Annotated in this window: 198 protein-coding genes, 3 tRNA genes, 1 pseudogene and 1 riboswitch (2 of these 203 only partly in view); of the genes and pseudogenes, 77 read left to right on the plus strand and 125 right to left on the minus strand. The window is 71.2% G+C overall.

Annotated elements, in window-relative coordinates; genetic code table 11:
* The 22 genes from ACF088_RS01695 to ACF088_RS01800 form a co-directional block, all read right to left on the minus strand.
* Positions 1-678, minus strand: partial view of a F0F1 ATP synthase subunit gamma gene (locus ACF088_RS01695; protein WP_392373382.1) — the 5' portion only. It extends 243 nt beyond the left edge of the window; the window shows 678 of its 921 coding nt (coding positions 1-678); the start codon lies at positions 676-678; its stop codon lies beyond the left edge, outside the window.
* Positions 679-698: 20 nt separating this feature from the next.
* Positions 699-2,291, minus strand: coding sequence for a F0F1 ATP synthase subunit alpha (gene atpA, locus ACF088_RS01700; protein ID WP_392373383.1), 1,593 nt, complete (start codon positions 2,289-2,291; stop codon positions 699-701).
* A gap of 216 nt (positions 2,292-2,507) precedes the next feature.
* Positions 2,508-3,323 carry a F0F1 ATP synthase subunit delta gene (locus ACF088_RS01705; protein ID WP_392373384.1) on the minus strand — a complete coding sequence of 272 codons (816 nt, stop codon included), beginning with the start codon at positions 3,321-3,323 and terminating at the stop codon, positions 2,508-2,510.
* Complete coding sequence (locus tag ACF088_RS01710; RefSeq protein ID WP_392373385.1) at positions 3,320-3,886, minus strand: F0F1 ATP synthase subunit B; 567 nt, start codon at positions 3,884-3,886, stop codon at positions 3,320-3,322. Before ACF088_RS01710 ends, ACF088_RS01705 begins: the two co-directional genes overlap by 4 nt.
* A gap of 39 nt (positions 3,887-3,925) precedes the next feature.
* A complete protein-coding gene (atpE, locus tag ACF088_RS01715) occupies positions 3,926-4,174 on the minus strand; it encodes an ATP synthase F0 subunit C (RefSeq protein ID WP_266733451.1) in 249 nt (82 codons plus the stop codon).
* A gap of 76 nt (positions 4,175-4,250) precedes the next feature.
* Positions 4,251-5,045 carry a F0F1 ATP synthase subunit A gene (gene atpB / locus ACF088_RS01720; protein WP_392373964.1) on the minus strand — a complete coding sequence of 265 codons (795 nt, stop codon included), beginning with the start codon at positions 5,043-5,045 and terminating at the stop codon, positions 4,251-4,253.
* 279 nt (positions 5,046-5,324) lie between these two features.
* Positions 5,325-5,762, minus strand: coding sequence for a hypothetical protein (locus ACF088_RS01725; protein WP_392373386.1), 438 nt, complete (start codon positions 5,760-5,762; stop codon positions 5,325-5,327).
* A gap of 289 nt (positions 5,763-6,051) precedes the next feature.
* On the minus strand, positions 6,052-7,395 hold the full coding sequence (locus tag ACF088_RS01730) for an MraY family glycosyltransferase (protein WP_392373387.1): 1,344 nt from the start codon (positions 7,393-7,395) through the stop codon (positions 6,052-6,054).
* Between the two features lie 99 nt (positions 7,396-7,494).
* Positions 7,495-8,883: a serine hydroxymethyltransferase gene (gene glyA, locus ACF088_RS01735; protein WP_392373388.1), complete on the minus strand. Its 1,389-nt coding sequence runs from the start codon at positions 8,881-8,883 to the stop codon at positions 7,495-7,497.
* A 144-nt stretch (positions 8,884-9,027) separates the two neighbouring features.
* Positions 9,028-9,708, minus strand: coding sequence for a protein-tyrosine-phosphatase (locus ACF088_RS01740; protein ID WP_392373389.1), 681 nt, complete (start codon positions 9,706-9,708; stop codon positions 9,028-9,030).
* Positions 9,708-10,355, minus strand: a complete 648-nt coding sequence (locus ACF088_RS01745; protein ID WP_392373390.1) for an L-threonylcarbamoyladenylate synthase — start codon at positions 10,353-10,355, stop codon at positions 9,708-9,710. Before ACF088_RS01745 ends, ACF088_RS01740 begins: the two co-directional genes overlap by 1 nt.
* A 70-nt stretch (positions 10,356-10,425) precedes the next feature.
* On the minus strand, positions 10,426-11,271 hold the full coding sequence (gene prmC, locus ACF088_RS01750) for a peptide chain release factor N(5)-glutamine methyltransferase (protein ID WP_382859776.1): 846 nt from the start codon (positions 11,269-11,271) through the stop codon (positions 10,426-10,428).
* 112 nt (positions 11,272-11,383) lie between these two features.
* Complete coding sequence (gene prfA / locus ACF088_RS01755; RefSeq protein ID WP_392373391.1) at positions 11,384-12,463, minus strand: peptide chain release factor 1; 1,080 nt, start codon at positions 12,461-12,463, stop codon at positions 11,384-11,386.
* Positions 12,464-12,634: 171 nt separating this feature from the next.
* Complete coding sequence (gene rpmE, locus ACF088_RS01760; RefSeq protein WP_086716401.1) at positions 12,635-12,859, minus strand: 50S ribosomal protein L31; 225 nt, start codon at positions 12,857-12,859, stop codon at positions 12,635-12,637.
* A gap of 174 nt (positions 12,860-13,033) precedes the next feature.
* Positions 13,034-14,161, minus strand: a complete 1,128-nt coding sequence (locus ACF088_RS01765) for an LCP family protein (protein ID WP_392373965.1) — start codon at positions 14,159-14,161, stop codon at positions 13,034-13,036.
* A 413-nt stretch (positions 14,162-14,574) separates the two neighbouring features.
* Entirely contained in the window at positions 14,575-16,665 is a 2,091-nt protein-coding gene (rho, locus tag ACF088_RS01770; protein WP_392373392.1) for a transcription termination factor Rho, read from the minus strand.
* Positions 16,666-17,037: 372 nt separating this feature from the next.
* Positions 17,038-17,955, minus strand: a complete 918-nt coding sequence (gene thrB, locus ACF088_RS01775) for a homoserine kinase (protein ID WP_392373393.1) — start codon at positions 17,953-17,955, stop codon at positions 17,038-17,040.
* 362 nt (positions 17,956-18,317) lie between these two features.
* Positions 18,318-19,403 carry a threonine synthase gene (thrC, locus tag ACF088_RS01780; protein WP_392373394.1) on the minus strand — a complete coding sequence of 362 codons (1,086 nt, stop codon included), beginning with the start codon at positions 19,401-19,403 and terminating at the stop codon, positions 18,318-18,320.
* 8 nt (positions 19,404-19,411) lie between these two features.
* Positions 19,412-20,704, minus strand: coding sequence for a homoserine dehydrogenase (locus ACF088_RS01785; RefSeq protein WP_392373395.1), 1,293 nt, complete (start codon positions 20,702-20,704; stop codon positions 19,412-19,414).
* A 137-nt stretch (positions 20,705-20,841) separates the two neighbouring features.
* Positions 20,842-22,233 carry a diaminopimelate decarboxylase gene (lysA, locus tag ACF088_RS01790; protein ID WP_392373396.1) on the minus strand — a complete coding sequence of 464 codons (1,392 nt, stop codon included), beginning with the start codon at positions 22,231-22,233 and terminating at the stop codon, positions 20,842-20,844.
* A gap of 26 nt (positions 22,234-22,259) precedes the next feature.
* Positions 22,260-23,363, minus strand: a complete 1,104-nt coding sequence (gene nrtL, locus ACF088_RS01795) for an ArgS-related anticodon-binding protein NrtL (protein ID WP_392373397.1) — start codon at positions 23,361-23,363, stop codon at positions 22,260-22,262.
* 132 nt (positions 23,364-23,495) lie between these two features.
* Positions 23,496-24,017 carry a PleD family two-component system response regulator gene (locus tag ACF088_RS01800; RefSeq protein ID WP_392373398.1) on the minus strand — a complete coding sequence of 174 codons (522 nt, stop codon included), beginning with the start codon at positions 24,015-24,017 and terminating at the stop codon, positions 23,496-23,498.
* Between the two features lie 236 nt (positions 24,018-24,253).
* Here ACF088_RS01800 and ACF088_RS01805 point away from each other — a divergent pair.
* Positions 24,254-24,325, plus strand: a tRNA-Arg gene (locus ACF088_RS01805).
* Positions 24,326-25,257: 932 nt separating this feature from the next.
* On the opposite strand, the gene ACF088_RS01810 is transcribed toward ACF088_RS01805, so the two are convergent.
* The 8 genes from ACF088_RS01810 to ACF088_RS01845 form a co-directional block, all read right to left on the minus strand.
* Complete coding sequence (locus ACF088_RS01810) at positions 25,258-25,650, minus strand: hypothetical protein (protein ID WP_392373399.1); 393 nt, start codon at positions 25,648-25,650, stop codon at positions 25,258-25,260.
* Positions 25,643-27,607 carry an AAA family ATPase gene (locus ACF088_RS01815; RefSeq protein ID WP_392373400.1) on the minus strand — a complete coding sequence of 655 codons (1,965 nt, stop codon included), beginning with the start codon at positions 27,605-27,607 and terminating at the stop codon, positions 25,643-25,645. The genes ACF088_RS01810 and ACF088_RS01815 overlap by 8 nt, the downstream gene beginning before the upstream one ends.
* Positions 27,604-27,789 (minus strand): hypothetical protein, encoded by a 186-nt coding sequence (locus ACF088_RS01820; protein WP_392373401.1) that lies wholly within the window; start codon positions 27,787-27,789, stop codon positions 27,604-27,606. Before ACF088_RS01820 ends, ACF088_RS01815 begins: the two co-directional genes overlap by 4 nt.
* Before the next feature lie 57 nt (positions 27,790-27,846).
* The gene (locus tag ACF088_RS01825; RefSeq protein WP_392373402.1) at positions 27,847-29,943 is read right to left on the minus strand and encodes a DEAD/DEAH box helicase family protein; all 2,097 of its coding nucleotides are present in this window, start codon (positions 29,941-29,943) and stop codon (positions 27,847-27,849) included.
* On the minus strand, positions 29,940-30,542 hold the full coding sequence (locus tag ACF088_RS01830) for a hypothetical protein (protein ID WP_392373403.1): 603 nt from the start codon (positions 30,540-30,542) through the stop codon (positions 29,940-29,942). The genes ACF088_RS01825 and ACF088_RS01830 overlap by 4 nt, the downstream gene beginning before the upstream one ends.
* A gap of 3 nt (positions 30,543-30,545) precedes the next feature.
* Entirely contained in the window at positions 30,546-31,877 is a 1,332-nt protein-coding gene (locus ACF088_RS01835) for a DNA-methyltransferase (protein ID WP_392373404.1), read from the minus strand.
* 637 nt (positions 31,878-32,514) lie between these two features.
* Positions 32,515-33,399, minus strand: coding sequence for an aminoglycoside phosphotransferase family protein (locus tag ACF088_RS01840; RefSeq protein ID WP_392373966.1), 885 nt, complete (start codon positions 33,397-33,399; stop codon positions 32,515-32,517).
* Positions 33,400-33,682: 283 nt separating this feature from the next.
* Positions 33,683-34,969: a cytochrome P450 gene (locus ACF088_RS01845; RefSeq protein ID WP_392373405.1), complete on the minus strand. Its 1,287-nt coding sequence runs from the start codon at positions 34,967-34,969 to the stop codon at positions 33,683-33,685.
* A 1,039-nt stretch (positions 34,970-36,008) separates the two neighbouring features.
* On the opposite strand from ACF088_RS01845, the gene ACF088_RS01850 reads away from it, so the two are divergent.
* The gene (locus ACF088_RS01850; RefSeq protein ID WP_392373406.1) at positions 36,009-36,371 is read left to right on the plus strand and encodes a hypothetical protein; all 363 of its coding nucleotides are present in this window, start codon (positions 36,009-36,011) and stop codon (positions 36,369-36,371) included.
* A gap of 31 nt (positions 36,372-36,402) precedes the next feature.
* Here ACF088_RS01850 and ACF088_RS01855 read toward each other — a convergent pair whose 3' ends face one another.
* Positions 36,403-36,915, minus strand: coding sequence for a DUF6624 domain-containing protein (locus ACF088_RS01855; protein ID WP_392373407.1), 513 nt, complete (start codon positions 36,913-36,915; stop codon positions 36,403-36,405).
* 462 nt (positions 36,916-37,377) lie between these two features.
* On the opposite strand from ACF088_RS01855, the pseudogene ACF088_RS01860 reads away from it, so the two are divergent.
* The 4 genes and pseudogenes from ACF088_RS01860 to ACF088_RS01875 all read left to right on the plus strand — a co-directional run.
* Positions 37,378-38,739 (plus strand): annotated as a pseudogene (locus ACF088_RS01860) (FtsW/RodA/SpoVE family cell cycle protein); the annotation flags it as partial.
* Positions 38,740-39,197: 458 nt separating this feature from the next.
* Complete coding sequence (locus tag ACF088_RS01865; protein WP_392373408.1) at positions 39,198-40,652, plus strand: penicillin-binding transpeptidase domain-containing protein; 1,455 nt, start codon at positions 39,198-39,200, stop codon at positions 40,650-40,652.
* A gap of 49 nt (positions 40,653-40,701) precedes the next feature.
* Positions 40,702-41,187 (plus strand): HD domain-containing protein, encoded by a 486-nt coding sequence (locus tag ACF088_RS01870; protein ID WP_392373409.1) that lies wholly within the window; start codon positions 40,702-40,704, stop codon positions 41,185-41,187.
* 219 nt (positions 41,188-41,406) lie between these two features.
* Positions 41,407-42,285: an ABC transporter ATP-binding protein gene (locus ACF088_RS01875; protein ID WP_392373410.1), complete on the plus strand. Its 879-nt coding sequence runs from the start codon at positions 41,407-41,409 to the stop codon at positions 42,283-42,285.
* Between the two features lie 284 nt (positions 42,286-42,569).
* On the opposite strand, the gene ACF088_RS01880 is transcribed toward ACF088_RS01875, so the two are convergent.
* The gene (locus ACF088_RS01880) at positions 42,570-43,679 is read right to left on the minus strand and encodes a ferritin-like domain-containing protein (RefSeq protein WP_392373411.1); all 1,110 of its coding nucleotides are present in this window, start codon (positions 43,677-43,679) and stop codon (positions 42,570-42,572) included.
* 175 nt (positions 43,680-43,854) lie between these two features.
* Between ACF088_RS01880 and ACF088_RS01885 the strand changes: the two genes are divergently transcribed.
* The 3 genes from ACF088_RS01885 (at position 43,855) to ACF088_RS01895 (ending at position 45,919) form a co-directional block, all read left to right on the plus strand.
* The gene (locus ACF088_RS01885; protein WP_392373412.1) at positions 43,855-44,802 is read left to right on the plus strand and encodes a diiron oxygenase; all 948 of its coding nucleotides are present in this window, start codon (positions 43,855-43,857) and stop codon (positions 44,800-44,802) included.
* 73 nt (positions 44,803-44,875) lie between these two features.
* Positions 44,876-45,616 (plus strand): TetR/AcrR family transcriptional regulator, encoded by a 741-nt coding sequence (locus ACF088_RS01890; RefSeq protein ID WP_392373967.1) that lies wholly within the window; start codon positions 44,876-44,878, stop codon positions 45,614-45,616.
* Positions 45,617-45,652: 36 nt separating this feature from the next.
* Positions 45,653-45,919 (plus strand): hypothetical protein, encoded by a 267-nt coding sequence (locus ACF088_RS01895; RefSeq protein ID WP_392373413.1) that lies wholly within the window; start codon positions 45,653-45,655, stop codon positions 45,917-45,919.
* A gap of 330 nt (positions 45,920-46,249) precedes the next feature.
* On the opposite strand, the gene ACF088_RS01900 is transcribed toward ACF088_RS01895, so the two are convergent.
* The 5 genes from ACF088_RS01900 to ACF088_RS01920 form a co-directional block, all read right to left on the minus strand.
* Entirely contained in the window at positions 46,250-47,503 is a 1,254-nt protein-coding gene (locus ACF088_RS01900; RefSeq protein ID WP_392373414.1) for a styrene monooxygenase/indole monooxygenase family protein, read from the minus strand.
* Positions 47,504-47,602: 99 nt separating this feature from the next.
* A complete protein-coding gene (locus ACF088_RS01905; protein WP_392373415.1) occupies positions 47,603-48,220 on the minus strand; it encodes an ATP/GTP-binding protein in 618 nt (205 codons plus the stop codon).
* A 37-nt stretch (positions 48,221-48,257) separates the two neighbouring features.
* A complete protein-coding gene (locus tag ACF088_RS01910) occupies positions 48,258-48,659 on the minus strand; it encodes a DUF742 domain-containing protein (protein WP_086720132.1) in 402 nt (133 codons plus the stop codon).
* Positions 48,660-48,732: 73 nt separating this feature from the next.
* On the minus strand, positions 48,733-49,227 hold the full coding sequence (locus ACF088_RS01915) for a roadblock/LC7 domain-containing protein (protein WP_392373416.1): 495 nt from the start codon (positions 49,225-49,227) through the stop codon (positions 48,733-48,735).
* Positions 49,224-52,304 carry a nitrate- and nitrite sensing domain-containing protein gene (locus tag ACF088_RS01920; protein ID WP_392373417.1) on the minus strand — a complete coding sequence of 1,027 codons (3,081 nt, stop codon included), beginning with the start codon at positions 52,302-52,304 and terminating at the stop codon, positions 49,224-49,226. Before ACF088_RS01920 ends, ACF088_RS01915 begins: the two co-directional genes overlap by 4 nt.
* Positions 52,305-52,879: 575 nt before the next feature.
* Here ACF088_RS01920 and ACF088_RS01925 point away from each other — a divergent pair.
* Positions 52,880-53,725 carry a hypothetical protein gene (locus ACF088_RS01925; RefSeq protein WP_392373418.1) on the plus strand — a complete coding sequence of 282 codons (846 nt, stop codon included), beginning with the start codon at positions 52,880-52,882 and terminating at the stop codon, positions 53,723-53,725.
* Positions 53,726-54,025: 300 nt separating this feature from the next.
* Here ACF088_RS01925 and ACF088_RS01930 read toward each other — a convergent pair whose 3' ends face one another.
* On the minus strand, positions 54,026-54,517 hold the full coding sequence (locus tag ACF088_RS01930; protein WP_392373419.1) for a MarR family winged helix-turn-helix transcriptional regulator: 492 nt from the start codon (positions 54,515-54,517) through the stop codon (positions 54,026-54,028).
* Between the two features lie 386 nt (positions 54,518-54,903).
* Between ACF088_RS01930 and ACF088_RS01935 the strand changes: the two genes are divergently transcribed.
* The gene (locus ACF088_RS01935; protein WP_392373420.1) at positions 54,904-55,764 is read left to right on the plus strand and encodes a lysozyme; all 861 of its coding nucleotides are present in this window, start codon (positions 54,904-54,906) and stop codon (positions 55,762-55,764) included.
* Between the two features lie 213 nt (positions 55,765-55,977).
* Here ACF088_RS01935 and lon read toward each other — a convergent pair whose 3' ends face one another.
* On the minus strand, positions 55,978-58,437 hold the full coding sequence (gene lon, locus ACF088_RS01940; protein WP_392373421.1) for an endopeptidase La: 2,460 nt from the start codon (positions 58,435-58,437) through the stop codon (positions 55,978-55,980).
* Between the two features lie 103 nt (positions 58,438-58,540).
* On the minus strand, positions 58,541-59,377 hold the full coding sequence (locus tag ACF088_RS01945) for a pentapeptide repeat-containing protein (protein ID WP_392373422.1): 837 nt from the start codon (positions 59,375-59,377) through the stop codon (positions 58,541-58,543).
* A 187-nt stretch (positions 59,378-59,564) separates the two neighbouring features.
* Between ACF088_RS01945 and ACF088_RS01950 the strand changes: the two genes are divergently transcribed.
* Together ACF088_RS01950 and ACF088_RS01955 are read left to right on the plus strand one after the other, a co-directional pair.
* Positions 59,565-60,074: a YfbM family protein gene (locus ACF088_RS01950; protein WP_392373423.1), complete on the plus strand. Its 510-nt coding sequence runs from the start codon at positions 59,565-59,567 to the stop codon at positions 60,072-60,074.
* Positions 60,075-60,158: 84 nt separating this feature from the next.
* Positions 60,159-60,728 (plus strand): hypothetical protein, encoded by a 570-nt coding sequence (locus ACF088_RS01955; protein ID WP_392373424.1) that lies wholly within the window; start codon positions 60,159-60,161, stop codon positions 60,726-60,728.
* Here the strand turns inward: ACF088_RS01955 and ACF088_RS01960 are convergent.
* A complete protein-coding gene (locus ACF088_RS01960) occupies positions 60,722-61,609 on the minus strand; it encodes a rhomboid-like protein (RefSeq protein ID WP_392373425.1) in 888 nt (295 codons plus the stop codon). The genes ACF088_RS01955 and ACF088_RS01960 overlap by 7 nt on opposite strands.
* 246 nt (positions 61,610-61,855) lie before the next feature.
* Here ACF088_RS01960 and ACF088_RS01965 point away from each other — a divergent pair, with 246 nt between their 5' ends.
* The 4 genes from ACF088_RS01965 to ACF088_RS01980 all read left to right on the plus strand — a co-directional run bounded on the left by ACF088_RS01965 (position 61,856) and on the right by ACF088_RS01980 (position 68,580).
* Positions 61,856-62,620 (plus strand): spermidine synthase, encoded by a 765-nt coding sequence (locus tag ACF088_RS01965; protein ID WP_392373426.1) that lies wholly within the window; start codon positions 61,856-61,858, stop codon positions 62,618-62,620.
* Between the two features lie 72 nt (positions 62,621-62,692).
* Positions 62,693-63,430, plus strand: a complete 738-nt coding sequence (locus ACF088_RS01970; RefSeq protein ID WP_030981810.1) for a response regulator transcription factor — start codon at positions 62,693-62,695, stop codon at positions 63,428-63,430.
* Entirely contained in the window at positions 63,427-64,554 is a 1,128-nt protein-coding gene (locus ACF088_RS01975; RefSeq protein ID WP_392373427.1) for an ATP-binding protein, read from the plus strand. Before ACF088_RS01970 ends, ACF088_RS01975 begins: the two co-directional genes overlap by 4 nt.
* A gap of 237 nt (positions 64,555-64,791) precedes the next feature.
* Positions 64,792-68,580 (plus strand): multifunctional oxoglutarate decarboxylase/oxoglutarate dehydrogenase thiamine pyrophosphate-binding subunit/dihydrolipoyllysine-residue succinyltransferase subunit, encoded by a 3,789-nt coding sequence (locus tag ACF088_RS01980; protein WP_392373428.1) that lies wholly within the window; start codon positions 64,792-64,794, stop codon positions 68,578-68,580.
* Between the two features lie 110 nt (positions 68,581-68,690).
* Here ACF088_RS01980 and fxsT read toward each other — a convergent pair whose 3' ends face one another.
* The 7 genes from fxsT to ACF088_RS02015 all read right to left on the minus strand — a co-directional run bounded on the left by fxsT (position 68,691) and on the right by ACF088_RS02015 (position 81,093).
* Complete coding sequence (gene fxsT / locus ACF088_RS01985) at positions 68,691-71,702, minus strand: FxSxx-COOH system tetratricopeptide repeat protein (protein ID WP_392373429.1); 3,012 nt, start codon at positions 71,700-71,702, stop codon at positions 68,691-68,693.
* Between the two features lie 132 nt (positions 71,703-71,834).
* Positions 71,835-73,016, minus strand: a complete 1,182-nt coding sequence (locus ACF088_RS01990) for an FxsB family cyclophane-forming radical SAM/SPASM peptide maturase (protein ID WP_392373430.1) — start codon at positions 73,014-73,016, stop codon at positions 71,835-71,837.
* Between the two features lie 161 nt (positions 73,017-73,177).
* Positions 73,178-73,396, minus strand: a complete 219-nt coding sequence (locus ACF088_RS01995; RefSeq protein ID WP_392373431.1) for a YxD-tail cyclophane-containing RiPP peptide — start codon at positions 73,394-73,396, stop codon at positions 73,178-73,180.
* A 104-nt stretch (positions 73,397-73,500) separates the two neighbouring features.
* Complete coding sequence (locus ACF088_RS02000) at positions 73,501-76,902, minus strand: SAV_2336 N-terminal domain-related protein (protein ID WP_392373432.1); 3,402 nt, start codon at positions 76,900-76,902, stop codon at positions 73,501-73,503.
* 5 nt (positions 76,903-76,907) lie between these two features.
* Positions 76,908-77,963: an AAA family ATPase gene (locus ACF088_RS02005; RefSeq protein ID WP_392373433.1), complete on the minus strand. Its 1,056-nt coding sequence runs from the start codon at positions 77,961-77,963 to the stop codon at positions 76,908-76,910.
* Between the two features lie 353 nt (positions 77,964-78,316).
* A complete protein-coding gene (locus ACF088_RS02010; protein WP_392373434.1) occupies positions 78,317-80,665 on the minus strand; it encodes a trypsin-like peptidase domain-containing protein in 2,349 nt (782 codons plus the stop codon).
* Positions 80,665-81,093, minus strand: coding sequence for a CU044_2847 family protein (locus ACF088_RS02015; protein WP_392373435.1), 429 nt, complete (start codon positions 81,091-81,093; stop codon positions 80,665-80,667). Before ACF088_RS02015 ends, ACF088_RS02010 begins: the two co-directional genes overlap by 1 nt.
* A gap of 155 nt (positions 81,094-81,248) precedes the next feature.
* Here ACF088_RS02015 and ACF088_RS02020 point away from each other — a divergent pair, with 155 nt between their 5' ends.
* Positions 81,249-81,431 (plus strand): DUF6104 family protein, encoded by a 183-nt coding sequence (locus ACF088_RS02020; RefSeq protein WP_088799957.1) that lies wholly within the window; start codon positions 81,249-81,251, stop codon positions 81,429-81,431.
* Between the two features lie 168 nt (positions 81,432-81,599).
* Here ACF088_RS02020 and ACF088_RS02025 read toward each other — a convergent pair whose 3' ends face one another.
* On the minus strand, positions 81,600-82,055 hold the full coding sequence (locus tag ACF088_RS02025; RefSeq protein ID WP_392373436.1) for a hypothetical protein: 456 nt from the start codon (positions 82,053-82,055) through the stop codon (positions 81,600-81,602).
* A gap of 244 nt (positions 82,056-82,299) precedes the next feature.
* Here ACF088_RS02025 and ACF088_RS02030 point away from each other — a divergent pair, with 244 nt between their 5' ends.
* Positions 82,300-83,235 (plus strand): DUF4097 domain-containing protein, encoded by a 936-nt coding sequence (locus tag ACF088_RS02030; RefSeq protein WP_392373437.1) that lies wholly within the window; start codon positions 82,300-82,302, stop codon positions 83,233-83,235.
* Between the two features lie 2 nt (positions 83,236-83,237).
* Positions 83,238-84,422 carry a helix-turn-helix transcriptional regulator gene (locus ACF088_RS02035; RefSeq protein ID WP_392373438.1) on the plus strand — a complete coding sequence of 395 codons (1,185 nt, stop codon included), beginning with the start codon at positions 83,238-83,240 and terminating at the stop codon, positions 84,420-84,422.
* 225 nt (positions 84,423-84,647) lie between these two features.
* On the opposite strand, the gene ACF088_RS02040 is transcribed toward ACF088_RS02035, so the two are convergent.
* Positions 84,648-85,241, minus strand: coding sequence for a serine hydrolase domain-containing protein (locus ACF088_RS02040; protein ID WP_392373439.1), 594 nt, complete (start codon positions 85,239-85,241; stop codon positions 84,648-84,650).
* A gap of 383 nt (positions 85,242-85,624) precedes the next feature.
* Here ACF088_RS02040 and ACF088_RS02045 point away from each other — a divergent pair, with 383 nt between their 5' ends.
* Positions 85,625-86,506, plus strand: a complete 882-nt coding sequence (locus ACF088_RS02045) for a hypothetical protein (RefSeq protein WP_392373440.1) — start codon at positions 85,625-85,627, stop codon at positions 86,504-86,506.
* Positions 86,507-86,627: 121 nt separating this feature from the next.
* On the opposite strand, the gene ACF088_RS02050 is transcribed toward ACF088_RS02045, so the two are convergent.
* From ACF088_RS02050 to ACF088_RS02070, 5 genes are all read right to left on the minus strand, one after another.
* Complete coding sequence (locus tag ACF088_RS02050; protein WP_392373441.1) at positions 86,628-87,191, minus strand: Clp protease N-terminal domain-containing protein; 564 nt, start codon at positions 87,189-87,191, stop codon at positions 86,628-86,630.
* The gene (locus tag ACF088_RS02055) at positions 87,191-87,400 is read right to left on the minus strand and encodes a helix-turn-helix domain-containing protein (RefSeq protein ID WP_093491771.1); all 210 of its coding nucleotides are present in this window, start codon (positions 87,398-87,400) and stop codon (positions 87,191-87,193) included. The genes ACF088_RS02050 and ACF088_RS02055 overlap by 1 nt, the downstream gene beginning before the upstream one ends.
* Positions 87,401-87,806: 406 nt before the next feature.
* Positions 87,807-88,460: a HutD family protein gene (locus tag ACF088_RS02060; RefSeq protein WP_392373442.1), complete on the minus strand. Its 654-nt coding sequence runs from the start codon at positions 88,458-88,460 to the stop codon at positions 87,807-87,809.
* Between the two features lie 83 nt (positions 88,461-88,543).
* On the minus strand, positions 88,544-89,506 hold the full coding sequence (locus tag ACF088_RS02065) for a zinc-binding dehydrogenase (RefSeq protein WP_392373443.1): 963 nt from the start codon (positions 89,504-89,506) through the stop codon (positions 88,544-88,546).
* Between the two features lie 205 nt (positions 89,507-89,711).
* Positions 89,712-90,935 (minus strand): NADP-dependent malic enzyme, encoded by a 1,224-nt coding sequence (locus ACF088_RS02070; protein ID WP_392373444.1) that lies wholly within the window; start codon positions 90,933-90,935, stop codon positions 89,712-89,714.
* A gap of 539 nt (positions 90,936-91,474) precedes the next feature.
* Between ACF088_RS02070 and ACF088_RS02075 the strand changes: the two genes are divergently transcribed.
* The 3 genes from ACF088_RS02075 to ACF088_RS02085 all read left to right on the plus strand — a co-directional run bounded on the left by ACF088_RS02075 (position 91,475) and on the right by ACF088_RS02085 (position 94,253).
* Entirely contained in the window at positions 91,475-92,449 is a 975-nt protein-coding gene (locus tag ACF088_RS02075; protein ID WP_392373445.1) for an ABC transporter substrate-binding protein, read from the plus strand.
* Positions 92,450-92,511: 62 nt separating this feature from the next.
* On the plus strand, positions 92,512-93,453 hold the full coding sequence (locus ACF088_RS02080) for an amino acid ABC transporter permease (protein WP_392373446.1): 942 nt from the start codon (positions 92,512-92,514) through the stop codon (positions 93,451-93,453).
* A gap of 47 nt (positions 93,454-93,500) precedes the next feature.
* Complete coding sequence (locus tag ACF088_RS02085) at positions 93,501-94,253, plus strand: amino acid ABC transporter ATP-binding protein (protein WP_392373968.1); 753 nt, start codon at positions 93,501-93,503, stop codon at positions 94,251-94,253.
* Positions 94,254-94,458: 205 nt separating this feature from the next.
* Here the strand turns inward: ACF088_RS02085 and ACF088_RS02090 are convergent, their stop codons facing one another.
* Positions 94,459-95,220 (minus strand): class I SAM-dependent methyltransferase, encoded by a 762-nt coding sequence (locus ACF088_RS02090; protein ID WP_392373447.1) that lies wholly within the window; start codon positions 95,218-95,220, stop codon positions 94,459-94,461.
* Positions 95,221-95,315: 95 nt separating this feature from the next.
* Between ACF088_RS02090 and ACF088_RS02095 the strand changes: the two genes are divergently transcribed.
* Positions 95,316-96,017: a CGNR zinc finger domain-containing protein gene (locus ACF088_RS02095; protein WP_392373448.1), complete on the plus strand. Its 702-nt coding sequence runs from the start codon at positions 95,316-95,318 to the stop codon at positions 96,015-96,017.
* On the opposite strand, the gene sodX is transcribed toward ACF088_RS02095, so the two are convergent.
* Positions 95,921-96,391 (minus strand): nickel-type superoxide dismutase maturation protease, encoded by a 471-nt coding sequence (gene sodX, locus ACF088_RS02100; RefSeq protein ID WP_392373449.1) that lies wholly within the window; start codon positions 96,389-96,391, stop codon positions 95,921-95,923. The two genes, ACF088_RS02095 and sodX, sit on opposite strands and share 97 nt — an antisense overlap.
* 168 nt (positions 96,392-96,559) lie before the next feature.
* On the opposite strand from sodX, the gene sodN reads away from it, so the two are divergent.
* Positions 96,560-96,955: a superoxide dismutase, Ni gene (gene sodN, locus ACF088_RS02105; protein ID WP_030085982.1), complete on the plus strand. Its 396-nt coding sequence runs from the start codon at positions 96,560-96,562 to the stop codon at positions 96,953-96,955.
* A gap of 152 nt (positions 96,956-97,107) precedes the next feature.
* Here sodN and ACF088_RS02110 read toward each other — a convergent pair whose 3' ends face one another.
* Both ACF088_RS02110 and ACF088_RS02115 read right to left on the minus strand, forming a co-directional pair.
* Positions 97,108-98,412 (minus strand): cation:proton antiporter, encoded by a 1,305-nt coding sequence (locus ACF088_RS02110; protein ID WP_392373450.1) that lies wholly within the window; start codon positions 98,410-98,412, stop codon positions 97,108-97,110.
* A gap of 253 nt (positions 98,413-98,665) precedes the next feature.
* Positions 98,666-99,625, minus strand: coding sequence for a LysR substrate-binding domain-containing protein (locus ACF088_RS02115; protein WP_392373451.1), 960 nt, complete (start codon positions 99,623-99,625; stop codon positions 98,666-98,668).
* Between the two features lie 218 nt (positions 99,626-99,843).
* On the opposite strand from ACF088_RS02115, the gene snpA reads away from it, so the two are divergent.
* On the plus strand, positions 99,844-100,509 hold the full coding sequence (gene snpA, locus ACF088_RS02120; protein WP_392373452.1) for a snapalysin: 666 nt from the start codon (positions 99,844-99,846) through the stop codon (positions 100,507-100,509).
* Between the two features lie 217 nt (positions 100,510-100,726).
* On the opposite strand, the gene crcB (ACF088_RS02125) is transcribed toward snpA, so the two are convergent.
* From crcB (ACF088_RS02125) to crcB (ACF088_RS02135), 3 genes are read right to left on the minus strand one after another with little or no spacing between them, the layout of a single operon-like run.
* Positions 100,727-101,101, minus strand: coding sequence for a fluoride efflux transporter CrcB (gene crcB / locus ACF088_RS02125; RefSeq protein ID WP_392373453.1), 375 nt, complete (start codon positions 101,099-101,101; stop codon positions 100,727-100,729).
* Positions 101,098-101,511, minus strand: coding sequence for a DUF190 domain-containing protein (locus tag ACF088_RS02130; RefSeq protein WP_392373454.1), 414 nt, complete (start codon positions 101,509-101,511; stop codon positions 101,098-101,100). Before ACF088_RS02130 ends, crcB (ACF088_RS02125) begins: the two co-directional genes overlap by 4 nt.
* A complete protein-coding gene (gene crcB, locus ACF088_RS02135; protein ID WP_392373455.1) occupies positions 101,508-101,945 on the minus strand; it encodes a fluoride efflux transporter CrcB in 438 nt (145 codons plus the stop codon). The genes ACF088_RS02130 and crcB (ACF088_RS02135) overlap by 4 nt, the downstream gene beginning before the upstream one ends.
* Positions 101,946-102,154: 209 nt before the next feature.
* On the opposite strand from crcB (ACF088_RS02135), the gene ACF088_RS02140 reads away from it, so the two are divergent.
* Positions 102,155-102,904 (plus strand): FadR/GntR family transcriptional regulator, encoded by a 750-nt coding sequence (locus tag ACF088_RS02140; protein WP_392373456.1) that lies wholly within the window; start codon positions 102,155-102,157, stop codon positions 102,902-102,904.
* A gap of 157 nt (positions 102,905-103,061) precedes the next feature.
* Positions 103,062-104,288 carry a CynX/NimT family MFS transporter gene (locus ACF088_RS02145; RefSeq protein WP_392373457.1) on the plus strand — a complete coding sequence of 409 codons (1,227 nt, stop codon included), beginning with the start codon at positions 103,062-103,064 and terminating at the stop codon, positions 104,286-104,288.
* 190 nt (positions 104,289-104,478) lie between these two features.
* On the opposite strand, the gene ACF088_RS02150 is transcribed toward ACF088_RS02145, so the two are convergent.
* Entirely contained in the window at positions 104,479-105,345 is an 867-nt protein-coding gene (locus ACF088_RS02150) for an oxaloacetate decarboxylase (protein ID WP_392373458.1), read from the minus strand.
* 299 nt (positions 105,346-105,644) lie between these two features.
* Positions 105,645-106,730 carry a magnesium and cobalt transport protein CorA gene (locus ACF088_RS02155; RefSeq protein WP_392373969.1) on the minus strand — a complete coding sequence of 362 codons (1,086 nt, stop codon included), beginning with the start codon at positions 106,728-106,730 and terminating at the stop codon, positions 105,645-105,647.
* 219 nt (positions 106,731-106,949) lie between these two features.
* Between ACF088_RS02155 and ACF088_RS02160 the strand changes: the two genes are divergently transcribed.
* The 3 genes from ACF088_RS02160 to ACF088_RS02170 all read left to right on the plus strand — a co-directional run bounded on the left by ACF088_RS02160 (position 106,950) and on the right by ACF088_RS02170 (position 111,095).
* Positions 106,950-109,268 (plus strand): heavy metal translocating P-type ATPase, encoded by a 2,319-nt coding sequence (locus tag ACF088_RS02160; RefSeq protein WP_392373459.1) that lies wholly within the window; start codon positions 106,950-106,952, stop codon positions 109,266-109,268.
* 386 nt (positions 109,269-109,654) lie between these two features.
* On the plus strand, positions 109,655-110,593 hold the full coding sequence (locus ACF088_RS02165) for a beta-ketoacyl-ACP synthase III (protein ID WP_392373460.1): 939 nt from the start codon (positions 109,655-109,657) through the stop codon (positions 110,591-110,593).
* Positions 110,594-110,657: 64 nt separating this feature from the next.
* Entirely contained in the window at positions 110,658-111,095 is a 438-nt protein-coding gene (locus tag ACF088_RS02170; RefSeq protein ID WP_392373461.1) for a VOC family protein, read from the plus strand.
* A 39-nt stretch (positions 111,096-111,134) separates the two neighbouring features.
* Here the strand turns inward: ACF088_RS02170 and ACF088_RS02175 are convergent, their stop codons facing one another.
* From ACF088_RS02175 to ACF088_RS02185, 3 genes are all read right to left on the minus strand, one after another.
* Positions 111,135-111,368: a hypothetical protein gene (locus ACF088_RS02175; protein ID WP_392373462.1), complete on the minus strand. Its 234-nt coding sequence runs from the start codon at positions 111,366-111,368 to the stop codon at positions 111,135-111,137.
* A 115-nt stretch (positions 111,369-111,483) separates the two neighbouring features.
* Entirely contained in the window at positions 111,484-112,404 is a 921-nt protein-coding gene (locus tag ACF088_RS02180; RefSeq protein WP_392373463.1) for a glutaminase, read from the minus strand.
* A 10-nt stretch (positions 112,405-112,414) separates the two neighbouring features.
* Positions 112,415-113,167, minus strand: coding sequence for a helix-turn-helix domain-containing protein (locus ACF088_RS02185; protein ID WP_392373464.1), 753 nt, complete (start codon positions 113,165-113,167; stop codon positions 112,415-112,417).
* A 193-nt stretch (positions 113,168-113,360) separates the two neighbouring features.
* Here ACF088_RS02185 and ACF088_RS02190 point away from each other — a divergent pair, with 193 nt between their 5' ends.
* Both ACF088_RS02190 and ACF088_RS02195 read left to right on the plus strand, forming a co-directional pair.
* On the plus strand, positions 113,361-113,600 hold the full coding sequence (locus ACF088_RS02190) for a hypothetical protein (protein WP_088799906.1): 240 nt from the start codon (positions 113,361-113,363) through the stop codon (positions 113,598-113,600).
* 88 nt (positions 113,601-113,688) lie between these two features.
* Entirely contained in the window at positions 113,689-114,621 is a 933-nt protein-coding gene (locus ACF088_RS02195) for a 1-aminocyclopropane-1-carboxylate deaminase/D-cysteine desulfhydrase (protein WP_392373465.1), read from the plus strand.
* A gap of 109 nt (positions 114,622-114,730) precedes the next feature.
* Here the strand turns inward: ACF088_RS02195 and ACF088_RS02200 are convergent, their stop codons facing one another.
* Positions 114,731-116,332, minus strand: a complete 1,602-nt coding sequence (locus ACF088_RS02200; RefSeq protein ID WP_392373466.1) for a Na+/H+ antiporter — start codon at positions 116,330-116,332, stop codon at positions 114,731-114,733.
* A 59-nt stretch (positions 116,333-116,391) separates the two neighbouring features.
* Between ACF088_RS02200 and ACF088_RS02205 the strand changes: the two genes are divergently transcribed.
* The 4 genes from ACF088_RS02205 to ACF088_RS02220 all read left to right on the plus strand — a co-directional run bounded on the left by ACF088_RS02205 (position 116,392) and on the right by ACF088_RS02220 (position 118,881).
* Positions 116,392-116,652, plus strand: a complete 261-nt coding sequence (locus ACF088_RS02205) for a UBP-type zinc finger domain-containing protein (protein WP_392373467.1) — start codon at positions 116,392-116,394, stop codon at positions 116,650-116,652.
* A 32-nt stretch (positions 116,653-116,684) separates the two neighbouring features.
* Complete coding sequence (locus ACF088_RS02210) at positions 116,685-117,173, plus strand: GNAT family N-acetyltransferase (RefSeq protein WP_392373468.1); 489 nt, start codon at positions 116,685-116,687, stop codon at positions 117,171-117,173.
* 291 nt (positions 117,174-117,464) lie between these two features.
* Positions 117,465-117,878 carry an anti-sigma factor gene (locus ACF088_RS02215; protein ID WP_003985353.1) on the plus strand — a complete coding sequence of 138 codons (414 nt, stop codon included), beginning with the start codon at positions 117,465-117,467 and terminating at the stop codon, positions 117,876-117,878.
* A 43-nt stretch (positions 117,879-117,921) separates the two neighbouring features.
* Positions 117,922-118,881, plus strand: a complete 960-nt coding sequence (locus ACF088_RS02220) for an RNA polymerase sigma factor SigF (protein ID WP_392373970.1) — start codon at positions 117,922-117,924, stop codon at positions 118,879-118,881.
* Positions 118,882-119,032: 151 nt separating this feature from the next.
* Here ACF088_RS02220 and ACF088_RS02225 read toward each other — a convergent pair whose 3' ends face one another.
* Entirely contained in the window at positions 119,033-119,494 is a 462-nt protein-coding gene (locus tag ACF088_RS02225) for a hypothetical protein (protein ID WP_392373469.1), read from the minus strand.
* A 95-nt stretch (positions 119,495-119,589) separates the two neighbouring features.
* Here ACF088_RS02225 and ACF088_RS02230 point away from each other — a divergent pair, with 95 nt between their 5' ends.
* Both ACF088_RS02230 and ACF088_RS02235 read left to right on the plus strand, forming a co-directional pair.
* Complete coding sequence (locus ACF088_RS02230) at positions 119,590-120,573, plus strand: diacylglycerol/lipid kinase family protein (protein ID WP_392373470.1); 984 nt, start codon at positions 119,590-119,592, stop codon at positions 120,571-120,573.
* 319 nt (positions 120,574-120,892) lie between these two features.
* Positions 120,893-121,150, plus strand: a complete 258-nt coding sequence (locus ACF088_RS02235; RefSeq protein WP_003983230.1) for a WhiB family transcriptional regulator — start codon at positions 120,893-120,895, stop codon at positions 121,148-121,150.
* Positions 121,151-121,328: 178 nt separating this feature from the next.
* Here ACF088_RS02235 and ACF088_RS02240 read toward each other — a convergent pair whose 3' ends face one another.
* On the minus strand, positions 121,329-122,801 hold the full coding sequence (locus tag ACF088_RS02240) for a sensor histidine kinase (RefSeq protein ID WP_392373971.1): 1,473 nt from the start codon (positions 122,799-122,801) through the stop codon (positions 121,329-121,331).
* 761 nt (positions 122,802-123,562) lie between these two features.
* Between ACF088_RS02240 and nagB the strand changes: the two genes are divergently transcribed.
* The gene (nagB, locus tag ACF088_RS02245) at positions 123,563-124,345 is read left to right on the plus strand and encodes a glucosamine-6-phosphate deaminase (RefSeq protein WP_392373471.1); all 783 of its coding nucleotides are present in this window, start codon (positions 123,563-123,565) and stop codon (positions 124,343-124,345) included.
* A 174-nt stretch (positions 124,346-124,519) separates the two neighbouring features.
* Here the strand turns inward: nagB and ACF088_RS02250 are convergent, their stop codons facing one another.
* Entirely contained in the window at positions 124,520-124,690 is a 171-nt protein-coding gene (locus ACF088_RS02250; protein WP_392373472.1) for a hypothetical protein, read from the minus strand.
* A gap of 700 nt (positions 124,691-125,390) precedes the next feature.
* Between ACF088_RS02250 and ACF088_RS02255 the strand changes: the two genes are divergently transcribed.
* Entirely contained in the window at positions 125,391-126,560 is a 1,170-nt protein-coding gene (locus tag ACF088_RS02255; protein ID WP_392373473.1) for an RICIN domain-containing protein, read from the plus strand.
* 253 nt (positions 126,561-126,813) lie between these two features.
* Here the strand turns inward: ACF088_RS02255 and ACF088_RS02260 are convergent, their stop codons facing one another.
* The 4 genes from ACF088_RS02260 to ACF088_RS02275 all read right to left on the minus strand — a co-directional run bounded on the left by ACF088_RS02260 (position 126,814) and on the right by ACF088_RS02275 (position 131,651).
* Positions 126,814-128,376: a glycoside hydrolase family 3 protein gene (locus ACF088_RS02260; protein WP_392373474.1), complete on the minus strand. Its 1,563-nt coding sequence runs from the start codon at positions 128,374-128,376 to the stop codon at positions 126,814-126,816.
* Positions 128,377-128,384: 8 nt separating this feature from the next.
* Entirely contained in the window at positions 128,385-129,224 is an 840-nt protein-coding gene (locus ACF088_RS02265) for a carbohydrate ABC transporter permease (RefSeq protein WP_392373475.1), read from the minus strand.
* Positions 129,221-130,261, minus strand: coding sequence for a carbohydrate ABC transporter permease (locus ACF088_RS02270; protein ID WP_392373476.1), 1,041 nt, complete (start codon positions 130,259-130,261; stop codon positions 129,221-129,223). The genes ACF088_RS02265 and ACF088_RS02270 overlap by 4 nt, the downstream gene beginning before the upstream one ends.
* Positions 130,262-130,382: 121 nt before the next feature.
* Positions 130,383-131,651 carry an extracellular solute-binding protein gene (locus ACF088_RS02275; protein ID WP_392373477.1) on the minus strand — a complete coding sequence of 423 codons (1,269 nt, stop codon included), beginning with the start codon at positions 131,649-131,651 and terminating at the stop codon, positions 130,383-130,385.
* Between the two features lie 240 nt (positions 131,652-131,891).
* Between ACF088_RS02275 and ACF088_RS02280 the strand changes: the two genes are divergently transcribed.
* The 3 genes from ACF088_RS02280 (at position 131,892) to mctP (ending at position 134,928) form a co-directional block, all read left to right on the plus strand.
* The gene (locus ACF088_RS02280; protein WP_392373972.1) at positions 131,892-132,653 is read left to right on the plus strand and encodes a GntR family transcriptional regulator; all 762 of its coding nucleotides are present in this window, start codon (positions 131,892-131,894) and stop codon (positions 132,651-132,653) included.
* A 329-nt stretch (positions 132,654-132,982) separates the two neighbouring features.
* On the plus strand, positions 132,983-133,243 hold the full coding sequence (locus tag ACF088_RS02285) for a DUF3311 domain-containing protein (protein ID WP_392373478.1): 261 nt from the start codon (positions 132,983-132,985) through the stop codon (positions 133,241-133,243).
* A gap of 59 nt (positions 133,244-133,302) precedes the next feature.
* On the plus strand, positions 133,303-134,928 hold the full coding sequence (mctP, locus tag ACF088_RS02290) for a monocarboxylate uptake permease MctP (protein WP_392373973.1): 1,626 nt from the start codon (positions 133,303-133,305) through the stop codon (positions 134,926-134,928).
* A gap of 76 nt (positions 134,929-135,004) precedes the next feature.
* Here mctP and ACF088_RS02295 read toward each other — a convergent pair whose 3' ends face one another.
* Positions 135,005-135,592 carry a Uma2 family endonuclease gene (locus tag ACF088_RS02295; RefSeq protein ID WP_392373479.1) on the minus strand — a complete coding sequence of 196 codons (588 nt, stop codon included), beginning with the start codon at positions 135,590-135,592 and terminating at the stop codon, positions 135,005-135,007.
* A gap of 160 nt (positions 135,593-135,752) precedes the next feature.
* Positions 135,753-135,853, plus strand: a riboswitch (cobalamin riboswitch).
* Between the two features lie 183 nt (positions 135,854-136,036).
* Here ACF088_RS02295 and ACF088_RS02300 point away from each other — a divergent pair.
* From ACF088_RS02300 to ACF088_RS02310, 3 genes are all read left to right on the plus strand, one after another.
* Positions 136,037-138,472: a ribonucleoside-diphosphate reductase subunit alpha gene (locus ACF088_RS02300; RefSeq protein ID WP_392373480.1), complete on the plus strand. Its 2,436-nt coding sequence runs from the start codon at positions 136,037-136,039 to the stop codon at positions 138,470-138,472.
* Positions 138,472-139,527 carry a ribonucleotide-diphosphate reductase subunit beta gene (locus ACF088_RS02305; RefSeq protein WP_392373481.1) on the plus strand — a complete coding sequence of 352 codons (1,056 nt, stop codon included), beginning with the start codon at positions 138,472-138,474 and terminating at the stop codon, positions 139,525-139,527. Before ACF088_RS02300 ends, ACF088_RS02305 begins: the two co-directional genes overlap by 1 nt.
* Positions 139,528-139,625: 98 nt before the next feature.
* Complete coding sequence (locus ACF088_RS02310) at positions 139,626-141,590, plus strand: transglycosylase domain-containing protein (RefSeq protein ID WP_392373482.1); 1,965 nt, start codon at positions 139,626-139,628, stop codon at positions 141,588-141,590.
* Positions 141,591-141,641: 51 nt separating this feature from the next.
* Here the strand turns inward: ACF088_RS02310 and def are convergent, their stop codons facing one another.
* The 8 genes from def to ACF088_RS02350 form a co-directional block, all read right to left on the minus strand.
* Positions 141,642-142,286 (minus strand): peptide deformylase, encoded by a 645-nt coding sequence (def, locus tag ACF088_RS02315; RefSeq protein ID WP_129294259.1) that lies wholly within the window; start codon positions 142,284-142,286, stop codon positions 141,642-141,644.
* A 68-nt stretch (positions 142,287-142,354) separates the two neighbouring features.
* A complete protein-coding gene (locus ACF088_RS02320) occupies positions 142,355-143,356 on the minus strand; it encodes a tetratricopeptide repeat protein (protein ID WP_392373483.1) in 1,002 nt (333 codons plus the stop codon).
* 452 nt (positions 143,357-143,808) lie between these two features.
* Positions 143,809-145,176, minus strand: coding sequence for an HD-GYP domain-containing protein (locus ACF088_RS02325; protein ID WP_392373484.1), 1,368 nt, complete (start codon positions 145,174-145,176; stop codon positions 143,809-143,811).
* Positions 145,173-146,675, minus strand: coding sequence for an HD-GYP domain-containing protein (locus ACF088_RS02330; RefSeq protein WP_392373485.1), 1,503 nt, complete (start codon positions 146,673-146,675; stop codon positions 145,173-145,175). The genes ACF088_RS02325 and ACF088_RS02330 overlap by 4 nt, the downstream gene beginning before the upstream one ends.
* A 186-nt stretch (positions 146,676-146,861) precedes the next feature.
* Positions 146,862-147,263 carry a mycothiol system anti-sigma-R factor gene (gene rsrA / locus ACF088_RS02335; protein WP_392373486.1) on the minus strand — a complete coding sequence of 134 codons (402 nt, stop codon included), beginning with the start codon at positions 147,261-147,263 and terminating at the stop codon, positions 146,862-146,864.
* The gene (locus ACF088_RS02340) at positions 147,260-147,955 is read right to left on the minus strand and encodes a sigma-70 family RNA polymerase sigma factor (protein ID WP_392373974.1); all 696 of its coding nucleotides are present in this window, start codon (positions 147,953-147,955) and stop codon (positions 147,260-147,262) included. Before ACF088_RS02340 ends, rsrA begins: the two co-directional genes overlap by 4 nt.
* A 382-nt stretch (positions 147,956-148,337) precedes the next feature.
* A complete protein-coding gene (locus ACF088_RS02345; RefSeq protein ID WP_392373487.1) occupies positions 148,338-148,985 on the minus strand; it encodes an alpha/beta family hydrolase in 648 nt (215 codons plus the stop codon).
* Positions 148,986-149,129: 144 nt separating this feature from the next.
* The gene (locus ACF088_RS02350; protein WP_392373488.1) at positions 149,130-149,963 is read right to left on the minus strand and encodes an SOS response-associated peptidase; all 834 of its coding nucleotides are present in this window, start codon (positions 149,961-149,963) and stop codon (positions 149,130-149,132) included.
* Between the two features lie 35 nt (positions 149,964-149,998).
* On the opposite strand from ACF088_RS02350, the gene ACF088_RS02355 reads away from it, so the two are divergent.
* The 4 genes from ACF088_RS02355 (at position 149,999) to ACF088_RS02370 (ending at position 153,779) form a co-directional block, all read left to right on the plus strand.
* Positions 149,999-150,712 carry a M50 family metallopeptidase gene (locus ACF088_RS02355; protein WP_392373489.1) on the plus strand — a complete coding sequence of 238 codons (714 nt, stop codon included), beginning with the start codon at positions 149,999-150,001 and terminating at the stop codon, positions 150,710-150,712.
* A gap of 192 nt (positions 150,713-150,904) precedes the next feature.
* Positions 150,905-152,269 (plus strand): 3-phosphoshikimate 1-carboxyvinyltransferase, encoded by a 1,365-nt coding sequence (gene aroA, locus ACF088_RS02360; protein ID WP_392373490.1) that lies wholly within the window; start codon positions 150,905-150,907, stop codon positions 152,267-152,269.
* Positions 152,270-152,283: 14 nt separating this feature from the next.
* Entirely contained in the window at positions 152,284-153,291 is a 1,008-nt protein-coding gene (rsgA, locus tag ACF088_RS02365) for a ribosome small subunit-dependent GTPase A (protein ID WP_392373491.1), read from the plus strand.
* A 164-nt stretch (positions 153,292-153,455) separates the two neighbouring features.
* Positions 153,456-153,779 carry a DMT family transporter gene (locus tag ACF088_RS02370; protein WP_392373492.1) on the plus strand — a complete coding sequence of 108 codons (324 nt, stop codon included), beginning with the start codon at positions 153,456-153,458 and terminating at the stop codon, positions 153,777-153,779.
* Between the two features lie 124 nt (positions 153,780-153,903).
* Here ACF088_RS02370 and ACF088_RS02375 read toward each other — a convergent pair whose 3' ends face one another.
* A complete protein-coding gene (locus ACF088_RS02375; RefSeq protein WP_392373493.1) occupies positions 153,904-154,638 on the minus strand; it encodes a TetR/AcrR family transcriptional regulator in 735 nt (244 codons plus the stop codon).
* Between the two features lie 175 nt (positions 154,639-154,813).
* On the opposite strand from ACF088_RS02375, the gene hisN reads away from it, so the two are divergent.
* Together hisN and ACF088_RS02385 are read left to right on the plus strand one after the other, a co-directional pair.
* A complete protein-coding gene (gene hisN / locus ACF088_RS02380) occupies positions 154,814-155,617 on the plus strand; it encodes a histidinol-phosphatase (protein WP_392373494.1) in 804 nt (267 codons plus the stop codon).
* Positions 155,618-155,768: 151 nt separating this feature from the next.
* Positions 155,769-156,170 (plus strand): CBS domain-containing protein, encoded by a 402-nt coding sequence (locus tag ACF088_RS02385; RefSeq protein ID WP_328391071.1) that lies wholly within the window; start codon positions 155,769-155,771, stop codon positions 156,168-156,170.
* Positions 156,171-156,344: 174 nt separating this feature from the next.
* Here the strand turns inward: ACF088_RS02385 and ACF088_RS02390 are convergent, their stop codons facing one another.
* Complete coding sequence (locus ACF088_RS02390; RefSeq protein ID WP_392373495.1) at positions 156,345-157,808, minus strand: catalase; 1,464 nt, start codon at positions 157,806-157,808, stop codon at positions 156,345-156,347.
* A 163-nt stretch (positions 157,809-157,971) separates the two neighbouring features.
* Here ACF088_RS02390 and ACF088_RS02395 point away from each other — a divergent pair, with 163 nt between their 5' ends.
* A complete protein-coding gene (locus tag ACF088_RS02395; protein ID WP_088799853.1) occupies positions 157,972-158,391 on the plus strand; it encodes a Fur family transcriptional regulator in 420 nt (139 codons plus the stop codon).
* Between the two features lie 97 nt (positions 158,392-158,488).
* Positions 158,489-159,481 carry an ATP-binding cassette domain-containing protein gene (locus ACF088_RS02400; RefSeq protein ID WP_392373496.1) on the plus strand — a complete coding sequence of 331 codons (993 nt, stop codon included), beginning with the start codon at positions 158,489-158,491 and terminating at the stop codon, positions 159,479-159,481.
* Here the strand turns inward: ACF088_RS02400 and ACF088_RS02405 are convergent.
* The 4 genes from ACF088_RS02405 to ACF088_RS02420 form a co-directional block, all read right to left on the minus strand.
* Positions 159,463-159,536, minus strand: a tRNA-Met gene (locus ACF088_RS02405). The two genes, ACF088_RS02400 and ACF088_RS02405, sit on opposite strands and share 19 nt — an antisense overlap.
* Positions 159,537-159,661: 125 nt before the next feature.
* Positions 159,662-161,512 carry a sel1 repeat family protein gene (locus ACF088_RS02410; protein ID WP_392373497.1) on the minus strand — a complete coding sequence of 617 codons (1,851 nt, stop codon included), beginning with the start codon at positions 161,510-161,512 and terminating at the stop codon, positions 159,662-159,664.
* A gap of 228 nt (positions 161,513-161,740) precedes the next feature.
* Positions 161,741-161,817, minus strand: a tRNA-Met gene (locus tag ACF088_RS02415).
* Between the two features lie 108 nt (positions 161,818-161,925).
* The gene (locus ACF088_RS02420; RefSeq protein WP_392373498.1) at positions 161,926-164,742 is read right to left on the minus strand and encodes a UPF0182 family protein; all 2,817 of its coding nucleotides are present in this window, start codon (positions 164,740-164,742) and stop codon (positions 161,926-161,928) included.
* A 205-nt stretch (positions 164,743-164,947) separates the two neighbouring features.
* Between ACF088_RS02420 and ACF088_RS02425 the strand changes: the two genes are divergently transcribed.
* A complete protein-coding gene (locus ACF088_RS02425; RefSeq protein WP_392373499.1) occupies positions 164,948-165,520 on the plus strand; it encodes a PPA1309 family protein in 573 nt (190 codons plus the stop codon).
* Positions 165,521-165,591: 71 nt separating this feature from the next.
* Here ACF088_RS02425 and ACF088_RS02430 read toward each other — a convergent pair whose 3' ends face one another.
* The 4 genes from ACF088_RS02430 to ACF088_RS02445 form a co-directional block, all read right to left on the minus strand.
* Positions 165,592-166,689, minus strand: coding sequence for a PDZ domain-containing protein (locus tag ACF088_RS02430; protein ID WP_392373500.1), 1,098 nt, complete (start codon positions 166,687-166,689; stop codon positions 165,592-165,594).
* A 139-nt stretch (positions 166,690-166,828) separates the two neighbouring features.
* Positions 166,829-167,011: a hypothetical protein gene (locus tag ACF088_RS02435; protein ID WP_392373501.1), complete on the minus strand. Its 183-nt coding sequence runs from the start codon at positions 167,009-167,011 to the stop codon at positions 166,829-166,831.
* A gap of 203 nt (positions 167,012-167,214) precedes the next feature.
* Positions 167,215-167,724, minus strand: a complete 510-nt coding sequence (locus ACF088_RS02440; RefSeq protein ID WP_392373502.1) for a molybdenum cofactor biosynthesis protein MoaE — start codon at positions 167,722-167,724, stop codon at positions 167,215-167,217.
* Positions 167,725-167,827: 103 nt separating this feature from the next.
* On the minus strand, positions 167,828-168,979 hold the full coding sequence (locus tag ACF088_RS02445) for an SDR family oxidoreductase (RefSeq protein ID WP_392373503.1): 1,152 nt from the start codon (positions 168,977-168,979) through the stop codon (positions 167,828-167,830).
* 192 nt (positions 168,980-169,171) lie between these two features.
* Between ACF088_RS02445 and ACF088_RS02450 the strand changes: the two genes are divergently transcribed.
* Positions 169,172-170,650 (plus strand): zinc-dependent metalloprotease, encoded by a 1,479-nt coding sequence (locus ACF088_RS02450; RefSeq protein WP_392373504.1) that lies wholly within the window; start codon positions 169,172-169,174, stop codon positions 170,648-170,650.
* Positions 170,647-171,177 (plus strand): NUDIX hydrolase, encoded by a 531-nt coding sequence (locus ACF088_RS02455; RefSeq protein WP_392373505.1) that lies wholly within the window; start codon positions 170,647-170,649, stop codon positions 171,175-171,177. The genes ACF088_RS02450 and ACF088_RS02455 overlap by 4 nt, the downstream gene beginning before the upstream one ends.
* Before the next feature lie 175 nt (positions 171,178-171,352).
* On the opposite strand, the gene ACF088_RS02460 is transcribed toward ACF088_RS02455, so the two are convergent.
* The 4 genes from ACF088_RS02460 to ACF088_RS02475 form a co-directional block, all read right to left on the minus strand.
* Entirely contained in the window at positions 171,353-172,111 is a 759-nt protein-coding gene (locus ACF088_RS02460) for an AIM24 family protein (RefSeq protein ID WP_392373506.1), read from the minus strand.
* A 20-nt stretch (positions 172,112-172,131) separates the two neighbouring features.
* Positions 172,132-172,815, minus strand: coding sequence for an AIM24 family protein (locus ACF088_RS02465; protein WP_392373507.1), 684 nt, complete (start codon positions 172,813-172,815; stop codon positions 172,132-172,134).
* Between the two features lie 15 nt (positions 172,816-172,830).
* Positions 172,831-174,522: a TerD family protein gene (locus tag ACF088_RS02470; protein WP_392373508.1), complete on the minus strand. Its 1,692-nt coding sequence runs from the start codon at positions 174,520-174,522 to the stop codon at positions 172,831-172,833.
* Between the two features lie 112 nt (positions 174,523-174,634).
* On the minus strand, positions 174,635-175,258 hold the full coding sequence (locus tag ACF088_RS02475) for a M48 family metallopeptidase (protein ID WP_392373509.1): 624 nt from the start codon (positions 175,256-175,258) through the stop codon (positions 174,635-174,637).
* 179 nt (positions 175,259-175,437) lie between these two features.
* On the opposite strand from ACF088_RS02475, the gene ACF088_RS02480 reads away from it, so the two are divergent.
* Both ACF088_RS02480 and ACF088_RS02485 read left to right on the plus strand, forming a co-directional pair.
* Positions 175,438-176,565 (plus strand): ThiF family adenylyltransferase, encoded by a 1,128-nt coding sequence (locus ACF088_RS02480; RefSeq protein WP_392373510.1) that lies wholly within the window; start codon positions 175,438-175,440, stop codon positions 176,563-176,565.
* A 56-nt stretch (positions 176,566-176,621) separates the two neighbouring features.
* Positions 176,622-178,061 carry an ABC1 kinase family protein gene (locus tag ACF088_RS02485; protein WP_392373511.1) on the plus strand — a complete coding sequence of 480 codons (1,440 nt, stop codon included), beginning with the start codon at positions 176,622-176,624 and terminating at the stop codon, positions 178,059-178,061.
* Between the two features lie 97 nt (positions 178,062-178,158).
* Here the strand turns inward: ACF088_RS02485 and ACF088_RS02490 are convergent, their stop codons facing one another.
* The 5 genes from ACF088_RS02490 to ACF088_RS02510 form a co-directional block, all read right to left on the minus strand.
* Positions 178,159-178,356: a hypothetical protein gene (locus ACF088_RS02490; RefSeq protein ID WP_392373512.1), complete on the minus strand. Its 198-nt coding sequence runs from the start codon at positions 178,354-178,356 to the stop codon at positions 178,159-178,161.
* Positions 178,357-178,453: 97 nt separating this feature from the next.
* Complete coding sequence (locus ACF088_RS02495) at positions 178,454-178,771, minus strand: hypothetical protein (RefSeq protein ID WP_392373513.1); 318 nt, start codon at positions 178,769-178,771, stop codon at positions 178,454-178,456.
* Positions 178,768-179,121, minus strand: a complete 354-nt coding sequence (locus tag ACF088_RS02500; protein ID WP_026169602.1) for a WhiB family transcriptional regulator — start codon at positions 179,119-179,121, stop codon at positions 178,768-178,770. Before ACF088_RS02500 ends, ACF088_RS02495 begins: the two co-directional genes overlap by 4 nt.
* 118 nt (positions 179,122-179,239) lie before the next feature.
* The gene (locus tag ACF088_RS02505; RefSeq protein WP_392373514.1) at positions 179,240-179,563 is read right to left on the minus strand and encodes a hypothetical protein; all 324 of its coding nucleotides are present in this window, start codon (positions 179,561-179,563) and stop codon (positions 179,240-179,242) included.
* Positions 179,564-179,708: 145 nt separating this feature from the next.
* Complete coding sequence (locus ACF088_RS02510) at positions 179,709-181,925, minus strand: ATP-dependent DNA helicase UvrD2 (protein ID WP_392373515.1); 2,217 nt, start codon at positions 181,923-181,925, stop codon at positions 179,709-179,711.
* 425 nt (positions 181,926-182,350) lie between these two features.
* Here ACF088_RS02510 and ACF088_RS02515 point away from each other — a divergent pair, with 425 nt between their 5' ends.
* Positions 182,351-182,593: a mycoredoxin gene (locus ACF088_RS02515; protein ID WP_392373516.1), complete on the plus strand. Its 243-nt coding sequence runs from the start codon at positions 182,351-182,353 to the stop codon at positions 182,591-182,593.
* A gap of 249 nt (positions 182,594-182,842) precedes the next feature.
* Here the strand turns inward: ACF088_RS02515 and nudC are convergent, their stop codons facing one another.
* From nudC to ACF088_RS02540, 5 genes are all read right to left on the minus strand, one after another.
* Entirely contained in the window at positions 182,843-183,778 is a 936-nt protein-coding gene (nudC, locus tag ACF088_RS02520; RefSeq protein WP_392373517.1) for an NAD(+) diphosphatase, read from the minus strand.
* Positions 183,779-183,852: 74 nt separating this feature from the next.
* A complete protein-coding gene (locus tag ACF088_RS02525; RefSeq protein WP_392373518.1) occupies positions 183,853-185,253 on the minus strand; it encodes a dipeptidase in 1,401 nt (466 codons plus the stop codon).
* A gap of 10 nt (positions 185,254-185,263) precedes the next feature.
* Entirely contained in the window at positions 185,264-189,070 is a 3,807-nt protein-coding gene (locus ACF088_RS02530) for a UvrD-helicase domain-containing protein (protein ID WP_392373519.1), read from the minus strand.
* Positions 189,071-189,549: 479 nt separating this feature from the next.
* Positions 189,550-193,203 (minus strand): ATP-dependent helicase, encoded by a 3,654-nt coding sequence (locus tag ACF088_RS02535; protein WP_392373520.1) that lies wholly within the window; start codon positions 193,201-193,203, stop codon positions 189,550-189,552.
* A 196-nt stretch (positions 193,204-193,399) separates the two neighbouring features.
* Entirely contained in the window at positions 193,400-193,945 is a 546-nt protein-coding gene (locus ACF088_RS02540; protein ID WP_392373521.1) for an MGMT family protein, read from the minus strand.
* 438 nt (positions 193,946-194,383) lie between these two features.
* Here ACF088_RS02540 and ACF088_RS02545 point away from each other — a divergent pair, with 438 nt between their 5' ends.
* Complete coding sequence (locus ACF088_RS02545; protein WP_392373522.1) at positions 194,384-197,221, plus strand: flippase-like domain-containing protein; 2,838 nt, start codon at positions 194,384-194,386, stop codon at positions 197,219-197,221.
* 103 nt (positions 197,222-197,324) lie between these two features.
* Here the strand turns inward: ACF088_RS02545 and moeZ are convergent, their stop codons facing one another.
* The 7 genes from moeZ to ACF088_RS02580 all read right to left on the minus strand — a co-directional run bounded on the left by moeZ (position 197,325) and on the right by ACF088_RS02580 (position 206,404).
* The gene (moeZ, locus tag ACF088_RS02550; RefSeq protein ID WP_350253756.1) at positions 197,325-198,503 is read right to left on the minus strand and encodes an adenylyltransferase/sulfurtransferase MoeZ; all 1,179 of its coding nucleotides are present in this window, start codon (positions 198,501-198,503) and stop codon (positions 197,325-197,327) included.
* A gap of 345 nt (positions 198,504-198,848) precedes the next feature.
* Complete coding sequence (locus ACF088_RS02555) at positions 198,849-199,805, minus strand: NAD-dependent epimerase/dehydratase family protein (RefSeq protein WP_328384736.1); 957 nt, start codon at positions 199,803-199,805, stop codon at positions 198,849-198,851.
* 283 nt (positions 199,806-200,088) lie between these two features.
* A complete protein-coding gene (locus tag ACF088_RS02560) occupies positions 200,089-201,324 on the minus strand; it encodes a hypothetical protein (protein ID WP_392373523.1) in 1,236 nt (411 codons plus the stop codon).
* A complete protein-coding gene (locus tag ACF088_RS02565) occupies positions 201,321-201,590 on the minus strand; it encodes a hypothetical protein (RefSeq protein ID WP_392373524.1) in 270 nt (89 codons plus the stop codon). Before ACF088_RS02565 ends, ACF088_RS02560 begins: the two co-directional genes overlap by 4 nt.
* On the minus strand, positions 201,587-203,566 hold the full coding sequence (locus tag ACF088_RS02570; RefSeq protein ID WP_392373525.1) for a DUF3492 domain-containing protein: 1,980 nt from the start codon (positions 203,564-203,566) through the stop codon (positions 201,587-201,589). The genes ACF088_RS02565 and ACF088_RS02570 overlap by 4 nt, the downstream gene beginning before the upstream one ends.
* A 337-nt stretch (positions 203,567-203,903) precedes the next feature.
* On the minus strand, positions 203,904-205,361 hold the full coding sequence (locus ACF088_RS02575) for a DUF3152 domain-containing protein (RefSeq protein WP_392373526.1): 1,458 nt from the start codon (positions 205,359-205,361) through the stop codon (positions 203,904-203,906).
* 8 nt (positions 205,362-205,369) lie between these two features.
* On the minus strand, positions 205,370-206,404 hold the full coding sequence (locus ACF088_RS02580; protein WP_392373527.1) for an alpha/beta fold hydrolase: 1,035 nt from the start codon (positions 206,402-206,404) through the stop codon (positions 205,370-205,372).
* A 170-nt stretch (positions 206,405-206,574) separates the two neighbouring features.
* Here ACF088_RS02580 and ACF088_RS02585 point away from each other — a divergent pair, with 170 nt between their 5' ends.
* From ACF088_RS02585 to ACF088_RS02600, 4 genes are all read left to right on the plus strand, one after another.
* Positions 206,575-206,793 (plus strand): hypothetical protein, encoded by a 219-nt coding sequence (locus ACF088_RS02585; RefSeq protein ID WP_392373528.1) that lies wholly within the window; start codon positions 206,575-206,577, stop codon positions 206,791-206,793.
* 148 nt (positions 206,794-206,941) lie between these two features.
* The gene (locus ACF088_RS02590; RefSeq protein ID WP_392373529.1) at positions 206,942-207,583 is read left to right on the plus strand and encodes a TetR/AcrR family transcriptional regulator; all 642 of its coding nucleotides are present in this window, start codon (positions 206,942-206,944) and stop codon (positions 207,581-207,583) included.
* A 140-nt stretch (positions 207,584-207,723) separates the two neighbouring features.
* Complete coding sequence (locus ACF088_RS02595) at positions 207,724-207,951, plus strand: DUF3107 domain-containing protein (RefSeq protein ID WP_392373530.1); 228 nt, start codon at positions 207,724-207,726, stop codon at positions 207,949-207,951.
* 303 nt (positions 207,952-208,254) lie between these two features.
* Positions 208,255-208,545 (plus strand): hypothetical protein, encoded by a 291-nt coding sequence (locus ACF088_RS02600; protein WP_392373531.1) that lies wholly within the window; start codon positions 208,255-208,257, stop codon positions 208,543-208,545.
* A 24-nt stretch (positions 208,546-208,569) separates the two neighbouring features.
* On the opposite strand, the gene ACF088_RS02605 is transcribed toward ACF088_RS02600, so the two are convergent.
* Complete coding sequence (locus tag ACF088_RS02605) at positions 208,570-209,307, minus strand: ferritin-like fold-containing protein (protein ID WP_392373532.1); 738 nt, start codon at positions 209,305-209,307, stop codon at positions 208,570-208,572.
* Between the two features lie 565 nt (positions 209,308-209,872).
* On the opposite strand from ACF088_RS02605, the gene ACF088_RS02610 reads away from it, so the two are divergent.
* From ACF088_RS02610 to ACF088_RS02620, 3 genes are all read left to right on the plus strand, one after another.
* Positions 209,873-212,068, plus strand: coding sequence for a DEAD/DEAH box helicase (locus tag ACF088_RS02610; protein WP_392373533.1), 2,196 nt, complete (start codon positions 209,873-209,875; stop codon positions 212,066-212,068).
* 118 nt (positions 212,069-212,186) lie between these two features.
* Entirely contained in the window at positions 212,187-213,053 is an 867-nt protein-coding gene (locus ACF088_RS02615) for an alpha/beta fold hydrolase (RefSeq protein ID WP_392373534.1), read from the plus strand.
* A 193-nt stretch (positions 213,054-213,246) separates the two neighbouring features.
* Complete coding sequence (locus ACF088_RS02620; protein WP_392373535.1) at positions 213,247-213,726, plus strand: SRPBCC domain-containing protein; 480 nt, start codon at positions 213,247-213,249, stop codon at positions 213,724-213,726.
* A gap of 105 nt (positions 213,727-213,831) precedes the next feature.
* Here ACF088_RS02620 and ACF088_RS02625 read toward each other — a convergent pair whose 3' ends face one another.
* Positions 213,832-214,758 (minus strand): NYN domain-containing protein, encoded by a 927-nt coding sequence (locus ACF088_RS02625; protein WP_392373536.1) that lies wholly within the window; start codon positions 214,756-214,758, stop codon positions 213,832-213,834.
* Between the two features lie 203 nt (positions 214,759-214,961).
* On the opposite strand from ACF088_RS02625, the gene ACF088_RS02630 reads away from it, so the two are divergent.
* Positions 214,962-215,114 (plus strand): hypothetical protein, encoded by a 153-nt coding sequence (locus ACF088_RS02630; protein WP_390713848.1) that lies wholly within the window; start codon positions 214,962-214,964, stop codon positions 215,112-215,114.
* Positions 215,115-215,269: 155 nt separating this feature from the next.
* Here the strand turns inward: ACF088_RS02630 and ACF088_RS02635 are convergent, their stop codons facing one another.
* From ACF088_RS02635 to ACF088_RS02645, 3 genes are all read right to left on the minus strand, one after another.
* Positions 215,270-215,875: a MarC family protein gene (locus ACF088_RS02635; RefSeq protein WP_392373537.1), complete on the minus strand. Its 606-nt coding sequence runs from the start codon at positions 215,873-215,875 to the stop codon at positions 215,270-215,272.
* A 217-nt stretch (positions 215,876-216,092) separates the two neighbouring features.
* The gene (locus tag ACF088_RS02640) at positions 216,093-216,947 is read right to left on the minus strand and encodes a PHP domain-containing protein (RefSeq protein WP_392373538.1); all 855 of its coding nucleotides are present in this window, start codon (positions 216,945-216,947) and stop codon (positions 216,093-216,095) included.
* A 274-nt stretch (positions 216,948-217,221) separates the two neighbouring features.
* Complete coding sequence (locus tag ACF088_RS02645) at positions 217,222-217,860, minus strand: DUF6758 family protein (RefSeq protein WP_392373975.1); 639 nt, start codon at positions 217,858-217,860, stop codon at positions 217,222-217,224.
* 249 nt (positions 217,861-218,109) lie between these two features.
* On the opposite strand from ACF088_RS02645, the gene ACF088_RS02650 reads away from it, so the two are divergent.
* Positions 218,110-219,372 carry an MFS transporter gene (locus ACF088_RS02650; protein WP_392373539.1) on the plus strand — a complete coding sequence of 421 codons (1,263 nt, stop codon included), beginning with the start codon at positions 218,110-218,112 and terminating at the stop codon, positions 219,370-219,372.
* Between the two features lie 164 nt (positions 219,373-219,536).
* Here ACF088_RS02650 and ACF088_RS02655 read toward each other — a convergent pair whose 3' ends face one another.
* A complete protein-coding gene (locus ACF088_RS02655; protein ID WP_088799787.1) occupies positions 219,537-220,121 on the minus strand; it encodes a suppressor of fused domain protein in 585 nt (194 codons plus the stop codon).
* A gap of 526 nt (positions 220,122-220,647) precedes the next feature.
* On the opposite strand from ACF088_RS02655, the gene ACF088_RS02660 reads away from it, so the two are divergent.
* Both ACF088_RS02660 and ACF088_RS02665 read left to right on the plus strand, forming a co-directional pair.
* Complete coding sequence (locus ACF088_RS02660) at positions 220,648-221,775, plus strand: magnesium and cobalt transport protein CorA (RefSeq protein WP_392373540.1); 1,128 nt, start codon at positions 220,648-220,650, stop codon at positions 221,773-221,775.
* 87 nt (positions 221,776-221,862) lie between these two features.
* Complete coding sequence (locus ACF088_RS02665) at positions 221,863-222,402, plus strand: hypothetical protein (protein WP_392373541.1); 540 nt, start codon at positions 221,863-221,865, stop codon at positions 222,400-222,402.
* Positions 222,403-222,615: 213 nt separating this feature from the next.
* Here the strand turns inward: ACF088_RS02665 and ACF088_RS02670 are convergent, their stop codons facing one another.
* Entirely contained in the window at positions 222,616-223,395 is a 780-nt protein-coding gene (locus ACF088_RS02670; protein WP_392373542.1) for a hypothetical protein, read from the minus strand.
* Positions 223,396-223,592: 197 nt separating this feature from the next.
* Between ACF088_RS02670 and ACF088_RS02675 the strand changes: the two genes are divergently transcribed.
* From ACF088_RS02675 to ACF088_RS02685, 3 genes are read left to right on the plus strand one after another with little or no spacing between them, the layout of a single operon-like run.
* A complete protein-coding gene (locus ACF088_RS02675; RefSeq protein ID WP_392373543.1) occupies positions 223,593-224,951 on the plus strand; it encodes a magnesium transporter MgtE N-terminal domain-containing protein in 1,359 nt (452 codons plus the stop codon).
* On the plus strand, positions 224,941-225,522 hold the full coding sequence (locus ACF088_RS02680) for a DUF1003 domain-containing protein (protein ID WP_392373544.1): 582 nt from the start codon (positions 224,941-224,943) through the stop codon (positions 225,520-225,522). The genes ACF088_RS02675 and ACF088_RS02680 overlap by 11 nt, the downstream gene beginning before the upstream one ends.
* 42 nt (positions 225,523-225,564) lie before the next feature.
* Complete coding sequence (locus ACF088_RS02685; RefSeq protein ID WP_392373545.1) at positions 225,565-226,725, plus strand: Mrp/NBP35 family ATP-binding protein; 1,161 nt, start codon at positions 225,565-225,567, stop codon at positions 226,723-226,725.
* A 202-nt stretch (positions 226,726-226,927) separates the two neighbouring features.
* Here the strand turns inward: ACF088_RS02685 and ACF088_RS02690 are convergent, their stop codons facing one another.
* From ACF088_RS02690 to ACF088_RS02700, 3 genes are all read right to left on the minus strand, one after another.
* A complete protein-coding gene (locus ACF088_RS02690; protein ID WP_392373546.1) occupies positions 226,928-227,575 on the minus strand; it encodes a hypothetical protein in 648 nt (215 codons plus the stop codon).
* Positions 227,576-227,694: 119 nt separating this feature from the next.
* On the minus strand, positions 227,695-228,186 hold the full coding sequence (locus ACF088_RS02695) for a sec-independent translocase (RefSeq protein WP_392373547.1): 492 nt from the start codon (positions 228,184-228,186) through the stop codon (positions 227,695-227,697).
* A gap of 116 nt (positions 228,187-228,302) precedes the next feature.
* Positions 228,303-230,005: the 3' portion of a trypsin-like peptidase domain-containing protein gene (locus ACF088_RS02700; protein ID WP_392373976.1), read on the minus strand. 79 nt of this gene lie beyond the right edge of the window; the window shows 1,703 of its 1,782 coding nt (coding positions 80-1,782); its start codon lies off the right edge, out of view; its stop codon occupies positions 228,303-228,305.

The raw sequence follows: 230,005 nt of genomic DNA on the forward strand, positions 1-230,005 counted from the left end.
GACGTCCTCGGCCGACGGCTCGAATTCGAACAGCGGAAGGATCTCGCCCTTGGCCGACTCCTCCGACTCCGCCGCCGCCTTGTCGAGGCTGAGCGGCAGCAGCCGGTCGTCGACCGCCGTCTGCGTCATCATCGAGATGAACTCGGTGAAGACGATGTGGAGTTCGTCCACGCCGCCCTCGGCGGTGTCCTGCTGGACAGCGTCGATCAGCGGTGCGGCGATCGCCTTGGCGTCCGCGTACGTGGGGCTGTCGGTGAAGCCGGTCCACGATTCCACGACCTTGCGCTCGCGGAAGCTGTAGTACGACACACCCTTGCGCCCGACGATGTAGGCGTCGACCTCCTTGCCCTCGGCCTTGAGCCGCTCGGTGAGCTTCTCGCCGGCCTTGAGGACGTTGGAGGAGTAGCCGCCGGCCAGACCACGGTCGCTCGTGATGAGCAGCAGCGCGGCCCGCGAGGGACGCTCCGCCTCCGTCGTCAGCGGGTGCTGGGTGTTCGAGCCCGTGGCAACCGCTGTCACCGCGCGGGTCAGTTCACTCGCGTACGGCGTCGACGCCGCCACCTGGCGCTGCGCCTTGACGACGCGCGAGGCGGCGATCATCTCCATCGCCTTGGTGATCTTCTTGGTCGCGGTGACGGAGCGGATGCGACGCTTGTAGACCCGGAGCTTGGCTCCCATGGATCAGGTCCCTTCCGTCGTCACTTGCTGGTGCCGGCCGGGGCGTCCTCGCCGAGCAGCTTGCCGTCCGAGGTCTCGAACTGCCGCTTGAAGCCGTCGACGGCCTCGGAGATCGCGCCGATGGTGTCGTCGGACATCTTGCCGCCCTCGACGATGCTGGTCAGCAGGTCCTTCTTCTCCCGGTGCAGGTGGTCGAGGAGCTCCCGCTCGAAGCGGCGGATGTCCTCGACCGGGACGTCGTCCATCTTGCCGTTGGTGCCGGCCCAGACGGAGACGACCTGGTCCTCGGTGGGGTACGGAGCGTACTGGCTCTGCTTGAGCAGCTCGGTCATCCGCTTACCGCGCTCCAGCTGCTGCTTGGAGGCCGCGTCCAGGTCCGAACCGAAGGCGGCGAACGCCTCCAGCTCGCGGTACTGGGCGAGGTCCACGCGGAGCCGGCCGGAGACCTGCTTCATGGCCTTGTGCTGGGCCGAGCCACCGACACGGGAGACGGAGATACCGACGTTCAGCGCGGGACGCTGGTTCGCGTTGAACAGGTCCGACTCCAGGAAGCACTGGCCGTCGGTGATGGAGATGACGTTGGTCGGAATGAACGCCGACACGTCGTTCGCCTTGGTCTCGACGATCGGCAGACCGGTCATCGAGCCGGCGCCCATCTCGTCGGAGAGCTTGGCGCAGCGCTCCAGCAGACGCGAGTGCAGGTAGAAGACGTCGCCCGGGTAGGCCTCACGGCCCGGCGGACGGCGCAGCAGCAGGGAGACGGCGCGGTAGGCGTCGGCCTGCTTCGAGAGGTCGTCGAAGACGATCAGGACGTGCTTGCCCTGGTACATCCAGTGCTGGCCGATGGCCGAGCCGGTGTAGGGCGCCAGGTACTTGAAGCCCGCCGGGTCGGACGCCGGGGCGGCGACGATGGTGGTGTACTCCAGGGCGCCGGCCTCCTCCAGCGCACCGCGCACGGACGCGATGGTGGAGCCCTTCTGGCCGATGGCGACGTAGATGCAGCGGACCTGCTTCTTGGGGTCGCCCGAGCGCCAGTTGTCGCGCTGGTTGATGATCGTGTCGACGGCCAGGGCGGTCTTGCCGGTCTGGCGGTCACCGATGATCAGCTGACGCTGGCCACGGCCGATCGGCACCATGGAGTCGACGGCCTTGTAGCCGGTCTCCATCGGCTCGTGGACCGACTTACGGACCATGACGCCCGGAGCCTGCAGCTCCAGGGCGCGGCGGCCCTCGGACTCGATCTCGCCGAGGCCGTCGATCGGGTTGCCCAGCGGGTCGACGACGCGGCCGAGGTAGCCCTCGCCCACGGCGACCGAGAGCACCTCACCGGTGCGCTGCACCGGCTGGCCCTCCTCGATGCCGCTGAACTCACCGAGGATCACCGCACCGATCTCGCGCTCTTCCAGGTTCAGCGCAAGACCGAGCGTGCCGTCCTCGAACTTCAGCAGCTCGTTCGCCATTGCCGAGGGAAGGCCCTCGACCTTCGCGATGCCGTCTCCGGCCTCGCTTACCGTGCCGACCTCCTCGCGCGAGGCCGCGTCCGGCTTGTACGCCTGGACGAAGTTCTCCAGCGCGTCCCGGATCTCCTCCGGCCGGATCGTGAGCTCCGCCATCTGGGTTCCCTGCTCTCCTTGTTGGGCCCGAAGTTACTTGCGGGTGTCCGGGGGTCTGTCCCCCAGGGGGTTTCCGCTTACGGCCCAACTCGGGCCGCCGTCATGCTTGTGCTGGTCCCCGGGGCTTCGTCCGGACCGCAGCCGGACCTCGTGGTCCGGCCGGCTGGTCCGGCGCCTGACCGCCGGTTGTGCAGCTCTTGAGTTGGTGTGGCCGGGTCAGCCGGCCATCCGCCGGTCCGCCTCTTCGAGGCGTGCCGCGATGGTTCCGTTGATGACCTCGTCGCCGATCCGGACCTGGACTCCGCCGAGGACCTCGGGGTCCACGTCGAGGTTCAGGTGGACCTGCCGTCCGTACAGCTGCGCCAGGGAAGCGCCCAGGCGCTGCCGCTGCCCTTCACTGAGGGGCACCGCGGAGGTGACCACCGCGACCATCCGGTCCCGGCGGCTCGCCGCCAGCTTGGAGAGGGCGTCGAGCCCCGCTTCCAGGCTACGGCCCCGCGGCTGTACGACAAGACGGATCACGATGCGCTCGGTGACCGGGTTGGCCCGGCCGCCCAGCAGCGTACGCAGCAGCTCCGTCTTGGCCGCGACCGTCGCGTTCCGGTCGGTCAGCGCACCGCGCAGCTCGCCGTTGGAGCTGACGATCCGGCCGAACCGGAAGAGCTCGTCCTCGACGTCGTCGAGCTGACCGGCCCGCTGCGCGGCGACCAGGTCGGCGCTGTAGGCCAGCTCCTCGAGCGAGTCCGTCAGGTCACGCGAACGCGACCAGCGGGCGCGGACCATGCCGGACACCAGGTCGACGGCCGGGCCGCCCACCTGGTTGCCGAGCAGTCGTCCGGCCAGTTCGGCACGCGCCTCGGCGCCCTGCGCCGGGTCGGTCAGGACCCGACGCAGCGACACCTCGCGGTCGAGCAGAGCGGTGACGGCAGCCAGCTCCTCGGCGAGCTTCGCGGCGTCGACGGAGGTGTCATCCGTCAGCGCGTTGAACTGCTCGCGTGCGGAGGCGAGTGCCTCGCGGCTCGCTCCGTTCATCGTCCGGCCTCAGCCTTCGTCGCGTCCGAAGCCGCCTTGGCCTCGACGTCGTCGAGGAAGCGGTCGATGGTCCGGCTCTGCCGGGCGTGGTCCTCGAGGGACTCCCCGACGAGCTTGCCGGCCAGGTCGACGGCGAGCTTGCCCACGTCCTGGCGCAGCGCCTGCGCAGCCTGCTTCCGGTCCGCCTCGATCTGGGCGTGACCGGCAGCGATGATCTCCTCACGCTGCCGCTGGCCCTCGACGCGCATCTCGGCGATGAGCGTCGCGCCCTGCTCCTGCGCCTCCTGGCGCAGACGCGCGGCCTCGTGGCGGGCGTCGGCGAGCTGCGCACGGTAGTCCGCGAGCACCTGCTGAGCCTCGGCCTGATTCGCCTCGGCTTCCTCCATGCGGCCTTCGATGAGCGTCCGGCGCTCTTCCAGAACCTTGTTGATGTTCGGGAGGAGCTTCTTGGCCAGGAAGCCGAAGACGATGAAGAAAGCGATCAGGCCGATGACCAGCTCTGGAAGCTCCGGGATCAGGGGGTTCTGAGGAACCTCCTCCGCCATGTTCACCAGGGCGTTCACATCAGTGCCTTCCGTCTGTCAGGGGTTTGCAGCGGTCCGTCAGGCCCTGAAGAGGAAGCCCATGACGATGCCGATCAGGGCGAGCGCCTCACAGAAGGCGAAACCCATGATCTGGTTGGTGCGGATGAGGCCGGCGGCCTCGGGCTGGCGGGCCAGGGCCTGGGTGCCGTTACCGAAGATGATGCCGACGCCGACGCCGGGGCCGATCGCGGCGAGGCCGTAACCGATCGAGCCGAGGTTGCCGGTGACGCCGGCGGCGAGGTTGACAGTCTCGAGAGCAGCGGACATGCCGTTACTTCCTTCTCTTTCACGGACCGGTGGGGGTTGGCCACCGGGCGTCTATAGGGGCTGGGAAAGCGGGGGCTCAGTGGTGCTCGGCGAGCGCGCCCTGGAGGTAGTTCGCGGTCAGGAGCACGAAGACGTACGCCTGGACGGCCTGGATGAACAGCTCGAACGCCGTCAGCAGGATGGTCATCACGAACGAGGCGCCGGCGTAGACGATGCCGATGCCGTTCAGCAGGTACCAGGTGCCGATGGTGAACATCAGCAGCAGGAGGTGACCGGCGAACATGTTCGCGAAGAGCCGTACCGCGTGAGTGAAGGGCCGGATGATCAGGTTCGAGAGGAGCTCGATGACGATCAGCATCGGCAGGACCGGGCCGAGCGACTTGTCGTAGCCGCTGAAGTTCTTCAGCGCACCCACGAAGCCGTGCCTCTTGAAGGTCAGGGAGACCCACGTGATGTAGACGATCGCGGCGAGACCGGCCGGGAAGGCGATGACCGACGTCACCGGGAACTGGGCGACCGGAACGATCGACCACAGGTTCATGATCCAGACGAAGAAGAACAGCGAGACGATGAAGGGGACGTACTTCTCGCCCTCCTTCTTCCCGAGAGCGTCATAGACGATCCCTCGGCGTACGAAGTCATAGCCCGCTTCGCCGATCATCTGCAGCTTGCCCGGGACCACCTTGGCCTTGCCGAACGCCGCCCAGAAGAACCACACGACCACGACGGTGCTGAGCAGCGCCAGCAGCATGATCTTGTTGAACTCGAAGCCGTTGATGGTGAACAGCGGCTTGAAGACGAACGAATGAAGCCCGGGAGCTGGGAAGCCGCACCCGGAGAAGATGTGGCAGTCGGTCTCGAAGGCGAGCATCGTTTCAGCACTCACCGCGAGCTCCTTCAGCGTGGCGCATGGGTACGGCAACCTCGTTGTGTCGGCGCGGCGTTGAGCCACGGAGCGGCACTGGACTGGTCTTACGGATTAGGGGGCGGCTGGCGGGCGCTGGGCCCGGCCACATCACAGGCATCGGCCGCGAGAACTGCCCGTTCCATCGAGTGGAACCCGGGAGCTCAGCCGCCTGCGCCAACTGTGCCGCAGTTGAAACCGGACGATAGCAGGCCCGCAAGAGGGCTTTTATCTCGGCCCTACGTGTCACGTCGGCGACCCCGCCGTCTCCGCCTTCTTCGGCTCGGCGGAGTCGGGATCCACGTACAGAATCTTCGCCTTCATATGACCGCGGGTCTGCGCCGCGATCCATACGAGAGTGGCGCCGAGCAATGTGACCGCAAATGCCTTGGTGTCGAAGAGGGTTGTGTCCTTGAACGCGATCAGGAAGACCAGCACGAACAGGATCTGCGTGGTGTAGAGCAGCAGCCCCATCATCTGGAACAGCTGAGGCAGATTCCTCGCGGTCTTCTGCAGAACGGCCAGGCCGGCCCCCATCACGAGCACCACCAGCACCGTGCCGACGACAGCACCGATCACTCCCTTCACACCGGCGACCGCAGCGCTCACGGCAACGGCGATGACGCCGATGGCGAGGGTGGGCACAACGGCGTGAAGGAGTAGTCGGGCGTCATTCGACTGCATGGCGGCGCTCCGGCAAAAGATGTGGGGTGTGTCGTCATGGACGAGCGTAGACCCGGCCTGAGGCGGAACCTGCAGCCCAAGGGCAGTCGCGCTGTGCCCCTTCGGCTCTATCGCCGGGTTTCGTGAACGGTATCACAAACTATTTGATGAGGTCTTTACCTGGTTCGTGTGGACCCTGTCACACCTGAGCGTGAACGTGCGCGTTGGTGCACTGACAGCCAGTCTTTTGTCTGGTATGAGGTCAACGATCCCGATTCTCGTCGCACGTTCGGGCGATCAAAACCGCGGATCAGTGGTGACTGTCCGCCCTGCGGTGTTCCACGAAGCGTGAGCGGTCGCCGATCGCGGTGGCCCCGTTGACGCCCGCCGGAACCGGCTCCCGCTCCTCCTCCGGGGCGACGTCGCTCTCCCCGTCCCACTCCGCGGCCGGCGCCTCGGGCGTCGTTGCACGGGAGACCCGGCGGTAGCGCGGCGGCACCATCCACTCCGCCCAGCGCGGCGTGCGCGGGGTGAAGCGCGGCAGCAGAAGCAGCACCAGCCCGACCGCGCTCAGCAGCACGATGCCCAGCACGATCCACATGCTGGCGTTGTTCACCGAGTACGCGACCGCCCCGAAGGCGATCAGGGCCGACCAGAAGTACATGATCAGCACGGCCCGGCTGTGCGAGTGCCCGATCTCCAGCAGTCGGTGGTGCAGGTGGCCGCGGTCGGCCGCGAACGGCGACTGGCCCTTCCACGTACGCCGCACGATCGCCAGGACCAGGTCGGCGACCGGGACCGCGATGATCGTCAGCGGCAGCAGCAGCGGGATGTAGACCGGCACCATCGCGTGGGTCGCCTCACGCAGACCGCCCGCCTTCACATTGAGCAGGTCCGGGTCGACCTGGCCGGTCACCGAGACCGCGCCCGCGGCCATCACCAGGCCGATCAGCATCGAGCCCGAGTCGCCCATGAAGATCCGCGCCGGGTGCATGTTGTGCGGCAGGAAGCCCAGGCACATGCCCATCAGGACCACCGAGAACAGCGTGGCCGGCGCGGCCGCCTCGATGCCGTAGCCGAACCACATCCGGTACGCGTACATGAAGAACGCCGCGGCGGCGATGCACACCATGCCGGAGGCGAGACCGTCCAGGCCGTCGACGAAGTTCACCGCGTTGATGGTGATCACCACGAGGGCGACGGTCAGCAGGGTGCCCTGCATCGGGGTCAGCGAGACCGTGCCGACGCCGGGGATCGGGATCCAGAGGATCGTCAGGCCCTGGAGGACCATCACACCCGCGGCGATCATCTGGCCGCCGAGCTTGACCAGGGCGTCCACGCCCCACTTGTCGTCCAGGACACCGAGGATCCAGATCAGGGCGGCGCCGGAGAGCAGCGCCCTGGGCTCGTTGGAGTTCTCGAAGACGCTCTTGAGGTTGGTCAGGTGCGAGGCGACCAGCAGGCCGGCGCACAGTCCGCCGAACATGGCGATACCGCCGAGCCGCGGTGTCGGCTCGCGGTGCACATCACGCGCACGGATCTCCGGCATCGCACCGGCCGCGATCGCGAACTTCCGTACCGGCCCGGTCAGCAGGTAGGTCACCGCGGCCGTGACGCACAGCGTCAGCAGGTATTCACGCACGGGCTGCCCCATTGGTATAGCTGGCCATCACAGCCCCACACCCTATGCGTGTCAGCCCCCTGGCCGTGAATACAGGAAGAGACGCCTGGCGTCGGCGGATGGTTCCCGCCGTCACCCGTGATCGGGATAAGGCGGAAAGCCATGGACCAAAGCGACGGTCCTGGAGCGGGCCGTACCGTCCTCCTCCAGTGCCGCCACGATCAGCTCGGCGACCACCGTCATCTCCGCCTCGCCCATCCCCTGCGTGGTCACCGCGGCGGTGCCCAGCCGCAGGCCGGTCCGGCGGGCCGCGACGTCGTCGGGGGCCTCGGCACACGGCAGCGCGCAGGTGTCCAGCACGATCCCGGCGGCGGCCAGCCGCCCCCGGGCGGTGCGTGCATCCAGGCCGCGGGGAGCGGTATCGACGGTGATCAGATGGGTATCGGTGCCACCGGTGGTGATCGTCAGGCCCTGTCGGGCCAGTGCTCCGGCGAGCACGCGGGCATTGGCGGTGACCTGATGGGCATACGCGCCGAAGGCGGGTGTGGCGGCCTCCCCGAAGGCGACCGCCTTGGCCGCGACCGCGTTCATCTGCGCACCGCCCTGGGTGAAGGGGAACACCGCGCGGTCGATGCGCTCGGCCAGCTTCTCGCCGCACAGGATCAGCCCGCCGCGCGGCCCGCGCAGCACCTTGTGTGTGGTTCCGCACACCACATGCGCGTACGGGACGGGGCTGGGCGCCGCTCCCCCGGCGATCAGCCCGAGCGGATGCGCGACATCCGCGATCAGATACGCGCCGGTCTCGTCGGCGATATCCCGGAAGGCGGCGTAGTCGATGTGCCGGGGGTAGGAGATGGAGCCGCAGACGATGGCCTTGGGGCGGCGGGCGCGGGCCAGCTCGCGGATCGCGTCGTAGTCCAGCAGCCCGGTCTCCTCGTCGACGCCGTAGCCGGCGAAGTCGAACCAGCGGCCGGAGAAGTTGGCGGGCGAGCCGTGGGTGAGGTGCCCGCCGTGCGGGAGGGACATGGCCAGGACGGTGTCACCGGGGCGCAGCAGGGCGGCGTAGGCGGCCAGCACGGCCGAAGAGCCGGAGTGTGCCTGGACGTTGGCGTGTTCGGCGCCGAAAAGGGCCTTGGCGCGTTCCACGGCGATCCGCTCCGCGAGGTCGACGATCTCGCAGCCGCCGTGGTGCCGGGCCCCCGGGTAGCCCTCGGCGTATTTGTTGCCCAGCGGGGAGCCGAGGGCGGCGAGGACGGCCGGTGAGGTGAAGTTCTCCGCGGCGATCAGCTGCAGCCCGTCGCTCTGCCGGGCGCTCTCACCGAGCAGTACGCCGGCGATCTCGGGGTCCTGGTGCAGCAGGGCGGCGAAGTCCGGGGCGCCGGCCGGCCGGGTGACGGCGTCACGGGCAGCGGCCCGTGCGCGGTCCTCGGCGGTCTCGGCCGCCCCTGCGGTCGCGGGCTCGGCCGCCCGGGAGGGGTCGGCCGGGGTCTCGTTACGGGGTGACGCGGTGGTGGCAGGCATCGCTTGCTCCGGGCCTCGTACGGGGACGTAGTCCCAATGTAGGCGCGGCGGGGCGTTCGGGCGCGGTATGCGGGCCGACCGGGTCGGCGTCCGCACACAGGGGGCCCTGGGGCCTGTCTCCCCGGCTCCAGGGGGAGACAGGCCTCAGGCCCGCGCCGGGAGCCCGGTGAGGGCGGTGACGACCGGGTCCAGCGCCTGGTTGATCTCGTCGCCGATGGAGCGGAAGAAGGTGATGGGTGCCCCGTAGGGGTCGTAGACCTCGTCGGACTCCGGGTTGGGCGCCAGCAGCCAGCCGCGCAGCGCCGCGGCGGCGCCGACCAGCGCACGGGCGCGCTCGACCAGCCCGCCGTCCGGCCGGTCCGGGTCGGGCTCGGGCAGCGTGGCCGGGTCTATGGCCCGCACCAGCCGGTTGAACTCCTTGAGCGTGAAGGTGCGCAGCCCCGCGGAGTGGCCCATCGAGATGACCTGGGCGCGGTGGTCACGGGTGGCGGTGAGCACCAGGTCGGCGCGGATGACGTGCTCGTCGAGCAGTTCACGGCCGAGGAAGCCGGCCGGGTCCGCGCCGTAGTCGGTGAGCACCGTCGCGGCGTGGGTCTCCATCGGTGCGCCTTCGTGGCCCCAGGTGCCGGCGCTCTCCACGAGCAGCCCGCCGCTGCGGGCATCGCCCAGCCGCAGCTCCAGGGCACGGCGGTGCAGCCGCTCGGTGATCGGTGAGCGGCAGACGTTGCCGGTGCTGACGTGGAGGATCCGAAAAGGGGGTGAGGGGGGTACAGGGGGGTGGGTGCCGGTGCCTGGTCCCGCTATGCCACGCCCCAGGGGCGCCATCAATTGGCCACCTCGAGCTCGGGTACCACCTTGCGCAGCTCCTCCGCGCTGAGCGCGCCTTCGCGCAGCAGCACCGGGATCTTGCCGGTGACATCGACGATCGAGGAAGGCACCGCGGCGGGCGTCGGACCGCCGTCGAGGTAGACGGAGACCGAGTCGCCGAGCATTTCCTGTGCGGCGTCGCAGTCCTGCGGGGACGGGTGGCCGGTGAGGTTGGCACTGGAGACGGCCATCGGGCCGAATTCGGTGAGCAGCTCGATCGCGACGGGGTGCAGCGGCATCCGCACCGCGACCGTGCCCCGGGTCTCGCCCAGGTCCCAGGTCAGGGACGGCTGGTGCTTGGCGACGAGGGTGAGCGCACCGGGCCAGAAGGCGTCGACCAGCTCCCAGGCCGACTCGGAGAAGTCGGTGACCAGGCCGTGCAGGGTGTTGGGGGACCCGACGAGGACCGGGGAGGGCATACCGCGGCCGCGGCCCTTGGCCTCCAGCAGGTCGCCGACGGCCTCGGCGCTGAAGGCGTCCGCACCGATGCCGTAGACGGTGTCGGTGGGCAGCACGACCAGCTCACCGCGGCGGACGGCCGAGGCGGCCTCGCGCAGACCGGTGGTGCGGTCGGTCGCGTCGCTGCAGTCGTATCGCCGTGCCATTACGGGACCTCCTCGTGCGAAACGAATACTTCGGATGCATCGGCTGCATCAGGCGCCGAAGCGGAACGCGTCATGGCGTCGCCCGGCGCGCGGTGGCGAAACGGGGCCTGTTGTTGAGGTCCGGGTGGTCGGCCGCATCGGCCCAGCCCCGCTCCTCGGTGAAGATCCACGGCACCTGCCCGCCCTGGGTGTCGGCATGCTCGATGACGACCACTCCGCCGGGACGCAGCAGGCGGTGTGCGGTCCGCTCGATGCCCCGGATGGTGTCCAGGCCGTCCTGGCCCGAGAACAGCGCGAGCTCGGGGTCGTGGTCGCGGGCCTCGGGTGCGACGTACTCCCACTCGGTCAGCGGGATGTACGGCGGGTTGGAGACGACCAGGTCGACCTGCCCGTCCAGTTCGGGAAGCGCGGTCAGCGCGTCGCCCTGATGGAGAACGACGCGGGACCCCTCGACGTTCTTGCGGGCGTAGTCCAGCGCCTGTTCGGACAGCTCCACGGCGTGCACCCGCGAACGGGGCACCTCCTGGGCCAGGGCGAGGGCGATGGCCCCCGAGCCGGTGCACAGGTCGACGATCAGCGGCTCGACGACGTCCATGGCCCGTACGGCGTCTATCGCCCAGCCGACCACCGACTCGGTCTCCGGGCGGGGCACGAACACCCCGGGCCCGACGGCGAGTTCGAGGTAGCGGAAGAACGCCCGGCCGGTGATGTGCTGGAGCGGCTCACGCGCCTCGCGGCGGGCGACGGCCTCCCAGTAGCGGGCGTCGAAGTCCGCGTCCTTGACGTGGTGCAGCTCCCCCCGCTTGACGCCGTGCACGAACGCGGCGAGTTCCTCGGCGTCGAAGCGCGGCGAGGGCACACCGGCGTCGGCCAGCCGCTGGGTGGCCTGGGCCACCTCGGCGAGCAGAAGGTTCACGGGGCCTTCCTCCTAGTGCGCTGCGTCTTCATTGTGCGGTGCCGGGCCGTCCGGGGGGCTTGGGGCGCCCCGGGGACGGGGCCGGAGGCCGGTGCGTACGGATCCTGCGGGTCTACTGGGCGGCGGCGAGCTTGGCGGCCGAGTCGGCGTCGACACACGCCTGGATGACCGGGTCGAGTTCGCCGTCGAGCACCTGGTCCAAGTTGTACGCCTTGAAGCCGACCCGGTGGTCCGAGATGCGGTTTTCCGGGAAGTTGTACGTACGGATGCGCTCGGAGCGGTCAACCGTGCGGACCTGGCTGCGCCGGGCGTCCGACGCCTCCCGCTCGGCCTCTTCCTGGGCGGCGGCCAGCAGCCGGGAGCGCAGGATGCGCATCGCCTGTTCCTTGTTCTGGAGCTGGCTCTTCTCGTTCTGGCAGGAGACGACGATGCCGGTGGGCAGGTGGGTGATGCGCACCGCGGAGTCGGTGGTGTTGACGGACTGGCCACCGGGCCCGGAGGAGCGGTAGACGTCGATCCGCAGGTCGTTGGGGCCGATCTCGACCTCGACCTCCTCGGCCTCGGGCGTGACCAGCACGCCGGCCGCGGAGGTGTGGATCCGGCCCTGCGACTCGGTGGCGGGCACGCGCTGGACGCGGTGCACCCCGCCCTCGTACTTCAGCCGCGCCCAGACGCCCTGCCCCGGCTCGGTGGCGCCGCCCCCGCCCTTGGTCTTCACGGCGACCTGGACGTCCTTGTAGCCGCCGAGGTCGGACTCGTTGGCTTCGAGGATCTCGGTCTTCCAGCCGGCCCGTTCGGCGTAGCGCAGGTACATCCGCAGCAGATCGCCGGCGAACAGCGCGGACTCCTCGCCGCCTTCGCCGGCCTTGACCTCCAGGATGACGTCCTTGTCGTCGCTGGGGTCGCGCGGGACGAGCAGCAGCCGCAGCTTTTCGGTCAGCTCCCCGCGCCGGGCGTCGAGCTCCTTGACCTCGTCGGCGAAGTCCGGGTCGTCCGCGGCGAGTTCACGCGCGGTCTCCGTGTCGTCGCCGGTCTGCTTCCAGTCGCGGTACGTCGCGATGATCGGGGTGAGCTCCGCGTAGCGCTTGTTGAGCCGCATGGCCTCGCGCTGGTCGGCGTGGACCGCGGGGTCGGCCAGCCGCTTCTCGAGATCGGCGTGCTCGCCGATCAGTTCCTCGACCGCCTCGAACATCGTGGGTTCCTCTACTGGCTGCTGTGGTGACCCGGGTACCGGGGCGCTGGCACATCTGCGGCTGCGCCGCGGGCCCCGGCCCCCCGTACGGGAGCCAAGGGCCAGGACGACAAAACGCCGGTCCGGTCACCCCTGGGCAGGGGCGACCGGAGACCGGCGCCGTGCGGGTCGCTACTTCTTGGCGGCTGCAGCGCCCTTGCCGAAGCGGGCCTCGAAGCGGGCCACGCGGCCGCCCGTGTCCATGATCTTCTGCTTGCCCGTGTAGAACGGGTGGCACTCGGAGCAGATGTCGGCGCGGATGGTGCCGCCGGCGACCGTGCTACGGGTGGTGAAGGACGCGCCACAGGTGCAGCTGACCTGGGTCTCGACGTACTCCGGGTGGATGTCGCGCTTCAAGGGATTCTCCTAGGTTCGGGAGTGCTCCGGGTCGTGCTGCGGATTGCGTCACGTGAACCGGGGCCGACGGTCCAGTCTGCCAGGACTAGCCGTATCTCCCAAAACCGGGGTACGGCCGCAACTATTCCCCGGCCGGTTCCGGGGCCGCCGGGCCCCGGAACCCCCGCCTTCCGGCTACTTCACGTACTTGTCCGTGCCGCCCTGGTCACCGGCCGAGCCCTTGATCGCGGACTTGGGGATGTCCTTGTCCTGGCGCAGCGCGTCCCAGACCTGCCCGCTCTTCTTCATCAGCGGCACCACGCGGTCCGGGTTGGCGGGGTCGTACGTCACCGGCAGCGTCACCATGTCGATGTTCTCCGACCCGATGCCGCCCAGGCTCTTGGCCAGGCCGGCCAGCTCGCTGACCGAGTTGAGGTCGGTGTCGGTGGTGATGGCCTTGGTGGCCGTATCGGCGATGTCGTAAAGCTTGGTGGGGTTGGTGAACACCCCGACGTTCTTGACCTGGTTCATCAGAGCCTTGATGAACGTCTGCTGCAGCTGGATGCGGCCCAGGTCGCTGCCGTCGCCGCCGGGCACCCCGTGCCGGGTCCGGACGAGGCCGAGCGACTGCTCGCCGTCGAGGGTGTGCTTGCCGGGCTGCAGGTGCAGATGGCTGTGGTCGTCGTCGATCGCCTTGCTGGTGGTGACGTCCACCCCGCCCAGCGCGTCGATGAGCTTCTTGAAGCCGGTGAAGTCGACCTCGACGAAGTGGTTCATACGGACGTTGCTGATCGACTCGACGGTCCTGACCGCGCAGGTCGGCCCGCCGACCTCGAACGCCGTGTTGAACATCGCCCGCTGCGCGCCGGGGACGTCCTTGCCGTCCTTGGTGGTGCAGTCGGGGCGCTTGATCATGGTGTCCCGGGGGACGCTGACCACGCTGGCCTTCTTGTGGCCCTTGTACACGTGCACGATCATCGCCGTGTCGGACCGCGCGGCACCCTCGTCCTTGCCGTACTCCCCGTTCTTTCCGGCACGGGAGTCGGACCCCATCACGAGGATGTTCATCGAGCCGTTGTCGACCGCCTTCGGCCGGTCATGTCCGAGGGCGGCGTTGATGTCGACGCCCTTCAGATTGCCGTTGAGCTTGAAGTAGACGTAGCCGAGTCCGGCCCCACCCAGCAGCACGACGCTGGTCAGCGTGCACAGGGTGATGGTCACTGCTCGGCGGCGTCGGGTCGGGCCCTTTCGCCGGCGGCCCGTGGCACGTATGCCGCGGGCACGGCTTTCGGCCGTCTTCGCGGTCCCGTTGCTGTCCGCCATCTGCTCCTCAGTCCTCATTCGCTCGGCTGCCCCTCGCCGCCGCCGTGCTGTGTGCTGACACGGCCCGTTGCTCCTTGTCAGACGGGAGGTCGACGGGAAGGGTTGCACAGCGAGTCATGAGCGCTTTCTTAGAAATCCGCGGCGGTCCGCTCCACAGGCCCAGGACCTTCGTCCTCCCCACCTGGACTTTCGGCCCTTTTCCCGGCTTGGCTGAAACCATGCGGCTTGCATGGATCTGTGCGGAAGGTCTCAAGCGCGGCGTGTGTACGGCCGCCCCGCGGCGCGCGGGCACTCTCCCCCGATGCCGCCCCGCGGCCGCACCGCACCCGGCCCCGCCCAGCACACAGCCCCCCTCACCCTTCTGCGGGTGAGGGGGGCTGTGCGGTACGGCGCCGGGACGCGCCCTACGGGCGTCAGTCGTTGCCGTTGCCCGCGGTCGGCGTCGTCTTCTGGATCTGCAGCAGGAACTCCGCGTTGGACTTCGTCTGCTTCATCTTGTCCAGCAGCAGCTCGATGGCCTGCTGCTGGTCCAGTGCGTGCAGCACCCGGCGCAGCTTCCACACGACGGCGAGCTCGTCGCTGCCCATGAGGATCTCTTCCTTACGGGTGCTGGACGCGTCCACGTCCACCGCCGGGAAGATGCGCTTGTCCGAGAGCTTGCGGTCGAGCTTGAGCTCCAGGTTGCCGGTGCCCTTGAACTCCTCGAAGATCACCTCGTCCATCCGCGAGCCGGTCTCGACCAGCGCGGTGGCCAGGATGGTCAGCGAACCGCCGTCCTCGATGTTGCGCGCCGCACCGAAGAAGCGCTTCGGCGGGTAGAGCGCGGTCGAGTCGACACCACCGGACAGGATGCGGCCGGAGGCCGGGGCGGCGAGGTTGTACGCACGGCCCAGACGGGTGATCGAGTCCAGCAGGACGACCACGTCGTGACCCAGCTCGACCAGGCGCTTGGCACGCTCGATGGCCAGCTCGGCGACGGTGGTGTGGTCCTCGGCCGGGCGGTCGAAGGTCGAGGAGATGACCTCGCCCTTCACCGACCGCTGCATGTCGGTGACCTCTTCCGGACGCTCGTCGACCAGGACGACCATCAGGTGGCACTCGGGGTTGTTGCGGGTGATCGAGTTGGCGACCGCCTGCATGATCATGGTCTTGCCGGTCTTCGGCGGGGCCACGATCAGACCACGCTGGCCCTTGCCGATCGGCGTGACCAGGTCGATGATCCGGGTCGTCAGACCGCCCGACTCCCCCTCCAGGCGCAGTCGCTCCTGCGGGTAAAGGGGCGTCAGCTTCCCGAACTCCGGCCGCCCGCGGCCCTGTTCGGGCGCCACGCTGTTGACGGTGTCGAGCCGGACCAGCGCGTTGAACTTCTCGCGCCGCTCGCCGTCCTTGGGCTGGCGGACCGCGCCGGTGACGTGGTCACCCTTGCGCAGGCCGTTCTTGCGGACCTGGGCGAGCGAGACGTACACGTCGTTCGGACCGGGCAGGTAGCCGGAGGTCCGGATGAACGCGTAGTTGTCGAGGATGTCGAGGATGCCCGCGACCGGGATCAGGACGTCGTCCTCGGAGACCTGCGGCTCGTTGCCGAAGTCCTCGCGGCCCCCGCGGCGGCCACGGCGGTCGCGGTAGCGGCCGCGACGGCCACGGCGGCCGCCCTCGAAGTCGTCGTCGTCATCGGTACGGCGGTCCCGCTGGCGCTGGCCGCCCTGACCGCCCTGGCCGCCCTGACCGCCGTCGCCGGCGTCGCCCTTGCGGCGGTCACCGCGGTCACCGCGGTCACCGCGGTCACGCTGGCGCTGGCCGCGGTCGCCGCGGTCGCCCTTCTGGCCGCGGTCCTGACGGTCGCCGCGGTCCTGACGCTCGCCGCCCTTGCTCGGCCGGCCCTCGCCGGTGTCCTGCGGGGTGGTCGCGGTGTCGGTCTTGGCATCCGCCTTGACCTCGGTCTTCGCCTCGACCCTGGTCTCGGTCTTGACGTCGCCCGAGGCGCCCTCGGGGCTGCCCGCGGCGGCGGTGGCACGGCGCCGGCGGCGCTCACCGGCCGGCTGCTCGTCGCTGACCGGCTGGCCGGGGATGTCGATCTGCTGCTGGGCGCCGGACTTGTCCGCGGCCTTGCCGCCCTTGGCGGACTTGCCGGCGGTCTGCTCTGCGCTGTCCTCGCCGGTACGGGCCTTGGAGGTCGTACGGCGCTTGGGCTTGGTCTCGGTGTCGGCGGGCGCATCGGCCTTGGCCGCGGAGCCCGAGCCTCCCCCAGAGCCTGAAGCGGCCTGGGAGGTGCCCCCGGCCTGCTTCTCCTTGATGACCTCGATCAGCTGGCTCTTGCGCATCCGCGCGGTGCCCTTGATCCCGAGGCCGGAGGCGACCTGCTGCAGCTCTGCCAGGACCATGCCGTCAAGGCCGGTGCCGGAACGGCGGCGCCGTGCGGTAGCAGGAGCGGCGGGAGCGTCCGCGGCGGGCTCGGTGGCACTGCCATCGGTGCGCGCGCCCATCAGATCGGTGGTGTCGCTCACGAAGGGTCCTTCCCTGGAGCGGGCGTCGGCCTGTCTGGCTCGGCGACCGGTTGTGCTGTCCGGCTGGGTCCTTGGTCTTGTGGACCGGGCCGGGGCGGTGGTCCCGCCGGGAGTGGCGGAGAGAATCAGTTCATGGCTCCGGCGTGAAGAGATGCAGACTGGCCATGTCGTCACGCCGATTCCGGAGCGTGCTCACTTCTGCTCAGGCCATGGCTCCAAGCAGTTTGGGAGGCTCCCGGAAGAAGGTGGTCCCTATGGGGGACACGAAGCACCGCGCCGCTCAGGCGTCGAGTACTGACTTGAGGTTAACACTACCGGGTCCAACAAACATTCCCCCTCTCCAAGACCGGCAATCGTCGATCACCCGCGTGATCACCCGGCGAGCGGCAGCACGCAGGTGCCCGCCGCGTCGAGGGTCAGCCGGTTGGCCGCCCACCCCTCTCCCGCCAGTGCCGCGACCTTCTCGGCCGCCGCGTCCTCGACCAGCGCGAGCACCGTCGGGCCCGCACCGGATACGACTGCAGGGACGCCGTCCGCACGCAGTCGGTTCACCAGGGCCACGCTCTCCGGCATCGCGGGAGCGCGGTATTCCTGGTGGAGTCGGTCCTCGGTCGCGGCGAGCAGCAGCTCGGGGCGCCTGGTCAGGGCCTCGACGAGCAGTGCGGCGCGGCCGGCGTTGGCCGCGGCGTCCACATGGGGGACGGTGCGCGGCAGCAGTCCACGGGCGGTCTCGGTCAGCACCGGCTTTCCGGGGACGAAGACCACCGGAACGATGGAATCGGCGGGATCCATCCGGATCGCGCGGGCGGTGCCGGTGTCCATCCAGGCGAGCGTGAACCCGCCCAGCAGACAGGCGGCGACATTGTCGGGGTGGCCCTCGATCTCGTTGGCCAGCTCCAGCAGCGCGGTGTCGTCGAGCTTTTGCTCACCGCCTATCGTCACCGCGCGGGCGGCGACGATGCCTGCGCAGATGGCGGCGGAGGAAGACCCCAGGCCGCGGCCGTGCGGAATGCGGTTGGCGCAGACGATTTCCAGGCCGCGCGGCTGTCCGCCGAGCAGCTCGAAGGCGGTGCGCATCGACCGGACGAGCAGATGACTCTCGTCGCGCGGCAGGGAGTCGGCACCCTCACCCGCGATGTCGATGTGCAGGCCGGAGTCGGCGACGCGCACCACGACATCGTCGTACAGGCCCAGGGAAAGACCCAGGGCATCGAAGCCGGGACCGAGATTGGCGCTGGTAGCGGGGGTGCGCACCCGGACGGCGGCGGCGCGGAACGCGGGACCGGCCATCGCTCGATGACTCTCCTTGATTGATACTGCGGTACTGCCCCACACAGCGCCGCGGCACCGAAGTGCCCGGCCGGCTCGTGGGGTCTGTTCTGACCTGCCCTGAACGCCACTGCGTTATGCCGTGGGGAGGGGAGTTGGCTCCAGCCTATCGAAGGAAGGTTCTGTCGCGACATAGGGCGCACAGGAGGCGCACGATGCGTGTCGCACGCCTTCCTGTGCCCCGACGCTGCCTTCCCCGGACTTTGCAGCCTTTGCACACTTTGCTGCGAGAGGTGACAGGACATCCGCCGTCCCGTCCCCGGGTGCCGTACGCGCAGGTCCTGCCCGTACGGCTGCGCCCCCGTGCGGGGGCGCCGGGCTTGCTAGGCGAGGCCGAGGCGCTCCGCCGCGGCGTCCGCGTCGATCGGGACCGTGACCGGCTGCGGCGCTCCGGCCACCGCCCAGTCCGGGTCCTTGAGGCCGTTGCCGGTCACCGTGCAGACGATGCGCTGGCCGGGGTCGACCTTGCCCTCCTCGGCAGCCTTGAGCAGACCGGCGACGGAGGCGGCCGAGGCGGGCTCCACGAAGACCCCCTCCTGCGCGGCCAACAGGCGGTAGGCGGACAGGATTTGACGGTCGGTCACGGCGTCGATGAGACCGCCGGACTCGTCCCGCGCCTGTTCGGCGAACGACCACGAGGCGGGGTTGCCGATGCGGATGGCGGTGGCGATGGTCTGCGGGTCCTTGACGACCTCACCACGCACGATCGGCGCGCTGCCGGAGGCCTGGAAACCCCACATCCGCGGAGTGTGCGAGGCGAGGCCGTCGGCCGCGTACTCCTGGTAGCCCCTCCAGTACGCCGTGATGTTGCCGGCGTTGCCGACGGGCAGCACATGGATGTCCGGCGCATCGCGGAGCATGTCGACGATTTCGAAGGCCGCGGTCTTCTGGCCCTCGATACGCACCGGGTTCACGGAGTTCACAAGTGCGACCGGGTAGTTGTCGGACAGCCGCCGGGCCAGCGTCAGACAGTCGTCGAAATTACCCTCGACCTGGAGAATCTTCGCGCCGTGGACCAGCGCCTGGCCCATCTTGCCCAGCGCGATCTTGCCCTGCGGGACGAGCACCGCGCAGACCATCCCGGCCCGGACCGCGTAGGCGGCGGCCGAGGCGGAGGTGTTGCCGGTGGAGGCACAGATGACCGCCTTGGCACCCTCCTCCTTGGCACGGGTGATGGCCATCGTCATGCCACGGTCCTTGAAGGAGCCGGTGGGGTTGGCACCCTCGACCTTGAGGTGCACCTCGCAGCCGGTGCGCTCGGAGAGCACCTGGGCCGGCACCAGAGGGGTGCCGCCCTCCCGGAGGGTGACGGCCTCGGTCGTGTCGCTGACCGGAAGCCGGTCGCGGTACTCCTCGATGATTCCGCGCCACTGGCTGCTCGCCGTGGTCACAGTGGAATTGGCAGACATGGGTTCCTTTACTCCCCTTCGACCCGCATGATGCTGGCGACACCACGAACGGTGTCGAGCTCGCGCAGAGCCCCGACGGTCGACGACAGGGCCGCGTCCGCCGCTCGGTGGGTGACGATGACGAGGGATGCCTCGCCGTCCTTGCCCGACTGACGGACCGTATCGATCGATACGCCGTGTTCCGCGAAGATCGTGGCGACCTGGGCGAGAACGCCGGGCTTATCGGCCACGTCGAGGCTGATGTGGTACCGCGTGACGACCGCGCCCATGGGGCTGACGGGCAGCCGGGTGTAGGCGGACTCACCGGGGCCGGTGGCACCGGCGAGCTTGTTGCGGCAGACCGCGACGAGGTCGCCGAGGACCGCGGAGGCGGTCGGCGCGCCGCCCGCACCCGGCCCGTAGAACATCAGCTGGCCGGCCGCCTCGGCCTCGACGAAGACCGCGTTGTACGCCTCGCGGACGGAGGCGAGCGGATGCGTCAGCGGAATCATCGCGGGGTGCACCCGCGCGGTCACGGACGCCCCGTCCGCGGCCCGCTCGCAGATGGCCAGCAGCTTGACCGTGCACCCCATCCGCTTGGCGGAGGCGATATCGGCCGCGGTGACCTCGGTGAGGCCCTCGCGGTGCACATCGTCGATGGTCACGCGGGTGTGGAAGGCGATACCGGCCAGGATCGCGGCCTTGGCGGCGGCATCGAAGCCCTCGACGTCGGCGGTCGGGTCGGCCTCGGCGTAGCCGAGCGCGGTCGCCTCGTCCAGCGCCTCGCTGTAGCCGGCTCCGGTGGAGTCCATCTTGTCGAGGATGAAGTTGGTGGTGCCGTTGACGATGCCGAGCACCCGGTTGACCTTGTCGCCGGCCAGGGACTCGCGCAGCGGCCGTACCAGCGGGATCGCGCCCGCGACGGCGGCCTCGTAATAGAGGTCCGCACCATTGGCCTCGGCCGCCGCGTGCAGCGCCGCACCGTCCGCCGCGACCAGCGCCTTGTTGGCGGAGACCACACTTGCGCCGTGCTCGAAAGCGGTGGTGATCAGCGTACGGGCCGGCTCGATACCGCCGATGACCTCGATCACGACATCAATATCGCCCCGTTTGACCAGCGCGGTCGCGTCGGTGGTGACCAGCTCGGCCGGGACGCCCTCGCGCACCTTGTCGGGGCGGCGGACGGCGATCCCGGCGAGCTCCACGGGCGCACCGATACGGGCGGCGAGGTCATCGGCGTGCGTCGTCATGATGCGCGTCACCTCTGAGCCGACAACACCACAGCCCAGGAGCGCCACCTTCAGCGGACGCGTACGCATCATTTGACCTCTGCTTCTCATCGATCAGCGAATTCCAGCTTGCTCATGCACCAGTCTCACGCACCGGACGGCGGTTTCCGCCCCACGTCCAGATGCCGAGACATTTATTTCATCCGGGTCCGGGACCCGGCGATCCGGCCCTACCCGACATCCAACCGCAGGAGATCTTCCTCCGTCTCCCGCCGGACGATCACCCTGGCCTGACCATTCTTTACCGCGACAACGGGCGGCCGCAGCGAGTGGTTGTAGTTACTCGCCATGGAACGGCAGTACGCACCGGTGGCCGGCACCGCGAGCAGGTCCCCCGGCGCCACATCGGCCGGCAGGAAGGCATCGCGTACGACGATGTCCCCGCTCTCGCAGTGCTTGCCCACCACACGCGAGAGCATCGGCGCGGCATCGGAGGTGCGCGACACCAGCGCCACGCTGTACTCCGCGTCGTAGAGCGCCGTGCGGATGTTGTCCGACATCCCGCCGTCCACGGACACATACGTCCGCAGGCCTTCCAGCTCCTTGACCGTGCCGACCTCGTACAACGTGAAGGCCGTGGGACCCACGATCGCCCGCCCCGGCTCGACCGACAGCCGCGGCACGCCCAGCCCCGCCGCCGCACACTCCTTGCTCACGATGTCGCCCAGTGCCGACGCGATCTCGTGCGGCTCCCGCGGATCGTCGTCCGAGGTGTACGCGATGCCGAGCCCGCCACCCAGATCGATCTCGGGCAGCTCGATTCCGTGCTCGTCCCGCACCTCGGTCAGCAACTGCACCACGCGGCGCGCGGACACCTCGAATCCCGCCATATCGAAAATCTGCGACCCGATATGGCTGTGAATCCCGATGAGTTCCAGCCCGTCGAGCTTCAGCGCACGACGCACGGCCTCCGCTGCCTGCCCGTCCGCCAGCGCAATACCGAACTTCTGGTCCTCGTGCGCGGTCGCGATGAACTCGTGCGTATGCGCCTCGACACCGACCGTGACCCGGATCTGCACCCGCTGCCGCTTGCCCAGCCGCTGCGCGATATGCGCGACCCGCACAATTTCCTGGAACGAGTCGAGCACGATCCGCCCGACCCCCGCCTCCACGGCCCGGGTGATTTCCTCGGTGCTCTTGTTGTTCCCGTGCAGGGCGATCCTCTCGGCCGGCATTCCCGCCGCCAGCGCCGTGGCCAGTTCGCCGCCGGAGCAGACGTCGAGATTCAGCCCTTCCTCGTTCAGCCAGCGCACAATGGCCCGCGACAGGAAGGCCTTCCCGGCGTAGAAGACATCCGCCCCCGGCCCGAAGGCGTCCTTCCATGCCCGGCAGCGGGCCCGGAAGTCGTCCTCGTCCAGGAAGTACGCCGGAGTGCCGAACTCCGCGGCGAGCGCGGTGACGTCCAGCCCGCCGACGGTGACCACACCGTCGGCATTGCGGGAGACCGTACGGGACCAGACCCGCGGGTCGAGGGTGTTGAGATCGGCGGGCGGCCCGGCGTAGTGCCCCTCGGGCAGTACGTCAGCGTGCCGGGGCCCTGCAGGGTGCGCGGAGCGGCTCATGGCTGTGGAGATCCCCTCAAAATCGTTCAGAGGTGGGCGGGAGCGGAGATGCCGAGCAGACGCAGGCCGTTGGCGAGCACCGTCCCGCTGGCCTCGGCAAGGGCCAGCCGGGCGCGGTGCACGGCCAAGGGTTTCTGCTCCCCGACGGGCAGCGGCGGAAAGAGGTCGTGCCACCGGAAGAACGCATCCGCCGTCGCCTCCAGATGCCGCACCACACGGTCCGGTGCCCGCAGCCGCGCGGCGACGTCGATGACGGAGGGGTAGGTGGCCAGCAGGGTCTGCAGAGCGTGGAGGCCGGGGAAGGACTCGGCGGCGGCGGGTGCGGAGTGCTGCGGCGCTTGCTCTGGCGCGCGCCGGGCCGTGGGCGAGGGCGCGTCGACCTCCGCCGGACGCCCCACATCCCCCGGCTCACTCACCAACCCCAGCTCACCCGCGTTCCGCACCAGCGCCCGCGCCCTCGCGTACGCATACTGCACCCGGAAGCGCGGATTGCTCTCCCGCTGCACGGGCCGCTCGGGCACCCGCACCGGATCGTGGGCGGCCGGCCGCAACAGCACCCAGCGCGCTTCGTCGGAGCCGAGCCGGGCGGTGAGGGTGGCGAGGTCGTACGGAACGGGCGCGACAGCGGGGTGACCGCCGCCCCGACGCCTCCCGGGCCCGGCCGCCGCGTCGATCCGCGCCAGCACCTCGCCGACCACGGCCTCACGAGCGCCACCCGCCGCGGAACCGGCCACCGGACCGACGACATCAGCGACATCACCGAAGACCTCAGGGTCTTGCCCCGCCCTCGCCCCGCCGTAGCCGTCCCCCTGCGCCAGCACCTCCCGTACGAGGGCGACCAGCGCCCCGTCCCCCAGGGTGAAGTTCAAAAAACCCGGACCGGCGATCTCGACCCGGGCGATCCCGGCGCTCCCGGCCAGCCGCTTCCGCAGAATCTCGGCGACCTCCCGGGCCGGCCTCCCCGCCGGCCCCGCGAGCTGCAGCGCGACATTGGAGGCGTAGTCCCCACACCCGGGCCGCGGCGGCGGTTCGACAACGATCCGCGCCGGCACGGGCACGGAGAGCTCCTGCTCCTCCACCGCACCACGCACGGAGCGCAGGACGGTACGGGAGAGCTCAGCGGGGGTCACAGGACAAGCGTATGGGAGACCCGGGGTAGGTCTGCGACCCGGTTTCGCCCTGTGGACACTCCGCGCGACGATCCCGGGCGGGTCCGGCACTCACGCGAGCACGGCCCCCGGGCTCACAGCACACGGGCTGCGCTACTCCCCACCCGCATCCACCATGCCCACCCCGCCGGACGTCGCGACCCCGCCGGACGACGCACCACGCTCCGCCGCACGCCCACCCCCGTCGCTCTCCCCGTCCTCATCCTCGGCCCCGCCCTCGGGCCCGCGTTCCCGCTGGCGCCTCTCGCGCACCAGCATCCCCACGGTCCGCACCAGCTCCGTCGGCTCGAACGGCTTCGCAAGAAACGCGTCCACCCCCACCGACTCGCCGTTGTCCACCTCGCCCTGGGTACATGCGCTGACGATGGCGATCGGGATGTCCCACGTCCGCGGATCGGAACGCAACCGGGCCGCGGTGTGCAGCCCGTTGAGCCGCGGCATCACGACATCAAGGGTCACGACATCAGGTTTCACGTGGTGCACAACGTCCAGACATTCGGCACCATCAGCCGCGGTCACGACCTCGAAGCCCTCCAGCTCGAGATTGACCCTGATCAACTGCCGGATCACCTTGTTGTCGTCGACAACAAGGATCCGACCGGACAAGCCAGGCACACCATGAGACTAGGACTCCGCTTGAGACTGCGTCCCGGTTTTCCCCACTTCCGCCCCCGTGTGAGGGACCTTTCCCCGACCGCCACCGCCACATCGCCGCGATGCGCTACAAGGTCCCGCACAAGGTCCCGCCACCCTTCCCGAACCCCTCCCCCGCCGCCCGCGAAACCTGTTCATGAACACCCCATCAGAGCTGGTAAGGTTCTACCCGTCGCCACGAGAACACAGGCGGCAACGCCCCCGTAGCTCAGGGGATAGAGCAACGGCCTCCGGAGCCGTGTGCGCAGGTTCGAATCCTGCCGGGGGCACCCTTTATGAGGTGCCCAAGACCCCGTCACCAGTGGAAACACTGAGGCCGGGGTCTTCGCGTATGTGCAGGCGTATGCGGCCCTGAGCGGCCCTATGACGACCGCTGTGGACTATTTGTGGACAGGATCTTGGAGCGCCGCCCCAGGTCAGCCCAGCAATTCAGCCATGCCCCTCATCCGGCGTCCGGCCACTCCTCGGGAGGCGGGGCGACTCGGGCTCGTTCAGCCGCTCGGCCTGCCGCGCGTCCTCCCCTCGCAGGCTCGTCAACCACGGTCACAGGTCCAGCAGGGCTTGCTCGGGACAGGCCAGACGATGTTCGATGCGGCCACCGCTGGAACGGATCGGGGCGTCGGCCATGGAGCGCACCCTAACGGAGCGGCTGCTTCGTCCCGAAGCAAATTTGGCAGCACATGAGTGGCCAGGTCATTGGGCAGTTCCGGCTACGCGAGTTGGGGCCCGGCCGAAGCTGACGGCTTCGAGGGACGCCTCCAGGGCGGTGGAGAACTCCAGCTCTCTGTGATGCCGGGAAGTCCACCGCTGCCAGCGGGACGGGTGCCTCGGTCCATCGCCAACCTGAAACACCTGACAGCTTGAGGCGACGAGCCTTTCAACCACCCACTCCACTTGTTCGCGATGGTACTTCCGTGCCGCACCGGTCGGTTCGGAGATGCCCTAAGCCAGCAACACTCCATCACAGACAGAGAAAGCTGGTTCCAGCTGCTGTCTAGCCTGGTCCCATCCGGCTGGGGTTGCACCGAGTGTCGAGATGTCCGTGACAGCGCCTGAGGGCACGGCGAACAGATTCCTGATCGTCAACGTCTCGAAGCCGAGAAGGCCACGGGCCAGCCCAACCCTCGCTCTGGTTCGCTCGCCGCTCCCCAAGGGCGGATTGGCGAGGATGCACAGCAGCTCCCGCCTCGGAAGCACCTCGTCAGTCGGTTCCGTCATTCGCATACAGGATGTCGGCGATGCGGGTGACTTCGCTGTTCCGAACATCCTCTGCGAGCTTGACCAGGCCGAGACTCATGAGGGTCTCGGCGACCTCTGCCGGGTCATCGCATGTCGGGTGGAATGCACGCACTAGGCCGAAGAGCTCCCCGCTTGGGTCAAAGGAGCCGACGTTCATGTTCTGCCCGTCGCCGGCGCGGCCGAAGTCGCTTCCGCGTACCGGTTCGAGATTGAGCCGAAGGGCGTAGGCGAGACCTAGGCGGACCAACTGCTGTTTCTCTCGGAATGGGTATCGGACGCTGATCTCGTCTCGAGCAATCTCAGCGCGGCCAGTGAGAGCGATGTTCACGCGTCCGCGCGTGGTGGTGTCAGACACTGCGAAGCTCCTGGATGTTGGTCTCGTGTGCGGACGCCCCTCGAGACAGCTCGAACTCGGCCAGCATTCGGCCCCGGAGCAGTTCTCGGGCAGTCTCTCGGGGGAGCTCACGCTCGTGAACCAGAAGGAACACCTGAGAGCTGAGCTTGTCGAGGTTGGCGACGACGCCGTCAACGTGGTGATCGTCGAGGCGTCCGAACGGAGAGTCCATAACGAGTGGCCCGCTGATGGGGGAGCTGGCCTGCAGGCCACCCAAGAGTGACAGCGCGACTAGGTGCTCGTAGCCAGCGCTCCGGTGCTTTACGGGGGTTCCGGATCGGTCAAGGATGCGCAAGCCGTAGGACTCGTTTATCGCAAGCTTCACGTAGTCACTTTCGGATCGCATGCTCTGGAAGAGCTCGGTGGCCTTCTCCTGGATGCTTTCCTTGAGCTGGTCGCGATAGATCACGATCGCCTTCTGGTAGAGCTCCGCGAGAGCCTCAGCAGTCCGCTGCCGCTTGTAGACACCCGGGTCAGCCTGACCCGCGCCTGTCTTGCGAATCTGGTCTTCGAGCTTCGCGACATTCTGTTTGGCCTGCTCGTACTTCTCCCGCTCGGCCTTCCACGCAACCTTCGCCTGTTGCAGGAGAATGCTGACGTTCTTGGAGCGCTGGACGAGCTCGGTGAGCCCGGTGTCCTGCCCCTTCAGCTTGTCCTCGAAGTCGTCGAGATCCTCCTGGTAGTCCTCAATTTGCTGCTGCAGGCTCAGGTAGTCGTCCTCGACGGACTTCAGGTTGGCCCGAAGCTCGTGCCCTCGGCCGGACTCGCGCAGCCGCTTGAGGCTTGTCTTCAGCGCTGCCGCCTGATCCTCTGTGGCGCTCAGTTCGCTGGAACCAGCGCTCCGGAGATGTCGCTCGAGGGCAGCACGGTTGTTGGCATCCAGGCCGGACTCACACACCGGGCAGGAATCCTCCCCCCTGGCCTTGAAGTGACGGGCGAGGATGGCGGCGAAGCGCAGCTCATCCAGCTGCTCTTCGAAAGACTCAAGCGCCTTGGTGTCCTGTTCGATGCGGGCCTCGATCGGCTCCACGAGCACCGCCCTCCACGACTCGGCAAGGAGGTCCTCGAACTTTTCCTTGGCCACGTCGCGCTGAACCTCTGCCCTCTTGAGGAGCTTAAGAGTCTCGTCACGCCTAGTCTTTGTCTCGAGCTTGCCTGACTGCTCCGCCAGCTGCTGGTCAAGCTGGCCCGACTCAGCCTCCAGGTCTTTAGCCTTCTGGTCCTCCGACTCGTAGTTCTGGCGAAACGCGCGGAGACTAGTCTGCTCAACATCAAGAGCCTGGCCGAGCCTCTTCGTCTTCGAGTCCCGCTTCGCAGCCGCAGCGACCAGCTCGCCGGCGCGCTCAGCCACCCGAGCACTGTCTCGTGCCGCGTTCTCCAGAATGGGAAGTCCGAGGATGCGTTCAATGGCATCGCGGAGTGTGGTGCCCGCGGTGCTGTCGTCATCGAGGAGCTTTTCGTACTGGTCGAGGAGCTCTCCGTCGAACAGGAAGAACTGCTCAATCGCCCTGGGCATCAGCTCAGTCACCTTGCGCCCAGCATCGGCGGCACTCAGGGCGACCGCATCACGGCGCAGCGTGAGCTCAGTGGAGTACTCCTCCCCCTTGCGGGTGAGGGAACGAGTGAGATCCCACTGCGCGCCCTCCGCTTCGAACTCGAGGCGGACACGGCAGCGGACTGACGCGCCGGACGCCTCCCCGAGGGCGACTTTGTTGGTGATGTCCTCGGGCGGCAGCGGGCGGGTGCTCCGCTTGCGAACTTCACCGGTCCAGGCCCAACGGAAGGCGTTGAGCAGGGACGTCTTACCCTTGCCGTTCCGGCCGTAGAGGACGACCACGCCGTCCTTGTCGGGGATGTTGATCACCTGCTCGCCCTTGAAGACGAGGAAGTTCTCGACGGTGAGCTTCTGGTACCTCAAACCTCAACACTCCTGTCCAGGTGCTCCTGGATGGCGCGGGCCACGGCTTCCTGCGCGCGGGGCCGATCATCAACGTACTGCTTCTCGATCTCCACGATTTGTTGAACCAGCACTGGATCGACGCTGTCGTCAAAGAACCGTGAACGCACCGACTCGACCACTTGGGCAAGGTTGTCTCGCATGAGCTCTACTCCTACTACAGGGGTGCTTGCGCCGAACGAAGTAGGTGAAGCGACAGGTTAATTGTCCGCCTCCTCGCCAGAACCGAGGTACTCATAGAGCGCCTCAAGATCCCCGCCGAGTCCTACAACTAGCCGTTCTAGCGGGTCACGAGCATCACTATTCAGGGCATCTCGGGCGAAGTTGCCCGCACGGGCGAGCTCACCCCGCAGCAGCGACATCCCTGACGTTTCATCGAGGGTCTCGGGCTGCAGGATCGCGTCGTAGATGGTGGCGAGGCTCTTCCCTTCGGCCTTGCGCAGCACGCGCCCGCGGCGCTGGATGAACTCTCGAGGGTTCCTGGACGATGCCAGGATCAAAGCGTGGTCCGCGTTGGGGATGTCGACGCCTTCGTCCAAGCACTTGATCGAGACGATCACGCCACCGTTTTCATCAAAGTGCCGCAGCGTTGCAGCCTTGTCTCCCGGCATGTCCGAGAAGTATTCGTACGCGTCGATCCCTGCAGAACGAAGGCTGTCAGCGATGTCCTGCATCTGGTCCTTATCGTCGCAGTAGACGAGCCAACGCTGCCCGAGCTGATAGCTGTTGGTCACGACCGAACAAGCTAGGGGCGTCTTGCCCGAAGCTTTTTTAGCGATCCGAGCTCGCTGCATCGTCAGCGTTCTGATGCGTTCCAGCCGGCTACTGGTGGCACCACCGGGCGAGTTGTGGGATTGGGCGACGAGCCGTCCGATCTTCTTGCTCAATTCGTCCCAGTCATCCTGCTCTTGCGGGCTGAGCCGGACAAGCTGCGGATAGTAAAGGTAGTTGCAGAGGGAGCCGGCCTTCAAGGCGTCCCTGAGCGTGTAGCGGTGGATGACCCCACCGAAGTAGTCGAGGATTGCCGAGGTACCTTCCTGATCCCCCGCACGCTCTGGCGTCGCCGATAGCCCTAGGCGTGCTGCGGCATCGATCTCCAGAACCTTCCGGTACGACACAGCGCCCAGGCGATGAACCTCATCGCCAACGAGCAGGAGGCCCTTGGCGCGCGAAGCCTGGTTCACAAAAGGCTTTTGAGCTGCCGTGGGAGCTAGGGCAACCACCACGCGCTCCGAGGCAGGCTGTGTCAGCCAGTTATGAAGTCTCGTCTTCCAGGCGAATTCACCGTCGCCGCACAGATGCACCCGGCGACCCGTGTCCTCGATCTGTTCCTTCCACTGGCGTGCAACCAACCGCGAAGGGGCAACCACGAGTGCGGGCCCTTCGTGGCCGACGATCGCGGTGATGCCCGTAACCGTCTTGCCTGACCCAGTCGCGTGGGCGAGGATCCCTCGCTTACCGTGGCGCTCCCACTCGTCGAGTCCTGCAATCTGCTGCTCTCGGAGGGGCCGACCGTCTGGCGTAGTACGGACGACAAGGTCCGGCTCGATCCCCGCAGTGATCTCAGCCGCGAACTCACGCCAGTCAACACCGTCTGCCTGAGTGCGTAGCCAGTGCCGGAAGGGCGCGGGGAGGGCAAGGACTTCAACCCCGTCACTCTTACCGGCCCAGAGGTCCTCGAAACGTTCGGTGGATCGCTGGACTCTGACGCTGTCGTTGCGGCCCGTCCAGCTCGTCCACGCGTCGAAGGACTCGACGTTGCCGTCCGAGGCGATGCCGAAGTGGGTCTCGTTCAAGGATCCGCGGAAGCCGATGCGCTGCCCATCCGCATCAGCGAACAGTCCCACCTTGTCGTGAAACATACGCCGATCGTCGAGTGAGGCGTTGGCGACCCGAGCAAGGCGGATGTCAAGGAGCCTCTCGGAGATCAATGCGGCCAGAGCGAGCGCCGGCTTGCGAAGCTGGTCGGTCGCAAGCAGCACATTGAACTCGGCCCGCAGCACGGCAGCGAGAGAGTCGTCGTCGCGAGCTTCATAGCCGCGTTCGATGCCCTGTGCGTCCTTCTCGGTGACGCGGGGCGAGCAGAGAATGCGCATCCTTCCGCCACGGTCCACGAAGTCAGGCAGTGCTTCCCAGTACAGCGCCAGAGCGCTGCTGGCGAAGAAGCCGGTAATCCGGTCGTAGGTGACGGCTTCGCTGAGAGCACGCAGGTAGAACTCGCTGAGAATGTCCTCCCTGTCGCTCGCATACTCCGGTTCGGGAGTCCATCCTGACTTGCCCCAGCCGTCATCACTCACGAGATGAGCCTCTCGATTGACAGTTGCCAACGCAGCTCTAACGCCTCCGGCAAGGTGTCCGGACGTGACGCGACCACAGTCTCTGACTCGTCAGTGCCGCGGAGCTTCCTTGCCTGACGAGCCACTCCTGCAGACATCGCCTCGAACAAAGTGTCCTCGAGGATTTGGACCCCCTTTGAATGGGGGATGCCTTTCCCGACGTCGTGGGCGTCCGCGTCCCACAGAGCAAAGACCTCCAAGTTCGGTTCGTAACCAGCGAGTACTATGTACGCGTCGTCGGTGGTGTCAAAGTGCCGACCCTTGTTGGGCAGGATGATCTGGATGCGGTAAGCACCCTCTTGCCGCTCCGACGGATGCGTCGTCATCGTGTACAAGTAGACGCGCATGAGAGGAGGCAACGGAGCTGCTGCGTGGAGGTCGAACGGCTTCTTGTCAAGATCCAGAGTGTCGCGAGGGCTGCAGCGGTTTGCGAGGGACTCAGCGAAGAGCCGGTTTGCGAGGCGAGTGCTCGCACCAGCTCTGGACCGCGTCACCATGGGTACCAGTGTGCCAAACGACTCGGGAAACAGGGTGAAGTCATCCCCAGCGTGCGCTGTCACGGCCTACTCCGCCGTGGCGTCTTCTGCCGCAAAGGTCGCCCTGTAGAACGCCTCGAACTCTGTGAGCGCGGATTGGGCCTGATCCGCGAGCTTCCTCGCATTGCTGAGCCGGCGCTTCGCGTCACGGCGTGCTGCGGCAGCGTCGTCGGCCCACGCCTGGGCACGCTCCAGGGCAGCAGCCACAGCCTTCTCAGTATCCGCATCGAGAGTTGCAGCAAGGTCCCTCTCAGCTGCGGACCTGGCTTCCGCGAGGTTCTCCCCCGCACGCAGGAAATCTGCCTCGGCGGCATCCAGAGCCGCTTCCGCAGCCTCTTTGGAAAGTGCTGCCTCTGCGACGGCGGACTGCACGGCAGCGGTAAGGAGCGGCTGGCCATCGTCCGGCAAGGACACAGTCCCTGTCCGTGCCTTCTCGTAAAGGGCCTCGGCGTCCTGGGGGCTCATTCCCGGCAAGAACCGCATGATGGAGAGCGCTGCATAATCCCGGCTCAGTTCGAACGAGTACCACTTGCGGCCAAGTTGTTCCGCGACCATCCCCGTGGTGTTCGAGCCCGAGAAGATGTCGACGACGACGTCACCAGGCTTGGTGAGGAATTCGATGAAGAATCGCGGCAGCTCGCTCGGGAACCGGGCAGGGTGCGATTTGATGTCAAGCGCACGGCACAGCCGTAGGTAGTTCGAGTTCGACTCCGTGTTGGAAATCTGTAGCAGGTTTGGCGGGATGGAACCACCATTATCGTTGCCGAAGTGCTTTGAGATCGAATGCTCGCTGGGGCGGAGAGTCTCCTTGTAGTACTTTTTCGGGTCTTTAAGGAGACGCTTCATGTTCTTCGAGTACGGCAGCAGTACCTGATTGACGTCTGCCTGTGGCCACTCAGTCTTCGAGAACCACCAGACCGTATCTACGGCATCCTTGACCCGGATCCGGCGCTTATTTACCCACTCGAGCGGACTGGGGAGCTTCGCCGGGTTGTACCAGAAGAACTCCTCCGCGAGGTGATACTCCACATCGTCAACGAACTTCAGCAGGACACGGTATGGGTAGAGGGATCGAGTCGGACTGCCTTTGCGGTAAGCGTTGCCGATGTCGACGACGAGGCTCCCGGTTGGCTTCAGGACGCGCTTTGCGGCCTCACCGAACTGGACGAGCCAGTCGACATACGCCTCCTGACCTTCGTTGCCGTATGCCTTCTTCCGCTGCAGGGCGAAGGGCGGGCTCGTGACGATCAGGTCCACACTCTCGTCGTCGAGGCCCTGGAGCAGCCTCAGGGAGTCCCCATGCAACTGGGTGCCGTGGGGTGTCGTGTAAACCTTCTGGTCGGCCGTGAAAGTGGTCAACGCGTTCCTTGCCTAGGGCGTGCTTGTCGGAGTGTGTCCCACCAGCGGAGGTAGCATGCGCCGACATCCCCAGACGAGTAGAGCCTGTGAGCTCCCCCTCCCCGTGGCCACACCCCTGCCGAGGTTCCGTTCGGCAGTTAGCCGACGATACACAACCTCCAGGTGGGCAGAGTCGGGGCTTCCAAAGAATTGCCCCGTGATCTTCGCGCCGCTGCATCGGGCACTTGGCCGACAGCCCTGACCGCTAGCCTCGCGCCTTCGCGAAGTGGACCGTCAGAAGGCTGATCAGAAACGTGGGAGGCGCTCCTGAACTGCAACGATAGGGCTTGTCGAGAGACGGGTACGCCACGAGGGAAGAAGCACTTCTCGGGTGATAAAGCGTAGCGGGTCCTACCCTCCTGTCCGTGTCAATGACGGCGGTTGGGACGTGGCCTCCCAGTCCGGCGGTGTGCTGCTGGTCGAGACCAATCGAAAGACCAGCCTGGACCGGGCGATACCGGCTGCACTGGCGCTGTGACGCCGCCCCCGAGCCATGCAATGAAGTCCATCAGGCACTGGTCGAGGAGAAAGGCCTTCGGGCGGCCGTAGTTACCGCGGTCACCGAGCCCGTGGTTGCGGGCTGTGCTGCCAGGAGGGGTCAGCCCTCTGCCAGCACCGCGCGGATCACGTGCCGGGCGTTGTGTGCCATCGCCGGGTTCGTCTTCCGGTAGTACGGCAGCGCGATCAGCGCCTGTGAGAGAGTCCGCGCACGACCGCGGTTCCAGGTCGCGTCATCCGCGCCGAGCGCCTTGCGGAAGACCTCCCTGGCGTCGGCCGGCAGCAGGTTCCACGCCGGGAACAGATCGCAGGCCGGATCGCCCAGCCCCGTGCACCCGAAGTCGATCACCGAGGTCAGCCTGCCGCCGTTCACCAGCAGATTGCCCGGCATCAGATCGGCGTGCAGCCACACCGGCGGCCCTTCCCAGTCCGGCGCCCGCAGCGCGTTCTCCCAAACGGCGGCCACGGCATCGCAGTCGATACCCTCCTGCGGGATCCCGCGCAGTTGCTCGATCGCCGCCCGGGTCGATGCGTCGAGCGAGGCGAGCGGCCCGCCGCGGTGGGCCCTCGGCGCCTGTGGCAGGGTGATGCTCCGCATCGCCGTCACGAACCCGGCCAGATCCTCGGCCAGCGGCACGGGCTCGCTCAGCGCCCCCGCCTCGGGGTTCTCCCCCGCCCGCCACCGGTACACCGACCAGGGCCACGGATACCCCTCGGCGGGCTCCCCGGCCCCGAGCACCTCGGGGATGTCCGTGGGCAGCCGGGAAGCGAGGCGGGGCAGCCACTGCTGCTCCATCGATACGTCCTGGGCTCCGCCCTGCACCAGCGGCAGCCGTACGACCATGCCGTCACCCAGCCGGTACATGGCGTTGACCGTGCCGCCGGACGGAAACCGCTCCACCGCCAGCCCCGTCCACTGGGGGAACTGCCCGGCGATCAGCTGCCGTACCAGGTCGTCGTCGATGGGGTGCGGGCCGGGATGCATCGGCGCGGTGCTCATAGCGCGCCATCCGATCGCCGGGGGCCGGCGGGCGTCAAACGCATTTCCGGTCCGTAGCGCAGCCGGTCCGTAGCGCAGCCGGTCCATAGCGCAGCCGGTCCGTACCGCGGCCGTGCGTATCGCGGGCGGGCGCGGTTCCGGGGCGAGGGAAGCGGTGCCCGGCCGGCCGGTGACCGCACGAGGCTCCCGGCAGAGACCGGGCACCGAGCCCCTCGGCCGGGTGCCCGGTCGTGTCCGGGACGCGGGGCGGAACTTGTGGTCAGTGTGGTCAGCCGTCCAGCCGGACCGGGAGGGATTCGATTCCGTAGACGATCGAGAGTTTGCGGAATTCCAGTTCCTCCGGCTTGGCGGCGAGGCGCATGTTCGGGAAGCGGCGCACCAATGCGGGGTAGGCGGCGCGGAGTTCCATGCGGGCCAGCTCGGCGCCTACGCAGCGGTGGATTCCGTAGCCGAAGGCGAGGTGGGAGGGGACATTGCGGGTGGGGTCGAACTGTTCCATTTCCGGGCCCAGTTTGCCGTCCCGGTCGGCGCCGCTCAGGGAGCACAGCACCACATCTCCGGAGGAGATCCGGACGCCGCCGATTTCCAGGTCCTCACGGGCGAAGCGCGGGAAAGCGACCTGGACGACGGTCAGGTACCGGAGGAGTTCTTCGACGTAGCTTTCGACGACGTCGTCGCCGTCGTGGAGGGCCGCGAAGTGCTTGGGGTCCTGGAGGAGGACCAGGGCGCCGAGGGCCAGCATGCTGGCGGTGGTTTCGAAGCCGCCGGTGAGGACGCCGTCGGCGAGGCCCGCGAGTTCCTCGTCGCTGACCGAGTCGCCGTGTTCCTTCACGATCATCCCGAGCAGGCCGTCGCCGGGATTTTCGCGCTGCTTTTTGACGATGTCCCGGAAATAGGAAAGGGATTCGGATATGGCGCCGAAGGAGGCGTTTGCGCCACTGAAAAGGTCGAAGCGGGCGGCGCTGAGGCGTTCGAAGTCGGCGCGGTCTTCGTAGGGGACGCCCAGGAGTTCGCAAATGACGAGGGAGGGGATGGGGAGGGCGAAAGAGTGGACGATGTCGACCGGATCTCCGTTTTTGCCCTCCTTTTCCATGGCGTCGAGGCGTTCCTCGACGATCTCGTGGATACGGGGGGTGAGCCGGCTGAGGCGGCGCATGGTGAATTCGGGCGTCAGGAGGCGGCGGAGCCGGGTGTGCACCGGCGGGTCGGCGAATCCGAGTCCACCGGGGTTCTGTTCGGCGCCGGCGCCGGCCTTGCCGACGAGGTTGGTGAAGTCCGAACTGAAGGCATTGGCCTTCCCCAGGACCGCCTTGACCTCGTCGTAGCCGGTGACCAGCCAGACGTTGGCGGCAATCGGCACAGGGAGCTTACTGACGGGCTCCCGCTCCCGGACGGCTGCCAGATCGCCCACAGGGTTGAGCTCATCGCGTCGCAATGGCATCAGGACGGACTCGGGCAAGAAAGACATTCGAGACAGGTCGAAGCCTTTCTTCCGGGTTCTCGCCAGATACATACGGCCGGCCCAGGCGATGATCCGGGAACGGAGAGTCGTCATGACGCTAATACTGCCTTTCGTCGAGGGGGACGGTCCCCCGCGCTCCGCGGCCCAAGGCGGCCGGGGCAGCACGGAACCTCCACTCGGCGTGCACCGGTGTGACGTACGCCATAGCCCCTCGCTTACGGTGGTCATGGCACTGGTCCATGCCATCGACCGATGTCTTCGGTCGCCCGCATCTGCGTGACGAGCTCGGCCTCGGCCTTCTTCTTCTATTCGGTCTGGACGAGTTTACAAAGTGCCATTGGGCGCGTTCACGGAACAACCCGGAACGACCCTGAGCGACCCCTGGGGTACCCCTGATTCCTCCCTTAGACCGGCCTCCTCCGCGGCCCTTGCCGCCTCCCTGCCGGTCTGCGCCCGTCGCCGCCGCGCCCCCTGCCGATCAAGGGGAGGCCGAACCCTTGGTCCGGCGGTGGGCCTGCGGAGATGGCGAGTGGGCGCGAGGTGGGCGCGAGGTGGGCGAGTGGGCGCGGAGGCCGGTGAGCAGTTGCGGAGGCGGGTGAGCAGTTGCGGGGTTGGGGGGCTGTGCGGCCGGCTTGCGTTGTGGGGGTGACTTGCGTTGTGGGGGTGGCTTGCGTCGTGGGGCCGGGTGGGCCGTGCGGCTGGTATGCGTTGTGGGACCGGTCGGGTTGCGCGGTTGATTCGGGCGGTCGGTGTGCCAAGGGTGCTCCCTTGCGGGCGCGTTGGGGGGGGTGGAGGGAGGAGGGAGGAGGGCGTGGTTCCGGTGCCCGACGGGAGCGTTCGGAGCCGAGTGGGCAAGGCCGACCGACTCGCAACATCACGGATGGTGACGAGTTGCGGACTCTCCGGGGCATCTTTAGCGTGAGTAGGGAACGAAGTAAGCGGCGGGCCCGGCGTGGTGCGAGAGCGGCGCGGTAGCGGGCGGCCGCATCACAGCCGGGGAAGGGTGCGACAGGCACCGCACCGGCGGGGCACAGGCCCCGACCCGTCCGTCAGGTGGCGCCCGGCAGCTTCGCTCATCTCACCCCGCAGGGAATCAATCCCCTGGGGCTCCCCCCTTCGCAGGAGGAAGCGCATGTTTCCGCAGTCGAAGTCCGGCAAGTTCGGCCTGTTCGCTCTTTGTGCTCTTTCCGGTGTGCTGGCCGGATTCGTCGCGGCCGGCCCCGCCCTGGCGTCCGACGGCAGCGAGGGCGACAACCTCGCCGTATCCCAGGGCCATGTCGTCGCCGAGGACGGGCTGGTGCTGCGCATCGGCCCGAGCACCCGCTACCGCGTGGTCGGTTCGAAGGAGTACGGGGCCGTGGTGGGGATCGTCTGCCGGGTCAAGGCGGAGCGCATCGAGGGCAACCCGGTCTGGTACAAGCTCTCCGATGCGTCATACGCCTGGTCCTCCCGGCGGGACATCGTGAGCGATGGGGAGGCCCCTCGCTGGTGTTGAGGTCGGGGCCTCCAAAGGTCCGAGTCGCGCCTCAGCTCATCGCGAACTTGGCGACGTACTCGTCGAAGGGCTCGATGCCCACTTCACCCCGCAGGGCGTCCATGCGCTCGGGGTCCTCACAGGGCCAGGGGACGGGCGAGCCCTCGACGACCCCCGCGATCTGTGTGCCATAGATCTGTCGGCGGCCCTCGTTCACCAGCGTCCGGTCGCGCAGGAAAGCCAGCTCGCGAGGGCTCGCCGAGCCCGCTTCCACCGCCTGCTCCATGAGCCGGAGCGCACGCCGCTGCACATCGAGCTGGCGGTCGGCGTGCTGCGCAACCAGCCAGGCGCCGCGAGCGGCATCGTCACCGACCAGCTCCGTCGTCGGCCAGCCGTACTCGTCCATGATCTGGTGGAGCCGGTCACCGTGCTGCGCGGTGAGCCGGCGCCAGGCCATTTGTTCCGCGGGGTCCTCGCTGTTCGCGCGGGGTGAGGTGCTCTGGTCCGCCTGAGCCATGCGGATGAGTTCCGCCGACAGGGCCGCCGTGCTGTTGTCGTTTGTCACGCTCACTCCCTGGTCTGTGCCTGTGGTTTGCGCTCGGGGTCCGCGCTTGTGGTTTGCGCTTGCGGTTTGCGCCTGTTCCGGCCCACCACGCTAGGGGCCTTTCCCGCCGCGAAGATCATTCCGGAGAACGGTGACAGGGAGGGCCGGACCGGGGGATACTGGATCTACGCCGAAAAGAGGCGCCGAAGAGGCCTCAGCCCTGTCCGGCGCGGTGAGCGGTGACGTGGCCCGCATCCGCCGTGGGGTGGCCCGGCGGCAGCGTCCCTCCCGTGTCTCGTGAATCCTTTGGAATGCACGGACGCATGGACGCACGGACGCATGGACGCGGACATATAGATGCGGACGTATAGACGCAGCTGCGCTCCCCCGTCACGGACGCCGAGACGGGCGGACGCCCGAACGTCGTATCCGACATAACGGAAATAGCGGCCACTGCTTGCTACGTTGCCAGACATGACGGCAATGGCAAGGGCGACGGCCGCCGCACGCCCGGCGGACACTCCCCCACCCCTGCCGTCGCTTCCCAAGCGGCGGGGCGTCGAACTGGCCCTCCTCTTAGGCGCCGTCCTCATCAGCGTCTGCGGCTATGTGGCTGTGGGTCTGGCCAGGTGGCATGCCCTGCCGGGTGGGGCGGTCCGCTATGGCGCGGGGCTCGGCGGGCTCGCGCTGCTCGCGCATCTCGCCGTACGCTTCCGCGCCCCGTACGCCGATCCGCTGCTGCTTCCCACCGCCGTGCTGCTCAACGGCGTCGGGCTGGTGCTGATCTTCCGGCTCGACCAGGAGACGCCCCGCAATCACGCCGCACCCACCCAGTTGCTGTGGTCGACCGTCGGCGTCGCGCTGTTCACGGCGGTGGTGGTGCTGCTGCGGGACCACCGCATGCTGCAGCGGTACGCCTATGTGTGTGCGGCACTGGCGCTCGTGCTCATGGCGGCGCCGATTCTTTTTCCCGCCGTCAACGGGGCGAAGATCTGGATCCGTTTCGCCGGATTCTCCCTTCAGCCGGGCGAGTTCGCCAAGGTGCTGATCACCGTCTTCTTCGCGGGCTACCTCGCCGCCAACCGCGGCGCACTGGCACACACCGGGCGCCGGATGTGGCGGCTACGGCTCCCGACCGGCCGGGTGCTCGGGCCGATCGTCGCGATCTGGCTGATCAGCGTCGCCGTGCTGGTGCTCGAACGCGATCTGGGCACCTCGCTGCTCTTCTTCGGGATCTTTGTCGTCCTGCTGTACGTGGCCACCGGTCGGACCGGCTGGATCGCGATCGGGCTGATCCTGGCGGGCATCGGGGCGGCTGCAGTCGGCGCGCTGGAGCCGCATGTGCACAGCCGGGTCGAGGACTGGCAGCACCCGTTCGCCGGTATCGCGGCGGGCAAGGGGCCCGGTCAGCTCGCCCAGTCGCTGTTCGCGTTCGCCGCCGGCGGGATGTTCGGCACCGGCCTCGGCCAGGGCCACTCGTACCTGATCGGCTTCGCCATGAAGTCCGATTTCATCCTGGCGACCTATGGCGAGGAGCTGGGGCTGGCCGGGCTGACCGCGCTCTTTCTGCTGTATGCGCTGCTGGTGGCCTGCGGTTACCGTGCCGCGGTCGCCCTGCGGGACCCGTTCGGCAGCCTGCTGGCCGTGGGCCTCGCGGCGCTGCCCGCCATCCAGGTCTTTGTGATCGCGGGCGGGGTGATGGGGCTGATTCCGCTGACGGGGATGGCGATGCCCTTCCTCGCGCAGGGCGGGTCGTCCGTCGTCACGAACTGGATCATCATCGCGCTGCTGTTGCGGATCAGTAATCGGGCGCGGATGCCGGGTGCGGAGGCGATCAACCGTGGGAGGAGGGGTGGGAGGAGTGGGAGGGGCGAGAGGGGGGCCGGAAGGGCTCGGGGCGCTGCCGGGCGCCCCGGGGCGGGCGGGGCAGCGGACGAGAGGGCGGACGAGACGGCCGACGAGGCCAGGAGTGGTGACGAGGCCAGGAGCGGTGACGAGGCCAGGAGCGGTGTGGCGCATGCTGCCAGGGGTGAGGGCGCCCACGACGGCAGGAGCCCAGGTGTGCACGACGGTAGGAGCGCGGGCGCGCACGACGGCAGGAGCAGTGCGGCGGGCCTTCCCGGAAGCGGCACGGGGCTCGGGGCCGGGAGCTGGGTGGTCGGTTTCATGAAGCCGGCCAAGCCCCAGGTGCCGGAGGCGGTGAGCGGCGCCGAGGAGCAGAGCGGGCCCCGGGCGCAGGGCCGGTTGCCGGCAGCCCCGTCACCGGCGCCCGTCGATGACGCGCCCTCCACGGAGGCCGGCCGTTGATCCGCTGTATTCGCCTTACCGCGGCCTTCTCCTTCCTCCTCCTCGTGGCGCTGCTGGTCAACGCCGCCCGGGTGCAGGTCGTCGACGCGGAACGCTTCAGCGCCAGTCCCGCCAACCGCCGGGGGCCGATCGTCCGTTATGCACAACCGCGCGGTGCCGTGCTCGTCGCCGGCCGCGCGGTCACCGGTTCCCGGGACAGCGGGGGGCGGCTGCGCTACGAGCGCACGTACACCGAGGGGCCGCTGTATGCACCGGTCACCGGCTACTCCTCGCAGACCTACGGGACCTCCCTGTTGGAGAGCGCCGAGGACGGCATCCTCTCGGGGGCCGACGACCGGCTCGCCACCTTCCCGTGGTGGGACCGGCTGACCCGCGCCCACCGGGCGGGCGGCAGCGTGCACACCACCATCAACCCACGGATGCAGCGCGCCGCGTTCGACGGGCTGGGGGGCAAGAAGGGCGCGGTGGCCGCGATCGAGCCGCGCACGGGGCGGGTCCTGGCGCTGGTCAGTACGCCGTCGTACGACCCGGGCGAGCTGTCCGGCAACGGCGCCGAGGTCACCGAGGCCTGGCACCGGCTGAACGGTGCCGAGCAGCAGCCGATGCTCAACCGGGCGCTGCGCCAGACCTATCCGCCCGGCTCCACGTTCAAGGTCGTCACCGCGGCGGCGGCGCTGGAGAGCGGCAAGGTCACCGATATCGACGCCGCCACCGATTCGCCCGATCCCTACCCTCTGCCCGGCACCGACACCCAGCTCGGCAATGCTGCGAAGGGCTGTGCGGACGCGTCGCTCAAGGACGCCTTCCGGGCCTCGTGCAACACCGTCTTCGCGCGGCTGGGCGCGGAGATCGGGCTGCACGGCATGGCCGATACGGCTCGGAGGTTCGGCTTCAACGACCGGCGGCTGTACATCCCCTCGCCCGTCGCGCCGAGCAACTTCGATACGCGGATGGACGCCTCGCAGGTCGCGCTCTCCGCCATCGGGCAGTACGACACCGCCGCCACACCGCTCCAGATGGCGATGGTCGCGGCGGCGGTCGCCAACGGGGGCCAGCTGACGGCGCCGTCGCTCATCGACAAGGTGACCGATGCCCGGGGTGTCGTGGTCACGGCCGATCCGCACCGCCCCACCCGCCAGGTGACCAATCCGGTCACGGCACAGCAGCTCCAGGACATGATGGTCGACGTCGTCGAGCACGGCAGCGGGCGGCTCGCCGCGATCAAGGGCGTCACGGTCGGCGGCAAGACCGGCACCGCGCAGCACGGTGTACGCAACGAGGGCACGCCGTATGCCTGGTTCATCTCCTGGGCGAGGCAGAAGGACGGCTACGAGCCGGCCGTGGCCGTGGCCGTGGTGGTCGAGGATGCGGCCGCCGACCGTGCGGACATCAGCGGCGGGGGGAGCGCGGCGCCGATCGCACGGGCGGTGATGGCGGCGGCTGTGGGCTGAGGCCCTTCGCGGTGTGCCCGGTTGCCCGTCCCGGCGTCACAATGGCCGTATGGCTGATGCGATCCCGTCCATGGAACCTGCTCCGCCCCTGCTGTTGTCCCTGGCCGAGGTGGAGGCGCTGGCCCGGCGCGCACACTCGGGACAGACCGACAAGGCGGGCCGCCCGTATGCCGAACATCTGGCCGCGGTCGCGGCGGGGGTCCGCGAGCGGGGCGGCAGCGATGAGCAGATCGCCGCGGCCTGGCTGCACGACGCGGTCGAGGACGGGGCGCTGAGCCGGGAGTGGCTGGCCGGTGCGGCGCTGGGCGAGACGACCAAGGCGATGATCCTGGCCGTCACCAAGAGGGCGGCCGAACCGGTCGAGGAGTACACCGCGCGCATCCTGGCCACGCCCGGGGCGCTGCTGGTCAAGGAGTCCGATCTCGCGCACAACGCCGATCCGGAGCGGCTGGCCGTGCTGGATGCGCCGACGCGGGAGCGGCTGACGGCGAAGTACGCGCGGGTGCGGGAGCTGTTGGGGCTGTCCCAGCCGTAACGGGCGCCGGGCTCCGGTCCGTCGACACCGTCGCAGCCTGTCCCTTCCCCCGCCCTGCCCCTGCCCCTGCCCCTGTTTCCCTCCTGCCCCTGTTTCTCCCCTGCCCGTCCTCTTGCCCTCTCCCGTCCTCTTGCCCTCTCCCGGTTCCTGTCGCCGCGGTCAGGGTCCACACATCGGACCCCTCCGCAGAAAGGTGTCGTACGCAGCTACCCTGCGGCGATGAGCTCTACGCAGCCTTCGCCGCCACGGGAGTCCTTGCCGTCCGCGCCGTCCCCGGCGCGGTCCGCTCCGCAGCCGGCCCCCGGAGAAGCCCGCGTGATCGCCGCCCTGGAGGGCGTCGGCGTCAAGCGGTACACCACCGGGCAGGTCATCCTCGACGCCGTCGACTGGAGCGTACGGTCCGGTGAGCACTGGGCGCTGCTCGGTGCGAACGGCGCGGGCAAGACCACCCTCCTGCGTCTCGTCGGGGCGCTGATGTTCCCCACCGTCGGCACCGTCGAGGTGCTCGGGCACCGGCTCGGCTCCGTGGACGTCCGCGAGCTGCGCGCGGTCATCGGACTGGTCTCCGGCGCACAGAAGGTTCCGCAGGACGCGACGGGCCACACGGTCGTCCTGACCGGGGCGACCGGCACCGTGCAGCCGTTGTGGCGCAAGTACGACGAGGCGACCCGTGAGCGCGCCCATGAGCTGCTCGCCGAGCTGGACTGCAAGGAGCTGGCGGAGCGGCCGTTCGGGGTGTGCTCGGGCGGCCAGCGGGCCAGGATCCTGATCGCCCGCGCCTTGATGGCCGACCCCCGGCTCCTGCTGCTCGACGAGCCGTTCAACGCGCTCGATCTGCCCTCCCGCGAGGACCTGATCGATGCGCTGCACCGGCTGGCCCTGGCACGGCCGGGGTTGGCGACCGTGACGGTCACCCACCACCTGGAGGAGCTGTCGCCGTCCATCGGCCACGCCCTGCTGCTGCGCGAGGGCCGGGTGCAGGCACGCGGCCCGGTGGACGAGGTGCTGACGGGAGAGCGGATGACCGCGTGCTTCGGCCGTCCGATCGAGGTGTCCCGGCACGAGGGGCGGTGGCTGGCCCGGTCCGGTAAGCGGTAGTCCGCCGGGGTCGCCGGCCCTGCCCGTCCCACCCCTCGGCCCTGCCCGGCCCTGCCCTGCCCTCCCCCCGGCTCGGCCGGTCGGGAGCGGTGCGCCCGCACAGTCCCGGCGTCGCACAGTCCCGGTGTCGCACAGTCCCGGCGCGTCCCGCCACCCGTGGGTGGTCAGCAGGAACTCGCGGAGCGAAGGCGGCAGCGTCCGGCCGGGCGGGCCTCGGCTGCCGCGTCCTCATCCGCGCTCGCCGGGGTCAACGGCAGCGCAGCGGTCTGCCCTCCACCGCCCGCTCAGTCCTCGTCCGCGCCCTCCGCGATGGCCGTCGCGACCTCCGCCGTACGGGCCTCTTCCTCGGCCGCAAAACGCTCCGCGTCGAGCTTTTCGGCGAGTTCCTCGTCCTCGGCCATGAGCAGATCGAGATTGGAGTCGCCCATCTCGAAGACACCCATGTCCACATAGGCGCGCTGGAGACGTTCGCCCCACAGGCCGATGTCCTTCACACAGGGCACGATCCGGCTGAAGAGCAGCTTGCGGAAGAGGTGCAGGAATTCGGAGTTCTCGGTGAATTCGGCGGCTTCGTCGTGCGGAATGCCGAAGTTTTCGAGGACTTCCAGGCCGCGCAGGCGGTCGCGCATCAAGTAGCAGCCCTCGATGACGAACTCCTCGCGTTCGCGCAGTTCGGCGTCGGTGAGCTGCTTGTAGTAGTCGCGCAGCGCCATACGACCGAAGGCGACATGGCGCGCCTCGTCCTGCATGACGTAGGCGAGGATCTGCTTGGGCAGGGGCTTGGTGGTGGTGTCGCGGATCATGCCGAAGGCGGCCAGTGCCAGGCCCTCGATCAGCACCTGCATGCCGAGATAGGGCATGTCCCAGCGGGAATCCTTGAGGGTGTCGGAGAGCAGCGCCTGGAGATTGTCGTTGATCGGGTAGAGCATCCCGATCTTTTCCCGGAGGAAGCGGCTGTAGATCTCGGCGTGCCGCGCCTCGTCCATGGTCTGGGTGGCGGAGTAGAACTTCGCGTCGAGGTCCGGGACGGATTCCACGATCCGTGCCGCGCAGACCATGGCGCCCTGTTCGCCGTGCAGAAACTGGCTGAACTGCCAGGAGGTGTAGTGCTGACGCAGTTCGCCGCGGTCCTTCTCGGTCATTTTGTCCCAGTACCTGGTGCCGTACAGGGACATGGACTCGTCCGGGGTGCCGAGCGGGTCACAGGGGTCGACCTCCAGGTCCCAGTCGATCCGCAAGGTGGCGTCCCACTGCTTGTCCTTGCCCTTCTGGTAGAGGGCCAGCAGCCGGTCGCGCCCGTCGTCGTAGTCCCAGCTGAAGCGTGCCGCGCCGGACGCGGGCACCTTCCACACGGGGTCGCCAGGGTCCTGAACATAGAGATCTGGGGTCGACACGGACGCCTCCTCGGCTCGCCAAACGCCTTGTCACGGGCGGTCGTTGGCAGGCTCACACGGTTCTTACCGACGGGTCAATAAGTCGTGCACAGGGGATTGACGCCCCTGCTGACACGCAGTCTCATAAGAGGTGACCGCGGGCAGGACGTGACCCACTAGCGAGGTAGCCACAGCCATGACGAGCGCACCCACCGAGATGACCGTGGCGGACACCGAGGTCCTGCGGGACGCCCTCGGCCTGCTCAAGGACCGGGAACAGGTCGCCGAGCGGTTGCTCGAATCCTCCGCCAAGCACTCCTTCGACCCCGACACCGAACTCGACTGGGACGCCCCCCTCGAAGAGGGCAAGTGGTTCTGGCCGCCGGAGCTGGTCTCGCTCTACGACACCCCGCTGTGGAAGCGCATGTCGCTCGAACAGCAGCAGGACCTCTCCCGGCACGAGGCCGCCTCGCTCGCCTCGCTGGGCATCTGGTTCGAGATCATCCTGATGCAGCTGCTCGTACGGCATATCTACGACAAGCCGGTGACCAGCGCACATGTCCGCTACGCCCTCACCGAGATTGCCGACGAGTGCCGGCACTCCAAGATGTTCGCCCGCATGATCCAGAAGGGCGGCGCGCCGGCGTACCCGGTCTCCCGGCTCAACCACCACCTCGCCCGCGTCCTCAAGACCGTCTCCACCACCCCGGGCTCGTTCGCCTGCACCCTGCTCGGCGAGGAGATCCTGGACTGGATGCAGCGGCTGACCTTCCCGGACGAGCGGGTGCAGACGATCGTGCGCGGAGTGACCCGCATCCATGTCGTCGAGGAGGCCCGGCATGTGCGCTACGCCCGTGAGGAGCTGCGCCGCCAGATGGTCACCGCGCCGCGCTGGGAGCGGGAGTTGACCCGTATCAGCTCCGGCGAGGCGGCCCGGATCTTCTCCGTCGCCTTCGTCAACCCGGCCGTCTACACCCACGTGGGCCTGGACCGGCGCGAGGCCGTCGCCCAGGTCAAGGCCAGTGGCCACCGCCGCGAGGTGATGCAGTCCGGCGCCCGGCGGCTGACCGATTTCCTGGACGAGATCGGCGTACTGCGCGGTGTGGGCCGCAGGTTGTGGCGAAGCTCGGGACTGCTGGCCTGAAGCGCCCGGCATGGACCCCGTACACCCCGAGCACCTGTGCGAGCCCGAACCCGAGGCGGTTACGCTGCTGTTCATGAACGGCAGCGGCACCGCCCCAGCAGTACCCCGACCCGCCTACCGCAGGCTGAGCGTCGAGCAGCGCCGCAGCCAACTGCTCACCGCCGCGCTCAGCCTGTTCGCACACCGTGCGCCCGAGGATGTCTCGCTGGACGACGTCGCCACCGCCGCCGAGGTCTCGCGCCCGCTGGTCTACCGCTACTTCCCCGGCGGCAAGCAGCAGTTGTACGAGGCTGCCCTGCGCAGCGCGGCCGACATCCTGGAGCGCTGCTTCGCCGAGCCGGAGACCGGACCGCTCACCCGTCGGCTCTCGCGGGCGCTGGACCGCTATCTGGCCTTCGTCGACGAGCACGACGCGGGGTTCAGCGCGCTGCTGCAGGGCGGCAGCGTGGTGGAGACCACCCGTACGTCCGCGATCGTGGACGAGGTACGGCGCGCCGCCGCCGACCAGATCCTGCGGCATCTGGGCGAGCCGGAGCCGGGCCTGCGGCTGCGGATGACCGTCCGCATGTGGATCACCGCCGTCGAGGCCGCCTCGCTGATCTGGCTGGACGAGGACAAGCAGCCGGCCCTCGACGAACTGCGGGACTGGCTGGTGGACCACTTCGTCGCGCTACTGACCGCCACCGCGGCCACCGACCCACAGACCGCACGGGTGACCCGGGCGGCGCTGAAGCTGGAGACGGCCGACGGCCCGGCCGGTGACCTGGCCCGCCGCATCCTGCCCGTCGTGCGCGACGCCGCGCATCTGCTGTGATCAGCCGCCCGGCCGTGGTGGTGTGACACTGAGGGCGTGAGAAGCGAGAACACCCTCTTCGTCGGCGGCCCGCTGGACGGCCGGGTACTGCCCGTTCTGGTCGGCGCGACCGGCCAGCCGCCGAAGACGTACGAGGTCCCCGTGCCGCACGGCGACGACCGGCCGCCGACGGTGCACGTCTACCGGCGCGTCCCGGCGCGGGTGGGTCGCCTGGGCCTGCCCAGCGGGTGGAAGTACGAGTACGACCCCGCGGGAAAGACACCGAGCGGCGGACCCAAGTGGCCCTGGAGCAGGCCTCGTTGAGCAGTGCGGCGCACGCCGGAAGCCCGCAGGCACCCCACGCTTTCCTCCAGGGAAGGCCGCGGCACCCACGCGAGGTGGCGGGCCGGAGGCGGTGGGGTGCGGGGCGTTGCTTCCGCAGGCTCCGAGGAGGAGCAAAGGCGGAGCGCAGCGGCGCTGCAGCGGAGCGTCAAGCGAAGCAGTCCCGCACCCCAGCGCCGGAGGCCCGTCACCGCCACCACAACACAGCACGCGCCGCGGCGGCAACCCGCCCCCCTCCCCGCCGAAGGCGGGGAGGAACCGGCACGGCGCCGCACCCGACGACGGGGGGCAAGCCCCCGCCGCAGGCGGTTTTCAGCCCGTCAGCGAAGCCAGGTACGCATTCGTCTTCTCCGGCTCGTAGAAGAAGTTCTCGAAGTCGGACGGGTCGTTGAAGCCGTTGGCGAAGCGGTCGGCGACGGGCTGCAGCTGGCCGGCCGCGCCGATGAGGTTCAGGATGTGCTCCGGCGGCGGGGCCAGCATCGCGTTCGTCCACTTGGTGACGTGCTGGGCGGTGTTCCAGTAGCGGTCGAAGGTGCTCTGCATCCACTCCGCGTCGAAGGGCCGGTCGCCGCGCTCGACGATGGAGGCCAGGTAGGAGGCGGCGCACTTGGAGGCCGAGTTGGAGCCCTGGCCGGTGATCGGGTCGTTGGCGACCACGACATCCGCGACACCGAGCACCAGACCGCCCGAGGGCAGCCGGCCGATGGGGTTGCGCACGGTGGGGGCGTAGCGGCCGGCCAGCGTGCCGTTGGCGTCGGTCAGCTCGGCCTTGGTGGAGCGGGCGTACTCCCAGGGCAGGAACTTCTCCATCAGCTCCAGCGTCAGGGCGAGGTGCTCGTTGGGGTCCTTGACGCCCTGGAAGGCGTCCAGCGGACCGCCGGGTATGCCCTCCCAGAAGAGGATGTCGGCGCGGCCGGAGGTGGTGTACGTCGGCATGACGAACAGCTCGCCGACGCCGGGCACCAGGTTGCAGCGCACCGCTTCGAACTCGGGGTGCTCGGGGCGCGGGCCCATGCCGTGGACGTAGGAGACGGCGAGCGCCCGCTGCGGGGTGTCGTACGGGGAGCGGGAGGCGTCCCGGCCGAACATGGACACCAGCTCGCCCTTGCCGGCCGAGACCAGCGTCAGGTCGTAGCGGCTCGCGAAGAAGTCCAGGTCGGAGACGGCCGCGCCGTGGATGACGAGCTGGCCGCCGCGCTGCGCGAAGGTCTCCATCCAGCCAGCCATCTTCACCCGCTGGTCGACGGACTGGGCATAGCCGTCGAGCTTGCCGACCCAGTCGATGGCGCGCTGCGAGCCCTCGGGCGCCTCATGGCTGCCGGGGGCGGCGACCGAGACGCCCAGGCCCTCGATGCGCGGGGCCTGGTTCTCCCAGAAGTTGATCTGAAGGTCGCGCTCGTGCTGGAGCGCGGTGTGGAACATGCACTGCGTCGACATGACCCGGCCGGCGCGGATCTCGTCGGCGGTGCGGTTGGACATGAGGGTGACCTCGTAGCCCTGGGACTGGAGGCCGAGGGCGAGCTGGAGACCGGACTGGCCGGCTCCGATGACGAGTATTTTCCGCATGGCGGCACTCTTCTCTGCTACTGCTACTGCTGGTGTTCGGGGAGGGGAAGTGGGGGGTGAGGTGGCCCGTACGGGGCCGAGGCCCCCTACGGGGGCCGGTTACTCGGGCGTGGTCTCCAGGGCGTGGCCGACCAACGCGAGCAGCGACTCGATCACCGTGACCCGCTTCCGCGCGTCCATGATCACAACGGGCACGTGCGGCGGCACGGTCAGCGCATCGCGTACATGCTCGACGGCGAAGGCCTCGGTCCCCTCGAAGTGGTTGACCGCGACGACATACGGCAGTCCGCAGCTCTCGAAGTAGTCCAGAGCCGGGAAGCAGTCCTCCAGACGCCGGGTGTCGGCCATCACGATCGCACCGATCGCGCCGCGCACCAGGTCGTCCCACATGAACCAGAAGCGCTGCTGTCCGGGCGTGCCGAACAGATACAGCACCAGTTCCTGGTCGAGGGTGATCCGCCCGAAGTCCATCGCGACCGTGGTCGTGGTCTTGTCCGGGGTGGCGGTCAGATCGTCCGTCTCCGCGCTGGCCTGGGTCATCACCGCCTCGGTCTGGAGCGGGGTGATCTCCGAGACCGATCCGACGAACGTCGTTTTGCCGACGCCGAAACCGCCCGCCACCACGATCTTGGTGGCGATCGGCGCCCGCGAACGGTCCGTCTGCCAGCTCTGCAGCCCCGCGTCGGCGGCCGTGGCCACCGGGTCGGCCGGGCTCACGGAACCGGCGCTCGCCGTAGGCCCGGCCGATATCGTGTCAGAGCCTGTGAAGTCCACTCAGCACCCTTTCGAGCAGCGCGCGGTCGGGCCGGCCGGAGCCGTGCCCGGTGCCGTAGACGCGAATCTTTCCCTGGTCGGCGAGGTCGCTGAGCAGTACACGTACCACGCCCAGCGGCATCTTGAGGAGCGCGGAGATCTCCGCGACCGAGCGCATCCGGCGGCACAGCTCGACGATCGCGCGCATCTCCGGCATCACCCGGTCGCCCCAGCCGCCGGACGTCAGCTCGCGCCGCTCCTCGGGGGCCTCCAGCGCGGCCACGAAGGTCTCGACGAGCAGCACATGGCCGAATCGCGTCCGGCCGCCGGTGAGCGAGTACGGCCGCACGCGCGAGGGTTTCCGCTCCCCGCCGCGTACGGGGAGTTTGCGGGAGCTGCTCATGCCGAAACCTCGCTTCGTCCGCCCTCGCACTCGCTCGGGGCGCACCTCTCCATGGTTCGCTCACTACGTTCGCTCACTGGGGGCTCTCCATCGACTTACGCAATTCACTGCGGAGTTCGGGGGTGAGGACATGACCGGCCCGGCCGACGAACAGCGCCATGTGGTAGGCGATGACGCTCATATCGCAATCCGGGGTGGCATGCACCCCGAGCAGCGAGCCGTCGCTGATCGACATGACGAACAGGCTGCCCTCGTCCATCGTGATCATCGTCTGCTTGACCGCCCCGCCGTCCATCAGCTTCGCGGCACCCTGGGTGAGGCTGCCCAGCCCGGACACGATGGTGGCCAGGTCCGCGCTGGATCCCCGCGGACCGTCACCCCCGCCCGGCCGTGCCGACTCCTCCACCCGGCCCGGGTCGGACGACAACAGCAGCAGGCCGTCGGAGGAGACCACCGCGACCGAGCGGATTCCAGGTACCTCGTCGACCAGGTTGGTCAGCAGCCAATGCAGATTCCTTGCCTGACTGCTCAGACCTTGTCCATAAGCAGTGGGCGCTTGCGCCTTCAATCGCGTGCCTCCTCGACAACGTGGCTCTCTCCCGGGGCCCCCGCTCCGTCGGTGTCCGTCTGTGGGATGGTCAGCTCCGCTGTACGTTCCGCGATCTCGGCTTCGACCTCGCGCCGGCCGTCTCGCGCCCCCGCCTGAAATCCGCCGAGGCGGCGCCGCAGCGCCTCGGCATTGGCCGCACCGCTCTTGCGCGGTGCGGTCGGCGCCTCTTGCTGCGCCACGACCTTGGGGGTGCGCTTGGGCAGCCCCATGGAGGTCGTCCGCCGCTCCCCCGCGGGCGGGGCGGCGGCGGTCTGTGGGTCGGCCGGTGTCCCGGCCGGGGACGCGTCGGCGGGTGCCGCGGCCGCGTCCGTGGGTGTCGCATCCGTCCCGGGGCCCGTGTGCTGGTCCGGGCCGATGGCGTAGGGGTCGGACGCGGGCGCACCGGCTCCGGTGGGCTCGTTGTCCGGGGCGGCGGGCCGGCCGGTGCCGGCAGCCGGCGTCCGGGCCGCGGCCTGGTTGGCGGCCGGGTTGGTGTCGTCCTCGGGCCGGAGGTGCTCGCCGGCGCCGCTGGTGGTGGCGGCGTAGGGGCCGGGCGACTGCGGGCCGTACGGGCTCGGCTCGGAACCGGAGTACGTGGTGGGGTCGGCGGGCTGCGGCTCGGTGGGTGCCGGTTCGGCCGGCACGCCGAGTCCGGCCGCGTCGATCGCGCGCTCCGCGGCGGCGACGAACGGGTCGGCGGCGGGGGCAGGTGCGGGGTCCGCGTCCGGGGTGCCCTCGTGGCCGGCTGCCGGTGCGGCTGCTGCCCGGCCGTCGGGCTGTCCGGCGGGCGAAGGGGTGTCCTGGGCCGGGCCCTGGCCGGACTCATGGGCCAAGGTCGCGGCGGCGGCCGACGGGCCGGCCACGGCTGCCGGGTCCCTGCGGGCCCCCCGGGTCGGCAGCGCGTTGGAGTTCGCCTCGGCGACCGAGCCGGGCAGGCCCGGGGTGTGCGCCACGTCCCGGGGCGCGCTCGCCGCGGCTGCCGACGGGGCCGGGCGGGTGGGCAGGATCGAGCCGGGCAGGACGATGACGGCCGTGACGCCGCCCTGCTTCGCGTCCCGCAGCTGGACCCGGACACCGTGCCGGGCGGCCAGCCGCACCACGACGTACAGGCCCAGGCCCAGCGCCTCGTCGATGGTCTCGGAGGACGAGGCGGCTTCGACGTCCGTCAGCCGCTCGTTGAGCTCGGCCATCCGCTCCGAGGTCATCCCTATGCCCTCGTCCTGGACGGAGAGCATGACCTCGCCGCTCTCCAGCAGCCAACCGGCCAGCTCGACATGGGCGTCCGGCGGCGAGAAGGCGGTGGCGTTCTCCAGGAGTTCGGCGACCAGGTGACTGATGTCGTCCGCGGCGAAACCGGCGACCTGGGAGTGCGGCGGCAGCGCCTGGATGCGCACCCGCTCGTAGCGCTCGATCTCACTGATCGCGGCGCGCATCACATCCAGCAGCGGTACCGGCCCCGGGTGGTTGTTGCTGTACTGCTCGGCACCCGCCAGGACGAGGAGGTTCTCGCTGTTGCGGCGCATCCGCGCGGCGAAGTGGTCCAGCTTGAAGAGGGTTTCCAGCCGCTCCGGTTCCTGCTCGCTCTCCTCCAGCGACTCGATCACGCCGAGCTGGCGCTCCACGAGACCGAGGGTGCGCAGCGAGAGGTTGACGAACCGGCCGTGCACACCTGCGTGCAGGGCCGCCAGCCGCTCGGTGAGATCGGCGATCTCCTCCTTGAGGCCCTCGCCCTGCTCCTGGAGCACCTCGCGCTCGGCGACCAGCCGCTGCCGGCCGCCGATCAGCCGCTTGCGCTCGCCCTCCAGCTCGGCGGTGCGCCGCGCCAGCTCGCCGACCTGGGCGTGCAGCGCATTGACGGACCGCACGGTGGTGGCGAATTCGTCGTTGCGACCCTTGTAGGTGAGGGGCTCCTCGTGCGCGGGGTCGGCGGCCAGCCGCTTGGCGCCGATCCGCAGCGCGGCCAGCGGCTGGGTCATGGAGCGGGCGGCCCAGACGCCGGCGCCGACGGCCAGCAGCAGGCACAGCCCTTCCAGGCCGATGCGGATCTCCAGCTCGTTGACGTCGTCGTCGCGCAGCGCGCCGAGACGCTGGACGTCGGCGGTGGCCATGGCGGATTCGACGCCGCGCATCAGTCCGATACGGCTGGTGAGCGTGGCCTGGACCCGCTGGCGGCTGAGCCGCAGATCGACGGCGTCCAGCCGGGGCTGGTCGGTCAGCCGGGCCGTATAGCGCTCGGCGGTGTTGACGTCCTCGCCGTTGACGGTGCGGACGTAACGGTCCCGGGCGCCCTGGCTCGCGGCCTGCTGGAAGTCGCCGAGCGCGCCCTGTTCGCGAAGGTGCGCGACCTGGGCGAGGTTCGTCAGCCGGGGCTGGCTGCCGCCCGCCTTGAGCGCGGCGAGCAGCAGGGCCCGGGTGCCCGCGGCCTGTTCGGCGGCACGGCCGAGGGCGGGCAGCGCGTGGGTGTCGGCGTCGGCGGAGTCCGCACGGCCGGGCAGTTCACGGGCGATGTCGTCGCTGATCGCACCGAGCGCCTGGATCGTCTGGGTGTAGGCGTTATAGATCTGCTCGGCCGATCCACCCGCGGACAGCGCCTTTTGACGGGTTTGCGGCAGCGTGCCCAGGAGCTTGGCGGCGGCCTTGTACACCGCGGTGTCGCCCGAGGCGTCCTGGGCCTCGGAGCGCAGTTCGCCGATCTGCCGGTCCACGCGGGCACGCTGGGCCCGGAGGGCCGCGGCGTCGTCCGCCCGGGCGGCCCGGGCACCGTTGACCGCGGAGTTGCCCAACCCCGCTGCCGTACGGCTGCCGTGCCCCGTGGCGACGTATGCGGTCATACCGTCACGTTCATCCGCGAGGGAGTGCGCCAGCGCGATGGCTTGCGCGTTCAGCTCGGCCAGATCGACCAGTTGCTGGCTGTTGGTGGCGTTGTCGGCCGTGGCCGTCAAACCGGGGGCGCCGGCGCCGAGGACGGCGGCGGCCACGACGGCCACCGCCCCGACGAGCCGGTTGCGCACACGTGCGGGACGCCGTCCCGCACGGCTCTCGCCGCCGTCCGTCACACCCGGACCTTCACCAGGACCCGAGCCCGTATTCGGTCCCGAGACCGAACCGGCCGGTGATCCCGGCTTCCTTGCGCCGCCTCGAAGCCGCATCTTCCGCACCGCTGCTCGCATTCCTGTCTCGCCTGTCCACGCCATATGGCGTCGCGGACCCGGCTCGCTCTCCGCTCACGGGGCGGACCTGCGCGAAGACGCAGCAGCACACACTTCCGCGAGGGGAAACAGCCCGGCTCTGCGCGTCGCGACGAACGTCCTGGCCCCACCCCTATGACCGGGCAACGACCATTCCACCGGCGCCGCGCAGTGGCTCGGCAACACATGCCCGGCCACCTGAACGAGTGAACATCACTCGGAGTTTGACCATCAACTTCCGTGCGCCGATGTTTTCGGCCGCAACCTCTGCCAACGCCCGAACGGGTTTGGAGATGCGTCCGGCTCCTGGAAGGATGCGCGCCCGCACACCGCCGGTCCGGCGGTCCTTACCTCCGGTACGCCGCCGCCCCGGCCGCCCTCCGGCTCCGCCGCCGGCTCCCGTTACCGGGGGCGGAGCCGGGGCCTCCGGCAGACTTGCGGCCATGCGCATCGAACTCGCCACAGAGCCGGGCGACCCCCAACGCCCAAACGAGGACTACGCATCGGTCGCCCTGCCGGCCGCCGGCCAGGGCGGAGCCCTCGTCCTGCTGGACGGCGTGACGCCTCCCGAGGAGGACTACGGCTGCCTCCACACGGTGCCGTGGTTCACCGCACGACTTGGTGGCGCAATGCTCGAACTGTCGGTTTCACACCGGGATATGACGCTCGCTGAGGTACTCTCCGCGGCCATCTCCCGGACGGCCGATACTCATCGGGCGACCTGTGACCTTTCTCACGCCCGTACTCCGCAGGCAACCGTGGTTGCCGCACGGTGGTCCGGGGGCACCGCCGAGTACCTCGTGCTGTCCGATTCGGTGCTGCTCCTGGAGCGGGCGGACGGCTCGGTACAGCCGGTGCTCGACCCGCGGCTGGACGAGCTGCCGCCCGCGGTCCGGGACCGGCGTGCCGCCGTACGGGCGCTGCCCCGCGGCTCGGCGGAACGGGCCGCAGCGGGCCGGAAGTACGCCCGCGCGGTCGAGGCGCTGCGCAACGCGGAGGGCGGCTTCTTCACCGCGGCCGCCGATCCGGCGGTGGCCGCGCGTGCGGTGTCCGGCAGCGTTCCGCGCTCCGGTCTGCGTTCCCTGACCGCGCTCAGCGACGGTGCGGGCCGCTGGACGGAGGTCTTCCACGAGGGCTCCTGGGCCGACTGCGTGGCGCTGGTGGCCGGGCAGGGCCCGCAGTCGCTGATCGACCGGGTCCGGGCAGCGGAGGCGGCTGACACGGAGTGCTCGGCGTATCCGCGCGGCAAGGCGCGGGACGACGCGGCGGTGATCTTTGTGGCGCCGTGACTCTTGTGGCGCCGCGATTCTCGTGGCCCGGGATTTTTGTGACGTCGTGACAATCACCGGCGGGCGGGGAGATTTCTCCCGGCGTCGGGGAACGGCACCACGGCGACACAGGTCCGGGGTACGGCGGCACAGGCCCGGGGTACGGCGACACAGGCCCGGGGTGCGGCACAGGCCCGGGGCGCGGCGGCGCACCCGGAGGCCCGGGAACTCACCCCCGCCCATTGGCCCGGGGACCGGCACCCCGCCCGCAGGCCCGGGGGGGGCGGCGCCGCCACTCCCCCGCCGTACGAGACGACGCCCCTACACCTCGTCCCCCTCCTGCTCCGCGTTCAGCCGGTGCAGCAGACGGGCGAGTTCGGCGACCTCGGTACGGTCCCAGGAGGCGAGGCGGCGGGCGTACTGGGCGCGGCGGCCGGTGCGGACGCGGGTGAAGCGGTCGCGGCCCTCGTCGGTGAGGCGTACCAGGACCGCACGACCGTCGGCGGGATCCGGCTCGCGGGCGACGAGTCCGAGCTTCTCCAGGGCGTGCAGCTGGCGGCTCATCGTGGCCTTGCCTACGCCGAAGAAGCCGGCGAGGCCGGTGGCCCGCTGGGTGCCGGCGTCGGCCAGCCGGACGAGGAGCCCGTACGCGGAGGGCTCCAGATCGGGATGTACCTCTCGCGCCAATTCGCCGGAAGAGGCACGGGCCCGGCGGAGAAATACCGCCAATTCGCGTTCCAGGGCCAGAAATACGTGATCCACACCAGGTGGTTCGCCGTCCGCCGTCGTACCGTCGGCTCCGGTGTTGTGCACGTCAGCGCCCCTTCTCGCTTTCCCCCACCTGAAAGTTTTCGCCACCGGCAGCTGAAGCCGCAGCTCGGCCAGTATTTCGCAGGAGTAGACCAACGGCAGCACGGTGCCCCTCTTTTGTCACGTAGTTCTACGCGCGTACCGCTCTTCTGGCATGGGCATACCAAAGGCCCGGGATGTCAACGGTTCCGCGCGCGTCCTGCCCCTCGCACCGGCGCGCCCGCACGCCGGCGCCATGCCGTCAGTTCCTCCCTCTCAGGCCCCTCAGGTCACCCCTCAGGTCACCCCCCTCAGGTCACCCCCCTCAGGTCCCCCTCAGGTCACCCCCCTCAGGTCCCCCTCAGGTCACCCCCCTCAGATCACCCCCACCGAGATCTTCGGAGGCACGTATGTCCGTGCTCAGATCCGGCTTCCCCCACCGACCCGCACGGTCCCTCGCGACCCTGGCCGGGGTCCTTCTCGCGGTCCTCTCCCTCCTGCTCGGGCTGCCGGGCACCGCCGGCGCCACGGCCACCCGCCGCGCACCGGAGCCCCGCCACCCCGGCCAGGACTGGGCCGGTTCCCAGATCGCCCGGCACGAGGGCACCGCGGCCGGCACCGCACCGCCCGCGTCGTCGCTCGCGGCGTCCGTCGAGGGTGTGGACGTCAGCAGCCACAACGGGAGCGTCGCCTGGTCGACGCTCTGGAACAGCGGCGTCCGCTTCGCCTATGTAAAAGCGACGGAGTCCACCAGCTACACCAATCCGTCCTTCGCGCAGCAGTACAACGGCTCCTACAACACCGGCATGATCCGGGGCGCGTACCACTTCGCCACACCCGACACCTCCAGCGGTGCCGCCCAGGCCACCTACTTCGTGGGCCACGGCGGCGGCTGGTCCAAGGACGGCAGGACGCTGCCCGGGGCACTCGACATGGAGTACAACCCCTACGGCGCCACCTGTTACGGGCTGAGCGCGGCCGGCCTGGTGAACTGGATGAAGGACTGGTTCGCCACCTACAAGGCGCGTACCGGCCGGGACGCCGTCATCTACACCTCCACCGGCTGGTGGAAGCAGTGCACCGGCAACTCCGCCGCCTTCGGTGCCGTCAACCCGCTGTGGATACCGCGCTACGGCTCGTCGGCCGGCGAACTCCCGGCCGGCTGGGGCTTCCACACCCTCTGGCAGTACACCTCGTCCGGCCCGACGGTCGGTGACCACAACCGCTTCAACGGCGCGCTGGACCGCCTCAAGGCCCTCGCCAACGGCTGATACACGGGCGTGCGGCCCCCTCCACGCCCGGGCCGTACGCACGAGCGGGCCCCTGCCGCACACCGGGTGCGGCAGGGGCCCGTCCCTTTCGCCCGCGTCCGCCGGGCCGCGTCCGCCGGGCCGCGTCCGTCAGGCCACACCCCTCATGCCGTATCCCTCATGCCGTATCCCTCATGCCGTATCCCTCATGCCGTATCCCTCAGGCCGTATCCCTCAGGCCGCGACCGGTACTTCCGGAGCCGCCCCGTTCGAGGCCGGGGTCAGCGCCAGGTCCAGCACCTGGCGGACATCGGCGACCGGGTGGACCTCCAGGGAGTCCAGGATCTCGGCCGGTACGTCGTCCAGGTCCGGTTCATTGCGCTGGGGAATGATGACGGTGGTGATCCCGGCACGGTGCGCCGCCAGCAGCTTCTGCTTGACGCCGCCGATCGGCAGCACCCGCCCGGTCAGCGAGACCTCACCGGTCATCGCCACCTCCGGCCGGACCTGCCGGCCCGACAGCAGCGAGGCCAGCGCCGTCGTCATCGTCACGCCCGCGCTCGGCCCGTCCTTGGGGACGGCGCCCGCCGGAACGTGCAGATGCACACCGCGCTTCTTCAGATCGGCGACCGGAAGCTCCAGTTCGGCGCCGTGGGAGCGCAGGAACGACAGCGCGATGTGCGCGGACTCCTTCATCACGTCACCGAGCTGACCGGTCAGCTGGAGCCCGGACGCCCCGGTCTCCGGATCGGCGAGCGAGGCCTCCACATAGAGGACATCGCCGCCGGCGCCGGTGACCGCGAGTCCGGTGACCACTCCGGGGACCGCGGTGCGCCGCTCGGCCGGGTCCTGTGCCGACTCGGGGGTGTGGTGCGGCCGCCCGATCAGCGGGCGCAGCTGGTCCGCACCTACCGTGAACGGCAGCTCCCGCTCCCCCAGCTCGTGCTGTGCGGTGACCTTTCGCAGCAGCCTGGCGACGGCGCGCTCCAGATTCCGTACGCCCGCCTCGCGGGTGTATTCCCCCGCCAGCTTGCGCAGCGCGTCGTCCTGCAGGGTCACCTCACCGGTCTCCAGACCGGCCCGCTCCAGCTGGCGCGGCAGCAGGTGGTCCCGGGCGATGACGACCTTCTCGTCCTCGGTGTAGCCGTCCAGGCGCACCAGCTCCATCCGGTCGAGCAGCGGCTCGGGGATGGCTTCGAGGACATTGGCGGTGGCCAGGAAGACCACATCGCTGAGGTCGAGTTCGACCTCCAGGTAGTGGTCGCGGAAGGTGTGGTTCTGCGCCGGGTCCAGGACCTCCAGGAGGGCGGCGGCCGGGTCGCCCCGGAAGTCCGAGCCCACCTTGTCGATCTCGTCGAGCAGCACCACGGGGTTCATCGACCCGGCCTCCTTGACGGCCCGTACGATCCGGCCGGGCAGCGCGCCGACGTACGTACGGCGGTGGCCGCGGATCTCCGCCTCGTCCCGGATGCCGCCGAGCGCGACCCGGACGAACTTCCGGCCCATGGCCCGCGCGACGGACTCGCCGAGCGAGGTCTTGCCGACGCCGGGCGGCCCGACGAGCGCCAGCACGGCGCCGCCCGCCCGTCGCCCGCCACCGCCCTTGCCCGAATCGCCGCCCGATGCCCCCTTCGACGGCCCGCCGATCAGCCCGAGGCCACGCTCGGCCCGCCGCTTGCGGACGGCCAGGTATTCGGTGATCCGCTCCTTGACGTCCTCCAGGCCCGAGTGGTCGGCGTCCAGGATCTCCCTGGCGCCGGCGATGTCGTAGGCGTCCTCGGTGCGTTCGTTCCAGGGCAGTTCCAGGACGGTGTCCAGCCAGGTGCGGATCCAGGAGCCCTCGGGGTTCTGGTCGCTGGACCGCTCCAGCTTGTCGACCTCCTTGAGGGCGGCCTTGCGGACGTCCTCGGGCAGGTCGGCGGCCTCGACCCGGGCGCGGTAGTCGTCGCCCTCGTCCTCCGGATCGCCGTTCAGCCCGGCGAGTTCCTTGCGGACCGCCTCCAACTGCCGCCGCAGCAGGAACTCCCGCTGCTGCTTGTCGACGCCCTCCTGGACGTCCTTGGCGATGGATTCGGCGACGTCCTGCTCGGCGAGGTGCTCGCGCAGCGCCTCGGTGGCGAACTTCAGCCGGGCGACCGGATCGGCGGTCTCCAGCAGATGGACCTTCTGTTCGGTGGTCAGGAACGGCGAGTAGCCGGAGTTGTCGGCCAGCGTCGGGACGTCCTCGATCTGCTGGACGCGGTCGACGACCTGCCAGGCGCCACGCTTGCGCAGCCAGCTGGTGGCCAGCGCCTTGTACTCCGTGACGAGTTCGGTCACCGCGCCGGGCAGGGGATCGGGGACCGTCTCCTCGACGGTCGTGCCCTCCACCCAGAGCGCTGCGCCGGGCCCGGTCGTGCCGGATCCGATCCGTACCCGGCCCAGGCCCCGGATCAGCGCGCCGGGGTCGCCGTCGGACAGCCGACCGACCTGCTCGATCCGCCCGAGCGTGCCGATGCCGGCGTAGGTGCCGTCGACGCGGGGCACAAGCAGCACCCGCGGTTTGTTGCCCGAGGTGGCGGCGGCCTGTGCGGCCTCCACCGCTGCCCGTACGTCCGCGTCGGACAGGTCCAGGGGCACCACCATGCCGGGGAGCACGACCTCGTCATCGAGCGGCAGCACGGGCAGAGTGAGCGGTGTGGACGTCGCAGCCATGATCTCCCCTTAGGCAAGCAAGTTGAGCTTTACCCACTCAATGCAGCCGGGCCGAGAGATGTTCCCCTCTGTGCGTTCGCTGTGAGCGATCAGATGCGGCGTGCTACCAGTGGGCGGGGCGGGACAAGGCCTGCGGCAGCTTGGTCGCCGCGTCGCCCTTGGCCGCATTGAGCTGCGACTGGGTCAGGAAGAGGGCGCCGGTGAGATCGGCACCACTGAGGTCGGCGTCCCGCAGATCGGCGCCGATCAGGTCCGCCGTGCGCAGATCGGCGCCCTTGAGGTCGGCGGCGATGAGGTAGGCCCCGCGGAGATTGGCGCCCCGGAGATGAGCGCCCTTGAGGCGGGCCCCCATGAGATCGGCCCCCCTCCGCTCCTTCTTGCGGCCCGGTACCCCGGCCCGTACGAGTTCGCTGGTCCGCAGCAGCAGGGCGTTGACCTCGCCCCGGTGGGCGGGCACATCGAGCGCCGTGAGTTCCTGGGCGCCGGCGCGGGTGAGGCCTTCGGTCTTCTCCAGCGCGGCCCGCAGGTCGGCGTGTACCGGATGGGCCGCGGGACGGGTCAGCGCCTCGGCCAGGTACCAGAGGAGTTCGTGCAGCTGCCGCATGACGGGGAAGACGTCGAACATCTGCCGGGCGGTCCCCGGGGCCTGCCGCCAGTCCCGTCCGCCGAAGGTGACCTGGGAGACCTTCTGCCCGGCGCCGAAGCAGTCGAAGACGGTGCAGCCGGAGAAGCCGCGCGGGCGAAGGTCGGTGTGGATGCCGCAGCGGAAGTCCGTCTGCAGATTCGGGCAGGGCCGGCCGGCGTCCTTGTCGATCGCGAAGTCCGCCGAGGCCGCGAACGGCAGCGCGACACAGCAGAGCCCGAAGCAACTGCCGCAGTCGGACTGCAGACCGAGATCGGCGGTGTCCGGAATCGATTGCTCGTGGTCTGTCGATGGCATGCGGTCTGGGGACAAGGCGGGTGCACTCCTGCGGCCGGCAAGCGCCGCACGAGGCCGCGCTCGGAAGGGGCCGCCATTCTCCCAGGCGGTCACGGCGCACCGCGCCCGGCCGGATTCGCTCACGGAGGGAGGGCAACGGCCCCTTCGCCGAACGGCGTTGTCAGTGGTGGCCTCTAGCCTCGGGACCATGAGCATGATCGGTGAGTACGCACGTGTCACCCCTGCCGAACTCGACCGCGCCCTCGGCAATCCCGAGTGGGCGCTGGAGCTGGTCGGCGGCTGGATGGAGGCGGAGGCGGAGGCGGCCGGGCCTTCGCAGTCCGCGCCGGCGCGCTGCTTGGACGTCGACAAGGCCTGGGACGCGCTCGGCTTCCTGCTGCGCCGGGCGGCCTTCCCGGTGGACATCGTCCATGGCGAGGAGCCCGTCCCGGATGCCGACGACTGGGGCTACGGCCCGCCCCGCTACCTCACCCCCGAGCAGGTGCGGGCCGCCGCCGGGGCGCTGGCGGAGATATCCGGAGAGACGCTGACGGCCGGCGTCGGCCCGGAGGATCTCGCCGCGGCGGAGGTGTATCCGGCGATCGTCTGGGAGCGGGGCGAGTCCCTGGACTATGTGCGCGAGCATTACGAGCAGCTGCGGCCGTTCTTCCGCACGGCGGCGGACCAGGGGGACGGCATGCTCATATGGCTCGGATAGCGGGCCGGCCGGGTCCGGACGGACCGCGCGGAAAACCCCGGCGTCTGCGTCCTCACACGGCGTCATGACTGCTACCTTCACCGCATGTTGCAGCGGATGTCCGGAGTCTTCATCGGCGCACTCTTCGGCACGGTTTTCGTGGTCGCCAATGCACACGCCCCGCTGAATCCCGCGATCGGTATCGCCCTGCGGGTGCTCGCGGTGCTCACCTTCGCCGGGCTGCTGGCGCTCGCGCTGCGGGCCGGGCGCCTCGGGCGGCCCGCCGAGGACGCCACCGGCCCCCGAGCGGACTGGTTCCGGGGGCGGTTCGCGTTCGTCGTGGGGGCCGAGGTGGTGCTGCTGATCGGCGGCAATCTCGCGCTGCGCGCTGCGGGCGCCCCCGAGCCGACCGCCGTGGCCTGGACCGCGCTGATCGTCGGTCTGCACTTCGTTGCACTGGCGGCGGTCTGGAAGCGGCGCAGCATCGCCGTCCCCGGCGTCGCGCTGACCGCGCTCGGGGTGGCCGGGCTGGGCATGGCGGCGACCTCGGCCGTGGCATGGGTGCCGTTCGTCAGCGGTGTGCTGTCCGGTGTGGCGCTGCTGGGCGGCTGCGCCTACGCCATCGCCCATACGTACCGCTCGGCCGTGAGCCCGCAGCCGCCGGCCGCTCAGTAGGTCCGCGCGCCCCGCAGCGCCGGATGCCCCAGGTCTCCCAGGAGCGGCGCGGGCCGGGCGAGCCGGGTGCGCCAGCGGCGCAGCAGCGGCCAGCTCGCCACCCCCAGGGCGAGCGAGAGCAGATGGCCCCAGTCGGTCATCGGGTCGATATAGGCGAGCAGATCGATCACGGCCAGGTAGCCGACGCCGGCCAGCACGGGCCAGCGCAACCAGGCGGGCAACAGGCCCGCGAGGGCTCCGATGCTGGTCATCACGCCGAAGCTGATGCCGTAGTCGAGACGGTGCAGCGAGCTCTCCGGCAGCCGTCCGGCGGCGACCGAGAAGGCGACGGGCAGCTCGGTGGCGAGGGTGGCCAGCGCATGGCCGCCGAAGAAGACGGCGGCGGTGCGCAGCCCGCCGATCCGCCGCTCCAGCGCCGTCAGGACGAAGAGGAAGCCGATGGCGTACCCGGAGGTCATACCGCCCGCGATCCACAGTGCGCTGGCGACGAGCACCAGCAGCGGGGCCTGTGCCAGGTGGACGACGTCCGTACTGGAGCCCTGGAGCAGATCGGAGACCAGGACCGGGTCGCCGTACTCGGCGAAGAGCGAGGTGGCCACGAGGAGGAGGGCGTAGCCGAAGGTGAAAGGGGTGCCGGCGGGAGTGGGCAGCAGCCGCCACGGCCGTCGTCGCGGGGGCGCCGCAAGGCCTCCCGGCGCCGCCTCCGAGGGGGCCGGCCGGGAGGCGCGCTGCCGGGGGATGCCCGGCAGCGCGCCCGGCGGGAGGGCCGGCGCCGCGCCCGGCCCGTTGCCCGGCTCGCTGCCCGGCCCGTTACCCGGCCCCGGTATGACGGACGGCGCGCGATCGGCCCGTGCCCTCTCGGCGGTTCCCAGCCAGCTCACTTGTCCGAGGCCCCTTCCGTCCCTGGCGCGCATCCGGTCGGCCACGCCCGTGTCCCCCGGCCGTGATTCCCCTGCCTTGTCCTACGTCGCGGACCAGCCTGCACGCTCAACCCATGAAGAAGCTGTGTGAGTGACATCCCTCACACCAGGCAACCGCCGCAAGGGGCAGCGCGTCCGACGTCACCGGCGGCGCACCCCTGCCCGAAGCGGTGGACCGGCGCGGCCCGTATTGGCCACCATGGCGCCATGGCTCCCGTTACTCCGACGCAGGCGACGACCGGCCTTCCCGAGGCCCCGCGCACCCTCGACCGCCGTGAGGGCCCGTACGGCGAAGTGGTGCTGCGGCAGCGGGGCGGACCCCCCGCAGGCCCCGGAGTTATGGGCTCCGGCGCCCCCGCCGCGCCCCTGATCTACGAGATCATCGCCAACGGCTGCTTCCTGATGGACACCTCCGACGGCCGGTCCGAGCGACTGCTGATCGACGCCGCTCTGGCCGCACTGCCGGCCGACCACGCACGACCTTCCCTGCTGATCGGCGGCCTCGGCGTCGGGTTTTCCCTGGCCAGAGCGGCCGAACAGCCGCGCTGGGGCCGGATCGTCGTCGTCGAGCGCGAGGAAGCGGTCATCGACTGGCACCGCGCGGGCCCGCTCTCGGCGGTCTCGGCGGCCGCGCTGGCCGATCCGCGCAGCGAGATCCTGCACACCGACCTGGTCGCCCACCTGCGGACGGAAGCGGGCCAAGACACCTACGACGCCCTGTGTTTGGACATCGACAACGGACCCGACTGGACCGTCACCGAGGACAACAACGGCCTCTACTCCCCCGGCGGACTCGCCGCCTGCCGCGACCGCCTGACCCCCGGCGGAGTGCTCGCCGTCTGGTCCGCACAGCCCTCGCCGGCCTTCGAAGAAGCCTTGCGAAATGCCGGATTCAGCGGGGTACATACGGAAGAGATCCCCGTTGTCCGAGGCGTCCCTGACGTGGTCCATCTCGCGCGGAAGGGCGCGTAGCCGACACTCACACCATGCCCGTACGCTGCTGCCCAGCAATACGCGACCACGCAGGGGATGCAGGGGCGGGCGATGGACCAGACTCAGACAACGCAGGGCGGCACCGCCGCCACGCCGGGCGCCCAGCGCCGGGTACTGGTCGTGGAGGACGACCCGACGATCGTCGAGGCCATCGCGGCCCGGCTGCGCGCCGAGGGCTTCCAGGTGCAGACGGCGACCGACGGCCCGGCCGCGGTGGAGACCGCGGAGGCCTGGCAGCCGGATCTGCTGGTCCTCGATGTGATGCTGCCGGGCTTCGACGGCCTGGAGGTGTGCCGCCGGGTCCAGGCCCAGCGGCCGGTGCCCGTGATGATGCTCACCGCCCGGGACGACGAGACCGACATGCTCGTCGGCCTCGGCGTCGGCGCCGACGACTACATGACCAAGCCCTTCTCGATGCGGGAGCTGGCCGCCCGGGTGCACGTCCTGCTGCGGCGGGTCGAACGCGCCGCGCTGGCCGCGCACACCCCGCGCACCGGCATCCTCCGGCTGGGCGAGCTGGAGATCGACCACGCCCAGCGCCGGGTGCGGGTACGCGGCTCGGACGTCCATCTGACGCCCACCGAGTTCGATCTGCTGGTCTGCCTGGCGAACACCCCGCGCGCGGTGCTCTCCCGTGAGCAGCTGCTGGCCGAGGTGTGGGACTGGGCGGACGCCTCCGGGACCCGTACGGTCGACAGCCACATCAAGGCGCTGCGCCGCAAGATCGGCGCCGAGCGCATCCGTACGGTCCACGGCGTCGGCTATGCCCTGGAGACCCCGGCCGCATGACGCGGCGCCGGTGGCACACGCCCGTGCGCGAGCTGGGGCGGCGGGTCTGGGAGGGCCTGCGCCCGCTCGACCCGTACCGCTCGGTGAAGGCCGCGCTGGGGGCGCTGGTCAGCGTCTCGGTGATCATCACCACGCTGCTGGTCTTCGTCGCGATGCACTCGGCCACCGAGCTGCGGGTGATCACGATCTTCTCGGTGATCGCCTCGCTGCTGATCACCCAGTTCGTGGCCAACAGTTTGACCGCTCCGCTCGGCGAGATGACGGACGTCACCCGGTCGATGGCGCACGGTAACTACAGCCGCCGGGTCCGCTCGGAGCGCCGCGACGAGTTCGGCGATCTGGCGAACGCCTTCAACCGGATGGCGGCCGATCTGGAGGCGGTGGACACCCACCGCAAGGAGCTGGTGGCGAATGTCTCGCACGAGCTGCGCACTCCGATCGCCGCGCTCCGTGCCGTCCTGGAGAACGTCGTCGACGGGGTCAGCGAGCCGGACCCGGAGACCATGCGGACGGCCCTGCAGCAGACCGAGCGGCTGGGCCGCCTGGTCGAGCACCTGCTGGACCTGTCCCGGCTGGACAACGGGGTGGTGCCGCTGCACGCGCGGCGCTTCGAGGTCTGGCCGTATCTGTCCGGGGTGCTCAAGGAGGCCAATATGAGCCGCGGCGCCTCCACGCTGGCCGGGGTGGCCGGCTCCGGTACCCACACCCGTACGGACGTCCATCTCCACCTCGATGTCTCGCCGCCCGAGCTGACCGCACACGCGGACGCCGAGCGGCTGCACCAGGTCGTGGCCAACCTCATCGACAACGCGATCAAGCACAGTCCGCGGCACGGCCGGGTCACGGTGCACGCGCGCCGCGGCGAGGGCCCCGAGAGCCTGGAGCTGGACGTGCAGGACGAGGGGCCCGGCATCCCCGAGTCGGAGCGCTACCGGGTCTTCGAACGGTTCAACCGCGGCGGCCCCGCCCCCTCGGGCCCCGGCTCCGACGGGGGGACCGGCCTGGGCCTGGCCATCGCGCGCTGGGCCGTCGACCTGCACGGCGGACGCATCGGTGTGGCCGAATCGTCCCGCGGTTGCCGGATCCGGGTCACTCTTCCGGGGTTGGAGTCAGCTCGAAGCTGACGGCCACTGACGTAGGGTCGGTGGTGGGAGCACTCCTGCGCGGGTCCCATGGCGATGTCCCCTACCCGCACGCAGGCAAACTTCGTGTGTTTCCCGCCAAGTCCTGCCCCGAAACCCTTCCGGGAATGTGACGTACGCGACGAGTGACCCTCCCAGCCTGCATCCGGGGTCACAACAGGCGTAGCCTTTATTCCCGCTGTCCACCACCTTAGGAAGCGGAAGAGGGCGGTTGCCGCCGTGTCGCTACAGTCCCCCAACAGCTCGAGCATCTCGACCGACCAAGAGGGGCAGGGGAAGAACCCTGCCGCCGCGTTCGGTCCCAATGAGTGGCTCGTCGACGAGATCTACCAGCAGTACCTCCAGGACCCGAACTCGGTAGACCGAGCCTGGTGGGACTTCTTCGCCGACTACAAGCCGGGCGGCGCCACCGCGCCGAGCCAGCCGGTGGAGGCCTCGGCCCCCGCTCCGGCCGCCCCGGCGCAGTCGTCCCCGGCGGCGCCCGCCGCAGCGGAGCCGAAGCCCGCCTCCGCCGAGCCGGCCACCCCGGCGAAGCCGGCCGCGAGCGCGCCGGCCCCGGCCAAGGCCGTTCCGGCGAAGTCCGCACCGGCCAAGCCGGCCGCCAAGGCCTCCGCTCAGAAGGCCGACGGCGAGGTCACGGCCGGTCCCGAGTTCATCACCCTGCGCGGCCCGTCGGCCGCCGTTGCGAAGAACATGAACGCCTCCCTGGAGCTGCCGACGGCCACGTCCGTCCGCGCGGTCCCGGTGAAGCTGCTCTTCGACAACCGCATCGTGATCAACAACCACCTCAAGCGCGCCCGCGGTGGGAAGGTCTCCTTCACCCACCTCATCGGGTACGCCATGGTGCAGGCCCTCAAGGCCATGCCGTCGATGAACCACTCCTTCGCGGAGAAGGACGGCAAGCCGACGCTGGTCAAGCCCGAGCACGTCAACCTCGGTCTGGCCATCGACCTGGTGAAGCCGAACGGCGACCGCCAGCTCGTCGTCGCCGCCATCAAGAAGGCCGAGACGCTGACCTTCTTCGAGTTCTGGCAGGCCTACGAGGACATCGTCCGCCGGGCCCGCGACAACAAGCTGACGATGGACGACTTCACCGGAGTCACCGCGTCGCTGACGAACCCGGGCGGCATCGGCACCGTGCACTCCGTGCCGCGTCTGATGCCCGGCCAGTCCATGATCATGGGCGTCGGCGCGATGGACTACCCCGCGGAGTTCCAGGGCACCTCCCAGGACGCCCTGAACAAGCTGGGTGTCTCCAAGGTCATGACGCTGACCAGCACCTATGACCACCGCGTGATCCAGGGCGCCGCCTCCGGCGAGTTCCTGCGCATCATGAGCCAGCTGCTGCTCGGCGAGAACGGCTTCTTCGACGACATCTTCAAGTCGCTGCGGATTCCGTACGAGCCGGTCCGCTGGCTGCGGGACATCGACGCCTCGCACGACGACGACGTCACCAAGGCCGCGCGGGTCTTCGAGCTGATCCACTCCTACCGGGTCCGCGGCCACGTCATGGCCGACACCGACCCGCTGGAGTACCACCAGCGCAAGCACCCCGACCTCGACATCACCGAGCACGGCCTCACCCTGTGGGACCTGGAGCGCGAGTTCGCGGTCGGCGGCTTCTCCGGCAAGTCCATGATGAAGCTGCGCGACATCCTGGGCGTGCTGCGCGACTCGTACTGCCGCACCACCGGCATCGAGTTCATGCACATCCAGGACCCCAAGCAGCGCCAGTGGATCCAGGACCGGGTCGAGCGCTCGCACAAGTCGCCCGAGCGCGAGGAGCAGCTGCGCATCCTGCGCCGGCTGAACTCCGCCGAGGCGTTCGAGACGTTCCTGCAGACCAAGTACGTCGGCCAGAAGCGCTTCTCGCTGGAGGGCGGCGAGTCCGTCATCCCGCTGCTGGACGCGGTCATCGACTCCGCGGCCGAATCGCGGCTGGACGAGTGCGTCATCGGCATGGCCCACCGCGGCCGCCTGAACGTCCTCGCCAACATCGTCGGCAAGTCGTACGCGCAGATCTTCCGCGAGTTCGAGGGCAACCTCGACCCGAAGTCGATGCACGGCTCCGGCGACGTGAAGTACCACCTGGGCGCCGAGGGCACCTTCACGGGCCTCGACGGTGAGCAGATCAAGGTCTCGCTGGCCGCGAACCCCTCCCACCTGGAGGCCGTCGACCCGATCGTCGAGGGCATCTCGCGCGCCAAGCAGGACATCATCAACAAGGGCGGCACGGACTTCACGGTCCTGCCGATCCAGCTGCACGGTGACGCGGCCTTCGCGGGCCAGGGCGTGGTCGCGGAGACGCTGAACATGTCCCAGCTGCGCGGCTACCGCACCGGCGGCACGGTGCACATCGTCATCAACAACCAGGTCGGCTTCACCGCCGCCCCGGAGTCGGCCCGCTCCTCCATGTACGCCACCGATGTGGCCCGCATGATCGAGGCGCCGATCTTCCATGTGAACGGCGACGACCCCGAGGCCGTCGTCCGCGTTGCCCGTCTGGCCTTCGAGTTCCGCCAGGCGTTCAACAAGGACGTCGTCATCGACCTGATCTGCTACCGCCGCCGCGGTCACAACGAGTCGGACAACCCGGCCTTCACCCAGCCGCTGATGTACGACCTGATCGACAAGAAGCGCTCGGTGCGCAAGCTCTACACCGAGTCCCTGATCGGTCGCGGCGACATCACGCTGGAAGAGGCCGAGCAGGCGCTGCAGGACTTCCAGGGCCAGCTGGAGAAGGTCTTCACCGAGGTCCGCGACGCCACGACGGCCCCGGTGGCCCCCGAGGTGCCGCAGCCCAAGGCCGAGTTCCCGGTCTACGTGGACACCGCGATCTCCCAGGAGGTCGTCAAGCGGATCGCCGAGTCGCAGGTCAACATCCCCGAGCGGGTCACCGTCCACCCGCGTCTGCTGCCCCAGCTGCAGCGGCGCGCGGCCCAGGTCGAGGACGACACCATCGACTGGGGCATGGGCGAGACCCTCGCCATCGGCTCGCTGCTGATGGAGGGCACCCCGGTCCGGCTCGCCGGCCAGGACTCCCGCCGCGGCACCTTCGGCCAGCGCCACGCGGTGCTGATCGACCGGGAGACCGGGGACGACTTCACCCCGCTGCTCTACCTCTCCGAGGACCAGGCCCGCTTCAACGTCTACGACTCGCTGCTGAGCGAGTACGCGGCGATGGGCTTCGAGTACGGCTACTCCCTGGCCCGCCCGGAGGCGCTGGTCATGTGGGAGGCGCAGTTCGGTGACTTCGTCAACGGCGCCCAGACGGTCGTCGACGAGTTCATCTCCTCGGCGGAGCAGAAGTGGGGCCAGACGTCCGGCGTCACCCTGCTGCTCCCGCACGGCTACGAGGGCCAGGGCCCGGACCACTCCTCGGCCCGGATCGAGCGCTTCCTCCAGCTGTGCGCGCAGAACAACATGACGGTCGCCGCGCCGACCCTGCCGTCGAACTACTTCCACCTGCTGCGCTGGCAGGTCCACAACCCGCACCACAAGCCGCTGGTCGTCTTCACCCCGAAGTCGATGCTGCGTCTGAAGGCCGCGGCGTCGAAGACGGAAGAGTTCACGACGGGCGGCTTCCGCCCCGTCATCGGTGACTCCACGGTCAAGGCCGAGGATGTCCGCAAGGTCATCTTCTGCTCCGGCAAGGTCTACTACGACCTGGAGGCGGAGCGGGAGAAGCGCGGCGCGACCGACACGGCGATTGTCCGCATCGAGCGCCTCTACCCGCTTCCCGGCAAGGAGCTCCAGGCGGAGATCGCCAAGTTCCCGAACGCCGAGAAGTACCTGTGGACCCAGGAAGAGCCGGCGAACCAGGGTGCGTGGCCGTTCCTCGGCCTCAACCTGATCGACCACCTCGACCTGGCCGTCGGTGCCGATGTCCCGCACGGCGAGCGCCTGCGCCGTATCTCGCGGCCGCACTCCTCGTCGCCGGCCGTCGGCTCCGCCAAGCGCCACCAGGCGGAGCAGGCACAGCTGGTCTCGGAGGCCTTCGACGCCTGAGGCGTCGGGCCGCCGGGGTGCCCGGTGGTGAACAGCGGATGGGCCCGTCCCCGGTGGGGGCGGGCCCCTCCGCATGCCCGGGGGCGGTGACGCCAGGGTCCGGGCCGGGCTTAGACCGGCTGCGGTTCGAAGTCCCAGTACGGGCGGCGGCGGCGCCGGGCGGAGAGGGTGTGCGGGTGCTCGGCGCCCAGCGTCTCGGAGAGCTGCCCGATCGCCTCCTGCTCCAGCTTCGCCGCCTCCTGGCCACGGCGCAGCGCCCGCAGGTCCTCGGCGAGTGCCGTCTTCGCGGAGAGGGTCAGCGGGTGGGTGTCGCCCAGCGTCCCCTTGGCGCGCTCCAGTGTGGCGCGGCCCAGTTCCGCCGCGCCCTCCTCGTCGTCCACCCGGTTGCGGGCCGCACCGGCGTTCAGCGCACAGCCCAGCGTCCAGGGATGGTCGGTGCCCATCGCCTCGGTCATCCCGCCGAGCGCCCGGTCCGCGAGGTCCAGTGCCTGTGCCTGGTCCCCGAACTCGGCGCGGACCAGCCCGACGTTTCCCAGGGCACCCACGGTGTACGGGTGGCGCTCGCCGGCCAGCGCCCGGTAGCGCTCGGCGACCTCCTCGGCGAGATCGCGGGCGTGCCCGAGGTCGCCGTGCTCCCGCAGAAAGGTGGCGTGGTCCGCGCGCACCATCAGCGTCTCGGGGTGGCGGGGGCCCTGCACCCGACGGGAGCGCTCGACGAGGTCGGCGAGCAGCGTGGCGGCACGGGTGACCTCGCCGGAGCGGCGCAGGCACAGCGCGAGGTTGTGCTCGGCGCGCAGCGTCTGCGGGGTGTGCGGGCCCATCACCTGCAGATGCAGCCGGGCGTTGAGCTCCTGGGCGGAGGTGGCGTCGCGGTAGCGGCCGAGCAGGCGCAGCGTACGGGCGTAGGCGGTGCCCGCGTTGAGCGTGAGGTGGTGCCGGGCGCGCAGTTCGCGCTCCCTAAAGGCCAGCACCTCGCGGTGGGTGACCAGCGCCTCTTCGTAGCGGCCGAGCAGCGCCAGGACCGTGCCGAGGTTGTGCCGCGAGGAGAGGGTGCGGGGGGCCTCCGGGCCGAGCAGGTCGGTATAGGCCCGCCAGACGGCATCGAAGAGGTCGTACGCCTGCTCGTACGAGCCCAGCGCGATCAGGGTGCCGGCCAGGCCGTCCTGCGCCCGCAGCAGGTCGGCGTCGGCACCGTCCCGCTCGGCGGCGAGCTGGTCGGCGACCGCGCTGCCGACCGCCTCGGCCTCGCGGTAGCGGCCGAGCCTGCGCAGCATGTTGGCGTGCTGGTGGGTGAGCACCAGCATGGTGCGCTGGGTGGCCGCGAGGCGGGTGCGCCAGCGGGACATGAACTGTTCGCACAGCCGCAGGCCCATGCGGTATTCGCCGCGGACCCGGAGGTATTCGACGCAGTTGAGCAGCAGCTGCTGGACCGCGGGCTCGGGGCTGTCGAGGACGCCGGCCGGCTCCAGATGCGGGATGAGTTCGGCGTAGCGCTCCCAACAGCGGGTGTCGGCGGGGTTCAGCGGGTCGGCGGTGACCAGCACCCGGCAGGCCGTCGCCGCCATCAGATCGCGCTCGTCCTCGGTCATGTCACTGCGCAGGAACCGGTGGTAGAGCCGGTGCATCAGCGCGGTTTCCACGGCCGGGTCGGCGTCTTCGGAGACCTGGTAGTCGAGGCGTACGGCGGTGGATTCGGTCAGCCTGCGCAGTGCGGTGTTCCAGCTGATCGGCTCGGCGGCCAGGTCGGCGAGGTGTTCGGGCAGGTCGCCGCGGCGGGCCTGGGCGAGCATCGGGACGGGGATGGTGTCCGGGGCGAAGAACGCGAACAGCTTGAGGAGTTCGACCGCGGCCGGACTGCGTTCGCGCAGGGTGTTGAGAGTTATGGCCCAGCTCGTCTGGAAGGCCATCGGGTAGTCGGAGGAGATCCGGATGCCGACGAGGCTGGGCTCGCCGCGGCGGATCAGCTCGATGTACTCCTTGGGCGACATCGGGTTCGCGTCGAGCCAGGCGGCGGTCTGGGCGAGCAGCAGCGGCAGGTCCTGGACGGCGTCGGAGAGCAGATCGGCTTCCAACGGCGTCAGCCGCGGTGCCCGCCGCCGGGCGTAGGCGACGCTCTCGACGCGGTGGAAGGGCAGCACCTCGATCTCCTGGGCGCTGCCGGAGCCCGACCAGTCGCGGGTGAGGGTGGTGATCAGGACGTGCCCGCGGCCGTCGGGGACCAGGTCCTCGATCTGCTCCATGTCGTCGGCGCTGTCGAAGATCAGCAGCCAGCGGCGGTAGGGGCGGCCGACGCGGAGCGCTTCGTGGACGGCGCGGATGCGGTCGCCCAGCTCCCGGCCCACGGGCAGGCCGAGCCGGGTGGCGAGTTCGGCGAGCTGTTCGCGGGCGGCGCCGCGGTTGGTGGCGCTGATCCACCACACCACGTCGTAGTCGTTGCCGAAGCGGTGGGCGTACTCGGCGGCGATCTGGCTCTTGCCGACGCCGGAGGTGCCGTACAGCGCGATCCGGGTCTCCAGCGGCGGGCCCGCGCCGGCCCCGGAGCCGGCCAGCTTGCCGTGCAGCTCTTCGAGGACGTTGTCGCGGCCGGTGAAGCGGTTGTTGCGGCGCGGGATGTTCCACACCTCGGGCGGGTTGTTCGGGAAGCGGGGCGCGCCGGGCGCCTCCTCGTCCACGGCCCGGCCCTGCCCTGCGATGCCGAGCCGTTGCCGCACCCGGCGGTTGGCCTCGTGGGCGTCCAGGTCGCGCAGGTCGGCGGGCCGCAGCAGGGACGCCGTGGCGGGCAGGGACTGGGTAGCCACGCTCACCGCGGCGAACCGGTCGGCGTGCGGGGAGACCACCTCCCGCAGCGCGGTCGTCCACTCCTCCGGGGTCTTGGGGCCCAGCCGGAAGTACCAGTCGTCCAGCACGAGCAGCAGCCGGCCCTCGGCCTCCAGCAGCCCCGACAGCTCCGCCACCAGCGCGGTGTCCGCCTGTGGGTCCCAGCGCAGCAGGGTGGTGCCGTGGCCCTGCGCTTCCAGCTGGTGGGAGATCCATGCCGCCCAGGGCCGGGTGAAACCCGCATAGCTGATGGTGATGTGCTCGTTGGAGCCGGTGGGACCGGAAAAGGTGGCCTGATCGACCATGCGACCGTCTCCCTGGGATGCGGTGGTGCGCGCTGCAGAGGCTGTCTCGTCCGGCACGCCCGGGCTCTTCGGCACGATAGCCCAAGTGTCCCCCCATATGACGACAGTGCGTCAGGTCATGTTGGAGGCACGTCAGTTGAGCGCGATCGTGGCGTCCAGCCGGGCGGCGATATGCCGTATCAGGCGTTCCAGGTCGGCACAGTAGACGGACGGGTTGGCGAATCCGCCGGTGTCCGCGCGGTAGCGGTGGGCGTAATTGCCGCCGCCGCACACCTCCACCAGGGCGCAGCTGCGGCACTGCGCGCCGAGGCCGTCCCGGCCGCTGCGGCGGGCGGCCATGCCGGGGTGTGCCAGGGCCTGGTCGAAGGTGTGGCGGAAGACGTCGAGGCCGGTGGCGGCGGCGCCCTCGTAGGTGGATTTGAGCGAGTCCACCTGTTCGATGGCGCCGTCGGTGTCGACGACCAGGGCGACGACGGGGGAGAGACCGACCGCCTCGCTGGAGCTGGGGCGGCCCAGCAGGAGGCCGAGGATCTCGGTGAACACCCGCACCCGGGGTCCGGGGCCGCCGTCCCACCACAGGTCGAAGACGGTGCACAGCCAGTCGCCGTACGGGGTGCGGCCGGCCGGCCCGCGGGGGCTCCGCCCGGGGCCCCTCCCGGCGGTGGCGGGGGGAGGGCTGGACCAGTTGGCGTGCGGGAGGAGGAAGTCGACCATCGGGGGGTCCAGGGCGCGCAGTGAGTCGTGGACCTCGGCGGGGTCGGCGGTGATGTCGATGGTGCACAGGATGCCGGCGAACACCTCGGGCCGGTCGCGGAGCAGGGGTACGGCGCGGGAGACCGCGGGCCAGGAGGGCCGTCCCGCGTGGTCGATCCGGCGGCGGTTGAGGCCGGGGGTGCCGCCGTCCAGGCTGAGGCCGAGCCGGAACCCCGCGGCCGCGAGGGTGTCGAGCATCTCCCGGGTGAGGAGCGTGCCGTTGGTCTGCAGGCCGAATTCGGCGGTGCAGCCGTCGGGCAGCGCGGCGCGGATCGCGGCGGCCTGCGCCAGGAGCGGACCGGGGCCGGTGAGCAGCGGCTCGCCGCCGTGCAGATCGATACGGACCTCGCGCAGCCGGTGGGTGCGGGCGTGTTCGGCGATGCGCAGGGCGGTCTGCCGGACGGTGGCGGCCGGGACGGTCGGCGGGCGGGCGCGCCAGCTGCGGTCGGGGCCGGTGTAGATGTAGCAGTAGGTGCAGGCGAGGTTGCAGCGGCTGTGGACCTTCAGGACGAACTGCCGGAAGGGTACGACGGCCGTCCGGCCGGTCTTCTCCCCCGCCACGGCGTCGCCCCCTGCCCTCGTCTGCCGGCGTCGAGGTACGGGATCGACGGCTCCCGCCCATGTGACTGGTACATGGCTCCGCCGTCGATCGAGGAACCGAATCCCCCCGGCAACTGGCCGGTTCCCTTGCACGTTTGCCCAAAAACCATCGCTCTTGACGGTCAATGCAAGGCTTTTTCCGGGCCGTCCTCGTAATACGCCACGGCATCGTCCGCCGACGGCCAGTTGCGCAGCAGCAGTGCCGCCACCTCTCCCAGCACCGCATGATCCGTCCGCACCGCCAGAACACCCACGTCAACCCCGGCGAAATCCGGCAGCCGTTCGGCCGACGGCCCCGGCGGGGCGGCCACCGCCGGTGCGGTGCGGGGGGTAGTCGCCACGCTGCTCTCCTCTGGCCGGCTGGACGGGTGTGTTCCCGAACTCCCGTCCACAGAAACACGTTCCGGTGCGGACGGCCAGGCAGCCGGACGGGCGCTCGGGGCGGTCAGGCGGTGGTTTCCAGGGCGCGCATACGGGCGCGGGTGCGCCGGGCCTCGGCGCCGGTCTCCGCCGCGGCACGCTGCCACTGTTCCCAGCTCTCGCGGTAGGCGTGCAGCGCGGAACGGGGACCGGCCGTGACCTCCAGGACCTCGCCGCGGCGGTGGTGGGCACGGGCGGCCAGCAGGGGGCTGTCGGCCCGCCGGGCGGCCGCGGCGGCGCGGCGGAAGCAGGCGGCGGCCCGGTCGTGGCGCTCACGGGAGTCGAAGCGGCGGTCCAGCAGCAGCTGGATATCGCCCACTTCGAGCCAGGCCTCGGCCGACACCGCGTCCGGTACGTCCACACCGCGGGCGGCCAGCTCCAGGATCCAGTCGGCCTCGTGCAGGTCGGCGAGGGAGGGCTGGCGTTCGTAGCGCAGTCGCAGGGCGCGGCCGAACAGCAGACGGTGGTGACCGAGGTCGGGGTCCTGCGGCCCGGCCCGGCCCAGCGCCTCGCGCAGGACGTGCACCGCCTCGTTGGCCAGCCGTTTGCCCGGTCCGCCGGCCGGCTCCTGCCGGGCGCGCAACAGCAGCGCCGCGCCGCGCTCGGCCAGCAGCGCGCTGTGCTCGGGCGAATCGGGGGTGGCCAGGCGGAGCGCGGCGGCCAGTGCGGCGAGGGCGGCGTCGAGGGCGGCCAGGGCGCCGGTGCGGGTGTGTACGGCGCGCTGGACGGCGGCCGTACGGCGCAGGGCGGCCGCTTCCAGGGCCGGGTCGTCGAGTGCACGGGCCATCGCCCCGGCGCGTTCGAGGAGGGGCAGCACGGACGGCAGACCCGCGCCGCCGTGCAGCTGGCGGGCCGCCGCCAGGTCGAGCAGCGTCTCGCAGACCAGCCGGTCGGCGGCGCTGCCGCGGCGGCGCAGCAGGACGGTGGCGGTATCGAGGTCGTCGGCGGCCCGCACCGCGAGCGCCTCGGCGGGGTGCGGCCCTTGCTCGTGGCCGCGGGCGGCCCGGCGGGCCTGGTCGAGCAGGACCCCGCCCCGGGCGGCGTAGACCTCGCCGGGCACCTGCTCGCCGCTGGGCCACTGGTCGAGCAGGGTGGTGAGGCAGCGTTCCGCCTCGTCGAGGGGGTCGTCGGCGGCCAGGTCGTCGGCCCCCGGCAGCTCGTCGGCCCCCGGCAGGCCGTCGGGGGCGGGCAGGGCGGCGAGGCGGCGCAGGACCTCGGTGCGCAGCACCATGCACTCCAGGACGCGGGGGTCGAGCAGGCTCATCAGCCCGCAGGCGGCGTGCAGCCGGCGGGCGGCGTCGGCGAGCGCGGTGCGTTCCTCGGCCGGTGTGCCGGCACTGTGGCGTTCCCGGGCGCGGGCGTGGCCGACCCGGCCGAGCACGATCAGCGCCCGGGTGCGCTCGGCCTCGCGGGCGGCGATGGCGGCCTCCTGGTCGCCGGCGGCCCCCTCGGCCGTGGCCCGCTCCGCGGCGCGTGCCGCGCGCTCCGCCTCCTCCAGGGCGTCCGGCTGGCGCCACTTCGCCCAGGCGTGCAGCAGGGCGCGGGCGAGGTCGGTTCCGGCCACGGGCAGCCGCTCGGTGGCGGCGCGCAGCAGCCGGACGGCCTCGATCAGATCCCGGACGGCGCGGCCCAGTTCGTAACGCTCCAGGAGGGCGGCGCCTTCCGCGGCGGGGCCGTCGGAGGCATACGGCCGCCGCACGGGCGGGCGCAGGGCCGGTTCGAAGCGGCGCAGGACGCGCTCGGAGACCCGGGCGAAGGGTTCGGGGACGGCGCGCTGGCCGGTCTCGGGCTCACGGCCGCTGCCGGAGAGCATGGCGACCGCGACGGCCGGGAAGTTGCGGGCGCTGCGGCCGAAGGTGCGCTCGATGTAGAGCGAGCAGTGTTTGAGGACCAGGGCGGCCTCGCCCGCACTGAGCCGGGCGAGGAGTTCGTCGCGTACGCCGGGCACGAAGTCGTACCACGGGCCGCTCACCCCGGCCTGCTCCCCCGACGGCCCCTCGTCGGCGGGAAGTTGGGTGACCAGGCCGCTGAGCAGCACCTCCGCCAGCTCGGCCGGGCCGGTCTGCGGCAGCATCGCGCGCTGGACGAGCTGGATGACGGGCAGGGCGAGCGGGACGGCCGAGAGGTGGACGGCGAGCAGCCGGGCGGCGGGGGAGGCCTGCTGGTCGAACTCGCGGACCATACGGGCGGGTGCGGCGCGCTCGTGCGCAGGCGGCGGCGGGGCCGGCTGCCCGGCGCCGTGGTCGGCCCGTACGACGCAGGCCGCGCCGCGCAGCGAGAGACCGGCGTCGGCGGCGGCCAGCCGGGCCCAGGAGCCGAGGGCGGAGGGGGTGGCGGACAGGACCGGGATGGCGCGTTCGCGGGGCGCTCCGTGCCCGGCGCCCGGTGTCCCGGCGGGGCGCCGGCGTCGTCGGGACGGGCGGAAGCCGAGGGCCTGGTAGGAGCCCTGGCGGCGGACGAGGGTGCCGGCCACGGCGGGCAGGAGGGTACGCGCCCACATCCGCTGCGGCAGCGGCTGGACCACGGCGAGCGGGGCGTCGGCCGCCCAGCGGTAGAGCAGCCGCTGCATCCGGCCGTCGCGCCACAGCGGGCCCGCGCAGTCGCTGACCACGAGGGTGAGGTGGTGGCCCGTCGGGTCGTGCAGCTGGTCGGCGGGGCGCAGCGGGCGGCCGGGTCCTGGGGCCGCCGCGACGCCGATGTCCGGGCCGTGCGGATGGAGGTAGTGCACCGTCACATCGCGGAAGGCGCCGACCCGTTCGCAGACCTGGCGCAGGTCGTGCAGCATCTGCTCCCAGACGGCCATCGAGGACGAGCCGTCCATCAACAGCCGCAGCGCAGCCGCCCGGCGGTGCACCCCGCGCAGCACCGGGATGATCATTTCGGCATGGGCGGAGAGCTCGGCGGTGGCGGGCTCGTCCAGTTTCCGGCGGGCCGGGGCGACCGGCGGGCGGTAGCGCTGGATGGGCCGCAGCGCCCGCTGCAGCGGCAGCAGCCCGGGGAACGCGGAGGCGATCGGGACCGCGACCTCGCCCAGGCGCTGCCGGTCCGGGTCGGGGAGCCGTTCCTCCCCGGTGGGCAGCAGCTCCGCGACCCGGCGCCGGGCGCTGTCCAGGAGGGCGGACGAGGACGGGTCCGCGTCCACGAGGCCGTTGCCGTTGCCGTCCGGCGGTGTCCCGCCGGCGCCCCCGGGATCCGTGGAGACGGCCGGTCCCACCCGGAAAGTGGCCGGATCCGGATCACCGGGCTCCTGGGTGCGGGCGGCGCGCCCGGCCTGCGCGGAGCCGTCGGCCCGTGTCGCATCCGGGGTGATCCACTGGGCGAGCCAGAGGGCGTCGGCCATCCCGCGGGCGTCGGCCGGCACCCCCGCCGCGGTCAGCCGGGCGACGAGTTCGTCGAGGGGGCCCGGTCCGGGCTCCCCGAGGGGCACCGCACTCACCTCGTCCGATCGAGCGGCCGCATCAGCTCCGCCGTCAGACGCCGTCGGGTCTCCTCCTCGTCCTCGTCCGTCCAGCCGGCCTTCTGCGTGAGGTGGATGGCGTTGAAGAGCTGGTCGACGGCGCGGACATCGCCGGGTTCGCGGTCCAGGAAGCCATCGATCACCGCTTCGTAGCGCTCGGCCGCACCCTCGCCGAAGTGGGCCCGCACCATGGCGGCGAGCCGCTCCTTGTCGGGCACCGGGATGTGGAGGTGGATACAGCGGCGCAGCAGGGGCGCCGGGAAGTCGCGTTCGCCGTTGCTGGTGAGGACGATGAAGGGGAAGGCATGGCAGCGCACCCGGCCGTCGCGCACGGTCACCCGCGCGCCGTCGTCACTGAGCACCTCCACCTCGGGGGCGGATCCGGCCAGCCGCTCCAGCTCCGGAATCCGGAACTCCCCTTCCTCCAGCACATTGAGGAGGTCGTTGGGCAGGTCGATATCGCTCTTGTCGAGCTCGTCGACGAGCAGGACGCGGGGCCGGGCGGCGGGCAGCAGGGCCGTGCCCAGCGGGCCGAGGCGGATATAGCGGCCGATGCCGCCGCCGGGTTCGTCGGTGGGGTCCGCGCCGGACGCCGCCCCGCTGTCCGCGGCGGCCGGGGCCGCGCGGGCGATCTGGAGGTCCTGGAGACGGCCGATGGCGTCGTAGTCGTACAGGCCGTCGCGGAGCGTGCTGCGGCTGACGACCGGCCAGCCGAGCACCCGGCCGAGGCCGAGTTCGTAGGCGACCGAATGCGCCAGGGTGCTCTTGCCGCTGCCCGGTGCACCGGTCACCAGCAGCGGACGGCGCAGATAGAGGGCGGCGTTGACCAGCTCGCGCTCGGTCTCGCCGGGGCGGTGGTGGCTGGCTTCGCGGTGCTGCACGCCGAGCCTGCGCTCGGAGGAGGGGTCGAGGGCGGCCGGCGGCGCCACAAGAGGGCCACCGTCGAAATCACGCCATGGGGGTGGCGGCGGAAGGTGCTCAATTCCGTCGTGCGGTGCCCCCGCGCCACGGTAGATGAGCCAGTCGCTCACGTCGGAACTCCTCGTCGCCGGCCAGGCCTCGGTCAGGAGCGATGGTCATGGCGGATCGCCGGAGACGTCGGCATTTGTCCACCCCGGCCTCCCCCACGTCCGCCACCCGCCATCACGCAGGTGCGCCCTCACGGACAAGTCTTCCACGACGCTATGACAGTACTCAGCCGGACGGAAGCGCACGGGGCGGTTTCCGGTCTCCCGCAGGGGCGTCGCGGGCGGCCAAGTGCCATGTACAGGGCGCCACTTGCCGCAGAAGGGGCGGACGCGGCAGGGGCGGGCACCGGGCGCGTGCGAGGCGCAGGGGGGCGTGCGCGGCGCCCGGACCAGCCAGGGGGCGGCGCCGGGCCCGGTCATCGCGGGGACAGCTGGGGGCGGTCCGTGAAGAGCGGCGGAATCGGGTCCTCCGGGTCGTCGTACAGGAGCACCAGATCGCGGGCCCAGTGCGTGCCCTCCTCGGCGGCCCCGACGGCCTTGGCGCGCAGCTGCCGGACCAGCTCGGGGAGGTGGGCCAGCCCGCCCGACCCCTGGAGCAACTCCCGTACCCCGCGGTGGAATTCCTCGCATCCGGCATCGCAGTCCCGCTCCTCTCCGTGGCCGTCGGCCGGCCACAGTCCGGCGGGGAAGCCGGTGTCCAGGACGGCGCCGACCGCGTCCCGCCCGAAGCCGTCGGCGACCGTATGGCACAGCGCGGGCAGCGCGCCCCCGGCGGCCGTCTCCAGCAGCCGCCAGACCGCCTCCTCGGAGCCGGTCGGTGCGCCGTCCCCCGGGTGCCGCGCAATGCGCAGTGCCTGCAGTTCAGTGGCGGCGGCCAGGCCCTGCCAGCGGCGCAGCCAGGCCGGGTCGACCTGCTCGCGCCGTCCCTGGTCACGCAGGATCACGGCGCGCCCGGGGCCCACCGGCCGCAGCCGGGCGGTGCGCCGGGTCGAGGCCGCGACCTCCCACTGGCCGGCGGCGGTGTGCCAGCGGCCTTCGGGGACGGCGACCTCCAGGCGTACCCGGGCACCCGGCCCGGCGTCGCCGTCGGCCCGCAGCAGCCGCCCGCCGAGCCGCCGCAGCACCTGCTCCCGCGCCTGCTCGAACGGCACCCCGCCGGCCGACTCCTGGACGTCCACCCGCAGCCACTGCCCCTGGCCGTAGCCCTCGCTGACCGACCAGTTGAAGAGCTCGGGTCCACCCTCGTCGTAGAACAGCGGCTCGAACTCCACGAGTACGGAGCGCGGGCGGCGGCGTACCGGCCCTATCCTGCGGCGGTCCTGGGGCTGCAGCACCACCGCCTTGGCCTGGACGAACTCCGCGAGGCGGAGCGCCTGTCCGCGTACCGCGGCGGCCTGTTCGCCCGGTACGTCGCGCACCTCGTCGGCGGTCAGCTGCGCCACGATCCGCAGGTAGTGCACAAAGGCGCGCAGCTCCGTGTACGGGTCGCTGCCCTGGTAGAGCGCGCCGTGGCCGTCCCGCCAGGTACGCAGCGCCCAGGCCCCGGGCCGGTCCCCGCGGTCCAGCACCTCGCCGACCGCGGCCTCCACGACCAGCGGATCGCGCGGTGCCGGCAGGCGGGCGAGCAGGTCCAGCGCCTGCAGCCGCTCCTGTACGCCCCACAGGCGGCCCCGGCCCGACATGATCGCGTGCTGGGCGTCGAACCAGGTCGGCCCGACGGCACGACCGAGCTCCTGACCGGCCCAGTGCCAGCGGTCGTGCAGGCTCATCAGCGCGTGGTACGGGTCGGGCCCCAGGCCCTCGGCACCCGGGACCAGGTGTTCGGGCCCCAGCCCGCGCAGCGCGGTGACCGGCACCGCGAGCCCGACGTGGTCCTGTTGGTGGCGGCCCTTGACGATGCCGACCACCTCGCCGCGGTCGCAGTCGATCAGCGGCCCGCCGGAGGCGCCGGGGGTGACCCGTACGTCGCTGCCGAACTGCAGTCCCCGGGCGTCACGGGCACCGAAGCGGACGGCGATGAAGGGGTCGACGGCGTTGGTGGGGGCGTGCGGGCCCGCAGGGGTGCCGTGCGGGCCCACGGGGGTGTCGTGCGGGCCCGCGGGGTCGGCGTGGGCACTGCGCCCGCCCCGCGGCGCCCGGGTGACGCGGCCCCCGTCCGGCTCCCGCGCGCCGTGTCCGTCTCCCCTCCCCCGTACGCCGCATCCGTCCCGCAGGGGGTCTCCCTCGCGCGCGGGTGCGCCCCCGCCCGCGCCGGGGCCCGCGCCGGGGCCCGGGTCGGTGCCGGGGCCCGGGTCGGTGCCGGGGCCCGGGTCGGTGCCCGCGCCCGACGCGTCGTGGCCGCGGAAGATATAGGCGTCCTCCAGGAGCGTCGCCGGCTGATCGCTGAGCCAGGCGCAGGGGTGCTCGGTCTCCGGGTCGAGCAGCCGGACCAGCGCGAGATCGGCGCGGGCGGCGGCGGGCCCGGCCTCCGGGTCGGGCCGGCTCAGGTCGTACACCGTCCGCGCGGGCACCACCCGGCCGCCGAACGCGACCCCGAAGACGCCGTCCGGGCCCGTGCCGCGGCGCCGCCCATCGCTCGCCGCGAGCACATGTGCACAGGTCAGCACCCACCCCGGGGCGATCAGCACCCCGCTGCCCCACAGCCGTCCTGCGGTCGCGCCCGGGGCGGCGCGCAGGGCGACGGTGGTGCGCCCGGCATGGTCGAGGAGCTGTGCGTAGTGGGCACGGTCACCGCGGCCGGCGGCCTGTCCCTCGAAAGTCGTCATCAGCGGCTCGCATCATCCGGCTCCCGGCGGCCGGCCGCATGTCCCCCGTGCGGCTGTGCCGCCGACGGCGCCTCGTCCGCGCGCCGCCAGGTGAGCGTGACCGAGAGGTTGGCCTTCGCCTCGCCGTCCGCGAGCAGGGCGACGGCCTTGCCCGGCTTGGCCGACAGCTCCACGCCGAAGGTCACACTGGTCTCGTGCGGCGCGACCCGCTCGGTGGCCTGGCGGACACTGGCGGCGACCCCGCCGACCAGCTCCCGGAGCCCCTCGACCCGGGCACCGAGCGCGTCCCAGGCACCGACGTCCTCGAATTCGCCGTCGGTTCCGTCCACGTCGTCCGGCCCGTCGAGCCCCGGGGCATCGAGCCGGGAGACCCGGGCCCAGACTCCCGTACCGTCGGGCAGTTCGATGCGCTGCGCGCGCTCGTGCATCACGGCCTCCTGCTCCCCGTGGACGGCAATTCCCCGATCGCCGCGGGACCGTTGACAAGGTGATCAGGCTAGCCTTCCCGGCGCCTGTGGCGCGAGAGGTCCATGAGCCTGCCTATCCTGGCCGGGAATGACCCATGACCCCTGGTGGAGAGCGCGTGTATTTCACTGACCGTGGCATCGAAGAGCTGGAGAGCCGACGCGGCGAGGAGGAGGTCTCCCTCGGGTGGGTGGCCGACCAGCTGCGGACGTTCGTCGACCTGAACCCGGACTTCGAGGTACCGGTGGAGCGGCTGGCCACGTGGCTGGCCCGGCTGGACGACGAGGACGAGGACGAGTAGCCGGCCGGGCCTGCCACGGCGTACGGCGAGGCAGGCCCGGCCCTGCGTGGCGGGTGCCGCCCGGTCCGTGCGGAGTTCCCGCGCATCCACGGCCCGCCGCTCGGGCGGAGCTCCCGCGCGAGAACGGCCCGCCACAAGGGCGACGGACCGTACACGCACACGCCTGGATCAGACGTAGCGGAGCGCGTTGCGCATCCGCATCTTCGCTTCTTCCTCATCGCCGATCGCCGCCCGCCCGGCTCGCGGGTCGTGCTCGTAGTAGGCCCTCTTGTTGTCCAGCTCGGCCCGCACCGCCCCTTGCTGGGCGGCGCGGAGCGCGTCCCGGATCTCCTCCGCGTGCCGCGCGTGCCGGCAGGCCCCCTGCGCCTGGACGGCGTACTTCTGGGTCGCCTGGTTGTAGCCGATGGCCTTCTTGTAGCTGCGGGCGCCATCGGCCGACAGCGCCTTGTTGTTCGCCGAGTTCGTCTTGACGACCAGGCCGTGACAGGCGGAGGCAGCGGAGACGGGAGCGGTGGCGGGAGTGGTGGCGGGAGCAGTGGCGGGAGCGGCGTGTGCCGATGCAACCGGCCCGGCCACCGCGACACCGAGCACCAGAACCGAGAGCAACCCCGTTGATTTACGCACGTGTTCGACTCCTTCATGGCATGCGCCACGACATCGAGTGACACCACTGAGGACTCCGCCACCGCACCGGGCGGTTTCCCTCCACCGCACCCTTGGCGGTCAAGGACGCGAGGGAGAGCACTCCGGACACACTCCCCCGAACGAGGCACTTGACTTCACCCATCCGCGATATATCGTGTCTCAGGTAGACGCGATATGTTGCGTTGCATCGAGTTCAGTTGCAGCGGATTCAGGGGAGGCAGGCATGTCAGCCGGGACCGAGTGGTCGCACCAACCGACACAGGTAACCTCACCACGCACTCTGGAGGTCACCGAACCCGTCCACGCCTTGAACGTGCGCGTGGTCAACGGCACCGTCAACGTCGTCGGCACCGCGGACGACGGCCCGGCCCGCGTGGAGATCGGCGAGCTGCACGGCCCGCCGCTGACCGTCTCGTACAAAAACGGCACCCTGTCGGTCGCCTACAAGGACCTCCCCTGGAAGGGGTTCTTGAAGTTCCTCGACCGCAAGGGGTGGAACCGCAGCGCGGTGGTCTCGGTGACCGTACCGGCCGGCACCCGCGTCGAGGTCGGCGTGGTCGGCGCCTGCGCGGTGATCTCCGGCATCGCGGGCCGTACGGACGTCCGCGGCGTCTGCGGTGACAGCACGCTCGTCGGACTGACCGGCGGGGTGCGGGCCGACACCGTCTCCGGCAATGTCGAGGTGCAGTCGGTCACCGGCGATCTGCACTTCCACTCCGTCTCGGGGGATCTGACGGTCATCGACGGGGCGGGCGGTGCGGTGCGCGCCGACTCCGTCAGCGGCGACATGGTCCTCGACCTGAACCCCGCACAGGGCGCCGACATCGCCTTGACGACGGTCTCCGGGGAGGTCGCCATCCGGCTTCCCGACCCGGCCGACGCCAAGGTCGACGCCAACACCGCGAGCGGCACCGTCTCCAACGCCTTCGACGGCCTGCGGGTCAGCGGCCAGTGGGGCGCGAAGAAGGTCACCGGCTCGCTGGGCGCGGGCACCGGCACGCTCAAGGTCACCACCGTCTCCGGTGGTCTGGCCCTGCTGCGCCGCCCCTCCCCCGAGGGCGAGGACAGCCGGCCCGGCGCCCCCGGCGGCGGCCGCCCCGCCCCCGGTCCGCACGACGACTCCCCCACCGCCCCGCCCGCCGGGAAGAAGGTGCTCTGAGCATGCCCCCCGTCTTCGCCCATGGCCGCCTGCGCCTGTACCTCCTCAAACTGCTCGACGAGGCGCCGCGGCACGGCTACGAGATCATCCGCCTCCTGGAGGAACGCTTCCAGGGCCTCTACGCCCCCTCCGCCGGCACGGTCTACCCCCGGCTGGCCAAGCTGGAGGCCGAGGGCCTGGTGACGCATGCGACCGAGGGCGGCCGCAAGGTCTACTCGATCACCGATGCCGGACGAGCCGAACTCGCCGACCGTGGCGGCGAGTTGGCCGAACTCGAACTGGAGATCCGGGAGTCGGTGGCCGCCCTGGCCTCCGACATCCGGGAGGACGTGAGCGGTTCGGCACGGGATCTGCGCCGCGAGATCCGGGAGGCCGCCCAGCAGGCCCGCAAGGACGCGGGAGGGTCAGGGAAAGCCGGACGCAACGGCGGCGGGGCGGCGGACGCCCCGCAGGACGCGTCCGGACGGCCCTTCCCGGAGGCCTCCGACTACTTCGACGCCGCATTCGGCGACAAGGAGTCCTGGCGGCAGGCGACGGAGGAGTTCCGGCGCGCCAAGGAGGAGTGGAAGGAGCAGGCCCGACGGGCCAAGGAGGAGAGCCGGCGCGCCAAGCAGGACGCCCAGCGGGCCCGTAAGCAGGCCAGGGACGCCCAGGTGTTCGCACGCGAGGAGGTCCAGCAGGTCATCAGGCGCGTACAGGAGCAGGCCCAGGGGGCGATGCGGTCCGGCGACTGGTCGGGGGCGGTGCGCGAGGCGCTGTCCGAGGTCTCCCGCGAGGTGGGGCGCTTCACCGGCGGCCAGTCGGGCACCGGACGGGGCGACGAGCCGCACGGGGCCGGGCGGGACGACCAGCCGCACGGCGGCGGGCGGGGCGGCGCGGACAGCGGGACCCGGGTGACGGTCGAACGCGTCGACCTGGCCGAGGAGGAGCCCGGGGAGGGCCCGGCGGCCGGGGCTCCGCCGACCCCGGAGTGGGCACAGGAACCGGCCGGCGAGCACCCCGCCCGGGACTTCGACCGGCTGCTGGACCGCTTCCGCGACGATCTGCGGGACGCGGCGCGCGATCACGGCGTCACGGCCGGACAGCTGAAGGAGTCCCGCCGCCGGCTGTCGACGGCCGCCGCCCATATCGGCGCGCTACTGCGTCATCCGGAGCAGTACGACTCCTTCACCGACCGGGACGACTGAGACGGGCCCCTTCACGGACCGGGACGGGCCCTTCACGGACCCGGACGGGCCCCACGGACCGGGACCGACCGAGACGGGCCCCCCACGGACCGGGACAACCGACACGGGCCCCTCACCGCCGGGACGACCGAGCGGCCGGGGCGGGCGCGCAGCCGATGCGCGCCCGCCCCACCGCCGACGTTCGCTCAGCCCCCGTGGCCGTTCACCCGGCCCCCTCACGACCCTTCACTCGCCCCGCCTGCGGCCTCCGGGGCTCCGACACACCCCCGCGGCGCCCCGTCCCTCCGCCTCGACGAGGCGGGCCAGCCGCGGAACCCCTTCCTGCGGCATACCGATCCAGGGGCGCAGGCCCAGGGGTTCGCCGATGACCGCCCGGAAGAAGCGGCCGGGCGTGCGACCGGTGAGGCGCCGGATCACCTCGCCGACGACGAAGCCGAAGGCATGGGCGTGGCACTCGAACGCGGTACCGGGTTCCCGGAGCGGCTGCTGCTCCTCCAGGGCCCGGATCACCGGTGTCCAGGCGGTCAGCTCCTCGAACGTCAACTGCCGCTCGGCGAGCGGGATTCCCGCGGTGTGGGCGAGCACCATCCGAGTGGTGATCCCCTCCTTACCGTGGCGGGCGAACTCCGGCCAGTAGGCGGCGACCGGGGCATCGAAATCCAACTGCCCCTCCTGCGCGAGCAGATGAGCCAGGATGCTGACGACCGCCTTGGCGACGGACATGACGGGGAGGACGGCGCCCTCCTGCCACTCCCGCCCGGTCCGGTCATCGACGCTACCGCCCCACAGGTCCACGACCTTGCGCCCGCCCACGGACACGGCAGCGGCGGCATCTGCTGCTTCCTCTCAACGGGCACATCACCCCCGTGGGCCGTCGGCCGTCGGCCGGGTCACCTACGCACGGGGCCGCCCGGGCTCGATCGAATATCCGGAGTACGCGGGACGTGCCGCCACCGCCCGGCCGCGAGGGCCACGGCGGCCGGATCCGAACCACCCAACCAGGCCTCGGCTACGCACAGTTGCCATCTGCGCTCTGGATTCACGCCGCGTAATCGGGGAACTCACTACTTCGCACGGCTTTCCGTCCGGCGCCGGGCCCCAGGGAGCCCCAGCTGCCCGATTCCGCGGACCGGTGGCCGTGTTCCCGACCACGGCCACGCCCCCTGTCTGCGCACGCATCGTGAAGGCCATGAGGTAAAGCGATGTCGGAATACCTTTCGGTCGCCCGCCGGATGTGGCACCTGCTGGAGCCACTGCACGCCACGCTGTACTTCGCCCCCGAGGCCCGCCAGGTCGCCGCCGACCTCGGCCATGACGTGTCCTCCCGCTGGCCCAGCTATTTCGCCTGGCGCACGGCTCCGCTGGGCGCCGCCGGGCCCGAACTGGTGGCCGCGACGTACTACACCTTCAGCCCGCGGATGATCGCCCGGCACCTCCCGCGGATCTGGACCGTCGCGGCCCCGGCCAAGGTGCTGGACGCGCGACTGCTGGCCATGGACCGTGCGCTGACGGCCCTGACCGACGGCCGGCTGAGCGCCGCGCAGCTCGCCGAGGCGGCCCGGCTCGCCCGCCAGGCCGCGGAGAACGCCGGCCCGGCCGCCCGCCCGCTGGCCGCCGCCAACCGCGATCTGCCGTGGCCGGACGCACCGCATCTGGTGCTCTGGCAGGCCGCGACGGTACTGCGTGAACACCGCGGCGACGGCCATCTGGCGGCCCTGCTGACCTGCGAACTCGACCCCTGTGAGGCCCTGGTGTCATTCGCCGCGATCGGCGCCGCACCGGCCGCCGACTTCGTGGGGCGCGGCTGGAGCGCACAGGAGTGGAGCGATGCCCGGCACCGCCTCGCCGCCCGTGGCTGGATCGCTCCGGACGGCACCGCGACCGAGCGCGCCCGCAAGGAGCGCGAGGCGATCGAGCGGACCACGGACCGGCTGGCGGCCGGCCCGTGGCGGGCGCTGGGCCACTCGCGTGCCGAACGGCTGGCGCAGCTGCTCCACCCCGTGCTGGGCGCGGTGTTCGAGGCCGGATACCTGCCCCGGCACAGCACGCTGGGCATCGGGACGGTGAAGGTCGGCTATCCATAGGGCGCGTGCCAGCCGTAGGGCGCGTGCCACCCGTAGGGATCGTGCCAGCCGGAGCGACGTGCCCTGCCCGCCGGGCAGCCCGGGGGCGCGCCCTCGCCTACGGGCCCGCCCCCGGACCTCCTCAACTCGCGCGCCGGCCCCGGTCCTCGTCCAGCGCCCGCAGCACATCGCCGTAGGTCACCCCGTGATCGGCGAGCACCGCCGCGGCCGGTCCGGGCCTGGCGGCCAGCGCCATCAGCAGATGCTCGTCACCGAGGTACCGCTCACCGCGGCCGACGGCGATCCGCAGGGCACGCTCCAGCACGGACTTCGCCTCCGCCGTGAACAGCCGGCGCGTCCGCTTCCGGCGCCCGGCCCGTCCGTCGGCGGCCAGCGCCCCCGCCCCGTGTGCCTGTTCCACCCGCGCCACGACCACGTCGATATCGATCCCGAGCCCGGCCAGCGCCGCCGCATCGGCAGGGGACACCCCGCCGCGCCGGCGCACCGCCGCGAGGGCATCCGCCACCGACTCCCGCCGCTCGTGGACACCGAGCGCCGCGAGCACCCCGGCGGCCGGCGAGTCCGTACGCTCCAACAGCGCGAGCAGCAGCTCCGGTTCGCCGACCGTGCCGCTGCGCGTACGGTCCGCCTGTTCCGCAGCGCCGCGTACCACCGCGCGTGCGTCGGCCGTGAACTTCTCGAACATCAGCGCCTCCCGTGCTTCTTGTGCACTGCCTGCCTGCTGACACCCAACTCCGCCGCGATCTCCTGCCACGACCAGCCCTTCGCGCGGGCGCTGCGCACCTGCACGGCTTCGAGCTGCTCCAGCAGCCGGCGGAGCGCGGCCACGGCGCGGAGCCCGACCCGGGGGTCCCGGTCACCGGCCCGCTCGGCAAGATCCGTTGCATCGGTCATGGCTGTCAATCTACGTTGACACGCAGCGAGTGTCAACCATCATTGACACGCACGCGGGGATGCCGGGCCGACGTCGGGATGCCGGGCGTCGGGATGCCGGGTCGACGTCGGGATGCCGGGCGTCGGGATGCCGGGTCGACGTCGGGATGCCGGGCGTCGGGATGCCGGGCCGATGTCGGGGTGCCGGGCCACCGGGCCGCCTCCATGGACGGACGGAGGCCCGGGACGGACGGAGGCCCGGGACGGACGGAGGCCCGGGACGGACGGAGGCCCGGGACGGACGGAGGCCCGGGACGGACGGAGGCCCGGGACGGGCGGAGGCGCCGACGACGGGCAGCCCCCCGGCCAGGGATCGGAAGCACCGATGACGGACAGAGGCCCCAGGGCCCGTAGGCGGACGAACGCGCTAAGAGCGGGCAGGGGCGGTCGCGGACAGGGCGATCACCGCCGCGATGCCGTCCGTCCACAACGCCGCGGCCGCCGCGTCCGGCGCCGTCAGCAGCGCCGCGTCGAACCTCTCCAACTGCGCCTCATAGGTGTCGGGCGCCCCGGGAGGTGTGCCGGGTGCCCCGAGAGATGTGCCGGGCACCCCGAGCCGGGAGTGCCCCTCGACCGCCACCACCATGACCTCGTCGGGGTCACGGTCGGCGGCGCCGTCGCCTGCCGGCCACACCATCCGGCTCCCCCGCGCCATCTCCACCGTCGCCGCCGCCCGCCCCTCCCGGAGCATCACATTGAGGTTGACGACGGGGCGGCCGTCCAGCAGCCGGGAGCCGGTGGCGGCACCGCCGGGGAAGGCGAACGGGCGGTAGCGCTCCGGGAGGAGCTGCGCGGTGCCGTCCACCGTCAGCTCCAGCCCGGCGCCGTCGACGACGGTGAGGATCCGCCGGACCCCGGGCAGCGGCGAGTACGGCCCGTCCCGGGTGACGTCCGCCAGGCTGACGCGCCAGGCGAAGGTGTCCCAGCCGGCGCCCGGCGGCCGGACGGCGACCTCCCGGGTCACCCCGCCGCCGTTGCTCCACGGCACGGCGGCGCGCCCCTCCGCCCGCAGAATCCGCACTCCTGGCCTCCTCGCCGAAGGGACTTCACGCCACGCACCGAAGGGACTTCACACCAGGCACCGAGGGGACCTCGCGCCAGGCGTCACACCGTCAGCACGATCTTGCCGAACAGCTCGCCCTCCGCCATCTTCGTGAACCCCTCACGCGCCCGGTCCAGCGGCAGCGTCGAATCGATGACGGGCCGGATGCCCTTGGCCGCACAGAAGCTGAGCAGCGATGCCAGCTCCTCCTTGCTGCCCATCGTGGAGCCGACGATCTTCAGCTCCAGGAAGAAGATCCGGTTGAGCTCCCCGCTCTTCGGGGTGAAGCCGCTGGTGGCGCCCGAGATGACCAGAGTGCCGCCGGGGCGCAGCGACTTGACGGAGTGCGACCAGGTGGCCGCGCCGACCGTCTCGATCACCGCGTCCACCCGCTGCGGCAGCCGCTCGCCGGTCGCGAACACCGCCTCGGCGCCCAGCTCCAGCGCGCGCTTGCGCTTGCCCTCGTCCCGGCTGGTGGCGAAGACCCGCAGTCCCGCGGCGGCGCCCAGCACGATGGCGGCGGTCGCGACGCCACCGCCGGCGCCCTGCACCAGGACGCTGTCCCCGGGCCGTACGCCCGCGTTGGTGAACAGCATCCGGTACGCGGTCAGCCAGGCGGTCGGCAGACAGGCCGCCTCCTCGAAGGACAGCTCCTTCGGCTTGGGCAGCACGTTCCAGGAGGGGACGGTGACCTGCTCCGCGAAGGTGCCCTGGTAGCGCTCGGTGAGGATGGAGGGCTTCTCCTTGGCGCCGACTCCGTGGCCGGTCTGCCCGATGACGGAGTGCAGGACGACCTCGTTGCCGTCCGCGTCCACTCCGGCGGCGTCACAGCCGAGGATCATCGGCAGGCTGTCCTCGGTGATCCCCACCCCGCGCAGCGACCAGAGGTCGTGGTGGTTGAGGGAGGCGGCCTTGACGTGGACGGTCGTCCAGCCGGGGCGTACGTCAGGGGCCGGGCGCTCCCCCAATTCGAGGCCGTTCAGCGGCTGGTCACGGTCGATGCGGGCGGCATAGGCGGCAAACATGATCCCAACGTAGGCCGCGGCCGGGCGCTGCGGTACCGCGCAGGGGTGTGACACGCGCCGCGCCACCCCTGCCGTGCCGTGCCGCCCATGCTGCGCCGCGGCACCCGCGCGCGTCACCCATGTCCCGCCACCACAACGGGCCGGGCCCGCACCTGTGTGGGGTGCGGGCCCGGCCCGTTGGCGTACGACACCGGTGGCGGCGCGGTCAGCGACGGGCCACACCCTCGGCGCGGGCGGCGGCCGCGACGGCGGCGGTGACGGCCGGTGCGACCCGCTCGTCGAACGGCGAGGGGATGACCCGGTCGGCGCTGAGCTCATCGGCGACGACGGCGGCCAGGGCCTCGGCGGCGGCGAGCTTCATGCCTTCCGTGATCCGGGTGGCCCGCACCTGCATGGCACCGGCGAAGATGCCCGGGAAGGCCAGCACGTTGTTGATCTGGTTGGGGTAGTCGCTGCGTCCGGTGGCCACCACGGCCGCGTACTTGTGCGCGACCTCCGGGTGGATCTCCGGGGTGGGGTTGGCCATCGCGAAGATCAGCGAGTCCTTCGCCATCTTGGCCACCGCCTCTTCCGGCACGGTGCCACCGGAGACCCCGATGAAGACATCGGCGCCGTCCAGCGCGTCCTCCAGCGAACCGGTCAGCCGGCCCTTGTTGGTGAAGCCGGCCACATCGCGCTTGACGTCCGTGAGGTCGCCGCGGTCGGTGGAGACGATGCCCTTGCGGTCGCAGACCGCGACGTCCCCGATGCCCGCCTCGATGAGGATCTTGGCGATGGCGACGCCTGCCGCGCCGGCGCCCGAGATGACCGCCCGCATCTGGCCGAGCGAGCGGTCGGTGAGCTTGGCGGCGTTGCGCAGCGCGGCCAGCGTGACCACGGCGGTGCCGTGCTGGTCGTCGTGGAAGACCGGAATGTCCAGCCGCTCCTGGAGCCGGCGCTCGATCTCGAAGCACCGCGGCGCCGAGATGTCCTCCAGATTGACACCGCCGAAGGACGGGGCCATACGGACGACGGTCTCGATGATCTCGTCGGTGTCGGTGGTGCCGAGCGCGATCGGCACCGCGTCGACGCCGCCGAACTGCTTGAAGAGGATGGCCTTGCCCTCCATCACGGGGAGCGAGGCCTCCGGGCCGATGTCGCCCAGGCCCAGCACCGCGGTGCCGTCCGTGACCACGGCGACGACCTGGGACTTCCAGGTGTAGTCGTAGACCAGCTCGGGCTGCTCGGCGATGGCGCTGCAAACCTTGGCGACGCCCGGCGTGTACGCGAGGGACAGGTCGTCCTTGTCGCGGACCGGCACGGTCGCCTGGATGGCCATCTTGCCGCCGCGATGCAGCGCGAAGGCCGGGTCGAAGGCGTCGCCGGGCGCACTGCCCGCGCCCGCGCCGGTATTGCTGTCGCTGCGAGGATTGACGATCTCCGCTGCCACTTGTCTTACCCCTTTAATCGAAATTCTGTTGAGGGTGGCCACCCCCTGGTTGAGGGGTGGGCGGGCACCGCGTCCGTGCCCTGCACAGCAGATGACCGCCGCGCGCGGGGAGGTTTCGGACGCCGGGCGCGCCGCACACGCGCCCTGAGCCCCGGATGAGGGGTGTAACGAACCTTTCTACCCGACGGGCGCGGGCCCCGACGAGTCAGATTGCTTACCCTCGAGTTCAGAGTTCCGACAATAACCGTGAAATGCACAAAAAACTCATAAGAGCCATTCCTGTCCGTCCGGATCCCGAGCCGCCGGGAACGGGGCAGGGAGTCCCGGCATCCACGGAGGCGCAGGCTCCCTTGTGCCGCAAGGGCGTCACCTCGGGTTCTCCGTCCGTTATCCGATTTTGACCATGACGACAGTCCGAATACCGGAGCCCGGATGGCAGGATTCCGTCACCAACCGAGGTCGCGACGCTCGACGGTGTGCCCCCGGCCCTTTGTCACGTCGGCTTCTCCGACGGCTTCTCCATTCGCAGGAGGATCAGCATGACCGCAAGCACCACCCGTCGCACGGCCGCCGGCAGGTCTCGCTCGGCCGTGGCCGCGGCGGCCGCGGTCGCCGCCTCGCTGCTGCTGCTCAGCGCCTGCGGCGACCAGACGGACGCGGCCATCGCCAAACGCGAGGCGAAGAAGAACCGCAACGTCCATGCGCCGCTGTTCAAGAAGCTGCCCAAGGACGTCCAGGAAAAGGCCATGCTCCAGGTCGGCTCGGACATCACGTACAAGCCGGTGGAGTTCCGCTCCAACGGCGCGGTCGAGGGCATCGACCCGGATCTCGCGGAGGCGATGAGCAAGGAGCTGGGCATCAAGCTCAACTTCAACAACGCCACCTTCGACACCCTCATGGGCGGCCTGAAGTCCAAGCGCTACGACATCGCGATGTCGGCGATGACGGACACCAAGGAGCGCCAGGAGGGCATCGACAGCAACACCGGCAAGAAGATCGGGCAGGGTGTCGACTTCATCGACTATCTCAACGTCGGTGTCTCGCTCTACACCCAGAAGGGCAAGACCAAGGGCATCGACGGCTGGGAGACGCTGTGCGGCAAGAAGCTCGCGGTACAGCGCGGCACGGTCTCGCACGACCTGGCCAAGGACAAGTCGAAGGCCTGTGAGAAGAACGGCGAGCAGCCGATCTCGATCGAGGCCTTCGACAACGACTCCGAGGCCCAGACCCGGCTGCGCACCGCCGGTGTGGACGCCGTCTCCAGCGACTATCCGGTCGCGGCGTATGCGGTGAAGGTCTCCGGTCACGGCAAGGATTTCCAGATGGTCGGCGGCGCGCCGCTCAAGGCGGCCCCGTACGGCATCGCGGTCCCCAAGGGCCAGGAGCAGCTGCGTGACGCGCTCCGGGCCGCGCTGGAACTCGCGATCAAGAACGGCTCGTACGCCAAGGTCCTGGACAAGTGGGACGTCAAGGATGCCGCGGTCAAGAAGGTGCAGCTCAATGGCGGCTCCTGAGCCACCGCAAGCCCACCCCTCCGCTCCGCGCACCTCCCGCCGAATGCTGAAAGGCAACACCCGTGTCAGTTGACGTCGACAAGTCGGCCCAGCCGCCGGCGGACGCTCCGCCGCCCCAGCCCGAGCCGATCAAAGCCATCCCGGTCCGCCACTACGGCCGCTGGGTGGCGGCGGTCGTCGTCATCGGACTGATCGCCCTGCTCGGCCGGGCCTTCGCCGCCGGGAACGTCAACTGGGACGCCATCCCCCAGTACATGTTCAACGCGGACATCCTCAAGGGCCTGCGCAACACCCTGCTGATCACCGTGCTCTCGATGATCATCGGCATCGTGGGCGGTGTGATCCTGGCCGTGATGCGCCAGTCCAAGAACCCGGTCACCTCGACGGTCGCGTGGTTCTACGTCTGGTTCTTCCGCGGTACGCCGGTCTACGTCCAGCTGTTCCTCTGGTTCAACCTGGGCCTCGTCTTCCAGTACATCGACATCATGCCGATCTACAAGGACGAGTGGTCGGACTTCATGACCCCGTTCCTGTGCGCGCTGCTGGGCCTCGGGCTCAACGAGGCGGCGTACATGGCGGAGATCTGCCGGGCCGGCCTCAACGCCGTCGACGAGGGCCAGACCGAGGCGGCGCACGCGCTGGGCATGAGCCACGCCAAGACGCTGCGCCGGATCATCGTGCCGCAGGCGATGCGGGTGATCGTGCCGCCGACCGGCAACGAGGTCATCAACATGCTCAAGACCTCCTCCCTGGTCATCGCCGTCCAGTACTACGATCTGCTGCAGGCCGCGCAGAACGTCGGACGGGACTCCGGTGTCGTGGTGGAGATGCTGATCCTCGCCGCCGCCTGGTACCTGATCGCCACCACGGTGCTGAGCATCGGCCAGTACTACCTCGAGCGCTACTACGCCCGCGGCTCCAGCCGCCAGCTCCCGCTCACCCCGCTGCAGCGCGCCAAGTCGAAGCTGTCCGGCGGCTTCAACCGCCCCGGAGGTATGGGATGACCAGCAAGATCACGACGAGCAAGCCCGCCGGCACGAGCGGCGGCCCGATGGTCAAGGCCGAGGGCGTCCACAAGTCCTTCGGCGCGGCCCACATCCTCAAGGGCATCGACCTGGAGGTCGCGCCCCGGGAGGTCTTCTGCCTGATCGGCCCGTCCGGCTCCGGCAAGTCGACGTTCCTGCGCTGCATCAACCACCTGGAGAAGGTCAACGCCGGCCGGCTGTCCGTCGACGGCGAACTGGTCGGCTACCGCGAGCACCACGGCAAGCTCTACGAGCTGCGCGACCGCGAGGTCGCCGCCCGCCGCCGCGATATCGGCATGGTCTTCCAGCGCTTCAACCTCTTCCCGCACATGACCGCGGTGGAGAACATCATGGAGGCGCCGATCCAGGTCAAGGGCGAGTCGAAGTCCGCCGCCCGGGAGCGGGCGGTCAAGCTCCTGGACCGCGTCGGACTGTCCGACAAGGCCGCGAACTACCCCTCGCAGCTCTCCGGCGGCCAGCAGCAGCGCGTCGCCATCGCCCGTGCGCTGGCGATGGAGCCCAAGCTGATGCTCTTCGACGAGCCGACCTCGGCCCTCGACCCGGAGCTGGTCGGTGACGTCCTGGACGTCATGAAGGACCTGGCCGCGGACGGTATGACGATGATCGTCGTGACCCATGAGATGGGCTTCGCCCGTGAGGTCGGCGACTCGCTGGTCTTCATGGACGACGGAGTGGTGGTCGAATCCGGCCACCCGCGCGAGGTGCTCGGCAACCCGCAGCACGAGCGGACGAAGTCGTTCCTGTCGAAGGTGCTGTAGCCGAAGGCGCGGCAGCAGCGCGGCGGCGGACGCGGTGGCTCCGGCCGGTTCGGCACCCGCCGGACGCCGTCGCGGGGACGGCCCGCCGCCATGGCGGAACCCCTGTTCCGCGGCGGGACGCACTCCCTCGGGAGAGCGTCCCGCCGCGGTCTTTCCTCCGGCTCCGACGGCGCGGCGGCCCGTCATAGCCCTCTCCCGGGCCCGGCTATTTCAGGCCCAGCACCAGCGCATCCGTGGGCGAGGCCCATACCGGCCGGGCCTCCGCGAATCCCGATTCGCGCAGCACGGCCGCGTGCCATGCCGCCGAGGGGGTGTCGCCGTCCGCGTGCTCGCCGTAGATCTCGAAGCGCTCGGCGGTCGGCCCGGCCAGCCGCGGGTCGGCGGCCGCCAGCTGCCACCACTGGGCCCAGTCGACGGCGCCGACCGCCTTCGCCGCGTCCATCCGGGCATGCCGGAAGACCCGCTCGGCGGCGTTGATCCGAGGGGTGGCCTCCTCGGGCATGTGGTCGGCGTTCATGAAGACCCCGCCGTCCCGCACCAGGGTGCCGAGCTGCCCGTACAGCCCCCGGAGGTCCTCGGTGTGCAGCCAGTGCAGCGCGGTGGCGGTGAGCACCGCGTCGTACGAGTCGTGCGGCAGCCGGTCCGTCCAGGCCGGGTCCTTGAGATCGGCCCGTACGAAGCGGACCCGGCGCTCGCCGGCGAAGTACCCTTCCGCGATGGCCAGCAGCGCGGGATCCAGATCGACGCCCACACTCTCGGCCTCGGGGAACCGCTTCAGCAGCCGGTCGGAGATACTTCCCGTGCCGCAGGCGAGATCCAGTACCCGGGGCTCGGGACCCACCAGGGCCTCGACCATGTCCAGCATCACCCGGAACCGCTCCTCGCGGTCGGGGAGGTACCACTCCTGCTGGCGGTCCCAACTGTTCTGCCACGCCTGCCAATCGGCGCCGGCAACGGTCTCGGTCATCGCTTCCCCTCCAAGCCGTAATACCCTCGTAGTGACAACACCCATTACCTCACGCAAGCACTCCGCACCTTAGCTCCCGCCCGTAAGGACTACAAGTGGAACTGGCCTATTACTCGGACTATGCCGTGCGACTGGTCAACACCGAGCAGCCCGAGCGCGGCACCGACAGCCTCACCACGGTCGAAGCCGTACGCGACCTCTTCGGCCCCGCCCAGCAGGCCGCCCGGCGCGCGACCGACAGCGACGTGACCCGGCTGCGCACGGTCCGCGCCCGGCTGCGCGCCGTCTTCGAGGCCGCCGCCGGCGGCGACGAGGTGCGCGCCGTGGACCTCCTCAACGCCCTGATGATGGAGTTCCCGGTCAGCCCGCAGATCTCCGGCCACAAGAACCGCGACGCCGGGGGCACCTCCCGCTCATGGGGGTCCCCCCGCTCGAGCGGAGTCGAGAGTGGGGGAGGAGCCGAGAGTGCGGGAGGCCGTCCCGACTGGCACATGCACATCGCCGACCACGCGGCCAACGCCACCGCGGGCTACACCGCGACCGCCTGCATGGGCCTGGCCTTCCACCTCACCGACCTGGGGGTGGACCGGCTCGGCATCTGCGAGGCGCAGCCCTGCCGCAACGTCTACCTGGACACCTCCACCAACCGCTCGCGGCGCTACTGCTCCGACCGCTGCGCCACCCGCGCCAATGTCGCCGCCTACCGCGCCCGCAAGCGCCTGGAGAGCGAGCGCTCGGGCCTCACCGGCCGGACCGCCGACACCACCCAGGAGAGCACCCCGGTGACCGAGCGCTGAATCCCCCGCGGGGGCCGCACCCGCACCCAGGCGCGGGCAATGACCAGTTCGTCGGGAACCACCCCGAATTCCCGGCTGTCGTTCTCGACGAACGGATTGTCCCCCTGGACCCACCAGCCGCCCTCGCGCCGCCGCACGGCCCGCTTGACGATCAGCAGATCCTGCCGGAACGGGTGCCGCAGCACGACGACGTCACCGGGCCGCACCACCGCCCCGTACTGCACCACCAGCTGGTCCCCGGGCTGCAGCGTCGGCACCATCGACGGGTTGTAGACCTCGGCCAGCCCGAAGGCACGAAGGAGCCCGCCCCGCTCACGCCCCGCTTCCGCGCCCCCGCCCTGCTCCGGCCCACGCTCGTCCACCCGCTCCGGCATCCCTTACCTCCCGGTCCAGCCCCGGTCCGTCCCGCTCACCGGTCCATCCTCCATCAGCCCCACCCCGGCACCGGACTTTTGCCCTAAGACCCCCGGCCCGACCAAGAAAAGCCTTCCCGCACCGAGTAATCTCGCACCTGAGAAGACGATCACGAGGAAGGACTGAACATGCTTTCGCGCCTGTTCGCCCCCAAGGTGAAGGTCAGCGCCCACTGCGACCTGCCCTGCGGCGTGTACGACCCGGCCCAGGCCCGCATCGAGGCCGAGTCGGTCAAGGCCGTCCAGGAGAAGTACCAGGCCAACGAGGACGCGGACTTCCGCACTCGCGCCGTCCTGATCAAGGAGCAGCGCGCCGAGCTGGCCAAGCACCATGTCTCGGTGCTGTGGAGCGACTACTTCAAGCCCCCGCACTTCGAGAAGTACCCGGAGCTGCACCAGCTGGTCAACGACACCCTCAAGGCCCTCAGCGCGGCCAAGGGTTCCAACGACCCGGCCACCGGTCAGAAGGCCCTGGACTACATCGCCCAGATCGACAAGATCTTCTGGGAGACGAAGAAGGCCTGATCCCTGGCCAGGCCGCTTGACCTGCGGTTTCGCCGGTCACGTCGCCTACCTGTCCGCACCCGGTCCGCACGCCGCCCAGCAGGGCACCCGTGACGGAGCGGGTGCGGTCTTCTTTGACCACGCTCGGGGAACTTTGACCACGCCGTCGACGGTCACGACACCGCCGGGCCGCCCCCGCGCCGCCCGTGGCCGTGGCCGTGGTGCAGCCCGCCCGCCGCCATCCCCCGGACCGGCAGCTCGTCCGCCGTGGTGCCGGCCGGGCCGACGTCCTTGGCTGCCGTCGCTTTGCCGTAGCGGTTCGCCAGTGGTGCGGAGGTGAGGCCGTGGGCGAGGACGCTGAGCAGGACGGTGAGGGTGACCACCGGGACCACCGCCCGGGTGTCGGGGGGCTTGAGCTCCTCGACCGCCAGCAGGCCGAAGATGATCGAGGCCAGTCCGCGGGGGCCGAACCAGCCCACGAACAGGACCGTTTTGAGGTCCAGTCCGCTCCCGATCAGGGACAGAGCCACGGGCAGCATCCGGATCACCGTGAGGCTCAGTACGGCGTAGACCACGGTCTGCCAGGTGAAGTGGGCGAACACCGCCGGCAGCAGGAGGGCGCCGAAAACCAGCCAGACCAGTACGGAGAGCAGTGCGGCGGACTGCTCGACGTACAGGAGTACCCGCTGCGGTGCACCGTGCGTCGACCCGAAGGCCAGGCCCGCGACGAAGGCGGCGACGAACCCGTTGCCGCCGATCGCCAGGGCGGAGGTGTAGCCGAGGAGGGCCAGGGCCAGCACGCCCGCGCCGGCGAAGTCCTCGGCCGCCCAACCGTTGCGGAGCGTGGTCCGCAGCAGCCACCCGGCGGCCAGGCCGACCACCGCGCCGTACGCCGCACCGACGGCGAGCTGCAGCAGGGCATGGCCGGTGGCATCCGGCGGGGCGGTGTGCTCGGCCGCGGACACACCGGCCAGGGCGAGCACCACCAGGGGCGTGACGATGCCGTCGTTGAGGCCGCTCTCGACATTGATGAGCCGGCGGATCTTCGCGGGCACGACCGGGTTGACCATCATCGTGGCGCCGAGCGCGGCGTCCGTCGGAGCGAGCGCGGCCCCGACGTACAGTGCGGCCCACCCGGAAACACCGGGGAGCAGGACGGCCGCCAGCAGCGTGCCGAGGGCCACACACAGCGGCAGCCCGATCCCCAGCAGCCGTCCGTAGAGGCCGAGCTCCGGGCGCAGGGCCCGGAAGGAGAGCCGGGCGGCGTCGGTGAAGAGCACCCAGACCAGGGTGATCTCCGCGAGCACCTTGACCGTCTCGTGCGGGAGGGCGAGGTCGAGGGCCCCGGTGCCCTCGCCCAGCAGCAGACCCAGCAGGACGAAAGCGGCGGGAGCGGTCAGCTCGAAGCGCTCCATCCGCCGCGAACACAGACACCACAGGAACAGCAGGAGCAGGACCAGGGAAGAGGTGCCATCCACAGGGGTCTCCAGGGCTTGGCCACGCCGGCTTTCGGGCACCCCCACTCTCGGCCATCGCCCCACGGGTCGGCGGGCCCCAGGAGGCCTGGACCGCGGCTTTCACACGGTTGGTGGACAGGCCGGGCCGCCGGGGCCGGGTGTGAGGCACCGGGACCGCCGACGTACCGGAGAGCGGGCGTCGCAGCAGGGCGAGAGCACGGCAAGAGCAGGGCAAGAGCAGGCCGAAAGCAGGCGGTCGTGGCCGTCTGCCGCCCTATCTCCCCACCGGCAGCGGCCCGTTGTGCCGCACCAGCCAGGTCCGGTAGGCCTCGCTCGCCCAGGCGGTCTCCATGTACGAGGCGGTCAGGTCGGCGAACAGGTCGTCGGCGGAGGCGGCGGGGGTGCCGTCCTGGCGGCAGGCCATGAAGAGGCGGACGGCCAGCGGGTCGCCGTACAGGGGGCGGATCGCCATGCCGTGCCGGGAGCGCGCGGTCGGCTGGCAGGGGGTGACCACCTCGCCGGCCGTGACGAGATCCACCGTGGTGAGGTAGTCGCCGTGCACGACCCGGGGGTTGATACCGGCCGCGGCCCAGATGCGGCGCAGTCCCGCCCATTCGCCGTCCACGGTCGGGTCGACCATCCACTGGTCGTCGGCGAGGTCCGACACCCGGATGACCGTCCGGCCGGCCGCGGGGTGGGTGGCCGCCATGGCGATGAACTGCGGTTCCCTGGCGATGAGTTCATGCTCGGCCAGACCGTCGGGGACCCGTAGGGGCGCGCCCTCGACCTCGTGGACGAAGGCGGCGTCGAGCTGTCCCGTCGCGACCATGTGGAGCAGCGCATTGGCGGACACGTCGGTTCTTATCGTGGTGTCGGCCTGCGGCAGCCGCACCCGGAGCCGGCGCAGCCACCCGGCGACCGCGGGGCTGTTGGTGCTGCCGATGTGCAGCCGCGCGCCCTGGTCCCGGTGCGAGGCCGAGGCAACCTCGTCAATAAGCGCCCGCATTTCGGCCACTATCGGCCGGGCCCGGCACAGCACCGCATGCCCCAGTGGCGTGGGCCGACTGCCGGTCGGTTCACGGAAGAAGAGCTGGCCACCCAGGGCTTTCTCGATGCGGTGGAGCTGGGTCGTCAGGGAAGGCTGGGTCATGCCGAGCTGCCGGGCCGCCTTGCGTACGCTGCCGGAGTCCGCGATGGCGCACAATGCGCGAAGATGCCTTACCTCGAGCTCCACATCCGGAGCATAACGACGTAGGCATACGTCACACCAGACTCTCAAACCTGCCGGAACGCGCTCTTTTTTGCAGGGTATTGGCCCGTGCTATCGCCACCTGGCATCTCCGTCCTGCGGGTGAACTCCGTCCAGACTCAACGGCACCAAGAAGTCCGCAGGGCCCCGGTCGCCGCCCCACACGGCGACCGTACGGCCCTCGGAGTCAAAGGAGCCCCCACATGAGATCTCCCAAGACGGCGCTGTCGGCGGCGCTCGGTCTGGGCCTCGTCGCCGCGCTCGCAGCCGCGGCGCCGGTTTCGGCAGCTTCCCCCTCCCCCACCAACTCCTCCCACAGCACCCACGCTTCGATCGCGGCCTACAACGGCTCGGCGGCCGAGAAGGCCGACACCAAGGCGTTCTTCGAGGCCGTACTGAAGTCGGCCAAGGCCAAGATGAAGGCCCACCCGGACGCCGCCTCGGTGACCGTCACCTATGACGCCAGCGCGGCCCCGACCTTCGCGAACCAGATATCCCAGAGCGCGTCGATCTGGAACAGCGCCGTCTCGAACGTGAAGCTGCAGGCGGGCAGCGGCGGCGACTTCCAGTACCGCGAGGGCAACGACCCGCGTGGGTCGTACGCCAGCACCGACGGTCACGGCAAGGGCTATGTCTTCCTGGACTACCAGCAGAACCAGGAGTACAACTCCACCCGCGTGGCCGCGCACGAGACCGGCCATGTGCTGGGCCTGCCGGACCACTACGAGGGCCCGTGCAGCGAGCTGATGTCCGGCGGCGGCCCCGGCCCGTCCTGCCAGAGCACCCAGCCGGACGCGAACGAGAGCGCCAAGGTGGACCAGCTCTGGGCCAACGGCCTGGCGGGCGTCCACTTCGGCAAGGCCTCCTGACGCACCCCACGGCCTTGTGACGTGACGAAGTTCGGCGGTGACCGGCGGATTCGACCGAGCTGACGGGGTCGGATCCGAACGGCCGGGGGCTGTCGAGAGCCGGGACCTGGCGGCCGGCACTCGTACCCCACCAGCCCTCGCATTTCCTGCACCGCCCGTGCGGTGGGGCTCCCCGGAGCCCCACCGCTTTCGTCTGCCCGCGGGCCACGGGGGGGCGTCAGCCCCAGATCGCCTGCCCGGCGGCCACCCCGGCGAACGCCGCCGCCAGTCCGGCCGCCACGGTCACCGCGACATTGGCCACCGCACTCGCCCGGGCCCGGTCGGCGGCCAGCCGGAGCGTCTCGTAGGAGAAGGTCGAGTATGTCGTCAGGGCACCGCACAGCCCCGTGCCGATCAGCAGTTGGACGTGCGAGGAGGCGGCGCCCGCGGAGGCCGCACCGGTCAGCAGGCCGAGGACCAGGGAGCCGACGACGTTGACGGTGAAGGTGCCCCAGGGGAAGACCGCATCGTGGCGGGACTGCACATAACGGTCGGTGAGGAAGCGCAGCGGCGCCCCGACCATGGCCCCGGCCACCACCAGCAGCCAGTTCACCCGCGCCGGCCCTCCCCGGCGCCCATACCACCCGCACCGCCCGTACCATCCGTACCGCCCGTGCGCCGGTAAGAGATCATCTCGCACGGGTCGAGGGTCACCAGCCCGCCGTGCGCGAGGAGTTCTTCCAACTGCGGGAGGAAGGCCCGCACCCGCTCCTTGGTGTCGACGACGACGATCGCCACCGGCAGTTCCTCGCTCAGGGACAGCAGGCGCTGGGTGTGGACGATGCCGGAGGAGCCGAAGCCCTCGATCCCCCGGAAGACGGCGGCCCCGGCCAGACCCGCATCGCGCGCGCGGTGCACGATCTCCGCGTAGAGCGGTTTGTGGTGCCACACGTCCTCTTCGCCGACGAGGACCGTGAGCCGCAGCGCGGGGGTGCCGCCCGGATGTGCCGTGCCGTGTGTCATGCCGTCCGCCGCCTCAGTTGGAGAAGTACCCGGGTGCCGGTCACCCCGGCCCATACGGCCGCGAGCGTGATGAGCACGGTGCCCACGAGAGTGATCAGGGCCGTGGCCGCCCGCCCCGCGGCGACCAGCCGCTGGATGTCGACGGCGTAGGTGGAGAAGGTGGTGAAGCCGCCGAGGATGCCGGTGCCGAGGAAGGGGCGCACCAGCCGGTGGGCCGGCCGGAACTCGGTGATCACCACCATCAGGACGCCCATCAGCACACAGCCGACGGCGTTGACGGTGAGAGTCGTCCAGGGGAAGGTGCCGCTGGCCGTGGGCCACAGCACTGCGGCGCCGTAACGGGCCGTGGCGCCGATCGCGCCGCCCACCGCCACGACGCCGATCACCGGCCACTGCCCCTGCCAGGGCGCCGCCCGCCGGCCTCGCTCGTCCATATCTCTCCCGAGATCATCGCCGCCCTCAGGCTAACCCTGCGCGTTTGACACCGCGAAACATGGGATGTTCCCATCACCGGTGGAATAGCACCCTCAGGAGCCCGGGAGCCCGGGAGCCCGGGAGCCCGGGAGCCCGGGAGCCGGGAACCCAGGAACCCCAGGAGCCCGGGGAGACCGGCCTCCTGCGAAGACGGAGGAGGACGGCGTCGATGCCGCTGCGCAGCACCGCCCGCACCAGCCTGGTCGATCTGGTCATCGAGCAGATGGAGCGGCTGATCGCCGACGGCGAGTGGGGGGTCGGCACGAAGATCCCCGCCGAGCCCGTGCTGGTGGAGCAACTCGACGTCGGGCGCAACACAGTCCGCGAGGCGGTGCGCGCGCTGGTGCACACCGGAATGCTGGAGCCGCGGCAGGGCGACGGGACCTATGTCCGCGCCGGCAGCGGCTTCGGCGCGGCCGTACAGCGGCGGCTGCAGCGGGCCGAGAGCCTGGAGGCGTACGAGGTGCGCGCCAGTCTGGAGCGCGATGCCGCGCGCTATGCCGCCGAGCGCCGTACCGACGAGGATCTCGTCGCGCTGCGCAGTGCGCTGGCCGAGCGCGGCCGGGCCTGGGAGAGCGGCGAGGTGGCCGCCTTCATCGATGCGGACATGCACTTTCACCGCGCGGTGGCGGCCGCCGCGCACAACAGCGTGCTGGCCGAGCTGTACGAGCACCTCAGCGATGCGCTGCGCGGGACGCTGCAGGCCGTGCTCGGTACGTCGCTGCCCGAGGCGGTACGCCATCAGCTCGACGAGCACACCGCCATCGTCGACGCCATCGAGGCGCAGGACGCCGAGGCCGCCGAGCGGGCCGCGCTGGCGCACCTCACGGAGGCGATGAACGCCCTGCGCGAGCCACCCGCGGAGCCCCGCGGCCGGGTCCGCACCACCACCCACCCCGGAGACGACGCACGTGCGTAACGAAGGAGGACCGGAAGTCGTGGAGGCACGGCCAGCCACCGGCATACCCGAAGACCCGGCAACCGGGGCGGACACATCCGTCGCGTCCGTCGCGTCCGTCGCATCTGTCGCATCCGTCCCCGACAGCTCCGGGAGGCCGGGCACGCCCGTTGCCGGCGTGCCCGGGGGCCCGGTCACCGCACCGGCACCGGCGTCGTCCGGCGTCGCCGGGCGCCGTGCCCTGTACCTCGGCACCGGCGTCGTCCTGCTGGCTCTGAACCTGCGTCCGGCCCTGGTCGCCGTCTCCCCGCTCGTCGGCACCATCCGCGACGACAGCGGGATGTCGGCCGCCGCCACGAGTCTGCTCACCGCACTGCCGCTGCTCTGCTTCGGCCTGCTGGCGCCGGTCGCACCGCGGCTGGGGCGGCGGTTCGGCATGGAGCGGTCGCTGCTCGGCACGATGGCGCTGATCTGCGGCGGAACCGCGCTACGGCTGCTGGACTCGACCGTGGCGCTGTTCGCCGGAACACTGGTGATCGGCGCGGGGATCGCCGTCGCCAATGTGCTGCTGCCCGGCCTGATCAAGCGGGACTTCCCGGCCAGGGCCGGGCTGATGACCGGTCTGTACTCGATGTCGCTGTTCGGCGGCGCCGCGCTCGCGGCCGGCGTCACGGTGCCCGTCCAACAGGCCGCCGGTCTCAACTGGCGTGCCACACTGGCCTGTTGGGGTGCACTCGCGGTCCTCGCACTGGTCTGCTGGCTGCCGCAGACCCGTACCCGTACACGGGTGCCGGCGGCCGCGGCCCGCGCGGCGGCGCACCCGGTGCGCGGTCTGTGGCGCGATCCGCTGGCCTGGCAGGTGACCGGCTATATGGGCCTGCAGTCGCTGAGTTACTACGCGGCCGCCGCCTGGCTGCCGACGATGCTCACGGACGCCGGGATGAACGCGGGCGACGCCGGGTGGATGCTCTCCTTCTCCTCGCTGCTGGGCATCACCGGCTCGTTCCTCGCACCGGTCGTCGTCGGCCGCCGGCTGCGGGCCGGCGTCCTGGCCGCCACGGGCGCGCTGTTGTGCGCGGCCGGTTTCCTCGGGGTGCTGGTCGCGCCGGCCTCCGGCACCTACCTCTGGATGGTGCTGCTCGGCCTGGGGCAGGGCGCGGCGATCAGTCTCGCGCTGCTGTTCATCGTGCAGCGTGCGCCGGACGCCCGGCACGCCGCCCAACTCTCCAGCATGGCCCAGTGCTTCGGGTATGTCCTCGCCGCCGCCGGCCCGGCCGTGCTGGGCGCCGTGCACGACCTCTCCGGGAGCTGGACGGTCCCGCTGACCGTGCTGCTGGCGCTGCTGCTGCCGCAGATCGCGGCGGGGTGGTGCGCGGCCCGGCCACGGCAGGTGGCGGGACGGTAGCGGGAGGCCGGCGGGTCTCGGTGGAACTCGGTGGAAGGGCACGAGCGGGGTGCGGGGTGGGCGCCGGACGCACTCCGGGGATCTTCCGACGGTGGGGCGGGACGGCGGAACGGGACGGGGCAGGGCACCCGGGCGCCACGCCCCTCCCTGCCCCGCCCCGCCCCGCCCCGCCCCGCCCCGCCCCCACGGATCATGCCGGGACGGTCTCCCGTACCGGGTGGTGCCGGCTGATGTTCCGGGCCAGCAGTTCGGTGGCCTCCTTGACCCCGATCTCGCCGCCGCTGCCCCCGGTGGCGGGCAGCCGTCCGTCCGCGTACTTCAGCTCGGCCATCGCGGTCTCCATCGCCCGGTGCGCGGCGAACAGGCAGGGGGTGCTGTAGATGGCCACATCGACGCCGAGCCCGGTCAGTTCGGTCAGCGAGAGCCGTGGGGACTTCCCGCCCGCGATCTGGTTGAACAGCAACGGCTTGGTGCCGAGGACCGCGCGGATCCGGCGGATCCCCTCGACACTGCGCACCCCGTCGACGAGCACCACATCCGCGTCGGTCCCGGCCAGCGCCGCCGCCCGCCGCAGCATCTCGTCCTCCTGCGTGGCGTCCGTACGGGCCACGACGAGCAGATCGGTACGGCTGGCCAGCACCAGGTTCAGCTTCTCCAGGTACTCCTCCAGCGGCAGCAGCAGCTTGCCGTCCGCGTGGCCGCAACGGCGCGGCCGCTTCTGGTCCTCCAGGATCACCCCGGTCGCGCCGATCCGCTCCAGGCGCTGCACCACATGGCACGCCACTTCGGGGTCGACGTAGCCGTCGTCGATGTCCACCAGCAGATGGTGGCGCGGGAACGCACCGCGCAGCCGCTCCACGAAGGCGACCATGTCGGGCCAGGCGATGAACCCGATGTCCGGAAGCCCGTAGTACGACGCGGCGAAGCCGAAGCCGGACACGAAGAAGCCGTTGTAGTGCGCGGCGGCGATCGAGGCCGAGTGCATGTCGTGGACGCCGATCAGTGGCGTCGTCCCCTCGGCCGCGATCTCGTCACGGAGTGCTTGTCCGTACCGCAATGTGCTCTCCTCACAGAACCGGCGGGGACCGCGGTCCGGCGTCCGGGGGCGCGCTCGGGGACGCACGGAAGGCCCCGGCGTCGCCACCACCCGCCCACTGGGGAACTGGTCAGAGCATGTCTATCCGGCGCATCGGCACCATGCCCTTAACACGCCATGGTCTTACCTAACTTTCTCTTTACTTCATCCCCGGGGGCGGGCCCCAGCGGGCGGACCTCAGGGGCAGACTCCAGGGGGCGGCCCCCAGAGAACAGACTCCAGAGGACGGACTTCAGAGGACGGGCTCCAGAGGACGGACTTCAGAGCCAGCCGTTCCGCTTGAAGCCGCGGTGGATCACCCAGCAGAGGGTCACGATCAGCCCCATGACCAGCGGATAGCCGAACATCCAGTGCTTTTCCGGCATATGGTCGAAATTCATGCCGTACACACCGCAGACCATGGTCGGCACCGCCAGGATCGCGACCCAGGCACTGATCCGGCGCATGTCCTCGTTCTGGGCCACGGTGACCTGGGCGAGATGGGCCTGGAGTATGGAATTGAGCAGTTCGTCGAATGCGGTGATCTGCTCGGTGACCCGGTCGAGATGGTCGGCGACGTCCCGGAAGTACGTCTTGATCCGGGGCTCGACCTGCGCCATCGGCTGGGTCGCCAGCTCCTGCATCGGCCGGTCCAAAGGAGCCACCGCGCGCTTGAGTTCCAGCAGCTCACGCTTGAGCTGGTAGATCCGGCCGGCCCCGCCGCTGCCGCGCACGGAGAAGACCTCGCTCTCGACGTCGTCGATATCGATCGAGACGGCGGCGGTGACATCGAGGTAGTCGTCCACGACCAGGTCCGCGACGGCATGCAGTACGGCGGACGGACCGAGCGCCAACTGCTCCGGCACGGACTCCAGTTGCTCACGCAGCGGGCCCAGCGAGCCATGCCCGCCGTGCCGTACCGTGATCACGAAGTCGGTGCCGGTGAAGACCATGATCTCGCCGGTCTCGACGACCTCGCTGGTGTCGGTGAGCCGGTCGTGCTCGACATAGCGGACCGTCTTGAAGACGGTGAACAGCGAATCGTCGTAGCGCTCCAGCTTGGGTCGCTGGTGGGCGTAGACCGCGTCCTCGACGGCAAGCGGATGCAGCCCGAACAACTCGACGATTCCGGCGAATTCCTTCTCGGACGGCTCATGCAGCCCGATCCACACGAATCCACTGCCGGATTCACGGACCCGGCGGATCGCCGCCTCGGCCGGATGGTCGCCGTCCTGCCGCACGCCGTCCACGTAGACCGCGCAGTTCACGACGGCGGTACCGAGCGGCGAGCGCGCCGGGTGGCTGAGGTCGACCCCCCGGGTGCGCGGCTGCGGCAGCCGGACGGCCTTGCGGAGGTTGCTGATCATCGACACCGAGCCAGTATGGCCCGCGGGAGCGCATGAGCGGTACGGCACTGCCGCTGTTTTACGCAGCGCGGCGGGGCGGAGACGCTGGGGAGCGGGCGACGTGAGGACGAAGAAGCACCGGCGACAGGGTGACGTCGCTCTGGAATACCCTAGGGGGGTATATCGTTCTCGGGGGAACGGGCACGAGCACGGGCACGCGCAGCACACCGAGGAGCAACCATGACGACCGCGGTCGGAGAGCACGGAGTCGAATTGGCGATCGGCGGGATGACCTGCGCCTCGTGCGCCGCCCGCATCGAGAAGAAGCTCAATCGCATGGAGGGGGTCACCGCCACCGTCAACTACGCCACCGAAAAGGCCAGGGTGACCCTCGCACAGGGCAGCGGCGTCGAGACCGCCGACCTGATCGCCACCGTGGAGCGCACCGGCTACACCGCGGCCCTCCCGGAGCCGCCGGCCCCGGCGCCGGCGCCGGACACCACCGGACCGGCCGGCGGCGAAGGCCACGGCGACGGCGACGGGCTCGCCGCACTCCGTCAGCGCCTGCTGATCTCCCTCGTCCTCTCCGTCCCCGTGGTGCTGATGGCGATGGTGCCGCCCCTGCAGTTCACCAACTGGCAGTGGCTTTCACTGACCCTGGCCGCGCCGGTGGTGGCGTACGGCGCCTGGCCGTTCCACCGGGCCGCCTGGACCAATCTGCGGCACGGCACGGCCACCATGGACACCCTCATCTCCCTGGGCACCCTCGCGGCACTGGGCTGGTCGGTCTGGGCGCTGTTCTTCGGCACCGCGGGCATGCCCGGGATGACGCACCCCTTCGAGCTGACCATCGCCCGCACCGACGGCAGCGGCAGCATCTATCTGGAAGCCGCGGCCGGTGTCACCACCTTCATCCTGGCCGGGCGTTACTTCGAGGCGCGCGCGAAGCGGAGGGCGGGTGCGGCGCTGCGGGCGCTGCTGGAGCTGGGTGCCAAGGACGTCACCGTGGTACGGGACGGCCGTGAGGTCCGGGTCCCCACCGCGGCGTTGCAGGTCGGCGACCGTTTCACCGTACGGCCCGGGGAGAAGATCGCCACCGACGGAAAGGTGCTGGAGGGCGCCTCCGCCGTGGATGCGTCGATGCTCACCGGCGAGTCCGTCCCCGTCGAGGTCTCCCCCGGCGACAGCGTCACCGGTGCCACCGTCAACGCAGGCGGCCGGCTGATCGTCGAGGCCACCCGGGTCGGCGCGGACACCCAGCTCGCCCGGATGGCGCGGCTGGTCGAGGACGCGCAGAACGGCAAGGCGGCCGCCCAGCGGCTGGCGGACAAGATCTCCGCGGTCTTCGTCCCGGCCGTGATCGCACTCGCCCTCGGCACCCTCGGCTGCTGGCTCGCCACCGGCGCGGGCATGGTGGCCGCCTTCACCGCCGCCGTCGCCGTCCTGATCATCGCCTGCCCGTGCGCCCTCGGGCTGGCCACGCCCACCGCGCTGATGGTCGGCACCGGACGGGGTGCCCAGCTCGGCATCCTGCTCAAGGGACCCGAGGTATTGGAGTCGACCCGGCGGGTGGACACCGTCGTCCTGGACAAGACCGGCACGGTCACCACCGGCGTGATGACGCTGACCGCGGTCCACCTCGCCGAGGGCGTCACGGAGCCGGAGGTGCTGCGGCTGGCCGGCGCGCTGGAGCACGCCTCCGAGCACCCCGTCGCCCGTGCCATCGCCATCGCCGCCGGACAGCGGACCGGGGACGGCGACACGGGAACAGCCCCCCTGCCGACCCCCGACGGCTTCCTTCCCACTCCCGACGACTTCGCGAACGTCCCCGGCCTGGGCGTCCGGGGAGTGGTCGAGGGACACCCCGTCCTGGTGGGCCGCGAGAAGTTGCTCAACCAGTCGTCCCAGTTCCTGACGCCCGAGCTGGCGGCCGCCAAGGCCGCGGCCGAGGCCGAGGGACGTACCGCGGTCGCCGTCGGCTGGGACGGCGCGGCACGCGCGGTGCTGGTGGTGTCCGACGCGGTGAAGCCCACCAGCGCCGAGGCGGTGCGCCGGCTGCGGGGCCTGGGGCTGACGCCGGTCCTGCTGACCGGCGACAACCGCGCCGTCGCGACGGCGGTCGCCGCCGAGGTCGGGATCGACGAGGTGATCGCCGAGGTGCTCCCCGAGGACAAGGTGGCGGTCGTCGAACGGCTGCAGTCCGAGGGCCGCTCGGTCGCGATGGTCGGCGACGGTGTCAACGACGCGGCCGCGCTGGCCCGCGCCGACCTGGGGCTGGCGATGGGCACCGGCACCGATGCCGCCATCGAGGCCGGCGACCTCACCCTCGTACGGGGCGATCTGCGCGCCGCGGCGGACGCCATCCGGCTGGCCCGTGCGACCCTCGGCACCATCCGGACCAACCTGTTCTGGGCGTTCGGCTACAACGTCGCGGCGCTGCCGCTGGCCGCCGCCGGACTCCTCAACCCGATGATCGCCGGGGCCGCGATGGCGTTCTCCTCGGTCTTCGTCGTCGGCAACAGCCTGCGACTGCGCCGCTTCCGGGCACTGGCCGGGTAGCGGGGAGCTGCCCGGCACCGGCCGGGTAGCGGGGGCTGCCGCGCACCGGCGCGATGGCGTGGGCTGCCGCGCACCGGCCGCGGAAAGCTGCCGGGACGCGCCCGCGAGCAGAGCAATACGCCCCGGGCGCCGTAGCTCTGCCGTTGGATCGGGCGGGCTGCTGCCCCTGCGGGATTCCGCCCCGCCACCCGTGGGCGCCCCGCTCCCTGCGGGGTGCCCGCGGGCCGGGCGCCGGGGGCGGATCTCCCTTGGATCCCATGGGATCGCCGCGGTTCTGACAAGTGTCTCCAGTTCTGGCGACGGAACATTGGCAGTTCACGCAGCCGCCGGCCGGCGGCGAGGGGTGAGACTGGTGACATACCGCCCACCCACGTACAGGGGATTTCATGACCGGGTCACGCGTCCTGGCTCTCGGCCATTACCAGCCCTCCCGCGTGCTCACCAACGAGGACCTCGCCAAGATCGTCGACACCGACGACGCCTGGATCCGCAGCCGGGTCGGCATCCGCACCCGCCATGTCGCCGCCCCGGACGAGACCGTGGACGCCATGGCGTCCGCCGCCGCGGCCAAGGCCCTGGCCGGCGGCGGCCTGGCCCCGCAGGACATCGACCTGGTGCTGGTCGCCACCTGCACGGCCACCGACCGCAGCCCGAACACCGCGGCCCGGGTCGCCGCCCGGCTCGGGCTGGACGCACCCGCCACGATGGACCTCAACGTCGTCTGCTCCGGCTTCACCCATGCGCTGGCCACCGCCGACCACGCCATCCGGGCCGGTTCCGCGACCCATGCGCTGGTCATCGGGGCGGAGAAGTTCACCGGGGTCGTGGACTGGACGGACCGCTCGACCTGTGTCCTGGTCGGCGACGGAGCGGGTGCCGCGGTGGTCAGTGCCTCGCCCGAGCCGGAGATCGGTCCCGTGCTGTGGGGCTCGGTGCCGCAGATGGGCGGTGCGGTGCGCATCGAGGGCGAGCCGGCCCGGTTCTCCCAGGAGGGCCAGACCGTCTACCGCTGGGCGACCACCCAGCTGCCGGCCATCGCCCGCACGGTGTGCGAGCGCTCCGGGATCACGCCCGCCGATCTTGCCGGCGTGGTGCTGCACCAGGCCAACCTGCGGATCATCGAGCCGGTCGCGGAGCGGCTCGGCGCGGTCAACGCGGTGGTCGCCAAGGACGTCGTCGACTCCGGGAACACCTCGGCGGCCTCTGTGCCGCTCGCCCTGTCCAAGCTGGTCGAACGCCGCGAGATCAGCTCCGGCGCTCCGGTGCTGCTGTTCGCCTTCGGCGGCAACCTCTCGTATGCGGGACAGGTCATCCGCTGCCCGTGAGGCGGGCACCGCCACGTCCGTTTCGTTCAAGACCGCGGCACGGCGGGCGCCCTACGCTCGCCGCATGACCACCACGCCTTCCGCCACCCCTCCTTCCTCCGCCACCCCGTCCACACCGCGGTTCGCCGCCATCGGCATGGTCGTGGCCGACATGGCCGCGGCCCTCGCCTTCTACCGCCGCCTCGGCCTGGACATCCCCGCCGACGCGGACCGCGCCCCGCACGCCGAGGCGCAGCTCCCCGGCGGTCTGCGGCTGATGTGGGACACCCACGAGACCGCGCGGGCCGTCGACCCGGACTGGACGCCGCCGCAGGACGGCACCCCGACGGGGCTGGCGTTCGAGTGCGCGGGCCCCGCCGGGGTCGACGCCGTCTACGCGGAACTCACCGCCGCCGGCCATACGGGCGAGAAGCCGCCGTGGGATGCCTTCTGGGGGCAGCGCTACGCCGTCGTACAGGACCCGGACGGCCATGGGGTCGATCTGTTCGCACCGCTGCCGTAGGCGTGCCCTGGCAGGACTCCGTCAGGTGTGCCCTGGGCCCTAGCCGATGTCCCCGGGGTGCTCGCGGAGGTACATCGCGCCGCAGCTGTGGCAGAAGGGCTCTCCCTTGGGCGTGCCCCAGACCTCGGCCGTCTGGGTGGCGGCGGCCGGTGCCAGCTCCCGCCCGCACATCGCGAGGGTGCCGTCCAGCCGCACCATGTGCCAGATCTTCACCGGCGTGTCCGCGTGCGGCAGGACGCCTTCCTCGTACTCGGCGCGCATCTCGTGCTCCATGGCGGTGCACCTCCTACGCCCACGATGCGCCAGCCGCCGGGCGGCCACAACGGCAACGGGCGGCCGGGCCGACGGCCGAAAGGACCCGCACGGGGCGGTGCCGGTCATCCGCCCGTCAGAACACCGACCATCCCGTCAGCGTCGTGAAGTGGTCCAGTGCCGCGGCGCCCGCCACCGAGTTGCCGCGGGCGTCGAGTCCGGGGCTCCATACGCACAACGTGCAGCGGCCCGGGATCACGGCGATGATGCCGCCGCCGACCCCGCTCTTCGCGGGCAGCCCGACGCGGTAGGCGAACTCCCCGGCCGCGTCATACGTCCCGCAGGTCAGCATCACCGCATTGATCCGCTTGGCCTCGCGGGCCTCCAGCAGGCGGCGGCCGTCGGCGCGCAGCCCGTGGCGGGCGAGGAAACCGCCGGCGACGGCCAGGTCCCGGCAGCTCATCTCGATCGAGCACTGCCAGAAGTAGTGCTCGATGACGCTGGGGACGGGGTTCTCCAGGTTGCCGAAGGACGCCATGAAATGCGCCAGCGCGGCGTTGCGGTCGCCGTGTTCGGCCTCGGAGTCGGCCACCGCCTGGTCGAAGGCGAGGTCCGGGTTGCCGCTCTCCTCACGGAGGAAGTGCAGCATCGAGGTGCTGGCATCGCCGGTGAGGGTCTGCAGCCGGTCGGTGACCACCAGCGCGCCCGCGTTGATGAACGGGTTGCGCGGGATGCCGTCCTCCGCCTCCAGCTGGACCAGCGAGTTGAACGGCGTACCGGACGGCTCGCGGCCCACCCGCCGCCAGATGTCGTCGTGGCCGCTGTGGCTCTCCGCCATCACCAGCGCCAGGGAAAAGGTCTTGGAGATGGACTGGACGGAGAACGGGACCTCCCAATCACCGACCCCGTACACCTCGCCGTGAATATCGGCCACCGCGATCCCGAAGCGGTCCGCGGACACCTGTTCCAGGGCCGGTATGTAGTCGGCGACCCTGCCCTGTCGCACGTACGGCCTGGCGTGGGCCGCTACCTCCTCGAGAACGGCCTGGTAGTCCATGACGGACACGCTAACCCGGGGCGAGCAGCACCCCCATCGGGGCCCCCGCCAGCGCCTTCACCTCGCGGGCGAGATGCGCCTGATCCGCGTATCCGGCGCATGCCGCGACCTGTGCGCGCGGCATCCCGGAGCGCGCCAGATCGAGCGCGCGGACGAACCGGAGCACCCGGGTCAGGGTCTTGGGGCCGTACCCGAACGCGTCCAGGCTGAGGCGGTGCAGCTGGCGTTCGCTGAGCGCGACGGACCTCGCCACCTCGGCGACGGGGGCGCCGCGGGCGAGTGCCGCGGCGACGGCGGCGGTGCGACCCCCTGTCGTGGTGGCGTCGGCGTCCTGGAGACGGACCCCGGCTGCCTCCTCCAGGACGCAGCCGACGCCGCCGACACCGCCCGTGTCGCTCCCGTCGCCCGGCGCCCACGCCGCCGCCAGCCGCCCGGCCAGCTCCCGGACCCGGCCGGCAGGCCACAGCTCCGCCAACGGCACCCGCCGGTTACGCAGCTCATGGGCCGGTACGCCGAAGACGGCCGGCCCCTGCCCCGGTGCGAAGCGCAGCCCCACGAAGCGGGTACCTCCCGTGCCCTCCAGGCCACGGGGGCTCTCCAGGCCGTGGGGGCCCTCAACGCCATGAGGGAGGACGCCAGGGACGACACCTCCCGGGAGATGCGGCCCGGTGTCCGGGCCGGCCACCAGCAGCCGGCCGCCCTCGCTCCAGATCAGGTCCATACAGCCGTCGGGCAGCACCGGCCGGGCCGAGGGGGTTGCCATGCGGCTCCACAACACCGCGCCGCCCACCCGCGACGCCCGCTCCCGGTATCCGCCGGATACCTCGGATACGCCGGATACGCCAGGTGGCTCATCCGAGTCGCGTTCTTCGCCCATATCCCCCAGCCTGGCACGGGAACCCCACGGCCGTCCGCGCCGTTGATCCCTTACGACACGGACCTCATGGAGGTGGCACATGTCAGGGTTTCTCGACCGCGCGAAGGAACAGGCCCAGAGCGCACTGAACCAGGGCAAGCAGAAAGTCGACGAGGTGCAGCAGAACCGCGCCGGCAACGAACTGCTGAGAAAGCTGGGCGCCGCGTACTTCGCCGAGCGGCGGGGCAGCGGTTCGCCCGAGGCGACCCAGGACGCACTCAACACCCTGGAGGCGCATGTCAACGCGCACGGGGACGCGTTCCTGCACACGAGCGGGTAGCGCACACCCTGTCAGGGGTGGGCACGATCCGGCACGGTGAGGGCATGAGGGCACGGTCCCACCGTCAGGGCGCAGGGCGCCCGGGACAATGGGCAGTGTGACCCGCACCGCCCCCGGCCCGCTGCCGGATCCGCACGCCCTGCGCCCGCGCCTGCCCTCGCCCCTCCAGGAGATCGAGCACGAGCCCTTCGCGCGCCGCGGCGTACGGCTGCTGCTCAAGCGGGACGATCTGATCCACCCGGATCTGGCGGGCAACAAATGGCGCAAGCTGGCTCCGAACCTGCGCGCCGCGGCCGCCGCGGGCGACCGCGCGCTGCTGACCTTCGGCGGCGCGTACTCCAACCACCTGCGGGCCACCGCCGCGGCGGGCCGGCTGCTCGGCTTCGCCACCATCGGTGTGGTCCGTGGCGACGAGCTCGCCGCCGCACCGCTCAATCCGTCGCTGGCCCGCTGCGCCGCCGACGGTATGCGGCTGCACTTCCTCGACCGGGCCCGCTACCGCCGCACCGGAGACCCGGACGTGCTCGCCGCTCTGCACGACCGCTTCGGCGCGTTCCGCGTCATACCGGAGGGCGGCAGCAACTCCCTTGCCGCGCAGGGCTGTACCGAGCTGGGCCGGGAGCTGCGCGGGGCCGCGGGCACCGTCGCGGTGGCTTGCGGTACGGGCGGCACCCTGGCCGGGCTCGCCGCGGGGCTGGGGCCGGGGCAGCGCGCCCTGGGTGTTCCCGTACTCAAGGGCGGCGATCCGCACTTCCTCCAGGAGACGGTCGGGGAACTGCAGCGCGCGGCGTTCGGCGGACCGCGCGGCGACTGGCGGCTGGACGGCCGCTTCCACTGCGGCGGATACGCCCGCCGCACCCCGGAACTGGACGCGTTCGCGGACGCCTTCGAGGAGCGGCACGGACTGCCCCTGGAGCGGATCTATGTCGCCAAGCTGCTGTACGGGCTGACGACGCTGGCCGAGGAGGGCGCCTTCTCCCCCGGCAGCACGGTGGCCGCAGTGATCACCGGTACGCCCTGAGCCGAGCCCGGGCCGGGCCGCAGCAGCAGGTCCGGCAGCCGTGGCCGCTCCCCCGGTCCCCCGACCGGGCCCCGCCCGCGGCCGTGCCCCTCCCCGCCCGCCACCCCGGCTACGAGGCCTCCTCCCGGTAGGCCGTCGCCTCCTCCAGATCCAGCCTGCGCAGCAGCGTCCGCAGCATCTCGTCGTCGATCCGGCCGACGTCCCGCAGCTGGACGAACACCCGCCGCTCGGCGTCGATCATCTCGCGGGCCAGCCGCCGGTAGGTCTGGTCGGCGGACTCCCCGGTCACCTCGTTGACCGCGCCGAGCCGCTCCCACACGGAGTTGCGGCGCCGCTCCATGATCGTGCGCAGCCGGTCGGCGAGCGGCCCGGGCAGGGCGTTGCGCTCGTCCCGCAGGAGTTCCTCCAGACGCTCCTCGGCGGCGCGCGAGGCCTCGTTCTGCGCCTGCGCCTCGGCGAGCGTCTCTCTCTGCGGGTCCGGTCCCGGCAGCTTCAGCGCGCGGATCAGCGGTGGCAGCGTCAGCCCCTGGATGACCAGGGTGGCGATGACCGTGGTGAAGGTCAGGAAGAGCACGAGGTTGCGGGCCGGGAGGGCACCGCCGCCGGGCACGGTGGCGGGGAGCGAGAACGCAATGGCCAGCGACACCACGCCGCGCATCCCGGCCCAGCCGACGACGACCGGGGCCTTCCAGTCCGTGTCCGGCTCACGGGTACGGATCCGGGCCGACAGGGCACGTGGCAGATAGGTCGCGGGAAAGACCCAGACGAAGCGGGTCAGGACCACGACGAGGAACATCACGGCCGCGTACCAGAGGGCCTGCGCCGCGCCGAACTCTCCCAGTCCGCGCAGCACGACCCGCAGTTGCAGCCCGATCAGCGCGAAGACGGCGGACTCCAGGACGAAGGAGACCACCTTCCACACGGCGTCCTCCTGGAGCCGGGTCTCGAAGTCGACCTGCCAGGAGCGGTGCCCCAGATAGAGGCCGACCACGACGACGGCGAGCACCCCGGAGGCGTGCAGCTGCTCGGCCGCCGCGTAGGCGAAGAACGGGATGAGCAGCGAGAGGGTGTTCTCCAGCAGCGCCGACTCGCGCAGCCGGATGCGCAGCCAGTGCAGCGGCACCATCAGGACGACACCGATGCCGATGCCGCCCAGCGAGGCGACGGCGAACTCCTTGATCCCGTCGCCCCAGGTGGCGCCGACCCCGAGGGCCGCGGCCAGCAGCACCTTGTAGGCGGTGATCGCGGTGGCGTCGTTGAACAGCGACTCGCCCTGCAGGATCGTGGTGATCCGGTGCGGCAGCCCGAGCCTGCGGGCGATGGCGGTGGCCGCGACGGCGTCCGGCGGGGCGACGACGGCCCCCAGCACGAGCGCGGCGGTCAGCGGCAGACCCGGGATGACGAGGTACGCCACATAGCCGACCGCCAGCGTCGCGAACAGGACATAGCCGACCGACAGCAGCGCCACCGGCCGCAGATTGGCCCGCAGGTCCAGGTACGAACTGTCCAGTGCCGCGGTGTGCAGCAGTGGGGGCAGCACCAGGGGCAGCACGATGTGCGGATCGAGGGTGTAGTCCGGGATGGCCGGGATGTACGACGCCGCCAGGCCCGCGGTCACCAGCAGCAGCGGCGCGGGGACAGGGGTACGGCGCGCCAGTCCGGCGACCGCCGCGCTCCCCGCGACCAGCAAAAACAGCGGCATCACTGCCATCGGACCCGTCCCGTCCCCGAACCCTTCGCCACCCGTCCCGGCGATCTAACCTGGCCATCATGAGCGAGTGCACGCATGTTCCCGAACTGCCGCGCCCCGTACCGGCCGCGCTGAGCGCCACCTGCCTGGAGTGCCTGGCCGCCGGCAGCCATCCCGTACAGCTGCGGAAGTGCCTGGTCTGCGGCCATGTCGGCTGCTGCGATTCGTCGCCGTACCGGCATGCGACCCGGCACTTCGAGGAGACCGGTCACCCCGTGATGCGGACGCTCGAACCGGGCGAGTCCTGGCGCTGGTGCTTCGCCGACCAGAAACTGGTGTGAAGCCTCCCCGGACGCCCGTTTAGCCTTCACCCATGATCCGCGAAGCGACCCCCGACGACGTCCCCGTCATCCTGGCCATGATCGGCGAGCTGGCGGCGTACGAGCGTGAACCGGAAGCCGCGCAGGCCACCGGTCCTCAGTTGAAGGGGGCCCTCTTCGGGCCGCAGCCGGCCGCCTTCGCGCTGATCGCGGAGGCCGACGGCGCCCCGGTCGGCTTTGCCCTGTGGTTCCGGAACTTCTCGACGTGGACGGGTACGCACGGTGTCTACCTGGAGGATCTGTACGTCCGCCCCGAGGCGCGCGGCGGCGGCCACGGCAAGGCGCTGCTCGCGGCCCTCGCGGAGATCTGCGTGGCCCGTGGATACGAGCGTTTCGAGTGGTCAGTCCTGGATTGGAATGAACCGTCCATCGGTTTTTACCGGTCGATCGGTGCTCAGCCCATGGACGAATGGACGGTCTTCCGGCTCACTGGAGAGGCACTGCACAACCTTGCGGGCACCTCGCGCGTCAACGGAGCGTAATCGGCATCGATTTGACAGTGCACACCCCTAGCCACTGTCCGTACCCGTGGCTTTACAATCAGTGACAGTGAGGGCGCCGGGCGGACCGGGGCCGGATCGCGCCGGACGGCAGCCGCGCTCCTTCCGGGCGACACCGGCCCACAGATCGCGATAGCGTCACAGCCGAACCATGTGTCGCGCCGGATCGTTCTCCTTTCGTCCGAGGGGAGAAAGGACCGGCAGGAATATCCCGAACAACGCGAATATCGCGCATTTCCAGCTCAACCAGCTTGTGCCACCTTGGAGGTGAGGGTGTCCCAGATCGCAGGCGAGCCCGGGACTCAGGACTTCGTGGAAGTCCGTCTGCCCGCTGCGGGTGCCTACCTGTCCGTGCTGCGTACGGCCACGGCCGGACTCGCAGCCCGCTTGGACTTCACCCTCGACGAGATCGAGGATCTGCGCATCGCGGTCGACGAGGCGTGCGCGATCCTGCTGCAACAGGCGGTCCCCGGCAGTGTGCTGAGCTGCGTCTTCCGCCTCATCGACGACGCACTGCAGGTGACCGTGTCGGCCCCGACAACCGACGGCCGCGCCCCGGAGCGCGACACGTTCGCCTGGACGGTGCTCTCCGCACTGGCCGGCAAGGTCGATTCCACGGTCGCCGAGGACCGCACGGTCACCATCAGTCTGTACAAGGAGCGCGGCGCCGGTCCCGGACCGTCATGACCGAACAGGGGGCCCCGTGAAAGATCTCGAACGCGGCGGGCGGATGGCGTCCAGTGCGACCATCCCCGAGCAGCAGGCCCGGCCGCATCCGGTGGGCGTAGACGACCACGGCGGCCGGTTGGATGCGGCGGAGCAGGCAGAGCGGGCGGACCACATGGAGCAGAGCGAGCAGCCGGGGCAGCAGGCGCATCAGCACGATGCGCCGGCCCCCGAACACCAGCTGCAGGATCAACAGCATTCGCACGAGCCGCACGACCGCAGCGGCGCCCGGGCGCTGTTCTACGAGCTGCGCACGCTGCCCGACGGCTCCCCGGAGCGCGCCGAGCTGCGCAACGCCCTCGTCCGTATGCACCTCCCGCTCGTCGAGCATCTGGCCCGGCGCTTCCGCAACCGTGGTGAGCCGCTGGACGATCTGACCCAGGTCGCCACCATCGGTCTGATCAAGTCCGTGGACCGTTTCGACCCGGAGCGCGGCGTGGAGTTCTCCACGTACGCCACCCCCACCGTCGTCGGCGAGATCAAACGGCACTTCCGTGACAAGGGCTGGGCGGTCCGCGTCCCGCGCCGCCTCCAGGAGCTGCGGCTGTCGCTGACCACCGCGACCGCCGAGCTGTCCCAGCGGCACGGGCGCGCACCCACGGTCCATGAGCTGGCCGAGCATCTGGCGATCTCCGAGGAGGAGGTCCTGGAGGGGCTGGAGTCGGCCAACGCCTACAGCACCCTCTCCCTGGACGTCCCGGACACCGACGACGAGTCACCGGCCGTCGCCGACACCCTCGGCGCCGAGGACGAGGCGCTGGAGGGAGTGGAGTACCGCGAATCCCTCAAGCCGCTGCTGGAGGACCTCCCCCCGCGCGAGAAGAAGATCCTGCTGCTGCGCTTCTTCGGCAATATGACCCAGTCGCAGATCGCCCAGGAGGTCGGCATCTCCCAGATGCACGTCTCCCGCCTTCTGGCCCGCACCCTCGCCCAGCTGCGCGACAAGTTGCTCGTCGAGGAGTGAGCGACGACTGAGCGGGGCGGGCGGGGCTCTTACGGGCTCCGCCCCTCGTGCGTCCGGCCCCGGTTCCTCGCGTCAGGCCCGGTCCCTCGCCTCAGGCCCGGTCCCTCGCGTCAGGTGCTCCCGTCCGGACGGGCCGCATCCGGGACGGTCCTCAGGGCGTCTCGCGCGGCCCGATGCCCAGCGCCTCGGTGGCCGTCGGATTGACCAGCAGGACGAGCACCACCAACGCGGCCACGGCCAGCCCGGCACCGGCCGCGATCAGCGCACCACCGCCGTTGACCAGCGTCCAGGCCACCGGCAGCGCCACGATCTGGGTGATCAGCGAGGGGCCGCGGCTCCAGCGGCGGCGCAGCCACAGCCCCCGCGCGGCCACCAGCGGCAGCACCGCGAGCGCCAGGACCGTCAGCCCGCCCATTTCCGCCTGCTGCGGACTGTCCGGCGAACCGGCGAGTCCCACGAACAGCAGGTACCCGCCGAGGGCGGCCAGCGCGAGCCCTTCGACCGCGGTGAGCGCCGCCGCGGCGCTCAGCCGGGTGGGCCGCGGGCCGGTCGGCTCGGGCGCGGTGGGGGCGCCGGCGGCTCGGGACACGGACTGCTTCTGCTGACTGCTCACCCCAGCAGGGTAGCGCCGGCGCCCCGGCCGCCGGGGCCGCCCCGGAGCCGGACGGGACGCATGGCCGGTACCAGCAGGTAGGTACGCTGCTCCATATGCGCGCACTTCTCGTGGTCAATCCCGCAGCAACCACCACCAGTGCCCGCACCCGTGAGGTACTCACCCACGCGCTCGCCAGCGACCTCAAGCTGGAGGTCGCACAGACGCAGTACCGCGGGCATGCCCGTGATCTTGCCCGGCAGGCCACCGAGGGCGGGGAGACCGAGCTGGTGGTGGCGCTCGGCGGCGACGGCACGGTCAACGAGGTCGTCAACGGTCTGCTGGCCAATGGCCCCGATCCGGACTCCCATCCCCGGCTGGCCGTCGTCCCCGGCGGCTCCACCAATGTCTTCGCCCGCGCGCTCGGGCTGCCCAATGATGTGGTGGAGGCGACCGGCGCCCTGCTGGACGCGCTGCGCGACGGCAGCGAGCGCACCATCGGCCTGGGGCTGGCCGCGGGCACACCGGGGACCGACGACGAGGGCGTACCGGAGCGCTGGTTCACCTTCTGCGCCGGCTTCGGTTTCGACGCCGGTGTCGTCGGCCGGGTGGAGCAGCAGCGCGAACGCGGCAAGCGTTCGACCCACGCCCTGTACGTGCGACAGGTCGTACGGCAGTTCCTGGGCGAGGCGAACCGCCGGCGGGGCATCATCACGCTCGAACGCCCCGGCGGGGCCGAGGGCTCCGCCGAGCGCGACGCGGACCTCGCGCTGGCCATAATCTGCAACACCGCTCCGTGGTCCTACCTGGGCAATCGGCCGATCTACCCGTCCCCGGACGCCTCGTTCGACACGGGCCTGGATCTGTTCGCACTGAGCAAGCTCTCACCGCCCGCGGTGACCCGGTATGTCACCCAGCTACTGACGTCAACACCCGAGCGCGGCCCCCGGGGCAAGCACGCACTCTCACTTCACGACCTCACGAACTTCACCTTGCATTCGCAGGTTCCCCTGCCGTTCCAGATGGACGGTGACCACCTGGGGCTGCGTACGAGTGTGACGTTCACAGGCGTTCGCCGTGCACTGCGTGTGATTGTGTGAGCAGTAGGGCCTAAAGTCCTTTCACTCGAACGTTTAGACTGGTTTCCACCCCCTGGAATGACGGCTGTGAGCTAGGCGACACCAAGGAATCAAAAAAAACTTTCCAGAAGGGGTTGTATCCGCAGCCGAGGTTTGCGAGTCTCTTCATGGCGATCGGGACGGCCGCTTTACCGGCCCCCTTGAGAGCCCGAATCCCCTCCTCATTCCACAGGACCGCGCCAGTTCACCACTGGAGTTCGGCCCTTCACTTGTGGAGGGATTCGTGAAAGCGTTCACATTCACAAGCAACGATCCCGTCACACGAGGAGATGGAGCAGCCATGGACTGGCGTCACCGCGCCGTTTGCCGCGAAGAAGACCCCGAGCTCTTCTTCCCTATCGGCAACACCGGTCCTGCGCTCCTGCAGATCGAGGAAGCCAAGGCCGTCTGCCGCCGCTGCCCCGTCATGGAGCAGTGCCTGCAGTGGGCGCTCGAGTCCGGCCAGGACTCCGGCGTCTGGGGTGGTCTGAGCGAGGACGAGCGCCGCGCGATGAAGCGCCGTGCCGCTCGTAACCGGGCGCGCAACGCCAGCGCCTGAGCCAGTAGCCCCGTGGCCCCCGAGCCGCAGCGCGCAGTACCCCCGATGCACCCCCGGAGCTGACAAGCCCGGTCGTTATCGCATCGCAAGAGCTTTGAGCCCCGGACCGGATGGGTCCGGGGCTTGCTGCTGTTCGGGGCCCGGCGGCGGCCGGCGAACCCGTCGGCCGGGCCTGCTCTCAGTGCTGCTTCTCGGCACGCACCGGTACGTCGAGGATGACCTGGGTACCGCGCTCGGGCGCCCGCACCATGTCGAACTTTCCGCCCAACTCCCCTTCTACCAGGGTCCGTACGATCTGCAGCCCCAGGTTTCCGGCACGATGCGGATCGAAGCCCTCGGGCAGGCCGCGGCCGTTGTCCTGGACGGTGACCAGCAGCCGCGGCTCACCACGGCTGCCGCCGCGTACCGCCCCGACCTCGACCGTGCCGTGCTCCGCCTGGTCGAAGGCGTGCTCCAGGGCGTTCTGCAGCACCTCGGTGAGCACCATCGACAGCGGGGTGGCCACCTCGGCGTCGAGGATGCCGAAGCGCCCGGTGCGGCGGGTGGTCACCTTGCCCGGGGAGATCTCCGCGACCATGGCCAGCACCCGGTCCGCGATCTCGTCGAACTCGACCCGTTCGTCGAGGGTCTGGGACAGGGTCTCGTGCACGATGGCGATCGAACCGACCCTGCGCACGGCCTCGTTGAGGGCTTCGCGGCCCTGCGCGGAATCCATGCGGCGCGACTGCAACCGCAGCAGCGCGGCGACAGTCTGCAAATTGTTTTTCACCCGGTGGTGGATTTCCCGGATGGTGGCGTCCTTGGTGATCAGCTCCCGCTCGCGACGTCTCAGTTCGGTCACATCGCGCAGCAAAACCAGCGAACCGCTGTGCGTCCCCTTGGGTTTGAGCGGAATGGCGCGCAATTGAATGACGCCTTCGTCACCTTCGACCTCGAATTCCCTGGGGGCCCAGCCGCTGGCGAGCTTGACCAGCGCCTCGTCCACCGGGCCGCGGGCGGGCGCCAGTTCGGCGGTGGCCTGACCGAGGTGATGGCCCACGAGGTCGGCGGCGAGGCCGAGCCGGTGGTAGGCGGAGAGCGCATTGGGGCTGGCGTACTGGACGACGCCGTCCGCGTCGAGCCGGATCAGTCCGTCGCCGGCCCGCGGCGAGGCATCCATGTCGACCTGCTGACCGGGGAAGGGAAACGTTCCGGCAGCGATCATCTGGGCGAGGTCGGACGCGCTCTGGAGGTAGGTGAGCTCCAGCCGGCTGGGGGTGCGCACGGTCAGCAGGTTGGTGTTGCGGGCGATCACACCGAGCACCCGGCCCTCGCGGCGCACCGGGATGGACTCGACGCGGACCGGAACCTCCTCGCGCCACTCCGGGTCGCCCTCCCGCACGATGCGGCCCTCGTCCAGGGCCGAGTCCAGCATCGGACGGCGGCCACGGGGAACGAGATGGCCGACCATGTCGTCCTGGTAGGAGGTGGGGCCCGTATTGGGCCGCATCTGAGCGACCGATACGTAGCGGGTGCCGTCGAGGGTGGGAACCCACAGCACGAGATCGGCGAAGGAGAGGTCGGAGAGCAGCTGCCACTCCGAGACCAGCAGATGGAGCCACTCGAGGTCGGTGTCGCTCAGAGCGGTGTGCTGGCGTACGAGATCGTTCATGGAGGGCACGTCTTGGAGCCTACCGGCGTACGGTGTACCTGTTGACTCTGCACGGCCATGGACAAGCGAGAATGGTCTAGTCCAGAATTCAGCAGAAGGCCTCCGCTCTCCCCGCACAGGAGAGCGGAACGAGGCCGAAGGCGCTCTCTGCCCTGACTGCGCCGAGGCCTCCGATCGACCGGTCCCTGGACGGGACCGTGCCCCTACCGCACACAGGGGCACCTTCCGCCCGCAAGGCGGGGCCGGCCGATGTCAGCTCCGGGCTGCGGTGCCGGACAGGTTGAGGGTCCTGTCCCGGCGCCGCGGCCCGCGGGTGTTTTCGGGGCCTTCCCCGTGCGATGCCGCCCCTCACCGCCGCCCGGCCTTTCCGCGGGTGGTACCGGCCACCGGCCCCGCCCCGGCCACACCGGCAACGCCGGCTCGGCGATCGCTTCCGGTTCCGTGCGCTCCGCACCGTCCGGCGCCGCCGGGACATGTCCTGGATCGCGGCACCGGCAGCGGCGGTCGGCGTGTCCGCTGCGGCGTCGGCAGGAAGCTCGCCGGAGGCGGTATCCGCCCGGACGGCGCGGGGGATCTGCCGGACGTTCGGCCGCCGCATCTCCCGGAGCGGATCGGCAGCTTCGGACAGGTGACCGACGCGCCATCACCCCGACGGGAAAATGTGCCCTTTTGTTTCGGAAGTGCCGCCGGGTCTCGTGGCCCCCGCTCTGATAGATTGGTCTATACCACATGACACCATTCTCCAGAACGGCAGGCCAAGCGTGGAAGTTGTCATCGTTCCGGACGCCATGGCAGGCGGCGAGCTGATCGCGGGGACCCTCGCCGCCCTGCTGCGCCGTAAGCCAGACGCGCTGCTCGGTGTGGCCACCGGCTCTACCCCGCTGCCCATTTACGAGGCGCTGGCGGCGAAGGTCCGGGCCGGGGTGGTGGACGCGTCACAGGCGCGTATCTGCCAGCTCGACGAATATGTCGGCCTGCCGGCCGGGCACCCCGAGTCCTACCGTTCGGTGGTCCTGCGCGAGGTGGTCCGGCCGCTCGGCCTCGGCGAGGACTCGTTCATGGGGCCCGAGGGTTCGGCCGAGGATGTCCAGGCCGCCTGCGAGGCGTACGACCGTGCGCTGCGTGAGGCCGGCGGTGTGGACCTCCAACTGCTCGGCATCGGCACGGACGGCCACATCGGCTTCAACGAGCCGTGTTCATCGCTCGCTTCGCGTACCCGTATCAAGACGCTGACCCGGCAGACCCGGGCGGACAATGCCCGGTTCTTCGACAGCCCCGACGAGGTGCCCCACCACGTCATCACCCAGGGCATCGGCACCATCCTGGAGGCCCGCCATCTGGTGCTGCTCGCCACCGGCGAGGGCAAGGCCGACGCCGTGGCGCATGCCGTCGAAGGCCCGGTCGCCGCGCTGGTCCCGGCTTCGGCGCTGCAGCTCCACCCGCATGCGACGGTCGTCGTGGACGAGGCCGCGGCCGCCAAGCTGAAGCTCGCCGACTACTTCCGCGCCACCTACGCGGCGAAGCCCACCTGGCAGGGCCTCTAGAAGCCGGACCGGCAGGGCTGGCCAGGTACCTCCGGTACCGCATCAGGCAACCTTCGGCCCCTGTTGACGGGCCGCCTGGTTGCCGTGCCGGGCCACACCCAGTCGTCGCCGGCGCCCTCGCCCGGCCGGCCCCCGGCCCGCCCCGGCCCGCCGTCACCGCTCACGCCGGGATCGCTACACCGCAGTGTCGTCCTGCCGTGTTCCGGCCGCGCCCCGTGGTGGGTCCACGCGTTCGAGCGTGGTCCGGCCTCGCTTCTCCAGCAGCTCGATCAACCGACGGGCCGGCGGTGCGGTGTCGAACGCCAGGGTGTCCAGCAGCGTGACGAGGTCGAGAAACTCGATCACCTCAGGGGCAGTGCCAGGTTGTCCCCGGCGGCGAGTCGCACGCCGGAAGCCGCAAGCCGACTCCGCAACTTCCTCTTCCTTCCGGCTGGGCAGAGGGCGCAGTAGCTCCGTGGGGCCATGGCACGCGGCCGTATCCGAGGGCCGTCAATGCGCCCTACGCCAGCGGCCCTTGGCGTCGTAGCCTGCCGGGATTGCCGAGAGACCTCGTTGTCGTCCTCGACGCCCCCACGGCTGAGCGTCCTGCGCTCGTTGCCGGGGTCCTCGAACCGCTTGCCGAGCACGTCGGCGCACTGCGAGATGACCTCATCCACCGTCAGGAGGTCGGGCGTGGTACGGCGACGGTTGAGGAACTTCTACCGCCGCCTTGCCCGAGGAATCTCTGCACGACTGATCGCACGAACGACGCCTTCAGGCCGGAGGTGGGGCGGCGCGGGACGCCCGAGCCGACCTGCCACCGGCAGCGACAGCGGCGTGCGCGCTGCGCCGCAATCGTGTTCGTCATCCGTCAGTTGAAGGATGTATAACCGGCCGCCCGCGCCTACGTTGTCGATCGCGTTACGGCAGATCAGACGGACCAGGCGGACGGGGTGAGCTGCTGCCCGGTCGGCGCCTTCGGCCTGGAGACCGTGCCGCGGGTACCGCTCGGGGCGCCTGACCCGGCCCCACGAGCACGGCTTACGGAAAATGAGGAAAAGGGACCATGACCGTTGAGATGACCCCCCGGAGCCCGGGGCCGCGCATGACCGCCGCGGTGCTGGCGGTCCCGGTTGCGGCGCTGGGAATCGCGCTTTCGCCGCTCCACACGGTGGCCGCGCACGCGGACACCGGAAGCACCGCCGCAGAGATCCCCGTCTCCATATCCACGTCGGCGCAGAACGGCTCCCTCGCACTCCGCTGGGGCAACGAGTACGCCGGTGGGACGACCTACGACCTCTGGAACAAGGACGACTCGGCACAGCAGAAATTCAAGATCGTTCCCAATGACGACGGCACCTTCCGGTTGGTCAACGGCAATTCCAGCAAGTGCCTCGATCTGTCCAGCGCCACCTACCCCGATGACCTCAGCGAGTCGGGCTGCGGTGACACCGATGCACAGAAGTGGTACCTCCAGCCGGTGAGCGGCGCAGCTGCCGACGCGGGTACGTATCTGATCCGCCACGTCGGCGACAACAAGTGCATGAAGCCCCTCCACAGCGTGGGCGCCGCCTCCATGGTCGGAGCCCGTGACTGCAGCCGCGGCGACGCGACGCAGAATTGGGCCCTCGCCGCCGGAACCGAGGATGCGCAGCTGCGCACACTGGCCACCGTGTACGCCCTGAAGCAGTTCGACGACAAGTCGAGCGTCATCCCGATGGCCGACTACACGGTGGATGACAGCACCACAGCGACCCTCGGCGACTTCCAGAACGTGACGACCGAGGGCGGGCGGGTGATGAACGGCACGAGCGACATCATGGACAAGCAGGTGAATTGGAGCCAGACCACTGGCTACACCTACACCGCGGGCGGATCCGTCACCACCACGGCCGGTGTGACCTTCGGTCCGAAGGACGGGCCCGTGCAGGGGAAGGTCGACGTCGCGATCCAGGGCAACTGGTCGAACAGCTGGCGGACGGACAACACACAGGGCGGATCCGCCACCATCCACGTCAAGCCCAATCAGTACGGCTGGTTCCTGCGGGCCCAGCTGACGAAGAAGGTGACCGGCACCTGGACGATCACCAACGACCTGGGGAATTCGTGGACCGGCGTCGGCAGCGCCACCGTCCCGGCCAAGGAGGGGACCGACTCCAAGACCAGCGACTTGATCGGTTGCAGTTCTGACAGCGCTCTGCAGGTCTGCAAGGACCACGATCCCGGGCGCGCGTAGCACCGTCCGCCCCAGGAGAAAAGCCAGGTCAGACAGGGTCTGTCCGACCTGGCTTTTCGACTGAGCGGCCTTCGGGATGCGAACCCGAGGCCCAGGTGTGTGGTCCGGAGAGCTTGGCGGCATCCCCCGCCGCGGCGGCAGCCTGGCGTCGGGCGGGGCTTCCGGCGGGATGCGGCCGGATGAGGGCAGGGGTGCAGCCGGGCCCCGGCCGCCTCCGGGCGCCCCCGGTCGGCTCCGGCGGGCGCGAGCGGTTTCACTCCCCGCTCGGCGGCCTCCGGAGCCCGGTGAGGATTTCGGCGGCGGCGCGGCCGCAGACGCGGGCGGCGCCGTGGGTGGCGATGTGCGGGGCACCTCGGGGCGGGGCCTGGGGGACGCCCATTTCGACGACCGCGGTGTCGGGACGGGCGGCGAGGAGGGCGCTCAGCGCGTCGGCCATCCACGGGTGACGGTGGACGTCGCGGACCACGGCGACGACGCGGCGGTCCCCGGCCGCCGTGAGCAGACCGCCGATCAGCGCGGCGGGGCCGGCCGCGGCGGCGGACTCGGCGGTGCAGGTGGTGGTCTCGGTGCCCGGGAGCAGCCGGGCCAGTTCGGCGGCGACGCCCCAGGGGGTGTCGTCCCCCACGGCGATATTGGCGAGGGGGGTGAAGGCGGCGACATACGCGGGCGTGGCCAGGGGCTCGTACGGGCCGTCGGCGGTGAGGCGCAGGGCTCGCCGGGCCGCGGTGAGGCCGATCCCGGGTGCGGGCGCGGCCCCCTCCCCCGCACCCGCGCTCCGGGTCCAGCGCGCCAGGGACTGCACCCGTGCCGCGGCGTCGGCCAGCCGGCTCTCCGGCAGCTCGCCGTCCTGCACCGCCCGCACCAAGGCGTCCCGCAACCGCAGCACGGTGCCCTCGTCCGCCAGCCCGCCGCCCACACAGAGGGCGTCGGCACCGGCGGCCAGGGCCAGCACACCGCCGCGTTCGAGACCGTAGGTGGCGGAGATGGCCTGCATCTCCATCCCGTCGGTGACGATCAGCCCGTCGAAGCCGAGGCCGCCCTCGGCGACGGGGGCGCGCAGCAGGCCGTGCAGCGCGGCCGGGCTGAGGGTGGCGGGGCGGTCGGCGTCCAGGGCGGGCAGCAGGATGTGGGCGCTCATCACGGCCCGGGTGCCGGCGGCGATGGCGGCGCGGAACGGCACCAGCTCCCGTTGGTGGAGGGTGGCCAGATCGGCGGCGATGCGCGGCAGGTCGTGGTGGGAGTCGACGGCGGTGTCGCCGTGGCCGGGGAAGTGCTTGGTGCAGGCGGCGACGCCGGTGGACTGCAGACCCTCGACGTAGGCGGCGGTGTGCCGGGCGACCAGGTGCGGATCGGCGCCGAAGGAGCGGACGCCGATGACCGGGTTGGCGGGGTTGGAGTTGACGTCGGCGGAGGGCGCCCAGTTGAGGTTGATGCCGCAGTCGGCCAGCCGTCGGCCGAGTTCCCGGGCGACCTCGCGGGTCAGGGCGGTGTCGTCGACGGCGCCGAGCGCATGGTTGCCGGGGAAGGAGGAACCGCCGCGTACCTCCAGGCGGGTGACATCGCCGCCCTCCTCGTCGATCGCGACGAGGAGGTCCTCCCGTTCGGAGCGCAACCGGTCGGTCAGTGCGGCGAGTTGTGCGGGATCGGCGACATTGCGGCCGAAGAGGCCGACCGAGGCCAGCCCCTCGCCGAGCCGGCGCAGCAGCCAGTCCGGGGCGGTGGTGCCGGCGAATCCCGGCTGGAGGACGGCGAGCGCATTGCGGGTGAGGGTGTCGGCGGAGCGTACCGAGCGTGCAGAGCCTGCAAAAGAGGTCATGTGCGGCGTTATCCCTTCACTGCGCCGGAGGTGAGACCGCCGACCGCCTTGCGTTGCAGGAACAAGAAGAGGACCAGAATCGGGACGGCGAAGATCGAGGCGGCGGCCATGGTCGCACCCCAGTCGTCCCCGAACTGGCTCTGAAAGCGCGAGAGCCACAATGGCAGGGTGCCCATGGCCGGTTCCTTGTTGAGGACCAGCACGAGCGGGAATTCGTTCCATGCGGTGATGAAGCCGAAGAGCGAGGTGGCCATCAGACCGGGTGCCAGCAGCGGGAAGACCACCTTGAGGAAGGCCTGCCGGCGCGAGCAGCCGTCGACCATCGCGGACTCCTCCAGTTCCCTGGGCACCGCGGCGACATGGCCACGGAGCGTCAGCAGGGTGAAGGGCAGCACCATCAGCAGGTAGAAGCAGGTGAGCGGCAGCAGGCTGTTGAGCAGGTCCGCGTCCCGGACGATCAGGTAGATGGAGATCACCATGACCTCCCAGGGCGCCAGCTGGGCGATCATGAAGGTCAGCAGGATGCCCCGGCGGCCCCTGAAGCGCATCCGGGTCAACGCGAACGCCCCGCAGAGCGCGATCACCAACGAGAGGCCGACGGCGCATACGGTCACCACGACCGAGTTCCCGGCCAGCGCCCAGAAGTCGGGGGCGTTCACCGCCGTCGCGAAGTGCTCGGCGGTGCCGTGGAAGGGGAACCACACGGGGTCTTCGGTGACGATGTCCCGGGTCGGCTTGAAGGCCGTGCTGAACATCCAGTAGACGGGGAAGGCGAAGCCGAGGGCGAGGGCCAGCGCCGTGGCGTTGGGCCAGAGGCTGCGGGCCGTCGCGGAAACAGCGCGCTTCACAGCTCGTTCTCCTCTTGTCGTTCCTGTGTGAGTGTCAGACGCAGGTAGTACGCGGTCATCGCCAGCAGCACCACGATCGTCAGCAGGGAGATCGCGGCGCCCATGCCGAAGTGGAGGTTGCCGACGCCCTCGGTGAAGGCGTAGATCGGCAGCGTCTCGGTGAGCCGGTCGGGGCCGCCCTCATTGATCGCAAAGATCTGCGGGAACGCCTTGAAGACCCAGATGATCTCCAGGAACGTCGTGGCCAGGAAGAAGGGCTTGAGGAAGGGGAAGGTGACGGAGGTGAAGACCTGCCAGGTGCCGGCGCCGTCCATCCGGGCCGCTTCGTAGAGCTCCCTGGGGATGGTCGTGGTGGCGGCGTAGAGGTTCAGGGCCACGAAGGGCAGCGACTGCCAGACGATCAGTACGGTGATCACGGAGAAGGTCGACAGCTGGGTGCCGACCCAGTCGTAGTGGGCCATGGCGTGCCAGCCGGCCTGGTCCAGCAGCCAGTTGACGACGCCGTAGCGGGAGTCGAAGAGCCACTGGAAGACGGTGGTGGCGGCGATCACCGGCATGGCCCAGGCCAGCACCAGCGCGAGGGACAGCGTAAGGCGCATCTTCTTGCCGAGCCGGGCCAGCAGCAGTCCGATCAGCACACCGAGGACCATGATCAGGACGACATTGACCGCGGTGAAGACCAGGGTGCGGAGGGTGACCCGCCAGAACTGCTCGCTGCCCAGCACCTCTTGGTAGTTGCCGGTCCCGCGCCAGTCGGTGAGGTGCTGGATCAGCTCCTTCATATTGAGGTTCTGGAAGGAGAGCAGGAGGTTGCGCACCATGGGCCAGCCCAGGAAGACCGCCGTGGCGAGCAGGGCGGGCAGCAGCAGGAGATACGGGGCGCGGCGGGCGGGGGAACGAGGAGCGCGGCGGGCGGGGGAACGAGGAGCGCCGGGCGCCGCCCGCCGGCTGCCTGTGCCACGCCGCGTGGGCGGGGCATCTCCCTCGCCGGTCTGCGGCACGGTGTTGTCCACCGGGTCGTCGAGCTGCGCTGCCATGGGCCCCTGCTCCCCCTTCTTCCGCCTGTTCCGTCTTGTTCCGTGAACCTCGGTGCACCTGGTGCCGTGCCTGTGCCTGCGCCTGCGGTCCGCGGAAGGACGGCCCGCGGACAGCCGCCGGTTACTGCTGGGCGAGCCGTGCGTTGATCTCGGATTCGACGTCCTTGGCGGCATCGGCCGGGGACTTACCGCCGAGAACGGCCGTCATATAGCTCTTGATCGGGTTCGGCAGGTTCTCCACCGCGGCCCACTGAGGAATCAGCGGAGTGGTGCCACCGGACTTCTCCGCGGCGGGTGCGGCGGCCGCGGCAGCCGGATTCTTCTGTGCGACGCCGGCCAGGTCGGCGGACTTCGGGGTCCAGCCGGATTCCTTGACCAGCTGTCCGTCGTTCTGCTTCGACAGGGCGACCTTCAGGAATTCCTTGGCGAGTTCCTGGTTCTTGCCCATACCGGCGACGGCGAAGTTGGAGCCGCCGAGGAATACGCCTTCGGGCTTGGCCGCGGTCTCACCGGGGATGGTGAAGAAGCCGATGTCGTTCTTGATTTCCGGGTTGGCCTTGACGGCGGTGGCGGCCTCGTAGCCCATGGCGATGACGGCGCCGGTCTTCCCCTTGGCGAAGACCTCGCCCTGCTGCGGGGTGGCCTCGTCCTTGTTCTTGGGAGCGGTGCTGAAGGCCTGGTACTGCTTGTAGATGTCCATGGCCTTGGAGACCTTGGGGTCGCCGAGGTTGGAGACCCACCTGCCGCCCTGCTTCTTCACCAGGTCGGCGCCGGTGCCAAGAGTCAGGCCGTCGAGGAAGTACCAGTTCTGGCCGGGGAGATACAGCGGCTCGGCGCCGGTCTTCTTCTTGATGGCGGCAAAGGCCTTGAAGAGCTCGTTGCGCGTCTTGGGAGTGCCCTTGAGGCCGGCCTCGGCCCAGATCTTCTTGTTGTACATCACCACGCGGTTTCCGGCGAACCACGGCAGTGCGTACTGCTTTCCGTCCACGACCGAGGCCTTGTTGAAGGCATCGTTCCAGTCGGAGCCGATCTCCTTCTTCAGGTCGCCGAGATCGGCCAGCGCTCCGGCCTTGGCATAGGCGGCGGTCTGGGTGTTGCCGATTTCGACGACATCCGGCGGGGTGTCCTCGGAAAGGGCGGTGCTCAGCTTCTGCTGAATGCCGTTCCACTGCTGGACCTTGAACTCGACGGTGGCGCCGGTCTTCTTCTTGAACTGCTCGGAGACCTGTTTGGTCCATTGCGCCGGATTCGACCCACTCATCACCCAAACGGTCAGCTTCTGGCCCGTGAAGCCCTCCCCGCCCGACTTGCCGCCGCCACCGGCCCCACAGGCGGCGACGCTCCCCAGCATTGCCGCGACCACCGTCGCCGCTATGAGCCCACGCTTCATTGCGCTCTCCCCCCAAGACCGGGTGTGGTCTTTAATGGTTTAGACCAGCGCCCGCAGCTTGGCCTAGACCTTTTAGGGTGTCAAGGGTGTATAAGAGTCGCTGTCAGGTCCGTTACCGGACCGACATCCGACGAGCGGGGACCTGCAAGGAAGCGCGGGAACCCACCCGTGCCACGATGTGAGCCGCTACGTACGGAGGAGCCGGTGACGGCAGCACGACAGGAGTCGGAGAGGCGGGTCATGGAGACGGACGGGGGCAACGGTGCCGAGAGCGGCGGCGGCACGCGGACCGCGCGGGTACCCAAGTACTACCGCCTGAAGCGGCACTTGCTGGAGATCACCGAGACCCTGCCGCCCGGCACCCCGGTCCCGCCCGAGCGCACCCTCGCCGCGGAGTTCGACACCTCGCGCACCACGGTGCGTCAGGCCCTCCAGGAGCTGGTCGTCGAGGGCCGGCTGGAACGCATCCAGGGCAAGGGCACCTTTGTCGCCAAGCCCAAGGTGTCCCAGGCGCTGCAACTGACCTCCTATACCGAGGACATGCGGGCCCAGGGCCTGGAGCCCACCTCCCAGCTGCTGGACATCGGCTATGTCACCGCGGACGACCGGCTCGCCGGTCTGCTGGACATCGCCACCGGCGGTCGGGTGCTGCGCATCGAGCGGCTGCGGCTGGCCAGCGGCGAGCCGATGGCCATCGAGATCACCCATCTGTCGGCGAAGCGCTTTCCCTCGCTCCGCCGGAACCTCGTCAAATACACCTCCCTCTACACCGCGCTGGCCGAGGTGTACGACGTCCGCCTGGCGGAGGCCGAGGAGACCATCGAGACCTCACTGGCCACACCGCGCGAGGCCGGTCTGCTGGGCACGGATGTCGGCCTGCCGATGCTGATGCTCTCCCGGCACTCGCTCGACGCACAGGGACAGCCGGTGGAGTGGGTGCGCTCGGTCTACCGGGGCGACCGCTACAAGTTCGTCGCCAGACTGCGCCGTCCCACGGACTGAACACCGCACGGACCGCCCCATCCCACGGACCGACCGCCGCACGGACCGCCCCGTCCCACGGACCGACCGCCGCACGGACCGCCCCGTCCCACGGACCGACGCCCCCCCCCGGGCCCACCCGGGGGTGCGGCGCGCCTCTCGACACCCCCGCTGCCGCCATTACCGCCCCAACCGGGATGAATCAGGCCATCGGCCGCACCGCGGGAGCGCCCCCGGGTGGATTCTCCATACCGATATGCGGACAGCTAGTGACGCGCGCCACGCCCCTGCCATAGATTTCCAGCCCATTACACAGGAGACAGCCACAGCCAGGGGACGGAGCCATGGCCATGACACAGTCGGTCGAATCGCCGGATCGCAGACAGGTGGTCACCCCCACGCGTGTGGTGGCCGGGGTCTGCCTGATCGCTCCGTTCGTGGCGATGCTGTGGGTGAGTTCGTACGCCAGGATCGAGCCGAAGCTCATCGGGATCCCGTTCTTCTACTGGTACCAGATGGCGTGGGTGCTGGTCTCGACGGCACTCACCATGATCGCGTACAAGCTCGTGCAGCGTGAGCGGCGCGCCCGCAAGGGCGGTGCGGCCCAGTGACTCTCACCGCCACCGCGAGCGGCACCTCCGAGGTTCTCGCCGCTTCCTCCGCCAAGGGCATCGACGGCGTGGCGCTCGCCGTCTTCATCTTCTTCTTCCTGGCCGTGACGGTCATGGGATTCCTGGCCGCCCGCTGGCGCAAGGCCGAGCAGTCCGCCAATCTCGACGAATGGGGGCTGGGCGGCCGCAGCTTCGGCACCTGGGTGACGTGGTTCCTGCTGGGCGGCGACCTCTACACCGCCTACACCTTCGTGGCCGTCCCGGCGGCGATCTACGCGGCAGGGGCGTCCGGGTTCTTCGCCGTCCCGTACACGATCCTGGTCTACCCCCTCATCTTCACCTTCCTCCCCCGCCTGTGGTCGGTCTCGCACAAGCACGGCTATGTCACCACCTCCGACTTCGTGCGCGGCCGCTTCGGCTCCAAGGGCCTGTCGCTGGCCGTGGCGCTCACCGGCATCCTCGCCACGATGCCGTACATCGCCCTCCAACTGGTCGGTATCCAGGCCGTCCTGGACGTGATGGGCATCGGCGGCGGCGAGCACACCAACTGGTTCGTCAAGGACCTGCCGCTGCTGATCGCGTTCGCCGTGCTGGCCGCGTACACCTACTCCTCGGGTCTGCGGGCGCCGGCACTGATCGCGTTCGTCAAGGACGGGCTGATCTACCTCGTCATCGCCGTGGCGATCATCTACATCCCGATCAAGCTCGGCGGCTTCGACGCGATCTTCGACACCGCCGGCAAGGCGCTCGCCCAGCCCGGCCCGGTCCCCGGCAAACCGCGCGGCGAGCTGGTCAGCGGCCCCAACGCCCAGTGGGCGTATGCGACCTTGGCGCTCGGCTCGGCGCTGGCGCTCTTCATGTACCCGCACTCGATCACCGCGACGCTGTCCTCGCGCAGCCGCAATGTGATCCGCCGCAACACCACCATCCTGCCGCTGTACTCCCTGATGCTGGGGCTGCTGGCGCTGCTCGGCTTCATGGCGGTCAAGGCCGGCACGGACATCCAGGGCAACCCGCAGCTGGCCATCCCGCAGCTCTTCGAGGACATGTTCCCGAGCTGGTTCACCGGTGTGGCGTTCGCCGCAATCGGCATCGGCGCGTTGGTGCCCGCGGCCATCATGTCCATCGCCGCGGCCAACCTGTTCACCCGCAACGTGTACAAGGACTTCCTCAAGCAGGACGCCACGCCCGAGCAGGAGCACAAGGTCGCCAAGCTGGTCTCGCTGCTGGTGAAGGTGGGCGCGCTGGTCTTTGTCCTCACCATGGACAAGACCGTCGCGATCAACTTCCAGCTGCTGGGCGGCATCTGGATCCTGCAGACCATGCCGTCCCTGGTCGGCGGGCTGTTCACCCGCTGGTTCCACCGCTGGGCGCTGCTGACCGGCTGGGCGGTCGGCATGCTCTACGGCACGCTCGCCGCCTACGGCGTGGCCAGCCCGACGCAGAAGCACTTCGGCGGCTCCAGCGCGGAGATCCCCGGTATCGGCGAGATCGGCTACATCGGCCTGACCGCCTTCGTCCTGAACGTCGTGGTCACCGTCGTCCTGACCTTCGCCCTGAAGGCCGCCAAGGCACCCGACGGCATCGACGAGACCAGCCCCGCCGACTACACGGCGGACGCCGGTGACAAGGGCGTCGCCGTCGAACTGCCGCCGGAGACGGCGGGGGCACCGGCGGGGCACTGAGCCACCGGCCGGACGGCTTCCGGCAACGGGCCGTCGCGTTCCTCCGGGAACGCGGCGGCCCGTTGGCGTGGGTCGTTCAGTTCACCCAGTTCTTCAGCTGCTCGGTTTCGAGGGTGATGCCGACGGGATCGGGGAGGTGGAGCGACTTGCCGTACGGGACGGTGCGGACGTCCTCGTAGCGGGTGCCGTCGGGTTCGCTGTAGAGCGACACCTGGCATTCCTCCCGGTCGATGAGCAGATAGAGCGGGATACCGGCTCCCGCGTACGCACGGGGCTTCTCCACGCGGTCACGTTGGTGCGTGTCGGAGTCGGAGGACGTGACCTCGACCACCATCAACACCGGCCCAGGGTCTGCCCATTCCCCCTGGCCGACAAAGGCACCACTGACGGAGAGCGCCCCGTCCGGCCGGGCCCGGCCGCTGCGGTACTCCTCCGCCTTGAGTCCCTGGTCCGGGTAGAGCCACAGCTCGGGGCGTGACTGGATGCAGATGCGTGTCAGCCACTCGATGATCCGACCGTGATCCCCGTCCGGCATGGGCTTGCTCTTGACCTTCCCGTCGATGAGTTCCAACCGCGCACCTTCTTCCAGGCGGGCGAGTATCCGGGCGGCCTCTTCGAAATGCTCGGTCTCCATGATGTGCGGACGGTCGGCGAGCGCGGCCATGAGGCCTTCCCCTTCTTCGACGGGACGGAGCAGAGAGCGCAAAACCGACCATAGCCGAGGCCACTGACAGGCACTGTGCGATCACTCACGACACACTAGATGTGGGGGTGCACTTGAGGGGCCACCCCCACATGTATGCTCGTCCTCGCTGTCGCCGCAGGGGAATCCGGTGGGAATCCGGAACTGTCCCGCAACGGTGTGGGAGCGCGCTCGACCGGCCGGAACACCGGCTCCGGCGTGCGCTCGTGTAGTCCGAGGACCTGCCGATGGTACGTCCGCACCGCCATGGGTGCGGGTGTCGATACGTCCGGGCCCCGAGGGTTGGGCCGGTGGACGCCGCGCGGTGTGCCCGCGCACCCCTGACGGTTTCGGGGTGCCGCATGCCCGCGTGCGCCCGTCGAGTCCCTCCCCTCCCGGCCCCCGCCGAGTGAGGGAGAGCAGCACGTGACCATCGCGCCAACGGAGCCCGCGTCAGACGCCGAGGTCGTGCCGCCCGTGGTGACCACGCCTGCCGGTACCGCCGGCGGCGGACCGGGCGAGGACGGTCCGGGTGTCGCCCTGCTGCGCACCCTGACCGAGCTGACCGAGGACCTGACCGCGACCGACCCCGGCAAGGTGGCCGCCGCCGCCCTGCGCGGCCGGCACCCGGGTTCCGACGAGACCGAACTGCGGTCGCTGGCCATCGATGCCGCGGCCGGACTGATCGGTGACGAGCCGCAGTACTCCAAGCTCGCCGCGCGTCTGCTCACCCTCGCCATCGCCCAGGAGGCGTCCGGACAGGGGGCGGTCGCCTTCTCCGCCTCCGTCGAGGTCGGCCACCGCGAAGGCCTGATCGCCGACGAGACGGCGGAGTTCGTACGCAGCCACGCGGCCCGTCTGGACGCGCTGGTCGAGCGGGCGCTGGCCGACGGTGCCGACGACCGGTTCGGGTACTTCGGGCTGCGCACCCTGCACTCGCGCTACCTCCTGCGCCACCCCACCACCCGTCAGGTCATCGAGACCCCCCAGCACTTCCTGCTGCGGGTGGCCTGCGGCCTCGCGGAGGACCACAGCGACCGCGCCCTGGACGACGTCGCCGAGCTCTACCGCCTCACCAGCTCGCTGTCCTACCTCCCCTCCTCCCCCACCCTCTTCAACTCCGGCACCCGCCACCCGCAGATGTCGTCCTGCTACCTGCTGGACTCCCCGCTGGACGAACTGGACTCGATCTACGACCGCTACCACCAGGTCGCGCGGCTGTCCAAGCACGCCGGCGGCATCGGCCTGTCGTACTCCCGCATCCGCGCCCGCGGTTCGCTGATCCGCGGCACCAACGGGCACTCCAACGGCATCGTGCCGTTCCTGCGCACCCTGGACGCCTCGGTCGCCGCCGTGAACCAGGGCGGCCGGCGCAAGGGCGCCGCCTGCGTCTACCTGGAGACCTGGCACGCGGACATCGAAGAGTTCCTGGAGCTGCGCGACAACACCGGCGAGGAGGCCCGCCGCACCCACAACCTGAACATCGCGCACTGGATCCCGGACGAGTTCATGCGCCGGGTGGAGGCGGACGCCGACTGGTCGCTGTTCTCGCCCTCGGACGCCCCGGAGCTGGTGGACCTGTGGGGCGACGAGTTCGACGCCGCCTACCGCAAGCTGGAGGCCGAGGGCCGGGCGCTCAAGCAGATCCCCGCCCGGGTGCTGTACTCCCGGATGATGCGCACCCTGGCGCAGACCGGCAACGGCTGGATGACGTTCAAGGACGCCGCCAACCGCACCGCCAACCAGACCGCCGAACCCGGCCAGGTCGTGCACTCCTCCAACCTGTGCACCGAGATCCTGGAGGTGACCGACGACGGGGAGACCGCGGTCTGCAACCTGGGTTCGGTCAACCTCGCCGCCCACCTGGGTGACGACGGGGAGATGGACTGGGAGCGCCTGGACGCCACGGTCCGCACCGCGGTCACCTTCCTCGACCGTGTCGTGGACATCAACTTCTACCCGACCGAGCAGGCCGGGACCTCCAACTCCCGCTGGCGCCCGGTCGGTCTGGGCCTGATGGGCCTGCAGGACGTGTTCTTCCGGCTGCGGCTGTCCTTCGATTCGCCCGAGGCGCAGGAGCTGTCGACCCGGATCTCCGAGCGGATCATGCTCGCCGCGTACGAGGCGTCCGCCGACCTCGCGGAGAGGCACGGCCCGCACCCGGCCTGGTCCGCGACCCGCACCGCCCGCGGCGTGCTGCACCCGGACCACTACCCGAACGCCGAGCCGCGCTGGGCGGACCGCTGGGCGGCGCTGCGCACCCGTATCGCGGCCACCGGCATGCGCAACTCCCTGCTGCTGGCGATCGCGCCGACCGCGACCATCGCCTCCATCGCGGGCGTGTACGAATGCATCGAGCCGCAGGTCTCCAACCTCTTCAAGCGCGAGACGCTGTCCGGTGAGTTCCTGCAGGTCAATGCCTATCTGATCGAGGAGCTCAAGGCGCTGGGGCTCTGGGACGCCCGGACCCGGGACGCGCTGCGCGAGGCCAACGGCTCGGTGCAGGACGTCGCATGGATCCCCGAGGACGTCCGGGCGCTGTACCGCACCGCCTGGGAGATCCCGCAGCGCGCCCTGATCGACATGGCCGCGGCCCGTACGCCCTACCTGGACCAGAGCCAGTCGCTGAACCTCTTCATGGCGTCGCCGACCATCGGCAAGCTCAGCTCGATGTACGCCTACGCCTGGAAGCGCGGCATCAAGACGACGTACTACCTGCGCTCCCGTCCGGCGACCCGGATCGCGCAGTCCGCACGCGGTGGCGCCGCCGCCGCGAGTGCCCCCGTACCGCAGCAGGCCACCGACCCCGAGGCCGTCGCCTGCTCCCTGGAGAACCCCGAGTCCTGCGAGGCCTGCCAGTAATGACCACCGCACCCGAAACCAACGCGGCCGCCGCCCACACCGCCACCACCGGCACCAAGAACCTCCTCGACCCGGGCTTCGAGCTGACGCTGCGCCCGATGCGGTACCCGGACTTCTACGACCGCTACCGCGACGCGATCAAGAACACCTGGACCGTGGAGGAGGTCGACCTCCACTCCGACGTCGCCGACCTCGCCAAGCTCTCGCCGGGCGAGCAGCACATGATCGGCCGGCTGGTCGCGTTCTTCGCGACCGGTGACTCGATCGTCTCCAACAACCTGGTCCTGACGCTCTACAAGCACATCAACTCCCCCGAGGCGCGGCTGTACCTGAGCCGTCAGCTCTTCGAGGAGGCCGTGCACGTCCAGTTCTACTTGACCCTGCTGGACACCTACCTCCCCGACCCGGACGACCGCGCCGCCGCCTTCGCGGCCGTGGAGAACATCCCGTCCATCCGGGAGAAGGCCCAGTTCTGCTTCAAGTGGATGGACTCGGTCGAGAAGATCGACCGGCTGGAGGACAAGGCCGACCGGCGCCGCTTCCTGCTGAACCTGATCTGCTTCGCGGCCTGCATCGAGGGGCTGTTCTTCTACGGCGCCTTCGCGTACGTGTACTGGTTCCGCTCGCGGGGCCTGCTGCACGGCCTGGCCACCGGCACCAACTGGGTCTTCCGCGACGAGTCCATGCACATGGAGTTCGCGTTCTCGGTCGTGGACACCGTCCGCGAGGAGGAGCCCGACCTCTTCGACGACAAGCTGGAGCAGCAGGTCACCGACATGCTCAAGGAGGCCGTCGAGGCGGAGCTGCAGTTCGGCCGCGACCTGTGCGGTGAGGGCCTGCCGGGCATGAACACCGACTCGATGCGCGAGTACCTCCAGTGCGTCGCCGACCAGCGGCTGCAGCGGCTCGGCTTCGCGCCGGTCTACGGCTCGGAGAACCCGTTCTCCTTCATGGAGCTGCAGAACGTCCAGGAGCTGACCAACTTCTTCGAGCGCCGGGCGTCCGCCTACCAGGTTGCCGTCGAGGGCTCGGTCTCCTTCGACGACGACTTCTAGAAGACGTACCGCGACGCCCCTTCGCCCCGCCCACCCGCCTTTTGTGAGCGTTCTGTTACCTCGGCAACCGGAGCTGGGGCTGCCACATCTATGCGGGTATGAAGGGCACGAAGGGGCGTCGTCGGTTCATCGACTATCCGCGTCAGGGGCGAGAAGGTCTGCGCCGTTGGCTGCCGTCGTGGAGACAGTGGCTGAGCGCCGTCGCGCTCTGCGCGGGCGGTCTGGCCGGACTGTTCGCCGTGGTGTACGCACAGGTCGGCATACCGAGCGAGAATGCACTCGCCGGCCAGGAAGCCAGCGTCTATTACTGGGCGGACGGCAGCCAGATGGTGAGCGTCGGCGCCGTCAACCGGCAGAACGTCACCCTCGACAAGGTGCCGGACTCCGTCGAGAACTCCGTGATCGCGGCGGAGAACGCCACCTTCTACAGTGACTCCGGTGTCTCGGTCCAGGGCATCGGCCGCGCCGTGGTCAACATGGTCTCCGGCGAGGACACCCAGGGCGGCTCCACCATCACCCAGCAGTATGTGAAGAACACCTATCTCTCGCAGGACCAGACCCTCACCCGCAAGGTGAAGGAGCTCATCATCTCGCTGAAGGTGAGCAACCAGAAGTCCAAGCAGGAGATTCTGCGCGGCTATCTCAACACCAGTTGGTTCGGCCGTGGTTCGTACGGCATCCAGGCCGCCGCCCATGCGTATTACGGCATTGACGCCAAGGACCTGAATCCCAGTCAGGGTGCCGTGCTGGCAGCCTTGCTGAAGGGCTCGGAACAGTACGATCCGGGGCTGAGCGCGGCCAATCACCGGCGGGCCGTGGCCCGGTGGAAGTGGATACTCGACCGGCAGGTCGCCACCGGGAAGATGAGCCAGGAGGAGCGGGCGAGGTACCGCACCTTCCCGGAGCCCCGGGGGCTGTCCAAACCCACCAGCCAGGCCGGCCAGACCGGCTATCTCGTCGATGTCGCCAATAAGTTCATCAAGGCGGACACCGGCCTGACCGACAAAGAACTGGCTCGCGGCGGCTACCGCATTCACACCACCTTCGACAAACAGCGCACCCACCGGCTGGAAAAGGCCGTGAAGGACGTCCGCCGGGACACCATCGATCCCAAGCAGCGCGCGGCCGACAACTATGTGGAGGTCGGCGCGGCCTCCGTACGCCCCAAGGACGGGGCGATCGTCGCCCTCTACGGCGGTGCGGACGCCACCCGGCACTTCAGCAACAATGCGGACACCACGGCGGTCCCGGCCGGCTCCGCCTTCAAGCCGTTCGTGCTGGCGGCCGCACTCCAGCGGCCGGACGACGAGTCCGCGGACACGTCGGAAAAACGGGCGGCGGTCCAGAAGTCCGGGGCCGGGGATCTCAGCGAAGCCCTGATGAAGGCCCAGAGCCCGCCGTTCGTCCAGGCCGGGCAGCAGATCGGGCTGGAGCGGATCCGGGATCTCGCGGTGGACGCGGGGCTGCGCAAGGAGAGCATGGCCCGCCTGGAGCAGACCTTCCCGCTGGGCACCTCGGCCCCCAGCGCGATACGGATGGCGAGCGCCTACACCACCTTCGCCAACGGCGGGCTGCACACCGACCCGTACGCGGTGACCGGGATGACCCACAACGGCAAGAACGTGCCCGGCTTCCACCGCCGCGAGCCCGTACAGGTCCTCGATGCCGGGGTCGCCCAGCAGGTGTCCAGCGCCCTGGAGGCAGTCGGCTGGCGCACCCTGAAGCAGCCGGACGGCGTGGCGTCCCAGCAGCCGGTCGCGGCCGGTCGCACGGAGCCGGGCGACCGGATGAAGTCCGCATGGTTCATCGGCAGCCCGCAGCCCGCCGCCCCGGACTTCGGTTCCGTTCCCGGCACCGGGGCGAAGGAGAAGTGGGGCGGTGTCCGCCCCGAACCGGCGCCCGGCGCCGGTGACGGAAACGAACCGACCACCGCCGTCACCATGTTCCGCAACAAACCGGGCGCGCCCGAGCTGCTGCCGATGCAGGACGTCGGCGGTTCCGGTACCGGGCTGGGCACGGCCATCCCGCCGAAGATCTGGAGCGCCTACCAGCAGGGCTCGTGAGCCGGTTCCCGTTTTCCGGGCGCCCGGCCGCCGGCCGGGCGCCCGCTCGCGTCAGTCGTTGGCGACGACGGGGTAGCGCGGCTCCAGCTCGGCCATCTGCTTCAGTGCGTCCTTGCGGTCCCGCTTGCTGAGCCGGTCGATGTAGAGGTAGCCGTAGAGGTGATCGGTCTCGTGCTGCAGACAGCGCGCGAAGAAGCCGGTGCCCTCGATCGCGACCGGCTCGCCCTTGGCGTCCTGACCGCGGACCACGGCGTAGTCGGGGCGGGCCAGCGAGGCGTAGGCGCCGGGCACCGACAGGCAGCCCTCGTTGGAGTCGTCCAGGATGCGGCGCTCGGCCGGCAGCTCGTCCAGCACCGGGTTGCAGATCGCGCCGACGTGCCGGACGCCCTGGTCGTCCGGGCAGTCGTAGACGAAGACCTTCAGGTCCACACCGATCTGGTTGGCGGCCAGGCCCACGCCCTCGGCGGTGCGCTGGCTGGCGAACATGTCGTCGATGAGCTGGGCGAGCCGGTCGTCGAACTCCGTGACGTCCTTGCACTCCTTGTGGAGCACGGGGTTGCCGACGACCGTGATCGGCCGCGAGGTGCCGCGCTCACGGTGGGCGGTCTCCCGCTCCTCCGCGTCCGTGACGTCATCGATGAATGCCTCGTCCACGCGCTGGTCACCGTCTTGATCAAAAACAGGCTGCTGGGCCATCTCCGCCGTACGCCTTCCTGAAAACCCTGAGTAGTCGCCCTACAGCCTACGGGGGCGCGCTCCGGCGCTCAGCAGACCTCTTCCAGATCCCGCCACTCGCGGGTGTCCGGGCTGTCCGCGACCCAGCCGTCCAGCAGGCCGCGCACCAGGGCGGACGGCGCCGCGATACCGCACTCGCGCTCCGGCACCCACAGCGAGCCCGAGCCCGCCGTGCGGTGTCCCAGCGGTCCGGGGTGGCCCGGTTCACTGTGATCGTGCGGGTCCAGATGCTCGCCGTCGCCCTCGTCGCTGGGCATCCGGCTCTCCGAGCACGTACGGCACAGCAGCCGGACCGACGACGACCAGTCCTCGGCGGCGAAGCCGGCATCGGCCGCCAGCCGCTCCAGGGCGTCCCGGTCGGCTTCCGTGGCGGCCTCCAGGAGGACCACCCAGGTGGGGACCGGGGAGGGCGCCCACAGCTCGATCTCGTCGAAGACCGGATAGGCCCGGGTGGCACCGTCGGCGCCCGCCGCGATGGTCCGCTCGCCGTGCGGGACGCCGTCGTGCAGCACCACCTCGCCCCAGCGCCGCCCGGAGGACGGCAGCGGGATGGAGAGCACCTCGATACGGGCCGGGTCCAGCCGGCGGCCCCAGACCACCTCGGCCTCGCCCTCCGGGGAGAGGCGGACGGCGGCGCTGCCCAGTGCCATACCGAGCGGTTCGCCGGACGGCGAGCCCTCACCGGGGACCTTGAGGCCGTAGGCCTGCCAGGACCGGCGGGCCAGCGGCCAGTCCTGCAGGGCGGTGGCGGCGATGCCGACGTTCCACCAGTCGGGCGCCCCGGACTCGCGGTCCAGCAGGGCGACCGCGCGCAGGCCGGCGGCCCTGGCCTGGTCCCAGTCGTGCCGGAACTTGTGCAGCAGGGCGAGGTTGAACCAGGACTCGGACAGCCACGGCTCCATGTCCGCGGCGCGGGTCAGCAACGCCCCCGCGTCCTCGTAACGGCCGTCGCCGATCAGCGTGAAAGCGCGGTCGGTCGCCTGCCGCCACGAGGCGGAGGGCCGATGCCGTACCTTGCCGAAGATCCTCACGATTCCCGCCTGCTGGTTGCTCTTGGTGCCACTGCGGTGGAGTCGCGAGCGGCGTCCGGGGCCATCCGAGGGGCCCACTCGACAACCTGCCACAGATTGCCGCCGGGCTCAGCCCGGTTTGCTGGTCCCCCTGCGGCTCCTTGCCCTTCGCCGACCCCCTGAATCCCCTGAAAGGGGCTTCCTTCGCATCCAACCATGCCCATCTCGGAGGGCGCTCATTACCCATGGGTTCCGTGACATCCGGCGCTCGGTGAAGGCCGGCCGGCAGCGATGCGGGGACGGGAGCGGGGAGACGGCTCCCCCGGGCGGCTGTTGACCGGCCGGGGACCGTTTCCCGCCTTACCTGGGCATACGGATCCGGGACGGGGTGGCGTACGCCGGACGACCGGACTCCGCCCGTCCCGCACCGCCGGAGGAGTCGGCCATCTCACACCGCCGCCTCACTCGCCGCCTCACACCGCCCGGCCGCCGCACGCCAGGACCCGGGCCAGCGCCTCGACGACCCGCGGCTCGTGGTCCTGCGCGGTGGCCAGCCGCAGCCGCTCCAGGGCGCGCAGCGAGCCGCCCGGCCCCGCCGACTCCCCCGACAGGTCGTCGTAGGCGTTGACCGTGCGGACGATACGCGCCGTGACCGGCTGGTCCCGGTACGGATCGGCCTGCCGCTCGACGATCACCGCGACCTCCGCGGGGACCCCGGTCTGCCGGACCACGGCGCCGCCCAGCAGCGCGATCCGGCGCTGCTGCGCGGGCGGCAGCGGCGCGGTGGCGCCGTCCGGCACCGGGTCGAGGAGCGAGAGCTGGCCGATGTCGTGCATCAGCGCGGCGTATTCGAGCACGTCCAGGTCCGGTTCGTTCAGGCCGAGTTCACGGCCCACGGCGCGGCTGAGCGCGGCCACCCGGCGGGCGTGGCCGTGCGGGGTGTAGCCGGCGATCTCGGTGGAGCGGGCCAGCGAGGCGATGGTCTGGCGGTAGGTGGTGCGCACCGCCGCGAACCGGCGGAAGGCGAACTGGGTCAGCGACAGCGGCAGACAGCAGACCGGCAGCGCCCACAGCCCGGCGACCGCGGTGGCCAGCGAGATCACCACTCCGGTGGCGCAGATCGCCGAGCCGATGCCGGGCAGCGCCCGCAACTCGTCGCGCAGCAGCGGCCCGTACGGCCAGCCGGTGCGGGCGCGGGCCAGCGCGGCCGCCAGCACCGCGTCGCACAGCGCGGTCAGCGCCATCAGGCCGGTCAGGAACAGCGGGTAGACCGGGCCGGAGGCCACCCAGTCGCTCAGGGTCCCGGTGTTGTAGAGGGGCTGGAAGCAGGTGGCGGCGAAGCCGATGGTCAGCATCCGGCGGGCGAGATGGTCGAGCGCCGGTCCCCGGCCGCGGGCGACCTGCGGGACCAGTCCGACCAGACCGGCCGCCAGGACCACGGCCACGGTCTGCGGTACGCCATGCGTCGTCGGCCGTCCGCCGGCCTCACCGAGCAGCGCGTACGCGAGGGCGCCGGCCGCACCGAGCGGGGCGCCCTCCCGCTCTCCCGGCCCCCGCCCCGCGGCCGCCGGTGCCACGCCCCGGCCCACCAGTTCGCCCACCGCTATCAGCAGCCCGAAGGCCAGCGCGATGCCGGGCTCGGCCAGGCCCTCCCAGAGCGTGCGGCCGAGCGACCAGCACGCCAGTGCGCCGGCCGGGGCGTAGACGGCGACGATCACGGCGCCGCCCCGGGCGGCAGGAGCCCCGGGGCGGGTGGCTCGGCCGTCCGCCGTCCGGCTGCGGGGCGGCAGGGGTGGCCGGGGCAACGGGGACGGCCGGGGCCGCTCCGGGGCGCCGCTCATCGCGCGCCCTTCCGGCCGGCCCCTTCGGGGCGCAGCTCGGGCCGCCGGGCCGGTCGCTGCCCGTCGGCGGCCGGCTCCCCGGCCCCCTGCACCGTGACCGCTCCCGGCGCCGCGTCGGCTCCCTGCGGGCCGGCAGTTCCCTGCGGGCCCGCGGCTCCCTGCCCCTCCGGCACCACACCGGGCTCCGCGTCCACCGCCGTCACCAGGTCCGGGTGCCAGCCGTACCGGTCGAGGGATGCCGCCAGCGCCCGGACCATCCGCGGGTCGAACTGCGTCCCGGCGCACTTGCGCAGCTCCGCCACGGCCGTCGGCACCGGCCGGGCCCGGCGGTAGGAGCGCGTCGAGGTCATCGCGTCGAAGGCGTCCGCGACCGCCACCACCCGGGCACATTCCGGGATGTGATGCCCCATCAGCCCGTACGGATAGCCGCGCCCGTCCAGCCGCTCGTGGTGGTGCAGAATCGCCGCCCGCGCCTCCCCCAGGAAGCCGATGCCGCGCACGATCTCGTGTCCGTACTCGGGATGCAGCTCGATGACCCGGCGCTCCTGCGGCGTCAGCGGTCCGTCCTTGCGCAACAGCCGGGTGGGGACGCCGAGTTTGCCGACGTCGTGCAGGATGCCGGCGAACCGCAGCACCTCCACCCGGTCCTCCGTCATGCCCAGCTCCCGGGCGATCATCACCGAGGCGCGTCCGACCCGCTCGCTGTGCCCGCGGGTGTAGCGGTCCTTGATGTCCACGGCCTGGACGAGTGCGCGGATGGTGGCCTGATGGGCGGTGCGTTCACGGTGGTACTGGGCGAAGACCCAGCAGGACAGGCACATCGGCAGCAGCACCAGCAGTGCCGCCGTCGGCCCGTACGAACTGCGCCACAGGACAGCCATCATCAGCCCGGCCAGGCCGTGCACCAGATGCGGCCCCAGCGAACGGGACGGCGCCCCGCGCCAGGCGGTGCGCAGGGGGTGCCGTTCGGCGGCGACCAGCACCCCGCCGTCGAGCGCCACGAGCACCGCGCAGAAGGTGGTGGCGGCGGCCGCGGCCGGCAGCAGCAGAACCGGGAACTGCGGTGCGGACAGCGGGTGGTGGCCGATGACCCGGAAGACCTGGGCGGCCGCACAGCAGGCCAGTGCCGCCTCGGCGGCGTGCCAGAGCCTGCGGGCGCCGGCCGAGCGCGCCTTCGCCGGACCGATCAGCGCTCCGGGGACGGCGGCCAGCGCGGCCAGGGGTGGCGGCAGCAGAAAGACCCCGGCGAGCAGGACGGGGCTGGCCCAGCCTGCGACCAAGGCGCCGGGCGCCCCGGCGGAACCCGCGCCGTACGGTATCCGGCCGCCCACCAACGGGCAGCGGTGCAGCTGTTCGCACAGTGCGTACAGGGTGGCCAGGGCCAGGGTGCTGCTCCAGGGGGCGCCGGCACCGAGCCGTAGCGCCGGGGCGGCACACAGCGCCGCGGCCAGCGCGGCACAGCCGATATAGCCTCGCGCGGCCGCCGGAAGTCCCCGCATCGCGCCCTCCTCACCGTGCCCACCGCTCTCCCCGCGCTCGTGAGGAGCAGAGGGACCCCTCGCCCTGCCTTTGCAGTGCGCCGGGGTCCGGTGAGAATAGAGGGGCTGGGGCACCGGGGAAGGTGCATCAGCGGATCGGGCGGGACGAATCGACCCGCCCCTCACCCCTTAGGGTGATGTGCCGCGTTATTCGGCCCGCGCGGTCCGGCTCCGTGCATCGGTGGAACCGGCGGCCTCGGCCGGACCGGTCCCCTCCCCGGATGCCGCCGCCTGCTCGCGCTGCGCCTGTTCCTTCTTGGCCTGTTCGAGCACGCTCACCTCGGGCACGGTCTCCCCGGCCCGGATGAGGTCGATCCGGCCCATCACCTTGGAGCGCAGGTCGCTGGGGACGTCGTCATGGCCGCAGCAGCGCTTGACGAGCTTCTTCACCGCCTGCTCCAGGCCGTACTTCTCCAGGCACGGCGAGCATTCGTCGAGATGCACCTGGAAATCTGCGCACTCCCCTTCGGGCATCTCCCGGTCGAGATACTCGTAGAGGTGGTCAAGGACCTCTGAGCAGTCCTTCTCGTGCGGCTCTCCGCAGCTCATGATCCCGAGCCTTTCCGGTCGTGCGACTCCGTCGTGCGCGCGGACTGCGGGTCCGCGGTCGCCGCCCCCGCCGGGACCAGCCCGCGCTCACGAGCGTAATCCTCCAGCATGCCGCGCAGTTGGCGCCGGCCGCGGTGCAGTCGGGACATCACCGTGCCGATGGGTGTCCCCATGATGTCCGCGATCTCCTTGTACGCAAACCCCTCGACATCCGCCAGGTACACCGCGATACGGAACTCCTCGGGGATCGCCTGGAGCGCGGCCTTCACATCGGAGTCGGGGAGGTGGTCGAGCGCCTGCGACTCCGCGGAGCGCAGCCCCGTCGACATATGCGACTCGGCGCGCGCCAGCTGCCAGTCCTCGATCTCCTCTGCGGCGCTGCGCTGGGGCTCGCGCTGCTTCTTGCGGTAGGAGTTGATGAAGGTGTTCGTGAGGATGCGGTACAGCCAGGCCTTGAGGTTGGTGCCCTCCCGGAACTGGTGGAAGGACGCATACGCCTTTGCGTATGTCTCCTGCACCAGGTCCTCCGCGTCGGCCGGGTTGCGCGTCATGCGCAGCGCGGCGGAGTACATCTGGTCCAGGAACGTCAGCGCGTCCCGCTCGAAGCGCGCATTGCGTTCGGCGGCGCTCTCCTGAGCCTTGTTCTCAGCCGTGCCGTCGGTCCCTTCGTCGGTACCGGTGACCGGACCCACCTCCTCCAACACCGTCCTGGATCCGGATGTGGACCCACCCGATTCGGAGAATAGACGACGATCCGGTGCGGCCGCCGCTCCAGCCAGGGCGGGCTGCGTCACCTGCATCTGCGACCACGGCAGGTCGGCGGCCGGGCGGGCCGGGCAAGCGATTCCCATGCGGCGGACTCCTCTTCCTCGTGCTTCACCGGACGTACTCGAGTACTACGCCTGGCACAACAGCCGCATGCGGCGCGGCATTCCCGGAAGCGGTTTCCGGAAGGCGGGCGGCCGACTGCGGGCAGACCGGCAAACCCGCTTGCCGCTCCGGCAAGGGGAACGAACAAGGGGAAACGAACAGGGGGAAGCGAACAGGGGGAAGCGAACAGGGGGAAACGCACCGTCAGCCGAACATCCCGTCCAGCCAGGCCGCCACCGCGTCCGTGATCACGGCCATCGACTCCGCCTCGCCGACGCCCGCCTTCTTCGGCACCGCGAAGCCGTGGTCGGCGTGCGCCACCTCGGTGATCTCCGTGCCCGGCGGGAACTCCTCCGGCCGTCCGAACGGATCCCGGCCGCCCTGGACGACCAGCGTCGGCACCCCGGCGCCGGTCAGCTCGTCCGCCCGGGACTTCTCCGGCCGGCCCGGCGGATGCAGCGGGAAGCTGAGCGCCAGTACGGCCTGCGCACCCAGGTCTCGCGCCGTACGGCAGGCCACCCGGGCACCGGCGCTACGGCCGCCGGCGACCACCGGCAGCCCCGGCTTCTCCAGCGCCGGCCACAGCGCGGTCCATCCGGAGTCCAGGGTCTTCGGCGCGGGCGCCAGCTTCTTGCCCGCCACCCGCCACGGCTGCTCGACCAGTGCCACGGTGTACCCGCGGGCCGGCAGTGCGGCCGCCAGGGCCCGTAGATCGCGTGCCTCGATGCCCCCGCCGGCGCCATGGCTCACGGCCACCACGGCCCGCGCCGGTGTGGCGTCGCGGTGCCAGGTGATCCGGGCGTCGCCCGCCGGTGTTCCGACCGTCTCGGTCTCCCTCGCGCCAGTGCTCATACGCCCATCCTGCCCGTGCCGCGGCCGGACGGGCACCGCAGACACCGGCGCGGCACCACGGACCCCCACGCGGCACCACGGACAGGCGCACGGCACCACGGACACACGGGGCGCGCCGCCCCGGCACCGGGCGCCCGCCACGCCTCAGAACAGCGTGCCCACCTCGGGGCCGTCGAGCTCGGCGACCAGCTCGGGCCCGTTGTTGCGGACATTGCTGACCTCGGTCGGGACGGGATAGGCGCGCATCATCCCGGCGGGCGGCGGCGCCAGCAGTTCGCGTACCTCGTCGGGGTCGGTGCGGGACGGGTCGAGCCAGGCGTCCCAGCGGTCCGGTGTCAGCACCAGCGGCATCCGGGGGTGGATCTCGGCCAGCGACTGCGGCCCCGCGTCACCGGCGGTCCCCGCCAGGGGCGTGGTCTCGGCCTCCGTGGTGACGACCGTGCAGGTCACCCACCAGGCCAGGGGATGGTCGCCGGGCAGCGTCCGGTCCCGCCAGAATTCGTAGAGCCCGGCCATCGCCATCACGGACCCGTCCGCGGGCGTCACGAAGTACGGCTGCTTACGGGGCCGCTTCTTCCTGCCCTGCTCCTCCAGCTGCCGCTCCGCGGCGTCGGTGACCCACTCGAAATAGCCGTCCCCGGGGAGCAGGCACCGCCGGGTCGCGAAGGCCTGCCGGAAGGACGGCTTCTCGTGCACCGTCTCGGCCCGCGCATTGATCATCTTCGCGGCGGCCTCGGGTGACTTCGACCACGACGGGACCAGGCCCCACTTCAGCGTCCGCAGCTGGCGCACCGGGGCATCCGGCTCGACGGCGCCGGCCGCCGCCCCCTTGAGGGGACGTTCGAGCACCACGTGCACCCGGTCCGTCGGCGCCACATTCCAACTGGGCGCCAGGGTCTCCGTCGGCTCCCACTGCTGAACGCCGAAAGTCCCCACCAGGTCCTCGGGGCGACGACTCGCTGCATACCTACCGCACATGCATGCCACACTGCCATGCCACACGAAGGGGAGACATGGACACCGACCACCTCACCGACATATGGAGCCGAGTCTTCGGGACCCAGCCCGCCCCGTCGCTCTGGCTGGTGATCATCACGGCGGTGCTCGCCCTGGGCGCCGTCGTCCCGCACACCGCCTGGCGGCTGTCGCGGAACGCCGTCACCATCGCCCACGAGGGCGGCCACGGACTGATCGCCCTGCTCACCGGCCGCCGCCTGGACGGCATCCGGCTGCACTCGGACACCTCGGGTCTGACCGTTTCGCGCGGCAAGCCGACCGGTCTGGGCATGGTGCTGACCGCCGCAGCCGGCTATATCGCACCGTCCCTGCTGGGGCTGGCGGGTGCCGCACTGCTCGCCGCGGGCCACATCACGGCGCTGCTGTGGGGCGCGACCGTGCTGCTGCTGGCGATGCTCATCATGATCCGTAACGCATATGGCGTGCTCACCGTCGTGCTGACCGGCGCCGCGTTCGTGCTGGTCTCCTGGCTGACGACGGCGGATGTGCAGGCGGCGTTCGCCTATGCCGTGGTGTGGTTCCTGCTGCTGGGCGGGGTGCGGCCGCCGTTCGAGCTGATGGGCAAGCGGCGTCGCGGGGGTGCGGTGGACTCCGATCCGGACCAGCTGGCGCGCCTGACCCATGTCCCGGCGGCCGTCTGGCTCGGCCTGTTCCACGTGGTGACGCTGTGCTCCTTGACGGGCGGCGGGCGCTGGCTGCTCGGCCTCTGAAAGCCCACCGCCCCGGGCGCCGGCCACCGCCCCGGGCGCCGACCGGGTCCCGGATCACGTACCGCCACGCCCGGGGTGTCGGCCGCCACCCCGCTCCCGGCACGCGGGCGCCCTATCACTGCCACGTTTCGGCGGGGTTGCGCCGCTTTTGATCAAGATCGGCACCCTTGCCCAGCCATTAAAGTAAGGGGCATGACCGAGAGCCCCGCACACCCCGCCCTCTGGCCCGCCCCGCTCGCCGCCGGGGCCGTCGATGCCACCGTCACCGTGCCCGGGTCCAAATCGGTCACCAACCGCGGCCTGGTCCTGGCCGCTCTCTCCGCCGAGCCCGGCTGGCTGCGCCGGCCGCTGCGCTCCCGGGACACGCTCCTGATGGCCGAGGCGCTGCGCACCCTGGGCGTCGGCATCGAGGAGACCGCCTCCTCCAGCTCCGCCGTCGCCGCCGCACAGCCCGGCGGCGGTGAGGCCTGGCGGATCATCCCGGCGGGCCTGCACGGCCCGGCCACCATCGACGTCGGCAACGCCGGCACGGTCATGCGCTTCCTCCCCCCGGTCGCCGCGCTCGCCGACGGCCCGATCCGCTTCGACGGCGACCCCCGCTCCTACGAGCGCCCGCTGGGCGGCGTGATCGACGCGCTGCGCGCCCTGGGCGCCCGGATCGACGACGACAACCGCGGCGCGCTGCCCCTGACGGTCTTCGGCAGCGGCGGTCTGGACGGCGGCCCGGTCGAGATCGACGCCTCGTCGTCCTCCCAGTTCGTCAGCGCCCTGCTGCTGTCCGCGCCGCGCTTCAACCAGGGCGTCGAGGTCCGGCACGTGGGCGCGGCGCTGCCCTCCATGCCGCACATCCGGATGACCGTCGACATGCTGCGCAGCGTGGGCGCGCAGGTGGACACCCCGGAGGCGGGCGGCGAGCCGAACGTCTGGCGGGTCACTCCCGGCGCGCTGCTCGGCCGCGATCTGGTCGTCGAGCCGGACCTCTCCAACGCCCAGCCGTTCCTGGCCGCCGCGCTGGTCACCGGCGGCCGGGTCACCATCCCGGACTGGCCCGAGCACACCACCCAGCCCGGCGACGCGCTGCGCGAGATCTTCACCACCATGGGCGGTTCCTGCGAGCTGACCGAGCAGGGGCTGACCTTCACCGGCAGCGGCCGTATCCACGGCATCGACGTCGACCTCAGCGAGGTCGGCGAGCTGACCCCGGGCATCGCCGCGGTCGCCGCCCTGGCCGACTCCCCCTCCACGCTGCGCGGGGTGGCGCATCTGCGGCTCCACGAGACCGACCGGCTCGCCGCGCTCACCAAGGAGCTCAACGAACTCGGCGGCGATGTCACCGAGACCGCGGACGGGCTGCACATCCGGCCCCGCCCCCTGCACGGCGGGATCTTCCACACCTACGAGGACCACCGGCTGGCCACCGCCGCGGCGGTCATCGGCCTGGCGGTCGACGGAGTGGAGGTGGAGAACGTCGCCACCACCGCCAAGACCCTGCCCGACTTCCCCGCGATGTGGACGGACATGCTCGGCCCGGCGGCCGTCCCCGCCCGGAGAGTCTGAGGGGTACCGCCGCCATGCGCCGCTACGGAAAGAACCCCGACGAGGACGACATCCGCGTCCGCCCCAACCCCAAGGGCAACCGCCCCCGGACCACCATCCGCCCCAAGCACGAGGACGCCGGCGAGGGCCTGGTGCTGACCGTCGACCGCGGCCGTCTGACCTGCCTCATCGACGGCCGTACGGTCACCGCGATGAAGGCCCGCGAACTGGGCCGCAAGAGCGCGGTGGTCGGTGACCGGGTCGCCGTCGTGGGCGATCTGACCGGCACCAAGGACACCCTCGCCCGGATCGTCCGGGTCGAGCCTCGCACCTCGACACTGCGCCGTACGGCCGACGACGACGACCCGTTCGAGCGGGTCGTGGTCGCCAACGCCGACCAGCTCGCGATCGTCACCGCGCTCGCCGACCCCGAACCGCGCCCCCGGCTCATCGACCGCTGTCTGGTCGCCGCCTTCGACGCGGGCCTCGACCCGCTCCTGGTGCTGACCAAGTCCGATCTGGCCTCCGCGGACACCCTGTTGGAGTCCTACGGCGATCTCGGCGTCCCCTACCTCGTCACCAACCGCGACGAACTCGCCGACGGCAGCGCCGCCGAGCGGGTGCGGGCCGCGCTGACGGGCCGTATGACGGCGTTCGTCGGGCACTCCGGAGTGGGCAAGACCACCCTGGTCAACTCCCTGGTCCCGGAGCGCCGCCGGGCCATCGGCCATGTCAACGCGGTCACCGGCCGCGGGCGGCACACCACCACCTCCGCGCTGGCGCTCCCGCTGCCCGGCGACTCGGGCTGGGTCATCGACACCCCGGGCGTACGGTCCTTCGGGCTGCATCACGTGGATCCGTCCCGGGTCATCCACGCCTTCCCGGATCTGGAGCCCGGCACCGCCGGCTGCCCGCGCGCCTGCAGCCACGACGAACCGGACTGCGCACTGGACGCCTGGGTCGCCGACGGGCACGCCGATCCGGCCCGTCTCTACTCCCTGCGCCGCCTCCTGGCCACCCGTGAACGACGCGAGGGCGACTGACCTTTGACGTTTGCCACCGCCCGCCGGAGGTAAGGGCATAATCACACCAAGGTCGGCGTAGTGCTCAAGCAGGCCCTGATCGCCCGGACGGGGCCCGAACGAGTGATTTTGACGCCCGTCGTCGCTCACGTAAGACAGGCACTGGCTGACGGAGGCAATGGGACATGGCGTGGCTGCTGGTCGTGGTGGCGGGGATCCTGGAGACCGGCTTCGCGGTCTGCCTCAAGCTCTCGCACGGCTTCACCCGCCTCTTCCCGACCATCGCCTTCGCGGCCTTCGCGCTCGGCAGTTTCGGCCTGCTGACGCTGGCGCTGCGCAAGCTCGACGTCGGCCCGGCGTATGCGGTGTGGACCGGCATCGGTGCGGCCGGGACGGCGATCTACGGCATGGCCTTCCTCGGCGACCTGGTCTCCACTCTCAAGATCGTCTCCATCACCCTGGTCATCGTCGGCGTGATCGGGCTGCAGCTGTCGGGGTCGGCGCGCTGAACCGGGAGCGCCGGTCCGCACGGCGGCCGGCGCAGGGCCCCTGTGGGAAGGGCCCCTGTGGGCAGGGCGCCCGTTCCCCGCAGGCCGCGCGAGGCCCGTCCACCGCCGCGGCCGTGACGCCCCGTCACCCCTGGCCGGCCGGCGGCGGGCCGGCCGCCGTCCGGGCGAAGGCCCCCCGTACGAGCCGGGACACCGCCTCCGTCTCCAACTCCCTGCGTGGGTGCTGTGCCGGTATGCGCCCCGGGCCCTGCGCCGCGCCGGGAGCCGGCGGGGCGACGACACAGGCCAGGGTCAGCCGCGCCGCGGTCTCACAGGCGGTACCCAGGGCGGGCAGCTCCTCCGCGGGCCAGTCGGGCTCCAGCGCCGCCACCGCCTGGTCGCAGAAGCGGCCGACGATCTCCGCGGGCCCCGGCAGCGGCCCCTCGACGGGCGGCGCGGCGCGCTGTCCGGGGATGCCGGGCCGGTCGGCCCGTACCGGCGCCGGGTCGGCCGGCGCCCTTGAAGGGGTCGGCAGCCGGTCGCTCCAGCAACCGGTCAGTACGGCCCTGACCAGGGGATTTGCGCGGGCGGTCCGTAGCGTCCAGGCGGCCGCGGCCACCACCCGGCCCGCCGCGTCGCCCCGCGACCCGGCGGCCGAGGCGCCCCGGGACAGCGCCCGGGCGACCCCGGCGAGGTAGTTCTCGGTCTCCCGGCGGACCAGGGCGCGGGCCAGTCCTTCCTTGCTGCCGAACTCGTTGTAGAGCGTCTGCCGGGAGACGCCGGCGGCGGCCGCGACATCGACCATCCGTATGGCCGTCCAGGCGCGTTTCGTCAGCGCCGTGTAGGCGGCATCGAGCAGGGATTCACGCGCTGCGGGCATCCGTCGCCTCCCGGCCGCCGGCCCAGGTGGCCGGTGTGCGCACAGAATTGACGCGGCGCCAGATGCTGTCAAGGGTCGTCGCGGCACCCACTCACCGGCGGGCCCGGGGGCCGTCACACGCCCGGCGGCGCATAGCCGTGTGGCTCCTGCGTATACCAGTCGATACTGTTCGCACATGCCCGACTATCACGATGATCTTCGCCTCGGCCATGTTCTCGCGGACGCCGCGGACGCCGCCACCATGGAGCGCTTCAAGGCACTCGACCTCAAGGTCGAGACCAAACCGGACATGACACCGGTGAGCGAGGCGGACAAGGGCGCCGAGGAGCTGATCCGCAGCCACCTCCAGCGGGCCCGGCCGCGGGATGCGGTGCTCGGCGAGGAGTTCGGCAGCGAAGGCGCGGGGCCGCGACGCTGGATCATCGACCCGATCGACGGCACGAAGAACTATGTCCGCGGGGTGCCGGTCTGGGCGACGCTGATCGCGCTGATGGAGCGCGGCGAGGGCGGCGACCGCCCGGTGGTCGGCATCGTCTCCGCCCCGGCGCTCAACCGCCGCTGGTGGGCCGCCGACGGCCTGGGGGCCTTCACGGGCCGCAGTCTGACCTCCGCGAGCCGGCTCCACGTCTCGCAGGTCGGCCGCATCCAGGACGCCTCGTTCGCCTACTCGTCGCTGACCGGCTGGGAGGAGCGCGGCAAGCTGCCCGGTTTCCTCGATCTGAGCCGGGACTGCTGGCGCACCCGCGGCTACGGGGACTTCTGGCCGTACATGATGATCGCCGAGGGGTCGGTGGACATCTGCGCGGAGCCGGAGCTCTCACTGTGGGACATGGCGGCGTGCGCGGTGGTCGTGAAGGAAGCCGGCGGACAGTTCACCGGCCTGGACGGCAAGCCGGGCCCGCACAGCGGCAACGCGGCGGCCTCCAATGGCCTGCTGCACGAGGATCTGCTCGGTTATCTCGGCGACTCCCCCCGCTGACCTGCGGCGGGGCGGATATTCGGACACCCGTCCCGCAGTTGCCCCTTGTTGCATCGGCACAGGCATGTGAACATGAGAATCCCCCACTTTGTGAACTTGTGAATCTCTTCGCAAGGCACATTCACCAAGGAGGTGGCTCCACTCCATGCCCATGCACGTCAAAGACGCCATGAGCACGGTGGTCCTCACCATCGGGCCCGCTCACACCCTCCGACAGGCGGCTCAGCTGATGGCGGCCCGCCGCATCGGCGCGGCCGTGGTCCTCGACAACGACAACAGCGGCATCGGCATCCTCACCGAGCGCGACATCCTCAATTCCCTCGGCGCGGGCGAGAACCCCGACCGGGAGACCGCCCAGACCCACACCACCTCGGACGTGGTCTTCGCCGCTCCGCACTGGACCCTCGACGATGCCGCGGACGCCATGGTGCGCGGCGGCTTCCGCCATCTGATCGTGCTCAACGACCATGAACCGGTCGGTGTGGTGTCCGTACGCGACATCATCCGCTGCTGGTCGGCCGCCACGGAGCGGGCCGACGCCGTACCGGCCTGAGCACTGGGGCCACCCGCACGAAGAGGCCGGAGCCCCATGGCATCCGGCCTCTTCGGTTGGTACGGCAAGCGGCAATTGAGCAACCCCCGCGGCGATCAACCACCTCCGCGAGAGCGGCTGGGGGTACCTCCCGGCGTTAGCCGGGGGAGGATCAGCCGCAAAAAGGGGTCCCGCTCAGCCGCGCAGGGCCTGGACCGCGGCTTCCAGCCGCTTGCCGTAGTCCGCGTCCGCCTTGCGGAAGTTCTCGATCGCCCGCTGGGCGATGTCGTCGCGGGAGACCTGGGAGATGAAGCCTGCCAGGTTGTTGATCAGGCGCTCCCTCTCGTCCTCCGACATCAGGCGGTAGAGGGTGCCGGCCTGGACGAAGTCGTTGTCCTCGGCGTGCGAGGGCGCGGCCTGCTCGACGGTGGCACCGGTCACGGTGGCCGGCTGCCACAGGGGGCGGCCGGTCTCGTTCGGGCCGCCGAAGCTGTTGGGCTCGTAGTTCTTCTGACCCGCGTGCCGGCCGTCGTACAGCACGCCGTCCCGGCCGTGGGTGCGCGCCTCGGTGGCGTGCGGGCGGTTCACCGGGAGGTGGTCGGCGTTGATGCCGACGCGGTAGCGGTGGGCGTCGCCGTAGGCGAAGAGACGGCCCTGGAGCATCTTGTCGGGGGACGGGCCGATACCCGGCACGAAGTGGTGCGGGGAGAAGATCGACTGCTCGACCTCGGCGAAGATGTTCTGCGGGTTGCGGTTGAGCTCCAGCTTGCCGATCTCGATCGGCGGGTAGTCCTCGTGCGGCCAGACCTTGGTCAGGTCGAACGGGTTGAAGCGGTAGTTGGCCGCCTCGTCCGCGGGCATGATCTGCACCTGGACGGTCCAGCTCGGGAAGTCGCCCCGCTCGATGGACTCGCGCAGATCACGCTGGTGGCTGTCGGCGTCCTCGCCCGCGAGCTTGTCGGCCTCGCCCTGGGTGAGGTTCTTGATGCCCTGGTCGGTCTTGAAGTGGTACTTGACCCAGAAGACCTCGCCGGCCTCGTTGTTCCACTGGAAGGTGTGCGAGCCGTAGCCGTTCATGTGGCGGAGCGTGGCGGGGATGCCGCGGTCGCCGAACAGCCAGGTGACCTGGTGGGTGGACTCGGGCGACAGACCCCAGAAGTCCCAGACGTTGTCCGCCTCCTGCGAGCCGGTGTACGGGTCGCGCTTCTGGGTGTGGATGAAGTCGGGGAACTTGATGGCGTCCTTGATGAAGAACACCGGGGTGTTGTTGCCGACGAGGTCGTAGTTGCCCTCTTCGGTGTAGAACTTCAGCGCGAAGCCGCGCGGGTCACGCACCGCGTCGGCCGAGCCGAGGTTGCCCGCGACCGTGGAGAAGCGCAGAAAGGTCTCGGTCTGCTTGCCGACCTCGGAGAGGAACTTGGCGCGGGTGTACTTGGTCACATCCGCGGTCACCGTGAACGTGCCGTAGGCACCGGCGCCACGGGCGTGCACGATGCGCTCCGGGATGCGCTCGCGGTTGAAGTGCGCGAGCTTTTCGATCAGGAGCTGGTCCTGGATGAGGCCGGGACCGCCGATACCGGCCGTCTCGCTGTTCTGGTTGTCCCCGACCGGAGCCCCGGACTCCGTGGTCAGCGGTCCGGTGGTGCTCTCTACCGACACGTGCGCCTCCTGGAAAGTCTTCTACACCCTGCCCTTGGCTTGCGCCGGTCACGATCCTACATTGGACAATGTCTAAGTCAAGAAGAACCCGAAAGCCGTACTCGATCCGGTCATGGACCGGCCGCTGCTACCCTTGGCTCTATCTGACTGATAGGTGATTGGCATGAGTGACCTGCTGGAACGGCTCCGAGGGCGCGGCTGGCGGCTGACCGCGCAGCGACGCGTCGTCGCCGAGGTCCTCGACGGGGACCACGTCCACTACACCGCCGACGAGGTGCATGCGCTGGCATCCGACCGGCTCCCCGAGATCTCCCGCGCCACGGTCTACAACACCCTGGGCGAGCTGGTCTCGCTCGGCGAGGTGATCGAGGTGAGCACGGACGGCCGGGCCAAGCGCTACGACCCCAACGCGCACCACGACCACCAGCACCTGATCTGCTCGCGGTGCGGCACGATCCGCGACGTCCACGTCCAGGGCGACCCGCTCTCCGCCCTGCCCGAGCCGGAACGCTACGGCTTCCAGGTCTCCGAGGTCACCGTGACCTACCGGGGCATCTGCCCCACCTGCAGCGCCCCGTCCTGACGCCGGGGGGATCCGGCCCCCGCCCGGGCCGCCCTCGCACCACGCCACGCCGTACGCACCGCCGAGCCCGCGCCCACCCGGCCGCGGGCTCTTTCGCGTGCCCGGCCCGCCCGCCGGCCGCACCCCCGTCACCACACCCCCACACCAGCTCACCCCGCACCCATGCCCGCCCGCCCCTTCCTCAAATCTGACGGACAGTCATATCGTCGGCGCACCGCACTTTCCGGCCACCGGGCCCGCCCGGGCCCGGGCCCCGCACGACGGCGGCATCCTGTCCGCACTCCGCAAGGAGCACCCCGCGGGAGAGCCGCACCCGCCCCCCGCAGCGCACCGCCCACCCGCCGGCCCGTACGCCCCGCCACCGGCCCCGCGCGCCCGCGCCCTGGCCTGCTCATTCGGCCGCGGCAGCAAGGCGCCGGCGACCCTCGGCCCCGTCAACGCCGACATCGCAGCGGGCGAATTCGTCTGTGTCGTCGGCCCGTCCGACTGCGGAAAGTCGGCCCTGCTGCGCATCGCCGCCGAACTGGTGCGCCCCACCGAGGGCGCGCTGGAAATCCGGGCGAGCGCCGACCGCCCGCACCGGAGAGGTCCGCGCCACCCCCGAATTCACCGCCCTGAAGGCCGAGTTGAGGTACGCGTTCCTCGGCGGCCAGGCGCAGGGCGAACCGCTCGGCGGCGACCTGTACGGCCCGAAGCTGCTCCAGCAGGAACCGGACGCCGGGGTCGCCTTCCTGCGCGCCTGCATCCGCACGGTCGACACGTACTGCGTCGGCGACCACAAGGCCGACCGGGCCTTGGTCGCCGGGCCGGGCCGGCTGCTCGACGTCGACGGGTCGATCCTGACCTCGGTGCCGTCGCTCCGGATCGCCCCGGAGGGACTGGGAGATCGGAAAGGGCACCGCGGACCGGCTCCGGAAGGCCTACCGCGAGGCCGGTGTCACCAAGGGTGCACCGCTGCCGGAGAACCGGCTCGTCGACCGCAGTCTCTCCGCGGAGGCGGTCGGCCACCGGGTACGGAAGTAGGCACGACGAAGGCCCGGATCCTCAAGGAATCCGGGCCTTCGTCTTCAGTAGCGGGGACAGGATTTGAACCTGCGACCTCTGGGTTATGAGCCCAGCGAGCTACCGAGCTGCTCCACCCCGCGTCGTTGTTGGCTTTACTCTAACCCCGGGCCGACGACCAGCGCAAATTCCTTCCGCGCGGCCCGGGACCCGGCCCTGTGGACCCGGCCCCGGACTCCCGTACGCCCCTGCAGGCTCGGCCCGTCCGCTACGCGCTGAGCTCCTCCTGGAGCGCCGTCCGCAGCCGCGCCGCACGCTCCGCCACCTCCGGCGGCCCCAGCTCGACGGCGCGCGCACACCAGCTCTGCGCCTCCGCGAGCGCACCGCGCCGGGCGGCGAGCAGCGCCAGCCGCAGCGCCGCCCGGCCGTGGCCGGTCTCGGCGGCGCGCTGCCACCACAGGGCTGCCTCGGGAAGGCTGCCCTCGCGGGCCAGCAGCAGCCCGAGGTTGAAAGCACCGTTGCGGCTGCCGGCCTCGGCCGCCGCGCGGTACCAGTCGGCGGCCTCGACGGCATCCCCGCGCGCCGCCGCGAACATGCCGACCCGGACCTGGGCGCGACGATGCCCCTGGCGGGCGGCTCGCTCGTACCACTGCACGCTCTCGTCGTCCGCCGTGCGCTCGCTGTCCGCCCGCCCCTCGCCCGCGGCGGCCGCCCGGCGGTCGAGGAGGTCCGCGAGCCGGAAGGCCGCCTCGGAGCTGCCGCCACCGGCCGCACAGCGCAGATTCCGCTCCGCGTCCTGCAGCGCACCGTCCCGCAGCTGCACGATGGCGACCTGGAGGGCCGCCTCCGTGTGCCCGGCCGCGGCCGCCCGCTCGTACCAGGTGTGCGCCGTGCGCTCCGCACCGCGCCCGGCGAAGAGGATGCCGAGGTTGAACGCGGCATCGACGCTGCCCGCCTCGGCCGCCTTGGAGAACCACGGCTCGGCCCCCGCCGCGTCACCACGCTGCAGCAGCAGGATGGCCAGCGCATTGGCGGCCTCGCGGTGCCCGGCGTAGGCGGCCCGGCGGTACCACTGCTCGCCGCGCCCCTCCCGGCCCTGCTCGGCGCAGAGCAGCCCGATGTTGTAGGCGCCGTTGACGTCCCCGGCGTCCAGCGCGGTGCGGTACCAGCGCTCGGCGGTCTGCAGTTCGCCGCGGTCGGCGTGCAGCGCTCCCAGCGCGTTGGCAGCGTTGCCATCGCCGTCCTGGGCCGCCCGCCGCCACCACTCGGCGGCGCTCTCCTCGTCCCCCGCGTCACGCAGCAGGAAGCCCAGCGCACAGGCCGCGCGCGCCTCGCCGTCCTTGGCGGCGGACAGGTACCAGCGGCCCGCCTCCTGGACGTCCCCGCGGTCCTCCAGCAGCGCGCCCAGTTGCAGCGCGGCCCGCCGGTGACCCCGCGCGGCGGCCTGGCGGTACCACTGCTCGGCCTCCTCCTGCCGGGTCAGCTCGCCGTACGCGGGGACCGCGCGCCGGTCCGTGTCGCGGCCGTCCTCGATGAGCCGGGCCAGCCGGTACGCGGCCTCCCGGTGGCCGCGCTCGGCGGCCGTACGGAACCAGCGCTCGGCGCCGATGTCGCCGCGGTGCTCCAGCAGGTCGGCGAGGGCGTACGCGCCCAGGCAGTGTCCGGACTCGGCGGACTGGCGCAGCCAGTACTCGGCGGCCGGCTCGTCGCCACGCTCGCGGTAGTGGCGCCCGAGAGCGTGCGCCGCGGCGGCGGAGCCCGCGACGGCCGCGATCCGCCACCAGCCCGCCGCCTCGTCCCCGTAGCCCCGCTGGTGCAGCAGCACGCCGAGGTTGTTGGCCGCGGCGCGGTCTCCGGCGGCGGCCGCGGAACGCAGATGCGGCTCGGCGCCGTCGAGGTCACCGCGGCGCAGCAGCATCGCGCCGAGCGCGCTCATGGCGGCGGTGTCGCCCGCCTCTGCGGCCCGGCGGTGGCCGGACTCGGTCACGGCATCGGACGCTTCCGCGGCCTCCGCGGCCTCCATCGCGTCCATCGGCAGCTCGGATTCGCGCCCGTCGTCGGGCGCATGCACAAACCGGTCCGTCTCCAACAACCTTGCCTTGTCCCCCATAAGACCCATCGTCGCATCACCTGTAACCCGCGTACACCTGGTATACCGCAGCCAGTGAGGTCACTTCAGCGGTTTGTCGACTTCCCGACACGACGACTTGCCAAACTCAAGCACACACCTTCCCCACATCGGCCGCGCGACCCGGCTTTGCCCGGTAACGAACCCGAAGACATGACGGCATGAAGACATGAAGACATGACGAAGGCCCGGATCCTGAGGATCCGGGCCTTTGCCTTGTGGTAGCGGGGACAGGATTTGAACCTGCGACCTCTGGGTTATGAGCCCAGCGAGCTACCGAGCTGCTCCACCCCGCGCTGTTGTGTCCTCAACGTATCACGGCGGCGGGACGGCTCCGCACCACCGCGGCCCGGTGGCCACCGGCGCGAACCGGCGGCCACGGGGCCGGGGGGCACACGGCCGGCTCAGCCGGCCGGCTTGCCGCTCTTCTGGGAGGCCTTCGCCGCCCGGTCCAGCGCCGCCTTGAGCTTCCTCTGCGCCTCGCCGTAACCGGCCCAGTCGCCCGAGGTACGCGCCCTCTCGCCCTCTTCGTAGGCCTTCTGTGCGTCGCCCAGAGCCTGCTGCACCGTCTGGCCGGACGGCGGCTGCTGTCCGGTTCCGGTGTCGCCGCCGCCCGGCGGGTTCTGCGAACCCGTACTGGGCGCCTTCTTGCCGAAGACCACGTCCAGCGCGTCCTTGAGGGAGTCCTCCAGGACGGGCTTGTTGTCGCCGTAACTGACCAACACCTTCTTCAGGAGCGGGTAGTTGGTGTTGGCGCCGCGCAGATACACCGGTTCGACGTAGAGCAGTCCGCCGTCCAGTGGCACGGTCAGCAGATTGCCGTACTCGATCTCCGAGTCGCCGAGTTTCTTGAGGATATTGAGCTCATTGGCGATGTTGGGATCGGAGTTGAACTTCGACTGCACCAGCTGCGGGCCGGGCACCGGCGTCTGCGAGGGCAGTTTCAGCAGTCTGATCCTGCCGTAGTCGCCGCTGGTCGCATTGGCGTCGACGGCCATGAACGCACCGAGGTTGTCGCGCTTGTTGGGCGTGAAGGTGGTCGTCAGCGAGAACGCCCGGTTCTTCTGGTCCGGCATCTTCATGCTCAGGTAGTACGGCGGTACCGCGTTGCCCGACTTGGTCGTCGGGTCGTTCGGGATCTGCCAGCGCTCGGAGCCGGTGTAGAAGGTGCCCGGGTCCGTGACGTGGTACGTGGTCAGCAGCTGGCGCTGCACCTTGAAGAGGTCCTGCGGGTAGCGCAGGTGCTCCTTGAGCGCCGGGCTGATGGCGCTCTTCTTCTCGACCGTGCCGGGGAACGACTTCATCCAGGTCTTGAGGACCGGGTCCTTCTCGTCCCACTGGTAGAGCTTCACCGAACCGTCGTAGGCATCCACCGTCGCCTTGACGGAGTTGCGGATGTAGTTGACCTGGTTCTGCTGGGCCACCACCGTCCGCTGGCCGTCGGTGAGCGAATCGGCCGTGCTGTCCCCGAGCGTGGTGCGCGAGGCGTACGGATAGCCGTTGCTGGTGGTGTAGGCGTCGACGATCCACTTGATCCGGCCGTTGATGACCGCCGGGTAGGCGTCGCCGTCGATGGTCAGCCAGGGGGCGACGGCTTCGACGCGCTCCTTGGGCGTGCGGTTGTACAGGATCCGCGAACCCTTGCCGATCGCTCCGGAGTAGAGGATCTGCGGCTCCCCGAATGCCGCCGCGTAGGCGGCACGGTTGACCGGGTTGGAGAGGCTGACGCCGCTGTTGCCCCGGTAGCTGTAGCTCTTCTCACCGCTGTCGTCGGAGTAGTCCAGTTCCTTCTGCGGACCGCCGACGATGGAGTACTGCGAGGTCTTCTCGCCGTAGTACACCCGCTGCTGGTACGAGCCGAGCTGCCCCTTGGCCGGCAGATCCGACTCGGTGTACTTGGGGCCACCGCCGTCGGAGGCCTCGGTCCCCTTGGCGGCGACCGCGCCGTAGCCGTGGGTGTACTTGAAGTGGTCGTTGATCCAGTTGCGCTCGGGGATACCCGCGATGTTCAGCTCGCGCAGACCGATGACGGTGTCCTGCTCGGCACCGTCCTTGTCCTTGTAGCGGTCGACGTCGAGGGTGGAGGGGAACTGGTAGTACCCGCGCACCTGCTGCTGTTGCTGGAAGGCGGGCGAGACCACGTTCGGGTCGAGCAGGCGCATGCTGGCCGTGGTGTCGGCGTCGTCGCGCAGCCGCTGGCTGTCCGCCTTGTCGGCGGGCTTGTAGTCGCCCTTGTACGGCGTGACCTCGGAATCCTGGATGTCGTACGCATCCCGGGTCGCCTTGATGTTCTGCTTGATGTACGGCGCTTCCTTGGCCTGCTCGTTCGGCTGGACCTGGAACTTCTGCACGATCGCCGGGTACAGCCCGCCGATGAGGACCGCGGAGAGCACCATCAGACCGAAGCCGATCACCGGCAGCTGCCACGTCCGCCGCCAGAGGGTGGCGAAGAACAGCACCGCGCAGATCGCCGCGATGAAGAACAGGATCGTCTTCGCCGGGAGGTAGGCGTTGGCGTCGACGTACCGCAGGCCCGTCCAGTTGTCGGCCGATTTCAGGCCGCTGGACTTGACCGCCAGGCCGTACCGGTCGAGCCAGTACGCGATCGCCTTGAGCGAGACGAAAATGCCCAGCAGCACCGACAGATGGCCGGTGGCCGCCGCGGTCGCCCGCGAGCCGGGGCTGGTCAGCCGCAGTCCGCCGTAGAGGTAGTGGGTCAGCGCCGCGGCGACCAGACACAGCACCGCGCAGGCGAAGCCGAAGCTCAACAGGAAGCGGTACCAGGGCAGATCGAAGGTGTAGAAGGCGATGTCCATGCCGAACTGCGGGTCCGTCTTGCCGAAGGGCACGGCGTTGACCCACTGCAGCCAGGTCCGCCACTCCCCGGAGGCGGAGGCACCGGCGATCAGGCCGATCACCGCGGTGACCGCGATCAGCGCCCACTTCTTGAACGGCGCAATGCCCATCCGGTAGCGGTCCAGGCTCTGCTGCTCCACGGACATCGCGCTCAGCGGCGGCCGCAGCCGGTACGCGAGCCAGACGTTGACACCGACGGCCACGGCCATCAGAACGCCGAAGGCGAAGAACAGTCCGATCTTGGTCCACAGGGTGGTGGTGAAGACCGAGGAGTACTTGACCGAGCGGTACCAGAGCCAATCGGTCCAGAACCCCGCAAACATCACGAAGAGCATGGCCAATACGGCCAGCACACCCAATGTCATGAGCAGGGTCCGGATCCGCCGCGATGGTCGGCCGACTCTGATCCGTGGCCCTGTCGGGCCTCCGCCGCGGTCCGGCATCTGGAAAGCCAAGGTGCGCACCTCGAAGTTCGCTGTCGTGTGGAGCAGGCCCGGCGATAGTAGGACCCACCGATGCAACTTACGAAGGCTTTACTCAGTTCCCGCTTTCCGGGGTACACAAGGCACGATGTTGAGCATGACTGACCTTCCTGGCTCTCCCGCTGCCGGCACCCCCCTCGCCGCCGACCCCCTGACCCGCGCGGTGCTCGAGATCGACGAGTACAGCGCCGGGCTCGGCTGGGATCAGCCCGCCCGACTGTTCGCCCTCGTCGACACCGCCAAGCTGCGTGCGCAGGAGCCCTCGCTCGCCGCCCAGCTCGGCATCGACGACTCCACCACCACGTCCCTGACCCCCGTGGAGCAGGACGAGATCCCGGCGGGCGTCCCGCTGGACGAGTTCCTCGCCACCATTGCCTGGCCCGACGCCGTCACCGGCTGCGCGCTGACCGTGGAGCGGCTGATGCTGCCGCCGTCCGCCGAGGACTCCGAGCCCGCGGGCATGGACGAGGCGCAGCTCGCCAAGTGGGTCGCCGGGCACCCGGAGCGCCAGGAGGTCCGGATGACGGTGGCCGTGCTGCGGGACGGCCGGCGTGAGTCGGCGCTGCGGCTGCGCGAGAAGGACTCCACGTCCGAGGTGCTCACCGGCTCCGCGCTGGTACCGGGCCTCGCGGAAGCGCTGGCGGCGACGTTCGAGGGCTGACGGCGGCCTGCCGGGCCGGCGCCCGGGCCCGACGTGCGCGTCGGGCCCGGGCGCCGGCCGGATATCAGGCCCTAGGCGTGGCCCGCGGGGCTGCAGCTCGGCAGGCCCGCGGTGTCTCCCTTGCGGATCTTCTCCAGCGCCTTGACGGCGTCGCCTATGGTGCCGACCTTGACCAGGGTGAGCCCCTGCGGGGTGTCCTTGGCCGCGGCGGCGCAGTTCTCCTTGGGCGTCAGGAAGTACCGGGCACCCTTGTCATGCGCACCGACCGTCTTCATCGAGATGCCACCGATCGGGCCGACCTTGCCCTGGTCGTCGATGGTGCCCGTACCGGCCACGAACTTGCCGCCGGTCAGGTCCCCGGGGGTGAGCTTGTCGACGATGCCGAGCGCGAACATCAGCCCGGCGCTCGGGCCGCCGACATCGGCCAGCTTGACGTCGATGGGGAACGGGAAGAGGTGATCCACCCCGGCCTGGATGCCCACGATGGCGCGGCCGTCGCCCGCCTTCTGCGTGCTGACCGTGATCTGCTTCGCGCCGGTCACGGGCTTCTTGCCCCGCTTCTCCGCCGCGGCGGCGACCTTGGCCGGGATGATCGTGAAGACCACCTTCTCGCCCGGCTTGTGCCGGGTGACGAGCTTGGCGACGTCGCCGGCCTGCTTGACCTGCGTGCCGTCCACCGCCTTGATCACATCGCCCGCGTGCAGCCGCCCGTCGGCCGGCTTGTCCTTGACGACGGAACCGACCACGGTCTGGGTGCCGACCGGGATGTGCAGCTGGTTGAGCGCGGAGGCCTTGGCGCTCTCCTGGGACTGGCTGAACTCCTCGGCGTTCTCCTGGTCGGCCTGCTCGGCCGTCTGTCCCTCGGGGTAGAGCGTCTTGTGCGGCACCACGGCGTTGTCGTGGTCGAGCCAGCCGTACACCGCCTCGAAGAGGTTCATGCGGTAGTCGGGGCCGGTGACGCGGACGGTGGTCATGTTGAGATGACCGGTCGTCGGGTACGTCTTGCGCCCGGAGATCTGCAGCACCGGCTCGCCGTCGTGATCACCGAGGGTGTTGACCGTCGGCCCCGGTGACATCTCGGAGTAGGGCACGGGGATCAGTACCCCGGCGCAGAGCAGCGCGATCAGCATCAGGGTCGAGGCGAGCAGCGTCGCGGTGCGGCGTGGCATGGAACGACAGTACGGGACGGGTATGACAACCGGCCCGCGGGGCCGTCCGTACGAGGGCGAACGCCCGGCCGTGGGCCCGCCGGTACGCGAGGGTCATCGCAAGGAGTGGCGCTCGGCTTTCCCGCACCCAGCGGAAACGTCAGACGGGGTCCGAGGCGGGGTCGGGAACGGAATGCTCTTTTTCCATGGCGTCACGGAACCGGGCATAGCCCGCGAGTTCGGCAACGTCCCCGGTCCTGCGGTTCCGTAGGGCCCAGCTGCTCCACACCGCGGCAATCAGCCCGGCACCGACCGGAATCAGCAACCAGAGGAGCGCACCCATCAGCGACCTCCCAACCCCTTGTACGACCGCGATCGACGAATAAGCAGATTAACCATCTGCTCGGTCAACGCTCACGCCAGGGGGCGGGTTACGCAACCGGAACACAAGGCACCGGTTCGGCCTCATGTTCGGAGGCCACCGCCCCGTGGCCACAGGGCCACTACCTGCGCGTCTGTCATGCCGCCTGCCCCGGGAAAGCGTCGTCACGCATCGGCCGGATTCCCGCTCCCGGTGCCGGCCCCCACCCACTCTTCGGTGCCGTCGGTGAACGTCTGGTGCTTCCAGATCGGCACCTCGTGCTTGAGGTCGTCGATCATCCTGCGGCAGGCCTCGAACGCCTCGTCGCGGTGCGGGCAGGACACCGCGACCACCACTGCCGGCTCACCGATGCGCAGATCGCCCACACGGTGGACGGCGGCCAGCGCCCGCACCGGGAAGTCGGCGATCACCTTCTCGGCGACCCGGCGCATCTCCGCCTCGGCCGTGGGGTGCGCGGAGTAGCCCAGGCCCTCCACGTCGGCGCCGTTGTCGTGCGAGCGGACCGTGCCGACGAACAGGGCCGTACCGCCGGCCGCCGAATCCCCCACGGCCGCGAACACCTCGTCCACGGACAGCGCGCGCTCGCGGATCTCCAGGAGCCTGATCGGGTCCGGCGCGGCCTGCTCACCGGGGTGGTCGCGGCGGGGGGACGAGGGGGAAGGCGTGCCAGACATACCCCCATCGTGCCGTACGCGGGCACGTCGGGGTATGGCCGTTTCCGCCGGTCGTCCCGGCCGCCGTATGGAGACTCCTCCAGCCCGGCGGGCCCGGTTGCGCTCAGATACGGCGGCGGGCCTTACGGGCGCGCCGGACCAGGGCGGCGGTGCCCAGGAGGGCGACGGTGGCACCGGCGGCACCCGCGGCGGTGGCGTCCTTGCGGCCCAGCCTGCGGCCCGCGACGGTGTGCCGTCCGGCGACCTCTTCCAGGAGCTCGGCGAGCACCTCCTCGTTCGTCCACCGGGGGCGCCAGCCCGCATCGTGCAGCCGGCTGCCGCTGACCACCCATGGGTGCATCGTGTACGCGAGGTCGCCGGCGGGGGAGGGTGTCAGGCCGATGCGGTGCAGGCGGGCGGCGGCGCCCAGGGCCACCGAGGACGGCAGCTCCATGCGCCGGATGCCGGAGAGCTCCTCGACCTCCTCCTGCTCCAGCCAGCCGTCGCAGCCCACCGCCAGCTCGCCGTCGACCTTCTCCAGCGCGGCGAACTCCAGGGCGCTGACCAGGTCCTCGACGTGACAGAACTGCCAGGCGGGACGGGATCCGGCGACGACCAGGAGGCGGGGCGATTCGAAGTAGCGGGTCAGCGCGGTGTCCGTGCCGCCCACCAGGACGGTGGGGCGCAGCACGGTGACGTTCAAGCCGGGGTGCGCGCGGGGCGCACGGTGCGCCAGGTGCTCGATCTCCAGGAGGTCGCCGACACCGGTGGCGTCCGCGGTGGCCCGCAGCTCGGCGTCCTCGGCCAGGGGAACATCATTGTCGGGCAGCGCCCCGTACACCATGGCGGAGGTGCACAGCACCACCCGGTGGACGCCGGCGGCCGCGGCGGCGGTGAGCACGGTCTGGGTGCCGCGCACGTTGTACGCGGTGCGCGCCGCGTCGTCGGTCTCCAGGTCGAGGTCGAGCGCGAGGTGGACGACGACGTCCGCGCCGCGCAGCTTGTCGGCGATGGCCGGGTCCCGGACGTCCAGGACGTGCCAGTGCGCCTCGGCGACGTCGCCGCGCCGCTCGTCGATGGCCACCACCTCCTTGACCTCGTCGGACGCGACCAGGGCGCGGGTGAGCAGCGCACCGACTCCGGAGGCGGCTCCGGTGACGGCGACGACGGGCCGGCGCAGCGGCCGGTCCGGGGCCCCACCTGCGCCATTGCCTGCCTTGTCGGTCTGGGCCGCAGCGTTTCGCGCTGCGCGAACGGTCGGATCTGGGGAACTCACCGGGCGTCTCCAGCGGTTGTCTTCAGTGCGGACGTGTGGTCATACGTGCGCACCAGGTGGCGTCCATCCTGCCCCAGCCACCGGGACAGCGAAGCACCGAGCCCCGAAGCGGCCCGGGTGTCTACGCTGGAGGTGATGTCGGGCAGCCGCCGTCGGCCACCTGGTCGGCGGCCCTACGAGCCGAGGAAACCCGTGAGTGACACCCCATTTGGATTCGGCCTTCCGCCGGAGGAGCCGGAGGACGGCGACAACGGCAAGAAGAAGGGCGGCCAGGGAGGTAGCCAGGGCCCCGCGGACCCCTTCGGGTTCGGCGGCGGGAGCGGCGGCGCGGACAATCCGTTCGCGGCGCTCTTCGGCGGCATGGGCGGCCCCGGTGGCGAGATGAACCCTGGCGACCTGGGCGCCGCCTTCCAGAAACTCGGACAGATGCTCTCCTACGAGGGCGGCCCGGTGAACTGGGACATGGCCAAGGACATTGCGCGGCAGACCGTCGCACAGGGCACCGAGGACGGCAGCAAGGACGCGAGCCTGTCGCCGGGTGAGCGCAGCGCGGTCGAGGAGGCCGTACGCCTCGCCGACCTGTGGCTGGACGGTGTGACGTCGCTGCCGTCGGGCTCCGGATCGGTGGTGGCCTGGAGCCGCGCCGAGTGGGTCGAGGAGACCCTCCCGGTGTGGAAGGACCTGGTCAATCCGCTCGCCGAGCGCGTCGGAGCGGCCATGGGCGACGTACTGCCGGGGGAGATGCAGGCCATGGCGGGCCCGCTGCTCGGCATGATGCGCTCCATGGGCGGCGCGATGTTCGGCACCCAGATCGGCCAGGCGCTGGGCGTGCTGGCCGGCGAGGTCGTCGGTTCGACGGACATCGGACTTCCGCTGGGGCCGGCCGGCAAGGCCGCGCTGCTGCCCGGGAACATCGCCACGTTCGGCGAGGGCCTGGGCGTGCCGGAAGAGGAAGTGCGGCTGTATCTGGCCCTGCGCGAGGCCGCCCACCAGCGGCTCTTCGCCCATGTGCCGTGGCTGCGCTCGCATCTGTTCGGTGCCGTCGAGGGCTATGCGCGCGGCATCAAGGTCGACACGACCAAGCTGGAGGACGTGGTCGGCCAGATCGATCCGCAGCACCCCGAGGAGCTGCAGAACGCCCTTCAGCAGGGCATGTTCCAGCCCGAGGACACCCCGGAGCAGAAGGCGGCGCTGGCCCGGCTGGAGACCGCGCTGGCCCTCGTCGAGGGCTGGGTGGACGCGGTGGTGCACGCCGCCGCCAAGCCGCATCTGCCGTCCGCGGACAAGCTCCGGGAGACGCTGCGGCGGCGCCGGGCCAGCGGTGGCCCCGCCGAGCAGACGTTCTCGACGCTGATCGGTCTGCAGCTGCGTCCGCGGCGGCTGCGGGACGCCTCGCGGCTGTGGGCGTCTCTGACGGACGCGCGGGGCCTGGAGGGCCGCGACGGCCTGTGGGAGCACCCGGACATGCTGCCGACGGCGGCGGACCTGGACGACCCGGACGGGTTCGTCCACCACGAGCAGCCGGACTTCTCCGAGCTCGACAAGATGCTCGGCGAGGCCGCGAGCGGCGGCAAGCCGGACCTGGACAAGCCGGACCCGGGCACGCCCGCCCGGGAGGACGACGGCCCGGACGAGGCATCCGGCGAGAGCAAGGGTGACGGCGGCAAGTGAGTCTGCGCGAGGACGCGGCGCGGGTGCTCAAGGAGTGGCCCGCGCCGTCGCCTGAACAGGAACAGCTGCGGCTGGCGTATCTGGACCACCTCGCCGCCCATCAGGACGGCATGTGGAAGCCCTGCAAGGACGGACACCTCACGGCCAGTGCGCTGGTGATCGACCCGGCCGGCGGCCGGGTGCTGCTCACCCTGCACCGCAAGCTGGAGATGTGGCTGCAGATGGGCGGTCACTGCGAGCCGGAGGACGCCTCGCTGGCCGATGCGGCGCTGCGGGAGGCACGCGAGGAGTCGGGCATCGCGCGCGGGCTGACGCTGCTGCCCGGCGGCCCGGTGCGGCTGGACCGTCATCACACGCCGTGCGCGGTGCATCTGGACGTCCAGTACGCGGCGTTGGCTCCCGCGGACGCGGTGGCGGCGATCAGCGACGAGTCACTGGATCTGCGGTGGTTCGGCTACGACGAGGTGCCCGGCGTCGCCGATACGTCGGTGGTGCAGTTGGTCGAACGCACCCGCGCTCTTCTCTAGACGGCACCCGCGCGCTCCGCTGGACGGCAGCGCCCCGGCCGCTGCCGTCCAGCAGCACAGCGGCCCGGCCCCGCCGGACGGCGGCGGTCCGGCCGCACACGCGCTTCACACGCGCTTCGGTACCCGCCCTTCCCGGGGCGGGCGCCGAAGCGCGTCAACAGCGCCTCGAAGGCGCTCAGTTGGTGAAGATGTTGCCCTGGTTCATGCCCCGCGCGCCCTGCTGGCCCATGCCGTACTGGGCGGCCATACCGGAGCCGACGACGGCGTTCTGCGGCGGCAGCAGCTCGCTGGGCTGGACCAGTGCATAGCCCTGGCCGAGGAAGCTGAGTTCCCAGCCCTCGCCCGTGTTGCCGCGCCGGCGCCACACCCCGGAGGAGTGCGTCTGCGCCTGCATCTGCACCCGCAGCGAAGCGGACCAGGCAACCACCGCGTCGGCGTCGGCGTTGACGTACTTGTCGGGCGTGACCTGCAGCATCAGCGGCTCACCGGAGGTCATCAGGACCACCTTGCCCCGCCCGGAGATGTTGAGCTGGTACTTGCCGGTGCCGGAGATGCCGTACTGGCTGTCGACGGAGACGACCTCCCAGTGGAGGCCGGAGTCCAGCGCCAGGACGTAACTGCTGTCGACGGTCAGGCCGTCGTGGTCGACGTCGACCACATGGACGTACTGGGCGAGGTTGGCCAGATAGACCGTGCCCTGCCCGGAGACGCGCATCAGATCGAGGCCCTCGCCGGAGTGCGCGCGGGCGCGCTGCTGGCCGGGCGTCGTGTAGTTGCCGTCGAATTCGAGCAGCCCCTGGTAGGCGACCATGGCGCCCTTACGGGCGAGGAGGTCCTCGTGGCCCTGAAGGGCGACGCGCAGCAGCTGACTGTTCTGCAGGGCGTAGCGGTCCTGGGTCTGTGCCTCGGTGAAGGCGAAAAGCGGACTCTGCATGGCGTGTTCGGTCCTCCCCCTCAGCCCCGGGCCCGGAGCCGGTCGGTGCTGTCCTCGCTGGGCTGGACGACGACGAACCCCTGGCCGGAGAAGCCCAGTTGGTACGCCTCGCCGCTGCCGCGCCCGATCATCGAGGACGCCTTGAAGCTGCGCTTGCCCTTCATCTTCAGGTGGGTCGACCAGGCGACCAGGGCATCCGGGTCCACATAGGTCTCGTCCTCGCCGCGGCCGCAGTCGACGACGATGGGCGTGCCCCGGGAGGTCAGGGCGACCCAGCCGGTGCCGGAGATCCCGACGTTGAAGAGCCCCTGGCCGGCGAACTTCGCCATGCCCTTGACGCGCTGCACGCCCCACTGGAGCTGCGCGTCGAAGGCGAGGAGGTTGGTGCCGTTGACGGAGAGCGAGTCACCGTCGAGGTTGATGCAGACCACGTCGGCGCCGTAGTCGGCGAGGTAGAGCAGACCGTCTCCGGAGCACTTCATCAGGGGTGCGCCTTCGCCGGAGAGCCACTGGGAGGCCATCTGGCGGACGGCGGGCGGGTTCGGCTCGTACTGGACGAAGCCTTCGTAGGCGACCATCGAGCCGGTGCGTGCGAAGACGTCCTGGCCGCTCTGCATGGCGATCTTCACCATGGCGCTGCCGTGGTTCTCCATACGGGCGGCGGGCGGGGTCGGGGCGTAGCCCGACAGCTGCTGCTGGTTCATGACGTGCGGGCTCCCTCAGACCTCGTAGGGCTGGACGACGATGAAGTTGCCGGGCGCGCCGCGGAACTGGAGGTTCACGGTCTCGCCGGAGTGACCGGGGAAGGCCTGCCGGCGCAGGCTCACCTGGCTGGAGATGATCACCTGCGAGGCCGCGGACCAGGCCACGATGGCGTTGGCGTCGGCGAAGGTGGTCGGGGTGACCGGCAACACGACCGGGGTGCCCTGGGTCTTGACGACGAGGGTGCCGGTCCCCTGGAACTGCATGGTGAACAGGGCTCCACCGGGGATGCCGTGGCCCTCGATCCTGCGGACCTCGTGCTGCAGCGACTCGTCGAAGGCGAGGACGCTGTCGGCGGACACACAGATGGCGTCGCCCTGCAGCTCGATGGGGTGGACGTGGGCGCTGTTCTCGGCGAAGAACACCTGGCCCTGGCCGGTGCAGCGCATCAGCTGCATTTCCTGGCCGGTGGCGTTGCCGACGATCCGGCCGCGGAAGCCGGCGCCCTTGTAGCCGAAGTCGACCTTGCCCTGGTAGAGCACCATGCTGCCCTGGCGGGCGAGCACCGGCTGGCCGTCGACGCCGAGGTCGACGCGGATCAGCTTGCTGTTCTGCGGGGTCCAGCGTTGGCCGGTGGGGGCTTCCTTGTACTTGTCCAGTACGACGCCGAGGCCGGGACCGCCGCCCTGGGGCACGGCCGGTTCCTGGCCGCCCGGGTACGGGGCGCCCGGGGGCGGCCCCGGCTGTCCGTACGGGGCGGGCTGGCCCTGCGGGGCGCCGAATCCGCCGGGCGGCGGGGCGGGCCGGCCGTAGGGCGGTGCCTGCGGGGCCTGCTGGCCGGGGAAGCCGCCGGGTGCGGTCTGCGGCTGGCCGTACGGGTCCTGGCCGGGCGCCGGCTGGCCGTACGGGGCCGGCGACTGCTGGCCGGGCGGACCGGGCACTGTGGGCGGGGCCAGCGGCGCGGCGATGGTGGGCGCGTTGTGCACCTGCGGGGCGGCGGGCTGCGGCGCCGCCGGGGGCGCTTGCGGCGCGCCCTGGGGCGGGCCGAAGTCGGGCGCGGGCTGCTGCGGTGCGGGGGCGGCGGGCGCCCCGAAGGACGGCGCGGGGGCCGCCGCACCGGGCGGCGGCGCGAAGCCGGGCGCGCCCTGTGCCGTGGCGGGCGGCGCCGGCGCCTCGGCCTCTTCGGCGACCTCGCCCCCGAAGTTCTTCAGCAGCGCCTCGAGGCCGCCGTCGAAACCCTGGCCGACCGCGGCGAACCGCCAGACGTCCTTGAGATAGAAGTCGCCGAGCATGACGGCGCGTTCGGTGCTGAACTCGCTGCCGTTGAAGGAGTAGCGGGCGACCTCTTCGCCGCCGGCCACGATCCGGAGGTAGCCGGGGCCGATCTGCGAGACCTGGCCCGCACCGTCGAGCGCGGCGGTGAAGGAGAGCTTCCGGATGTGCGGCGGGATCTTGTCGAGGGTGACCCGGAACGACTCGCTGTCGCCGGCCTGCGCCCCGAGCAGCTGGACCGACTCCTCGGGCGACTTGGGCTGGTTGAAGAAGATGAAGTACCGGTCGTCGGACAGCCGCTCGTCGGCGTCCAGACCGAAGCAGCTGATGTCGAAGGTCAGGCCGGATCCGGCGATCTGCACGCCGACGTACAGATCCGTTCCCGCCGTCAGATCACCGATCTTGGCCTTGTGGCCCCGCTGGAATTCCCTGGCCATACGTAACGCCCGTCCCCCGCTCCCGCTGTGAGTTGCCCTGCGCGGCCAGGCTAACCGCTGGCGCCGACAGCAGGCGATGCCGGGGCGCGACGGATGTCGTCCGGTGCCGTGGTCAATCGTCGCGGGTGGCGGGCAGATGGGGCAGCCGGTCGGCCGCGACCACCCCTTCGAGGTAGCCGCGGGCCCGCTCCGTACGGGGGTAGGCCTCCAGCAACTGCCAGAACCGGGGGCCGTGGCCGGGGACGAGCAGATGCGCGAGTTCGTGCAGCAGGACGTAGTCGATGACGTACTCCGGCATGCCCTGGAGGCGGTGCGACAGGCGGATGCTGCCCTCCGCGGGGGTGCACGATCCCCAGCGGGTGTTCTGGTTGGTCACCCAGCGCACCGACGCGGGGTCGGCGCGGCCGTCCAGATACTGGCCGGACAGCCGCTCGGCACGCCGGGCCAGCTCGCCGTCGCCCAGCATCCGCTTGCTTTCCTGAGCGGCGAGCTTGTCGAGCATGACGGTGACCCAACGCCGCTCCTCGGCCTCGGACATACGGGCCGGAATCAGGACCACCGTGCGGTTTCCCTCGCGGTACGCCGAGACCGTTCTGCGCCGCCGTGAGCTGCGGCGCACCTCGACGGCGCTGGTGCCCGACCCGCGGGCCTGGGAGCTCGGGGCAGCCCCGCGCGATGTGTCAGCGGCGCGGCGCAGGGGTGTTTCCCCTGGGCCGTGGGAAGGGTCGGCGGGCACGCGCCCGACGTTACCCGCTGGCAGTGCGGGAAGTCCCGCCCCGCGGACGGTTCGCCACCGAACCACTCCATGGCGTGCACCGCTCGTACGACCGTTACCCCCTGCCTGTGGATAACTTCCGCACGAATCCGCGGCACGGCGCATGCTGAGAGCCGGACGACGAAGGACCGGGGGCGGATATGCAGCATCCGATGCTCAAGCCCGCGCTGCGGCGCGGCTGGCGGGACAGGGAAACGGTGCGATTCGGCGTGGCTCCGGCGCATGCGATGGTGGTCGGCCCGGTCGATACGGCGACCGGAAGCTTCCTCTCGCTGATCGACGGCACCCGCACCATGCAGCAACTGATCGAGGAGGCCGCGTTACTGGACCTCCCGCCCGAGCACGTACGGGGTGTGGTGGACCGGCTCGGCGCGGCCGGGCTGCTGGAAGCCCCCACCGCCGGCGGCCCGCCGGCCGAGGCCGTCCGGGCGGACCACGCCGCCTTCGAACAGCTGCGGCCCGACCTGGCGTCCCTCTCGGTGCGGCATCCGGAGCCCGCGGGCGCTCTGAGCCGGATGGGGGCGCGTCGCGCCGTCCGGGCCCGGGTCAAGGGGGCGGGTCGGGTCGGCGCCGCGATCGCGGCGCTGCTCGCGGCCTCGGGGATCGGCCGGGTGGAGGTGTTCGACGGCGGCACGGTCCAGCCGTGGGACGTGCTGCCCGGCGGGCTGCCGGCCGAGCGGACCGGTGAGCGGCGGGACGCCGCCGCGCGACGGCTGGTCACACGCTCCTCCCCCTGGGGCCGTACTCCACGTCCGAGGGTCCCGGTCAGCGAATCCGGCGAACCCGGGCTGTCCCTCGTGGTGCTCGCCCCGCGCGACGGGCTCGGCGCCTACGCCCCCGACCCCGTGCTCTCCGAACCGCTGCTCACCGCCGGAATCCCGCATCTTTACGCGGGGGTGATCGAGGGCACGGGTGTGGTGGGTCCCTTGGTACTGCCCGGAGGTTCGGCCTGTGCCCGCTGCGATGAACTACGCCGTACGGACGCGGAGCCCGCCTGGCCGCGGCTGCTGGCGCAGTGGCGGTCGGGACGAGGATCCCCCGCGGTGCCGGCCTGCGATGCCGCGCTGGCGACCGCGGTCGCGGGGGTCGCCGCCGTCCAGGCGCTGACCTTCCTCGACGGTGAACTACCGCCGTGCACAGGGGCGCGGATGGAGCTCGCCGCACCGTGTGCCACCGTGCGGACGGTGCGGATCGAGCCGCATCCGGAGTGCGGCTGTGGCGCTGCCGGTTCGCGGAGTGCGGCGGGCGCCTCGGATCCTCGGCCGTGACACGCCACAATGACGGAGTAACCCCGGTTGGGGGACAGTGTGAGTTGGAGGGGCACATGTCTGATCTTCCCCGCAAGGCGGTCACCCGCACCGCCAAGCTGGCCGCGCTGCCACTGGGGTTCGCCGGCCGGGCCACCTGGGGCCTCGGCAAGCGGATCGGCGGCAGATCCGCCGAAATCGTCGGCCGGGAGCTGCAACAGCGCACCGCGGAACAGCTCTTCAAGGTGCTCGGTGAGCTGAAGGGCGGGGCGATGAAGTTCGGGCAGGCACTGTCCGTCTTCGAGTCGGCGCTGCCCGAGGAGATCGCCGGCCCCTACCGCGCCGCCCTGACGAAGCTTCAGGAGGCGGCGCCGCCGATGCCGACCAGCACGGTGCACTCCGTGCTGGCGGAGCGGCTCGGCGAGGACTGGCGGGAGCTGTTCGAGGAGTTCGAGGACAAGCCGGCCGCGGCGGCCTCGATCGGGCAGGTCCACCGTGCGGTGTGGCACGACGGCCGTGAAGTGGCCGTCAAGGTGCAGTATCCGGGTGCCGGCCAGGCGCTGCTGTCGGACCTGGCACAGCTGAGCCGGTTCGCCCGGCTACTGGGCCCGCTGATCCCGGGCATGGACATCAAACCGCTGATCACCGAGCTGCGCGACCGGGTGTCGGAGGAGCTGGACTACTCCCTGGAGGCAGCGGCCCAGCAGGCGCACGCCGAGGAGTTCGCCGACGACCCCGATGTGGTGGTGCCGGCCGTGGTGCACCAGTGCGACGAGGTGCTGGTGACGGAGTGGATGGACGGGGTACCGCTGTCGGAGGTGATCGCGAACGGCACCGACGAGCAGCGGGACCGGGCCGGTCAGCTGCTGGCCCGCTTCCTCTTCTCCGGCCCCGCCCGTACGGGCCTGCTGCACGCCGACCCGCACCCGGGCAACTTCCGGCTGCTGGCCGGGGACTTCCCGGACGGCCCGGTCGAGGAGTGGCGGCTGGGGGTGCTGGACTTCGGCACCGTCGACCGGCTGGCCGAGGGGCTGCCGCCGACGATCGGGACCTCGCTGCGGATGACACTGGAGGGCGAGGCGGACGCCGTCTACCAGCTGCTGTGCGAGGAGGGCTTCGTCAAGGAGTCCATCGAGCTGGACCCGGACGCGGTACTGGACTATCTCCTGCCGATCATCGAACCCGCCCTGGTGGACGAGTTCACCTTCACCCGGAGCTGGATGCGCCACCAGGCCACCCGGATCGGCGATCCGCGTTCCCCCGCCCACCAGTTGGGCAAACAGCTCAATCTGCCGCCCGCATACCTCCTGATCCACCGGGTGACCTTGAGCACGATCGGGGTGTTGTGCCAGCTGGGGGCGACGGTACGGCTGCGCGACGAGCTGGAGGCGTGGCTGCCCGGCTTTGTGCCCGAGGAGGAGGCGGCCGGTCCGGACGTCACCGGTATCGGCCCCCTCGGGGACGACGAGATCGGTGCGGACCTCGGGAAGGCGTCCGTCGAGGAGACCACGGTCTGAGCCGGGCCCACCGGACCGCGCCGGCCCGTCCCGTCCGCGCCGGCCGGCGGAGCGGACGGGACGGCCCGGGGTCAGCCGGCCCCGGCGGTGCCCGGCCTCACCACCAGCTGGAATCCAGGCGCCCTTCGATGGCCCGGATGTTCTCCCGCGCGCAGTTGTCGCAGAAGTAGCGGCGCTCACCGTTCTCGACGGAGCAGGTCCAGGTCGGCCCGGCGCCCGCGGCGACCTCACCGCAGCCGGCGCACACCATGTTCCCGTCGGCCAACTCCACCCGTTCATGCGTCTTCTGGTCCACCAGCCGACGATATCCCCGCCGGCCCCGCGAAACGGGATACAACGCACCGCGGGGCCCGCCCTGTCGGACGGACCCCGTGGTCGGCGGCATCAGCGCCTTACTGCATCACGGCCATCGCCAGCGCCCGGCGGGCACGGAGCGACGCGCGCTCGGCGCGCCGCTGCATACGCCGCGCGGCCGCGAGCCGATGAGCCCTGCGTTCCGATTCGGCCTCCTGAAGGCGTTCGTGCATATGCGCACGCGCCAGGGCTTCTGGGATGAGTTGCATCGCGAGGTTCCTGTTCTGACGCGATTCGGTCGCGTCGGTGTTCACGAGGACGGGGGTGTCGGTGAGAAAGGGGTTCATCGTGAGGTCCTGCTTCTGGGGATCCCGGGTGAGGGGACGGTCGATCGTTCCTGTGCCGATGGTGTTCATGCCGCGACCGGGTTCTTGCGCGGACGGCCACGCGGACGCTTCCGCGGCACGACGACGCCCTGGACGAAGAGCTCGCCGCCCCAGACGCCCCACGGCTCACGGCGGTCCTTGGCACCGGCGAGGCAGGCCTCACGGACCGGACAGGTCTGACACAGCGTCTTGGCGTACTCGACGTCGGCCGGGGACTCGGCGAAGAAGACCTCGGGGTCGTAGGTGCGGCACGGAACGGCAGCGCCGAGGCGGTCGATCTCGTCGTCGAGCTCGGTGAGGGGAAGCAAGGAGTTCTCCTGGGGGTCGGGCGGAGGGATCAGGTCGGTGGCTACGGACGGGGTGTGCGTCTGCAGTTGCACGGTGGTGTGTTCCTCGTCTGTTCGGCCCGGCTGGTGGCGGGCGCGTGGGCAAACAAAAGGGCCGCGGATCCCGGTGTGGGTTCCGCGGCCCTGGAAGGTGCCGACCTGATCGTGCCGATCAGGCTGGATCTCTCCAGGGTTCGTGGCCGCGGTAGGCCCACGTTTCATGCTGCGTCTGGTACTGCTGCCGGGATTCGGCACCATTGGCCGCCGCGAAGACAAAGGCATTCGCCGATGCCGCCGCTGCTACCGCAGGTGCCTCGGTCGGTCGCTCGCTACGCTCGCTGCGCGTCAGCACGGCGAGGGACTCGGGGCGCGCGACCCTCATACCGGACAGGCGACCGAAGCCGGACATACCGGTACCAAGGAGCGAGGAGCCGAGCGGGCAGGTGGCGACGACCGAGAGATCGGTCATTTTGTTGGTCTCGATGATGCTGATCACTGGGCTCGCCTCCTCTCGGCGTCTCGGTGGACCGGGAATCCCGTTCCAGGGTGTTCAAGTACAGCACGGATCCATCGGATCTCGGAAAGAAACCGTTGTCTCCGTTGCTTGTGAAGGCTATGGGGATGCGCTCCGCGCGCGCAAACTATTTTTCCGACGAGTTTTCCGCGGCGTCCCCGGGCCCGTCCTCGGAGGCCCCCACGAGCTCCTCGCCGGCACAGATTGCCAGCACCTCACTGCCGTAGCGGTCGAACTTCCGCCGCCCCACTCCTGAGATGACCGCAAGCTCCGATTCGGTTCCCGGAACGGCCTCCGCGATCGCCATCAGGGTCTTGTCGGTGAAGACGCAGTAGGCGGGCTGCCGGGAACGCGCCGCCTGCTCGGCCCGCCACTCGCACAGCCGCTCATAGAGCGCCTCGTCGAGCTCCGAGGGGCAGTCCTCACACCGCATCAGCTTCATCTCGCCCGCGTCGGTGAGGGTCCTGTTGCAGACCCGACAGCGGGCCGGGCTGCGGTGCCGGGGGCGCCGCGCCACCGCCGCCGTCCCGTCGCCGCGCTCGACGCCCCCGGAGAGCGCGCCCGGCGTACGGCGGCCGGCCGCCGTCCCGGACCCGGGCCGCAGACCGCTGAGGAAGCGGCTGGCGCGGCGGGAGGCCCGCCCGCCGGGAGAGCGCGCCAGCGACCAGGACAGGCCCAGATGCAGCCGGGCGCGGGTGACGCCGACATAGAGCAGCCGGCGCTCCTCCTCGATCTGCTCATCGGTCTTGGCGTAGGTGATCGGCAGCATGCCCTCGGTGAGGCCGACCAGGAAGACGGCGTCCCACTCCAGACCCTTGGCGGCGTGCAGGGACGCCAGGGTCACCCCTTCGACCGTCGGGGCGTGCTGGACGTTGGCGCGCTCGTCCAGCTCGGCGACGAGGTCCGCGAGGGTGGCCGCGGGCCGGGCCTTGGCGAAGTCCTCGGCCAGCCGGACCAGAGCCGCCAGGGACTCCCAGCGGTCCCGTACCGCCCCCGAGCCGGCCGGCGGCCTGCTCGTCCAGCCCATGTCGCTGAGCACCGCCCGCACCTCGGACGGCAGGTCCATGGCGTCGTCGAGCAGCGCATCGTTGGCACCGAAGCGGGCGGCGCCGCGCAGCTTGACGCCGGCCTCACGCACCTCGGGCCGCTCGAAGAACCGCTCGGCGCCCCGCAGCAGATACGGCACCCCGGCGTCGGCCAGCGCCTGTTCGTAGACCTCGGACTGGGCGTTGATACGAAAGAGCACGGCGATCTCCCCGGCGGGCACGCCGGCGGCGATCAGGTCACGGATGCGGCGGGCGGTGCCCTCGGCCTCGGCGGGCTCGTCCGCGTACTCCGCGTACACGGGCTCGGGGCCGGCCTCGCGCTGCGAGACCAGTTCCAGGCGCTGCTCGGCGGCGCGCCCCTTGGCCTGGGAGAGCAGACCGTTGGCGAGGTGCACGACCTGGGGGCTGGAGCGGTAGTCGCGGACGAGCTTGACGACCGTCGCGTTCGGATGGCGGGTGCGGAAGTTGAGGAGGTGGTCCGGGGTGGCGCCGGTGAAGCTGTAGATCGTCTGGCTGGCGTCGCCGACCACACAGAGGGTGTCGCGGTCCCCCAGCCACAGCTCCAGCAGCCGCTGCTGGAGCGGGCTGACGTCCTGGTACTCGTCGACGACGAAGTGCTGGTACTGGGCACGGACCTGCTCGGCGATGTCGTGCCGGTCCTGCAGCACACCGACCGTGAGCAGCAGCACATCCTCGAAGTCGATGCTGCCGCGGTCGCGCTTGAGCTGTTCGTACGTGCGGTAGATCTGCCCGACCTCGGCCGGGTCACGGGGGGCCTCGCGGCCGGCCTTGGCGACGGCGGCGGGATAGTCGGCCGGCACGGTCTGGGTGACCTTGGACCATTCGATCTCGGCCGTGACATCGCGCAGCTCGTTGCGGTCCAGCCGGATGCCGCAGCGGGCGGCGGCCTCGGCGACGAGCTGGATCTTCCGCTCCAGCAGCCGCGGGACCTCACCGCCGACGGCCTTCGGCCAGAAGAACTGGAGCTGCCGCAGGGCAGCGGAGTGGAACGTCCTGGCCTGGACCCCGCCCGCGCCGAGCTGCCGCAGCCGGCCGCGCATCTCGCCCGCCGCGCGGGCCGTGAACGTGACCGCGAGCACACTCGCGGGCTGCAGGATCCCGGCCCGCACCCCGTAGGCGATCCGGTGGGTGATCGCGCGGGTCTTGCCCGTGCCGGCGCCGGCCAGCACGCAGACGGGACCGTGCAGAGCCGTGGCGACCTCGCGCTGCTCGGGGTCGAGCCCGTCGAGCACCCCGTCGGCCGAGTCAGGCACCTGCGGGAAAAGAGAGGAGTCCATTGCTGCTGTCACCCCGCCATGCTGCCAGGTCCGCGCGGGCGCCCGGAAAGCCCGTCCACAGCCGCCACACCCCGGTCGTACGCATCACGTCCGCTGTGGACAACGTCCGGCACGCGACCGCGGCAGATGCTTTGCTTTCCTCAGCGGCGAGCAGCAGCGGCGGCAGCGGAACGGCAGCAGCAGCGGAGGGGCGGAGGCCTGTAGGCGCGGAGGCTCGGTGGAGCCTGAGGCGAGGCGGCGGGCGGTGGGGAGGCCTCGTGGGGTGGCGGGGCGGGTTTGGGCGGCGAGGGGTGGGGTGGGGGTGGGGGGTGGCCCCCCCGGGAATGCCCCAGGCGCGTCGTGCGTTGTGATGCTTGGCCGCGCCGAGTGCCGAGTACGGCGTCGGGCGGTATCGGATCAAGACTTAACGAAGGAGCGCGGGACGCATGGCGGGCACTGTGACGATGTACAGCACGACCTGGTGCGGTTACTGCCGTCGGCTGAAGGGCCAGATGGACCGCGAGGGCATCGCGTACACCGAGATCAACATCGAGCACGACCCGGAGTCGGCGGCGTTCGTGGAGAAGGCGAACGGCGGCAACCAGACGGTGCCGACCGTGCGGTTCCCCGACGGCTCGACGCTGACCAACCCGTCCCTGGCGCAGGTCAAGGAGAAGGTCGGGGTCTGATGGCCTGACGGCCTGATGGCCTGACGGCTGCGCCCCGTTGCACGCAGCAGGCCGTCGACCGGATCCCAGGTGGGACCGGTCGACGGCCTGCTGTCTGCTGTGTCCTGCCTGCTGCCTGCTGCCTGCTGCCTGCTGCCTGCTGCCTGCTGCCTGCTGCCTGCTGCCTGCTGCCTGCTGCCTGCTGCCTGCTGCGCGACGGTGTCAGGTGTGCGGGCCGCCATGCGGCTGCCCCCGCTCACCGTCCGGCGTTCACGGCTTGGGCAGCGGCTTGCCGTACCAGAGCTCGATGAGGCGGGCGGCGATGGAGATGCCGTAGGGCGGGAGGACCTCGCCGGATTCGAAGGCGGCGCGCAGATCCTCCCGGGAGAACCAGCGGGCCTCTTCGATCTCCTCGCCGTCGACCTGGATCTCGGAGGATGTGGCGCGCGCCATGAAGCCCAGCATCAGGCTGGAGGGGAAGGGCCAGGGCTGGCTGGCGATGTATTCGACATCGCCGACGACGACGCCGGCCTCCTCGAAGACCTCGCGGGCCACCGACTGCTCGATGGACTCGCCCGGCTCGACGAAGCCGGCGAGGGTGGAGAAGCGGCCCTCGGGCCAGTGGACCTGGCGGCCCAGGAGGGCGCGGTCCTCCTCGTCGGTGACAAGCATGATCACGGCCGGGTCGGTGCGCGGGTAGTGCTCGGCGCCGCATGCCGGGCAGCGGCGGATGTGGCCCGCTGCGGCGATGACGGTGCGCTCGCCGCAGCGTGAGCAGAAGCGGTGCAGGCGCTGCCAGTTTTCGAGGGCGACGGCGTGCACGAGGAGGCCTGCGTCGCGGGGCGACAGCAGCAGACCGGCCTCGCGCAGGCCCGCCGGGCGCGCGGGTTGGTCCATGCGGCCGGGCAGCGAGTCCTTCTGGAGGGCGAAGTAGCTGACGCCCTCGTCGTCGGTGCCGAGGTAGTAGCGGTGGGCCTCGGTCAGCGGCGCCTCGAAGGACGGCGTCATGATCAGCTCGGTGCGGCCGTCAGGGGTGTCGTCGATCAGCGCCTGTCCGCCGGACACCACGAAGACGCGCGTCGTCGGGTGGCTCCAGGCCGCCGCCAGCCATGCCTCGTCGAGCCGGTGATGGGCGGAGCGGTCAATTCCGCTCGGCGCGCTGAACGTGAGCGGCCGGCCGGCGGTGTGATCGGTCCAGGTGGTCACTGCTGTTTCCAACTCCCCCTATGGCGTGGGTGATTGCTGCGTACGGGCGCGGAGCCGTACGGGGGTGCGTGCGGTCAGGCCGGGCGCCAGGTCTCCGCCAGGTCGTCCCACAGAAGGGCGGCGGTCTCGACGCCCTTCATCAGCAGGTCGAGCTCGACCTTTTCGTTCGGTGCGTGCCAGCCGTCGGACGGCACGGAGATGCCGAGGAAGAGGACCGGGACGCCGAGGACGTCCTGGAGGTCGGCCGCCGGGCCGGAGCCGCCCTCGCGGGTGAAGCGGATCTTGTCTTCGAAGGCCCGGCCCATGGCGCGGACGAGGGACTGGAGCGCGGGGTGGTCGAGCGGGGTGAGGCAGGGGCGGGTGGCGCCCCAGAAGGTGATCTCGTGGCGGATGCCGGCCGGGAGGTGCGCGGCGACCCAGTCGCGTACGGATTGCTGCACGGCGGCCGCGCTCTGGCCCGCGACCAGCCGGAAGGACAGCTTGAGCTGTGCGGTGGACGGCACGATGGTCTTGCCGCCGGGGCCTTGGTAACCGCCGCCGATGCCGTTGACCTCTGCGGTGGGGCGGGCCCAGATGCGTTCCAGGGTCGTGCTGCCGGCCTCGCCGAGGGGGGCGTGGGAGTGCGCGGTGCGCAGCCACTCCTCCTCGTCGAAGGGCAGCTCGGCGAAGAGTTCCCGCTCGCGGTCGGTGAGCTCGACCACGCCGTCGTAGAAGCCGGGGACGGCGACCCGGCGGTCGGCGTCGTGCAGGGCGGCGGCCAGCCGGGCGGCCTCGGTGGCGGGGTTGGGGACGGCGCCGCCGAACGAGCCGGAGTGAAGGTCCTGGTCGGGGCCGTAGAGGTCGATCTGACAGTCCGTCAGGCCACGCATGCCGGTGCACACCGTGGGGGTGTCCCTGGACCACATGCCGGTGTCGGAGACGATCACCGCGTCGCAGGCGAGGCGGTCGGCGTGCTTCTCGATCAGGGCCGGGAAGTTCGGCGAGCCGGACTCCTCCTCGCCCTCGATGAGCAGCTTGAGGTTGACGGCGGGGGCGGTGCGGCCGGTCGCGGCGAGGTGCGCGCGCACGCCCAGGGTGTGGAAGAACACCTGGCCCTTGTCGTCGGCGGCGCCGCGGGCGTAGAGCTTGCCGTCGATGGTCTGCGGCGCGAAGGGGTCGGTGTGCCAGCCGTCCTCGCGGGCGGCGGGCTGTACGTCGTGGTGGCCGTAGACGAGCACGGTCGGCGCGGACGGGTCCCCCGAGGGCCACTCGGCGAAGACCGCGGGCAGGCCGTCGGTCTCCCAGATCTCGGTGGTGGGAAAGCCGGTGTCGGAGAGCTTCGCGGCGAGCCATTCGGCGCTGCGGCGTACCTCGCCGGCGCGCTCGGGGTCGGCGGACACGGAGGGGATGCGCAGCCAGTCGGCGAGGTCGTCGAGGAACGCTTCGCGGTGCAGGGTGATGTACGCGCGGACGGCGCTGTCCGGGGTTGTGCTCATACGCCCGAGCCTATCGGCCTTGTGGGGGAGGCCGGTCGGCGGTCTCGCCGAGCAGGATGCGTTCGAGTCCGGCCCGGCCGGGCAGCCGGGCGGGCCGGGCCACCTCGCCGCTGCGGACGTAGAGGAAGGCGGCGCCGACGGCGGACGGCTCCAGGCCGTACCGCTCGGCCCAGGCGAGGCGGTAGACGGCCAGCTGGAGGGGGTCGGCGCTGTGGGCGCGGCCGGTCTTCCAGTCGACGATCTCGAAGCGGTCGCCGTCGGGGCCGGGCTCTTTGTAGACGGCGTCGATCCGGCCGCGGATGACCCGTCCCGCGAGGGTGAGCTGGAAGGGGGCTTCGACGCGGAAGGGGGTGCGGTGGGCGTAGGGGGTACGGGCGAAGGCTTCCTTGAGGGTTTCGAGGTCGTGTTCGTCGACGATTGCGGCTTCCTCGCCCGCTTCGGCGCCGGGCAGCTCGTCGGGGCCGAGCAGGGGCAGCGTCAGCTCTTCGAAGCGGGACTCGACCCAGGCGTGGAAGCGGGTGCCCCGGCGGGCGCCGGGCTGCGGCGGTCGCGGCATGGGGCGGGCCAGTTCGCGGGCGAAGCCGTCGGGGTCGGCGGCGAGGCGGAGCAGCTGGGTGGCGCTGAGCGCGGAGGGCAGCGGGACGTCGCGGACGGTGGCGCGGGAGCGGCGCAGCTCGGCGGCGAGCGCGTCCAGATCGCGGTCCCAGGACCCGACGGCGCGCCGCTCCTCGGGGAGGAGGGTGTGCGGCGCGGTGTCACCGGGGTGGGCGGTGCCGGGGTGGGCGGCGCTGGGGTGGGCGGTGTCGGGGCCGGTGGGTGCCGTGAGGTCGGGCTCGGTGGAGCGCTGGGCGACGATGTGGGCACGGAGCGGGGCCGGCCCGGCCTCGGGGGTGTCGGGCGGCGGGGCGGCGTCGACGGGGCGGGCAGCAGGGTGGGCGGAGGGCGGGGCGCCGTCGTCGAACGGGTGCGGGACGGGCACGTCGTACGGCGGGATGTCATCCAACGGGCCGGAGCCGGCCTCGTCGAACGGGTCGGTCGCCGGCAGGTCGTACCGCTCGGCCTCGGGCACGTCGAACGGCTCGGCCTCCGACACGTCGAACGGGTCGGCCTCGGGCACGTCGAACGGGTCGGCGTCCCAGGGGTCATCGGTCGGTGGCGGCGGCCAGTCGGGGTCGTGGGCGGACAGGGACGGCGGGGCGGCGGCAAAGACGGCCGGTCCCTCCCCCGTACGGCGCTCCAGATGGGCGCGGACCGTGGCCGCGGCGGCGCGGCGGCGGGCCGTGGCGGCGGGATCGAGGGGCAGCGGCCAGGCCTGTTCCGTGGCGGCCTCGGAGAGGGCGGGGTTCTCCTCGCCGTCCTCGGGGGGCCCGGCCCAGTGCTCGATCTCGCCGTGTCCCGCCTCGCAGTGCTCGCGCAGCGCCTCCAGGAAGGCGGAGGGGCCGCGCGGCCGCTTCTGCTGGGGGCCCCACCAGTGGCCGGAGCCGAGCAGCAGGGAACGGGGGCGGGTGAAGGTGACGTAGCCGAGGCGGAGTTCCTCGGTCTCCTGGTGCTGCTTCATCGCCTCCTTGAAGGATTTCAGGCCGCGGGCGGCCCACTCCCCGACGTCGGGCAGGGTGGCGGCGTCGCCGCGCAGGGAGTGCGGGAGGACCTTGGACCGGCTGGTCCAGGACTCACGGGCCTGTTCGCTGGGGAACTGCTTGGCGACCAGGCCGGGTACGGCGACCACGTCCCATTCCAGGCCCTTGGACTTGTGGGCGGTCAGGACCTTGATGGTGTTGTCGCCGCCGGGAAGGGAGCTGTCGAGGCCCTTTTCGTGCTGGACGGCGGTGCGCAGAAAGCCGAGGAAGGCGAGCAGGGTGGCGTCGCCGTCGAGGGATTCGCCGCCTTGTTTGGCCGCGAATCCTGCTGCGATGTCGAGGAAGGTGCCGAGCGTTTCGCGGCGGCGGGCGGCGAGGGCGTGCGGTGACGCGGACAGCTCGACTTCCAGGCCGGTGGCGGCGAGCACCCGGTGGAGCACGTCCATGAGGGGGTCGCCGAGGGAGCGGCGCAGGTCGCGCAGTTCGGTGGCCAGGTAGGCGAAGCGCACCCGGGCCTCGGGGGAGAACGGGAGCCCGTCATCCGGTCCTTCGGCCTCCAGGAAGGTGTCGAGGGCGTCGGCGAGCGAGATGGTCTCGGCCGGGTCGACGCCTTCGACGGCCTCGGCGAGGCGCTGCCCGGGGTCGTCGGACGGGGCGGAGTGGTGGACGAGGGTGCGGGCACGGCGGCCCAGGAGCGCCAGGTCACGGGGGCCGATCCGCCAGCGCGGGCCGATCAGCAGGCGGACCAGGGCGGCGTTGGCCGTGGGGTCCTGGAGCACTTCGCAGACGGCGACGAGGTCGGCGATCTCGGGCAGATGCAGCAGCCCGGAGAGGCCGACGACCTCCACGGGGAGGTCCCGCGCGACCAGTTCGCCCTGGATACGGGCGAAATCACCGGCGGTGCGGCACAGCACGGCGATCTCGCCGGGTGCGGTGCCGGTGCGGACGAGGTGGGCGAGGGAGTCGGCGAGCCAGCTGAGCTCTTCGGCGTGGGTGGGCAGCAGGGCGCAGCGGACGGTGCCGTCGCGCTCGGCGCCGGGGGCGGGGCGCAGCGCTTCGACGCCCTCGTGCATCCGGCGGAGTGGTGCGGCGAGGCCGTTGGCGAGGTCGAGGAGGCGGCCGCCGCTGCGCCGGTTCTCGCTGAGGGCGTACCGGCGGGCGGGGGTGCCGTCCTGGAAGGGGAAGTGGAGGGGGAAGTCGTCGAGGTTGGCCACGGAGGCGCCGCGCCAGCCGTAGATGGCCTGGCAGGGGTCGCCGACGGCGGTGACGGCATGCCCGGTGGCGGTGTCGGTGGCGGTGTTGGTGGCGGTGCCGGTGCCGGTGCCGGTGCCGGTGCCGGTGCCGAAGAGGCCGGACAGCAGCAGTCGTTGGGCGACGGAGGTGTCCTGGTACTCGTCGAGCAGGACGACGCGGAATTCGTCGCGCAGGATCCGGCCGACTTCGGGGCGGGTGGTGGCGAGGGTCGCGCAGTGGGCGATCTGGTCGCCGAAGTCGAGGAGGTCGCGGCGGCGCTTCTCGGCCCGGTAGGCGGTGACGAGGTCGAGCAGTTCCAGGCGGCCGCGGGCGGTTTCGGGGACCTTGCGCAGGTCGGCGTTGGTGAGTTTCACGCCGTCGAGGGCGGCGAGGAGCTCGGTGTCGTGCGTACGGAGGGCGGCGGGGTCCACGAGGTGTTCGGCGAGCTCGGCGTCCAGGGCGAGGAGGTCCTCCACGAGGGAGGGCAGGGAGGTGGTGAGCGCAGGGTAGGGGCCGGGGGCGGCACGGAGCGTACGGGCGGCGAGCTGGAAGCGGGTGGCGTCGGCGAGGAGCCGGGCGCTGGGCTCCAGGCCGATGCGCAGGCCGTGGTCCTTGAGGAGCTGGCCGGCGAAGGCGTGGTAGGTGGAGATCCGCGGCTCTCCGGTGGGCTGCTCGGCGGGCCGGCCGGTGGCAGTGGCGCCGGTGGCGGGCGGGAGCGCGTCGGGGTCGGTGACACCGGCGGCGAGGAGCGCGGCCCTGACGCGTTCGGCGAGCTCGCCGGCCGCCTTGTTCGTGAACGTCAGCCCGAGGACCTGGTCGGGGGCGACCTGGCCGGTGCCGACCAGCCACACCACGCGCGCGGCCATCACCGTGGTCTTGCCCGAACCGGCTCCGGCCACGATGACCTGCGGGGCGGGCGGGGCGGTGATGCACTCCGTCTGCTCCGGCGTGAACGGGATACCGAGGAGCTCCTTGAGCTGCTCTGGGTCGGTAAGGCGAGCTGACACAGCGAAAACCGTAGCGGGCGCCACTGACAATCCGCTGCGCTTGGCCTTTGGCCCACGTTTTTGGCTGACCCGCCGTGGGGGTCCCTCGCCGTTGCGCCTGGCGGCGGGCCGGTCCGCTGCGCGGGGCTGTGGGTGCGGTGACGGACCTCCGGGGCCGGTGTGGGGGACTGCTTCGCTTTACGTCCCACACACCGGCCCCTCCGGCCCGTCCCCTCCCGTGGGGGAGTAAGTGAAGGTGAGTGGGGGTGCAGGTAACGATCATGCTCGCCCCCACTCACGTCTTCCACCCACTCACGGGAGGGGCCGCGCCGCAGGACGGAGTCCGGAGGAGCGGCACCGCACCCGACCACCCACGCCCGCCGCAGGCGCAACGGCGAGCGAGCCCCGCGGCGGGACAGAGAGGTACGCGGGGGCGCCGCAAAGCGCAACGGCGGGCGAGCCGAAACCGTGGGAGGGCCGCCACAGCGCAGCGGAGCCGCTCATTCCACGACGTGCCGGCCCTCCGGCTGTGCGCTGCACGACGCCCGGAACGCGCAGTGGGTGCAGTGCGTGCCGGTGGTCGGTGTGAACCGCTCCTCCAGTACGCGGCCCGCGGCGGTGGCGAGCAGTTCGCCGACCCACTCTCCCCCTGGCTCCCCCACCTCCAGCGGCTGCTGCGCCTGTACGGCGGGCAGCGCATCGCCGCCTTCCTTCTGGGCGGCGCCCAGCCTCAGGTGCACCAGTTCCGCGCCGCCCGGTTCCGGTGTGCGGCCGTCGAAGAGGTCGTCGACGGCGCCCTCGCGCACCGCGAGCTGGTAGACGGCGAGCTGGGGGTGGCGGGCGACGTCGGGTCCGGTCGGTTTCTGTTTGCCGGTCTTGAAGTCGACGACGTACGCCCGGCCCTGCGCGTCCCGGGAGACGTGGTCCATGCTGCCGCGGATGCGGACCTCGTGGGCGCCGGCCCGCAGGGTGAGGTCGAAGCCGTGCTCGGTGGCGGCGGTGTCCCGGCCACGGGTCTCGCGTTCCATGACGTGCCAGCGCAGGAAGCGTTCCAGGGCGGCGCGGGCGGACTCCTTTTCCTGGCGTGACTTCCAGGGGGCGTCGAAGGCGAGGGAGTCCCATACGGAGTCCAGGCGCGCCATCAGGACGGACAGATCGGCGGGGGTGCGGCCGGAGGCGACCTCGTCGGCGAGCACATGCACCACGTTGCCGAAGCCCTGGGCGGCGGTGGCGGGGGTGTCCGCCTTGACCTCGCGACCCAGGAACCACTGGAGGGAGCAGGTGTTGGCGAGCTGGTCGAGGGCGCTGCCGGAGAGGACCACGGGACGGTCGCGGTCGCGGAGCGGGACGGTGCTGTGGGTGGGTTCGAACAGGCCCCACCAGTTGTCCGGGTGGGCGGCCGGTACCAGGGGGTGATGGTCGTCGTCGTGCAGGGCCGCCAGTTTCGCGAGCCGCTGGGCGGCGGCCTCGCGCAGAGCGGGGGTGGCGTCCGGGTCGACGGTGGTGGCGCGCAGCTCGGCGACGAGCGCGGCGACCGAAAGGGGGCGGCGCGGGCGGCCGGTGACGTCCTGGGGGGTGACGCCCAGCTCGGTCAGGAAACGGGAGGGCTGGTCGCCGTCGTCGGCAGCGGCCTTCACCGCGGTGACGACCAGGCGTTCGCGGGCGCGGGTGGCGGCGACGTAGAACAGCCGGCGTTCCTCGGCGAGCAGCGCGCCCGGGGTGAGCGGTTCGGCCAGGCCGTCACGGCCGATCCGGTCGGCTTCCAGGAGCGAACCGCGGCGGCGCAGGTCGGGCCAGAGGCCTTCCTGGACCCCGGCGACGACGACGAGCCGCCATTCCAGGCCCTTGGCGCGGTGCGCGGTCATCAGCCGTACGGCGTCGGGGCGCACCGCGCGCCGGGTGAGGGTGTCGGCGGCGATGTCCTGGGCGTCGAGTTCTTCCAGGAAGTTGAGTGCGCCACGGCCGCCGGTGCGCTCCTCGGCGCGGGCGGCGGTCTCGAAGAGCGCGACGACGGCGTCCAGGTCCCGGTCGGCGTTGCGCCCGGCGGCACCGCCGCGGTGGGCGGCCCGCTCCAGGCGCTGCGGCCAGGGGGTGCCGTCCCACAGCTCCCACAGCGCCTGTTCGGCGGTGCCGCCGCCGGCCAGCAGTTCGCGGGCCTTGCGCAGCAGCAGCCCGAGCCGCTGGGCGCCGCGGGCGTAGGCGGGGTCGTGGGCCACCAGGCGCTGCGGTTCGGCGAGCGCCTGGGCGATCAGCTCGTCGGAGGGCCGCGGCAGTGCCTGCCCGGCGGCCCGTTCCTCCTCGCGCAGGGCGCGGCCCAGCCGCCGCAGATCGGCGGAGTCCATGCCGCCCAGGGGGGAGGTCAGCAGGTCAAGGGCAGTTTCGGCATCGAGCGCGCAGCGGGCGGTGTCTCCGGGGGCGGCCTCGGCGGACGGGGCGTCATCGGGGGCGGACGGGGCCTCATCGGGGGCAGCCGCTGCGGCTTCCACCCCACCGGATTCCACCCCACCGGATTCCGCCGCACCGGATTCCGCCGCCCCGGTTTGCACCCCACCGGATACCGCGTCACCGGATACCGCGTCACCGGAGGCGACATCAGCGGATTCCCCCTCGCCCGCCCCTGCCGCCCCGGCCGCCCCGGCCGCCGCAGCATCCCGCTGCCCCAGAGCGGCCCGTGCCGCCGCCCGTAGCGCCGTCAGCAGGGGGGCGACCGCGGGTTCGTGGCGCAGCGGCAGATCGTCGCCGTCGATGTCGAGGGGTACCCCGGCCGAGGTGAGCGCGCGGCGTACCGCGGGGAGCGAGCGCCCCCCGGCGCGGACGAGGACGGCCATCTCGCGCCAGGGCACGCCGTCTTCCAGGTGGGCGCGGCGCAGGATGTCGGCGATGTTGTCGAGTTCGCTGCCGGGGGTCGGGTACGTGTACACCTCGACGCGGCCGCCGTCCCGTACGGGCACCGGCTCGCGGTGGGCCCTTACCGTCCGGGCCGGGAGCCGGGTGAGCGGCATCCGGCGGGTCAGCAGCCGGGTGGCCGCGAGCAGGGCGGCGCCGGAGCGCCGGGAGGTGCCGAGCACGGCCACCGGGGCGGGGGTGCCGTCCCCTCTGCGGAAGGTCTCGGGGAAGTCGAGGATGCCGTTGACGTCGGCACCCCGGAAGGCGTAGATCGACTGGTCGGGGTCGCCGAAGGCGACGAGCGTGCGCCCCGGGGAGCCCGGCGCTCCCGTCGCTCCGTGGTTGCCGGCGAGGGCGCGCAGCAGCCGTACCTGGGCGACATCGGTGTCCTGGTACTCGTCGACGTAGACCGCGTCATAGGAGGCGGTCAGTTGCGCCGCGACGTCGGTGCGTTCGGCGAGCAGCACCGCGCGGTGCACCAGCTCGGCGTAGTCCAGTACGCCCTGGGCGTCCAGCACGTCGAGGTATTCGGCGAGGAAGCCGGCCGCGGCGCTCCAGTCGGGGCGGCCGGTGCGCCGGGCGAAGGCGCCGAGGGCGTCCGGGCCCAGGCCCAGTTCGCGGCTGCGGGCGAGCACCGCACGGACCTCGTCGGCGAAGCCGCGGGTGGTCAGGCAGGCCCGCAGCTCGTCCGGCCAGCTCACCCGGGCGCGGCCGGCGCCGGCCAGTTCCGCCTGTCCTGCGAGGAGCTCGCGGACGACGAGGTCCTGCTCGGGTCCGGACAGCAGCCGCATCGGGTCGGCGAAGAGGTCGGCGTCCTGGTGGGCGCGGACCAGGGCGTAGCAGAAGGAGTGGAAGGTCGTCGCCTGCGGGATGCCGGCCCGTGGTCCGCCGCCCGCCGCGCCGGGCGGCCCTTCGGACCGTCCTTCCAGGTCCGCGAGCCGGGCCGCGAGGCGGTCGCGGAGTTCGACGGCGGCCTTGCGGCTGAAGGTCAGGACGAGGATCCGCTCGGGGTCGCCGCCGGCCCGCACCCGGCGGGCCACCGACTCCACCAGCGTCGTGGTCTTCCCGGTGCCCGGTCCGGCCAGCACCAGCAGCGGCCCGTGCCGGTGGTCAACCACGGCGCGCTGGCCTGCGTCCAACGCAGGAGGAGTCACCCGCCCCGGCGGGGTGCGCACCAGCCGGTACGTGCCTGCTGCGGCACCCCGCGGCGCCACCCGGTGGGGCTGCGCCGGCGGGAGGGCCGAGGAGGCCGAGAAGGAGGAACTCACGTGGATCGCCGGTCCTGAGGAGGTGCTCGTCGTGGTGCGTGCGTGGTGCGCGGCGCCGCGGGCCGCCGAGGGTCGGAAGTGGTCCGGCTGCGCGGCGCGCGGCGGGGCCGTCGTCGTGACGGCAGTGCCCGACGCTACGCCAGGTCGCGCCCGGGCCACAGTGCCTCCCACGGCCCGTCGCGCGATACCGCCGGCGCTACGGAGCCACGCTGCCGTCCGCACCGCCGTCCGCGCCGCCGTCCGCACCGCCGTCCTGGCGCCCGTCCCAGCGGGCCCGGCGCATGTCGAGCCGGGGTATGTGGTCCTCGGCGGCGTGCGGAGCCGTACGCAAGGGGGTGCCTTCGTCGCGGTAGTGCGCCAGGGCGCGCAGTTCGCTGCCGGGCAGCAGTCGGCCGTCCGCGCGCACCACCCGCCACCAGGGCACGGCGGCGCCGTAGAGCGCCATCACCCGCCCCACCTGCCGCGGCCCGCCCACCCGTCGCCCGCCACTGCCCTTCGCCGGAAGGCCTTCGGGCTGCCCCTCGTCCTGCAACCACTCCGCGACATCGCCGTACGTCATCACCCGGCCCGCCGGGATCAGCTCGGCAACGCCCAGGACCCGTTCCGCGTACTCCGGGTATTCCGGGTATTCCGGGTCTCCCAGACCTCCCGGGCCTCCCGGGTCTCCCGGGCCTCCCGGGCACTCCGGATCTTCCGGGTTTGCGGGGAATTCACCCGCCGCCTCATCTCCGGTCCCACTCATTCGGTCCATCCTGCCGCACGGCACCGACAATGGGATCGGACACACGGTCCGGCACCTCCGGGAGGTCGGCAGCAAGGCGCGTCCGCCCTGGTACGGGGAGGGCGCTCCGCTTCCCGCACCCCCGAAATGCACCCTGATGCCCCCCTCCACCGGTCGGGCGTGCCACCATCTTCCGGACGGTGACTGGTGATACGAGATCAAGAAGAGACAGCCGAGCAGCAGGGTGCGGCGCCTCCACGGGAGGCGGGCACCCCTGAGGCACTGGCCGTCGACGCCGCCGGCACCGCGCCCGGACCGACCACACCGACCGAGCGGCCGAAGCGGCGGCAGGCGGCGCCACAGGGGACGCACCAACGGAGGCCGGTCACGGCTTCCGCTACCGAAAAGGCGAGCACGATCGAGAAGGCCGAACGACCCGGGGCGTCCGAGAGGCCGGAAGTGCCCAAGGAGCCCGAGCCAACCGAGCGGCACGAGGAGGAGCGGAACAGCGAGGAGGAGCGGAACAGCAAGGAGCCCGAGCAGGCACCGGACGGACCGGCCGCGCGCGAGAAGCGCGAGGAGCCGGAGTCGGGCACGGCCCCGGACAAGCCCCACACGGCCCCGGACAAGCCGCACACGGCCCCGGACAAGCCGCACACGGGCTCGCACCGTTCCGACCTGAGCTCCGACGAGTACGGCGAGTTCCACGTCGACCGGGTCTCCGGCGACGAACCGCTGCTGCCCGCCCGGGTGCACCGCCCCGCCGACCTGCTGCAGCTGCTGCTCGGCATCGCCGGCATCGCCCTCGTTCTGGGCCTCGCCACCTTCGCCCACGGCACCACCCAGGGCCTGGCGCGGGACATCGGCACCGGCGCGAAGGCGGCGCCCCCGCTGCTGATCAATATGGCGGGGCTGACCGCCAGCGTCGCGGTGCTGATCGTGCCGGTGGCGTTCGCCGTCGAGCGGCTGATCAAGCGCGACGGGCTGCGGATCGCGGACGGGGTACTGGCCGCGGTCCTCGCCCACGGGGTGTCGCTGGCCGCCGATCTGTGGGTGGCCCAGTCCGCGCCCGTCTCCATCCAGGACGCGCTGACCCAGCCCCTGGAGAACGGTTCGCTCTCCGCTCCGGTGCACAGCTACCTGGCACCGGTGATCGCCTATATGACGGCGGTGGGCATGTCCCGGCGGCCGCGCTGGCGGGTCGCGATGTGGTGCGTGCTGCTGCTGGACGCGTTCGCGGTGCTGGTCGGAAAATACACCACACCGTTCGCGATCATCACGACCGTGCTGATCGGCTGGACCGTCGCCTACGGCACCCTCTACGCGGTCGGCTCCCCCAATGTCCGCCCCACCGGCCAGAACCTCCTCGCGGGGCTGCGCCGGGTCGGCTTCCACCCGGTCTCCGCGCTGCGGGCGGAGGACGCCACCACCACGGAGCACTCCGACCACCCCGACCGCGGCCGCCGCTACCTCGTCACCCTGGAGGACGGCCCGCCGATCGATGTCACCGTCGTCGACCGCGAGCAGCAGGCGCACGGCTTCTTCTACCGCGTGTGGCGCCGGCTCTCGCTGCGCGGCATCAACCAGCGCCGCAGTCTGCAGTCGCTGCGCCAGGCGCTGGAACAGGAGGCGCTGCTGGCGTATGCGGCCATCGCGGCCGGCGCCCACGCCCCCAAGCTGATCGCCACCTCCGAGCTCGGCCCGGACGCGGTGATGCTGGTCTACGAGCACATCGGCGGCCGCACCTTCGACTCACTGGCCGACGAGGAGATCACCGACGCGCTGATGCACAGCGCGTGGCGGCAGGTCGAGGCGCTGCAGTCGCGGCGGATCGCGCACCGGCGACTGGTCGGGGACGCGCTGCTGATGGATCGTTCCGGCGCTGTCGTCCTGACCGAGCTGCGCGGCGGCGAGATCGCGGCCGGTGATCTCGTGCTGCGGATGGACATCGCCCAGTTGCTGGCCACCTGCGGTCTGCGGGTCGGTGCCGAGCGCGCGGTGGCCGCGGCCGTCGAGGTGCTCGGCCCGGACGCGGTCGCCGACAGCCTGCCGCTGCTGCAGCCGATCGCACTGAGCCGCACCACCCGCGCCACGCTGCGCCAGCTCGCCCGCGAGCGCGGCAAGCGGGAGCGCGAGGCGGTGCTGGAGGCGTCACAGGCCGCCAAGGAGGCCCGGGAGGCGAGAGAGGCGGAGGGCACCAAGGACCGCAAGACGCTGCGGGCCGAGCGGCATGCGGAGAAGAACGCCGAGAAGCGCGCCCTGGACGAGGCCTCGGAGGAGGCCCGTGAGGAGGATCTGCTCGCCCAGATCCGCCGGCAGGTGCTGCTGATCCGTCCGACGGCGGTGATCGAACCCGCGAAGCTGGAGCGGCTCAGCCCGCGCATCCTGATCACCTGGATCGCCGGCGCCTTCGCGGTGTATTTCCTGCTGTCCACGCTGACCCACTTCAACCTGGGCGATGTGGTCAGCAAGGCCGGGTGGGAATGGATGCTGGTCGCGGTGTTCTTCTCGGCGCTGACATACATCGCGGCGGCGATGAGCCTGCTGGGGTTCGTCACGGAGCGGGTCTCGTTCGTCCGGACGGTCATTGCGCAGATCGCGGGCAACTTCGTGAAGCTGGTGGCGCCCGCGGCGATCGGCGGAGTGGCGCTCAACACCCGCTTCCTGCAACGCGCCGGGGTCCGGCCCGGACTGGCGGTGGCGAGCGTCGGCGCGTCCCAGCTGTTCGGTCTGGGCAGTCACATCCTGCTGCTGCTGGTCTTCGGCTATGTGACCGGCACCCAGGAGCAGACCGCGTCGATCTCGCCGTCCCGTACGGTCATCGCCGGGCTGCTGACCGTGGCCGTGCTGGTCCTGGTCGTCACGGCGGTGCCGGCCTTGCGCAATTTCGTCTCCCGGCGGGTGCGGTCGCTGTTCGCGGGAGTGGTGCCGCGGATGCTGGACATCCTCCAGCGGCCCCGGAAGCTGGTCACCGGCATCGGCGGGATGCTGCTGCTGACCGCGGCGAACGTGATGTGTCTGGACGCCTCGATCCGGGCCTTCGGCGGCGACGACAAGATCACCTACGCGGGTATCGCGGTCGCCTTCCTGGCCGGTAACGCGCTGGGTTCGGCCGCGCCGACCCCGGGTGGTGTGGGCGCCGTCGAGAGTGCGCTGATCACCGGGCTGACCCTGGCCGGGCTCGACGCCGCCACGGCGTTCCCGGCGGTGCTGCTGTTCCGGCTGCTGGTCTTCTGGCTGCCGGCGCTGCCGGGCTGGCTGGCGTTCAACTATCTGACGCGCAAGGGCGAGATCTGAGCGGGACCGGCCACCGCACCGGCCGGGTCACACCGCACCGCGGCGCACGAAGGCGCCGGTCCGTACGGCACGGACCGGCGCCTTCGTGCGAGGTGCGGGAAGGTCAGTAGACCGGCTTCTCCGGCTCGACGGTGTTGACCCAGCCGATGACGCCGCCGCCGACGTGCACGGCGTCGGCGAAGCCCGCGGACTTCAGTACGGCCAGGACCTCGGCGGAGCGGACACCCGTCTTGCAGTGCAGGACGATCTTCCGGTCCTGCGGCAGGTCCTGGAGGGCGGTGCCCATCAGGAACTCGTTCTTGGGGATCAGCTTGGCGCCGGGGATCGAGACGATCTCGAACTCGTTCGGCTCGCGGACGTCGATGATCTCGATCTTCTCGTCGCCGTCGATCCACTCCTTGAGCTGCCGGGGAGTGATCGTCGAGCCCGCCGCCGCCTCCTGGGCCTCCTCGGACACGACGCCGCAGAAGGCCTCGTAGTCGATGAGCTCGGTGACGGTCGGGTTCTCACCGCAGATGGCGCAGTCGGGGTCCTTGCGGACCTTCACCTGACGGTAGGTCATCTCCAGCGCGTCGTAGATCATCAGCCGGCCGACGAGCGGGTCGCCGATGCCGGCGAGCAGCTTGATGGCCTCGTTGACCTGGATCGAGCCGATGGAGGCGCACAGCACACCGAGGACGCCGCCCTCGGCGCAGGAGGGCACCATGCCCGGCGGCGGGGGCTCCGGGTACAGGCAGCGGTAGCAGGGGCCGTGCTCGCTCCAGAACACCGACGCCTGGCCGTCGAAGCGGTAGATCGAGCCCCAGACGTACGGCTTGTTCAGCAGCACGCAGGCGTCGTTGACCAGGTAGCGGGTGGCGAAGTTGTCGGTGCCGTCGACGATCAGGTCGTACTGGGCGAAGAGCTCCATGACGTTGGTGGAGTCAAGGCGCTCTTGGTGCAGGTTGACCGTGACGTACGGGTTGATGCCCAGGACGGTGTCCTTCGCGGACTCCGCCTTGGAGCGGCCGATGTCCGCCTGGCTGTGGATGATCTGGCGCTGCAGGTTCGACTCGTCGACCTCGTCGAACTCCACGATGCCGAGCGTGCCGACGCCGGCCGCGGCCAGATACATCAGCGCGGGCGAGCCCAGGCCACCGGCGCCGACGCACAGCACCTTGGCGTTCTTCAGCCGCTTCTGCCCGTCCATCCCGACATCGGGGATGATCAGGTGGCGGGAGTACCTGCGGACCTCATCGACGGTGAGCTCGGAAGCGGGCTCGACCAGGGGTGGCAGCGACACGGGAACTCCGTTGGTCGGTCTAGATGGGGTTCCCCCCGCCCGAGCGGAGCCGAGAGTGGGGGAGCTTGCTCTCCCCGCAACACTGCCACGCCCTTCTTCATTCCGAGACACCTGTTCCGATGCGCGAGACGATCTCGTCCCAGTGGCCGGGCAGCGCTTACCGGGCACCGCCGGCCGCACCGTCCGCCCCGGCGGCCCGGCGGACGGTGACCTACACGGTGCCCGGTCCGTGCCGGCGGGCGGTCCGCGGCGCCTCGTCCCGAGGCGTCCGCGGCACCCTGCGGACGAGGTGACCACGCCGCTCCGCAGGGTGGCCGGTGCCCCTCCCCCGAGCTCTTGAGCCGGTCAGATACGGCATGCGGCCTCCATCCAGATGTCGGCCAGGGACTCCTCCAGCCCGATCCGCGGACGCCAGCCGAGCCGGTCGCGGGCGGTGCGGACATCGGCCTGCTGCCAGGTGCCGCAGCCGTCCGGGTAGGGGTAGGTGGCGGGCGGTGAGCCGACCGGGTGCTCGGGGGACGGGCCGGGGATGACCAGCCGGGCCGGCGGCGAGTCGATCTCGTGCAGCGCGCCGCCGAAGCCGGCGACCCGGGCGAGCACGGACGCGGCCTCGCGCAGCCGGACGGCCCGGCCGGTGCCGATGTTGACGACGCCCTGCGCGGCGGACAGCGAGGCGGCGTGCACCGCCCGCGCAACATCACGGACATCGACGAAGTCCCGCTGTACGCCGAGCCCGCCGAGCTTGAGCTCGTTGTCGCCCGACTGCATGGCGCGGCGCATCGCCTCGGCGAGCCGGCCCAGCGGTGAACCGGCCGGGGTGCCGGGGCCGACCGGCGAGAAGATCCGCAGCACGACGGCGTCCAGGCCGGAGCCCAGGACCAGTTCGGTGGCGGCGAGTTTGCTGACGCCGTACGGCCCCCCGGGGCGCGGCACCGCGTCCTCGGCGGTGGAGGAGCCGGGCTGGGAAGGCCCGTACTCGGACGCGCAGCCCAGGTGGACGAGCCGGGCGCCGCAACTGCTGCGGCGCAGCGATTCACAGATGGTGGCGACCGCGACGGTGTTGTGCCGGGTCAGCTCGCGGGCCCCGCCACGGGTGGCGCCCGCGCAGTTGACGACGACACCGGGGTGGACCGCGTCGAGGAAGCGGGTGAGCGCACCGGGGCTGCCGGTGGCCAGGTCGAAGCGGACGTCGGCGTCGTCCCCCCGCCCGAGGGCGGTGAGCTGGACGGCGGGGTCGGCGAGCAGGCGGTCGGCGACATAGCGGCCCAGGTAGCCGTTGGCGCCGATGAGCAGCACCCTCATCGTGCGACCCCCCGGTCCGCGTGGCGTGTGGTCGGCTGGACGTTCATATGTCGTGCTCCTAAAGCGGATCGAGGGAAGTGCGTCGGCTTCCGCGGAGTCGGCCTCCGCCCCGGGGTCGGGGGCCAGGTGGGGGGTGAGGCCCGCGGGTAAGGGGTCGAAGCGGCCGTTTCGGGGTGCCGCTCCGGGGGTGGTGCGTGGTGGGGGTGCCCGTGTGGGGGAACGGGGAGTCGGGGGACGGGGAGTCGGAGGATGAGGAGTCGGGGGCCGGGCGGCATGCGGAGAGTCACGGCCGGTGCGCCTCCGCCGGGCCGGAGGGAGCCGGCCAGTGCGCGCAGGCGCCGGTGAGCGCCCGCAGGCCGTACACGAGGAGCCCGGCAGCGGCGGCCGTGCAGGCCACGGCGGGTACGGCGGCCGGTCCCACGGCGGTGGTGAGCGCCTCGACCGGTACGTCGAGCGGGGGCAGGCCGGGCAGGCGGGCGATGAGTACCAGGGACAGGGCGAGGGCTTCCAGGGCGGCGGCCGAGGCCAGGCCCGTCGCGGCCGCGTCGGGGAAGCCGTGCACGGCCAGCAGCCGGGCGAGGAAGAGCAGCACCCCCAGCGCGGCCGCCGCGGCCAGGGCCGTCGTGCCGTCGCCCCCGAAGGCCGCGTCCGCGCCGAGGAGCAGGGCCACCAGCGCGCCCAGGAAGAGCAGGGTGGCGGCGAGCAGCAACGGCCGGACCCGGGCGGCGAGTTCTTCGAGGCCACGGCTGGCGGCCAGGCCGCGCCGCCCGCGCGCCGCGAACCAGCGGGCGCAGCCGGCCGCCGGGGCGAGGGCGAAGGCCAGGGCCACGACGGTGGCGACGGCGGCCCGGGGAGCGGCGTGGGGCAGGTCGGGGCCGCCGGCCAGCAGCTGTCCGAGCAGCCAGTCGCCGTACACCGCGTATCCGGCCGTCCAGCAGACCCACAGGCCGGCGGTCCACGATCCGGCGCCCCGGTGGCGCAGTCGCAGCGGCCCGCACCGGACGGCCAGCCGGACGGCGAGGGCGATCAGCGCACCGCCCGCCGCGCCGACACAGGCGCGTACGGCGGGAGTCGCCGTACCGGCCGAGGCGAGAGCGGCGACCGCCGCGACGCAGACGGCACCGGGCAGCAGCTGCAGCGCCCCGCGCACACCGCGGGAGTCCCGGGCGGGGACGGGCAGGGGCGAGCGAGGCTGCCCGTCCGGCCGGGCGTCCGCCGAGTCGGCGCGGGGCACCCGGGCGTAGAGCTCTTCGGCCAGCGAGAAGACGTCGCGGTGCCGGAAGCGTGCGGCCGTCCGGTCGGTGACGCCGTGCGCCTCCAGGCCGGCGGCGATCTCCAGCGCGTCGACGGCGCGTGCGCACAGCTCCTGGTGGCGGTGCATCAGGGCCCGTACGGGGTCGGCGGGGCCGCGGCGTGCGGGACGGGCGGCGGCTTCCTTGCCCGGCGGCGCGGTACGGGCGGCGCTCCCCTCCGCTGTGGCCGGTGCGGCGCTGGTGGCGCCGGTGTCGGGTGTGGTCACAGCCCGTCTCCTCTTCCCCGGGCCGCCGCCGCACAGCCGTCCCGGCCGGGGCGGGGGTGCGGCATGCGCCGCCGGGCCGGGCGGCCGCGGCCACCGGGGGCGGTCTGGTCGGCGTACACCGGGCGGCCGGGGCGGCGGGTGGGGCGGCGGCCGCGCCGGAGGCCGTACCGGCTCCCGCCGTGCGCCACATCCGTCATGCCCGTCACCAGCGCCACGCCCACCAGGCCCATCGCACACATCACGTCCAGCGCAGCCGTCACCCTCACCACTGCCCTCTCTCTTTCGCTCCGGTCACGCCTGTCTGATCGCCGCCCGCTCCCCATCTCACCGACCGTCTCGCCCCTCGGACGCCGCTCGCTCCCCCGCCCTCCGCGCCTCCGCCGGCCGGCACCGGCAGCGCGGCGGTCCGCTCCTGCGCGGGGGCCGCCCAGCTCGGTGTACGGCCGGCGGGCACGGCGGCCCGGGTGACGGGCACGGCGGCCCGGGTGGCGGCACCGGTCGTCGCCCAGCGGCCGGGGACATGGGACTCGGCGGGACGGGCGAAGGGCTGCGGTACGCCCTGGGCGTCCCGCGCACGGCAGGCGGCCGGGCGGGCCGGGGCATGGGAGATCAGCTCCAGGTAGATGCCACGAAATGCCGCGACATTCTGCTCGACGGTGAACAGCTCCAGCGCCCGCGCCCGGGCCGCCGCGCCCAGCCTGGCCCTGCGGTCCGGGTCGCCGAGCAGCGCGGTGCAGGCCTCGGCGAGGGCACGGGGGTTACGGGGCGGAACCACCAGGCCGGTGCCGCCGATGACTTCACAGACCGCACCGGCGTCGGTCGACACCGTGGCGCGGCCGCAGAACATCGCCTCCACCAGGGAGCGCGGAAAGCCCTCGATGACGCTGGAGAGCACCACCACGGCGCCGGAGGCATAGGCGTCCTCCAGGGCCGGCACCTCGGGGCTGCCGACCTCCTCGAAGCTGACCGGGTTCTCGCCGACGCTGCGGACGTCGGCCGCCTCGTCGGGGAAGAGCTGGGCGGCCAGCGCCCGGCAGTGCGCGAGATATCCGGGCGCCTGCGGGTCGCGGCCGACTCCGCCGACGATCCGCAAGGTGGCCTCCGGTTCGGCCTTGCGGATCTCGGCGAAGGCGTGCAGCAGCCCGATGAGGTCCTTGGCGGGCTCGACATTGCCGACCCACACCAGCGTCTTGGAGTCGTCCGCCGCGGCGTCCGCGACCGCGGCGAAGGGAGTGGCGTCCATGCCCGGGTAGACCGTGCGCAACCGGGCGCGGTCGGCGCCGCAGCGCTCCTGCCAGCGCCGGGCGTGGGTGTTGCCGGGGGTGATCAGCGCGGCCTGCGCATAGGTCTCGGCGGCCAGCGCGCCCTGGAAAGCGGCGAGCAGTGCGCGCACCGGCGCACTCAGCGGTGCGGCGGCGCGCGCGAGGTAGTGCTCGCGCAGCCGTACGCCGTACTCGGTGACCAGGAGCGGGGTGGCGAAAAAGTGCTTGGCCAGCAGTCCGGGGAGGGCGGCCGCGCCGCCCGAGGTGGCATGGCACAGGTCCACACCGCCGAGCCCGGGAGTTTGCCGGTCGCCGTACCAGTCCAGGGACAGCGGCCGCAGCGCACGGGCGAGCCCGGCGGTGACGGCCAGCAGATCGTTGACCTGTGCGCCCGGTGCGGCGGGCAGCGCGTGGGGCCCGTGACAGGCGGCTTCCAGGAGGCGTACCGCGTCCTCGGAGTGCAGCAGTGCGGGCAGCCCCCGGTGCTCCCGGGCGAGTTCGGCGAGCCCGTAGAGACCGCTGGCGAAACGGTCCGCCTTGCTGGTCACGGAGTCGTCGGGGGCACCGTCCGGGACGGCGGGCGGATACCCGGCCGGCGCTCCCCCGTGGGCGGCGCCCCCGGCGAGAACCGCCGGGGCGCCCGGCCCGCCTCCGGGAGACACCGTGGCAAAGGCCGCCACGAGATCGCCGAAGCACTCGGCGAAGCGGCGCCGTTCGCGCCGTCCGGGAGTGCGGCCCCGGCGCGGCCCACCGGCCCGGCGGCGCCCGGCGGGAAAGCCGCCCCCCAGAGGTGCGCTGTGTACCAGCCGTACGTGGCGCGGCAGTTCGGGCCGTGGTGGCGCGTCCCGGCGGGGCTCGGCGCTCAGGGTATAGACCTCGAAGTCATGACCGGTGAGCCCGCGCACGAGCCGGTCGCACCACGCGTGCGACTCACCGGACGCATACGGGTAACCACCTTCGGTGAGCAGTCCAATACGCACGGGTGCACCCCCGTCCTCCCATATCGGCGTCCCTGGTGTGCCAGCGGCACGGCCGCCACCTGCGGGAAGAAGCTATGCAAAGGGCCGGTGGCGCGATGGACGGTTGTCCATCGCGCCACCGGAAGGGGTGAACGCACGTAACTTTCCGCCCCTGAGGGCGTTTCGACGCGCTATGTGAGTGCCACGGCACCGCCCGCAGTACCCGCCGCTGCGCCGTGACCTGCGGAAGAGCCGGAAGCGCCGGAAGAGACGAAAGCGCCGGAAGAGGGCGAAGAGAGCGAAGAAACCGAAGAGACGTCCCGCGCCGGGCACCCGCCGCGGCGGGTGTCCGGCCCGCTCACCTCTGGGTGGGGAACGGCCAGGAGTTGGGCCGGCAGGTCGCCCCGTCCGTCGTCAGGAACTTCGTCTGCTGCATCATCACCGGAGCCAGTGCGCCCTGCCGGGAGCAGGCCTCGTGGTTGTGCCCGAGGCGGTGGCCGACCTCGTGATTGATCAGCATCTGGCGGTAGGCGTACATCTTGTCGTGGCCGTAGGTCTGCGCGCCCTGCGCCCAGCGGTATGCGTTGATCATGACCCGATCGGTCGCCGCCGAGTCACAGGAGACATTGTCCTCGCTGGTGTCGAGTCCGGACTTGGCGCACCACGTGTCGGTGGTCCCCGGGCTGGCCAGCGTGATGACGAAATTGACGTCGCCGGACGACACCCGCTGGAAGGTCATCTGCCCGCCGTGTGCCCAACTCCGCTCATCGTTGAGGGTCTTGTGCACCGCCTCGGCGAACAGCTTGCCGTCCAGCGGCAGCCCCTCCTCGACATCGACGCGGTAGCGCAGCACCTTGCCGCGGCCGGGCGCCTTGGCGCCGCCGCCGACCGGCTTGAACCGGCCGCTGGCCGTCAGATGCGCGTCCAGCGGGAAGACCTGCGTCATCTGCTGGTCGTAACTGGCGGGCTTGGCGTCCTGGGTGGGCCTGGAATGCGACCTGGAGGCTTCGTCGCCGACGCCGTCGGTACGGTCGTTGCCGCTGCGCGTCTGCGGGTCGCCGCCGTCCTTGTGCTGCTCGGCGACCTGGCCCGCGATGACGACGGCGAGGACGGTGGTCACCGCCGCGGCCGCCGCGCCGGTGAACGTCCGGCCCATGCCGCCCTTCTTGCTGCCGTGCCGCGACTCCTCCGCCGCGAAACCGTCGGCCGCGTCCCGGTCGGCCGGGTCACCCGGCTCGCCACCGTCCGCGCCGGATGCGACCCCCGGGGCCGACAGCTCCGGCCCGTCGGCCTCGTCGCGGTCGAAGACCACCGACCGCCCGGTGAAGCGGCCGCCGGGGGGCACGCCGTCCCCGCGGGGCCCGTGCGGACCGGCCGCCGGTCCCGCCGTCCGGGGCGCACCGGCCCGGAACACATCGTCGTCCGGGTCGTCCGCGCCGCCCCGGCCGACCGGGAGGGACCCGGCGTCGAAGGCATCCACATAGTCGCGCCGTGGCCCCGGCCCGGTGCCCGGCGGAGCGACCAGCGGTGCACCGGGCACCTCCGCGCGCGGCCGGGGAATCCTCGGCGCGCCCTGACCGGAAGCCACCGGGGACGTCGGCGCCCCGGGGAACGCGCCCCAGCCGCCGCCCGGTTCATGCTGTTCGGGGTGTCCGCCGCGCGCCGCATCGCCGTCGAACGGCTCACGTCTGCGGCGTCCGGAACCCGGCCCGGAGCCGGGCGCACCGCCTCCCGCGGGGGTGTTGCCGGGCGGACCTGCCGTCTCCGGACTTTCCGCAGCGGTCTCCGGCCGGCCTCGGCGGCTATGGCGTCCCACGGGGCGTGTCAGCTCCTGCCCGCATCAGCGGTCACATCGGTCACTTCACTGTCGAGCAGTTCGCGGACGGCCCGCGCCACTGTCTCCGGGTACTCCATCATCGCCACATGCCCCGCCTCCGGCAGCGTCAGCAGTCGCGAACCGCGGAATGCCGCGGCCGCCCGCCGCGCCATCCGGAAGGAGACCAGACGGTCGCGTCCACCGTAGACGAGAAGGGTGGGGGCGAGCACTCTCTCTGCCTGACGCCACAAATTATGCTGTCCGCCCAGCGTGTAGGCGTTCACCAGACCGCGGGCGGAGCGCTCCATCACCTCCCAGAAATACGGGAGTTCCAGCCGTCGCGCATATTCCTCGGCCGCGGCGTTGAACCCTTCCGGGCTGACCCGGCCGGGGTCGCCGTAACAGAGCGCCAGCACCTCGCGGGTACGGCGCTCGGGCGTCCAGTCATGGGTGAGCCGGCCGAAGAGCCCGGCGATACCGGGGACGGCGAGCAGCGCCGTGGGCACCGCGGTCAGCTGCGGCGGCACCTCGGGCAGCGCCGGGGAGATCAGCGTCAGGGTGCGGACGAGGTCGGGCCGCACCGCCGCCACCCGGGTCGACGCGGCACCGCCCATGGAATTGCCGATGAGGTGCACGGGGCCGCGCCCGGCCGCGTCGAGGTACCGGATGACCGCGCGGGCCTGCGCGGAGACGGAGTAGTTGCCGTCGCCGGGCGGCGGTGAGTGGCCGAAGCCGGGCAGGTCGATCGCCTCGCCGTCCACCCGGTCGGCGAGCAGCGGCATCAGGTCCGACCAGTTCTGCGAGGAGCCGCCGAGGCCGTGGACGTAGAGCGCGCGCTCGCGCTCCCCCGCGGCGCCGTCGCCCGCGGCGCCGTCTTCTCCGTCGTCGCCTCGCGCGGGCAGCCCGGCCGGTGCCCGTACGGTCAGCGTCAGGCCCGGCAGGGTCACGGTGTGTGCCGTCTCCGCTCCGCCGTGCCGGCCGGGGCCGGCCGGTGGCACCGGGAGAGCGGCGGTCGCGGTGTCCGGCGACTCGGTCGAAGACATGGGAACGATGTTACGAGACGATCACGCCCCCGATCGTGTGTCCGCGGTCACACACCGCATCGCGCTGCCGCGGCCACTCTCCTACGCTCGTAGGCGAGGGCAGCCGCCCCGGCCCCTGCTTTCATGCCAGGCACCAGCCGACGATCGAGCACGCGGGAAAGGGAGCCACCATGCGCGTCGACCCGACAGACCCGGAGACCTTCGCTGACGAGAGCGACGCCACCGATATCGACGTCGAAGCACCCGAAGCGGACACCGCCGAGCAGTACGCCGATCTCGCACCGCAGCACGACGAGCCGCTGACCGTCCACGATCCGGACGAGGCGAACGAGGCAGATCTCGCCGAACAGGCCCGTGTCGTGGAGCTCAACGAAGACGAATACCGATGACCTGGGACGTTTTGTCGGCTTCCGAGAGGGGTGCCGGGCAGAAATTCTCGGCCTCGAACGCGCACAGCCGGGTTACCCAAAAGTACGATGGCGGGCGCGGTGCACCACCTTGTACGGACCGCGTACGGAACAACTTCTGGGAGGCAGCGTGAGCGCCATCGAGCAGACCGAGGCGGCGCGCCCGCGGGGCACACGCCTGCCACGACGGGCCCGGCGCAATCAGCTTCTGGGCGCCGCCCAGGAGGTTTTCGTCGCACAGGGCTACCACGCGGCCGCGATGGACGACATCGCCGAGCGGGCGGGCGTCAGCAAGCCCGTGCTCTACCAGCACTTCCCGGGCAAGCTGGACCTCTACCTCGCCCTGCTGGACCAGCACTGCGAGGCCCTGCTGCACTCGGTGCGTGCGGCGCTGGCGTCGACGACCGACAACAAGCAGCGGGTCGCCGCCACCATGGACGCCTACTTCGCATACGTGGAGGACCCGGGCGGCGCCTTCCGACTGGTGTTCGAGTCGGACCTCACCAATGAGCCGGCGGTCCGCGAGCGCGTGGACAAGGTGTCGCTGGAGTGCGCCGAGGCCATAAGCGCGGTGATCGCCGAGGACACCGGCCTGTCGCGGGACGAGTCGATGCTGCTCGCCGTGGGCCTGGGCGGTGTCTCCCAGGTGGTGGCGCGGTACTGGCTGTCCTCGGAGAGCAAGGTTCCGCGGGACACCGCGGTGCAGCTGCTGACCTCGCTCGCATGGAAGGGCATCGCCGGCTTCCCGCTGCACGGCAGTGACGCGCACTGACCGTGTTCGCTGCAGGCGTGCTCCAGGGCGTCCTGCGCATTCCCGGACCGGGCTAATGTGTGCTGCGTACGGCGCGGATGACCGCGCATCCTTCCCCAGCTGACGCTGGGGATCCCCGGACCGTCGGAGGGACAAAAGCCGTGGAGGTCAAGATCGGCGTGCAGCACGCACCCCGCGAGATCGTTCTGGAGAGCGGGCAGTCTGCCGAAGAGGTCGAGAGCGCGGTGTCCGACGCGCTGGGCGGCAAGTCACAGCTGCTGAGCCTGGTGGACGACCACGGTCGCAAGGTCCTGGTCCCGGCGGACCGGCTGGCCTATGTGGAGATCGGCGAGCAGACCGCCCGCAAGGTCGGGTTCGGCGCGCTCTGAGCAGGGGGCGCCGGATGCGGCGCCCGCAGGTGACAAGGGCGGCGGCCCGGGGGTTTCGCTCCGGGCCGCCGCCCTTTTCCCGCCGCTTCGGCGCGCCGGCCCGCCGCATCTCCCTGCTTCCCCCCGCCCGCTTCCGGCCCCCGTCCGCCGCTTTTTTCGCAGATCGGACCGTTCGAGTCGGTCCGGCTGGGCTGATCAGGCAGGGGGCGGCCGGCGGGAGGGTTGCTGCCGGTGCCCCCTGGGTACGACGGCCTGTGACCGATTTGTTCAGCTGATCGGCATCGTCACGTGGGAGGGAACAGCATGATCTGGGAAGCGCTCGGCGCCGTGCTCATCGGCTTCGCCATCGCCCTGTCCGCCACGCGATGGCTGCCCGACCGGTTCCCCGCAAGCACCCTCACGCTGGCGACCGGCCCGGTCGCGGCGCTGCTCGGCGCACTGCTGACCCGCTCGATCCTCGGCCCCGGCCACCCCGTCCAGGTGATGGTGGCCGCGATCGCCGTCGGGGCGGCCCTGCTGTCGGTCGTGGCGCGCCCGCCGCGCCGGCGTCTCCGGCGGCCGGCCGCCCCCTTGAAGGGGCACCGGACGGCCTGAACCGCCCGGCGCGCCCGTCGCAGGTCAGGCCGCGAGGCCCAGCGCCGCCATCCGCTTGGTGTGCGCCTCGGTGATCCGCGAGAACATCCGGCCCACCTCGGCCAGGTCGAAGCCGTCGGCCACCCCGCCCACCAGCATGGTGGAGAGCGCATCGCGGTCCGCGACGACCCGCTGCGCCTGCGAGAGCGCCTCGCCCATCAGGCGGCGCGCCCACAGCGCGAGACGGCCGCCGACCCGCGGCTCGGCCTCGATGGCCGCACGCACCTTCTCCACGGCGAACGTGGCGTGCCCGGTGTCGTCCAGCACGGCCAGCACCAGACCACGGGTGTCGGAGTCCAGCCGGGCCGCGACCTCGCGGTAGAAGTCACTGGCGATCGAATCGCCGACATAGGCCTTGACCAGGCCCTCCAGCCAGTCCGACGGCGCGGTCTGGCGGTGGAACTCGTCCAGCGCGGCGGCGAACGGCTCCATCGCTTCGTTCGGCTCCGCCTCGATCTGCGCGAGCCGCTCCCGCAGCCGCTCGAAGTGGTGGAACTCGGCCGAGGCCATCTTGGCCAGCTCGGCCTTGTCGTCCATCGTCGGCGCGAGCTTGGCGTCCTCCGCCAGGCGCTCGAAGGCGGACAGCTCGCCATAGGCGAGCGCGCCGAGCAGATCGATCACGGCGGCCCGGTACTGGGGGTCGGCGGATGCCTGCGCCCAGTCCTGGGCGGCGATCCCGGTATGTGTGTGCGCGTCAGCAGCGGCGTTGTCAGGCGTTCCCATGACCGGCACAATAGCCCGCTCGGGCGCCCGGGGAAGGCCCTGGTCAGCCACTCCCGTTCACCCGTACGAACGGCGGTCGGAGCCCGTGTCCCGATGCCGCGTCGGGCCGTGATGTATTCCTCACTCATACAAGCCTTCGGATGGGCGCGCCATATCCGGGGTACAGTGGTATTTGGACCTGCCGAGTATCGGTGGGTCGTTCCACGAAGCGGATGCCCGGTCGGTGGCCCGATCGGCTCCAAACCGACCGCCCTCTGATGCGGCGCGTAGCAGACATACGCGCGGCAAGAGGGACACCGCTCGCGGCAGGAGTGCCTGAGCGTTGGCAGTGGTCCCGCCCCACCGGCCGCATCATCAGGCCGGCCCCGTACGGACTCCGTACGAAGGTGCGGTACGACCCCCTTCGCCGCCTTCCGCCGCGTCTCACAGAAGAGGCAAGATTCTGTCTACATTTCGAGACCTCGGAATTTTCCCCGAGACGGCCGAGGCGCTGGAAGCCGTCGGCATCATTTCCCCCTTTCCCATCCAGGAGCTGACGCTCCCCGTCGCCCTCTCCGGCAACGACGTGATCGGCCAGGCCAAGACCGGCACGGGCAAGACCCTGGGCTTCGGCCTGCCGCTCCTGGAGCGCGTTACGGTCCCCGCCGACGTCGAGGCGGGCCGCGCCAAGCCCGAGCAGCTGACCGAGGCGCCGCAGGCCCTGGTGGTCGTGCCCACCCGTGAGCTGTGCCAGCAGGTCACCAACGATCTGCTCACCGCCGGCAAGGTGCGCAATGTCCGCGTCCTGGCGATCTACGGCGGCCGGGCCTACGAGCCGCAGGTCGAGGCGCTGAAGAAGGGCGTCGACGTCGTCGTCGGCACGCCCGGCCGGCTGCTCGACCTCGCCGGTCAGCGCAAGCTGAACCTCTCCCAGGTCAAGAGCCTGGTGCTGGACGAGGCCGACGAGATGCTCGACCTGGGCTTCCTGCCCGACGTCGAGAAGATCATCCAGCTGCTGCCGGCCAAGCGCCAGACGATGCTGTTCTCCGCGACCATGCCCGGCCAGGTCATCTCCCTGGCCCGCCGCTATATGTCGCAGCCCACGCACATCCGCGCCACCGCGCCGGACGACGAGGGCCAGACCGTCCGCAACACCGCCCAGCACGTCTTCCGGGCCCACTCCATGGACAAGCCGGAGATGGTCGCCCGCATCCTCCAGGCCGAGGGCCGGGGCCTGGCGATGGTGTTCTGCCGTACGAAGCGGACCGCCGCCGATATCGCCGACCAGCTCGCGCGCCGCGGCTTCGCCTCCGGCGCGGTGCACGGCGACCTCGGCCAGGGCGCCCGTGAGCAGGCGCTGCGCGCCTTCCGCAACGGCAAGGTCGATGTCCTGGTCTGCACCGACGTCGCCGCCCGCGGTATCGACGTCGAGGGTGTGACCCATGTCATCAACTACCAGTCGCCCGAGGAGGAGAAGACCTACCTGCACCGCATCGGCCGTACGGGCCGGGCGGGTGCCAAGGGCACCGCGGTCACCCTCGTCGACTGGGACGACATCCCGCGCTGGAAGCTGATCAACAAGGCGCTGGACCTGGCGTTCGACGAGCCGGAGGAGACCTACTCCACCTCGCCGCACCTCTACGAGCAGCTGAACATCCCCGCGGGTACCAAGGGCGTGCTGCCGCGCAACGAGCGCACCCGGGCCGGGCTCGCCGCGGAAGAGGTCGAGGACCTGGGCGAGACCGGGGGCCGCGGCCGCAGCCCCCGTAAGGGCGCCGTCGTCGAGGAGGAGCGCCCCCAGCGCACCCGTACGCCGCGCCAGCGCCGCCGTACCCGTGGCGGTACGCCGCTGGACGAGGCGGCCGCCGCCGAAGCACCGGCGACCGCGTCGCCTGTCCTCGTCGAGGGCACCGAGGGCGCGGAAGCCGCCGGGCCGCGTCAGCCGCGTCGGCGTCGCCGTACCCGCGGCAGCCAGACCGCGGGCGCAGCCGCCGTTCCGTCCCCGGCCACCGAGGCCGGCAACGCCCCCGCCAAGGTGACCGAGGCTCCGGCCAAGGTGACCGAGGCTGCCGCCAAGGCGACCAAGGCTGCGGCCGTGGCGACCAAGGCTCCGGCCGTGGCGACCGAGGCTCCGGCCGAGCCCGCCAAGCCGCGCCGCCGCCGTACCCGCACCGTCCGTCCGGAGGACACCGGGAGCTTTCAGACCGTCGAGACCGCGGCGAGCGCGCTCGCGGCGGCGAAGGGCGCGGCGGTCGTCGCCGAGTCCGCGGCCGTGACCGAGCCCGCCGAGGCGCCGGCCAAGCCGCGCCGCCGGACCCGCAGCACCGCCAAGGCCGCCGCGGCAACGGCGCCGGCCGCGGTGACGGAAACCGTCACCGACACCGCGGACGCCGCGGTGGAGGCTCCCGCCAAGCCGAAGCGGACCCGCAAGGCAGCCCCCAAGGCCGCCGAGGTCGTGGTGGACACGGCCGAGGCCGCCGTGGAGACGCCGGCCAAGCCCAAGCGGACCCGCAAGGCCGCAGCCAAGCCGGCCGCCGAGAGCGCCGTCGACACCGCCGAGGCCGCCCCGGCCAAGCCCAAGCGCACGCGGAAGGCGGCGGCCACCACGAAGGCCGCGGCGGATGCACCCGCCGCCGAGGACGCCCCGGCGAAGCCCAAGCGGACCCGCAAGGCCGCCACGGCGAAGCCGGCCGCAGAGGCGACGGAGACCGCCGAGGCCAAGCCGGTGCGCCGTCGCACCCGCGCCAAGGCCCCCGCCGCCGAGGCGACGCCCGAGAGCTGAGCCTCCCCCGGCCGACGCCGGGATCCCGGCGCGACGACCCGGCGCCCGCACTGTGCGGGCGCCGGGTCGTCGGCGTCCCCGGCCCGCTTCTGCCGCCCGGCCCGGATAACCTCACCCCATGAGCAGGCCGCCCACCCTCACACTCCCCCCGTGCGCCCGTGCGTACCGACTCGACACCCAGCGCGGTGCCTTCGCCGTGCAGGACGCCCGGCCCGATGCCGCACCGATCGGGACCGCCCTGCTGGTGCCCGGATTCACCGGCAGCAAGGAGGACTTCGTCGCCCTGCTGGCTCCGCTCGCCGCGGCCGGCTTCCGGGCGGTCGCCGTGGACGGGCGCGGGCAGCACGAGTCTCCCGGGCCACGTGATGAACGGGCTTACGCACAAAGGGAGTTGGCCCTTGACGTGCTGGCCCAGGCGCGGGCCCTGCGGGAGCCGGACGGCGGGCCGGTGCATCTGCTGGGGCACTCGCTGGGCGGGTTGGTCACCCGGGCCGCCGTGCTGCTCGACGCGGCGCCGTTCCGCTCGCTGACCGTGCTCAGCTCCGGGCCCGCCGCCATCGAGGCGTCCCAGCAGGCCCGGGTGCGGATGCTGATCGAGGCGCTCGGCACGCTCGATATGGAGAGCATCTGGCGGGCGATGCGCGAGCTGGATCCTCCGGAGGCGGCGGACGCGTCGACGCCGCCGGAGATCGGCGCGTTCTTGTACCGCCGTTGGCTGAACACCGTTCCCGAGCAGCTGATCGCGACCGGGCGTCAGATGCTGACGGAGCCCGACCGGGTAGCGGAGCTGGCCCGTACGGGGCTCGCCACGCATGTGGTCTCCGGCGCCGTCGACTATGCCTGGCCGGTGCCGTCGATGGATGCGATGGCCGAGCGGCTGTCCGCCCGACGGACCGTCATCGAGGGCGCCGAACACTCCCCCAACGCCGAACGTCCGCAGAAGACGGCCGAGGCGCTCGCCGGGTTCTGGAGCGGTGTGGGCTGAGCCTCGCGTGCGGGCCGAGCCTCGCGTGTGGGCTGAGCCTCGCGTGTGGGCCGAGCCTCGCGTGTGGGCCGAGCCTCCCGTGTGGGCCGAGCGGACGGTGTCGCCAGGACAGCACGGGGTGGTTCGGCGAGCATCGAGGAAGGCGGGCCCCACCGGCGCCCGGCCGGCACCGCTTCGCACGAAGGGCTCGACCATGACCGAGAATCCGTCGACTCCCCCGGCCGGCGCCGAGGACGACCCCCACGGCATCGCGCTCAACCGGACCTTCGACGCCCGCCGTGAGCTGGTCTTCGAGGCGTGGACGACGCCCGAGCACTTCGCGTACTGGTTCGGCGGGGAGCTGGCGGTGCCGGTCGAGCGGATGACGATGGACGCCCGGCCGGGCGGGGTCTGGACGCTGGTCATGCGCACCCCGGACGGCGGCGAGCTGCCGTTCTCCGGGGTCTACCGCGAGGTGGCCGCCCCGGAACGGCTGGAGTTCACCCTCAAGGACGCGTCCGCACCGAGCTCCGAGGGCGAGATCGTCCGGGTCACCCTGACCGATCTCGGCGACCGTACGGAGATGGCCTTCCGCCAGCTCGGCGGCAACCTCACCTCCGAGCAGTACCGCCAGGCGGAGGCGGGCTGGGCAGGCTTCTTCGACCGCCTCACCGAGCTGCTGGCGAGGGCCTGAGCGGCCTGCCCCGCGCGCGGGGCAGCCGGGAGTGTGACGAACGGGCTTGGCACGGGCCTGGTACCTACAGGCCCGGTAGTGGCCCGGCAATGCCCTGGTACCGGCCTAGTACTGCCCCTGGACGTGGTCCCAGAAGCCGTCGCGCAGAACCCGCCGCAGATCGGCATGGCTGCGCAGGGAGTGCCGCAGCAGCGCCTCCGCGGCGGTCAGGAGTTCCTGGTCGACGGCGCCCGGCAGATACGGATGGCCCGGCAGCAGCCCGGCCACCCACTCGCGGCCGCGCTCCGACAGCCACTGCGCGGCGACCTGTGCGCCGACGAAGCGGACCTCCTCACGGCTGGGCGCGGGCCCCTCACCCACCGTCTGGTCGCTGTATTCGACGCCGATCCGCCGGGTGACGTACGGCTTGCAGAACTCCAGGTCGAAGGTGCGCGCGCTGTCGACCTCCCACAGCAGCGGCTCGGCCTGGTTGCGGCCGCCCGAGGCTTCGATGCCCCACAGATGCACCCGTGCGCCATAGCCCTGCGCCGCCTCCACCGCGGAGACCAGGTCCTCGTCGCCGCCGATGAGCACCGCATCGCTGATCGCGCGGTGCCGGGCCAGCGACTCCAGGTCGGAACGGATCAGGGAGTCGACGCCCTTCTGCTGGTTGTTGGCGTTGAGGTTGCCGAGCCTGACCTTCACATCGGGCAGCTCGGCGATTCGCTGCTGTTCCTGGGTGTGGATCCGGCGGCGGGCGCCGTCGTACCAGTAGACGCGCAGCAACCGGCTGTCCGGGAAGATCATCCGGGCCTTGTCGATAAAGGCCTCGATGATCCCTTCGGCATCGAGATCGAATGCCTTGCGGTCCTCCGTGCCGGTGACCAGCCGTCCCGCCGCGGCGTAGACATAGCCCGCGTCCACGAAGGCCGCATGGGTGGACGGGGTGGTGGCGACCTCCGCGAGCACCCGGGTGAGCAGCTCGTTGGTGCGCTCGATCCCGGCGGCGAGCGCGGTGAGGTCGGTGTGGCCCGTGGGCTGGACATCGTTCATACCCGACCTATTCTCCGGGCGGTCACTCCGCGGGCACAACCGCGCTCCCCCTTCGTACTTAGGCCGTCGAAATTTTTCTTTAGCGTAGGGAATGATTGCACTGGGCAGGTCGTTGTACATGGACGGAGCGCCCGGCAGCGACGCCGGGCAGCTCGTATACCCAAGAGTTCTCCGCAGGAGGATCAGACGAAGGGAGAAGCCGTATGCGCTTCGAGATCATGCGCCTGGACGATGTCGACGGCACCGCCGTGGACAGCACCGTCGTGGACGCCGCCTCCGTCAACCGGATCGTGCAGCAGGCCGCCGCAACGGGCCAGCGCATCTACATCCGCCCGGCCGGCACCGCCGCCCGCTAACGCCCACTCCGCCGCCCGACGACGCGAGCACGCCGCCGGCCGGGCCCACGGCACGGCCGCACCGCACGAGCGCCCCCGTATGACGACTGGAACCCCGGTACGTCGTACGGGGGCGCTGCGGTGTCCACGGCCGGCTCCCGGAGCCCGGGCGGGCGTCACGCTCCCCGGATCACCTGCAGCACGCCGTTGATGATCTGCTGCACCGCGAGGGCGGAGAGCATCATGCCCGCCAGCCGCGTCACCAGGACCACTCCGCCGTCCTTGATCACACGGATGATCACCAGCGAGAACCGCATCACCAGATAGAGCACCACATGGATCGCCGCGATCGCCGTCCAGACGGAGAGCTGTGCGGCGAAGCCGTGCGCATGCTGCACCGCGAGGATCACCGACACGATCGCGCCCGGCCCGGCCAGCAGCGGCATACCCAGCGGCACCAGCGCCACATTGACGTCCTTGGTCTGGGTCGGCTCCTCCGACTTCCCGGTCAGCAGATCCAGCGCGACCAGCAGGAGCAGCAGCCCGCCCGCGATCATCAGCGCGGGCGTCGAGATGTGCAGCCGCCCCAGGATCTGCCGGCCGAAGAGGCCGAAGACGGCGATGACGCAGAACGCGACGGTGGCCGCCTGCCAGGCCATCCGGCGCTGCACCTTGGCGGGCCGGCCGGAGGTCAGGCCCAGAAAGATCGGAGTGATACCCGGCGGATCCATGATCACGAAGAGGGTGACGAAGAGCGTACTGAAGACAGCGATGTCGAACACGGTGAAGGCCTTGCGAGAGGTGGTACGGGACGAACGCCCACGGGCGGCGCGCGGGCGCGGATCCGTAAGGCAGCCAAGGGAGGGAGGGAGGGAGGGAGGAAGGTCGGCGGGCAACGGCGGGTGCAGGGCGGTATCCGGACCGCCCGGCGGCACCGGGCCGGTGTCGGTGGAGTCCCGGGATACGGGGCGTGCGCGGCGGCCGCCGGCCGCGGCGGGCTCAGCCGCCCGTGCCGGGAACGGGGAAGGCGCCGGTCGCGCGGCGCACGATCTCGCCGTAGATCTCGGGGTCGGTGGTGTATTCGCCGAGGCGGCAGGTCTTGCGGCTGCCGTGGTAGTCGCTGGAGCCGGTGGCCAGCAGGCCGAGGTCGGCGGCCAGGCCGCGCAGCCGCGCGCGGGTCGGCGCCTCGTGGTCCATGTGGTCGACCTCGATGCCGTCGAGGCCGGCCGCGGCGAGTTCGGCGATCGCGCTCTCCGGTACGCAGGAGCCGCGCTTGACGGCCAGCGGATGCGCGAAGACGGTGACCCCGCCGGCGGCCTTGACCAGCCGGATCGCGTCGAACGGGTCGAGCTCGTGCTTCTCCACGTACGCCCGCCCGTCGTTGGCGAGCCACTCGGAGGTGAAGGCGTCCGAGACGGAGCCGACCACGCCCAGGTCGACGAGGGCGGTGGCGATATGCGGCCGGCCCACGGCGCCGTCGCCGGCGATCCGGGCGACCTGCTCCCAGGTCACCGGCACACCGAGCTCTCGCAGCTTGGCGACCATCCCCTTGGCCCGCGGCACCCGGTCGTCCCGCACCAGCTCGCGCTCACGGGCGAACTCCGGCTCCTCGGGGTCGAAGAGGTAGGCGAGCATATGGAGGCTCACCCCGTCGAGCCGGCAGGAGAGTTCGGCGCCGGTGACCAGCGTCAGTCCCGCAGGCAGCGCGGCCCGCGCCTCGGCATGCCCGCCGACGGTGTCGTGGTCGGTCAGCGCGACGACGTCCAGCCCCCCGGCCGCGGCGCCCCGCACCAGCTCCGCGGGGGTGTCCGTACCGTCGGACGCCGTGGAGTGGGTGTGCAGATCGATACGCACGACGCGGACTCCAGACTGCTGCGGGACGGATACGGGTCGGATACGGGACGGCGGCCCGGCAGGCGGCCGGGGGAAGGTACACCGTAAGGGGACCCCAGAAGGATACCGGGCGGCCGGTAGCGCCCATGGCCCATCGGACGGTGAGGGACACCACCCCGGCGTCCACATCTCCGACGTCCACATCCCCGGCGTCCACACCTCCGGCGTCCACGTCCCCGGCGTCCACATCCCCGACGTCCAGGCCTGGGCCGCCTCCGCCGCCGGCGACCGGCCCTCAGCCCAGAATCCGCGGCGAGATGGCCCCGCACGGCAGCAGATCCACCTCGGCGCCCGCCTCGCGCAGATCGGTCAGCACCAGCTCGTCGTACAACAGCAGCCCCGACTGCTCGGGCCAGGCGATCGCCCAGAGCCACAGCCCGCGCGCCTCGCCCGCGAAGACCGCACGGTCCGCAGGCGCATCGTCGACATGCCACAACGCGGTCGGGCGGCCGGCGGCCAGCACCTTGGCGTGCGGCGGTTTGTCCACGCACATATGGGGGCCGGGGTCGGGACCGTCGATACCGGCGTAGCGCGCGCCGAGGCCGACGCCCAGTTCCTCGGCGATCAGCAGCAGTTCGCCGGGGCCGCCGAGCGGTCCGGGGCCCGTGCAGGCCACCGCGGTCGCGCGCCCGCCGCTGCGGTCGTCACCGGCACAGGCCACGCCGGTGAACAGCCAGCCGACCGGCAGCGGCCAGGGCATCCACACGGGCACCTGCGCGCGGTGCACCACAACGCCGAGCGCCTCGACGCTCGGCGGGACGACGGGCTGGAGTGGGTGCACGGTGCCGTGCAGCGCGCACTGCCAGGTGTCGGAGAAGAGACCGGGCGCCCGTACCCGGCCTCCGCACTTCGGGCAACTGGGTTCGCCCCTCATAGGCATCCACGGTCCTCCTGGCCCGCCGCCGCGTCAAGGACGATCACCTCACCGGTGTGCCCCGAATCACGTACGCCGCCGCGCATTTGACCACTTCGCGCCATCCACTCCGTCCGGCCGGAAAGTAGTTGCTACTTGCACTCTTTAGTGTACCTAACTTATCGTGTGTAAATATCAACGATCTCGACCGTCCGGCGGGACCGCGGGGATCAGGGATACGCAACCGGCAACGGGAAGGGGATCCGCAGCATGAGAGGCACGCAGGGCAGCGGCCACGGCAGCGGCGCGGACGATCCGTCCGGCGAGCGCGGCACGTCCGTCCTCCGCCAGCCGAAGGCCGTATGGGCCACGGCGGGCGCCTCGGTCGTGGCCTTCATGGGCATCGGCCTCGTCGACCCGATCCTCCCCTCGATCGCCCGGGGCCTGCACGCCACCAACAGCCAGGTCTCCCTCCTCTTCACCTCCTACTTCCTGATCACGGCCGTCGCGATGCTCGTCACCGGCTTCGTCTCCAGCCGCATCGGCGGCCGTCGGACGCTGCTGGCCGGCCTGGCACTGGTGGTGGTCTTCGCCGCGCTCTCCGGCATGTCGGGGTCGGTCGGCGAGCTCGTCGGCTTCCGGGCCGGCTGGGGCCTGGGCAACGCCCTGTTCGTCTCGACGTCGCTGGCGGTCATCGTGGGCGCGGCGGCCGGGGGCTCCGCGGCGGCGATCCTGCTCTACGAGTCCGCGCTCGGCCTCGGCATGGCCTGCGGCCCGCTGCTCGGCGCGATCCTCGGCGATATGAAGTGGCGCTACCCGTTCTTCGGCACCGCCGCCCTGATGGCCCTCGGCTTCCTCGCCATCACGGCCTTCCTCAAGGAGCAGCCGAAGCCGGCGACCAAGACCTCGCTTCTCGACCCGCTCAAGGCACTCGGCCACGGCGGCCTGGCCTCCACCGCCGTCGCCGCGTTCTGCTACAACTACGCGTTCTTCACGGTGCTGGCCTTCACCCCGTTCGTGCTGAACATGTCGCCGTACAAGTCCGGCGGGGTCTTCTTCGCCTGGGGAGTGCTGCTCGCGGTGTTCTCGGTGATCGTGGCGCCCCGGCTGCAGCGCCGCTTCGGCTCGCTGAAGGTGCTGGGCGGCTCGCTGCTGCTGCTCGCGGCCGACCTGATCGTGCTGGGCTACGGCGACCACACCACCGCCACCGTCTGCACGGTCCTCTCCGGCGCCTTCATCGGCCTGAACAACACCGTCTTCACGGAGTTGGCCCTGGGCGTCTCGGACGCGCCGCGCCCCGTGGCGAGCGCCGGCTACAACTTCGTACGGTGGTTCGCGGCCGCGGCCGCACCGTTCCTCGCGCCCAAGATCGAGGAGTGGAGCGATATCCACCTCCCCTTCGTGGTCGCGGCCGTCGCCGCGGCGATCGGCGCCGGCGTCGTCGCCGTCCGGCGGCGGGCACTGACCATCGAGGCCGAGGCACCGGCGCCGCGGCACGCCGGACAGGACGCGGTCGCGGTCTTCGCCGACTGAGGCGGGCGGACCGGCCTCGCCACGCCCGTCCGCCTGCCCATCCGCCCACCCGCCTGCGCACCTGCGCACCTGCGCACCTGCGCACCTGCGCAAAGAAACTGACGCCCCGTCCGGCCTCTCTCCCGAGGGCGGACGGGGCGCGCCGCTGCGCTGCCGCGCGCGGCTCAGTCGAGCGGTACGCCCGTACGCAGCGGGTCGCGCAGATCCGTGCCGTGCTCCAGCCAGCGCTTCTCCAGGGCCTCGGCGCCGTGCACTCGCTTCCAGGCGGCCTCGTTGGGCGTCATCGGCAACAGCGGCAGAAAGCGGACCGGCTCCCGCGGCTCATCGAGTGCGAGGTCCTCGACGAGCCCCCCGGGCGAGGCGACCAGAACCGAGGTGAAAGCCGCCCCCGGCCACAGCGGCTCCCCCACGTCCAGCGAGGCTCCGGGAGCCACCACCACCCCCTCGACCTGCGGCGACGCGGCGAGCACGGCGAGCGGCCTGAGCACCTTGTCGCTCTCCACGCGGCCGGCGCGTACGGACAGCAGGAGTTCGGCACGCGGACCGCGCAGCGGATCGGCCAGCACGGCGGTGGGATCGGCCATGGGCTGCGCGGACATCCCGAGCGTGGCGTAGCGCACCACCCCGTTGTCCACGAAGCGGAGGACCTCGATACGGTCGGTGCCGAGGAACGTGACGGCGGCGCGCGCGTCCGGCTCGCCCAGGGTCGTCCGCAACCGGGCCTCGACCAGCTCAAGAACGTCAGACATGCCGTGAGCATAGGCCGGGGCCCTTCGCCCGGCCGCCACCGCTCCACGGGCTTGCCCCGGGCTCCGTCCGGGGACCCGTCGCAGCGTCCCCGTTCTTCGTATGGAACGGGCAAAGCGGCGCCGTAACACTTCAGGCGGCTGATAGCCTTGCCGTCTGCTCAGGGAATGACGTCGTCCCCCAACGGGGACCGGCCGGAGGAGGTGGGGCTGCGGTGGATCCGAGTCGACCGTGCAGTACCGATAGTTCTCCTGTCATCCCCTTCGCGCAGCGAATCTCCTGATCCGAGAGCTTCCGTACCCCGCCGCTCAGCGGCGAAACCAGGGAAGCACCTTTGCGCCGGATGTAGATGACGGAAGAGCGCCTTCGACTCTTTGTTCCGTGTTTTCTGCGAACTGCCGTCAGTGCCCCCGCACGAGCGCCGCCCGCTTTGCGGACGTACAGCCGATGACGCCTCGTACGTCCACGTTCCGGGCAGCGTTGCGCCCCGCGCTCGCCACTGACGGCCGGCCCGTGAAGGAGCCTGCCATGTCGATGATCCGTGACCTGCGTGCCGCCGTCCGCCCGTCCCGGCGGCGCGACGACACCCCGTACCGCTACGAAAAGTCCGCCCCGGCCTGCACGAACAGCGCCATCGTCGACTGCGGTGTGTACCGCGAGGGCCGCCGGGTGAGCGAGCACGTCACCCCGGCCGAGGCGATGGCCTCGGTCCGCTCCGGGGGCGGCTTCGCCTGGATCGGGCTGCACGAGCCCACCGAGGCCGAATTCGCCGGTATCGCCCAGGAGTTCGGGCTGCACCCGCTCGCCGTCGAGGACGCCGTGCACGCCCACCAGCGGCCGAAGCTGGAGCGCTACGACGAGACCCTGTTCACCGTCTTCAAGACGGTGCACTACGTCGAGCACACCGAGCTGACCGCCACCAGTGAGGTGGTGGAGACCGGTGAGGTGATGTGCTTCACCGGCCGGGACTTCATCGTCACCGTGCGGCACGGCGGCCAGGGCTCGCTGCGCGCGCTGCGGCACCGGCTGCAGGACGACCCGGAGCTGCTGGCCAAGGGGCCGTCCGCGGTGCTGCACGCGATCGCCGACCAGGTCGTCGACGGCTATATGGCGGTGGCCGGCGCGGTCCAGGACGATATCGACGAGGTGGAGATCGACGTCTTCAGCTCGGGCACCAACGGCAAGGGCCCCGGCGGCAAGGGCTCCCCCAAGGGCGGCGACGCCGGGCGGATCTACCAACTCAAGCGTGAGGTACTGGAGTTCAAGCGCGCGGTGTCGCCGCTGCTGCGACCGATGCAGCTGCTGAGCGAGCGTCCGATGCGACTGGTCGACTCCGACATCCAGAAGTACTTCCGGGACGTCGCCGACCACCTGGCACGGGTCAACGAGCAGGTGCTGTCCTTCGACGATCTGCTCAACTCCATCCTGCAGGCGAACCTCGCGCAGGCGGCCGTCGCGCAGAACGAGGACATGCGCAAGATCACGGCGTGGGCGGCGATCTTCGCCGTCCCCACCATGATCGCCGGGATCTACGGCATGAACTTCGACTACATGCCCGAGCTGCACTGGAAGTTCGGCTATCCGGCCATGATGCTGGTGACGGTCGCCATCTGCTTCGGCATCCACCGCGGGTTCAAGCGCAACGGGTGGCTGTGACGCGGACCGGGCGGGGTCCGGGCCGGCCGCGTCCCAGCGCCCGGGCGGCCCCCGACCGCCCGGTGCGGGGCCATTAGGCTGGGCCGTATGACGGAGACCGTGTCGCAGGCCCTGCAGGATCGGGCGCTCATCGAAGAGGCCACCAAGAAGTCCGGCCTCATCTGGGTGCGGGGGAATGCCGGCCCGGCCCGGGCGCTGTGGCATCTGTGGCACGACGGAGCGGCCATCCTCGTCGGGGACGGCGCCGGCGAGCAGCCGCTGGAGGGCCTGGGGCTCACCGACGGCGGTACGGCGACGGTCACCGTACGCAGCAAGGACAAGGGCGGCCGGCTGATCGCCTGGCAGGCCGCCGTCGTCGAGCCGGCGCCGGAGAGCGAGGCCTGGCAGGCCGCCGTCGACGAGCTGAAGGGCAAGCGCCTCAACGCGCCGGATGCCGGCACCCTCACGGAGCGCTGGGCGCGCGAGTGCCGGGTGCTGCGGCTGGAGCCGACCGGGGAGACGGTGCAGCGCCCCGGGCAGATGCCGGAGGACTCACACGCCGCGCCGCCGCTCGCGACCCCCGCGATCACCCGGCGTCCCATGCCTGCGTCGCTGCCGAAGCTGCTGCGTCGGGGGCGCAAGGGCTGAAGCCCGGGTGGTGAGGGCCGTGCCCGTCGGGTGAGAAGCCCCGTCGGATGAGAAGCCGGGCCCCGAAGGCGAGCGGAGGGTTTGCCCGGCGAGCGGACGGGCCACGGACCGTCCCCGGTTCTCAGCCCTTCCCGGTCCCTTCCCGGTCTCTTCCCGGTTCCTTTCGGTCCCTTCCCGGCCTTTTCTCCTTCTCAGCGCTTGCCCGGCCCTTTCTCAGCGCTTTCCGGAGATCTTGGAGCCGTAGTCCACGACCTGGTCCTTGGGCGGGGCCTTGAGGTCCACACTGCGGCCCCAGTCGGCCAGCCGGACCACCCCCGCGCCGCCGGCGCGCTGGAGCCGCAGCGGGTAGGGCGTGCCTTCCAGGGAGACGTCCAGGGTTCCGCCGGAGCCCGCGCCGGCGGCCACCCGCACGGTCCGGACCCCGTCGATGTCGCTGCGCTCACCGGTCGTCAGCTTGCCGTGCAGGCCGAGCAGGCCGGCGAGCAACGTGTCCTTGTCGGTGAAGCCGCTGAAGCGCTTGTAGACGGGGTCACTGGCGGGCACCTTGACGTATTTGCCGTCGAGCTTGCCCGCCGCCTGGCTGGGCTTGCCCGAGGCACCGCCCTTTTCGCCGGCCCAGAAGGCCGCGTTCGCCTTCAGATAGAGCGCATTGCCGACCCGCAGCAGCTGGAAGGCGGCCGCCTTCGTGGTCAGCTCCCCCTTCGCGCCGTCCTTCGCCAGACGCATATCGAGCTTGTAGGTGCGGCCCTGGCTGACGACATTGCCGGAGAGGTGAACGGTGTCCGCCCGCTGGGCCGCGGCCCGCGCCTTGGATTCGATCTTCGCGGCCGGCAGCTTCCCCACGCCGTTGGTGCCGGCGTCCGGGTCTTCCCCGCCGCAGCCCGTCACCGCCACGGCCAGTACCGCACAGGCCGCCCCCACGAGCACGGCCCGACCCGTACGACGGGGTCCGGCCAGGGGGCGGGGGCCGGCCCCCGGGGGGATTGCGCTCACGTCGGCTCTGCCTCCTGATGCGGGTGACCTCGACAGCAGTACGGCAGCGTACCTGGGTCGCGCACGGTCTTCGGCGGGGTGCGTGGCGGTCACCCTACGGCCTCCTCCACCGGGGCGGCGCAGGCCGGGGCGCGTTAGCCTGAACCCGGATTGATGCCGTATTTCGGGGCTGAACGGGAGAAAGGGCGGCACTCTGCATGGCAGTGGTGACTCCCCGGGTCTTCGTCTCCCATCTCGCCGGCATCGCCGTCTTCGACCCCAACGGCGACCAGGTCGGCCGGCTGCGGGACCTCGTCGCGCTGCTCCGGGTCGGTGACCGCCCCCCGCGGGTGCTCGGGGTGGTCGTCGAGGTGATCAGCAGGCGCCGGATTTTCGTGCCCATGACGCGGGTGACGGGGGTGGAGTCCGGCCAGATCATCATCACCGGCGTGGTCAATATGCGGCGCTTCGAGCAGCGGACGTCCGAGACGCTGGTACTCGGCGAGCTGCTCGACCGGCGGGTGCGTCTGGTGGAGACCGACGAGGAGGTCACCGTCCTCGACATCGGCCTCACCCAGCTGCCGGCCCGCCGCGACTGGGAGATCGACAAGGTCTTCGTGCGGAAGGGGAAGGGCGGGGGGCTGCGCCAGAAGATTCTGCGGCGCGGAGCGCCTCCCGCGAAGGGCGGTGGTGGGCGACGGGCGGGCGAGGTGCTGACCGTGGAGTGGTCGGCGGTGACCGGCTTCTCGCTGGAGGAGCACGGGCAGGGCGCGGAGAGCCTGCTCGCCACCTTCGAACAGCTGCGGCCCGCCGACCTCGCCGGCGTCCTGCACCATCTCTCCGCAAAGCGGCGCGCCGAGGTCGCCGCGGCGCTCGACGACGACCGGCTCGCGGATGTCCTGGAGGAGCTGCCGGAGGACGACCAGGTCGAGATCATCGGCAAGCTGAAGGACGAGCGGGCCGCCGACGTCCTGGAGGCGATGGACCCGGACGACGCCGCCGATCTGCTCTCCGAGCTGCCGGAGGAGGAGAAGGAACGGCTGCTGGCGCTGATGCGGCCGGAGGAGGCCGCCGATGTGCGGCGGCTGATGTCGTACGAGGAGCGGACCGCGGGCGGACTGATGACCACCGAGCCGATCGTGCTGCGCCCGGACGCGACGGTCGCGGATGCGCTGGCGCGGGTGCGCGACCCGGACCTCTCGCCCGCGCTGGCCGCCCAGATCTATGTCTGCCGGCCGCCGGACGAGACGCCCACCGGCAAGTACCTGGGCCTGGTGCACTTCCAACGGCTGCTGCGCGACCCGCCGTTCACCCTCGTCAGCTCGATCGCCGACACCGACCTGCCCGCCCTGCCGCCGGACACCCCGCTGCCGGAGGTGACCAGCTATCTGGCCGCGTACAACATGGTCGCCGCCCCGGTCGTGGACGAGAGCGGGGCGCTGCTGGGTGCGGTCACCGTCGACGACGTACTGGACCATCTGCTGCCGGACGACTGGCGGGAGGACGGGCTGCACGGCCCGGCCGCGGCCGGCCTGAACGGCGACCGGCCCCTCGGGGAGGGTACGCATGGGCGGTGAGGAGCGGGAGGGCGCCAGGGAGCGGTCGCGGGCGAACGGAGCCTCGGCGATGCGCCGGGGCGCCGCGGGCCGGCCGCGGGTGCGCCTCGACCAGCCGCGCGCGCCGCGCCGTACGTTCCTGCCGGAGTACGACCCGGAGGCGTTCGGGCGGCTTTCGGAGAAGATCGCCCGCTTCCTGGGGACCGGCCGCTTCATCGTCTGGATGACCGTCACGATCATCCTGTGGGTCCTCTGGAACACCACGGTGCCCAGCGGCCTGAGGTTCGATCAGTACCCGTTCATCTTCCTGACGCTGGCACTGTCCCTCCAGGCGTCGTACGCCGCTCCGCTGATCCTGCTGGCGCAGAACCGCCAGGACGACCGCGACCGGGTCACCCACGAGCAGGACCGCAAGCAGAACGAGCGGTCCATTGCCGATACCGAGTATCTGACCCGGGAGATCGCGGCCCTGCGGCTCGGCCTGGGCGAGGTCGCCACCCGCGACTGGATCCGCTCCGAGCTCCAGGACATGCTGAGGGATCTGGAGCTGCGGCAGCCGGCCGGCGCGGAGAGTGATGAACGCGACCGCTGACGGGCTTTCCGGAGGCACCCTCACGCGCCGTACCATCGGGACATGGCCAACGACACTCCCCCAGGCACCGCACCGAGCGAGGACGCGATCCGCGACGCGCTCGCGACGGTGAACGACCCCGAGATCCACCGCCCCATCACCGAACTGGGGATGGTCAAATCGGTGGACATCGCGGCGGACGGCGCGGTGGCGGTCGTGGTCTACCTCACGGTCTCCGGCTGTCCGATGCGCGAGACGATCACCAGCAATGTGCGGGAGGCCGTCGAGCGGGTCGAGGGCGTCACCTCCGTCGCCGTCGAGCTGGACGTGATGAGCGACGAGCAGCGCAAGGAGCTGGCGACCTCGCTGCGCGGGGGCACCGCCGAGCGCGAGGTGCCGTTCGCCCAGCCCGGCTCGCTGACCCGGGTCTACGCCGTCGCCTCCGGCAAGGGCGGCGTCGGCAAGTCGTCGGTGACCGTCAACCTCGCCGCGGCGATGGCGGCCGACGGCCTGAAGGTCGGTGTCGTGGACGCCGACATCTACGGCCACTCCGTACCCCGCATGCTCGGCGCCGACGGCAAGCCCACCCAGGTCGAGAACATGATCATGCCGCCGTCGGCGCACGGCGTGAAGGTCATCTCGATCGGCATGTTCACCCCGGGCAACGCCCCGGTGGTCTGGCGCGGCCCGATGCTGCACCGCGCGCTCCAGCAGTTCCTGGCCGATGTGTACTGGGGCGACCTGGACGTTCTGCTGCTGGACCTGCCGCCCGGCACCGGCGATATCGCCATCTCGGTGGCGCAGCTCGTCCCGAACGCCGAGATCCTGGTCGTCACCACCCCGCAGCAGGCCGCGGCCGAGGTCGCCGAGCGGGCCGGTTCGATCGCCGTGCAGACCCACCAGAAGATCGTCGGCGTGGTCGAGAACATGTCCGGGCTGCCCTGCCCGCACTGCGACGAGATGGTCGATGTCTTCGGCACCGGCGGCGGCGAGCGGGTGGCCGAGGGCCTGACGAAGACGACCGGTACGCAGGTGCCGGTGCTCGGTGCCATCCCGATCGACGTCCGGCTGCGCGAGGGCGGCGACGAGGGCAAGCCGGTCGTGCTGACCGACCCCGACTCCCCCGCCGGCTCGGCGATCCGCACGATCGCGGGCAAGCTGGGCGGCCGGCAGCGGGGCCTGCAGGGCATGTCGCTGGGTATCACCCCGCGCAACAAGTTCTGAGAGCGCGACGGCCGCGAAGACCGGATGACGCAAAAGGGGCGGGCCCGTGCGGGCCCGCCCTTTTGTGTTGCCGTCCGGCTCTCTTCTTGCGTTGCCGGTCAGGCCTCTACTTGCATTGCCGGTCGGCTCTCCTCTTGCGGTACCGGTCAGGTCTCCCCTTGCGTTGCCGGTCGGCGCTCGTACGCGTCGGACCGCATACGCGTCAGCCCTCGTACGCGGCGAGGTCCTTGATCACCGAGAAGCCCAGCCCGTACGCACTCATCCCCCGCCCGTAGGCACCGATGTGCACGCTCTCGGGCCCCTCCTCGCTCGCCGAACCGGCCAGGACCCAGCCGTACTCGGACTCGCGATAGGCGAAGGACGTGGGGACGCCGTCCACCGGCAGCATCAGCTCGCTCCAGCTCCCGCCGCCGAGGTCGTCGGCCAGCTCCCACGCGAGCATCGTCTGCTGGTCCAGCCAGTCCTGGCGCAGCGTCCGGTCCATCCGGGTGGGCCAGGTCTGTGCGAGCAGGCCCGAGCCGGCGAGCCAGGCCGCCGTCGAGACCGAGGTCGCCTCCAGTACGCCGGTGCCGTCGGCGCTGCGCCGTACGGGGCGGCTGGCGACCGTCACCACGACCGCGAACCGCTCGTCCTGCGGCGGTTCCACCTTGATGGTGGGCTCCTCGCCATGCCCGGTGGCGCCGTGCTCGACGGTGCCGTCCGCGGCCGCGCCGACCTGCATCAGCCAGCGCGGACCGGTGAACGCCTCGTCGAGGCCGTACCACGGGAACGCGGCCAGCAGATAGCCGTCGACCTTCCGGCCGGCCTCCGCGGACACCCCTTGTGCCGCTGTCCGACTCGTCGTCTCCATCTGCGCGGAGCCTCCTTGTTGCCCTGCGTCGTGGGCGGCCCGCCCCCCTCAGGCGACCGAACCCCGGACACCCGGAGCATAGTCATAGCCGTCAACACAGCCGGTCATACCGGTGTGTGTCAGGTGGCGTCGGCGTCGAACGGCGGACGCTCGTCCGGCTGAGGGCTTCCGGTCTTCTTCACCAGGTCGGGGCGGCCGGCGGAGGCGGCCGGGGACTCCTTGGACAGGCTGGGACCTGCCCCGTTCGAGGGCGTGGCGGAGGAGGCGCCGTCGTGGCCGTGGCCGTGGACGGCGTCGGTGACCTCGGCCATCTCCTTCTTCAGATCGAAGCCGTTACGGATCTCCTGAAGGTCCTTGAGGCCGTACTCGTCCTTGTCCAGGACGTGCTTGCGCACGAAATTCTTGGGCTGGAGGTCCTCGAACTCGAAGTCCTTGAAGTCCGGCCCGAGCTCGCTGCGGATGTCTTCCTTGGCGCTGTCGGAGAAGGCCCGCACCTTGCGGATGAAGCCCATGACGTCCTGGATGACCTTGGGCAGCTTGTCCGGACCGAAGATGAGCACCGCAAGGATCACGAGCGCCACCAGCTCGAGGGGTCCTATGTCGAAGAACACCTAGCAGCTCCTTGGGTAATCCGCGGCCTTCGTCGGCCTATGGGACAGGCCGCCTATCAAGGTACCTGGCCCCGTACGTCGGGCGGGAGTCGCCCGTACCAACACCATGCAAACGATCAACCCGTGCTGGAGGAACCCAGGCTGAGCCGTACGGAGCGGTCCTTGCCGCCCCTCCGGAGGGTGAGCGCCAGCGTGTCGCCGGGCCGGTGGCTGCGGATCTTGACGATCAGTTCCTCGCCGCTGTGCACCGGGGAGCCGTCCACGGTGGTGATCACGTCACCGGGCTTGATCCCGGCCTTGGCACCGGGGCCGCCCGGGGTGACCGGCTGCTTGCCGCTCTTGCTGTGCTCGCCGACCCGCGCCCCGTCGCCGGCGTACTCCATCTCCAAGGTCACGCCGATCACCGGGTGTGTGGCCCGGCCGGTGTTGATCAGCTCCTCGGCCACCCGCTTGGCCTGGTTGATCGGTATGGCGAAGCCCAGCCCTATGCTGCCGCCCTGGGCGCCGCCGCCCAGGCCACTGCCGCTGTCGGCCGCCCGGATGGCGCTGTTGATGCCGATCACCCGCGCCTTGGCGTCCACCAACGGGCCGCCGGAGTTGCCGGGGTTGATGGGGGCATCGGTCTGCAACGCGTCCACATACGAGACATCGCTGCCGTCGCCCTTCTCGCCGCCCGCGGTGATCGGGCGCTGCTTGGCGCTGATGATCCCCGAGGTGACGGTGTTGGCGAGGTCGAAGGGTGCGCCGATCGCCACCACCGGGTCGCCGACCTGCACCGAGTCGGAGTTGCCAAGGGTGAGCGGGCGCAGTCCCGTGACGCCCTCCACCTGGACGACGGCGAGGTCATAGCCGCCGTCCTGGCCGACGACCTTGGCCTTGGCCGTCTGGCCGCCGCTGAAGGTCACCGAGATCTCGCCACCGCTGCCGGCCGGCTGGACCACATGGTTGTTGGTGAGGATGTGCCCCTGGCGGTCGAGGACGAAGCCGGTGCCGGTCCCCTGCTCGGCGCTGCCCCGCACATGGATCGTCACCACTCCGGGCAGCGCGGTCTGCGCGATCCCGGCGACGCTGTCGGGCCTGCGGCCCGCCTCGTCACCGGCGGACTGCGGCAGCCTGATGTCGTTGATCCCGCCGTAGCGCTCGACATACGCGCCGATGCCGCCGCCGATGGCGCCCGCCAGCAGCGCCAGCGCCACTGCGCCGGCGACCAGCGGCCTGCGCCGACGGCGCCGGTCGTACGGCGACGGGGCGAGGGGCCCGCCCTGCAGCGGCGCGCTCCAGGGGTCGTACTGCTGCCAGGCGCCGTGGGGGGCCGGGTGCTGCCCCTGGGCGGAGGCCGGTCCGTGGTCGGCGGGCAGGCCGGAGAAGGGCCGGGGCGTGGCCGCGTAGGGCGCAGGCGCGGGCGCGGCTGCGGGGCGGGGGCCACCGTCGCCGGGGTGCGGGACGAACGCGCCGTCCGTGCCGTCCTGCGCCGAGCCGTCGGGTGCGGCGGCCGGTCCCGGCACGGAGCCCAAGGGGGTGGTCTGCGGACCGGGGGCCTGCGGGGCAGGGGTCTGCGGGCCGGGGGCGTGCGGGGAACTGGACTGCGGGCCGGGGACGTGTGCGGAACTGGACTGCGGGCCGGGGGCCTGGGGGGCAGACCCCTGCGGGGCAGGGGTCTGCGGTGCGTCGGGCTGCGGGGGGCCGGACTTTTGAAGTCCCGGGCGGGAGGCGCACGGCTCGGGGGCCGGCCCAGGGTGCGCGGCATCGGCCGTCCGGGCCAGGTGCGGCTGCTCCCCGGGGTGCGCGAGCGGCGGCGGGTCCTCCCCTCTCGCCCCCG

It is taken from the genome of Streptomyces sp. NPDC015125, assembly GCF_043080045.1.
In the GTDB taxonomy this organism is placed as follows: domain Bacteria; phylum Actinomycetota; class Actinomycetes; order Streptomycetales; family Streptomycetaceae; genus Streptomyces.

What these genes read in the sequence shown, in the direction of transcription:
- prfA (WP_392373391.1), bottom strand. Translation starts at nt 12,463, where the DNA reads ATGTTCGAGGCGGTCGAGGAACTGATCGGCGAGCACGCCGATCTCGAG.
- ACF088_RS02470 (WP_392373508.1), bottom strand. Translation starts at nt 174,522, where the DNA reads ATGGCCAGGGAATTCCAGCGGGGCCACAAGGCCAAGATCGGTGATCTG.
- ACF088_RS02370 (WP_392373492.1), top strand. Translation starts at nt 153,456, where the DNA reads ATGGCGTGGCTGCTGGTCGTGGTGGCGGGGATCCTGGAGACCGGCTTC.
- ACF088_RS02585 (WP_392373528.1), top strand. Translation starts at nt 206,575, where the DNA reads ATGCGCGTCGACCCGACAGACCCGGAGACCTTCGCTGACGAGAGCGAC.
- ACF088_RS01900 (WP_392373414.1), bottom strand. Translation starts at nt 47,503, where the DNA reads ATGCGGAAAATACTCGTCATCGGAGCCGGCCAGTCCGGTCTCCAGCTC.
- ACF088_RS02515 (WP_392373516.1), top strand. Translation starts at nt 182,351, where the DNA reads ATGGCGGGCACTGTGACGATGTACAGCACGACCTGGTGCGGTTACTGC.
- ACF088_RS02330 (WP_392373485.1), bottom strand. Translation starts at nt 146,675, where the DNA reads ATGCGGGGACTTCCGGCGGCCGCGCGAGGCTATATCGGCTGTGCCGCG.
- ACF088_RS02685 (WP_392373545.1), top strand. Translation starts at nt 225,565, where the DNA reads ATGGCCAACGACACTCCCCCAGGCACCGCACCGAGCGAGGACGCGATC.
- ACF088_RS01945 (WP_392373422.1), bottom strand. Translation starts at nt 59,377, where the DNA reads ATGCCATCGACAGACCACGAGCAATCGATTCCGGACACCGCCGATCTC.
- ACF088_RS02280 (WP_392373972.1), top strand. Translation starts at nt 131,892, where the DNA reads ATGGAGACGGACGGGGGCAACGGTGCCGAGAGCGGCGGCGGCACGCGG.
- ACF088_RS02085 (WP_392373968.1), top strand. Translation starts at nt 93,501, where the DNA reads ATGGTCAAGGCCGAGGGCGTCCACAAGTCCTTCGGCGCGGCCCACATC.
- ACF088_RS02350 (WP_392373488.1), bottom strand. Translation starts at nt 149,963, where the DNA reads ATGTGCGGTAGGTATGCAGCGAGTCGTCGCCCCGAGGACCTGGTGGGG.
- ACF088_RS01765 (WP_392373965.1), bottom strand. Translation starts at nt 14,161, where the DNA reads ATGGCGGACAGCAACGGGACCGCGAAGACGGCCGAAAGCCGTGCCCGC.
- ACF088_RS02090 (WP_392373447.1), bottom strand. Translation starts at nt 95,220, where the DNA reads ATGACCGAGACCGTTGCCGGCGCCGATTGGCAGGCGTGGCAGAACAGT.
- ACF088_RS02200 (WP_392373466.1), bottom strand. Translation starts at nt 116,332, where the DNA reads ATGGCAGTGATGCCGCTGTTTTTGCTGGTCGCGGGGAGCGCGGCGGTC.
- atpA (WP_392373383.1), bottom strand. Translation starts at nt 2,291, where the DNA reads ATGGCGGAGCTCACGATCCGGCCGGAGGAGATCCGGGACGCGCTGGAG.
- ACF088_RS01975 (WP_392373427.1), top strand. Translation starts at nt 63,427, where the DNA reads ATGACGCGGCGCCGGTGGCACACGCCCGTGCGCGAGCTGGGGCGGCGG.
- ACF088_RS02210 (WP_392373468.1), top strand. Translation starts at nt 116,685, where the DNA reads ATGATCCGCGAAGCGACCCCCGACGACGTCCCCGTCATCCTGGCCATG.
- rsrA (WP_392373486.1), bottom strand. Translation starts at nt 147,263, where the DNA reads ATGAGCTGCGGAGAGCCGCACGAGAAGGACTGCTCAGAGGTCCTTGAC.
- ACF088_RS02615 (WP_392373534.1), top strand. Translation starts at nt 212,187, where the DNA reads ATGAGCAGGCCGCCCACCCTCACACTCCCCCCGTGCGCCCGTGCGTAC.
- ACF088_RS02190 (WP_088799906.1), top strand. Translation starts at nt 113,361, where the DNA reads ATGTCAGGGTTTCTCGACCGCGCGAAGGAACAGGCCCAGAGCGCACTG.
- ACF088_RS01925 (WP_392373418.1), top strand. Translation starts at nt 52,880, where the DNA reads ATGCGCATCGAACTCGCCACAGAGCCGGGCGACCCCCAACGCCCAAAC.
- ACF088_RS02410 (WP_392373497.1), bottom strand. Translation starts at nt 161,512, where the DNA reads ATGGGTCTTATGGGGGACAAGGCAAGGTTGTTGGAGACGGACCGGTTT.
- ACF088_RS01785 (WP_392373395.1), bottom strand. Translation starts at nt 20,704, where the DNA reads ATGATGCGTACGCGTCCGCTGAAGGTGGCGCTCCTGGGCTGTGGTGTT.
- glyA (WP_392373388.1), bottom strand. Translation starts at nt 8,883, where the DNA reads ATGCCTGCCACCACCGCGTCACCCCGTAACGAGACCCCGGCCGACCCC.
- ACF088_RS02180 (WP_392373463.1), bottom strand. Translation starts at nt 112,404, where the DNA reads ATGGACTACCAGGCCGTTCTCGAGGAGGTAGCGGCCCACGCCAGGCCG.
- hisN (WP_392373494.1), top strand. Translation starts at nt 154,814, where the DNA reads ATGCCCGACTATCACGATGATCTTCGCCTCGGCCATGTTCTCGCGGAC.
- ACF088_RS02430 (WP_392373500.1), bottom strand. Translation starts at nt 166,689, where the DNA reads ATGCCACGCCGCACCGCGACGCTGCTCGCCTCGACCCTGATGCTGATC.
- rsgA (WP_392373491.1), top strand. Translation starts at nt 152,284, where the DNA reads ATGCGCCGCTACGGAAAGAACCCCGACGAGGACGACATCCGCGTCCGC.
- ACF088_RS02395 (WP_088799853.1), top strand. Translation starts at nt 157,972, where the DNA reads ATGAGTGACCTGCTGGAACGGCTCCGAGGGCGCGGCTGGCGGCTGACC.
- ACF088_RS02030 (WP_392373437.1), top strand. Translation starts at nt 82,300, where the DNA reads ATGTCAGCCGGGACCGAGTGGTCGCACCAACCGACACAGGTAACCTCA.
- ACF088_RS01890 (WP_392373967.1), top strand. Translation starts at nt 44,876, where the DNA reads ATGAACGGCAGCGGCACCGCCCCAGCAGTACCCCGACCCGCCTACCGC.
- ACF088_RS02525 (WP_392373518.1), bottom strand. Translation starts at nt 185,253, where the DNA reads ATGAGCACAACCCCGGACAGCGCCGTCCGCGCGTACATCACCCTGCAC.
- ACF088_RS02375 (WP_392373493.1), bottom strand. Translation starts at nt 154,638, where the DNA reads ATGCCCGCAGCGCGTGAATCCCTGCTCGATGCCGCCTACACGGCGCTG.
- ACF088_RS02645 (WP_392373975.1), bottom strand. Translation starts at nt 217,860, where the DNA reads ATGAGGGGCGAACCCAGTTGCCCGAAGTGCGGAGGCCGGGTACGGGCG.
- ACF088_RS01840 (WP_392373966.1), bottom strand. Translation starts at nt 33,399, where the DNA reads ATGCATCCCGGCCCGCACCCCATCGACGACGACCTGGTACGGCAGCTG.
- sodX (WP_392373449.1), bottom strand. Translation starts at nt 96,391, where the DNA reads ATGCCGGAGCGGGTGGACGAGCGTGGGCCGGAGCAGGGCGGGGGCGCG.
- sodN (WP_030085982.1), top strand. Translation starts at nt 96,560, where the DNA reads ATGCTTTCGCGCCTGTTCGCCCCCAAGGTGAAGGTCAGCGCCCACTGC.
- ACF088_RS02540 (WP_392373521.1), bottom strand. Translation starts at nt 193,945, where the DNA reads ATGAGTGGGACCGGAGATGAGGCGGCGGGTGAATTCCCCGCAAACCCG.
- ACF088_RS02260 (WP_392373474.1), bottom strand. Translation starts at nt 128,376, where the DNA reads ATGACCTCTTTTGCAGGCTCTGCACGCTCGGTACGCTCCGCCGACACC.
- ACF088_RS02195 (WP_392373465.1), top strand. Translation starts at nt 113,689, where the DNA reads ATGGGCAGTGTGACCCGCACCGCCCCCGGCCCGCTGCCGGATCCGCAC.
- ACF088_RS02655 (WP_088799787.1), bottom strand. Translation starts at nt 220,121, where the DNA reads ATGTCTGACGTTCTTGAGCTGGTCGAGGCCCGGTTGCGGACGACCCTG.
- ACF088_RS02015 (WP_392373435.1), bottom strand. Translation starts at nt 81,093, where the DNA reads ATGCACGAGCGCGCGCAGCGCATCGAACTGCCCGACGGTACGGGAGTC.
- ACF088_RS01935 (WP_392373420.1), top strand. Translation starts at nt 54,904, where the DNA reads ATGTCCGTGCTCAGATCCGGCTTCCCCCACCGACCCGCACGGTCCCTC.
- ACF088_RS02425 (WP_392373499.1), top strand. Translation starts at nt 164,948, where the DNA reads ATGTTGAGCATGACTGACCTTCCTGGCTCTCCCGCTGCCGGCACCCCC.
- ACF088_RS02275 (WP_392373477.1), bottom strand. Translation starts at nt 131,651, where the DNA reads ATGAAGCGTGGGCTCATAGCGGCGACGGTGGTCGCGGCAATGCTGGGG.
- ACF088_RS02130 (WP_392373454.1), bottom strand. Translation starts at nt 101,511, where the DNA reads ATGACACACGGCACGGCACATCCGGGCGGCACCCCCGCGCTGCGGCTC.
- ACF088_RS02625 (WP_392373536.1), bottom strand. Translation starts at nt 214,758, where the DNA reads ATGAACGATGTCCAGCCCACGGGCCACACCGACCTCACCGCGCTCGCC.
- ACF088_RS02050 (WP_392373441.1), bottom strand. Translation starts at nt 87,191, where the DNA reads ATGTTCGAGAAGTTCACGGCCGACGCACGCGCGGTGGTACGCGGCGCT.
- ACF088_RS02650 (WP_392373539.1), top strand. Translation starts at nt 218,110, where the DNA reads ATGAGAGGCACGCAGGGCAGCGGCCACGGCAGCGGCGCGGACGATCCG.
- ACF088_RS02160 (WP_392373459.1), top strand. Translation starts at nt 106,950, where the DNA reads ATGACGACCGCGGTCGGAGAGCACGGAGTCGAATTGGCGATCGGCGGG.
- ACF088_RS01705 (WP_392373384.1), bottom strand. Translation starts at nt 3,323, where the DNA reads ATGAACGGAGCGAGCCGCGAGGCACTCGCCTCCGCACGCGAGCAGTTC.
- ACF088_RS02310 (WP_392373482.1), top strand. Translation starts at nt 139,626, where the DNA reads ATGAAGGGCACGAAGGGGCGTCGTCGGTTCATCGACTATCCGCGTCAG.
- ACF088_RS02185 (WP_392373464.1), bottom strand. Translation starts at nt 113,167, where the DNA reads ATGGCAACCCCCTCGGCCCGGCCGGTGCTGCCCGACGGCTGTATGGAC.
- ACF088_RS02385 (WP_328391071.1), top strand. Translation starts at nt 155,769, where the DNA reads ATGCACGTCAAAGACGCCATGAGCACGGTGGTCCTCACCATCGGGCCC.
- crcB (WP_392373455.1), bottom strand. Translation starts at nt 101,945, where the DNA reads ATGGACGAGCGAGGCCGGCGGGCGGCGCCCTGGCAGGGGCAGTGGCCG.
- ACF088_RS02065 (WP_392373443.1), bottom strand. Translation starts at nt 89,506, where the DNA reads ATGTTTGCCGCCTATGCCGCCCGCATCGACCGTGACCAGCCGCTGAAC.
- ACF088_RS02345 (WP_392373487.1), bottom strand. Translation starts at nt 148,985, where the DNA reads ATGAGCACTGGCGCGAGGGAGACCGAGACGGTCGGAACACCGGCGGGC.
- ACF088_RS01950 (WP_392373423.1), top strand. Translation starts at nt 59,565, where the DNA reads ATGAGCATGATCGGTGAGTACGCACGTGTCACCCCTGCCGAACTCGAC.
- ACF088_RS02605 (WP_392373532.1), bottom strand. Translation starts at nt 209,307, where the DNA reads ATGGGAACGCCTGACAACGCCGCTGCTGACGCGCACACACATACCGGG.
- ACF088_RS02620 (WP_392373535.1), top strand. Translation starts at nt 213,247, where the DNA reads ATGACCGAGAATCCGTCGACTCCCCCGGCCGGCGCCGAGGACGACCCC.
- ACF088_RS02495 (WP_392373513.1), bottom strand. Translation starts at nt 178,771, where the DNA reads ATGAACACCATCGGCACAGGAACGATCGACCGTCCCCTCACCCGGGAT.
- ACF088_RS01955 (WP_392373424.1), top strand. Translation starts at nt 60,159, where the DNA reads ATGTTGCAGCGGATGTCCGGAGTCTTCATCGGCGCACTCTTCGGCACG.
- ACF088_RS01875 (WP_392373410.1), top strand. Translation starts at nt 41,407, where the DNA reads ATGAGCTCTACGCAGCCTTCGCCGCCACGGGAGTCCTTGCCGTCCGCG.
- atpB (WP_392373964.1), bottom strand. Translation starts at nt 5,045, where the DNA reads ATGCTCGCCTTCGAGACCGACTGCCACATCTTCTCCGGGTGCGGCTTC.
- thrC (WP_392373394.1), bottom strand. Translation starts at nt 19,403, where the DNA reads ATGTCTGCCAATTCCACTGTGACCACGGCGAGCAGCCAGTGGCGCGGA.
- ACF088_RS02255 (WP_392373473.1), top strand. Translation starts at nt 125,391, where the DNA reads ATGACCGTTGAGATGACCCCCCGGAGCCCGGGGCCGCGCATGACCGCC.
- ACF088_RS02240 (WP_392373971.1), bottom strand. Translation starts at nt 122,801, where the DNA reads ATGAACGATCTCGTACGCCAGCACACCGCTCTGAGCGACACCGACCTC.
- ACF088_RS02510 (WP_392373515.1), bottom strand. Translation starts at nt 181,925, where the DNA reads ATGGACTCCTCTCTTTTCCCGCAGGTGCCTGACTCGGCCGACGGGGTG.
- ACF088_RS02235 (WP_003983230.1), top strand. Translation starts at nt 120,893, where the DNA reads ATGGACTGGCGTCACCGCGCCGTTTGCCGCGAAGAAGACCCCGAGCTC.
- lon (WP_392373421.1), bottom strand. Translation starts at nt 58,437, where the DNA reads ATGGCTGCGACGTCCACACCGCTCACTCTGCCCGTGCTGCCGCTCGAT.
- def (WP_129294259.1), bottom strand. Translation starts at nt 142,286, where the DNA reads ATGGCCCAGCAGCCTGTTTTTGATCAAGACGGTGACCAGCGCGTGGAC.
- ACF088_RS02170 (WP_392373461.1), top strand. Translation starts at nt 110,658, where the DNA reads ATGACCACCACGCCTTCCGCCACCCCTCCTTCCTCCGCCACCCCGTCC.
- ACF088_RS02230 (WP_392373470.1), top strand. Translation starts at nt 119,590, where the DNA reads ATGCGCGCACTTCTCGTGGTCAATCCCGCAGCAACCACCACCAGTGCC.
- ACF088_RS02045 (WP_392373440.1), top strand. Translation starts at nt 85,625, where the DNA reads ATGTCGGAATACCTTTCGGTCGCCCGCCGGATGTGGCACCTGCTGGAG.
- ACF088_RS02010 (WP_392373434.1), bottom strand. Translation starts at nt 80,665, where the DNA reads ATGACGACTTTCGAGGGACAGGCCGCCGGCCGCGGTGACCGTGCCCAC.
- ACF088_RS02580 (WP_392373527.1), bottom strand. Translation starts at nt 206,404, where the DNA reads ATGTCTTCGACCGAGTCGCCGGACACCGCGACCGCCGCTCTCCCGGTG.
- ACF088_RS02665 (WP_392373541.1), top strand. Translation starts at nt 221,863, where the DNA reads ATGACGGAGACCGTGTCGCAGGCCCTGCAGGATCGGGCGCTCATCGAA.
- snpA (WP_392373452.1), top strand. Translation starts at nt 99,844, where the DNA reads ATGAGATCTCCCAAGACGGCGCTGTCGGCGGCGCTCGGTCTGGGCCTC.
- ACF088_RS01745 (WP_392373390.1), bottom strand. Translation starts at nt 10,355, where the DNA reads ATGGCACGGCGATACGACTGCAGCGACGCGACCGACCGCACCACCGGT.
- ACF088_RS02440 (WP_392373502.1), bottom strand. Translation starts at nt 167,724, where the DNA reads ATGTCTGGCACGCCTTCCCCCTCGTCCCCCCGCCGCGACCACCCCGGT.
- ACF088_RS02485 (WP_392373511.1), top strand. Translation starts at nt 176,622, where the DNA reads ATGTCTGATCTTCCCCGCAAGGCGGTCACCCGCACCGCCAAGCTGGCC.
- ACF088_RS02285 (WP_392373478.1), top strand. Translation starts at nt 132,983, where the DNA reads ATGACACAGTCGGTCGAATCGCCGGATCGCAGACAGGTGGTCACCCCC.
- ACF088_RS02270 (WP_392373476.1), bottom strand. Translation starts at nt 130,261, where the DNA reads ATGGCAGCGCAGCTCGACGACCCGGTGGACAACACCGTGCCGCAGACC.
- ACF088_RS02435 (WP_392373501.1), bottom strand. Translation starts at nt 167,011, where the DNA reads ATGGGTGCGCTCCTCTGGTTGCTGATTCCGGTCGGTGCCGGGCTGATT.
- ACF088_RS02460 (WP_392373506.1), bottom strand. Translation starts at nt 172,111, where the DNA reads ATGCAGAGTCCGCTTTTCGCCTTCACCGAGGCACAGACCCAGGACCGC.
- ACF088_RS02220 (WP_392373970.1), top strand. Translation starts at nt 117,922, where the DNA reads ATGGCGTCCAGTGCGACCATCCCCGAGCAGCAGGCCCGGCCGCATCCG.
- ACF088_RS02420 (WP_392373498.1), bottom strand. Translation starts at nt 164,742, where the DNA reads ATGACATTGGGTGTGCTGGCCGTATTGGCCATGCTCTTCGTGATGTTT.
- ACF088_RS02355 (WP_392373489.1), top strand. Translation starts at nt 149,999, where the DNA reads ATGGACACCGACCACCTCACCGACATATGGAGCCGAGTCTTCGGGACC.
- ACF088_RS02295 (WP_392373479.1), bottom strand. Translation starts at nt 135,592, where the DNA reads ATGGCCGCGCTCGCCGACCGTCCGCACATCATGGAGACCGAGCATTTC.
- ACF088_RS02600 (WP_392373531.1), top strand. Translation starts at nt 208,255, where the DNA reads ATGATCTGGGAAGCGCTCGGCGCCGTGCTCATCGGCTTCGCCATCGCC.
- ACF088_RS01725 (WP_392373386.1), bottom strand. Translation starts at nt 5,762, where the DNA reads ATGCAGTCGAATGACGCCCGACTACTCCTTCACGCCGTTGTGCCCACC.
- ACF088_RS01965 (WP_392373426.1), top strand. Translation starts at nt 61,856, where the DNA reads ATGGCTCCCGTTACTCCGACGCAGGCGACGACCGGCCTTCCCGAGGCC.
- ACF088_RS02690 (WP_392373546.1), bottom strand. Translation starts at nt 227,575, where the DNA reads ATGGAGACGACGAGTCGGACAGCGGCACAAGGGGTGTCCGCGGAGGCC.
- ACF088_RS01970 (WP_030981810.1), top strand. Translation starts at nt 62,693, where the DNA reads ATGGACCAGACTCAGACAACGCAGGGCGGCACCGCCGCCACGCCGGGC.
- lysA (WP_392373396.1), bottom strand. Translation starts at nt 22,233, where the DNA reads ATGAGCCGCTCCGCGCACCCTGCAGGGCCCCGGCACGCTGACGTACTG.
- ACF088_RS02055 (WP_093491771.1), bottom strand. Translation starts at nt 87,400, where the DNA reads ATGACCGATGCAACGGATCTTGCCGAGCGGGCCGGTGACCGGGACCCC.
- ACF088_RS01850 (WP_392373406.1), top strand. Translation starts at nt 36,009, where the DNA reads ATGTTTCCGCAGTCGAAGTCCGGCAAGTTCGGCCTGTTCGCTCTTTGT.
- ACF088_RS02555 (WP_328384736.1), bottom strand. Translation starts at nt 199,805, where the DNA reads ATGAGGGTGCTGCTCATCGGCGCCAACGGCTACCTGGGCCGCTATGTC.
- fxsT (WP_392373429.1), bottom strand. Translation starts at nt 71,702, where the DNA reads ATGGTCGATCAGGCCACCTTTTCCGGTCCCACCGGCTCCAACGAGCAC.
- ACF088_RS01910 (WP_086720132.1), bottom strand. Translation starts at nt 48,659, where the DNA reads ATGAGCAGCTCCCGCAAACTCCCCGTACGCGGCGGGGAGCGGAAACCC.
- ACF088_RS01740 (WP_392373389.1), bottom strand. Translation starts at nt 9,708, where the DNA reads ATGGCGCCCCTGGGGCGTGGCATAGCGGGACCAGGCACCGGCACCCAC.
- ACF088_RS01870 (WP_392373409.1), top strand. Translation starts at nt 40,702, where the DNA reads ATGGCTGATGCGATCCCGTCCATGGAACCTGCTCCGCCCCTGCTGTTG.
- ACF088_RS02075 (WP_392373445.1), top strand. Translation starts at nt 91,475, where the DNA reads ATGACCGCAAGCACCACCCGTCGCACGGCCGCCGGCAGGTCTCGCTCG.
- aroA (WP_392373490.1), top strand. Translation starts at nt 150,905, where the DNA reads ATGACCGAGAGCCCCGCACACCCCGCCCTCTGGCCCGCCCCGCTCGCC.
- ACF088_RS02680 (WP_392373544.1), top strand. Translation starts at nt 224,941, where the DNA reads ATGGGCGGTGAGGAGCGGGAGGGCGCCAGGGAGCGGTCGCGGGCGAAC.
- ACF088_RS01820 (WP_392373401.1), bottom strand. Translation starts at nt 27,789, where the DNA reads ATGCGAGACAACCTTGCCCAAGTGGTCGAGTCGGTGCGTTCACGGTTC.
- ACF088_RS02175 (WP_392373462.1), bottom strand. Translation starts at nt 111,368, where the DNA reads ATGGAGCACGAGATGCGCGCCGAGTACGAGGAAGGCGTCCTGCCGCAC.
- ACF088_RS02035 (WP_392373438.1), top strand. Translation starts at nt 83,238, where the DNA reads ATGCCCCCCGTCTTCGCCCATGGCCGCCTGCGCCTGTACCTCCTCAAA.
- ACF088_RS02465 (WP_392373507.1), bottom strand. Translation starts at nt 172,815, where the DNA reads ATGAACCAGCAGCAGCTGTCGGGCTACGCCCCGACCCCGCCCGCCGCC.
- atpE (WP_266733451.1), bottom strand. Translation starts at nt 4,174, where the DNA reads ATGTCCGCTGCTCTCGAGACTGTCAACCTCGCCGCCGGCGTCACCGGC.
- ACF088_RS02325 (WP_392373484.1), bottom strand. Translation starts at nt 145,176, where the DNA reads ATGAGCGGCGCCCCGGAGCGGCCCCGGCCGTCCCCGTTGCCCCGGCCA.
- ACF088_RS01885 (WP_392373412.1), top strand. Translation starts at nt 43,855, where the DNA reads ATGACGAGCGCACCCACCGAGATGACCGTGGCGGACACCGAGGTCCTG.
- ACF088_RS02140 (WP_392373456.1), top strand. Translation starts at nt 102,155, where the DNA reads ATGCCGCTGCGCAGCACCGCCCGCACCAGCCTGGTCGATCTGGTCATC.
- ACF088_RS01845 (WP_392373405.1), bottom strand. Translation starts at nt 34,969, where the DNA reads ATGACGACTCTCCGTTCCCGGATCATCGCCTGGGCCGGCCGTATGTAT.
- ACF088_RS02480 (WP_392373510.1), top strand. Translation starts at nt 175,438, where the DNA reads ATGCAGCATCCGATGCTCAAGCCCGCGCTGCGGCGCGGCTGGCGGGAC.
- ACF088_RS02205 (WP_392373467.1), top strand. Translation starts at nt 116,392, where the DNA reads ATGAGCGAGTGCACGCATGTTCCCGAACTGCCGCGCCCCGTACCGGCC.
- ACF088_RS01730 (WP_392373387.1), bottom strand. Translation starts at nt 7,395, where the DNA reads ATGGGGCAGCCCGTGCGTGAATACCTGCTGACGCTGTGCGTCACGGCC.
- ACF088_RS02630 (WP_390713848.1), top strand. Translation starts at nt 214,962, where the DNA reads ATGCGCTTCGAGATCATGCGCCTGGACGATGTCGACGGCACCGCCGTG.
- ACF088_RS02675 (WP_392373543.1), top strand. Translation starts at nt 223,593, where the DNA reads ATGGCAGTGGTGACTCCCCGGGTCTTCGTCTCCCATCTCGCCGGCATC.
- ACF088_RS02155 (WP_392373969.1), bottom strand. Translation starts at nt 106,730, where the DNA reads ATGATCAGCAACCTCCGCAAGGCCGTCCGGCTGCCGCAGCCGCGCACC.
- ACF088_RS02660 (WP_392373540.1), top strand. Translation starts at nt 220,648, where the DNA reads ATGTCGATGATCCGTGACCTGCGTGCCGCCGTCCGCCCGTCCCGGCGG.
- ACF088_RS02305 (WP_392373481.1), top strand. Translation starts at nt 138,472, where the DNA reads ATGACCACCGCACCCGAAACCAACGCGGCCGCCGCCCACACCGCCACC.
- ACF088_RS02165 (WP_392373460.1), top strand. Translation starts at nt 109,655, where the DNA reads ATGACCGGGTCACGCGTCCTGGCTCTCGGCCATTACCAGCCCTCCCGC.
- thrB (WP_392373393.1), bottom strand. Translation starts at nt 17,955, where the DNA reads ATGGCCGGTCCCGCGTTCCGCGCCGCCGCCGTCCGGGTGCGCACCCCC.